Below are 230,686 nucleotides of genomic sequence, written 5' to 3' on the forward strand. Positions count from 1 at the left end.
CCTAGGGGAAGAAGCAAGCTAGACCCGGGCTTATATGATATTACAGTGGAAAACAGCTATAACCATAGTAAATGGCTATATGGAACTTTAAGCGTAGTATCAGAGGCAGAGGGTAGGATGCCGGTAGAGGATAATAGCCTTGGAACTACCACGACCTATGGAATAGTTAGCGGAGCTAGGAGAGCAGAAATCATAAGATTAGATCACTCAGAACCAGTTAGAGAACAGGCCTTGAGAAATCAGTTATCTCAATATAATCTTAAATCTCCAATTGTGGAGGTGGATGGTATAAGGTATAACGCACACACATTTCATATAGAAATCCCTATAGAACAGGGTGAGTATAGGAACTATAAGGTTTTAAAATACGATGAACTTTCAAGAATATGGACTGAGGAAAAGCATTACGATATTAACAAAACAGATCAAAGGGCTATAGTAACAACCCTTAGTCCAGGAACATTTGTAGTTGTTGAATCCCAGTATTAGACAAGGAGAGGTGATAATATGAAGCAGTGGAAAAGATTTACGGGGATTTTTTTAATAATAGCTATGCTTTTAGTAGAGAGCGTTACTATTGTAAGTGCAGCAGATATTGGAGGAGAATCCACAGTTACTAAAATAAAATATCAAGTAGTAAGGGATGAAAACTATAATATTACTCAAGCCTTAGTAGAGTTTACTGGTGTAAACCTGTTAAATAAGGTTGTTCTTTTTTCAACTAATGAGGGAACTAAAGCTATGGGTAATAAGGTATTGCAGTATGAGAACTTTATACAATATAGTTTTACCGCTGAAGAGGTTAGAAGCTTTACTGGTGAGGTGCGTATAGGTACTGGTAGCTTTGACTTAGGTATTGGTAATTTTCCTACAATAGATTCTACTACAAAGATTATAAATACTAGTAATAATGATAATTTGATTATAAATGGACGAAATTTAGATCAAATTGGTGATAGTGGCGACTATACTATACGTGGAGAGTATGGAAAGGCAGGACAGTTCAAAACTTTTCCTGCAGGCAGTGCTACTAAAATCGAGATAAATGGCGCTACTCCTCCAGGGGATAGAGGATTACAGAACATTCGTATTGTAAAGGAAAAAAAGTCTGGTGTAAGTCTAGATCCTGAGATTATAGTAGAATATAACTATAACAATGTGTTTAGTTTTATTAGTGATATTCCTATAAATAAGGATATAGAAATGTATCCAAATACAGGGGCAAGGGGAGATCAGTTTTATTTAAGGTCTTCAGAATTTACAAAGGCTTATGATGTGTACCTTTTTAAAAGCCTAGATGGTACAGAGGGATTTTCAAGTAAAAACAAAGCAGTGTTCAAAGGCTTTATACCTGTTTCCGCCACTAACGAGCAAGCTCTGTTAACTATGGAAGTACCTCAGGGAGTAGAATTAGGAAGTCATTATGTTGTTTTGGCAGAAACAATAAACGGCCAAGTAGTGGCACAAAAGGTTATTGAAAAGTCAGGTGAACCTGTTAAATATACAGTAGTAGATGCTACTACTAGTCCACGTATAGATAATGTGTATCCAGGAAGAGGACCAGATATAGGTGGAACTCCAGTAGGTATAGAAGGGAGAAACTTACTTACATCTAGTATTAACCCGTCAGACTTAATAATTGACTATGCTAATAAAACTATTGAATTATCAGGAGATAAGCAAATAGTAACTGTTGATTATGCTAGCGCTACATATCAGGGGGTACCTGCAACTGTTAAGCGTAGTATTAAAGTACAAATAGGAAATAAAGCTACTTTCCAAGAGACTGATACAAATATTCCAAGGGTAGAGATTGGTGCTAATGATAAACTCTATGTAATTACACCTAAGGTAGATGATGCTAATATTAGTCCAAATAAAGAAGTGTTATTAGAGATTACTACTATCGTTACAGAGACTTCAGGAAAAGAATATGTATTCCAAGAAAGAGCTGTATGGAATAAACATTTTGTGTTTGAGCCAAGTTCTCTAATACCAACTGTGGATAGTGTTACACCTTCTAAGGTTCAGCTTGTAGACGGTGGGTTAAAGGATGATACCTTGTTCTCTATAAAAGGTAAAAACTTTTTAGTTAATAGATATATTGATGGTGATGGTAAAACTATTGTTAACTATCCAAGTGTTTTAGTAAAAACAGCAAATGATGTAGATACAAATAATTATGAAATTATGATCAAAAAGCAAAATGATAAAGCTGTGGCATATTTTAGAGCTTTAGATGGTCAGTTAAAGGAGATAGAAGGAGCCGAAATAGTTGTACTAGACGATTCTGATAGATTAATAGATGGAACCGTTGGTAGGGAAGTAGGTACGAGGATTTTAGTAAGAATACCTAAGGACGTAGCTGCCAGTATAGGAACTAAAAATCTTCAAATTACAAATCCAACTAGAGAGTCAAATGAATTTGGTCAGTCTGGTATTAAAATTGATGCTTTAGAGTTTGTAGTAACTAATGATAGTCCAGAAATCGATGAAGTCGTTCCTAATATTGTTCCTGTAGAAGGTGGTCAGGAAATTCAAGTTAAGGGAAGTAACTTTTTAGAGGGTGTAAAGGTATTTATAGATGGTAAAGAAGTTACTGGGGTAAATAGAGAGATTGCTCCAGGGGGTAACAAGTTTATTCTAAAATTTAAAGCACCAAAGGGTAGAGAAGGAGTTACCCAGCTTTTAGTAATGAACCCTTCCGGTGGAATGGCTATGGCCGAGTTTATTTATGTAGAAACTCTACAAAAAGACCCTAAGATTATTAGTTTTTCTCCTAACAAAGGTGGAAATGGAACTTTAGTTTATATTAAGGGTGATAACTTTTTAAAGCCAGATCCAACTGCTAGAGATACTTCTGGTATTGGGATTTATAGACTTATAGGTACTAGAGTGTTATTAGATGGTAGAGATGTTAATGAGTATTATACTGAAGGAAATAATATAACTTTACAATATTACACTTCTAAGGCAGGAAATTTACTTAAGGTAGTAGATGGTACTGTAAAACTAGCGGATTACTACAATAGTGTTATATTAAAGGATGCCGATAATAAATATTATACATTTGATATAGACACTGCCGATAGAATAATACTTACGGATGGTATGCAAAGTACATATAGGTTAACCAACCATAGAGATGGTGCATTTACTGCGATTAAAAATGGTGCAGAATATAAGATTGAAATTAAGCCTGGAACAGATACAGAACCAGATAGCCTTGTTATAACAAGAGGTGGAGAAGAGACTATATTGAATGTAATGACACCATATAAGGTGGAGGATGGGGAAATAACAGGAAATAGAGTAAGAGTAATAAGTCGTAACGAAATTACATTTGTTGTTCCACAGCTTGGTACAGAAAAGTGGTATGATCTTTCAGTACAAAACCCTGATACCAAAATAGATACTCGTACAGGGCAAAATGGTTTTTATTATTTTAAGCAGCCTAAGAAAAACCCAACTATTATAGATGTAAATCCTCCCCAAGGTTCTTCTGATGGTGGCTATACAGTTATTATAAATGGATCTGATTTTGAAGATAATGGAATAGATAAAAGTCGTGTATTTGTAGGCGGAGTAGAGGTTCCTAAAACAGATTTAGTAGTAGGAACAGATAAAAATACTATTACTATTACAAAGATGCCGGCATACCCTGGTGACTTAAAACAGGAAGTAGAAAATGGAAGAAAAACAGTACCTATTGTAATTGTAAATAGTGATGGTGGTAATGCTTATTTAATGGAAGGCTTTACCTATGTTATTCCTACCAGTAATCCAAAGATAAATCGGATTGCACCTGATCAAGGCAATGCAGCTGGTGGGGAAGTTGTAAGGATATTTGGTTCTGATTTTAGATTTTTTGAGCCTTATGAAGATGCTAATGGCAATGCAAAGTATGATAAGGGCGAAAAATTTGTAAATATTAATGGAGATAAAGATGCAGATGGAAATGATCTTTGGACTGATTTGGAAGGAAAAAATGTTGAGGATTTAACTGATGATGATAAAAAAATCCTTCCACGTGTTTATTTTGGAAAAGGTCAAGGTGAGATTATTGAATTTGCTGATGGGTATTTGGTAGTTAAAGTGCCTAAAGGAACCAAGGGAGCAGTAGATGTATTTGTAGTAAATAATGATTTTGGCGTATCTAATAAGGTGAAGTTTACATATTTAGCTTCTAACCCTAAAATTGATAATATTATTCCTCCACAAGGTAAAAAGCAGGGTATGGACAAAATAGAAATAAACGGCTCTGGCTTTGCTAATAGTAAGATTGAAATATATAAAGAAGGAACTAAGGATAATGTTACTCAAAATGTATATTCGGTAGAAATGCCCTTAGTTCACTTTGGGGATATTGGTGATATTAAAACTGTAAATGGTGTAAAGGTTGCTAATATATCTAATAGACAAATACCTGTAGCCGATATTAGTGGTCTCGGTGGAGGTATTATAAATGGTAAAGCAAAGGTAACTATAGGTAACATTAATGTTAACTATGATGCTACAGCTGCCAGTAGACAGGTAACCCTCTCTATTAAGGAAGATGATAAAACCTTCCAGTTTGTAATTAATGGATATGATGATAGTGTTAAGTATGTGGATATTAGAAGTTTAAAAGATAGTGAAGGTAATTCATATACTAATGGCTATGAGTTAATAAGACTTGAGGTAGATTCTTTAGAGAGAAAGCTGATTGTTGAGAGGGGATATGCTCCTTATCACGAAAAAATGACTTCTAATGATAGACAAATAAGTCTTTATACTCCTTCTCATTACGCTATAGGTACTGTGCCCGTAACTGTTATTAACCCAGATGGAGGAACAGCTACAGGTAAATTTGAATATAAGAACCCTGATAGTAAACCAAGGATCACTAACCTTACTAAAGAAGGAGATCTTCCAACTAAGGAAACTATAAATGGTAAGGAAGTATTAGTGCTTCGTATGACATATAAGGGTGGAAATACTGTAAGTGTTATAGGTGAAGATTTTAGAGAAGGTGCAGAAATATTTATATCAGATATTGCCCATATCACTAAAGACTCTAAAAATGATTTAACATATAATCTGCCTAATAGATTAACCTTTGTAATGCCAAATGTAGGGGAAAATGCATTAGGTAAATTACATAAAGTAGTTGTAAGTAACGAAGATGGCGCATCTGCTTCATCGGATGAAAATAATCCACCAATTTATATTTTATTTGTCAAGGGTGAAACAGCGCCAGCTATAGAGAAGATTACTCCAGATGCGGGACCAGCGACTGGTGGTACTACGGTTAAAATTGAAGGTAAGGATTTCAGAGAAAAGATTGAAGGATTTAGTGGAAAGCTTACTGTTTATTTTGGAGATAAGAAGGTACCAGATAACAATGTAAGGTTTATAGATACAAGAACTATTTCCGTAATTGTACCTCCAGGTATACCTGGTACTGTAGAAGTGAAGGTAGAAAATCCAGATGGAGAGCTATCAAACCCAAATGGAACCTACACTTATCTAAGTAATCCTAAAATAACAGCAGTGGTAGATCCACTAGACCCTAGTGAAAGGGCACCTATTTCTGTAATATCTGTATTAGGTGGACAGGAGATTAAGCTAAAGGGTGCAGGATTTATGGAAGGAGCTAAAGTATATTTTGCTCCAAAGATAACACCAGCAAAGGAAAGCGAATTAGGTAACGCAAACATTATATATATAGACGGTAAGCCGTATATATTAGAAGAAGGTACAGAAGGCACAGAATACAAGTGGATAAATAGTGAAACTGTTACTATAAAAACTCCACAAGGAAAAACAGACAGCTTTGGTGTAATTGTAGTTAATCCAGATAAGGGTGCCAGTCCAATTTATACTAATCTTACTTATGGACTGCCAGAGATTGCAGCACCTTCAGGTGTAGTGGCAGAACTGGTTTATGATAGATTTATTAGAGTACATTGGAATGCGGTAACAGGAGCAACTGAGTATGAGATTTTTGTTGTAATAGATGATAAAAATACAGAACTGATAGGATCTACAGAGCTTACTTCCTTTGCATATAACGATCTTGAGCCGAGAACCAGATATCGCTTTATTGTAAAGGCTGTAGGAGACTTTGGTTCTTCTAAACCTTCTATGGAAAGTAACACTGTAAGGACTGGTTCTGAAGTAGGACCTCCAGACGAAGATGGAGGCTTAGCAGAAAATACTACTATGTCTAAAACAGGAAACACTGCTGATGTTGTAATTGGTACAAAGGATAGAAGCAGAGGTACTATAGTAATAGATTTAACTAGAGGTGCTTTAGCAGGTAGTAAGGAGCTAGTTGTTTCTATTCCAGCTAGTGTAGTAGTGGATAATGACAGTAGAAATATTCAAGTAATAGGCAAAGATTTTTCACTTCAGCTTCAAACTGCAGTATTTAATGTTGCAAATGTTAGGGACAATAGAAACAAAGCTGATGCTGGGGTAAGGTTTGTAATTGCAGAGGATACTGGTAATACCCAAGTTTTATCTGGAAATCAACTATCAACTGTGTATAATTTAGAGGCGTCAACATATGTTGGACAAACTACATCACCTATAGATTATTTAGCTAGTGCAATGAGTTTTACATTGGATTATGACGAGCAAAAAGCTAGTTTAAGAAAATTAACTGAATTAGACTTTAATTATTTCGATCCTGTTAAAAACACTTGGGAGCCACTTGGAACTTCTTCTAAGAATTGGATAGGTTCTGCATCTAGTAGTGTTATTCGATTAGGTAAGTATGCTATTATTGGTAGTAGGAGGTAAAATAATGAAAAAAATATTTATATTAATTTTAGCACTAACTTTGCTATCCTCAGTTTTTACCTATGGAAATATTAATCAAGTGTATAGACAGGGATTTGTTGAAGGATATTTAAGAGAACCATTAAAAGAAACATTAGAAATAGAGAGCTATGAGGGTGGGATTTACTCCCTTCCTCTAAGCCCTAATACTATCTATACAATTGACTCTCAACCTGTTAATGCATCTAATTTTATGGCAGGTATGGAAGTTTATGCACAGATAGAGGGAAGAAAAGTTGTTGCAGTAGAGGGATATTCAACCAGCTCTTTGGGATATATCTCTCCTGGAAGCAAGATAAGGACTGGAAGAATTTCAAGGATAGATCGTAACCAATTGGTATTAAAGCTAGCAACAGGAGTAGAAGAAACATTTTTAACTATGCCTGGTACTATTACTCTAAAGGATGGGAAAAATGTATCTTTAGATACTTTATATGTAGGGGATAGGGTAAAGCTACATTTTGATGAAGTAAATACTAATATTATTAGTCGTATTAGTATAGAAGGCGACTCTATTCGTATTAAAGGCCTTTATAAAGGTAAACTAAACTTTGTAGATGGCTATGGAGATAAGATTACTATAAGTGATGTTCAACATCTTAATAATGGTAGCTGGAAGCAATTATCAGCTTCTATGACTATACCATATAATAAACAATCGCCTCTTTATGTAGGAGGATATTCTGTTTCCTATGATAATCTAAAATATTATCGTGGAAAAACTGTTTATTTAGCTATGAAGGACTTCTTTGGCAGAGATCAGGTGGAAAGAATGGTTGTGCAAAGTCAATATGAAAGTACATATTCTGATAAAATTCAGGATATAAACTGGTTTACTGGTGGATTTGAGTTAAAGAATAATAGAAATATTGGCTTTCATGATGGGACTATCGTTATTAAAAATGATAGACTAGTAGATAACTTTGCTTTAAGTGTTAAGTCCGATGTGTTTGTTGTAGCAGATGGAAGAGGCATGGATTCTAGTGCAGATGTAGTATATGTTTTAAATGAGGAAGTTAATAACTCTAATATTGGTCAACATTATATTTATGCTGGTAGAATGAATCAAATAGTAGAAGACCGCCTATGGTTAAAGGACTTCTTCCTATTAGAAGAAAACGAATGGCAGTCCTTTGAAGGTGAAAAAGAACTATTCTTCGATAACGATACGGATATTTATGACTTAACTAACAATAAAAAGATAACTATAAAAGAGTTTTACAGTGGAGATTATGCAGTAGATGAAAGCTCTAGGTATGCTAAAGATCAACGTCTTAAGGATTGGCATAGCTATGTTTATACCGATGGAGATAGAATAAGTGCTATTATGGTACAAAAGAATATGGATTCTCTCCTAAGACAGAGGGTAACCAACGGTATAATTTCTTCCGTTACTAATGATAATTTAGTTGGCTGGGGAATTAGTATTAAAAATGCTAGAGATTGGAGTAGTAGAAGATCTCAGTGGATGGAGAAAAATGCAGATCTTCAGGTTAATTTAGAAAAAGCATTATTAATTAAAGACGGTAAACAAATTGAGCCATATGATCTAAAGGCAGGAGATCGTATGTATTTAATACGTAATGACTTCTATGGTAAGGTACTTATTGTAAAATAGAATGATCGAGTGTATTTTTTATCAAAGCTCAAAATTGATTACTTATAGTACATAATAAAAGGAGGGATATTTTGAAAAGGGTTATCTTAATTTTAATGATACTAAGTTTAATTATTGTACCAGTAAATGTTATTGCTTCCCCTCCTGAGTTTTCAGGTGGTGTTAACAACGAGTATGAATACGAAGAAGTGGTTTTTCTTACTGGCGAGCCAGTAAAGTTTATAGGTACTGTAAGCATAACCGAAAAAGATAAAACTGATTCAAAAACTATTAGCTACAGTTTTAAGCTAGTTCCAGAAGATAAGTCTATAAAAGGTAAGCTAGATCGTCGTATTTCCTATACTATTGCATACGATACCCGTAGTGATAAAGGACAAACTATAGGACAGATGAGTGTTAGTAGCTATAGAGAAACTATAGATGTAGATGAAGACCGCTTTGAATTAAAGGATTATCAGTTTTCAAAATCTGATGTTATTGACAACAGACCTGCTTCTGATTTTTCTTCAGGAAATATAAAGGGCCGTAAGGTTTATACTATTAACAAAACAGAAGGAGAGGCTATTGTAGACATTAGTGGTGGTAGTGTTGGATATGAAAACTTTTGGGGTGCAACGGAAACCCAAATTATCGATTTTGTATTTGACATAGAAAGACAGGCAGTAGAAGATCGACGATCCACTAGGTGGCAAGGCACTGTAAGAAGTCAAGTTTCTGATAGTATGACTAAGGAACTTAGATATAGTGATAACGAAGCAAATCTTTCTAGCTTTAATGGCGGATATATTAGAACAACCAATAGTGAGATTGTATCTAAGTACGAATATGATCTTCCGCTAATAGACAGAAATGGAATAAATAATAAGAGACGGGATCGTGGAACAATATCATTATCGAAGCAAAAGGTTCCTAAAATTGAAAGACTGATAGTCCCTAAATTTAGAGATTTAGGAGGACATTGGGCGGAAGGTCACATTAATAAGCTATATTCATTAGATGTATTTGATGAAGTATCTACCTTCTTTGTACCTGATGTACCTATGACTAGGGAAGAGTTTACAAGGGCAGTTATTAGAGCAAGTGATATTAGACCTACTGAGGAGCCAAAAAAGCGAACTAGTTCGAGGAGAAAAGAGCCAGAGGTTTCACCATTTGTAGATGTTGCAGTAGAAGATATTAATTATGAATACATTAAAAATGGAGTTGCAAAGGGAATAATTCAAGGTATATCTGAGAATAAATTTGCACCTAAAGATTCATTAACTAGAGCTCAAGCTATTACTATTATTATCCGTGTACTAGGCTTCGAAAGTAAAGCGCCTACTCCAGGCTACTCTACATCGTTTTCTGATGATAGACTAATACCAGCATGGGCTAAGGATAGTGTTTATATGGCAAAGGAAATAGGCTTAGTACAAGGAGATCAGTTAAATAGGATAAATCCGAATCAGGTATTAACTCGTGCCGAGGCTTCCGCTATGCTAGTAAGATTTTTAGAGTTTTTAGAGAAAGACCTACAGCAGGATTATAGAGAAAATATTATTTTATTTAATTAAGTACGAGAATGTTTTTCTCTAATAATAGAGAGGGACATTCTCGCTTTTATTACAAAACAATGACAAATTATAATATATTAATAAAGATGAAGGAAAAACAAGGTTTGTGTAGAATTATATACTAAATATAAAAATGAGAAATATATAAGAGGAGGAGAAAAAAATAATGAATCGAACAAAATTTAGGACAGTCGTTGCTATGGTTACACTATCTGTTATGCTAAGTAGCGCCTTATCCTTTGCTGCATCAACAGTTTTTACTGATATTAGCGGTCATTGGGCAAAGGAATATATAGAGGATATTTATAATCGTAAACTTACAACGGGTTACCCAGATGCTACATTTAAGCCACAAGGAAACATTACAAAGCTAGAGGCTATAGTTATGATAGCTAAGCTTATGGGCTATACCGATAATGAGGCGGAATATTATACAAATAAATATAAGCAAGAATTAGAACAATATAAGATTCCGGCTTGGGCTCAAGGTGCCACTGCCTATGCTCTTTTTAATGATATTTTATTAAAGGAGGATTTAACTGGTTTAGTATCCTCTGGTAAAAATATAGATGCTAAGCGTCATGAAGTAGCTACTTATATTGGAAGGGTTCTACAGTACGGAGCTGGTGAACAGATCGGAACTATATATGTAATTCCTTATATAGATGAAATGAGTATTCCAACAGTAGCTGCACCTTATATTGATTTATTATTAAAAAAAGGAATATTGGATAAGGAAAGTAATAATGGACGTTTCTTACCTAACAATTTGATAAGTAGGGCAGAAGTTTCTAAGCTTGCTTCATTGGCTGCTAAAATTTTGGATAAAGGCTCAAACAGCAATCCTACAACACCACCTCCTACAACGCTACCTCCTACAAATACAGTAAGAGAAACGATTAATGGAGAGGTAGATAATGTTATTTTAGGTACTAAAAATATTATTTCTATAGCAAATGGAAGTAAGCAGCAGATTTATGATATTGCTTCTAATGCAAATATTACTGTTGATGGTAAAACTGCTACTGCAAAGCAACTAGAAATAGGACAGTCGGTAACTGCTATAGTTGAAGATGACATTATAATAGATATAAAGGCAATTACAACTGAAGAAGTATTAGAAGGTTATTTTTATTATTACTTAGAGGGAAGAGATCCTAAGGTATTTATTAAGGATGATAAAGATAATGTAAAGGGATTATCTTTTACCACGAACAGTAAGGTATACTTAATGGATAAGTCTGTTAATATAAAAGACTTAACTCCAGGTGATATAATTTATATTACACATATTGATGAAGAAATAATTAAAATAGAGGCTGAAACGAAGGAAAAAACTCTAGATGGTGTAGTTAAATCTAAGGGCGGCAGTAAGGATAAATATACTTTAGAGGTGCTACTAGACGACAATACTAGAGAGACATTTACTATTACTTCTAAAGCTACTTTAAAAAGAGATCGTAAGACTGTATCCTTTGATGAAATAAAAGTAGGTGATGAGGTAAAAATTACTAAAGAGTATGAAACGGTAACCTATATAAATGCTTCTAGTGTACAGGAGACTGTGGAAGGTTATATTAAAAAAATTGATATTGGACAGAAAACGGAAATAACTATCGAAAAAGAGGATAAAACTACGGAAACATTTGTATTAACACCTAATACTACAATAATGATAGAAGATGAAAAGGCTGGAATTTACGATTTAAGACTGAATTATGAGGTAGAGCTAGAAATAGAAAATGGTGAAGTAGTAAGTATGGAAACCTATCGTAAGCTTAAAGGTACTAGCTACGAAGGTAAGGTTACCTATATGGATTCTAGAAAAGGGAATATAGAACTTCAAGTAGGGGCACGAGAGGAAATAATAGTAGATGTAGATGACAATACTATTTATAATGATGAGGATGGAAGGATAATAAGATTTAGAGATATAAATATAGGGGACGAAATAGTTGTTTATGCAGAGGATAATGGTAACTATATAGTAGCAAAAAGAGTATTGATTATGATAAGAAGATAAAAATAAAAAAATTACTCTAATTAATTTTAGGGTAATTTTTTATTTAAATTACAAAAACAAAACCTCTAAGGACTAGTCCCTAGAGGTTTTAAAAGTTTAATTAGAATAATGTTATAACACTTTGCATTAATATAAAGCCTATAGCTATTGGTGCTACCCATTTAATGATAAAGCTCCAAGTTGGTGCAAGACCAAACTTGATTTTGCCATTGTTTGTAGCTTCAGCTACAGCTTTGTCAGTACCCCAGAACCAGCCAATGAAGATACATAGTAATAATCCACTAAGCGGTAAAAGAAGGTTTTCTGCAAAGAAGCTCATTGAGTCAAAGAAGTTCAAACCGTTAATAAATGTTATATGTCCCCAAACTCCATTTGCTAAAGAAGAAGGAACACCTATAACAAACGCAAGAACTCCTAAAAGGATTGTTGCAGCTTTACGGTTCCACTTAAGCTCGTCTACAAAGAAAGATACTGCGGACTCTAATAGAGAAATTGAAGATGTAACAGCTGCAAATAAAACTAATAAAAAGAATAGTATTGCAAAGAAAGATCCTAAAGGCATCTTAGCAAATACACCTGGTAATGTGATGAAAATAAGTCCAGGTCCACCAGCTGGGTCAAATCCTAAAGCAAATACTGCTGGTAAAATTGTAAGTCCTGCTAATAAAGCTACTGCTGTATCAATTGCAGGAATAAAGAATGAACTTTCTGGAAGACTTTCATTTTTTCCTAGGTAACTACCATAGGTAATTATAACACCCATACCAAGACTTAAAGAGAAGAATACTTGTCCTAAAGCCGCTAGAACAACACTTAAATTAAGTTTTGAAAAATCTGGTTTTAATAGATATTCTACCCCTGCCATAGCTCCAGGAAGTGTGATAGATCTTACCATAATTACAATCATCATTATAAATAATCCAGGCATTAAAATTTTACTAAACTTCTCGATACCACCACTAATTCCACCCATAACTATAGCTAATGTCATAAGCATGAAAATACCGTGGTAAATAAGAGGCTCAACTGGGCTACTTATAAATGCAGTAAATACACCTTCAAGTGCACCAAGGTCTGTTGTATTAAATCCACCTTGGAAAGCTGTAACGATATACTTGATTATCCATCCACCGATAACACTATAAAATGTTAAAATTAAATATGATGCCAATACTCCGATGAAACCAACCCAGGCCCACTTTTTTCTAAGCTTTCTATAGGCGCCTACAGGGCTTAACTGTGTATGTCTACCTAATACAAGCTCTGCCATCATTAGTGTAAAACCAATTATTAATACTAACGCAAGGTATACTAAAACGAATACCCCTCCACCATTTTGACCTGCAGTATAAGGGAACTTCCAAAGGTTACCTAGTCCAACAGCAGAACCAGCAGCAGCAAGGATAAATCCAAGCTTGGAACCCCACTGATCTCTTTCTTGCTTTTCCTTTAAATCCGTCATAACCTAACCTCCTAATAAAAAATTTTGAAAATAATAAAAATTAAAGATAAAAAAATAAAACTTAAAAAATGTAATAGATTAGAACTTATTATAATGCCGATGTAACAAGTATTACTTAATTATTCACCTCCTTGTGATAGATTTTATATAGAGCGTATCCTTACTAATTTAAAGGATAATTATCTAATTCAAATATTTTCGTAATTCATATTAAAATAATTTAGTAAGCTATAAATAAAAAATAAATATGAAAGAATATACAAACAATTTAGTATACAAGTACAATTTTAAAATTTAAAAAGGTTCGCTCTTCATATTTAATAATTATATATATGCATGTCGAAAAATGCAAGCGTTAATTTTTTGACAATACTTAATTTTTAAAGAAAAGATATTTGTAAATATATATCAAAAAAAGGCACCCTTTAATAAAAGGATGCATTATATTATGGAGGTATTATATTTTTTATCTTATCTCTTTATATCACTAATCCTTTTTAATAAGGGAGCACAACATTTATAAGGAAATTGTATCATTATTAGAATAGTCCTTTAATGATATCTAGTAATCCTGTAGAGTTTAGGAAAACAATGCCTATAGCAACAGGTGCAACCCATTTCACTAAGAAACCCCAGAAAGGAGCTAGTTTAAATGCAAGTTTTCCTTGGTTAGAAGCTTCTTTAATGGCATTCTCAAGACCCCATACCCAACCTATAAAGATACACATTAGCATTCCACCTAAAGGAAGCAGAATATTACTTGCTGTAAAGTCTAGGGAGTCGAATATATCTCTTCCACCAACTATTTTAATATTAGACCATACTCCAAGTCCTAGGGATGCAGTAGCCCCTACTAAGAAAATAATAGCTGCCATAGTAAATGTTGCTTTCTTACGTTCCCATCTAAATTCATCTACCATATAAGAAACAGTTACTTCTAATAAGGAAATAGCTGATGTTAAAGCCGCAAATAGAACTAATACAAAGAATATGAATGCAAATAAGCTACCAAGCGGCATTTTTGAAAATACAGCAGGAAGTGTAACAAACAGAAGTCCTGGACCTTCACCCGGATTAAATCCAAATGCGAATACTGCTGGTAAGATGGTTAATCCTGCAAGTAAAGCTATAGCTGTATCTAACAATGGTATAATCATAGCGCTTTGTACTATATCTTCATCCTTGCTTAAGTAGCTACCATAGGTGATCATACATCCCATACCAAGGCTTAGGGAGAAAAAAACTTGACCTAGAGCTGCTAAAATAACTTCACCATTAATTTTTGAGAAGTCTGGCGCCAATAGGAATTTAACTCCTTCCATAGCTCCTTCAAGGGTAAGAGCGCGAAGCATAACGATAAACATCATAATAAATAGTGCAGGCATTAATATTTTAGAAGCTTTTTCAATTCCTCCACTAATACCGCCGATAACTATAGCTAAAGTAATAATCATAAAAATTGCGTGATAAATAAGTGGCTCAACAGGATTAGTAATTAATCCGGTAAATAGCCCTCCAAGTACATCTACATCTGCAGTGCTGAATACACCAGTAACTGATTTAATTATATAATTTATTACCCATCCACCAACAACACTATAGAAAGAAAGAATTAAAAATCCAGCAAGTACACCCATAGCACCTAACCATGACCACTTTTCACTAAGTTTTTTATAGGCACCTACAGCACTTAACTGAGTATGTCTACCTATGGCTATTTCTGCTAGCATTAAGGTAAATCCTACTAATAATAGAATAATGAAATATACAAAAACAAATGCACCACCACCATTTTTACCAGCCATGTATGGGAATTTCCAAAGGTTACCTAAGCCTATTGCTGAGCCAGCAGCTGCCATAATGAATCCAAATCTGGAACCCCACTGATCCCTTGCTTTCTTTTCATTTAAATCGACCATAAATTACCCTCCCTTAACTATTTTCTAGTATAATTGAATTTTGTCGAATCTTTCAAAAATCACCTCCTAATAATAGGTTAAATTAATAATATTCAAAAGATTTAGAATAATTACTTATATTATAATTTTATTTTTACTAAGATGCAAGTGATATATTTTTAACTAACTCGGAATTTTTTTTGAAATATTAACTAAATATTAACTAAAAATGAAAAACATTTAAATTTTTAAACAATTCAATTAACTATCTTTAAAAAGAGGATTTTGTTGTTAAATAAAGAATATAGAATATAGAATATAATATATTAGAAATCAATAATATTTATTTAATTGTATGCAGAGAAACTTAAAGTTAATTATAATAATAAATAGGGGAGGTAAAATAATGAAGTCTATGATTAGAATGAGGATGAGCACAGCAGATGCACACTATGGTGGAAATTTAGTAGATGGTGCGAAAATGCTTCAGCTTTTTGGTGATGTGGCAACAGAACTTCTTATTAGAAATGATGGGGACGAAGGACTCTTTGTAGGCTACGAAAGTGTAGAGTTTACAGCGCCTGTATATGCAGGAGATTATATAGAAGCAGTTGGTGAAATTACTAATGTTGGTAACTCATCTAGAAAGATGACATTTGAGGCTAGAAAAGTTATTGTTCCTAGACCAGACATTAGTGACTCTGCCTGTGATGTACTAGAAGAGGCTATAGTTGTTTGTAAAGCAGTAGGTACCTGCGTAGTACCTAAGGCTAAACAAAGAAAATAATACAAAGCAGACTGTAGGAAGGTTTTGTTTATTGCATTTGGGTTTAGAGAAAACATATCCTTAGTATGAATTTAAAGGGGGATTTAAATGGATAAATTAATTATTACAGCTGCTTTAACAGGGGCAGAAGTAACTAGAAAAAATCAACCTAACTTGCCATTAACACCAGATGAAATTGCAGAGGCGGCTTATCAGTGTTACTTAGCAGGAGCTTCTATAGTACATATTCATGCACGAGATAAAGAAGGTAATCCAACTCAATCATATGATGTATATAAGGAAATAAAAGAAAAGATAGAATCAAAATGTAATATTATTTTTCAGCCTTCTACAGGGGGGGCAGTTTGGCATGGGCCAGACGAAAGACTACAGCCTGTAGAATTAAAACCTGAAATGGCTACACTTAGTGCTGGTACATGTAACTTTGGTCCAGATGTTTTCATGAACTCACAGGAGTATATAGAAAAGTTTGCTATTAGAATGAAGGAACTAGGTGTAAAGCCTGAAATTGAAGTTTTTGAAAGAGGAATGATTGAAAACGCTAAAAGCCTTGTTAAAAAAGGGCTAGTAGATACACCATTACATTTTGATTTTGTACTTGGGGTTCCTGGAGCTTGTCCAGCTACAGCAGAAGACCTTATGTATATGGTAAAGTCTATTCCTGAAGGTTCTACTTGGACTGTGGCAGGTATAGGTAGACATGAGCTACCCCTAGCCACAATGGGGATTTTGCTAGGCGGTCATGTTAGGGTAGGCTTTGAAGATAATGTTTATTATGGAAGAGGACAGTTAGCAGAATCAAATGCTCAATTGGTGGAAAGAATAGTTAGAATAGCAAAGGAATTAGGTAGGGAAATTGCTACTCCTGATGAAGCTAGAGAAATATTAAAAATTTAGGCGGTGATAGTTTTGAAATTATTTATAGACAGTGCAAATATAGACGAGATTAGAGAAATAAGCAAATGGGGGATTCTATCAGGTGTTACTACAAATCCGTCCCTTATTGCAAAAGAAGGAAGAGATTTAAAACAGGTTATAGAGGAAATTACACAATTGGTGGACGGTCCTATTAGTGCAGAAGTTGTAGGTGAAACTGCAGAGGAAATGGTAAATGAAGCTGAAGATCTTATAAAAATTCATTCAAACGTAGTTATTAAAGTACCTATGACAGAGGAAGGGCTAAAAGCTGTAAGTAACTTTAGTAGTAGGGGAATAAAAACAAATGTGACTCTAGTTTTTTCAGCTACTCAAGCTTTATTAGCGGCTAGAGCAGGTGCTAGTTTTGTAAGTCCGTTTCTTGGACGATTGGATGATATCGGTTATGATGGGGTTCAATTAGTTGAAGAGATTGCTCACATTTTTGAGGTGCATAATATTAATACAGAAATAATTGCTGCAAGTACTCGCCATAATCTTCATGTAGTAGATGCAGCTAAGGCTGGATCCCATATAGCGACTATACCATATAATATATTAAAGCAAATGCTTAAGCATCCTTTAACAGATATAGGTATAGAGAAGTTTCTAGCCGATTGGGAAAAGACTAAAAGATAAATATTGTAGAAACTTTTGTTATATGATACCATATTAGGTGAAAAATGAATATTGAAAACTTTAGGTTCTTTTTGATTAATAGGGAAATCGGTGAAAATCCGATACAGCCCCCGCTACTGTAAGTGGAGACGAAATTAACTTTTGCCACTGGATTTTATCTGGGAAGGTGTTAAAAGTAGGATGAACCACAAGTCAGGAGACCTGCCTAATAGTTTATATGTAGTAACCTTCGGAGGGAAGGGTGACTTATATTTTGTCGACTGTTAATTTAAGTGTATATTTTAAAGTGTACATTTTGATAGACTTGGCAAAGGGTCCCTAACATAGAAGGTTGGGGACCTTTTTGTTTCTCCAACATATTTTCTGTGTTTCCCTCTTACTGATGTTATTAGGTTAGAAACTAATAAGCACTGAAGGCATAATACTAAATGCCTTTAAATAAAAGTGAGAGGTGATTTTATGAAAAACAAAAAAACAGTACTTTTATCCATCGCATTGCTTCTAGTAATAACTCCAGAAGTGGTACATGCAATGCACATTATGGAAGGCTTTTTACCTGCTAAGTGGGCGATTTTATGGTCCGCTGTTACTATTCCATTTTTTATAATTGGAATAAAAAAGGTAAGTACCATTTTAAAGGAGGATACCAATAAAAAGGTGCTATTAGGTTTAGCAGGAGGTTTTGTGTTTGTTTTATCCGCACTTAAAATACCATCGGTAACAGGCAGTTCGTCTCATCCTACTGGAGTAGGATTGGGAGCAATACTATTTGGACCCACTACTATGACTGTTATAGGAATAATTGTTTTACTATTTCAAGCATTACTACTTGCCCATGGTGGATTAACTACATTGGGAGCTAATGGATTTTCAATGGCAGTTGCAGGCCCCTTTGTATCCTACTTTATTTATAGGATACTTAAGAAAAAAAATGTAAATATGACCTTTACTGTATTTTTTGCTGCTTGTATTGGTAACTTAATTACTTATGTTGTTACGGCCTTCCAACTAGCATTGGCATTTCCCGATCCTATTTCGGGTTTCCTTGGTTCTTTAGGAAAATTTTTAACAGTATTTGCAGTTACACAAATTCCATTGGCTATAGTGGAAGGATTACTTACAAGTATTATTTATAATTTATTAGCAGAATACAACAAGGAAGGAGTCGTTAGCCTTGAAACAATTAAGTAAAAAGAATTTATTGCTTTTTTTATTAGCTATTGTTGTTATAGTAGCCCCACTAATTATTAATAGCGGTGCTGAGTTTGAAGGGGCAGACGGTGAGGGTGAAGAGTTAATTCAAGTCATTGCCCCAGACTATGAGCCTTGGTTTGAAAGTATATGGGAGCCACCGAGTGGAGAAGTTGAAAGCTTGTTATTCTCTGTTCAGGTAGCAATTGGAGCAGGAGTAATAGGCTATATTTTAGGCTCCATGAAGGAGAAGAAAAAACTTGCTCTTAATAGATAAGTATGCACATACAAACAAGTTAACAAATTTTAACCCTATGGCAAAGTTTATCTTTGCTATAGGGCCCTTGAATATTGCAGTGTTAATAAATAATTTGTATATAAACATATCTATATTTTTTATTATGGCATTTTTAACTACTTTTGTAGCAAATATCCCATTTAGTAAATATTTTAGAATATTAATTATACCTTTTGGATTTTTAGCTATAAGTATTATTACTATATTAATAGGTATATCTGATGTAGATATATTTATTTGGAGCATTAAGATTTGGAGCAAGTACATAGGGATTACATATCAATCTTTAGAAGATGTACTGCATATTATTATGAGGGTATTGGCAGCCATATCTTCAACATTTTTTTTAGGATTAACTACACCTTTAAACAATATTATTAAGGTACTTAAAAAAATTAAAATTCCAAACTTGTTAATAGAGTTACTAGTATTGATATACAGATTTATTTTTATTTTTCTAGAAGAAGCAAATGAAATATATACTATTCAGGAGATGAAGTTTGGATATATAGGTTTTAAAAATAGCTATAGATCTGTTTCATTACTTATTAAGCATTTATTTGTAAGGGTTTTAGTTAAGTATGAGAGCATGGTTATTGCCTTGGATAGTAAACTATACGATGGAGAATTTAAAATAGGTGATTAGATGATTAAGGTAGAGTCTTTAGAATTTAAATATGAAGATGGCACTAAGGCATTGGATAATATAAACATAGATTTAAACAAGGGAAAAACTATAGGAGTTATTGGAGCTAATGGTTCTGGAAAGTCTACACTGTTTCTAAATATGATAGGTATTTTAAAGCCTAATAAGGGCTGTGTAAAGTATAATGGCTCCAAAATAAACTACAACAAGAAATACTTAAGGGAATATAGAAGGAAGATTAATATTGTATTTCAAGACCCAGAAAAGCAATTGTTTTACTCTAATGTATATGATGACGTAGCCTTTCCCCTGAGAAATTTAAATATCCCCGAGGATGAAATTAAGGTAAGGGTTGAGGCTGCGCTTAAAAAGGTAAATGCCTATGAGTTTAAAGATAAACCAGTTCATTTTTTAAGCTATGGCCAGAAAAAAAGAGTTGCTATGGCAGGAGTATTAGTAATGGATTCTCAGGTAATATTGTTGGATGAACCAACTAGTGGATTAGATCCCCATATGACTAAGGAAATAAAAAATATAATTAAAGAAATAGCTATGGAAAAAAATATTGTAGTATCAAGTCATGATATGGACTTAATATATGACGTGTGCGACTATATTTATGTTTTAAGAAGAGGACAAATATTAGGAGAAGGACTAGCGGAAGAAGTATTTTTGAAGGAGAATTTATTAGAAATGGCTCTCCTAGAAAAACCTTGGCTAGTAAAGATCCATAAAATTTTAGGCACACCATTGTTTAAAACGGAAGAGCAATTATTTGATTATGGTATTCAAAAACATATATAAATTAAGAAGAGTATTAGAACTGTTAGGCATAAGATAAAAATTAGATTCTAAGGTACACAGAAGGAAAGGAGATACTATGAAAAAGGCTATTATTGTTGTTAGCTTTGGTACTACCTATGAGCTAACTAGAAAATTATGTATAGAAAGCATTGAAAACAGAATAAAGGAAAAATATGAAGATTTTTTAGTGGTTAGGGCATTTACTTCTCAAATGGTAATAAATAAATTAAAGAAAAGGGATAACTATTTTGTAGATAATCCAATGGAAGCCTTATATAGGATTAAGGAAGAGAAAATATATAATATATTTATTCAGCCCCTTCATATAATTCCTGGCTATGAGTATGAAAAATTATTAAAGCAAGTTGAAAGGTTTAATAGTGAAAATAGTGATTTTAATATAAAAATAGGTAAGCCCTTACTTTATGCAGATTCAGACTATATTAAGGTTGTAGAAGCACTAGACTTAGATGGAAACAATAAAGATAAGGCAATAGTATTTATGGGTCATGGTACAGAACATTCTGCCGACAATGCTTATATTAAACTAGAAGAAACATTTAATGAGAGATGGTATAAAAATATATACATTGGTACAGTAGAAGGCAATAAAACTATAGATGATATAGTTTGTCATTTAAGGGAAAATAATATTAAAAAAGTTGATTTAATGCCATTTATGCTAGTAGCAGGAGATCATGCCATAAATGATATGGCATCCGAGGAAGAAGACTCTTGGAGAAGTAGGCTTGTATCAGAGGGGATAGAAACAAATATAGTATTAAAGGGTCTAGGAGAAGTAGAAGGTATCCAAAACATATATATGGAGCATTTAGAAGATATATTAACAAAGTAATTTAGGGGAAAGGGAAGATAGATATATTTCCTTATTTTATAATAGGATAGCACATTATGGAATTTGTCAACCTAATTGACATACTTAAACCCATTCTATATACTTTTATTGTAATTAGGATGAGGAGGAATAGATAATGGATAGAAATTTGGCCCTAGAATTAGTCCGTGTAACAGAAACAGCTGCTTTGGCTTCTGCTGGTTATATGGGTAGGGGAGATAAGGAAGCAGCGGATCAGGCAGCAGTAGATGGTATGAGAAGAGCATTTTCAAGTTTTTCTATAAAAGGAACAGTTGTAATAGGTGAAGGTGAGCTTGATGAAGCTCCAATGTTATATATAGGTGAAGAGGTAGGATGTTGTAAGGATGGAGATATGGAAGTAGACATTGCAGTAGATCCATTAGAAGGAACAACTCTAATTGCAAAAGGACTCCCTAATGCTATTGCAGTATTAGCCATGGCACCAAAGGGGTGTTTACTGCACGCACCAGATACTTACATGAAAAAGATTGCTGTAGGCCCTAAAGCAAAGGGAGTAGTAGATATTAATGCATCTGTTAAGGATAACTTAGAAGCTGTGGCAAAGGCTTTAAATAAAAATATAGAAGATTTAACAGTAACAGTGCAAGATAGACCAAGACACGATCAACTTATTAAAGATATTCGTGATGCTGGTGCTAGAATTAAGCTTTTTAGTGATGGAGATGTGGCTACTGCAATTGCTACTGGTTTTGATGAGACTGGTATAGATATTATGATGGGTATAGGTGGTGCTCCGGAAGGGGTTATTGCTGCGGTAGCTCTTAAATGCTTAGGTGGAGATATGCAAGGCATACTATATCCTATGAGTCCAGAAGAGGATGCAAGATGTAGAGCTATGGGACTTTCTGAGGAAGATGTTAAGAAGGTACTATATCTTGATGATTTAGTAAGTAGTGAAGATTGTTTCTTCGCTGCAACCGGTATTACCCAAGGAGATCTTTTAAGTGGTGTTGTTTATACTGGAAACAACAGAGCTTCTACTCATTCTGTTGTTATGAGGGGACAAACTGGAACCATTCGTTTTGTAGAAGCAGACCATCGTTTAGATAAAAATGATACTTTAGTTGAAGTAATGAATAAACATAGAAAAATTAGATAATAATATGCCAATAATAGAGATAGTAATGTACTATCTCTATTTTGCTGTAATACCTACATCGGAAGTAGTATATATTATTTACAATTAATGTAACACAATTGATTGACGAAAATAATATAACACGAGTATAATATAAAGTAGAACAATAATTTGGGGGTGTAGTAATGGATAGAAATTTAGCGCTTAACCTAGTTAGAGTAACTGAGGCTGCATCAATTGGTGCTGCTAAATATATGGGTAGAGGAGATAAAAACGCTGCAGACCAAGCTGGTGTAGATGGAATGCGTAAAATGTTCCAAACAATGAGTATAGAAGGTGTGGTAGTTATTGGAGAAGGTGAAATGGACGAAGCACCTATGCTATATATAGGAGAAGTTGTTGGAGCAGGAGGACAAGGTGCTTCGAAGGTAGATATTGCAGTAGATCCTGTAGACGGTACTACTTCTGTAGCTAAGGGACTTCCTAATGCAATTGCTGTAGTAGCTATGGCTCCAAGAGGATGCTTATTAAATGCACCTGATATGTATATGGATAAAATTGCAGTAGGACCTAAGGTTGCTGGTAAAGTTCATATCGATGCACCAATACATGAAAATCTACGTATTACTGCTGAATCATTAAATAAAAGTATTACAGATTTAACTGTAACTATGCTAGATAGACCTAGACACGAAGATATAATAAGACAATGTCGTGAAGCAGGAGCAAGGATTAAACTATTTAGAGATGGTGATGTAGCTGCTGCCATGGCAACATGTTTTGATCATACTGGTGTGGATATTATGTTAGGTATCGGCGGTGCTCCTGAAGGGGTAATTGCAGCCGCTGCATTAAAATGCCTAGGCGGGGAGTTTCAAGGAAAGCTTGTTCCATATACAGATGAAGAGAGACAAAGATGTATTAAAATGGGAGCTAGTATAGAAAAAGTGTATTCTATGGAAGATTTAGTAAAAGGCAATGAAGTGTATTTTGCGGCTACAGGTATTTCAGATGGAGAATTATTAAAGGGTGTTGTTTATACTGGTAATAATACTGCTAAAACTCATTCTGTTGTTATGAGGGCGGAAACTGGTACCATCCGTTTTGTAGAAGCGATTCATAGATTAAATAAAAAGCCAAAGTATGCTTATTAGTTGAGAAATTTATTTTGAAAAAATGTTGACAAATATATTACAATAGTTTAATATATTTAACAATATACAATATATTTAATTAAAATGCGTTGATGAGAAATAGTAGAAATATCTATTCTTTTACAGAGAGTTCCCGGTTGGTGAGAGGGGCATTAGAAAATATTTTGAACACATCTCTGAGCTATGCACCGAACCCTTATGGTAGTAGACTGCATCGGGAAAATCTGCACCCGTTATCGTGCTAGAGTATAAGCAAGAAGCATTTTCTTGTCGTACTTGAAGAGATTGATACTGTGAAGTATCATTAAAAAGAGGTGGGACCACGTGAGTATAACTCTCGTCCTCTAGCTTTATGCTAGAGGCGGGAGTTTTTTTATTATGTAAAATTAAAGGGGAGAAAATTATGAGAAAAAGTATTGTTAATGTAGGAAGAGCAAATGAAGGTAAGCAAGGTTTCGGAAAAAGGTATAGTTTAATAACCGTATTGGTAGTTGTAATATTAACTCTCGTAGCATGTGGTAAAAGCCAAGCTAGTTCTAGTATGGATTTAGATCAAATTAATAAGAGAGGTTATATTATAATGGGTCTTGACGACACCTTTGCGCCTATGGGTTTTAGAAATAATGCAGGAGAATTAGTTGGATTTGACATTGATTTGGCTAAAGAAGTTTTTAAACGAGCAAACATAGAAGTAAGGTTTCAACCAATAGAATGGGCTATGAAAGAGACGGAGCTTAACACAGGTAATATTGATTTAATTTGGAATGGATATTCAATTACTGAAGAAAGAAAAGAAAAGGTGATTTTTACTAAACCTTATCTTGAAAATAAGCAGATAATTGTTACATTATCGGATTCAAAAATAGAAAATAAAGAAGACTTAAAAAATAAAAAAGTAGCTGTCCAAAATGGATCTAGTGCAATGGATGCTGTAATGAGAGAATCTGATGTAGTAGAAGAATTTGAAGGTGGAGAGCCACTATTATTCGATACAAACAACGAAGCCTTTATGGATCTAGAGGCTGGAAGAAGTGATGCTGTTGTAGCTGATGAAGTGCTTGCAAGATATTATGTTAAGCAAAAGGGAGATGAAAAGTACAGAATTTTAACAGAGGACTTTGGTAAAGAAGAGTATGGAATAGGAATTAGAAATACAAATAAAGATATTTTAAAATTACTTGATGATATTATAGATGAAATGAGATCAGATGGCTCCTATGACGAAATATATAGTAAATGGTTTAGTGAAAATTAATATAGTTCATAGGAGGTATAGAAAATGTCATATATATATTCGCTTTTGCCGTCTTTAACATCTGGGTTAAGTACTACCTTAGAAATATTTGCAGCAACACTACTGTTTTCTATGCCCTTAGGGTTTTGGGTGGCCTTGGGAAGGCTTTCAAAAATTAAAATAATAAGTAGAATAGTACAACTTTATATTTTAATTATGAGGGGAACACCATTAATGCTTCAACTTGTATTTGTATTCTTTGGATTTCCTTATATAGGAATAACTTTAGACAGAACAACAGCAGCATTATTAACCTTTATATTGAATTATGGAGCTTATTTCGGGGAGATTTTCAGAGGTGGTATTGAGTCAATAGATATTGGTCAATATGAAGGGGCCACTGTTCTAGGCTTAAGTAAGATAAGGACACTGACAAGAATAATACTTCCACAAATGGTTAAAAGAGTCCTTCCTTCTGTAGGAAACGAGGTAATTAACTTAGTCAAGGATACATCATTAGTATATGTTGTTGGCTTAGGGGAGCTTCTAAGGGCAGGCAAAATAGCATCTAATAGAGACGCTTCCCTTGTTCCATTAATGGTGGTAGGGGTATTTTATCTTCTCCTTATTTGGTTGCTAACGGAAGGGTTTAAGCAATTGGAAAAAAGATATAACTATTATTGCTAGGAGGGATATAGATGACTCTAAAAATTGAAGGTTTATATAAAAGCTTTGATGGAAATATTATATTAGATAATATATCATTTCAAATAAATAGAGGAGAAATTGTGACTGTGATAGGACCTTCTGGGGCAGGCAAAACAACCCTCTTAAGATGTATAAATGGTCTTGAAAAGTGTGATAGTGGAACAATTAAAATTGATGAATATTTTTTATGTAATGATAAGGAAGGAAGTATAGTTTATTGTAATAAGCAAGATATGAGAACAATAAGGAGAAAGGTAGGATATGTATTCCAGAGTTTCAACTTATTTCCCCATATAAATGTTATGGATAATATTGTTGAGGCACCTATCAATGTTTTAAAGATGAATAAAAAAACAGCTAAGGAAAAAGCAAAAATACTTTTGAATAAGCTGGGCTTAGAAGAAAAAGCCTATGTCTATCCTTTTCAGCTATCAGGTGGACAAAAACAGAGAGTTGCAATTGCAAGGGCTTGTGCCTTAGAACCAATAGTAATGTGTTTTGATGAGCCTACATCTGCACTAGATCCAGAAATGAGGGAGGGAATTGCTAGTATTATAGAAGGTTTGGCTAAACAAAATATGGCAATCCTTATAATAACCCACGATATGTTATTTGCAAAACGCGTTTCTCACAGAATGCTATTTATAGAAAATGGTAAGTTGATTGCAGAAGGTAGAAAGCAAAATAATTTTCAAGATGTTAATAACGAGAGGGTAATAAACTATATTAATAGCTAAAATCCATTATTTTGAAAATAGAATTATTGACTGAAGTTATTAATAATGATACAATCAGCATAATAGTGGGGTGCTTTATTTACCATCCCATAAGTAAAAACTTCAGTTCTGATGGAATTTTAATTCCACCAGAACGCGTGTCGAGCCGTGCTACATTGGCACAAGTACCCTTGGGTTATGTGGTTCTAGGAGATGTACTGTTATTGCTCCCTCTTATACAAAGGGGGAGTTTTAGAACTGTTACCTATCGGATAAAATTTGATTAGAAGATGTTTTGGAGGTGTAACATTGAGCAGTCCAGAGTTTGAACATATGAAATTATCGGACTTGAAAGAAATGGCAAAAAATTTAGGAATTAAAAACCTATCGAAATATAGAAAAGATGAATTAATTCAATTAATAGAAGACCAGCAGGAACAAGTGAATATAGAAGAAAAGCCTATGTTAACAAATTTAGATGAAAGTTCTAATGAAAATAATCTACAAGATGAACCTAAACTACAAGAAAGACGGATAAAGGGTTTGCCTAACCATTTGACCGATGAAATTCCACCGGGAGAAGAAGTTAATATAGCAGCGGGAATATTGGAAATTCATACAGATGGGTATGGATTTTTACGAAGAGAAAACTTTTTATCTAGCGATAGTGATATTTACATATCTCCTTCCCAAATTAGAAGATTTAACATGCGAACTGGTGACAAGATTACAGGTATTACAAGACCACCAAAGAGTGGTGAAAAATTTAAAGCTCTTCTTTATGTAAAAAGTATTAATGGACTTAACCCAGAGTCTGCTACAAGAAGACCTAATTTCGAAGATCTTACCCCTATTTATCCTAAGGAAAGAATCAATCTAGAAATAAATTCACAGGGCTTATCTACCAGATTAATCGATCTTATTGCACCTATTGGTAAAGGGCAAAGAGGTTTAATTGTTGCTCCTCCCAAAGCAGGGAAAACAGTTTTATTACAGACTATAGCCAATAGTATAGCTAAAAACTATCCTGATGTTGAAATTATTGTACTTCTTATAGATGAGCGTCCCGAGGAAGTAACTGATATGCAGCGTTCGATTCAGGCAGAGGTAGCCTATTCCACCTTCGATGAATTGCCAAGCCATCACATTAAAGTAGCAGAAATGGTATTAAATCGTGCTCAAAGATTAGTAGAGCATGGTAAGGATGTAGTAGTTTTATTAGATAGTATTACTCGACTTGCTAGGGCATACAATTTAACTATTCCACCTACTGGTAGAACTCTTTCAGGAGGATTAGATCCAGGGGCTCTTCATAAACCTAAGCGTTTCTTTGGTGCTGCGAGAAATCTTGAAGAGGGCGGAAGTCTTACAATTATTGCATCAGCGCTGGTTGAAACAGGCAGTAGAATGGATGATGTTATATTTGAAGAATTTAAGGGTACAGGTAATATGGAGCTTCATTTAGATCGTAAGCTGTCTGAAAAGAGAATTTTCCCAGCGGTAGATATCAACAAATCTGGTACAAGAAGGGAAGAATTACTATTAACTCAGGCTGAGCTTGAAACTATTTGGAGTATTAGAAGGGCTATGGGAAATAGTCCGGTACAGGATGTTACGGAGAAGATTATTAGTTCTCTTATTGAAACAAAAGATAATAAGCAGTTCATTGAAATGTTGAAAAAGCGAATATAGATGACTTAATAATACCTTGCACGCATAAATGGTTTATGCTATAATGTAGTAGTTAAAATTTGCTTATAAACTAAGACTTAGTTTAGCTTTATATAGCAACTGTACGAGGAGAGAGGTGAAAGTAATGAAAAAGGATATCCATCCAGAGTATCAAGAAGTAGATGTACATTGTGCTTGTGGAAATACTTTTAAAACAGGTTCAACTAAAAAAGAGCTTAGAGTAGAAATTTGTTCACAATGCCACCCATTCTTCACAGGTAAACAGAAGAATATCGAAAAAGGTGGACGTGTTGAGAAATTCAAAAAGAAATTTGGTATGTAATATCAATCATATACGACCTCAATCAAGGTTAGAAACAACTATTCTAACCTTGATTTTTTATGTTAAAATATATAAAGTAATATCTCTGCTACCTATATAAAAGCTGAAGGTTAGTAATAAATTAAACATTTTTTTAAAGGAATATTGAAAATTTAAGTGTTATACAAATCAATGCGATAGCATTAGACGACTTTTGATTTTTCATGTTAATTAAGAGGAGATGGCGCGATGATGGATTTTATCGAATACTCCAAGAATGGTAGTATTGAAATGATTGTGGGACCTATGTATGCAGGTAAAAGTGAAGAGTTAATTAGGCGAGTCAATAGGTCTAAGATTGCTAACCTAAAGGTATTATCATTTAAACCTGCAATAGATAGCCGCTATTCTACTGAGCATATTACTTCACACAATGGAAAACAGTTGGAATGTATTTCTGTAACCAGTGCCAGTGAAGTTTTGAAATACATAGAAAGTGAAGAATTTGATGTACTTGCAATAGATGAGGTTCAATTTTTAGGAGAAGACATTGTAGATATTTGTCAAAAAGCTGCAAATATGGGTAAGAGAGTAATTTGTTCTGGTCTTGATATGGATTTTAGAGGAGAGCCGTTCCAAGTAGTACCTAGCCTAATGGCAATAGCTGAATATATAACTAAGCTTACTGCCGTATGTATGAAGTGCAAAATGCCTGCTACTAGAACTCAAAGAATTGTTAACGGACAACCAGCTAAGTATGATGATCCTATTATTATGGTGGGTGCTAAGGAAAGCTATGAAGCTAGATGTAGAGCGTGTCATGAGGTAATTAAATAGTATATCGTGAAAGCAGCTTTGCTGCTTTTTTATTATAATAAAAAAGGGGCTATTTCATTAATTTGAAATAACCCCTTCTATGTTAAATAGAACCGGAAGTAGCTGTGCCAATCCTCAGATGTTTTTGGTGGATCTTCGTTGATAATGATGATTTGCAACGCCTCCTTCTGCGATAAAAGCTGCAATAATTTTTATTACTACTCTAACAACTTCAATTATATTGTAAATTTCTACTGCTAATTTGCTACTCGTTCTGTTTTAAACAACTGCAACGGGCTAGTTGTTTAATGGGGTTGTCTTAGGATTGGTAGTGAGTTACCGGGTTCTATTTGTTATATATATACCTCCATAAAAACATTTAAAACATAAAATTCAAAATATTTTATACTTTAAATTTATATACATTTCTTCTGAAATTTGACTCGGTATATTGCATTGTATTCAATATTTAATGTATATTAAGTAGAGAAGGTGATTGTCTAATATTACATTCCATTGCAAGATAATATCGAAGTTTTATTATTAGATAGACGTATATTTTTAGGAGGCTAATTTATGAATTTGCTTATAAAAGGGATTATTTTAGGTTTTGTAATGGTAATGCCAGGTATGAGTGGAGGTACAGTTTTTCTTATTTTCGGATTGTATGAAAACATGGTAAAGGATATATTAAAACTAAATATAAAACCATATATACCATTAGCTGTAGGTATTATAGGAGGAATATTTGTTGGTGGCTTTACCTTTGCTCTGGTTTTTGAAAATTATCGTGATGCTACAGTTGCCTTTTTATTAGGATGTTTACTAGCCTCTATTAAATCCGTACTAAAGGATTGTCCTAAAATAAATGGTAGCTTTTTAGGAATGTTGATAGCTGGAGTCGTTACAGGCGCAATAATGGTTGGAGAACCACTAGGACTTGCTATGGAAACAGAGGATGTAAGTCTACTAGTGATTTTGATTGGTGGTGTATTGTCAAGTGCGGCCATGATTATTCCGGGGATTCCTGGTAGTTCTGTTTTAATTTTGATGGGCATATATGACATTATGTTATTTTCTATAAAGGAGCTGGAGATTGTAAACCTACTTGTATTTGGAACAGGTAGTTTATTAGGTATATTTTTACTATTAAATATATTGGCCAAGCTTTATGATAAATATAAAGGTATGATCTCTTACTTTTTTGCAGGATTAATAGTAGGCTCTTCTAGAGGTATTTTACCTTCTACTGTAAATCTATGGATTGTAGCATTATTTATTATTGGATTTGCTCTAGTATGGATTTGGAGTGATAAAGAAGACGGTAAAATGCTTCCTAGACAGGCTTAAATGAAAATATTTGAAATATAAACAAAAAATCCTTGCTTTTTGATGAATAATTTAGTACAATACAATACAACTTAATAGTATATTAAATAGTTTGCTATGAAGGGAAGTAGTAGGTTATTGTATCATTTTTAGAGAGTTATCGGTTGGTGGAAGATAACAATGATCTTAGCTGAACTCGTCCCAGAGCTATTAGGGCGAAATAGTAGTAGTCCTAATCGGTCAACCTCGTTACGGTTATTGAGATGATTATTTAGAGTGTCATAGATGTCTTTGTGGCAATATATTGATATGAAGATAATCAAATAGAGTGGTACCGCGGCCTTTCGCCTCTATATTATAGAGGATGAAGGGTCTTTTTTATGACCTAACCCAATTTGCGAAGCAAATTGATGGTAGGTCAAACCCAATGAGCACCAAATTTATGTGACCGAAGGGAGCAAATAAATTTGAGTTGCGAAACTGCGTAATCAATAATTTACAACAACTTAATATTAATAAAGGAGTTGAAGAAAATGAAGCAATATAATCCAAAGGATATTGAAAGCAAATGGCAAGAAATTTGGGAAGAAAAGGGAGCTTTCCATGCTTCAAATGATAAGGACAAGGAAAAGTTCTATGCTTTAATTGAGTTTCCTTATCCATCAGGCCAGGGACTACACGTAGGACATCCACGTCCATATACAGCACTTGATGTTGTTTCTAGAAAAAGAAGGCTACAAGGATATAATGTACTATATCCAATGGGATGGGATGCTTTTGGACTTCCGACAGAAAACTATGCTATCCAAAATAAAATTCATCCAAAAATAGTTACAAAAAAAAATGTTGCAAAATTTAAAGAACAGTTACAAGCTTTGGGTATGTCCTTCGACTGGTCGAGAGAAATAAACACTACAGACCCGGAATATTACAAGTGGACTCAGTGGATATTTCAAAAACTTTTTGAAAAGGGATTAGCCTATAAAAAGGAAATGTCCATCAACTGGTGCAACAGCTGTAAGGTTGGTCTTGCTAACGAGGAAGTAGTAAATGGTGGCTGCGAGAGATGTGGTGGGGAAGTAGTTAGAAAGCAGAAAAACCAATGGATGCTTAAAATTACAAAATACGCTGAAAGACTTATAAATGATTTAGATTTAGTAGATTACATCGAGAGAGTAAAAATTCAGCAGAAAAACTGGATAGGCAGATCTGAAGGTATGGAAGTTGATTTTGAGATTACTGGAGATAAAAAAATAACTGTTTATACAACAAGACCAGATACTTTATTTGGAGCTACTTATATGGTAATTTCTCCAGAACATCCATATATCGAGGAGCTAGCAGATTATATTAAAAATATGGATGATCTTCTTCATTATAGAGAAGAGGCTAGTAAAAAATCTGAATTTGAAAGAACTGAGCTTGTAAAGGATAAGACAGGGGTAAAAATTGAAGGTGTTGAAGCTATTAATCCAGCTACTGGTAAGCAAATACCTATTTTTATTTCAGATTATGTAATGATGTCTTATGGTACAGGAGCTATAATGGCTGTACCTGGGCACGATACAAGAGACTGGGAGTTTGCTAAAAAGTTTGGTCTTCCTATAGTAGAAGTAGTTGCAGGCGGTAATGTAGAAGAAGCTGCTTATACTGATACAGAGGAAGGAAAAATAGTTAACTCTGACTTTATAAACGGGTTAGAAGTAAAAGATGCTAAAGAAAAAATTAGCAAATGGTTAGAGGAAAAGGGTCTTGGAACACGGAAAGTAAACTACAAGCTTCGTGACTGGGTATTTTCACGTCAGAGATATTGGGGAGAGCCAATTCCACTAGTTTATTGTGATGAATGTGGATGGGTTCCAGTGCCAGAAAGTGAGTTACCAGTACTACTGCCAGAGGTAGAAAGCTATGAGCCTACAGATAATGGAGAGTCTCCTTTGGCTAATGTTAGAGAATGGGTTGAAACTACTTGTCCAAAATGTGGTGGCAATGCAGAAAGAGAAACTGACACAATGCCTCAATGGGCAGGTTCTTCATGGTATTTCTTAAGGTATACAGACCCACACAATAATGAAGAGCTAGCAAGTAAAGAAAACCTTGATTATTGGCTACCGATTGACTGGTATAACGGTGGTATGGAGCATACTACTCTACACTTACTATACTCAAGATTTTGGCATAAATTCCTATACGATTGTGGAGTTGTTCCTATACCAGAACCTTATGCAAAACGTACTTCCCATGGTATGATTTTAGGTGGAAATAATGAAAAAATGTCTAAATCTAGAGGAAATGTGGTTAATCCTGATGAAGTTGTTAACGAATTTGGAGCAGATACATTAAGACTTTATGAAATGTTTATTGGAGACTTTGAGAAGAGTGTACCTTGGTCGCAAAATGGAGTAAAGGGCTGTAGAAGATTTTTAGATAGAGTATGGAGATTACAAGAAGTATTAGTAGATAGCAATGATTTAACAGAAAAGCTAGAAAGTAATATTCATAAAACAATTAAAAAGGTTAGTGAAGATTATGAGCATATGAAGTTTAACACTGCTATTGCTAGCATGATGGCTCTTGTTAATGATTTCTACGACCACGGAAGTGTAACAAAGGGAGATATGAAAATCTTTTTAACACTGTTGAATCCAGTAGCACCTCATATTACAGAAGAGCTATGGGAAGAATTAGGATTCGAAGGAATGGTCTATGAAGCTACATGGCCAGTATGGGATGAAGCAAAGACTATAGACAACGTGGTAGAGATTGCTGTTCAAATTAACGGTAAGGTTAAGGGACAGATGGTAATTGCTGTTGACGCAACTGCAGATCAGCTTAAAGAGCAGTTTAGAAACGATACAAGACTTGTTGATCTACTAGAAGGCAAAACAATTGTAAAAGAAATTTATGTTCCTGGTAGAATTTATAACATTGTAGTTAAATAAGAAAATATTTTATATTTTACCTCTCTAATGATAATATATTGTTGGAGAGGTTATTTCTTATGTCTATCTAACAAGGCTATTATAGAATGGGTAGGTGCAATCTATGAAAAAAGTTATATACATTGCAAAGCCTTTACTAGCAACTATTTTATTCAGTTTGGCTCTAGCCTTTGAAAATGCTTCTAAGGAAAGAGCTATTATTTTAATGGGAATATTTATATTTTATATTTTATGGGGAATGATTAGACCGTCTTTTCAGCAGAAGTGGGCATGGATTATATTATTAGATGGTATTTTAATATTTTTATTAGAACATTACTCAAAATATTTGGTTAATTATTTCGTCCACTTTTTATATGTAGTTGTCATATTAGAGGTAGGCATTACTTTAAATAGCAGAAGATGGGGTAATACAGCTGCCATTTTCTTTTCCTTATTGTCCATGGGGAAGTTTTCCTATGCCCTTTATGTAATTCCTAATGCTAAAACTATTGCAGAATTTTCCTTTAACTTTTTAGCTCTAGCATTTATTGTTACACTTATTAACTATGGGAAATTACAATTTGAAGGAAGAACACAGCAGGAAATATTATATAAAGAGCTTCTGAGGGCTTACGATAAACTAAAGGAGTATAGCCAGATGCGAGAAGAGGCCCTTGCTTTAAAGGAAAGAAATAGAATAGCTGGAGAGCTTCATGACAGTGTAGGCCATAGCCTAACTTCATTGATTATGCAAATAGAAATGTTGGACCATCTTTATCAAAAAAATGAAGATATTTCCGATTTATTAAAAGACATTAAAAATAATGGAAGGCAAGCTTTGGTTGGAACTCGTGAAGCGGTGGCTGCGTTAAATGAACAACCTAACAAAAGTATTGAAGATATAATCAGCATGTTAAAATCTTTTCAAAAAGATACTAATGTGGAAATAGACTATAATATTCCATCGGTTTATTTGTTACCAGAAGAAGGTATTGTGCTTTATCGTGTTCTTCAAGAGGCTTTAACCAACGCCTTGCGTCATGGAAAGTGTAGTAGGATAGAAATTAAATGTGAAGTGATTAAGGGAAACTTTTATTTTTATATTGAAGATGATGGTGTGGGATCTAATAATAAAAACGGTTTTGGTCAGAGGAACATGAGGGAAAGGATAGAATCATTAGGTGGGAGCATGGAAGTTATAACTGGGCAGCCATACAAGATTAAAGGATTTTTCTGCTTAAAGGGGGAGATTACATGATACGTATAGCAATTATTGACGATCAGCCTATTGTTAGACAAGGACTAGCTATGGTATTGGGAAGTGAAAAAGATATAGAAGTGGTGGCAAAGGGTGGAGATGGTTTTGAAGCTATTGAAATTTGTAGCAAAAATTGTATTGATGTTATATTAATGGATATCAAAATGCCTAGCCTTAATGGGGTAGAAGCCACTAGAAAAATTAAGGAGCAGCATCCTAATGTTAAAATCATTATTTTAACTACATTTAATGAAGATGAGTATATTTTTGAAGCCTTAAAATATGGTGCATCTGGTTACCTATTGAAGGATGCTTTGCCCGAAAAGATTGCTGAAGCTATACGAATTGTTTATAATGGTGGAGCTCAAATTCAACCTGATGTAGCAGTAAAGGTAGTAGAAAAGTTTAAAAGCTATGGAGAAAAGCATGAAATTCAGGATAAAAGAATAGAGAATTTAACCGAGAGAGAAATTGATATTATTCGATGTGTAGGAGAGGGAAAGAGTAATAGGGAAATTGCTAAGGAGCTTTTTATTTCTGAGGGTACGGTAAAAAATCATATAACTAACATACTTAATAAGTTATCCTTAAGAGATAGGACTCAGTTAGCTATTTTTAGTATTAATAATAATTTAGTATAGACATGACTTTTGTCATGTTTTTTTTATGGAATATATATCCTTAGATAGATAGGAAAAATGCTGTACTATTCTATAATAATATTAAGATACTTATTAAGGAGGATTAGAATATGAAGAAAATAGTATTGATTCTTACTACATTATTAATATTATTAACGGGATGTAGCAGTTCTGCCTACGAAACCTATAGTAAGGCATTAGAAAAAACTGAAGGAGTATCTTCAGGAAAGACGAAAATGACTCAAGAGGCTCATGTGGAATTTAATACTGAGGGTTTAGATAAAGAGGTTTTGGAGGAGCTAAGGAAGTGGGAGGAATTTAATGTAGATATGGAATTTACCTTCGATAAGGAACAGGAAATAGGTGTTACTAATATATACGGGGAGCTTTATGATCTCGGTATTGAAGGGAAATTATATAAGCAAAAAAATAATTTGTATGTAGTAACTCCATTATTACCTAAAATATTGATATTAAAGGGTGATGATCTTCAAGGAGAAGAAATAGAAAAACTTGAAGAACAGTTTTTCATTAAAGATTTTAAAGGTTTTGAAAAGATGTGGAAGGAAGTAATAGATAGGGAAAATGTTTCTAAGCTTGGAAATATTGTTATATCTACTCCAGAAGGAGATATAAAAGCTAAAGAATTTCATATTACTCTTACAAAGGAGGACATAATGCCTCTAATGATAGAGGGTACAAAAATGTTTAATCAGACAATGATAGAGCAAATGAAAACAAATAACATTTCTATAGATCCTAAAGAAATAGAAGAACAGTGTAAAAAGGCAATAGAGGAAATAGATTTTGAGAAAATATATCATAGGGCCTACATTGATCGTGATGGATTTGTGGTAGAGGAAGAAACTCATTTAATAATTAATTTTCCTTCTACACAGGGAGGACATATTAAGAGAATTGATTTTAAAGGAAAGGTACAAAATTGGGATCTGGGTAAACAAGTAAAAGCTACAATACCAGAATTAACTGATGAAAATACCATGACTATAGAGGAGTTAAAGGAAAGTGGTTTTAACAAGAAGTTTAAAGGGGGCGCATAAAGTGATAGAGGTTAAAGAAATAAGAAAAAACTTTAAGAAAGTGGAGGCAGTTAAAGGTGTATCTTTAACTATTAATGATGGGGAAATTTTGGGTTTATTAGGACCAAATGGGGCGGGTAAATCCACTACTATTTCTATTATTTCTACCCTTTTTCCTCCTAGTTCGGGGGAAGTACTTTACGAAGGTAAGAATATATTAAAAAATCCTAGGGGCTTTAGAGAAATACTAGGTGTGGTTCCACAGGAGATAGCGCTATACCCTGAATTAACAGGCTATGAAAATTTAAGGTTTTTTGGAAAGGTTTATGGGCTTAAGGGTAAGGAGCTAGAGGAGAGAATACAAGAGGTTTTAGAGATTATAGGATTAAATGGTCGAGTGAGAGATTTGGTTAAAAACTACTCTGGGGGAATGAAAAGAAGAGTAAACATTGGCTGTGCTCTACTCCATAAACCTAAAATACTAATTATGGATGAACCTACAGTGGGTATCGATCCCCAATCAAGAAACCATATTTTAGAAACTGTCAAAAGCTTAAGAGAAGAAGGAATGACTATTATATATACTAGTCACTACATGGAAGAGGTAGAATACCTATGTGATCGTATTTATATAATGGATCACGGTGAAATTATTGCTACAGGCAGTAAAGAAGAACTTAAAGAACAGATTTCCAACGAAGAAACCATGGAAGTTATATTTGAAACTATTCAGGATGATACCATAAAAGTATTGAAAAATATAATTGGTGTCAAGGCAGTGAATATTAATGATAATGATAATAGAGTTACGTTAATTTATGAAAAGGGAATTAATATATTGCAACTAGTATTTGAAAAGGCCCAAGAGACACAGAAAAAAATCATTTCAATTCAAATAAAGACCCCTACATTAGAGGATGTTTTCTTAAAGCTAACTGGAAGAACTATAAGGGATTAGGGGGTATATTAAATGCTATTAAATTTAATAGGTAAGGATCTAAAAAGAGCCCTTAGAGATCGAAAATCACTACTAATCTTATTGTTGATGCCTGCTGTTTTAATTACTATATTAGGGTTTTCTATAGGTAGGCTTTTAGATAATGAAGATGGCTGGATGGCGCATTCGACAATAGGTATAGTCAACTTAGATAATGCACAAGAAGGTAGAGAAAAGATAATAAATACAATAAGTCAGTTGGCAGGCGAAGAAGGGTCCTTCGATATTGAAGAAATAAAGGAAAATATGAAGTCCTTTGACTTTGAAGAAATATTATTAGAAGATATATTTGGTTCAGAAACATTATCTAAGTTTTTAAGCTATGAAATATTGGGAGAGGAAGAGGCACTAAATCTATTAGAAAAAGAAGAGCTTAGTGCTGTAATCATTATTCCAGAGGATTTCACCTATTATACTATGATGAATTTAGCCTCTCCTTTCATTTATAGACAACAGATACAAGTATTAAAAAGTAAAAATAATAGTTTTACAGGAAATATTGTAGAAGAAATAATGACTGGTTTTACTAATGTGCTATCATCAGGAATAATTGCTAAAAGTAGCCTTTTTGAAATAGGGGCAGAAATGGGAATAGGAGATAAGTTGCAAACCGAGATAGGGACTTTGCTTGAAGGCATATTATCACAGTCTTCCACAATAAAACTGCAGACAGAAAATAGGAATGCAATGAAGTCGGTCAATGGAATGCAATATTATTCCGTAGGGCAAGCAATGATGTTCGTGCTTTATGTGGCGGGCTACGGTGCAAAATATGCTTTTGATGAAAAGTACTATCATACCTATGAACGACTTAGAATAAGCAATGTTACAAAGGGACAAATTTTAATGAGCAGAGGGATTACAACCTTTTTAATTGCTTTTATGCAAATAGTTATTTTAATTATATATTCGTCCCTAATTTTTAGCATCAGCTGGGGAGAGCCTTTGAATGTACTGGCTTTAACTATATCCATTGCTTTAGCGGTTGGGGGAATAAGTGCTTTTTTAACAGCTATAAATTATAAAATTGGAAATACCAAAATATCTAATATGTTTGAAAATATTATTATTATGATTTTTGCCTCCTTAGGAGGAAGTTTCTTTCCTATAAAGGGTGCGCCATTGCTTGAAAAAATAGGTTCCTTAACACCTAATGGGACTGCCATAAATGGATATATTAAGTTGATGCAAGGTTATGGGATAGGAGAGATTATTGGAAGCTTAACAGTGCTAATTAGTATTTTTATAGGCTCTTTGGTGCTAGCAGTAATAATACTAAAGCAAGGGGAGGTGGCATAGTTGTTTTCCGTATTATATTCTAAAATTATGGGATTTAAAAGAAATATGGGCTGGGTTATATTGATGACTATTTTCCCTATTGTTCTTACACTAATTTTTGGAGGAATAAACTCAGGGGGAGGAAAACAAACACTACCTATTGTTAATGAGGATAATAGTGTCTATTCTAGGCGGCTTATAGATGAAATCAAAAAGTCTAATTCTTATCGTATTAAGGAAGTAGATTCTGAGGAAGCAGAAAGATTAGTACGTGAACAGGATGTATTCTTTGCCCTAGTAGTTCCACAAGGTTTTAAGGAGGCAATTGAAGAAGGAAAAGAAGGCTCTCTTATAATTGCCAGAAGTGTGGAAACTTTAGACATTTATGGGTTGCAGGGAGTTTTAAACAGTGCAGTACAAAAAATAGCTATTCAAAGTAATATTGTTAATAAAGGGGTAGAGATCTTAAATAAGTATAATAAAGAAGAGAATGCTGCAGAACGATTTTATCAGTTGGTAGAGAGTAAATGGGAAGAGCAAAGACCTATTACTGTAAGAGCTAAAGTGTTAGGAGAAGATAATAATAAAAAAATAAATTCTACTACTTCGATTTCTGCAGGTTTTTTACTGTTCTTTTCCATGTATCCAATATTATTTTTAGTGGGAGATATTTTAGAGGATAAGAAATTATTGATATGGGATCGACTGATGATTTCTCCTGTATCGAAAATAGAAATATATGCGGCTAATCTTATTTTTGCTTTTATAATAGGAATGGCACAAATGCTAGTTTTAGTTTTGCTTAATAAGATAATATTTAAGATTACATGGACAGAAAATGTTATTGGATTTGTGTTGCTCCTAGGAGTATTTGCATTCACAGTTATAGGATTAGGCTTATTTCTAACATCCTTTCTTAAAACCTCTCAGCAACTTTCAAGTGTAGCTCCAATAGTGCTAACGAGTACCTCTATGTTAGGAGGGCTAATGTGGCCTGTAGAGATTATTACTAATAAATTACTTCTTCTTTTAGCAAGATTTACGCCTCAGTTTTGGGCTATGGATGCTATGAAAAAGCTTATAACGTATAATGCACCTACTCAAGATATACTTTTCCCTATGATGGTATTGTTTTTAATGGGGATAATTTTTATGGGAGTTGGCTTGCAGGTAACCGAAGGTAAATAGAAAGGTGGCAAGGGTAGCAAATGCTCTCTTGCCATCTTTCTATACTTATACCTTTGGTATATTCCTGCCATAGAAAATTTCATTCATTTCTTTTTTAAGCTTTTGTTTAATCTTCGTTCTTTCCCTAGACAAAAGCTCTTTTTTATTTGTACCAAACAAGTAGTTATCTAGATCGAATTTTTTAAGCATCATTTTAGTGTGGAATATATTTTCCTGATATACGTTTACGTCAATAGCTTGATAAAAATCTAAAGTATTTCGTGGTATATAATTTTGTATAGAGTTTATTTTATGATCTATATAAAATTTCTTTCCATTAACATCTCTAGTAAAGCCGCGTACTCTATAGTCTATAGTCATAATGTCGGACTCAAAGCTATGGATTAGAAAATTTAGAGCCTTTAGTGGAGAAATGCAACCACAGGTAGATACGTCTATATCTGCTCTAAAGGTGCTTATCCCATCATCTGGATGACTTTCGGGATAAGTATGGACTGTGATGTGGCTTTTATCTAAATGACCTAAGACCGAGGTAGGGATTGGCCCAGGACTTTCTTCAAATTGAGATTCATTTTTGTGAGAAGGAGTTAATTCTCCCTCGGATACCAACATAGTTACACTGGCTCCTTGAGGGTCGTAATCCTGTTTTGCTATATTTAAGATATTAGCACCTATTATTTCCGCAACTTGGGTTAATATAGAGGTCAATCTTGCAGCATTGTACTGCTCATCTATATATTCTATATATCTTTTTCTATCCTCTGGAGTTTTTGCATAACAAATATCATAAATATTAAAACTTAGGGATTTTGTAAGGTTATTAAATCCATATAGTTTTAATTTTTTTATAGTTTTTATCTCCATCCATAATTCTCCTTTTATTATATAATTAAAGCTTTGTTGAAAAATAAAATTTTTCTTAGTTAAAATATATTTTGTTTAATGTATATTAATCAATGTTGTATATGATTAATATGCACTATTTGATAGGTTTTTACCCCATCTTAATTTTAAAAAATTTTTATCTGCAACTATTTATCCTTTGTGGAAATCAAAAAGTGGGGTATAATTAAAATAGATAATAAACAACACTTGATTCAATGGAGTTTTAATATCACCTGAATCATAACCGCAGCTTGAGCACTTGAAAATTTTAAATAGATTTTAAGCGTCACAGAAGATAAAATTTTCGTTAATAACTTAATCTAAAATTGAAAGGAAGAAATCTATGAGCAAATTAAGCCATAAGGTGGCAAAGCCAACCTCTATAGGAGGCCAGGCTCTAATAGAAGGTGTTATGATGAAAGGCCCAAAGGATGTAGCAATAGCTGTTAGAACACCAGATAATCAAATAACAGTAAAAAAAGAACCCGTAACGGGTATTGTTGAAAAATATAAGTTGAATAAAGTTCCTTTTTTAAGAGGGGGTATAGCTCTTATAGATTCGATGATACTTGGAGTACGGTCGCTAAACTATGCAGCAGATATAGCTATGCCGGAAGAAGAAACTAGTGAAAAATCTAGTAAACTAGAAGGTTTTTTAGAGAGGATTTTTAAAGATAAGCTAAATGATGTATTAATCTATTTTTCAGTATTTGTGGCTCTTTTAATATCAGTTGTAACCTTTGTTTTAGGACCAACCCTGTTAACTGGAGCATTGAAAAATGTAATAACTACTACATTAGGATTAAATCTAATAGAAGGAATTTTACGTTTGAGTCTGTTTGTAGGATATATCGCTATTATTTCTAAAATGGAAGATATAAAAAGAGTTTTTCAATATCATGGGGCAGAGCATAAAACTATTTATTGCTATGAAAATGGTGAAGACCTTACTGTAGAAAATGTAAGAAAATATTCTACGCTTCACCCTAGATGCGGAACTAGCTTTCTTTTTATAGTTATGATGGTTAGTATGATATTTTTCTCCATTATTGGTTGGAGTGACCCTATTACTAGAGTTGTAAGCCGATTGATTCTATTGCCTGTAGTAGCTGGAATTTCCTACGAAATTATTAGAATTGCTGGTAAAAGCCAATCTGCACTTATGTCTATAGTAAGTTACCCAGGAATGATGATGCAAAAATTAACAACTATAGAACCAGATGATGGCCAGATTGAAGTAGCTATAGAAGCTCTTAAAAATGTTTTAGTAGAAGATGAGGATGCGGCATTATGGTAAGTATCGGACAACTGCTAAGGGAAGGGACAGAAAAGTTACAGATAGCAGATATAAGTACACCTAGGCTAGATGCAGAGGTTTTGCTTTATGATTTATTAGATGTAGAGAGGATTTATCTGCATATGTATCCTGAAAGGGAAGTTTCTAAGAAAGTCCAAGAAAGCTTCTGGTGTCGAATAGAAAAAAGAACTAATCATATGCCTATTCAATATATTGTAAACAAACAGGAGTTTATGGGCTTAGATTTTAAGGTAGAAGAAGGAGTATTAATCCCTAGGGGAGATACGGAGATTTTAGTTGAAAAGGTAATAAATATTTATGAGAATAATTATTCGCCTAATAAGGTGAAAATAATGGATATAGGAACTGGGAGCGGTGCTATTGTAGTTAGTTTGGCTAAGTATATTAATAATTCTTTGCTAACTGCAATAGATATTTCGCCTAAGGCTTTGGACGTTGCAAAGAAAAATGCTAGTGCACACTGTGTAGAAAATAGAATTACATTTCTTGAAGGAAGTTTATTTAGTCCAATCCATGGGAAAGATGAATATAAAACCTATGATTTTATAATATCTAATCCCCCATATATTCCTAGATCTGTAGTAGAAACCCTGCACCCAGGAGTAAAAGATTATGAGCCACGTTTAGCCTTAGATGGCGGAGAGGATGGACTAGACTTTTATAGGGAAATTACTATAGCTGCTAAGGATTATTTAAAAGATGAAGGCTGGCTATTGTTTGAAATTGGCCATGATCAAGGAGAATCTGTTTGCAGGCTTTTAAATATCAATGGGTTTAGGAAGGTTGAAGTATTAAAGGATTTGGCAGGATTCGACCGTGTAGTGTTAGGGAAAAAATAGTAGAAAAAAATAAAATATTATGATATAATTTAACATTGGTAAAAACGTAAATGAGGTGAAGTAAATGCTAGATAAACTAGCTTTTTTAGAGGAAAAATATGAGGATTTAAGTGAAAAAATAGGTGACCCAGAAATAATTAACGATCAGAACCAATGGAAAAGATTAGTTAAAGAACATTCAGACTTAGAAGAAATAGTAATAAAATATCGTGAATATAAAGCAGCAGAAGAAGGATTGCAGGGAGCTAAGGAAATTCTTAGGGATAAGGAAGCAGATGATGAATTAAAGGAAATGGCTAAAATGGAAATTAGCGACCTTGAAGATCAAATACAGGTTCTTGAAGATGAACTAAAGATTTTACTATTACCTAAAGATCCTAACGATGATAAAGACGTTATTGTAGAGATTCGTGCTGGAGCTGGTGGAGACGAGGCCGGATTATTTGCAGCAGATTTATTTAGAATGTATACAAGATATGCAGAAAGTGTAGGTTGGAAGGTTGAAATGATGAGTGCAAACGACACTGGAGTAGGTGGATATAAGGAAGTTATATTCATGATTAAAGGACACGGTGCCTACTCTAAGTTGAAGTACGAAAGTGGAGTTCATCGTGTACAAAGAATTCCAAGTACGGAATCTGGCGGTAGAATTCACACATCTACAATAACTGTAGCCGTATTACCTGAAGTAGATGATGTAGACTTTGAATTAAATATGAACGATATTCGTGTAGACGTATTCCGTTCTTCTGGAAATGGTGGACAGTCAGTTAATACAACAGACTCTGCTGTCCGTGTTACACATATACCTACTGGTGCTGTTGTATCTTGCCAAGACGAAAAGTCTCAGCTTAAAAACAAGGAAAAGGCATTAAAAATTTTAAGAGCAAGATTACTTGATATTTTAATTCAAGAACAACAGGCAGAAATTGCACAAAACAGAAAGAGTCAAGTAGGAACTGGAGATAGAAGTGAGAGAATTAGAACTTATAACTTCCCACAAGGACGTATTACAGATCATCGTATTAACTTGACTATATATAAATTGGATTCTTTCTTAAATGGCGATATTGAAGAAATGATTGATGCTTTAATTACTACAGACCAGGCTGAAAGAATGCAGGAAGCAGGGAACTAATATAATAACAGTGAAAAGTGAGGACAACAGTTCTCACTTTTTATTTATAAATCCCCCAATAGTGGAATATACATTAAGTGTTATATTATTCGCTGAATTGGAGGAGATTTCATGAGTCATTTAGCAAACACTACCTTAATAGGATTTATAGTCGGAGTTTTAGGCACAGGACTTGGAGGAGCATTTAGCTTTTTTATGAAAAACCCATCTAGACGTTTTTTAAGTAGTATTATAGGGTTGTCTGGTGGAGTTATGCTTGCAATAGTTGCATTTGAATTGCTGCCAGAGGCATTTGATATTGCAGGGGTAACAAATACCGCTATAGGCTTAGGTGTGGGAGCTATTATATCTGCATTTTTAGATAATTTAATTACCCCACCTACAAAAACTAGATTATCAGAAAAACAGGGGTACTTAAAAACTGGCATTTTATTAGGGTTAGGTATTGCGCTACACAACTTTCCAGAGGGTCTTGCAATTGGTTCAGGGTTTGCGGCAGAAAGTAGCTTAGGTATTAGTCTTGCAATAGTAATCGCACTGCATAATGTGCCAGAGGGTATTGCTATGGTAGTTCCTATGAAGATAGGGGGCTATGGGGCTTTAAAGGCATTTTTACTTACTTTATTAGTAGGTGCACCTATGGGACTGGGAGCATATTTTGGCGTGTTAATTGGGGAAATGGCCTATGGACTTATTGGAATTTGTCTTGCCTTCGCAGGTGGAACCATGTTATATATTACAATTGGAGAGCTTATTCCAAAGGGAAAAGAGCTAGATAAGGGACGTATTTCTACAATATTTGCTATATTTGGATTTATTTTAGGTATTATAATTTCTAAAAGATTCTAGAAGTTGTTGTTAATTTCTTCATTTTTGGTATACAATATGTTTAAACAATAAATTGAAAGGCTAAGGGTGAAGTCTTATGTTTAAAATCCTTTCATGGATTATAAGATATTTATTTATAATTTTGATATATTATTTCCTTTATGGGATTATTAGGCTTATATATTTAGATATTCAATCTATTAACAAGATTAATCAAAAAGGATATAATAATCCCTATTTAAAGCTTATTAATAGAAAGGAACGTCTTGACTTTGATATACAGGAGTTTTATGATCTGAAAGACGTAACGACTATTGGACGAGCAAAGGGAAGCACCATTCAGCTATTGGACAAGTATATTTCTTCTAACCATGTAAAAATAACTATGGACGAGGGAGAATATTTTTTAGAGGACCAAGGTAGTGTTAATGGAACCTATTTAAATAGTACAAAGATAGAAGATGTAGCTAAACTTAAAAATGGAGACCGTATTGGCATAGGGCAAGTGGAATTTCTATTTGTAAAAGAGGTGGTAGAATAATGAACATCTATAACCTATTTAAAATAAGACGACCTATTTACATATTAATAATTGTAAACCTATTGTTTTTCGGGTTGCTTTATTTATATGTTCAGCCATTAGATTATTCAATATTAGCGGCAGGTGGAGGGGTAATTGGGCTAATGCTGGTCTCCTATGTTGTTATTGTAAAAAGGCAGATGGGGGATCAGTATATATTTTTAATTATATCTATGTTAACTAGCCTAGGTATTATAATGCTCTATCGTTTAAATCCATCCTATGGACTTAAACAAATTAAAATATATGGACTTGGGGTTATCCTATATTTTTTATCCTATATATTTTTTAGACTTATAAAAAATTGGGATCGTTATATATTTTTTTACATCGGTTTTAATATTCTACTGTTTTTAGCAACCTTTGCTTTGGGAACTAACATAAAGGGAGCAACTAACTGGATTAATATAGGTGGATTCTCCTTTCAACCTGCGGAGATAATTAAAATAAGCTTTGTGTTTTTTATTGCTTCATACTATAAACTAAGACTTAGTTCTGATGAGGAGGTAGTTCTTTCTAAACAGTTATACAAATACAAGGAAAAGATTAAAAATGTATATGTATTTTTAGGTCTAGTTTATATGCATATTTTCTTCCTGCTACTTCAAAGAGAGCTAGGTATATCTATGCTCTTTTACATTGTATTTCTGAGTATATTCTATATTTATGAGGAAGATCAAAAGCTACTTTTGTACAATTTAGGTTTGGCAGTAGTAATAGGCATATTGAGTTATTTTACTATGAGCCATGTAGAAGTTAGATTAACCACATGGATTAACCCTTGGAAGGATATTTCTGGGAGAGGATATCAAATTACTCAATCTCTATTTGCTATTGCAGCAGGAGGATTCTTTGGAACAGGTTTAGGCCTTGGTAACCCACAATATATTCCAGAGGTACATACGGATTTTATTTTTTCTGCCATATGTGAAGAGATGGGTGTATTTGGCGGAATGGCCGTAGTGCTTCTTTATTTTATATTAACCTATAGAGGATTTAAAATAGCTCTAACAATTAAGGAACCTTTCAAAAAAATTGTTGCTCTTGGTATCACTTTAATATATGGATACCAAACATTTATTATAGTTGGTGGAGTTATTAAGCTAATCCCACTTACTGGGGTTACGCTTCCTTTTATTAGTTATGGTGGAACCTCTTTGATTTCAGCCTTTATCGCCTTTGGCATTTTACAGGCTATTTCTAAAAAGACCTTAGAGGGAGAGGAGGTAGCTTTAGTTGGAGAGTAATAGAAAAATAGTTCATGTAATTGTGTTTGTGAGTCTTTTGTTTTTTAGTATAATAGGTTATTTAACTTATATTCAAATATTTAGAGCGGATGAAATGGCACAAAACCCTTATAACAAAAGACAATTCGCTAGAGAGGACAAAACTATAAGGGGAACTATTTATGATCGTAATGGTGTTGTATTAGCAGAAACCCAAGTTGGGGAAGATGGTGCAATGAAAAGACTATATACTCACAACAGATTATATAGCCATATTATAGGTTATAGCTCTAAGCAATATGGGAAGGCAGGTATAGAGTCTTACTATAACGATCAATTATTAGCTTTAACAGGTGATAATACTATAGCTAAAATTAAAGAAAGTATTACAGGTGAGCGTATTAAGGGACATAATCTACTACTTACTATGGACCATGAATTGCAGAAAAAGGCGGAAAGCTTATTAGATGGAAAAACAGGATCTATTGTAGCTATGAACCCTAAAACCGGAGAAGTACTGGCTATGGTAAGTAAGCCTGATTATAATCCAAATAATCTAGCAGATGATTGGTCCAAACTGGCGGAAGATGAAAAAAGTCCTTTACTTAATAGAAGTCTGTCTGGGCTATATCCACCAGGATCTATATATAAGCCTATTATAGCTGCCGGTGTGCTTCAAAACGCTAATGTAGACACTAATTATGACTGTACAGGTTCTATAACTATAGACGGATATGTTTTAACGGATGCTAATAAAACTGGACATGGTTATTTAGATTTAAAACAATCTATAATAGTGTCTTGTAACACTAACTTTGCAAGAATGGGAGTAGAACTAGGAAGTAAAGCAGTGACAGATATTTCTAAAGCCTTTTTAATTGGTGGAAAGTTGAAGTCTGATATGCCCATTGTTCAAAGCAGATATCCTTATAGTCAAGGTATGAGTCCTACTGACATAGCTGCTGTGTCCATAGGTCAAGGCAAGCTATTAGTAACCCCAATGCATATGGCTGCTGTAGCTTCTACCTTTGCTAACAAAGGAGTTATGATGTCTCCTTATATAGTAGAGGAAGTTAGAAGTGCCGATGGAAGGATATTATCATCTGCCAAAAGTGAAGGTACTCAAGTTATTGCTGAAACTGTAGCTGGTGAAGTAACAGATATGATGGTGGCAGCAGTAAACCAAGGGACAGGTAGCAATGCAAGTATATGGGGAGTAGATGTTGCAGGAAAAACCGGGACTGCGCAAAATGAAACTGGAGCAAATCATTCTTGGTTTATAGGTTTTGCACCTGCCAATGATCCGCAGATTGCAGTTGCGGTTATTTTAGAGTCTGAAGGAAAAAGTGGTGGAGCAGCGGCAGCTCCAATTGCGAGAGATGTAATAAGGCAGGGGTTAAAAGGAGGACAATAGATTAATGAAGGACACAATGATTGTAGAAATATATCCTACTGAAATAGATAGTAGGTTAATGAATGAATGTGCAAATATTCTAAAACAGGGAGGGACAGTCGCATTCCCTACAGAAACTGTATATGGTCTAGGAGCTAACGCCTTGGACTCAAAGGCTGTAAAAAAAATATTTGAGGCTAAGGGAAGACCCTCTGATAATCCACTAATAGTTCATGTCGCTAAGACAGAGGAAATATTACCATTAGTAAAAGAAATACCCGAAAAGGCTCATAGAGTTATAGAAAAATTTTGGCCTGGGCCTTTAACACTTATTTTCGAAAAAAGTAGTATTATTCCATATGAAATATCCGCTGGACTTTCTACGGTGGCCATTAGAATGCCTAGTCATCCTATAGCCATTAGGCTTATTGAGGAGTCTGGAGTACCTATAGCAGCTCCAAGTGCTAATATTTCTGGTAGACCAAGTCCTACTAAGGCGGAGCATGTAATAGAGGACCTAATAGGCAAAGTAGATGCCATAATTGCAGGAGGAGCTTGTAATGTTGGTGTGGAGTCAACTGTTTTAGATATGACTGGACAAGTACCTATGATACTACGACCAGGTGGAGTTACTAAGGAAATGTTGGAGGAAGTGCTAGGAGAAGTGGTTATAGATCCAGCTGTTGAAAATCCTAATGAGATAAATGGAACTCCTAAAGCGCCAGGCATGAAATATACCCACTATGCGCCAAAAGCTGAGGTTATAATTATTCAGGGAGACTTGAATAACACCGTAAATAAAATAAAAGATATTAGACTTAGTTACGAAGCAGAAAATAAAATAGTTGGTGTAATTTGCACCGACGAAACTAGGGATAAATATGAGGAAGGTATAGTCAAATCCATGGGGAGTAGAAAACACCCAGAAACAATAGCAGCTAACCTATTTAAAGTGTTAAGAGAATTTGATGATACTGATGTAGAGATTATTTTATCCGAGGCTGTAGACAATGTAGAAATTGGACAGGCTATAATGAACAGATTAAAAAAAGCAGCGGGCTACCGAATAATAGAAGCCGAATGATTCGTCATTCGGTTTTTTTATTGCACATATATCCATCTTTAACATACACTAATAGAAATGACTAAAAATTAAAAAACTAACAATCATACTATTGGAAAAAAGAATATAGAATAATAAAATAGAAGAGATACATATAGAAATACATTGTAAAGAAAGGATGAATAATATGAAAATATACATATCTGCTGATATGGAAGGAATTGCAGGGATTGTTCATGGAGATCAAACAGAAGAAGGCCCAGAGTTTATGCAATCTAGAAAATTAATGACTGAGGAGGTAAACGCCGCCATTAGAGGAGCATTTTCTGGGGGAGCCACAGAGGTGTTAGTGAACGATTCTCATAATACTATGAGAAACATTATAATAGAAGATTTAGATCATAGAGCTAGTTTAATTTCTGGTAATAAAAAGCCTCTATCAATGATGGAAGGTGTAGACATGGGTTTTGATGGTGTAATACTTGTTGGATACCATGCCAGAGCTGGAGCACCAGGGGTAATATCTCACACCTATTCAGGTATAATTAGAAGCTTAAAGATTAACGGATATGAACTAGGAGAAGCTGGTTTAAATGGACTAGTAGCAGGATGCTTTAATGTACCTCTTATAATGGCAACAGGGGATGATAAACTATGTGAAGAAGTAAGGGCATTTTTTGGAGAAGTAGAAACAGTGGCAGTAAAACGATATATAACCCGAAGCGCAGCCCAATCTAGACCACTTAAAGAGGTTTATAAAGATATTGAAGCTACTGCAAAAAAAGCAGTAAAGGGCATAAAAAACTTTAAGCCGAAACGATTAGAAGGACCATACGCAATGGAGGTTGCCTTCCAAAACATTATACTAACTGATATGGCAGCTGCCAGAATTCCGGGGGTAAAAGCTATAGATTCTAGTACTATTAGTTTTAATTCTACAGAGTTTTTAGATGTATTTAAGGTATTTTTAAATATATCATAAAAGAAAAGGAGTGAAGAATTTGTTTAAGAGGAGAAGGTCCTTGTTAATGATAACCATTATTCTAAGCCTTGCCCTAACCATTACAGCCTGTAGAGGAAAGGTAGAAAATACGGAAGAAGTCAAAACTGGTGATACGCATACACAAGGAGAAACCTCTAAATACGGGGGTATTTATGAGTCTTATATTGGATCTGACTTTAATACACTTGACCCAGCCTTTGCTACAGCTGCTTTAGATGGGGAAATAGTTTCCCTTCTTTACGATGCATTAGTCCGTTTCGATATAGATGGAAAAATAGTTCCGGGTTTAGCTAAATCTTGGGAGCTTCCAGATGATAAAACATTGGTATTCGACCTAGTAGACAATGCTAAATTCCATAATGGAAATAAAGTCACTGCCCATGATATTAAATACTCCTTTGAAAGAGTATTAGATCCAGATGTTGCTAGCCCACGGACTTGGGTTTTTGACAAAATAATGGGAGCTAAGGACTTTATGGAAGGAACAGCTGAAGAGGTTACTGGAATAGAAGTAATTGACGACTATAAAATAAAAATTACTTTAGAAGAACCCTTTGCTCCATTTCTATCTATGATGGGGATGCCTGCGGCACATATTGTAGATAAAAATGAGATTGAAAAATATTCAGATCAAAATGACTATGCATTAAAGCCGGTTGGAACAGGACCTTATGCTTTTGTAGAATTTAAACCAGGGGATAGATTTGTTGTTAAGGCCAATGAAGAATATTTTGCTGGCAGGCCATTTTTAGATGGAATTAACTATAGGGTTATAAAAGATAATTCTACTGCTATTGCAGAATTTGAGGCAGGTAATCTTGATGCGCTATCTATACCGTCAGTAGAAATAGATCGCTTTGCTAATAACTCAGAGTATAAACCATATATTATTAATAACAATACCTTCTGGAACTACTATATAGGCACCATGAATGACAAAGCACCCTTTGATAACAAAAATCTTCGCCAAGCAGTGCATTATGCAATAAATCGAGAGGCTATACTTAATGCCGTAATTCCAAACACATCCGTAGCGAGTCATGGGCCAATTCCCCCAGGACTTGATGGATATAGATCGGATATAACTTCCTATTCATATAATCCAGAAAAGGCTAAGGAAATTCTTTTAGAGGAAGGCTATTCTAAGGAAAATCCATTAAAGGTTAAGTTTTACCATGCAGAGTCTGCATCTAACGTAGCTTTGTTAGAGCCAGTTCAAGCTATGCTTAATGAAGTAGGTTTCAAAGTAGAACTTGTATCTATGGAATGGAATGCCTATAGAGCAGCTGTAAGACAGGGAGAACCAGATTTGTTTTATTTAAGCTGGGGAGCAGACTATCCAGATGCTGAAAACTATCTTTATCCATTATTCCATTCTACTATGACAAACGGTGGAGGAAACGAAACCAGATATTCTAACCCAGAAGTTGATGCACTTTTAGAACTTTCTCATAAAACTCAAGATTACAAGGAGAGAATTAAATTATACCAACAAATTGAAGATATCGTAATAGAAGATTCTCCACGTATATGGATGTACTTAAGTAGAAACTGGACTGTATATAAGCCTAAAGTACAGGGAGTTCAAATTTATCGTATATTTAATGCAGATAAGAAGTTAGATATTTGGTTGGATAAATAAATATAGTATTTAGATTGCAGGGGCAAAAGCCCCTGTAACTATATTAATTTACATATAGCTTGTAAGGAGGGATAGATATTGCTTTCATATTTAGCACGTCGATTACTTCTACTCATTCCTGTAATCATTGGTGTTACTCTAGTTACATTTTTACTTCTATACGTAGTGCCAGGGGATGTAGTAACTCTGATAGTTGGAGAGAGAGCCAGTGCAGAGATTATTGAAAAAACAACAATGGAACTAGGCTTAGACAAGCCTTTTCATGAGCAATACTTAATCTATATGTCTAAACTTACTAGGGGGGATCTTGGAAAATCCAATGTTAACCATCAAAGTGTAGCTAAATCTATAGCTATACGTTTTCCAGTCACAATTAAACTTGCCATCTTTTCTTTTATTATTTCCGTAATTATAGGTATACTTGTAGGGGTTATATCTGCAGTAAGGCAAAATACTCCTATGGATCAAATGTTACGATCTATTACACTTATCGGTGTTTCTACCCCAGTTATATTTTCAGGATTATTAATGATGTATATATTTGGTGTGTGGCTGAAATTACTTCCCATTTCTGGTGTAGGTGATGGAGGATTAAAGCACTATTTATTGCCATCTCTTGTTCTTGGACTAAACAGTGCTGTATTTAATGCTAGGCTAACCCGATCTTGTATGCTTGAGGTTATAAGACAAGACTATATTCGTACAGCTAGAGCAAAGGGTGTTTCAGAAAAAATAGTTATATATAAGCATGCCATGAGAAATGCTATGATTCCTATAATTACTAATCTAATTATGAGTATAGGTGCGTTGCTCACAGGCTCTGCCTTAACAGAAACTATTTTTGCACTCCCAGGCATAGGATCCTTTACTATAAATGCTGTATTTGCTAGAGATGTACCTGTAGTTATGGGCTGTTTTGTTTTTCAAGCTCTCATATTTGTGTTTGCAAATCTATTTGTAGATATTGCCTATGCCATTATAAATCCACGAATTCGCTTTAACTAAAGGAGGGGTAATTAATGCGAAAAAATACACCTTGGACCATGGCTAAAAGAAGATTAAGAAGAGATAGAAGTGCTATGATTGGACTATACATTATAATTTTTCTTATTTTAATTGCAATATTTGCTCCCCTATTATCCCCATACGACCCTATTAATAGTTATGACTTAACTAAAAATTTGCAGCCACCTAGCAAAGACCATTGGTTTGGTACCGATTGGATGGGAAGGGATGTCTTCTCCAGGGTTCTGTATGGGTCTAGAATATCTTTAACTATAGGCCTTGCATCTAGAGCAGTAACCCTTACCATTGGAATAACCCTTGGAGCCATAGCGGGATATTTTGGGGGCAAACTTGATACTGTTATAATGCGTATTGCAGAAATTATGGATGCCTTTCCAAGTTTTCTTTTTGCTATAGCTATTTCTATGGCTGTGGGACCTGGTATATATACTGTATTTTTTGCTCTAGGATTTGTAGGCTGGTCTGGTATGGCTAGGCTTATAAGGGGACAGTTTTTAGCTCTAAGACAACTTGAGTTTGTTGAGGCAGCCCACTCTCTAGGTGCATCCCATCTTAGAATTATATTTACTGAAATTTTGCCTAGCTGTATGGCTCCTGTAATTATTTCTACTACTATGGGGATTTCTGGAGCAATTATGGCGGAGGCGGGTCTAGCCTTTTTAGGTCTTGGAGTACAGCCACCAGCACCTACTTGGGGATCTATGATGAACTTTGGTAGACAATATATTTGGAGTTCCCCCCACCTAATTATATTTCCAGGTGTAGCCATAGCATTAACTGTATATGGCTTTAATCTATTTGGAGACGGATTAAGGGATGTATTAGATCCTAGAATGAAGGACTAAATAGGAGGGAAATAAATTATGGAGAATAATGTTTTATTAGAAGTTAAAAATTTAAGAACTCACTTTTATACCCAGGATGGAATTATGCCAGCTGTAGATGGCGTGTCCTTTAAAATAAATAGAGGTGAAACTTTATGTGTTGTAGGAGAATCAGGTTGCGGTAAAAGCGTTACAGCAATGTCAATATTAAAGCTGGTACCTACACCTCCGGGTAAATATGTTTCAGGGAATATTTTATTTGGTGGAGAAGATATTCTACCTAAAACAGATGGAGAAATGAGAAAAATTAGGGGAAAAGATATTGCGATGATTTTTCAGGAGCCTATGACATCTCTTAATCCTGTCTATACAATTGGGGATCAAATTGCTGAAGCTATAATTATACATCAGAGAAAGAAAAGGGTAGATGCCATAGAAATAGCTATTAATATGCTTAGAAAGGTAGGTATACCATCTCCAGAGAAAAGGATAAAGGAATATCCTCACCAACTAAGTGGAGGTATGCGCCAGAGGGTTATGATAGCTATGGCATTAAGTTGTAACCCTATGGTATTAATAGCTGATGAACCAACTACAGCCTTAGATGTAACAGTGCAGGCTCAAATATTAGATTTAATGAGGAAGATGCAAAAAGAAACCGGAACAGCTATTATGTTTATTACCCATGATCTAGGTGTTGTAGCAGAAATGGCTGATAGAGTAGTAGTTATGTATGCAGGTAAAATTGTGGAGGAAGGAGCTGTAGAGGAAATATTCGACTCTCCTATGCACCCTTATACAATAGGACTTTTAAATTCAATACCCCAATTAGATAATAGCGGTAAGAAAGCCCTTCACGTTATAGAAGGGATGGTGCCTAGTTTAGACGAATTACCAAAGGGATGCGCCTTTAACCCAAGATGTAAGTATGCTATGGATATATGCAAGGAAAATAGACCAGAACTAATTTCTTTAGGAGATGGTAGCAGAAAATGTGCTTGCTGGCTTAGGGTAGGAAGGGGGAAGAGGTAGTGAAGGATAAGCTTCTAGAAGTTAGGGGACTAAAAACATATTTTCCAATTACAGGGGGTATGTTTGGAGCAACTAAGGGTTATGTTAAAGCTGTAGATGATGTTTCATTTCAAGTTTTTAAGGGAGAGACACTAGGGCTTGTTGGAGAAAGTGGATGTGGCAAGTCTACCACGGCAAGAACTATTTTACGTCTTGTAGAACCCACGGCTGGAAGTGTAATCTTTGAAGATAAAGATATTTTATCTATGCCAAGAAAAGAATTTGTTAAGCTTCGTCGAGAAATGCAGATGATTTTTCAAGATCCCTACTCATCTTTAAACCCAAGAAAAATGGTAAGAGATATTATAGGTCAGCCCTTTAAAATCCATCAACCTAAAATGAGTAATAAAGATAGAGAAGATATAGTTAAAGGATTGCTAAAAGTTGTTGGCTTAGATCCTTCTCACTTAATACGTTACCCTCATGAGTTTAGCGGAGGGCAAAGGCAAAGAATAGGCATAGCTAGAGCGTTGGCTCTTAACCCTAAGCTTATAATTGCAGACGAACCTGTTTCTGCCCTAGATGTTTCTATACAGTCTCAAATACTTAATCTACTAAATGAGCTACAACAGGAATTTAACCTAACATATATTTTTATAGCCCATAACCTAAGTGTTGTAAAACATCTAAGTGATAGAGTAGGGGTAATGTATTTAGGTAAACTAGTGGAGTTAAGTACTAGCGATGAAATTTATAGCTATCCCCTTCATCCCTATACAAAAGCCTTATTTTCTGCAATTCCTATACCGAAGGTAGGAGCGAAAAAGGAGTCTATCATCTTAGAAGGGGATGTTCCCAGTCCACAAAATCCACCTAATGGTTGCAGATTTCATACAAGGTGTAGATATTGTATGAAAATTTGCAAGGAAGAAGAACCAGCTTTTAAACAGGTAGCTAGGGGACACTATGTAGCTTGTCATTTAATGAATAGATAAATATAGGCCCTCTAATGGTTTAATTAGCTACAGAGGGCTTAATATGTGTTAAAATAGAAATAATAATATTTGAGATATATAAGACTAGAGATTATTAATACTTTGGATAAAAGGTGGAGAAGGAGGCAAACTTTATGAAGACCATTTTATTTGTATGTACAGGCAATACTTGTAGAAGTAGTATGGCAGAGGGATTATTTAAGCATATGTTAAAAAGTAAAGAGAATAACTTTAAAAGCATTAATGTAATTTCTGCTGGTACATGTGCATGGGAGGGAGATAATGCATCTCAACATGCAATAAAAGTGCTAAAGGAAAAAGACATAGATATAGGGGATCATCGATCCACTCCCTTAACTCCAAAATTAATTAAAGAAGCAGATTTAATTTTAACTATGACATTAAATCATAAGATGGCAATATTACATATGTGCCCTAAGGCAAAGGATAAGGTATTTACTCTAAAGGAGTATGCTTTATATAGTAGAGAAAAATTTCCTATATCGGATTTGTCTTATCAAAATAGTGATTATGATATAAAAGATCCTTTTGGACGATCCTTAGATATTTATAGGGAAAGTGCTAAGGAGATAGAACAATATCTACAAATACTAGTTGAAAAAATAAAATAAAGTTTGAAGGATTTTTTAAATTAATGTAGAATATAACTTAGGTTTATGTTTAATTGCCTTAAGTTTAAAGTATAAACTTTCTAATTATTGAAGACTTATAAGTGAATAGTAAGTTAGGAATACTCTAAGTACTTGAAATTTTAAACGAAAGTTAAAAATTTCAGTGAGGCATGAGTGGATGCAATAGCATTAGACGATTTTTAGTTTAGATTTGAAATTAATAATGGGGGTGTGAATATGAAAATTGCAATAGGAAGTGACCATGGTGGGTATGGACTAAAGGAACTTATCAAAAAACACCTACAGGAAAAAGGATTTGACATAAAGGATTTTGGTACGGATTCAATTGCATCTACAGACTATCCTGACTTTGCCAGGTCAGTGGGTGAAGCTGTAGTAGCTGAAGAATTTGATAGAGGAATATTGGTTTGTGGCACGGGAATAGGTATATCCATTGCTGCTAATAAGGTACCAGGAGTACGGTGTGCTTTAGTTGGAGACTGTTTTTCTGCTAAGGCAACAAGACAACATAACAATGCTAACATTATAGCTCTAGGTGAGAGGGTTGTAGGCCCTGGACTTGCTTTGGAAATTGTTGATACATGGCTAGGAACTGAGTTTGAAGGCGGAAGGCACCAGAACAGAATTGATAAAATTACTGAAATTGAGAGAAAATACTCAAATCTGTAATTGAAATTTAATAACACATGGATTTTACTAAGGAGGAATAAAAATATGGGTAAAGTAACTGTTATTGATCATCCATTAATACAGCACAAATTAACTTTAATTAGAGATAAGAATACGGGTTCTAAGGAGTTTAGAGAATTAGTAAAAGAGATTTCGATGTTAATGGGATATGAGGTTACAAGAGATCTTTCCTTAGAAGAAATCGAAATAGAAACCCCAGTTTGTAAAATGAAGGCTAAAACTTTATGTGGTAGAAAATTAGGTATAGTTCCAATTTTAAGAGCGGGTCTTGGAATGGTAGACGGTATTTTAGAATTAATACCAGCTGCAAAGGTTGGACATGTTGGTCTATATCGTGATCCAGAAACATTGGTGCCAGTTGAATACTATGTCAAGCTACCTACAGATATTCATGAAAGAGAACTAATTGTACTAGATCCTATGCTAGCTACTGGTGGATCTGCTAATGCTGCAATAAGATTTATTAAAGACAGAGGAGCTTCAAGTATTAAACTTGTATGTTTAGTTTCTTGTCCAGAAGGAATAGCTGCTATTCAAGAACAACATCCTGATGTAGATATTTATGTAGCTGCTATCGATGAAAAATTAAATGATCATGCTTATATTATACCAGGTCTAGGAGATGCTGGAGATAGGCTATTTGGAACAAAATAATTATATATAACGTCTAAAGACATAGGGCGAATTGCTCCTATGTTTTTTATTATTCAAGAAGGTATAAAAAAGTATAAAACTCTAAGTGCTATAAAAGCTGAGGCAATAGTATCAGATAACTTTTATTGGAATAAATATTAAGATTTAATTACAAAGGCCTATAAATGATATAAAACATTCGAATATATGTTAAAATATAGAAATAAGAATAATTTTGCTTGCTAAGGGGGAAAATTTATGCGTCCATCTTGGGATGAATATTTTATGGAAATGGCGGAAATAGTTAAAACACGCTCTACTTGTTTACGTAGACAGGTGGGGGCTGTTGTTGTTAAAGATAAAAGAATTTTAGCTAGTGGATATAATGGTGCTCCTACAGGTTTAAAGCATTGTGAGGAGACGGGATGTCTTAGAGAGCAGCTGGGAATACCTTCAGGGCAGCGACATGAACTTTGTAGAGGTCTTCATGCAGAGCAAAATGCTATTATTCAGGCCTCACTTCACGGAGTTAAACTAGAAGGGGCAACCCTTTACGTAACAATTCAGCCCTGTGTAGTGTGTGCTAAAATGGTTATTAATGCAGGAATTAGCAAGTTGGTATTTAAAGGAGATTATCCTGATGAACTTTCTTGGGAAATGCTTGAAGAATCCGGAATTGAATTAAAAAGGATATAGTTGGTAAGTATATTAATAGATTGCTACATTTAAGATATTAGTGTAAAATAATTAGTTGAAGGGTTTGCTAAATACTAAGGAGTGAAATCATGGAAAAACAAAATATTATTTTAGCAGCAAGTGCTGCATTTGTTATTGCGTTAGTAATTTCATACTTATTGACTCCCTATGCAAAAAAATTAGCCTACAAAATAGGCGCTATTGATATACCTAAGGATAATAGAAGAGTGCACAAAAAACCTATGCCTAGGCTAGGTGGTATTGCTATTTACTCGGCCTTTGTTATTACTGCTATATTTATGGCTGTATTGAATCCTAACATACACTTTAACAGTGAATTTAAAGGAATCTTAATAGGCGTTACTATAATTGTAATGATAGGTATAGTTGATGATGTGAAACAAATTTCAGCTAAGTATAAATTAGCTGCTCAAATAGTCGCTGCTTTAATAGTAGTATATAGTGGTGTAACTATCGATTTTATTAACTTTCCTTTAGTAAAAAGTGAAAGTGGATATGTTTTTTTAAAGGCCTTAAAAATTCCGATGACGGTTTTTTGGATAGTAGGTATTACTAATACAGTGAACTTAATTGATGGATTAGATGGATTAGCTGCAGGGGTTTCTGCTATAGCTTCCTTATCTTTGGCTGCTGTTGCCTACAATATTGGCCAGTATAATGTTGCTATTTTGCTTGCAATATTAGCAGGGGCATCATCTGGATTTTTACCCTATAACTTTAACCCGGCACAAATTTTTATGGGAGATACAGGCTCCTTGGCAATAGGGTTTCTATTAGCTACTATTTCTGTGGAAGGTGTTATTAAAAAAGCTGCTACCATTGCAGTAGCTATACCTGTACTAGCTCTGGGAGTACCCATATTTGATACTACCTTTGCAATAATTAGAAGATTATTAAATGGTAGACCTATTATGGAAGCAGATAAGGGGCATCTCCATCACAGGTTGTTAGATCATGGATTTAGCCAAAAACAAACTGTTGTAACATTATATGCGATAAGTATGGTATTAGGTGGTAGTGCTGTAGTAGTGTCAAATGCTACAACTAGAATAGCTGCATACTTAGTTATTGCTTCTATATCATTGCTAGTTTTATTTGGAGCATTAAGAATGGGACTAATGAAAAAAGTCGAGGAAAGAAAAGCAAAAGTATAGGATATATTTTAGAAGGGCTTAGGTCCTTCTTTTCTATTTTTTGAAGGAAAAATAAAATGTTTGTAGAAATAAGTATTAATGTTTTAGGTAATAATTTCAATGTTAAGATAGAATATAGATATTTTGCGAAATGGAAAGGAAGAATAATATGGAAAAGTTAAAGGTAATGACTATATTTGGAACCAGACCAGAGGCTATAAAGATGGCTCCCCTAGTAAAAAAAATGGAAGAATATGAAGAGATAGAGTCTATAGTTTGTTTAACTGCCCAGCATCGTGAAATGCTTGATATGGTAGTAGAACTTTTTGATATTAAGCCAAACTACGATCTAAATGTTATGAAACATGGGCAGACTATATCTGATATTACAGTAAAGGTATTAAAAGGAATAGAGGAAGTTCTAATTAAAGAAAAACCTCATATTGTTTTAGTTCATGGCGATACATCTACCACATTTGTAGGAGCACTAGCAGCTTTTTATCAAAAAATTAAAGTAGGACATGTCGAGGCTGGACTAAGAAGTGGTAATATCTATTCTCCATATCCTGAAGAAATGAATAGAAGGCTTACAACGAACCTTGCAAGTATTCATTTTGCCCCTACAGATGGTAACTACAATAATTTAATAAAAGAAGGAGTAGATGAGAAAAATATTTTTATTACTGGGAATACTGTAATAGATGCTCTGCTTTCTGTAGTTAAGAAAGATTATATATTTGAAAACCAGCTTTTAAATAATATAGATTATGAAAATAAAAAAGTAATAGTAATGACATGCCATAGAAGAGAAAACTGGGGTAAACCTATGGAAGATATATTTACTTCAGTAAAGGAGTTGGCTCAGGAAAATAAAGAAGTTGAGGTAATATTTCCAGTACATTTAAATCCTAATATACGCTCATTGGCTAATAGTATTATGGGAGATCAGGAAAATATTCATTTAATAGAGCCACTGGACTACGAACCTTTTGCAAACCTTTTAAATAAAGCATATTTAATATTAACAGACTCTGGTGGAATACAAGAAGAGGCACCAGCTTTAGGAAAGCCTATTTTAGTTATGAGAACAGAAACAGAAAGACCAGAGGCTGCCGAGGCAGGTACTGTAAAAATAATAGGTGTAGAGAAGGATAATATCAAAGAAGGAGTAAATCTTCTACTAAATGATAAGTATGAATACGAAAAAATGGCAAATGCTATAAATCCATATGGAGATGGTGCCGCATCAAAAAGAACAGTTGAGGCTTTACTATACTATTTTGGACTTAGGAGTGAAAGACCATAAAACTATAGGGTATAATCTATGACTAAAGTCACAAAAATAATGAAAATATTATGTTATGGTTAGAAATATTCAAAAAATATTAAAGACAGATTAGAAAATTATGCTATAATAAGTAATATAAAAATTACTTAAATTCGTATAAAGTTTCATATAATATGATAAAATATTCCAAAAGTTATAGTTAAGTAGGAGATAATATGGCAAGAAAGACAAGTGCACTCGAAAACCTAGTATTAATTAGTCAAATTGGTATTTCTATGATGGTACCCATTGGAATTGGTCTATACATAGGAAAGTGGCTAGATGATAGATTAGAGACGGGGCCTATATTTTTATTTATTTTTATAATAATAGGCGTTGTTTCAGCATTTATGAGTTTATTTAAGATAACTCAAAGCAGTTCTGAAAGTAAAAAAAGGAAGTGAGAACATGGGGCATACTTGGGATATTCAAGTTAAAATAGCAAAGGGTGTCCTTATATTAAACTTATTAATAGGCGCTGCTAGTTTAATAGTTATACGTCCGTTTATACCGTTTATTAAAGGCCTTGCCTTTGGATCTTTAATAGCAATTTTAAACTTTAGACTCCTTGCCCTAACAATAGATAAAGCTATTAAAATGCCACCCCATAAGGCTCAAACTTATAGTGGGAGTAGATACATTGTACGCTTTTTTATAAATGCAGTAGTTATATATATATCCTTAAAAGGTGAACATATAAATGCATTAGGTACAATTATTGGTTTAATATCAATAAAACCTATTATACTAAAAGAAGGCTTATTTAATGAGGTTAAATTTTTTAAAAAAATTTTTATAAAGTAGCTAAATATAAAAAAATATACATTACAGAAAGGAGGAAAACTGATGGAAGGTTTTGGTCCTAGGCTTATAAATATAGCTGGGCTTCAAATTTCAGAAACAGTAGTAGTTACATGGATTATAATGGCGGTATTAATTATATTAGCTATAGTCACTACACGAAATTTTGAAAAAATTCCTAAAGGGGTACAAAATGCTATAGAAGCTATAGTAGATGCAATAAATAATCTTACTATAAGTACAATGGGTGAAAAAAACAAAGCATTTGCCCCTTATATAGGTACTATATTTATGTTTATACTATTTGCTAATCTAATTGGACTAGTGGGATTGAGGCCGCCTACTGCTGATCTTAACACTACTTTAGCATTAGGTATAATGACCTTTATTATAATTCACTTTTCTTCAATAAAAAGCAAAGGGATAAAAGCCTATATTAAAGGTTATTTTGAACCATTTTTCTTATTATTTCCAATGAATTTATTAGGTGAGTTAGCTACACCTATATCTTTGGGATTTCGTTTATTTGGAAATCTAGTAGGAGGACTTATTATAATGTCCCTACTATATGCAGCCTTAGCAGGGCTTAGTGGTATGATTGGACTAAACACTATACCAATTTTTCAAGCTGGTATTCCAGTTGTATTCCATTTGTACTTTGATCTTTTTTCAGGTGCGCTTCAATCTTTTATATTTGCTATGCTTACAATGGTTTTTATAGCTATGGCTAAAGAGTAATTACTTGGCGTAGTACATATTACACGCAACAAGTATATTTTGTAATACAATAGATTAAATACTTAAAAGTTAAACACAAACAAGGAGGAATTTTATTATGAACGAAATGATGGCAAAAGCAATAGTTTTAGGAGCATCTGCTCTTGGAGCAGGAATAGCAATGATAGCAGGTTTAGGGCCTGGTATTGGACAAGGATTTGCAGCAGGTAAAGGTGCTGAGGCAGTAGGTAGACAACCAGAAGCACAAGGAGATATTACAAGAACTATGTTACTTGGTCAAGCTGTTGCAGAGACTACAGGTATTTATGCATTAGTTATTGCCCTAATCTTAATATTTGCAAACCCACTGGTAGGTATGTTGACAAAATAAAACACTAGATAAATGGGAGATGAAGTCATCTCCCTACATCTTTGGAAGGAGGGCTTAAATATGCTGGGATTAGTGGAGATAAATGCCACCTTTATTTTTCAAATTATTAATACTTTGATAATCTATTTTGCCTTAAGACATTTTTTATTTAAACCGGTTACAGAATTTATGGAAAATCGTAGACGGAATATAGAAGTGTCTATTCAAGAGGCAGAGATTAAAAATAAAGAATCCGATGAATTAAAGTCTCAATATGAAGAAAAGTTAAAGGAAATTAAAAAGGAAAGAAATACTATTATTGAAGAGGCTAATCGTAGAGCAGAGGATAGAGGAAACGAAATTATCCTATCTGCTGAGGAAGAAGCAAGAAAAATTCTAGAAAAAGCAAGGTTAGAAGTTGAAAGAGAAAAGAAGAAAATGATGAATGAGTTAAAAGGAGAAATTTCTCAGCTTGCTATTGCTGCGGCAGAAAAGGTAATCGAAAAGGATCTAGATCAAGGGGCTCACCAACAAATGATCCAGCAATTTATCGATAAGGCAGGGGAAACACAATGGCAGAATTAGTATCCAAAAGATATGCAAGTGCCCTTTTTGAAATTGCTTTTGAAGAGCAGGTCTATGAAAAGGTAAAGGATGAGCTTAGCTTTATATTAGACTGTTTTAAAAGTGAGCCACAGCTTTATCGAATATTAAAAAGTCCTTTAATTTCTGCTGATGAGAAAAAAGATATAGTGTCTAATATTTTTAAAGATAGAGTAAGTCAAGAAGTTTTTAACTTCTTACGTATTATTGTAGACAAAGGAAGAGAAGGTTACATTGAGTCTATGGTTAGGGAGTATATAGCCTTAGCTGATGCTGTTAAAAACAAGGTAGATGCAGTAGCAATCACTGCTATACCTATGGATAAACAGGATCTACTAAAGCTACAAGTAAATCTTTCTATGTCTTCAGGAAAAAATATTCAATTACAAAATCAAGTAGACCCTACAATTATTGGAGGAGTTCTTGTAAAAATTGGTGATAAAGTAATTGATGGAACTGTTAAAAGTCGACTTGCAAACATGCAAGAGCAATTGTCACAAATATTAGTATAGGAACAGGGGTGATAGTAGTGAATCTCAGACCTGAGGAAATTAGTTCAATTATTAAAGAACAAATTAAGAGATATGAAAATAAATTAGAGGTCAAGGATGTTGGTACCGTTATCCAGGTTGGAGACGGTATTGCCAGAATCCACGGACTGGAAAAGTGTATGGCTGGAGAGCTTTTAGAGTTTCCTAACTCAATATACGGAATGGCTTTAAACCTTGAGGAGGACAACGTTGGTTGCGTTCTTTTAGGCTCTGATGAAGCTATTCGTGAGGGTGATACAGTTAAACGTACTGGAAAAATAGTAGAAGTTCCAGTAGGAGAAGCATTACTTGGACGTGTTGTTAATGCTTTAGGACAACCTATCGATGGTAAAGGTCCTATTAATGCTAATACTTATCGTGAAGTAGAAAGAGTTGCACCAGGAATTATTGCCAGAAAGTCTGTTCACGAGCCTATGCAAACAGGAATAAAGGCCATAGACTCTATGATACCAATCGGCAGAGGGCAAAGAGAGCTTATTATAGGTGACCGTCAAACGGGAAAAACTGCTCTAGCTATCGATACAATAATTAACCAAAAAAATACAGACGTAATTTGTATTTATGTGGCTATCGGGCAAAAGAAATCAACTGTAGCACAGATAAAGGATACTTTAGAAAAGGCTGGTGCTATGGATTATACTATTATAGTATCATCCACTGCAGATGAACTTGCACCACTCCAATATTTAGCACCGTATGCGGGATGCGCTATGGGTGAAGAGTTTATGGAAAACGGAAAGCATGTTTTAATCATATATGATGACCTTTCAAAACATGCCGTAGCATACCGTGCCATGTCATTATTACTTAGAAGGCCACCGGGACGTGAGGCCTATCCTGGAGATGTATTCTACTTACACAGTAGATTACTGGAAAGAGCTGCAAAGCTAAGTGATGAAAGAGGCGGAGGTTCCTTAACTGCACTACCTCTTATTGAAACCCAAGCAGGAGATGTTTCTGCATATATTCCAACTAACGTAATTTCTATTACAGATGGTCAGATATTCTTGGAGACAGAGCTTTTTAATGCTGGTGTTAGACCTGCGGTAAACCCTGGTATTTCAGTATCTAGGGTTGGTGGTAATGCTCAAATTAAAGCTATGAAAAAAGTAGCTGGTACTCTAAGACTTGAACTTGCTCAATATAGAGAGCTTGCAGCCTTTGCTCAATTCGGATCAGATTTAGATAAAGAAACTCAAGAACGTTTATCCCAAGGGGAAAGAATTCTTGAAATATTAAAGCAACCACAGTACGATCCAATGCCTGTTGAAAAGCAAGTAATGATTATATACGCTACAACTAAGAAATATCTAACTGATATTGCAGTAGAAGATGTTAGAGATTTTGAAGCAAACTTCCTAAAGTTTATGGACAATGAGTATCCTGAAGTAGGAAAAGCTATTGTTACTACAGGAAATCTTGATGGAGAAACAGAGGAGAAACTAAAAGAGGCTATAGAAAGCTTTAAGAAGCAGTTTAAGGCGGAAAGGGAATAAAAGCAGAGTGCTGCTAATCCCAGGAGGTGAAAAGGTTTGGCCGGATTAGGAATGCGGGATATTAAGCGTCGTATTAAGAGTGTTAACAGTACAAAGCAAATTACAAAGGCTATGGAGCTAGTAGCTTCTTCTAAAATGAAAAAATCAAGGGAACGTCTAGAAAAGACAAGACCCTACTTTAATGCAGTAAGAGATGCTGTTAGTGATATAATATCCAGTACCAAAGGAGTAAAGCATGAGCTTATTACTCCAAGAGAAGTCAAAAATACTGGATATATTGTAATTTCCGCGGATAGAGGATTAGCTGGAGGCTACAACGCCAATGTTATTAAAGCAGCAACTGGGCATATGAAGGAAAAGGATAAAGTATCCGTAATATCTATTGGACAAAAGGCAAGAGACTACTTTAGAAAAAGAAACTATGATTTAGATGGTGAGTTTACCCATATTTCTGAAGACCCTACTTACTCAGATGCACAAAAGATCGGAAGACTAAGTGTAGAATTATATAAACAGGGTTTGGTTGATGAAGTATATTTAGTGTATACAGAATTTTTAACCACTATTAGCTACAATCCAAAGGTTATTAAGCTTTTGCCTTTAGAGTCACAGGCTGATGAAACTAAAAAAGAAAAGGTAAAATCAAGGGAACTTATGAGCTATGAACCTTCTCCAGAAGCGGTTTTAAGCTATTTGATTCCTAAATATATAGATAGCACTATTTATGGAGCTCTTGTAGAATCTGCTACTAGTTATCAAAGTGCTACAAAGATAGCTATGGAAAGTGCTACAGATAATGCGGAAGAAATGATAGATAAATTACAGTTACAATATAACCGTGCAAGACAGGCATCTATCACCCAAGAGATTACAGAAATCGTTGGAGGAGCCGAAGCATTGAGTTAAAAGATAAGGAGGTAAGATTATATGGCTGAAGGAAATGTAGGTAAGCTGGTACAAATAATTGGACCGGTTGTAGATATACGATTCAGCAGAGAAAATCTACCAAATCTATTAAACGCTATTGAGATTGAAGGACCAGATGGCAAAATTATAGTAGAAGTATCCCAACACATAGGAGATGATACGGTTCGTTGTGTTGCCATGAACTCTACAGACGGACTTGTTCGTGGCATGGACGCAAAAGATACAGGACGTCCAATCACTGTTCCAGTAGGTAGGGAAACTTTAGGTAGAATTTTCAATGTAATAGGAGAACCGGTTGATGAAAAGGGGCCAGTTAATTCTGAGTTTAATGCACCTATTCATAGACAAGCACCAAGTTTTGAAGAACAAGCAACTTCTTCAGAAATTTTAGAAACTGGAATTAAGGTAGTAGACCTTATTGCACCTTACTTAAAGGGTGGAAAGATCGGTTTGTTTGGCGGTGCTGGTGTTGGTAAAACTGTATTAATTCTGGAGCTTATTAACAATATCGCCAAAGAGCATGGTGGACTTTCTGTGTTTGCTGGAGTAGGGGAAAGAACTAGGGAAGGAAACGATCTTTATAACGAGATGATTGAATCAGGAGTTATTGATAAACTTTCCCTTGTATACGGACAGATGAATGAGCCACCAGGAGCTAGAATGCGTGTTGCCTTAACTGGACTTACTATGGCAGAACATTTTAGAGATCATGAAGGTCAAGACGTACTTTTATTCGTTGACAATATATTTAGATTTACACAGGCAGGTAGTGAGGTTTCTGCCTTATTAGGACGTATGCCTAGTGCCGTTGGATACCAACCAACACTAGCTACAGAAATGGGAGCACTTCAAGAGAGAATTACTTCTACTAAGAAAGGTTCTATCACTTCTGTACAGGCAGTTTATGTACCAGCCGACGACTTAACTGACCCAGCACCTGCTACAACTTTTGCTCACTTAGATGCAACAACTGTACTTTCACGTCAAGTTGCCGAGTTAGGTATTTATCCTGCCGTAGATCCACTAGACTCTAGTTCTAGGGTGCTAGATCCAGCTATTGTAGGAGAAGAGCATTATAAAGTAGCCAGAGGGGTACAGGAAGTACTTCAAAGATATAAGGAGCTACAGGACATTATCGCTATTTTAGGTATGGACGAGCTATCCGACGAAGATAAATTAACAGTTGCTAGAGCGAGAAAAATCCAACGTTTCCTTTCTCAACCATTCAGTGTTGCAGAACAGTTTACCGGTATGGCTGGTAAATACGTTCCACTTAAGGAAACAATTAGAGGATTTAAAGAAATATTAGAAGGGAAGCATGATGATATTCCAGAGTCAGCCTTCCTATTTGTAGGAACAATTGATGAAGCTGTAGAAAAAGCTAAAGGGAAGTAGGTGATCATATGGCATCTACATTTCGTCTCCAAATAGTTACACCAAGTCGTATGTTTTATGATGATGAAGTAGAAATGACCATCGTTAGAACTATAGAAGGTGATGTGGGGATTATGAGAAATCATATGCTTATGGTAGCTCCTCTAAAAATTGGAAAAATTAGAATCAAAAAGGATGGACAGTTTAAAGAAGCTGCTATTTCTGAAGGTTTCATACAGATAGAATCAGACTATACTAGAATTATAACAGATTCCGCAGAGTGGCCAGATGAAATAGATGTTAAAAGGGCAGAAGAAGCTAAAGAAAGAGCAGAAAGACGCCTTGCTGCTAGTAAAAGCGATATAGATAAAGTAAGAGCAGAAATAGCTCTTAAGAAGGCTCTAAACAGATTAGACGTAGCAGATGAAAAGAAATAGAAAAGTGAGATTGCATATGCAATCTCACTTTTCTATTTCTTACTGTACTATAATATCAAACATATCATCATCCGCTACTGTAGCACCTTCAACAGTTACATACATCTTAATAGGAAGAGCCACTATCATCTGATATGACTCGCTAATCCATCCCATTTCTTTATGAATACTTAAAGGCACTACCTCGTCTGGTAGTCTATGGAGCATTACCTTACCATCCTTCATTTCAAACCGTGCTTTATATTCTTTTCCCCTAACCTCAAAAGGAATCTCTTTAAACTCCGATTCGGGAGTATTTGTTAATGTAAAACGAGCAACTTCCTTACCGTCAATATTTACAACTACTTGTTTTTCAGAACCTGCACTTGTTAGTAATGTAGGTATGGCAAAAATACTAGCTATACTAGCTACCAAAATAAAAACAATTAATATTTTATCTGCTTTAGTCATTATTTTAAACATTCTTCCCACCTCCTAGGAGGATAATAGTTAGTCACATAAAAATATTATATCCTATTTTCCTTGTCTAAGAAAGTATAAATTTTTAACAATATAAGATTCCTAAAGAAGTAGAAGGTCAGTAATATTTTGAGTACTTTAAATTTAGCATGAATTCTTAGGGCTTGAAATTTTTGATAACTGTTTAAAATTCAAGTATAATAGAATTGGAAGACCTTTAATAAGTTTAAAAACGAATTATTTTATCATATTATCATATTGTTATATTGTAAAACAATGCATGAAGGGTATAATAAATAACATAGCATTTAAAACAAGAGGAGAGAGCATCAATGATGGACAAAAGTGAATTGGAGAAAACGATAGAATATGCTATAGGTGGTACACCACAAATAAAGCCTGATGAAAAACGGAAATGGCTAGGAGAGTTTAGAGAAAGAGTCATATTAGGATTAACTATGGAGCAATCTTCTATGATTGAGGCACAAAACTACGTAGAAGATGCCTTAAAGGATAATATGGCAGAAATTATTATAGTAAATCAAAAGATACCTATGGAAGTAATGTCTAAATACATGAAACTAGCTAAGGATACAAGCAAGGAGTTCAAAACTATATCTACTAATAGTGAAGAATCAATGGGCATTGTAGTAGTGAGCCGCCAAGCCGTAGAAAGGGAAAATGTAGAGGTAGAAATAAAAGAAGTACCTGCAAGATTTAAAGAAACTAATGATAAGGAAATATGTGGAGATTGTTATAAAGAGGTAAGTGTTAAATGGCCTAAGTTTAGTAAAAGATTTAAAAAGTTTGGGCTTTTAGATAGAATCATGGGCGCAAAGTGCCCTATTTGTAAAAAGTAATAGGCATAGATACAAGATAAATCAACATATAATTATAAGTGTATAATTTAAAAAAATAATGTATAGTCTCCTTTTATTGGGTCAATAATTAAAGACAGAGGGAAGGTTTTAGGTTGTAATATAGATGTTTTTCGTCCCCCTTTAACATCATACTACAATTTTAAAACTTTCCTTTTTATTAGATTTAATAAGGAGGAAATACATTATGAGAAGATATTCTTTACTCGGACTTATTTTTATTTTACTTGTAGGAATTTTATATAACTCATCAGCCCAGCCTGTTAAAAATATAGATACAGATTTATTACAGGAAGAATCGCTACTTTTACAGGCTATAGAAATTGGTGGATTTCAGATGGAAGAATTTAATATAAATAAATCAGGTTTTATTCCTAATACATTTCTTACTATGGAAGAACTTGAAGAAAAACAAATAGAGATAATGGATGCTTTAAATATAAATGGAGAAGTAGTAAGGATTAATATGGATGAAGTAAAGGAATATGGACATAAGGATTATTTTGAAGATCCACTGGATATTGAGGCTGAAACTATTTTAGAACAAAGAGTAGAAGATGAAGGATACAATGAAATCATAACATTTGTACCTAATGAAGAAGGCAATGTTACCGTAATAAAACTACTTAGTACCCAAATAGTGGGAGAGTCTGAAACGTATATTATTGTTGACATAGTTGAAAATAAAAGATATAAAGAAATAGTGGATATTAGTAATCAAGTGGAAAATATACTAGAGAAATACGCAAGTGAAATACAAACTACAATCAACTTAACAGGGGCACATTTAGGTATGCTTACTAAAGCTGAGGAAAACCAAAAACAGGAAGAAATATTTAGTTTTTTAGAAGCTAAGAGGATAGAAGTTTTGGAAGATGAACTTTTTACCAGTATTACTGCATATAGCCCATTAATTTCTTCCTCTATTAACTACGGGGGCAGAAGTGTAAACCTTCAGTTGGCTATGAGATACAGTGAATACGAAGATAAAACCTATTTGTGGATTGCCAATCCTCTGATTACTACAGCTTATTAAATAATAGTAAATAGTAAAATGCTTATATTCAATCGTGATAGAAAGTGAGGAAGAAGCATTGTCAAAAATTATCGTTCAAAAAAGCAGACCATTACAAGGAACTGTTCGTGTAAGTGGAGCTAAAAATGCTGTTTTGCCAATATTGGCAGCTACCTTGTTATCTACTGAAAAGTGTGTTTTGGAAGAAGTACCAGCTTTAAGAGATGTAGATGTAATTTGCGAAGTATTATCAAGCCTTGGGGCAGATATAAAGCGTTTAGAAAGAGATAAAATAGAAGTTATGGCACATGACATAGATGAAATAGAAGCACCATACGAGCTAGTTAGAAAGATGAGAGCATCTTTTCTAGTTATGGGACCTCTTTTAGCTCGAATGGGCAAGGCAAGAATTTCCATGCCTGGTGGATGTGCTATTGGCACAAGACCTATTGATCTTCATTTAAAGGGCTTCAAAGCCTTAGGCGCAGAGATTACATTAGGTTATGGTTTTGTAGAAGCAACAGCAGAAAGATTAATTGGTAGTAAAATTTATTTAGATTTTCCTAGCGTAGGAGCTACAGAAAATATTATGATGGCTGCTGTATTAGCAGAAGGACAAACAGTTATTGAAAACGCAGCAGAAGAACCAGAGATTACAGACTTAGCTAATTTTCTAAATAAAATGGGAGCGGATATTAAAGGTGCAGGTACGGATACTATTAAAATTAATGGAGTAGAAAATCTTGGAGGAGCTGTACATTCCGTTATTCCAGACAGAATAGAGGCAGGAACATATATGATAGCTGCAGCTATTACAGGAGGAAATGTCTTAGTAGATAATGTTGTACCAGACCATTTGAAGCCTGTTATTGCAAAACTAAAGGAATGTAATATGGAGGTAATGGAAGAAGGTAACGGCATAAGAGTTATAGGAAAAAACAGGCCGAAGGCTGTAGATATTAAAACTATGCCTTATCCTGGATTTCCTACAGATATGCAGTCCCAATTCATGGCATTAATGAGCGTAGCAGAGGGTACTAGCATAGTTATTGAGACTGTATTTGAAAATCGATTTATGCATGTTAGCGAGTTAAAAAGAATGGGCGCAGATATTAAGATAGAAGGCCGTAGCGCTATTATAGAAGGCAAAGAAGCTTTACTAGGGGCACCAGTAAAGGCTACAGACCTAAGAGCTGGAGCTGCTTTGATTTTATCAGGATTGGTATCAGATGGAATAACAGAGATTACAAATACCTATCATATTGATAGAGGTTATGTAGATATAGAGGAAAAGTTAAGATCTCTAGGAGCTAATATATATAGAGAAGAAAATTTAGAAGAGGAAGAAGAATTGGCTTAAGTTTTAATTGTAGGCTAAGGTGCCAGTCATTAAGTTGATAACTTAATGACTGGCACCTATTTTATAGTTCTAAAAACTTGGTTCCCCACATATACCTTATACTATACTAGACGATAAGGGGTTGTATCAGATGAAGGGTATTTTTTGGGGAATTATTTTTTTTGTAGTTGTGACTCTATTTATGCCAATGTTTATAGTGACTAGCTGTGATATATCTATTCCAAATAGAGACAAGCCTATAGAGAAAAAAATTGTAGAGTCAGACTTAGTTGTAGCAGTATATAACCACGATACAGACAAAATTATGGAGCTAGGACTAGAAGAATATATTATAGGAGTTGTTGCTGGAGAGGCGCCAGCTGCCTTTGAAATAGAAGCTCTAAAGGCTCAAGCTGTGGCTGCCAGAACTTATGCCATTTGGAAAAGAAGTGCATATGTAGAGGCAGGAAATCCAGATCATCCTGGAGCGATTCTATGCACGAGTCATCTCCATTGTCAGGAGTGGCTATCTCTGGAAGAACTTAGAGAACGACATGGTAAGAAATGGATAAAAGAATATTTGCCTAAAATAGAAGATGCAGTAATGTCTACTAAGGGAGTTATTATGACTTACAATATGAAGCCTATTGAGCCACTATATCACTCTACGAGTGGAGGGCGTACAGAAAACTCAGAAGATGTATTTACTACTGCCGTCCCATATTTACGAAGTGTGTCCAGTCCCTATGAAGAAGGGTCTCCAGTGTTGGTAGATCAATACAAAATTTCTATAAAGGATTTTATATCAAAGCTTAAAGGGAAATATAAGGACTTGAAGGTTGATGATAAGAAAATTGCCTCCGAAATAAATATATTAGAAAGAAGTAGTGGAGGCAATATAAAGAAAATTAAAATAGGTAATAAGGAGTTTACAGGTAGGGAAGTTAGAGAGTTATTTGAACTAAGATCGGCCAACTTTACTGTCGATATTAGAGGTAAGGATATACACTTTACTACAAAAGGCTATGGTCATGGAGTAGGTATGAGCCAATGGGGGGCCAATGGAATGGCTAAACAAGGTAGTACATTTAGTGATATTTTAAAACATTATTACCAAGGAGTTACTCTAAGTGTATTAAAGAGTCACAAATAGTAAAGTAACTCAGGATACTATTGCAGTATCTATTCATCGCAAACACTGCTTAAAATTTTACCATAATCTAGTCTATTAACTAGTTCGTAGTACTAAGAATAATTAGTATCATAAAAAATTTAAAAAAATCCCATCTCATTTGTATAGAAGCTTTTTAAGTGGTCATAATAACAAAAGGAGGTGGGATCTATGTCATTAGAAAATAACAATAACAATGACAGAAATAAAAAAGAAAAAAAGTCCCTTTATCAAATTATGGACAAACAAGGATTTTATATTATTTTAATACTATGTGTAGCTATCATTGCTGCTACAGCCATTTGGGTCAATAACCAGAAGGAAGATTACTTCATTGGTGAAGGTCCCACTAATCCATTTGAGGAAGACATGCAGCCAGAGGTAACCTTAGTGGAAGACAATGAAGCTGTAGAAGAGACTGATGATGCACAGGAAACAGGGAAAATTGGTCAGGGAAAACCAGTAGAAGAAGATGAAAAATCTTCTGATACTCCAAAGAATCAAGTAAAGCAAGATGGTAAAGACAATAAAGAAGATATCCAAAAAGATAGTGATAAAGAAGAAAAATTGGAAGAAACAGCTGTACCAGAAGCTAGCGAAGAAGCTTCAGCTAGTGTAAGTATGATAGTTCCAGTAGTAGGAAAATTAACATTACCTTTTGCAGACGATCACTTAGTTTATCATAAAACCCTAGATCAATGGAGTACTCATAAGGGAATAGACATTCAGGCCACAGAAGGATCACCAGTAAAGGCAGCTCTTGATGGTGAAATAGTAGAGGTTATTAATGATACTATTATGGGAATTACTATTACAATTAAACATAATGATGATATGCTTACAAGATACAGCAATCTGTCTACAGATGCAATGGTTAAGGTGGGAGACCAAGTTGAAAAGGGGCAAACTATTAGTGGAGTTGGTAAAACAGCATCCAACAAAACTTTAGAAGGTCCAGTACTACATTTTCAAGTACTTAAAGATGATAAGTTTATAGATCCACAAATATACTTAGGTAAATTAAATAAGTAATTCTAAATTGCTAATTCCTCTCATATTATAGATTAAGACGCTATGATAGAGGGGGGTTAATGCTGTGAAGGACTACATAGAGAAGCGAGCTATAGAGATAGCTAACTACATTATTAACGAGGGAGCTACCGTTAGGCAAACAGCTCGCATATTTGGGGTAAGCAAAAGTACAGTCCATAAAGACGTAACAGAAAGACTTCCTAAGATAAACCCTCTAATGGCTAATCAAGTAAAAGATATACTTGATGCTAATAAGGCAGAAAGACACATAAGAGGTGGCAAAGCTACGAAGATGAAATATAAATCAATAAACAAGATAAGATAAAACAAGAATTATTAGCTATTAGTAAATTTAAAAAAGACCTCTCGTAAGGGAGGTCTTTTTGTGTTTTCTAATTTTAAAATAAACTTATGAAATTTATGTAAATAAAGAAGGTATTTTTACATTTATAAAGAATAAGATATAGTTGAAAACAATGTCTTTTTTTGTAGTATAATGGTAAAATTAATGATAGAATTATTAAAAAGTATAATATACAAAATTTAAATAATTATATGAAATTGGGGGGTAATATAATGTTGGGTTTTGGTGCGGATATTGGTATAGATCTGGGTACCGCAAGTGTTTTGGTATTTATAAAAGGAAAGGGAATCGTTTTACAGGAGCCTTCCGTAGTGGCAATTGATAAAAATACTAATCAAGTGCTAGCTGTAGGAGAGGAAGCACGTAGAATGTTAGGTAGAACACCTGGTAACATAGTTGCTATTAGACCTTTAAAAGATGGGGTTATTTCAGATTATGATGTAACAGAGAGAATGTTAAAATACTTTATTCAAAAAACAATTGGTAAAAAATTATTTTTTAAACCTAAGATCATTGTATGTGTTCCTAGTGGAGTTACAGAGGTTGAAAAGAGAGCTGTTATTGATGCTACCAACGAGGCAGGCGCAAGAACAACTTATTTAATAGAAGAACCAATTGCAGCTGCTATAGGAGCTGGTCTAGATATTGCACAGCCAAATGGACATATGATAGTAGATATAGGTGGTGGAACTACTGATATTGCGGTTATATCATTAGGAGGAATAGTTGTAAGTACTTCTATTAAAGTAGCAGGAGATAGATTTGATGAAGCTATTACCCGTTACATGAGAAAACGTCATAATATTATGATTGGTGAAAGAACTGCCGAAGATATTAAGATTAATATTGGTGGAGCATATCCTCGTGCACAACAAGTTTTTATGGATGTGAAAGGAAGAAACCTTGTTTCTGGTCTTCCTGTCAATATAAAAGTAAGCAGTGAAGAAATTTTAGAAGCATTAGAAGAATCTGTAGCTACTATTGCCGATGCCGTACATAGTGTATTAGAAAAAACTCCACCGGAACTAGCTTCGGACATCGCTAACCAAGGTATTGTTATGACTGGTGGTGGTGCTCTTTTATGGGGATTTAATAAACTTATAGAAAAGAGAACTGGTATTCCGGTGTATATTGCAGAAGAGGCAGTTTCCTGTGTTGCTAAGGGAACAGGCAGTGCATTAGACTCTTTAGAAATGTTGGCAAGAAGTCAAAGTGCTAAAAATAGTTATAAGTAGGATCAGGGTTAAAGGCTAAGACGTAATGTCCTAGCCTATATTTTTATAGGTATTTGGTACTAATTATATAGACATCTATTAATAAGAAGCAAAAAGACCTATAGAAAAGTATGGCTCAATCCGATAATATATTAGATAGATTAAAGTACGAGGTGAAAATATGTTTAGAGGACTATACACAGCTGTATCTTCAATGCAAACTAATCAAAAGATGTTGGATATCGCATCAAACAATATGGCTAATGTGAATACCACTGGATTTAAAAAGGATGTTATGATATCAGAAACATTTCCAGAGGCCCTAATAAAAAAAATAAATGGACAATTACCTACAGAGCCTGTCAAGCTGAATGGTAAATTAGAAGTAAGTAGGGATGGAGAAGGATTTCAATTAGCCACAGAAAGAGGATTTTTTACAGTAAACAGTCCAATGGGAACGAGCTATAGTAGGGAGCTTAAATTTACTGTAGATGAAAATGGGTATTTAAGGACTTATAGCCGCAATATTCAAGGGCAAATAGACACTTCTGAAGGAAACTTTGTTTTAGATGGACAAGGTAGAAGAATTCAGGTAGGAAATAACAATATTGATATAAATGAAACAGGGCAACTAATGGCTAATGGAGCTGTAGTAGCAGATTTAATACATAGGCCAGCAACTAATACTATTGGAACTATTAACAGTGGACGTAGATTTGAAAGAACACATATTAACTTTATACAAGGAACATTAGATGAAACAGGAAACAACTTAAATTTTGCTATAAATGGAAGTGGTTTTTTCAAAGTAGGTACTCCTAAAGGGGAAATGTACACTAGAAATGGAAGCTTTACTCTAAGTCAAAATGGACAAATCGTTACATCTGAGGGCTACCCGTTACTAGGTCAAAATGGTCCTATTACACTAGCTGATACGGATTTTCAGCTTGGTGCAAGAGGACAAGTTATTGCTAATGGACAAGTAGTAGATCAATTCGATATGATTAATGTTTCAAATGCTAATGATCTTGATAAGCACGGACAGTCTTACTATGTAGTAAGAGAAGGATTAGAAATAGAGGAAACACCTTTTGAAGGTGAAATACTTCAAGGTTTTTTAGAAGGATCTAATATTAATCCTATAAATGAAATGATAAATATGATAAATATAATGAGGTCCTACGAATCTAGCAATAGAGTAGTAAAGGCTTACGACGATATGCTACAAAAAGCAGCAAATGAGGTAGGAAAACTGTAGAGAATAATGCGTTCTTCACATTTATAATAAGGGGGAAAAACAATGAGAGCTTTATGGACAGCGGCTTCTGGTATGAAGGCCCAACAGCTAAATATGGATACAATCTCTAACAACCTAGCTAACGTAAATACAACATCCTATAAAAGACAAAAAGTAGAATTTAAGGATTTATTATATGCAAATCTAAGAACTACTAATTTAAACGATGGACAGGGTAGTCCTGTAAATTTACAGGTAGGTCATGGTGTAATGCCTGTTGCTACTAGCAGAATGTTTACTACAGGCAATTTAGAAAAAACAGATAGTCCCTTCGATATGGGTATAAGTGGGGAGGGTTTTTTTGTAATTGAAGACCCAAGTGGGAATCGTTTCTATACTAGAGATGGGAATTTTAAGCTAAGTGTAGAATTTGATGAAATGAGACTAGTAACTTCAGATGGATATACTGTAGTATCTGACTTCGATGATGCTATATATTTTGAAGAAGGTATGAAAAATATTACAGTAAACGAAAGTGGACTTATTACCGCTGAAACTCCAGATGGAGAAATCGAAGAAATTGCTACTATCGCCCTTGCTAAGTTTATTAATAATGAAGGACTTGAAGCAGTAGGAAAAAATCTATATAAGGAAACGGCAGCTTCTGGTGAAGCACTATATATGGAGGAAGAAGAAAGAACTAGTGATATTATGCAATATTATTTAGAAACCTCCAATGTACAAATAGTAGATGAAATGGTGCGTTTAATTACAGCACAGAGAGCCTACGAGATTAACTCTAAAACCATACAGACGGCAGACGAAATGCTAGGTATGGCGAATAACCTAAGAAGATAATAGGTAGGTGAAAAAATGATTAATATGAATCCAATAAACCCACTAAGTCAAATAGATAAAACAGCTAACATAAGACAAACAGATGATCCTCAAAAACTTATGGAGGTTTGCAAGGAATTTGAGAGTATTTTTATAAATATGATACTAAAACAAGCGAGAAGTGGAATGAAGACAGATGGCTTAACAGAAAAGAGCTATGCTAGAGAAATATTTGAAGATATGCAAGACGAGCAGATGGCACAAAGCATGTCTAAAGGACAAGGTATAGGTTTAGCACAAGAGCTGTATAAGCAGTTATCTCGAAATACAAATAAAATTACTAATATGGTTGATAAGGAATAAGGAGCTATACCAACTGGGGAAATGGCTAAGATTAGCTTGTTAAAGAGAGATACCTCGTTAGATAAGGGAGTAATCCTACGTCTAAGGGGTATTTTTGTTATATATTTTTTAAAACAACGGGTATATAATGGTAAATAAAGACTAAGTTAGATTGAGTATCGGAACTCTTAGTTATTGAGGAAATAAATCAGGAGGAATTTATATGGATTTAAGCAAGGATATTGTCAAAAAGATTATCGGAATTGTAGCTTTTGCAATTTTTTTATTTGTAGGACTTCAAAATATTTCAAAGGTTATTAGTTCTTTAAAAATAATTCTTACAATTTGTTCACCGTTTTTAATTGGTGCTTTTATTGCATTTGTTCTTAATGTTCCTTTAAGGTTTATTGAAAGGAAGCTATTTACGGAGAATATAAAAAATAACTATAAATTAAGCGAAAAGCTACAACGCCCTGCTAGCCTTGCTATTACCATACTTTTAGTTGTAGGAGTTGTATTTGTAGTAATGTTTTTAATTATTCCAGAATTAGTGCATACCTTTGGTACTTTAAAAGATACCATACCTAATTTTATTATACAGGCTCAAAGCTGGGCTGAGAATTGGGTTGTTGAATTCCCTGAAATTTCTAATTGGGTTATGAATTTAACGGTAGACTGGAATAAACTTAGTAAAACAATTTTTGATTTTTTACAGAAGGGTGCAGGCAATTTTTTGACTTCAACTGTAGGTGTAGCTACATCTATTATTAGTGGTATTATCAAAGTTTCTATTGGTTTTGTTTTTTCTATTTATATTTTATTACAAAAAGAAAAACTTGGACGTCAGTCAAAGAAAATACTATACTCTTTTTTACCTGAAGAAAAAGCAGATAAAGTTATTTCTATCTGTAGTCTATGCAATAAGATTTTTTCCAGCTTTCTATCTGGCCAATGTACAGAAGCAGTTATTCTAGGTGCTCTTTTCTTTATTGTTATGACTATATTTAGTTTTCCATATGCTTTAGTGATTAGCATATTGATAGGATTTACTGCACTTGTTCCTATATTTGGATCTTTTATAGGCTTTACCGTAGGTGGATTTCTTATTTTAATGGTTGATCCTACTAAAGCATTATGGTTTATTGTGCTTTTCTTTACTCTTCAACAAATAGAAGGGAATATAATTTATCCTCGTGTAGTAGGCAACTCAGTGGGTTTACCATCAATATGGGTATTAGTTGCAGTAACTATAGGAGGCAGTACAATGGGGGTACTTGGAATGCTTGTGAATATTCCACTGTTCTCAGTACTTTATTCATTAATACGAGAATCTGTCTTAAAAAGATTAGAAGAAAGAAAGATTGCTGAAGAAAAGCTACGGTAATTATAAGTTTCCAATAATCCACAAAAGTTGCTGTAAGCTTATTTCTTTCAGCAACTATTTTATTTGTTCTTCTATCAATTCTAACTCATTGGTTATCTTGTTAAAAAAATCTTTGTCTTTTATATAAATTAGATTGCATTTTATATGATATATTAAAGAAGTAATAGTAGCTTTTGCAATAAGTAAAGCTGCTGCTCCATCAGTTACTAAATAATCATTACCTTCTTTAATGATTTTATTAATAATACCAATCATATTTAACACTCTATGAGTTATTTCTAAAGGTATATTTATTGAGGTTTTATAGCATTCCTCTCTATTCTCTTCTGTAGTGTTTAGAGCGTTTATGACATCCTTATAGGCTTTTGTGTCTCTATCCATATCCTCTAGAAAGTTTTCTCTATAAACAGAACATATTTGTATCACTTCATCCATATAATCTAGCACGTCTATGGATTTATCCTTATTATTGATTGTGTGCCTGGCAACCATTTCAGTAAGAGCAGCCGCACAAGCAGCACATAAGGCAGCTATACTCCCTCCAGCAGGAGTACGGGGTTTAGTAGCAATATCATGTAGAAACCTATCTATAGACTTATCAGCAATTCTCAATTTATTCTCCTCCATTGGGACATGTTACTTATAGAAATTCTTTTTTGTCCTATTAATATTTAGTTTATTATCTGTAAGTTAAGAGTTTTTTAATCGTATATATACAAATTTAAAAGCTATAGTGGATTAAAAAAGTAATCTTAATCCACTATAGCTTTTGTTTTATCCGACAGTTAACGGTTTTAAGACCGTCTCTTCTAAAAGAGCTTAAAATACAAGCTCTTTTTTAGATTATTGTATTTTAAGCTCTTGGTATACAAATTATTTGACCGATTCTTAGAGCATCTGGGTTTACATTCGGGTTAGCTCTTATTATTGCATCTACTGTTGTATTGAACCTTCTAGCAAGGCTAAAGAAAGTGTCTCCCGCTCTTATAGTATAAGGGGTTGTTCCAGCAGGGCAAGTAGTTGGTGGTGGTGTAATACCACAATTTACACCAAGTGCAGTCCAAGTTTGTCTACCTACTATTCCATCTACAGCAATATGCATATCTCTTTGGAAAGCCATAACTGCTGCTTGGGTTCTAGATCCAAAAATACCATCTATAGGTCCTGGATCATAACCAGCATTTCTTAAAAGCTGTTGAAGCTGAGTAACAGAAGGACCTCTACTACCAAGTCTTAAAGTAGGGCATGGACTGACAGGTGGTGGAGTGGGTCCTGGTACACAAATTATTTGACCAATAAACAACCTATCTGGATCAACACCAGGGTTAGCTGCTATTAGGGCATCAAGTGACACGTTGAATCTTCTAGATATTGCAAAAAATGTATCTCCAGCTCTAATAGTATACGGAGTTGTTCCAGTAGGGCATGTGCGTTGTTGATAGTACATAACTAATCTCCTCCTTTAAACTGTTATGTGTATACTATAGAAATATAGTATACTATAGTATATTTAAATAATAAGAATTGGTTCTATAAAGATTTAGATTATATACTATACAAAAGAGATAGGTATTTTTTAAATTTCTATAGAAAAAATATATAGTTATAAGAGCAATCAATTGTATTTTAGATTAAAAGTCTTTTGAAGAGGATATTCTTTAAAAGACTTTTTATTTTGTTAAAGTTTAAATATATATTGATAAAATAAAAAATAAAACATATAATTAACATAATAGAACATAAAACAACTAATTATAACATAAAAGTTGTTACAATATAACAAATAGGAGGATAATATGCTTCAGGCAGAGAGAAGAAACCATATAATAGAGCTGTTAAATAGAGATGGCAAAGTCGTTATAGAGGATTTAGCGAGGATACTAGAAGTATCCGAAATGACTATAAGAAGAGATCTTCAGCATTTAGAGGAACATAAGTTAATTACACGAACTCATGGAGGCGCAGTTTTACACAATTTGTTAACAAAAGAGATTCCTTATACAAAGAAGGCAGAACAAAATATAGAAGAAAAACAAAGGATCGGTATGTATGCTAGCTCCTTAGTAAAAGAAGGAGACATAATTATTTTAGATGCTGGAACTACAAATATGGAAATTGCCAAAGGTATAGTAGATATTAAAAATTTAAAGATTATTACCAATGATCTTATGATTGGAGCATTTCTTTCAAAATATGATGGGATAGAAGTATATTGTACAGGTGGAATTATACAAAGGGATACGGGAGCTTGTTTAGGAAATACTACAATTGAGTTTTTACAAAATATTAATGCTGATATTGCCTTTGTAGGAGCCAGTGCTATAGATATACAAAAGGGAATTACAACTCCAACTATGGATAAGGCTCAGTGGAAAAAAGAAATAATTAAATGTGCTGAAAGGGCGATATTAGTAGCAGATAGTTTAAAGTTTGGAAAGGTTAGCTTTGCTAAGATATGTTCGTTAAGTAGGCTAGATTTAATAATTACTGATACTGGTATAGATGATGAAATACGACAAGAGTTTAAGAACCTAGATGTGGAAGTAAAGCTAGTTTAGAAAAATGTACTAAAAAGGTCTTTAATATTTTTAAAAATATTAGGGAAAGAATAATTGCATTAGGAGGGATTAGATGTTACAGGTAGTAATTATAGCCGATGACCTAACTGGGGCAAATGCTACAGGAGTGCTTTTAGCTAGACAAGGATTTAAGACAGCCACCTTTTTAAATCTGGATAATCATTATAAAGAGGCTAAAGATAACTTCGATGTTATATCTACTACTACAGATAGTAGGGGAATTTCAAAGGAAGAAGCCTACTCTAGTGTAAATAATATAGTTAAGTTTTTTAAAGATAAAGAAGTAGGGCTATTTTCTAAAAGAATAGACAGTACTCTACGTGGAAACATAGGAGCAGAAATTGATGCAGTATTGGATGAATTAAACGGACAAGAACTAGCTATAGTTGTACCTGCATTTCCTGCTTCGGCAAGGATAACTGTAGGAGGATATTTAATGGTAAGTTCCGTACCTTTAGAAAAAACAGACGTAGCTAAGGATCCAAAGACTCCTGTTAATCATTCCTATGTTCCAAACATTATAAAAGAGCAAACAAAATATTCAGTAGGTTTTATACCACTAGACAAAACCCTTAAGGGAGCTCACTCCATAAGGGAATCTATTTTAGAAGAAAAGGGCAAAGGTAATAGGATTATAGTAATTGATGCTACAACGAATGAAGACATATCTCAAATTGCAAAGGCTGTTGAGCTTACTAAGCTAAATGTAATAGCAGTAGACCCAGGCCCATTTACTGCGGCTTTAGCAAAAGAATTAATTGGTGAGCCAATAAAAGTACCAGGAAGAAAAGTAATGCTAGTTGTAGGGAGTGTAACAAATACTACTAGAAAACAATTAGATGAACTTAGATTAAAGTATAATCCATTATTAATTTCAGTAAATGCTAAAGATCTAATTTATGAGGACACCTATAATAGTGAAATTGATAGAGTTGTGGAAAAACTATTTAATGATATTAAAAACTATGAAATTGTTGGTGTAATAACTACTCAAAGGGAAGATGAAGTACTAAATTTAAGTGAACATGCTACTAATTTAGGAATTACAGAGGATGAGGCTTCTCAAAGAATCTCTAATGGATTGGCTAAAATTGCTAAAAAAGTTATGGAAAGAAAAGATGCTGCAATAGGAGGATTATATACGAGTGGAGGAGATGTAACTGTTGCAGTATGTAAAGAGTTTAAATCTTCAGGTATAGAGGTGAAGGATGAAGTACTTCCACTTGCAGCCTATGGAAGAATAATCGATGGAGAGTATGATAACACACCTATTATTACAAAGGGTGGACTTATTGGAGATTCTACAGCCCTTGTTAAAAGTGTAGAGTATTTATTAACAAAGATTTCTAATGAATATCATTTAAATATTAGTAAGTAATGTATATTAGAAGCTAAAAAGAGAGGAGATGCTTAGAATGACAAGACCATATATATGTGTACCTATGGGTGATCCAGCAGGAATAGGTCCTGAAATTGTAGTTAAGGCTTTGGGCAGTGAAGAAGTTAATAAGGTTTCTAAGACTGTAGTTGTAGGGGATGAAAAAACCCTAAGACAAGCGATGAGGTTTACAAACACACATTTAGATATCAATATAATAGAGGATGTAAGGGAAGGAAACTATGTTTCAGGTGTACTTAACTTAATAGATCTAAAAAATGTAGATATTGATAATTTACAAATGGGTAAGGTTCAGGGCATGGCTGGACAGGCTGCCTTTGATTATATTAAAAAATCTGTTGAACTAGCCCTTGAAAAGAAGGTAGATGCTATTGCTACAACTCCTATTAATAAAGAGGCTTTAAAGGCTGGTAATATTAATTACATTGGGCATACAGAAATTTTAGCAGATTTAACAAATACAGAAGATCCTTTAACTATGTTCCAAGTTTTTAATTTAAGAGTGTTTTTCCTTTCAAGACACGTATCTTTGAAAAAAGCTTGTGATATGGTAACTAAGGATAGAGTACTTGATTATATAAAAAGATCTGTAAAGGCATTGGCAAGACTAGGTATTGAAAATCCTAAGTTAGCTGTGGCAGGTTTAAATCCACATAGTGGTGAAAATGGATTGTTTGGTGATGAAGAGGTAAGAGAAATTGTGCCTACTATTGAAATAGCTCGCCAAGAAGGAATAGATGTAGTCGGCCCTGTACCAGCAGATTCGGTATTCCATTTTGGATTAAAGGAAAGTTATGATGCTATTTTATCTCTATTCCATGATCAAGGTCATATTGCAACTAAGATGGTAGATTTTGAAAGAACAATTTCCATTACTAACAATATGCCATTTTTAAGGACCTCTGTAGACCATGGTACTGCTTTTAACATTGCGGGTACAGGAGAAGCTAGTTCCGTAAGTATGGAAGAGGCTATTTTATTAGCAGCTAAGTATGCACCTAATTTTAATCGTTAGTTTTGTATTTATAAAATAAAAAATATACTAGTGATGATTTAAATATATGGGCCATCACTAGTATATAAATATAAAAAGTAAGGAGGATATGTAATGGATGTGGCGGTATCAGGTAATCAAATGATATTTGGTTTAGTAATTGGTATTTTCTTATTAATTGTTATGATTATGAAAACAAAGATCCATGCCTTTCCAGCTTTAATTATTGCTGCGGCAACTACTGGACTAATTGGAGGAATGCCGGCTGAAAGTGTTATAGGCTCTATTTCCAATGGATTTGGAGGAACTTTAGGTAGTATAGGAATTATTATAGGATTTGGAGTAATGATGGGTGAGCTGTTTGAAGCATCTGGAGCCGCAGAAAGGATGGCAAGAACCTTTATTAAGGCCTTAGGAAAAGATAAAGAAGAATGGGCTTTAGCCATAACTGGATTTATTGTTTCAATACCTATATTTTGTGATTCGGGATTTGTAATATTATCTCCTTTAGTAAAGGCTATTTCTAGAAAAACTAAAAAGTCTGTAGTATCTTTAGGTATAGCTCTAGCATTAGGACTTGTAATTACCCATTCACTTGTTCCACCAACACCAGGACCAGTAGGAGTTGCTGGAATATTTGGAGTAAGTGTAGGAAGTATTATTTTATGGGGTATGGTTTTAGCTATTCCTATGACTATTGCAGGAACATTATATGGAAAGTGGCTTGGAAAGAAAATTTATCAGCTTCCAAGTGAAGATGGTGAAGGATGGATTAGACCTGAATATGAAAAATCAATCTCTAATTTTGAACATGATAAGGATGATAGAGAACTTCCATCAATATTCATGGCCTTTGCGCCTATAATAGTGCCAGTTATATTAATTTTGTTAAGCACTGTTACGACTGCATTAAAGCTAGAAGGAACAGGAATAAGTGCTATTAAGTTTTTAGGAGCGCCAGTTATTGCTGTAGGAATTGGTCTTTTAGTTGCAATTTATGGCCTAACATCTAAAAGCACTAGAGAAGAAACTATAGAAAAAATGGAGCAAGGAATCAAATCAGCGGGTATTATTATTTTAGTTACTGGTGGTGGTGGAGCTTTAGGAACTGTACTAAGAGATAGCGGTGCAGGAGATCATATAGCTAATCTAATTGCTTCAACTAATATACCACCTATTTTGCTTCCATTTATAATAGCTTCACTAGTGCGTTTAATACAAGGAAGTGGAACTGTTTCAATGATTACAGCAGCATCTATAACTGCACCAATTATTGCGACATTAGATGTTAACCCTGTGTTTGCCGCGTTAGCTGCCTGTATAGGATCTCTAATATTCTCTTACTTTAATGATAGTTACTTCTGGGTAGTAAACCGTATGTTAGGAATTAAAGAAGCTAAAGAGCAGATTAAAGTATGGTCCGTAACAACAACTATTGCATGGGCAGTAGGTTTGGTTTCATTATTAATTGTTAATAGTATATTTGGATAGTATAAGATTTCGTCTATCTTAATAAAAAAACCTTATAAGTATAAGATAAAATAGATTATTATAAATTGAAAAGTCTTTTAGAGAATTATTACTCTAAAAGACTTTTCAATTTATTCACCCATTTTTCTACGCTGTGTATTTGGCTTTTTTGTAAGCTGACTTTTCATGTTTGTATTATTTTTTGCTGAATTAGCTGAGTACTTTCCCGTGGATTGTTCTTGCTTTTTACTTGCTAGTTTTTGTTGCATAGCTTCTTTTAAGCTAATCTTTTTTCTCTCGGGAGTGTTATTATCTTGATTATTATTTTCTGAATTCGACATAAAAAATTCTCCTTTTGCTTATATAATAATTTCTTTAGAGATAACAATATTATAATCTACTCAATGATATTAAACAACAACATAATGTGGATTGAATTATAGTGTTTTGTAGAAAATTTATCAATATTCATTTATAATAAGTATATAAATAAGCTAATAAATATGAAAATGCTATAAGTATATTTTATAAAAGGAGACTTTTAAATGAAAATTGGTGCCTTCGCAAAAAAACATAATGTTTCCCTAGATACGATACGTCACTACTTAGATATACAGTTACTTTTAGCTGAAAAAATAGGTGCTCAATATCACTTTACTGAAGAAGATAGTAAGGATATGGAAGAAATTATAGAATTAAAGCGCCTTAAGTTTTCTTTAATAGAAATTCAAAATATACTTTCATATAAAAGGTTTAACAGCAATAGAACAATAGAATTTAGAAATCATTTCAAAAATTTTCTTGAGAAAAAGCGTGAGGAAATAAAAATCCAACAGCAAGATATAGAAAAGACCATGGATTATATAGAATGTAAAATTTATGAGCTTGAAATGGAGGAAAAAAGCAAAATAATATTAGGTATACCGCTTACAATGATAAGCTTCTTAAGATGTCCACATTGTAAGAGTTCATTAAATTTATCCGAAGGTATTATAGAAAATAATATGATTATTTCTGGAAAAATTACCTGCTATTGTGATTATAGTCTAATAGTTGAAAATGGAATTATAGTTGATCAAAATTCTATTAGGGATAAATGTATTCCTACAAAGGCAGCATATTATGAAAAAACTTCGTCTAAATTTATTAATTTTATTTTTAAAAGCATGGCGACTCTAATTAGGTTAGTTGAATCTGAAATAGCTGATAAAAAATATATTCTTGAATTAGGGAAATGTAGTGGATTCTTTTTAATGCAATATTTACCATATATACCTAAGGATTCTATATATATACTAATAGATTATGATTTAAAGAGAATGAATCAGCTGAAGAATAATTTAGAACTTAATCATAATCATAATAATTTTGTTTTCCTTTGTTGTAATTATGATGAATTGCCATTAGTAGATAATTTTATTAACTTAGTCATTGAAAATTTTACGACAGAATTACATGCAGAGAAAAATGGAATGCTCCTAGGAAAAACAATTTTGCCTTTAATAAAATCTGGTGGATATTTAGCAAGTATTTATGCCTACTTTAATTCAACTAATACTAATATTGAAGGTATTCCTAATAAAATAAGGAGTTTTTACGATAAAGGGAAGCTTTTGAATATGTTAAGATCATCTTCTATTAAGGAAGTTGAATTTAAAGAAACTGGGCCTGCTGATGGAGGTGGAGTTTACGACTCCTATGTTAAAGGAAATGAATATTGTCATTTAATATATCTTGGAACAAAATAGAAAAATGCATAAAATATGTCGTGTAAAAGCTTGGGTTGACCCAGGCTTTTTGATTTTTATTACTAAAAAACAAGTCGAATATTGTATTGACAATGGGACGACACTTAATTATATAGTGAAATAGAGGAAATTGTTAAATTAACAACAAAATTAAGGAGGAAATACTATGTTTAGAAAAAGTAGATTAGCAGTACTTATTACATGTATGTTAGTAATTTCATTATTAGCTGGTTGTACTCAACAAGCACCAACAAGTGATAAGACTCCAGCAGATGATAAAAAGAATACACAGAGTATTGAAAAAACAGCTGATGTAGTAGTTATTGGTGGCGGACTGGCAGGTTTATCAGCAGCTATTTCAGCAGTAGATAATGGTGCAAATGTAATTTTACTTGAAAAAATGAGCTTTACGGGTGGAGCTAGTATGTTATCTGGTGGAGCGATGCTTGCAGCAGAGTCTCATATACAAAAAGAGCATGGCATGGACCAAACAAAGGATGAATTAGAAGCATATTGGTATGAACAACAAGCAAAGACACCAGCACCAGAAGGTTATCCTAACAAAGAGTTTGTAAGAATGATAATTGACGAAGCGCCAGAAACAATTAAATTTGCTGAGGATAATGGAGTAAAATTCGTTAAACCAAGTTCATTTTATCCAGAAACAAGAGATAGATTACATGATAACGAACAAAAGAGTGGAGCAGGTTTAACAGGACCTTTAACAGAAAGTGCAAAAGAAAAAGGAGCAGAAGTTTTATTAAATACAGAAGCTACTAAGCTAATCGAAAAAGATGGAGCGATAGTTGGAGTAATTGCCAAAGATAAAGATGGAAATGAAATCATTATTAACGCTAAATCAGTAATCCTTGCAAATGGTGGTTTTTCTAGAAATGCAGAAATGATGGATTCAGTAGAGCCAACTTCCGCTAAACATATTAGTGTATCAGGTGTTGGAAATGTTGGAGATGGATATAGAATGGCAGAAGAAGTAGGGGCAGATTTCCATGAAGAAGATTGGATTATAGGATTAAGATCTCAAGCAGTTGAGGGTAAATCTGCATTAAATGGATTAAGCTGGACTACAGGTTTATATGTAAATCTAGAGGGTGAAAGATTCTCAAACGAAAATGCGCCTTACTCAGTTTTATATAACAATACAACATTAGCAGAAATTGTAGATTATTTTCTGATCTTTGATAGTTCAATGTCACAAATGTTAGAACCAGAATTAGAAGGAAATAAGGAAATATTATTCAAAGGTGAAAATATCGAAGAATTAGCTAAAGCAACTAAAATGGATGCAGAAGAATTAAAAGCAACTGTTGAAAGATACAATGAATTAGCTAAAAAAGGTGTAGACGAAGACTTTGGAAAGCAGCCAGAATTAATGGTTCCATTAGGAGAAGGACCAATGTATGCACTAAAAGTTAGAGCTACCCAAATGGGAACAATGGGTGGAGTTAAAACTACAAAAAATATGGAAGTGTTAAATGCCAATGGAGATATTATTCCTGGATTATTTGCAGCAGGAGAAATGGCTAATAGACCTTTCTATGGTAGAGTATATGTAACTGGATCTTCACTTCAAATAGCTGCAACAACAGGTAGAATAGCAGGAGTAAGTGCTACAAAATAATTAACAAGTATATATGGAAAAACATTGCCAAATGTATAGTATTAAAAGTCCTTTAAAGAAAATCTTCTTTAAAGGACTTTTATGGCTTAATGAGTTTTATTTTTTATATGATTAAAACCAAATACATCCCGATAAAACATAATCATAGCTCCAGCTGTAGTCCGTTTTGATAAAGGTAGACCACATCTTGCAACACGGTAATATCTTTCTTCATCTTCAGAAATGTGTTTAAATCTTTTATAAACTTTAAGAGCTATACGAGCATTAAATCTAATGTAGTTTTCTATTGAGTCCAATAAATATGCGCCTGTATTAACTTGAAACTCACTAACATATCTATAGGTACGCTTTACAAAAGTTTCATATTGCTTATGACTGTCCAGTAATCTAATGTTAGCATGTTGTGGGATTGTCATGTCTTGAATAATGTGTAGAGCTGCTCCGAGATAAAATAAGGATTTATTAAATTCTCCTATTGCCCAAAGATCAATTGCCTTTGAATAATAATCTACACCAAGTTCCATAGCGCTTCTTCTTCCATATAACCCCTTCTTCTTATACGGATTGTAAAAATGATTAGTACTTTTAAAATCTTGATCAGCCCATACGGTACCTTCATTAATGTCGTAAATATAGCTAGTGAAAAAGTTATATTCATCTGTAAACTTATCATTTTTAAGGATTTTTAGGGCTTTAATATTAATAAATTTATGCACATTACACTGGGTCTTTATAATTGATTTTTTTACAGGGTTAACAATCCCGAATACTGTTTTAAGAAAATAATCATAGGTAGTTTCAAAAATATCCTTATCCATTATATAATCACCTTCAATTTAAATGAGATATCTTTATTATTTACTAGATATAGAATAATAGACATGAGATTTTTTAGGTAAAATATTAAGAATAACTCTTCAATTGTTTGATTAAGTAGATCTATAAAGAAAAGTACATTTTTAAAAATTATTATTTAAAAATGTTTTATAAAACATCAATAAACATTTGCTTTCTAGGGAATATAATTTAATAAGTAGGCTTAATTTGAAGGGAGAGTGGGCTAGTATGATTAGTAATATAGAAATAATTTCAAGATTGCTGCTTTCGGCATTTTTGGGAGGATTAATTGGTATGGAGCGTGAGGCCAATAATAGGCCGGCAGGTCTTAGAACCCATGTTTTGGTTACTCTAGGTTCTGCCCTTATTATGATGATTTCTATAGATGGTTTTAGAGGAACGGGGTTTAATGGTAATGGTGGAGAACCTGCTAGACTTGCAGCCCAAGTTGTAAGCGGCATTGGTTTTTTAGGTGCAGGGACTATTTTACGTAATGGTACTAGTATAAAGGGATTAACTACTGCTGCAAGTCTATGGGTTTGCGGAGGGATTGGATTAGCAGTAGGAAGTGGATATTATTTGGGAGGTCTTGTAACAGTAGTTATTGTTTTATTTACTTTAATGAGGTTAGGTATGTTAGAGAGAAGTTTTTTAAAGAAGAAATATAGGGTTCTTATCGTTAATAGTATAGAAAGATCTGGCTTGATTGGTGAGTTGGCAACTGTTTTAGGAAGTTATAGTATGGATATTAGGGATATTAAAATTATACGAGATGATGAGGATAATGCATTAGGAACTATTGAAATAAGATTTATGCTTAAAGTTCCTAAAAGCTTTCCCAATTCCCGTTTGTTAGAAGGAATCCATAATATTAAAGGTGTAAAAGAGGTTGGTTGGCAAATGTAGAGCATAATTATAGACCAAAGTCATAAATAATTACCGTAGACAAATGAAGGTAACATAGTCCTAAAGATAGCATATCTATTGCGTTTGAATAGCTATTATGAGAATATAATATTAAGATAGTTTCAAAATATTTTGATAAAAGAGGTGAAGGAATTGTCAAAACGCGGTAGATTTAGTGAAGAAATTCAACGGTTTGGTAGATCCTTACTACTTCCCATTGCTGTTATGGCACCGGTGGGAATGGTACTGGGATTGGCAGGGGCTTTAGTACAAGGTTATATGATTGAACGAGTTCCTATGCTAGGCAACCCTACTATTCAACTTATTTTAACTAGTTTAAGAGATATTTCGAATGTTATTTTTAGTAATATTCCTATCCTATTCGCCATGGGTGTAGCCTATGGAATGTCTAAGAAGGAAAAGGGTATAGCGGTATTTTCATCTATTGTATCTTATTTAATTTTAAATGCTACAATCAATATTTGGTTAAAGGCAACAGGTAATCTTGCACCAGCAGATCAAATGGCTCAATTGGGTCAAGGCATGGTGTTGGGAATCCAGACCTTAAGATTAGATGTACTTGGTGGTATTATAAGTGGGCTTGTAGGATCAATTCTAGCAGATAGATTCTATGACCTGGAATTGCCAGTAGCATTTGCTTTCTTTAGTGGTAAAAAATCTGTTCCAATAATCTCTATTGGGGTAACTATGGTTATCGGATTAATAATTCCATTCTTTTGGCAAATGCTAACTAACGCATTAATTTCAATGTCTTCTGTTATATTAAGTGGACCATTTGGAGTATTTTTAAATATAGTAATGGTTCGTCTTTTAATCCCATTCGGCCTTCATCACGTTTGGAGTGCTCTACTTAGATTTACACCAGCTGGAGGAACCTATGTAATTGCAGGTGAAACTTTTGTAGGTGTATTACCAGCTCTTAACAAGATTTTATTTGAGCTAGGTCCAACTCATGAAGCATGGGAGATGCTACCAGACTTAACTAGATTTATGGCGCAAAACCAAATGCTTGTAACATTATTTATCATTCCGGCAATAGGTCTTGCTATGTATAAGTCAGCATATGCTAAAAATAGGCCTTTTGTAAAGGGTATTATTATAACCATGGTACTTACTCCATTCCTAGGAAACGTAACAGAGCCTATGGAGTTCTCTTTCCTATTTATTGCTCCATTACTTTATGTACTTTATGTTGCATTAGCAGCTGGAGGAGCAGTTGTACTGTATCTACTAAAGACAGGTGTAGGATATATTAGAGGAACAATATTTGACTTTGCTATATTTGGTCTAATGTATGAAAATACTAAATGGTATAATCTTTTAATAGTAGGTATTCCACTATTCTTCATCACATACTTCCTATTTAGCTGGGCTATTAAAAAGTGGAACATTCCAACCCCAGGTCGTGAAGAAGATGAGGTAGAATATAACTCCTTATTAAAGGAAAAGCGATATGACGAGGTTGCTGCAATTGTAATTCAGTCAATAGGCGGAAGAGCAAATATACTAAACGTTGAAAACTGTGTTACTAGATTAAGGATAGATTTAAAGGATATGAAAACAGTAGATAAAGAAAAGTTAAAGACATCTGGAACTTCTGGGATATTCTTCCCTACAAAGAACCATATACACATTGTATTTGGTCCAAACGTAGAATTTGTTAAAAATGCCGTAGACCGTGAGCTACGGGGCGAGGTGGTTAAATAGTGAATCTAAGCAAATTGACAGAGAGATATTCGGAGCTTACTGGGCTTGAGAAAAAAATTATAGAGTATATAATGAATAATTCAGAAAAGGTAATTCATCTTACAGCTAATGAGGTAGCAGAAATATTATATGTCTCAAAAACCTCTGTTATTAATCTGTCTAAAAAGCTTGGTTTTGATGGTTATAGCGAACTTAGATACTATGTAAAAGATTATGTTCAAAACAAAAAGAAAAAGGAAGAGCTTCTATCCTTTGAAGATATACTAGGCAATATCCAAGATGAGGTAACTAAAACCTTAGCTCTACAAAGTGAGGAGAATATAAAGGTTATTGCAGAAAAAATAATAAATTCAAGGATAGTATATATAATTGCGAGGGGAGCTTCTAAACCTATTGCAGATCTCTTAAGCTCTAGATTAGCATTGCTTAGAGTGAAGTCTATATTTATTAGTGATCCTAATCTTATAGACGTGTTAGGAGAAGGACTCGACAAAGAGGAAACCCTTTTTGTTATGTCCCTATCTGGAGAAACAGAGAAAATATTAACTATAACTAAAGCTGCTAGGGCAAGAAGCATAGATGTTATTGCATTAACTTCTTTTTCTAGCAACTCATTACAAAAGTTAGCTAATTATAATATGTTTTGCTTTGCCGATGATACGGAAACAAAATATAACGATTTGATTTCAAGAATTGGCTTACACACACTAACCCATATTCTAATAACGTATATCGACATGCATGGAAAGGAGTAATATTATGAACCGTGAAAAACAAATAGTTACAATAGTTGGGTGTGGAAGTACAAGAACTCCTGCATTAATAGGAAGTCTAGTTAATTATAAAGAGAGGTTTCCCCTTAAAAAACTAATTTTATTCGATATTAGTAAAGAGCGTATAGATGCTCAAAAGGACTATATTAGATTAGTAATGGAAGAACATTGTCCAGAAGTGGAACTTCTATTTACAGATGATGAAGATAAGGCATATGTAGGTACAGACTATGTATTTTGTCAAATGCGAGCTGGAAACTTTGAAATGAGAAGTCATGACGAAAAAATTCCACTAAAACATGGTTTAGTAGGACAAGAGACCTGCGGACCAGGAGGCTTTGCCTATGGTATGAGGTCTATTACACCTATGGTAAATATGGTTAAGAAAATAAGAGAATATGCGCCTGAGGCTTGGATATTAAATTATACAAATCCAGCTGCTATAGTTGCTGTAGCATTAGACAAAGTATTCCCTGACGATAAAAAAATATTAAATATATGCGATCAGCCTTACTCAATGATCAAATCTTTTGCAAAGATATTAGATGTAGATATGTACGACATTGAGCCTAGATATTTTGGATTAAATCACTTTGGATGGTTTACAAAGCTTTACCATACACCAAGTGGAGAAGATTTACTTCCAAAGTTAAAGGATTATTTGACAAACCATGAATTTAAGCCATTTAATGCTGAGCAAAGAGATCCATCTTGGTTAGAAACCTACAAAAATGTTAATAGAATGATGGCTCATTTCCCAGAGTATTTACCTAACACATATTTACAATATTATTTCTTCTCAGACGAAATAGTAAGAGAGAGCAACCCTGAATTTACAAGGGCAGATGAGGCTAAAAAAGGTAGAGAAAAGCAAGTATTAGATATTTGTAAACAAGCTAGAGAACAAAATTCATTAGATGGATTACCGCTGCTTATTGGTCAAGTTCATGGAAACATGATGGTAGAGGTTGCAGAATCTATTGCTTATGATTTGAAAAAGGTATTTGTAGTTATGGTAAGAAACGAAGGCATTATTTCAAACCTACCTAAGGATGCTATAGTTGAATGTGCTGGAGAGCTTACTAAAAATGGAGCAGAAGCATATCCTTATGGCGAAGTAGATACCTTTTATAAGGGACTACTGGAAAACCAATATGCCTACGAGAAATTAACAGTGGAAGCGTGCTTAGAGGGAAATTATCAAAAAGCGATTCAGGCCTTAACTCTAAACAGGACCATAATAAATCCAAATAAGGCAAAGGCAGTACTAGATGATTTAATGGAAGTTAATGGTGAATATTGGAAATTAAAGTAAAGGAGTGATTGAATGTATTTATACTGTGAGAATATTTACACTCCAGAAGGTTTTCAAAAGGGCTATTTAGAAGTAGTAGATGGGAAAATAAAGGGTATTTATAATGAAGCTACATCAGATGATATAATCGATTATAGCGATAATGTTATTATACCTGGATTTATCGATATTCATCTTCATGGTTGGGCAACTGGGTCTTTTTGGTATGAAGGTACCAAGGAATCTATAGAAAATATGTCCAAGGAACTAGTAAAAGTAGGGGTTACATCTTACCTAGCTACTTCAGGGACAGATTCCATAGAGCAAATAAATAGGTATCTTGCTGAGGGGAAAAAGGCAGTAGATAATTGGAGTCCAGACAAGGGCGCACAGGCCTTAGGTTTTCATTTAGAAGGTCCATTTATAAACAAAGAGTATAAAGGTATGCAAAAAGAAGAGTACTGCTTAGATCCTTCTATAGAGCTATTAAAAGGCTTTTTTGAAAGTGCAGGCAAAGAAAATGTTAAATTAATTACCATGGCACCAGAACTACCAGGAGCTGAGGAATTTATTAAATATGTAAATAATGAAGGTATTCAAATTTCTATAGGCCATAGTGCAGCAGAGTTTGAAGATGTTGAAAGACTGAAGGACCTAGGTCTAGGTGGTTTCACACATACTTTTAGTGGCATGAGAGGATTTCACCATAGGAGGCTGGGTACCGCAGGTGCAGCTATGTATTTTGATGATATGTACGCAGAGTTTGGTAAGCAAACAGGTATGACTGTAAAGCCTGAAGCCTTTAAAATTGTTTACAGGCTAAAAGGCCCAGAAGGTATTATATTAAGCACAGATTGTACAGGTCTTGCTCATGTTACCGAGCCATTTCATCACTATATTCGTAAGTGTACATTTATTCCTGATGGGGACTATGTTAAACTAGTTTATGACGATGGAACAGAAGAGCGAATAAGTAAATCTGACTATGATAGCGTTAAGGACTTAGAACTTAGCTTTCTTGGTTCTGTTCGTAATGTAGTAAAAAATGTACAGGCATCTATTAGTGACATAGTAAAAATGGCTTCGGAAAATCCAGCAAAATATATTGGAGTATATGAAGCTAAGGGATCTATAGAGCCTGGTAAAGATGGAGATATTTTAGTAATTGATGATGAATGGAACCTACTTGATGCATATGTAGGAGGAGTAAAGCAAAATATTAAATAATGTAATTAATTAGGGCTGTATTGAGCTTTTGGCGCTTAATACAGCCCTATAATTGTAGAAATGAGGTTAGAGATATGGATGTAAAAGAGATGAGCCTAAAGCTTCACGAGGAGAAAGTTGGTAAGATTGAAGTAGCTTCAAAGATTAGAGTAGCAAACAATGAAGACTTAAGTTTAGCATATACTCCTGGAGTAGCTGAACCATGTAAAAAAATACATGAAAACAAGGAAAATGCATTTAAATATACCGCAAAAGGTAACTTGGTAGCTGTCGTGACTGATGGTACTGCTGTGTTGGGTTTGGGGGATATAGGCCCAGAAGCGGCCATGCCTGTAATGGAAGGTAAGTCCATATTATTTAAGGAATTTGCCAATGTAGATGCATTTCCAATTTGTCTTGATACAAAGAATGTAGATGAAATTGTTAATATTGTAAAAGCAATTTCCCCCACCTTTGGAGGCATTAACCTAGAGGACATTGGAGCACCAAGATGCTTCGAGATTGAAGAAAGACTTAGAAAAGAGCTAGATATACCTGTATTTCATGATGATCAGCATGGAACAGCTATTGTTGCTACTGCTGGACTTATTAATGCATTAAAAATAGTTAACAAAAGGCTTGATGATATAGTTGTTGTTATTAACGGAGCTGGGGCTGCAGGTGTTGCTATTACGAAGATGCTTAACAGTATGGGAGTTAAAGACATTCTGTTATGCGATAGACAGGGCATCATTTACTCAGGTCCACATAACAATATATATAAGGAAGCTATGGCTAGTATAACTAACAAAAATAAAAGACAGGGAAGCTTAGAAGATGCTATGGAGGAGGCTGATGTATTTATTGGTGTATCAGCACCAGATATAGTAACAAAGGATATGGTAAAGGCTATGAATGTAGATCCGATTATATTTGCCCTAGCTAATCCTATCCCTGAAATTATGCCCCATGTTGCAAAGGAAGCAGGAGCTAGTGTAATAGCTTCTGGCCGTTCAGATTTCCCTAATCAAATAAATAACGTTTTAGCCTTCCCAGGTATCTTTAGAGGAGCATTGAATGCAAGAGCAAAGGAAATTAATGAGGAAATGAAATTAGCAGCAGCCTATGCAATAGCAAATCTCGTTAATGATGATGAATTAAATGCTGAATATATTATACCGAATCCATTCGATAAAAGGGTTGCAGAAAGAGTTGCAAGTGCAGTAGAAGAAGCAGCTAGAAAAACTGGTGTGACAAGAAGATAAAAAGATGATAGACTTATTGCCTAAGAGAAAAAAGCATGAATAAAAAGTCTCCTATTAAGCAAACTACTTAGTAGGAGGTGTTTAATATGAATATAACATTAACACAAAAAGAAAGATTACTTTTGGAAGATCAAAAAAGCCATGAGGAATTGTGCATTAAAAAATATACTGATTATGCAAATAGAGCACAGGACCCTCAACTAAAACAAATGTTTGAAAAACATGCTCAGCACGAACAGCAACATTTAAACACAATTAATCAAATACTTAATGGACAGGTTCCAGCTATGAACAATCAACAAGGCCAGGGTAGTCAACAAGGTGGACAACAGGGTGGAATGCAAAATCAGCAACAGAGTGGTCAAGGAACGCAAAGTATTAAACAAATACAAAATGCATCCACATCTGGAAGCTACAATGAAAAAGATAAGGAATTTTGTGACGATCTACTGATGACAGAAAAATATGTCTCTGGTACATATGATATTACTATTTTTGAATGTGGAGACAATAACTTAAGACAAACACTTAACCATATTCAAAAAGAAGAGCAACAACATGGAGCGGATATATTTAACTATATGCAAAGTCACGGAATGTATACACCGCAATAAGAAAGAAGGGTTTAAACCCTTCTTTTTTATTGTATATGAAAGTATAAATCTTTTAATTAGTGAGAACTTTTTTAAACCAAAAAATCTGCTATAAAAAGGAATAATAATATTTTTTTAAAAATTACTAAAACCCATTGACATAGCATAGTGATTTTCATTATACTTATTTCTAGTAATAAAAGTTTACTAATTATAAACAAAAAGTTGATTATAAGTAATAAAGGGGGTATGACTGGTGAGCCAACATATCATTGATTTAAAAAATATCACTAAAGTTTATGACGGCGACACATTGGTTTTAGACAACATCAATCTTTATATTAGAAAAAATGAATTTTTAACGCTATTAGGTCCAAGTGGATGTGGTAAAACTACCACATTAAGAATTATTGGTGGTTTTGAATACCCAACGGCGGGTGATGTTTTTTTTGAAGGAAAAAGAATCAATGATCTACCTCCTTACAAAAGACAAATAAACACTGTATTTCAAAAATATGCTTTGTTCCCACATATGAGCATATTTGAAAATATTGCTTTTGGACTTAGAATAAAAAAAATCTCTGAGAAAGAAATTAAAATAAAAGTAGAAGAAATGCTACAGCTTGTAGGACTAAAAGGATTTGAAAAAAGAACTGTAGATTCTTTAAGTGGTGGACAACAACAGAGAATAGCTATAGCTAGAGCCTTGGTTAACGAACCAGAGGTCCTTCTATTAGATGAGCCTCTTGGTGCTTTAGACTTAAAACTTAGAAAAGAAATGCAAATAGAGCTTAAAAAGATGCAACAAAGAGTAGGTATTACCTTTGTTTATGTTACTCACGATCAAGAAGAAGCCCTTACTATGTCAGATACAATTGCTGTTATGAATGGTGGAAAGATTCAACAAATAGGGTCTCCAGAGGACATTTATAACGAGCCAAAGACAGCATTTATAGCTAACTTTATAGGTGAGAGTAATATTGTAGAAGGAACCATGATAAAAGACTATTTAGTTGAGTTTGCAAACCAAACCTTCGATTGTGTAGACAAGGGGTTTGAGGATAATGCAGATGTGGATGTTGTAGTAAGGCCAGAAGATATTGAGATAACTACTCCGGAAAAGGGTATGTTAAAGGGAAAAGTAATTTCTACAACATTTAAAGGTGTTCATTATGAAATGATAGTGGAGGAAAATGAAAGACAGTGGAAAATCCACGATACTATTATGGCGCCTATGGGAAGTCATATTGGTATGAACATGGCTCCAGACTTAATCCACATTATGAAAAGGAGTAGGTAGTATGAGGATAAAACAAAAAGCTGCGGCTTACCCTTATATAGGATGGTTATTAGTTTTTATAGTTGTTCCTCTAATTCTAGTTCTTTATTTTAGTTTAACATCTCAGGGTGGAGAATTTACTCTGGAAAACTATAGACGTTTTATGGACCCTGTTTATGGAAAAGTACTTTTACGTTCATTAAACTTAGCTCTTATATCTACAGTGTTTTGCTTAATATTAGGTTATCCTATGGCTATGATTATTGCTAGAACGGACATTTCTAAGCGAAACTTAATGGTTCTTCTTTTTGTACTACCTATGTGGATGAACTTTTTACTTAGAACATATGCTTGGATGACTTTACTAGGGAAAAATGGAGTTATTAATAATATATTACAAGCCCTTAATCTTCCTGCACTAAATCTTTTATATAATAATGGGGCTGTAGTTTTAGGTATGGTATATAATTTCCTTCCATTTATGATACTGCCTATATATTCTGTACTTAGCAAGATAGATAACACTTTAATAGAAGCAGCTAAGGATCTAGGGGCAAACGAGGTTACTGTATTTAGGAAGGTAATCTTTCCAATGAGTCTACCAGGGGTAGTATCTGGTATTACTATGGTTTTTATGCCAGCGGTTACAACCTTTGTTATTCCAAGACTTTTAGGCGGGGGACAGTATATGCTTATTGGAAACTTGGTAGAACAGCAGTTTACTTATGTATATGATTGGAACTTTGGTTCTGCTATATCTATAATAATGATGGTATTTATTTTAATAGCTATGGCAATTATGACTAAATACGACGATCAAAAAGAGGAGGGAGGATTATGGTAGGAAAATTTATTAAAAGGTTTTATACATTTTTAATATTTGTGTTCCTATATGCTCCCATAGTCACTTTGATTGCCTTTTCCTTTAACGAGTCCCGATCTAGAGGAAAATGGGGAGGATTTACTTTAAGATGGTACAAAGAGCTTCTCTATGATGCTCCTATAAAAAATGCATTTTACTATACTATGGTAATTGCACTATTATCAGCGGTTATTGCTACAATAATTGGAACTATAGCTGCGGTGGGTATTTATAATATGGGATTTTTAGGTAAGAAAGTGGTGCTTAACCTTAACTACTTGCCTGTTTTAAATCCCGATATTGTAACAGGTGTATCCTTAATGACATTGTTTATATTCATTAATTTAGAATTAGGATTTTTATCTATGCTACTTGCCCACATTACTTTTTGTATACCCTATGTAGTGTTGGCAGTTTTACCAAAGCTAAAGCAGTTGAATAAACATTTAGCGGAGGCAGCCATGGATTTAGGTGCAACACCATTTTATGCATTTCGTAAGGTTATTTTGCCAGAAATTATGCCAGGAATAGTTACAGGAGCATTAATGGCCTTTACACTTTCTATAGATGATTTTGTTATCAGCTTTTTTACAGCAGGTAAAGGGGTTACTAATCTTTCTATAGCTGTCTACTCTATGGCAAGAAGAGGAATTAACCCTAAAATAAATGCATTATCTACACTAATGTTTTTAGGAGTACTAGGTCTACTTTTAATTATTAACAAAAGAACTGTTGTTGAAAATAAAGGAGGAGTTAAAAAGTGAAAAGAAGATTTAAATTAGTTATTGCCTTCCTAGTTGTTTCTATGATGGCGGCTCTAGTAGTGGGTTGTTCTTCTAGTTCGAAGGAAACTTTAACTGTTTACAACTGGGGAGATTATATAGATGAGTCTGTATTGAAAGAATTTGAAAAAGAGTTTGGAGTAAGGGTAATATACGATACATTCTCTACTAACGAAGATATGTATGTAAAGCTTAAAGCTGGTGGAACTAGCTACGATGTAGCAATTCCATCGGACTATATGATAGAACGTATGATAAAGGAAGATATGCTAGAAAAAGTAGATATGACTAAAATTGATAACTATAAATATATTGATGATAAATTTAAAAACTTAGATTTTGATCCTAATAATGAATATTCAGTTCCATATATGTGGGGAACTGTAGGTGTACTTTACAATGAAGAAATTGTAAAAGAACCTGTAGATAGCTGGGATATATTATGGAATGAAAAATACAAAGGGCAAATTTTAATGATGGATAGCCAGAGAGATTCTATTGGAATTACCCTTAAAAAATTAGGTTTTCCTCTTAACTCCAGAGATACTAAGGAACTAGAATTAGCAAAGGAAGAGCTAATTAAGCAAAAACCACTAGTTATGGCCTATGTTGTGGATGAAGGAAAGGACATGATGATTGGTGGAGAGGCAGCACTTGCTGTAGCTTGGTCTGGAGATGCAGTATTTATGATGGAACAAAATGAAGATTTAAGATATGTTGTGCCAAAGGAAGGCAGTAATCTATGGTTTGATAATATGGTTATTCCTAAAGGTACAAAAAACAAGGAGTTAGCAGAAAAGTTTATTAATTTTATGACAAGACCAGAAATAAGCTTAAAAAATGTTGAGTATATTGGTTATTCAACACCTAACACAGGAACTGTAGAGCTTTTAGATGAAGAAGTTGCAAATGATGAAGTTGCTTATCCTTCTGATGAAGTTATAGAAAACTGTGAAATATTTTTAGATCCAAGTGACTTTTTAAAGGAATATGATCGTATTTGGACAGAGATTAAGGCATATTAATTTAATTAAAACCTTTAAAGAATAAATTCTTTAAAGGTTTTTTGTTGTATAATAAAGTATAAAGCTTTTAATTATTAGGATTTTTTATTTAATTTATAAAAATGTAGAGGAAAAGGAACATTAATTGTAGAACTATATGTTATAATCTGCTGAATACTACTTAGGAGGAATTTCTATGTCAGATGTTACATTTATTTTGTGGCTACAACAGTTTTCTAATGAATTGTTAGATAAGTTTTTTGTATTGACTACAATGATGGGAAATCCAGAATACTATATGATAATTATACCTTTTCTATATTGGTGTGTTAATAAGAAACAGGCTTTTCGATTTACAATGTTTTTCCTAATTAGCTCTTATACTAATTCGGTTATTAAAGGGTCAACAGGTAGATCAAGACCACCAGCAGATCAGGTTAGAATACTATATGGAGAGTCAACTGGTGGATCAACATCCTTTCCTAGTGGACATGCTCAAGGAACAGCGGCATTATGGCTATATGCCTCCTATTATTTTAAAAAAGCCTGGCTTACAATTCTTGCTATTATTATAATCGCTTTAGTATCTTTATCTAGACTATATTTAGGACTGCATTATCCTATAGACATAATAGTAGGTATAGCATTAGCTGCAATCATTCTTGTAATATATAACCTTCTATATGAGCCTATAGCTAATATTATAGGAAGTCTTCCATTTGTGCTTAGACTTATTATACCTTTTTTATTGATTCCAATATTATTGATGTTACCAGGACATGATAAGGGCATGGTTGTAGGTTTTTCTATAGGGCTTCTTTCTGGATATCAGTTACAAGAGAGATATTTATACTTTGATGAAAGTGGTTCCATTATAGAGCAAGTAATTAAGTTTATTCTTGGGATTGCAGGGCTATTTGGATTAAAAACAGGGCTAAAGATGTTATTCGCATCATCGGATATTATTCAAATATCTCCTTTAATAGCAGATGTTATTAGGTATACGGCCGTTGGTCTATGGGCAACCTATGGGGCACCTTGGGTTTTTGTTAAGCTAAGACTTTCTAAAAAAAATAGAAGATGGAAATATATATTTTAGTTATAATTATATAGATTATAAGAGTTTTAATATAAGGTTATAAGGAGATGGCAGATGGTTAATTTAAAAGGTATCGAGAAAATGAATGAAAAACAAAGATTAAATTATTTATTAATGCTATTAGAGGGGCAGTTAGATTCTGAAAAGGATGCACTAGCTAATATATCGAATGCTTCTGCCCTTATATATGCCATAATAGATGGATTAAACTGGGCTGGATTTTACTTTATGAAGGATGGGGAGCTAGTATTAGGACCTTTTCAAGGATTACCAGCTTGCAATAGAATAAAGTTAAATAGTGGAGTATGTGGATCTGCTGCAACTACTAGAAAAACTCAGCTAGTACCAAATGTCCACGAGTTTCCAGGGCATATTCCATGCGATAGTGCTTCAAATTCGGAGTTAGTTATTCCTATTATTAAGGATGATATTGTATATGGCGTTTTAGACTTAGATAGTCCAGAACTAAATAGATTTACGGAATTAGAAGCAAATTATTTTGAAAAGTTTGTTGAAAAACTTAATAAATACATTGACTGGAAGGAGCTTACATATGGAATTAAATAGTGTTGAAATACAAAATCTTATTCCACATAGATATCCTTTTTTATTAGTAGATAAGATTATCGAAATGGAGCCAGGAAAAAGTGCAGTAGGTATTAAAAATGTGAGTATAAATGAGCCGTTTTTTCAGGGCCATTTTCCGGGTCAGCCTATTATGCCAGGGGTTTTAATTGTAGAAGCCATGGCACAGGTAGCAGCAGTTACGTGTATGGGATCAGAAGAAAATAAAGGGAAACTAGGTGTTTTTACTGGAATAGATAATTGTAAATTTAGAAGGCAGGTAGTACCAGGGGATACAATTCGTATAGAAATTGAAATGACAGCTTTTAGGAGAGGTATTGGCAAGGCAGAGGCAAAAGCTTATGTAGAAGATCAATTAGCTTGTTCTGCAAATTTAACATTTGCATTAATTGATAGGAACTAGATTCTATTTTAAAGAGGATTTTGAACATAATTGTCGAACAAATATATATTGTAAACATACAATATTGATATTCTAATTTAATGGGATGGAGAGACAGCCATGGAACGCCTTCATAAAAGAGCATTGCTTGTTTTAGCGTTGGTATTATTAGGTGTAATAGTTAATTACTTAAGTATTCCCTTGCTTATTAAATCGGATTATGTTTTTGATAAAGCCCTTATACTTACAATTATTTATATAGCTGGTATTCTTTGTGGAGCAATTGCCATTAAAATTATCAATAATTATATTTCAGATGAAGATACTAAGGAAAGTATAGTATGCAATCATTATATGGAACAATTCAGCTTGCAAAATATGCTAACTAACCTTCCTAATAGAATAGCCTTAGAAAAAAGATTCGAATTAATATTAGAACAAACATGCGATAAAAACTTTAAAATTCTATTTATAGACGTTGACGGATTTAAAATTGTAAATGATACTTTAGGGCATGCAGTAGGCGATGAAGTATTAAAAAAAATTGCTAATAGGCTTAGAGAAATAATAGATGGACAAGGTGAACTATTCCATATTAGAGGGGATGAATTTGTTTTATTACTAAGTAAAAATGAATCGATAGAAGATATTTGCCATATGGCTAAAAGAATTATTAAATCTATGGCGATTCCTTTTGTTTTTAAAGAAAGAGAACTCCATCTAACTGTTAGTATCGGAATAGCTACCTACCCATGGGACGGATACAATGTTAATCTATTGCTACAAAGTGCTCATTTAGCAGTGCAAAGAGCTAAGGAAAGTGGAAAAAATAATTTTAAAGTATATGATCACAGTATGAACCTTAAAATGAATAAAAAATTGGATCTTATAAACAATCTACATAGAGCTGTGGAAAAAGAGGAATTTGTACTATATTATCAGCCACAAGTCAATAGCTTAACTGGTGAGGTTGTGGGACTAGAAGCGTTAATACGCTGGGAAAGTCCAGAAATGGGCATTATATCTCCCGCTGAATTTATCCCATTAGCAGAGGAAACGGGATTAATTATTGCCATAGGTGATTGGGTACTAAAAGCCGCTTGTACTCAAAATAAAGCTTGGCAAAACCTAGGTTATGCCTCTTTGCCTGTTTCTGTTAATATTTCAGCTCTACAGTTTCAAGAATCTTCTTTTGTAGATAAAGTGGTAAAAGTATTAAAGGATACTGAACTTGACCCTAGATGGCTACACTTAGAAATTACAGAAAGTATTGCTATTAAAGATACTGAATTAACTATAGATATATTGAATAGATTAAAGGATATAGGATTAAAAATAGCTTTAGATGATTTCGGTACAGGATTTTCATCACTAGGATACTTGAAGAAGTTTAAGATAAATGTTTTAAAGATAGATTCTTCATTTATACGAGATATAGGAGAAGAAGATGCTACAATTACTAAAACCATTATAGTATTAGGCAAGAGTCTAAACATGGAAGTTATTGCAGAAGGGGTAGAGACTAAGGAACAGTTTAATTATTTAAAGGAAGTAGGCTGCGATAAAGTACAGGGATATTTATTTAGTCGCCCAGTACCACCAGCTGAAATTGAAAAAATGTTATATATAGCATAGGAAATAGAAAATATGGTATATAATATATGATGAAGTAAAATCATTGTAAAGGAGAGTTTGAACATGACAAATCATAATCACGAGCATGAATGCTGCGGAGGTAATCACGATAACCATGAATGCTGCGGAGGCAATCATGATAATCATGAGTGTTGTGGAGGAAATCACGACCAGGACCATAACCATGGAGGATGCGGTTGCCAAGACCACGATCACCAAGAGTATCAAATGATACAGCTTAGCTTAGAGGATGGTAAAGAAGTTAGTGCTGCTGTTTTAGAAGTATTTGAATTAGATGGTAAAGAATATATTGCACTTCTACCAGTTGAAGAAGAGAATGTATTATTATATGAATTTAAAGAAAATGAAGAAGGTGTTGAGTTAATCAATATCGAATCTGATGAAGAATTCGATGCAGTATCCCAAGCCTTTTTAGAGCTAGTAGCCTTTGACGAAGAAGATGAAGAGGAATACGAGAACGAGGAATAGTATGTAAGGAAGGGTTTATAACCCTTCCTTTGCTTATAGTATAAGGAGGTGTAATTATGAGAGTACTTATTATAGATGATGAAAAGCTTTTAGTAAAGGGGCTAAGGAAGAGTCTAGAGCAAGAAGGTTTTCAGGTATCTGTTGCATATGATGGGCAGGAAGGGCTAGAAGTATTTAAAGAAGGAGAGTACAATTTTGTTATTTTAGATTTAATGCTACCTAGGCTTGATGGTATTTCCGTTTGTAGAAATATAAGACAATATTCTGATGTTCCCATAATTATGCTAACTGCTAAGGATGGAGATATAGACAAGATATTGGGGCTAGAACTAGGTGCTGATGATTATATGACTAAGCCCTTCAATACTAGAGAATTAATTGCACGAATTAGAGCAATTACTAGGAGACTAGAAAAAATTGAAAAAGGTCATGAAATTAAAAATAATATTTACGAATCTGGAAATTTGAAGGTAGATGTAGAGTCTAGGGTAGTATATAAAAGTGGTGTTGAAGTAGAATTAACCCCAAAAGAGTTTGATATATTAGAGTTATTAATTAGGAGAAAGGGTAGGGTTTTTTCAAGGGAAAAAATCTTTGAGCTAATTTGGAATGAACCCTGTTTAGATACACGTACTATCGATGTACATGTTAAAAATTTAAGAGAAAAACTTAAGGAGCCCGATTCAGAAAGAACTGTAATAGAAACAAAATGGGGAGTAGGATATTACTTTAGAAGGGACTGATATAAATGTTCTCATCTATTAGGCAGAAAATTATTTCTATATATGGTTTTCTAATACTTATTCCTTTAATTATTATAAATTACATGGCTATTGAAAATATTAGGCAGTCAACATTTCAAGAAATAGAAGTCAATTCTCTTAAAACTGCTAATATTATAAGTAGCATTAGTCGAGATAATATGAATAATTTAGTAAGCTTAAAGAGAATAGTAAAGCAATACTCACCTACATTAGGTGGAAGAATTATTATATTAAATATGGACAAAAGGATATTGGTAGATAGTTTTCATATTTTAGAAAATGAAATTATTAATAATAATGAAATAAGAGGGGCCCTTAATTTAGAAGAAAAGATCGGATACTATATTAAGGGAGGTACAAATATTTTGCAAGTTGCTGTCCCCATATCTACTTTGGTAGAAGGTAACCGTCAGGCAGTAGGAGCTGTGCTTGTTTCTGTAAATACAGATGATGCAATTGATCATGTTAGAGATTTTAGAATTAGATTAATAAGTATTTCCATAGTAGCAGCGGCTATAGGCATGATAATTGCAGCCCTAGCTAGTAATGAAATATCTAAACCAATAGTTTTATTTTCTCAGGCTGCAAGGAAAATTGAGCAAGGGAATCTTGGAGAGACTGTAAATATTAGCGGAAGAGACGAAATAGGAAGATTAGCGGAAAATTTCAACTTAATGAGTAGAGAACTTTATAGAATAGATAAGGGAAGAAATCAGTTTATAGGTGATGTGTCCCACGAGCTTAAAACACCACTAGCATCTGTTAAGGCATTAATTGATTCTTTGCTATATGGTGAAGATAATATAGAAACCTACCGTGAATATCTAATAGATATAGATTCTGAAGTAGACAGACTTACTAATTTAGTTGAGAAACTATTAAATTTGAGTAAAATTAAAGAGAAGGGACTGAAAAAAGTTCCAGCTTCCTTAAATGAGTTAGTTGTGGATAGTATTAAGGTAGTTAGGCCTCTAATACAATCTGCTGACATATATATTAACACTAATGTACAAAACGACCCCACTGTACTATGTGATCCAGAAAGAATAAAGGAAGTTTTAATTAATTTAATTGATAACGCTATAAAATATATTGACTCTTCTAAGTCGGAAAAGTATATTAATGTTAGTGGCAAAAAATATGATAGCTATTATTTGCTAAGTATTGAAGACAATGGTATAGGTATTAGTGAAAAGGACTTAGAATCTATTTTTGAAAAGTTTTATCGTGCAGATACTTCCCGTTCTCGCGATACTGGGGGAGCAGGTATTGGGCTGTCTATAGTAGATAATATTTTAAAGGGTCATGAATGGAAAATTACAGTAGATAGCCAATTAGGAAATGGTACAGTTTTTCAAATTAAAATTCCTAACAAATTTTTATTAGTTTCTTAATAATTTCTTTACAATTCTTAATACTGTCTTTAAAACCATATATTATAATGAAACTAACAAAGAAAACACAATAAAAAAACTAGGAGATGACGAATATGAACATAAAAAAAATAACATTATTTTTATTGGCAGTAATTATGGTATTTACATTAGCTGCATGTAATACTAAGACACCAATAGAAGATGGAAATAATACTGGAAATGGTAATACTGTAGTGGATCCAGCACCAGAAGGTGAAACAGCAACAGTAAAGCTATACTTTGCTAATCAAGAGTATATTATGAATGGTGATGAGAGTCTAGACCATACTATAGAAGTAGACAGAGAAGTAAAAATAGGTGAAAAACCTATAGAAGAAGTTATATTAGAAGAATTAAAAAAGAAACCTGAAGATGAGAAACTAACAACAGTATTAGAAAAAATTAAAGTATTAAGTGTAGAGACAGCAGAAAATATAGCTTATGTAAACTTATCTGGAGAAAATTTGAATGGAGGATCAATGGAGGAATCCCTAATACTACAACAGATAGTATTTTCTTTAACTGAACTTGAAGAAGTAGAGGGAGTACAGTTTTTAGTAGATGGAAGTAAAAGAGAAACATTAATGGGGCACATATTTATTGAAGAGCCATTGAAAAAATCAGACGTTGAAAATTAACCAAAGTGTAAAGAGGACCTAAAAGTAACTACTTTTAGGTCTTTTTTATGAAAAAATTTATAATTTAAAAGGGATTTTTAGTACAATGGTAGAAATATATTGGGATAAAGGGGGAGAAATGTATGCTTAAAAAGACAATATGTTTAATAATAGGTATTGTCCTAGTATTAAACTGTCAGCTTTCAGTTATTTATAGTGCAGAAAATCCAAGCCATGAAGAGGTTGAACAAATAATTGAGGAAGTGGCAGAAAATAAAAATATACCCGCCGTTATATTAAAGGCTATAGCATGGAAGGAGAGTAATTATAGGCAGTTTGATAAAAATGGAGATCCTTTTATTAACTATGGCAATATAGGTATTATGCAGATTAATAAAGTGCATAAAAACCTAGACCAAAATCTACTAAAAAATGATATTAAATATAATATTGAAGCAGGTGCAAATATATTGCTAGGTCGTTGGAATACTATGGGAGAAACAATACCTAATAGTGGTAATATGAATCCACAAATACTTGAAAATTGGTATTTTCCTTTATGGGCTTATAATGGGTGGGCATCTAAAAATAATCCTAATGTTAGTGGGGATAAGGCATATCAGGAAGAAATTTTTCAACTAATTAGGACACGCTATAATCAGCCGGTTACTTCTGTTGCCTCTGCTCTTTTACCACAAAAGGGGTTGCCGTCAGCAAGCCTTCATATTCAAACTCCAGAGCCTTATAACGATATGAGTATTGCCTTAAATAATAAGGAAAACTTAATTGTGGCCCAGTTAGATAAACCTATAGTAAGTCGTTCAGGTATTAAACGAGCTGTTTTTCAAGATATTGTGAATCATCCAAAAAAAGAATATATAGAAATACTCTATAAAAAGAATATAATTAGCGGTGTAGATAATAATACCTTCTGTCCAGATGATCCTATTACTCGAGAACAGGCGGCAAAGATAATTGTAGAGGCCATGGATTTAGAGTTAATATCTGAAAAGGTAGACGTAAAAGACTGGGAAAATGTATCTACTTGGGCTAAAAATTATATTTCGACTTTGTATTATAAAGATTTAATGTTAGGAGATAATGGTGTTATAAGACCGCAAGATTTTTTAACTAAGGAAGAAACTCTATTAATTTTAAATAGAGTTTCTGAGGATGATATAAAATCTGACTTAAGTTCTAAGGACTTTATTACTCGGGGAGAAATTTCAGAATGGATTGTTAAAATTATTATCAACTAATCCATCTGTAATAATAGATGCAATAACCTCTGCCATTGACATAATAAAATGAAGACGAATATTATGAATGGTAGAAACAACATCACAGCTGGCATCCTCTACTATTCCAACAATAGAAACGTCTCCTACGGCAGGAAGTTTCTTACCTACACCTTTTCCGGGGTAAAGAGAACCTTTTCTTATTATTATATTGCCAATTTCATCTTCATTTCCTAATGAGGCATCCACAGCTACTATGAAATATCCAGGATGCCTTTTCTTTATTTCTCTTAAGCTGCTAGAAATGTTAAGTGCATGAATTGGATCTTCTATTGTACCATATATAGGAAATGATGGATTTAGCTTTTTTAAAATTGTACCTGTTAATGGGCCTAGAGCATCACCTATACAGCGATCAGTGCCGACACAAAAAATAAGTAGAGGCGCTCTAATATTATTATGCAAATATTTAGAAAGCTCCTCTATTGCTGAAGGAGCCTTATAATGACCTATGCAATTTGAAGTGTTTCTGTGATATTGACTTGTTTGTATATTCAAAAGAACACCCCCTTAAATAATATATAGGGGATGTTCTTATAATATTCCAATGATAAGAAACAAAAATTTTATAATTGTTTCCATAACATCAGACAACTTACCTAGTTAAATTAGAGTATTCAACTATTAGGTCGTCAATCTGTGTACTTAATTCGTAAATTTCATTTTTAGGTCTTTCATCATCCAAATAATTTCGGAGTTTAGTCTGCAACTGTTCTATTAGTAGCTCAAGTTCTTGTATTCTGTCTTGTATTCTGTCTTGTATTCTGTCCACAAAATCACCTCGTGAGTTGTCAAAGTAGTGTAATAAAAGTATTTTATAGTTTATACTATACAAATATTATATCACGACTAAAAAGTTTAATTATTAATTTATTATTACAAAATAAATCTAATGATATTTTTTGAAATATTCATATATAATGTAAGTATGTAGGGGTGATGAAATGGAGAAAATACTTGAAATTATTACTAAAGAAATAATGGTATTATTAATCGCTGCAATGCCGTTAATGGAGCTTAAAGGGGCTATTCCTATTGGTGTATCCATGGGACTCAGTCCCATACATGCTACTATCTTAGGTATTTTAGGTAGCCTAATTCCTGTTCCTTTTTTACTTTTTTTCTTAAAGCCTATTTTTATTAGGTTAAGAAGAACAAAGTTCTTTAGAAGTTTTGTAGATAAATTAGTTAAAAGTACACTGAAAAAAAGTAAAAAAATAAAAAAATATAGTATTATTGGATTAATAATTTTTGTGGCTATACCATTACCAGGCACTGGTGTATGGACAGGTAGTTTAGCCGCAATACTGTTTAATATACGATTTAGGCATGCCTTTCCTGCTATTGCACTAGGCAATACTATTGCAGGTGCTATTATGTTTATACTTAGTTATATTATGGTAAATATTTAGAAAGAAATATATGATAGAATTTTAATAAAAAGTTTCATATATGTAAAAAAATGTTGACATATAGGCCACCTAATGCTAATATTATTTCTAGTTACAATTAAATAAAAATCTTGATGCCTTATCAAGAGCGGTGGAGGGATAGGCCCAATGAAACCCGGCAACCATAATATATTTATATGTGTGGTGCTAAATCCTACAGAATTATAATTCTGAAAGATGAGGAAAGAGCAAAGAATATAGCCTCTTTCTGTTGAATGAGGTTTTTTTATTTTTTAATTTCACCATCTAAGGTATCAAAATGCAATTTTTATTGCTTAAGTGGGAAATAATAAAATGAAGAAGAACTAAGGAGGTTTTTTTAGTGATAAAAAGATTATTTACTTCAGAGTCAGTAACTGAAGGACATCCAGATAAAATATGCGACCAAATTTCCGATTCTATATTAGATGCTATTTTAGAAAAAGATCCATCAGCTAGAGTTGCTTGCGAAACAAGTGTTTCTACAGGACTTGTACTAGTTGCCGGTGAAATATCAACAGATTGCTATGTGGATATTCCTAAAATAGTTAGAAAGACAATAGAAGAGATAGGCTACACTAGGGCAAAATATGGTTTTGACTCTGACACATGCGCAGTATTAACTGCAATAGATGAGCAATCTCCAGATATTGCAATGGGAGTTAATGAAGCATTTGAAAATAAAAAAGGTGCACAAAAGGATGAGCTAGAATCTATAGGAGCAGGAGATCAAGGTATTATGTTTGGCTTTGCTTGCAACGAAACACCAGAGCTTATGCCACTACCTATTTCATTAGCACACAAACTAGCTAAAAGATTATCTGATGTAAGAAGAAATGGTACACTAGACTATTTAAGACCAGATGGAAAAACTCAAGTAACTGTTGAGTATGATGGAGACAAGCCTGTTAGAATCGATACAATAGTTATTTCTACACAGCACAGTCCTGATGTAGATGGTAAAACTATTGAAAAAGATATGATTGAGCATGTTATCAACAAAATTGTTCCAGAAGAATTATTAGATGCAAATACAAGATATTTCATTAATCCAACTGGTCGTTTTGTTATCGGAGGACCACAAGGAGATGCTGGTTTAACAGGAAGAAAAATAATTGTTGATACATACGGAGGATATGCTCGTCATGGTGGAGGAGCTTTTTCTGGAAAAGACGCAACAAAGGTAGACCGTTCTGCTGCATATGCTGCTAGATATGTTGCTAAAAATATAGTAGCTGCAGGCTTAGCAGACAAATGTGAAATCGAATTAGCCTATGCTATTGGGGTTGCAGAACCAGTATCTATACTAGTTGAAACATTTGGCACTGGTAAAGTAGACGAGTTAAAATTAACAGAACTTGTTAAAAAGCACTTTGATTTAAGACCAGCGGCTATTATTAGAGATTTAGAACTAAGAAAGCCTGGTTATAGAAAAGTTGCTGCTTATGGACACTTTGGAAGAACAGATCTAGACCTTACATGGGAAAGAACAGATAAGGCGGATATATTAAGAAAAGAAGCAGGACTATAAGATAAATTAGATCTATTCTCGAAAAAACTGATAGTAATATAAGGAATAGATAAATAAAAGGCAAATAAAAAAAGGACAAAGAGGATGATTCCACTTTGTCCTTTTTTTATTTACTTATGTACAATCATCTTAACCGGTAATATTCGAAGGGGCCCCTTCCAAAAGGAAGGATAACTTTGTACATTGAATTTGATAAAAAAGTAGGAGCTGCTCTAAAAGGAGACAGTATAGCAAAAGAATGGATTATTGATAGACTTAAACCATTAGTAGTTTCATATAGTAAAAAATATGGTGGACAAACTGGATGGGACGAGGAGCTTTATCAGGAAGGGGCATGGCAAATATTAGAGGCTTTAAATGTCTTTGATATTAGTAAGGGAGTTCCATTCCTAGGCTTTGTTACAATCAGACTAAAGCATCATTATCAAAATAGACGTAGAAAGGAAAAAATAACTATTTCTTTAGATCAGTTTGTTGGTGAAGATGAGGGGACATCTCTACTAGATTTATTAGTAGATGAAAAGGTTTCTATAGAGTCAGATTATTTAAAAGAAGAAGAGTACAAAGCTTTAATAAGAGCCATTAATAAGCTGGATGCAAAAGAGCGAGGGATTATAGAAGACTATTATTTAAAAGGCTATATGCTGAAGGATATAGCAGAAGCAAGAAAGGTTCATTATGTTACAGTTGCAAAGGATAAAGCAAAGGCATTAGAAAAGTTAAAAAATATTTTATAAAGGTAGGCTAACATTTCCTTTCTCAAAACATGTAATAGGTGTAAGAGAAAGGAGGTGAAAAGATGCCAGTAAATATAATTAACCAAAGCTCAAGAATTAGACTTCGTTTTATTGATGGTGTAGACGGAGAAGGAAAAGAAAAGCTAGTAAGTAAAACCTACAGTAATGTTAAAGGAGATGCAGATGATAGCGATATTTATGCAGTAGCTGTAGATATGGCTAGACTTCAAACAAAGTCATTAAAAACAGTAGTTAGAACGGATGAAAAAGAATTGGTTGAATAATTGCAGGTAAAGGTAATCTGTTTTTAGATTTCAAACAGTTCTAATATAGGAAAGGGCTACCCTTTCGAAAGAGGAGGTGAAAAAATGCGAGTATTAGAATTAAGCTTTAAAAAGGAAGACGGTAAAGGAGCTAAAATAGTTGTAGCTAATGCTAGAGAAGACATAACATCTGAAGAAGTGAAAACAGTAATGGAAGGTATTATTAGCAAAAACATATTTGCTCCAAGTGGCATGAATCTTGCACAGGTAGAAGGTGCTAAGGTAATAATCACTCAGGAGCAAGATCTGAACCTTGCATAAATATAGGAATAGCCGGGGGAGAACCTCGGCTGTTCTCATCTAATAGTTAGTAAAATAAATATAAATACACGCCCATAGGGCTTCAAATATGAATATATGGAGGTTAAAAAATGAATGATATATTTGGCCAGGTTGCGAACCTAGGATTCCCAATAGTTATTTCTATTTACTTACTAATTAGGCTAGAAGGGAAAGTCGAAAGCTTAACTATTAGTATAAATGAACTAGCAAAATCAATCGATCTATTAACAGTCAAAACTCCCAAAGGAATATGATATAATAAAGAAAACTTGATTCAGATGGAGATTTAACTCCATCTGAATCATAGTCGTACTTATTTCGAGGATGTATTGCTTGATCTCCCGCCTATGAAAGCGAGAGTCTTAGCAGTGCACCGAATATAGGAGAGAGATTTGAGTAGCTGGGAGGAAAGTATAGTGGTCGAATTAGAAGGTAGATTAGTAGAGATTATATTTCAAAACGAGGCTAATGGGTACTTAGTAGGTATATTAGACTGCGAAGAGGAAGAAGTAACAATAGTCGGCTGCTTACCTGCTCTAAAAGAAGGTGAGGTAATTGCAGTAAAAGGTAAATGGATAGTTCATCCGACCTACGGCAGACAAATGGATGTTAAAGAATATCGTCATGTGCAGCCTTCAACAAAGGAAGGGATATTAAACTATCTATCCTCTGGAGTTATAAAAGGTATAGGCAAAAAAATGGCAGAACGTATAATAGACCATTTTGGAACCGATGCCTTGGAGGTTATACAATATGCTCCACAAAGACTAACGGAGGTCTCTGGAATTGGAGAAGCTAAGGCGCAAACAATAGCCGAAGCATTTGAAGAACAAAGAGAGCTAAGAGAAATTATACTTTTCCTTTCCCAGTACGGAATTAGTCCAAGTTTCGCAATTAGAATATATAAAAAATATAAAGAGATGACCATAGCCTATATACAGGAGAACCCCTATCGTCTAGCAGATGAAATTATAGGCATAGGATTTAAAAAAGCAGACCTTATCGCACGAGCTATGGGAATTTCTCCTAATTCCAAATATCGTATACATTCTGGAATTAGATATACAATTAATACATTCCATACCGAAGGGCATACTTACGCACCTAGTGACTTTTTAATAGATAGAGCAAGGGAGTTATTAGGAGTAGAAGAAGATGAAGTGGTAGAAGGAATACAGGAGATGGCCCTCAAACAAAAGATACAGCTAGAGCGGCAAGATGAAGAAATAATAGTATACTCTATGCCATATTTCTATGCAGAAACTAATACATGTAATAAGCTTATAGAGCTTTCTCAGATAACATTGGATACACTGGAAATTGATGTAGACGAAGAAATAAGCAATATAGAAAAAGAAGATGGAATATACCTTGCAGAAAATCAAAAAGAAGCTATAAGGCAGGCTATAACTAATGGAATTTTAGTGATTACAGGTGGACCCGGTACAGGTAAGACGACCACTATCAATACATTAATTAAGGTTTTTGAAAAGCTTAAAAAGAAAATAGTACTTGCTGCTCCTACTGGTAGAGCATCCAAACGTATGACAGAGGCAACGGGTAAGGAAGCTAAAACTATACATAGACTACTTGAAATGGGTTATAGCGATGAGGGTGAAGCCATGCTATTCCAAAGAAACGAAGATAATCCATTGGTTGGAGATGTAATAATTATAGATGAAGTGTCCATGGTAGATATTATGCTAATGAATAGCCTTTTAAAGGCTATTTCACGTGGAACAAGATTAATTTTTGTTGGAGATGTTGATCAGCTGCCTTCTGTTGGGGCTGGTAATGTACTAAGAGATATCATAGATAGTCAAGTAATAAAGGTAGTCCGTTTAAATGAGATTTTTAGACAGGCTGGAGAAAGCATGATCGTTGTAAATGCCCATAAAATTAATCAAGGAGATTATCCTATATTAAATCATAAGGACAAGGATTTTTACTTTATGAATCGAAGTAAGAATGATGATATTTTAAATACTATAATAGGTCTTGTTAAGGAAAGACTCCCAAAACATTACAAGTTTGACCCTATAAGAGATATTCAGGTGCTTACCCCTATGAAAAAAGGTGATGTAGGTACATTAAATTTAAATAAGGAACTACAAAATTATTTGAATCCACCCGATAAATATAAGAGAGAGAAAGAATTAAGAGAAAAAGTTTTCCGTGTAGGGGATAAGGTTATGCAAATTAAAAATAACTATACTCTAAAGTGGACAAGTCTTGATCTAGACGCAGAGGAGAAACAGGGTGAAGGAATATTCAATGGAGATATTGGCTACGTACAGTATATAAATACAGAGGAGCAAGAACTAACGGTTTTCTTTGATGATAATAGAAGTGTAGTATATAGTTTTACACAGCTAGATGAGCTAGAACTTGCCTACTCAATTACTATACACAAAAGCCAAGGAAGTGAGTTTCCAGTTGTAGTTATGCCTGTTACATGGGGACCGCCTATGCTACTTACACGTAACCTTTTATACACTGCAATAACTAGAGCCAAGTCACTTGTAGTTTTAGTAGGCACAGAGAATTATTTAAGACGTATGGTAGATAATAATAAAATTGTTGAAAGATATTCAGGATTGGGAATTAGACTAAAAAAGTTCTTTGACTTCCAAAATTCTTAAATGGAGTGGAATTTAATATGAAAATTCTACAGGTGGTAGAAGAATATGTAGATGCATTGTTAGAGCTAATATATCCATCTAAAGCGATTTGCTATATGTGCAATAACTCTATTGAAAAGGAAGCAAAATATAGTTTATGTTTGAATTGCTATAATGCCATACCTTTTATTCCAGATCACTACTGCATTAAATGTGGAATACCCCTAAGAATGATAGAAGATGGTCCAAATTGTGAAGAATGTAAGGGCAGTCATCATTATTTCCATAGAGCCATATCAGTAGTTAAATACGAGGAAGATATAAAAAAGCTAATATACAGATTTAAATATTCTAGCCAAACATACTTGGCAAGACTTATGGGATCTATGATGGCACATAAGTTAAATCAGGAAGGTACAGCGATAGATTTAATTTTGCCAGTACCATTATATAAAGGCAAGGAAAGGGAGAGAGGTTTTAACCAGGCCACCCTTTTATGTAAATATATCGCTAAAGAAACGAATATTCCAATAAATATAGATGTACTTATTAGAGTTAAAAATACTAAAGTAATGCATAACTTATCTAAAAAAGAGCGACAGGAAAATGTAAATGATGCTTTTAAAGTACTAGATGAAGGGGTAATAATGAATAAAAACATATTGCTAGTGGATGATATTTTTACTACAGGGGCCACAGTGAATGTTTGTAGTAGATTATTAACCACACATGGAGCAAAATCTGTAACGGTACTTACTTTTGCTAGAGATTAAAAAATTTGTGTAATTAAGATTCTACAATCTTTAAATTATAAGTTTTAATAAAGGTGGAGGAGGGGTTTTATGGACTTAAGAAATTGTAAAAAATGTGGTAGAGTATTTGCATATATAGCAAGTGAGGTATGTTCACGATGTGCCAATAGTGATGAAGATGATTTCAAAAAAGTAAAAGAGTATTTATATGACAATCCAGGCGCAACTATAGTTGAAGTATCAGAAGAAACGGGCGTAGATGAAAAGAAAATTCTGAGGTATTTGAGAGAAAGTAGAATTGAAATTAGAGAAGAAGATAATCTCTTATTAGATTGTGAACGGTGTGGAGCACCAATACGTTCAGGTAGATTTTGCGACCCATGTATAATTAGTATGAAGAAAGAGTTTACTGCTGTATTAAAACCTAAAGCAGAACAACCAAAGATAAGGGACCTAGGTAAACAGGATACGAAAATGTATACAGCAGAAATCAGGAAAAAATTTAAATAAATTAAATAAACTAAAGAAACATCTCAACATTACCGATAATATTAATGAGAATTAAATCGGAAAAGTTGAGGTGTTTTTTATGAAGATTTTTAATAACCCTAATGTAAATAAGGCTATGCAGATATATAATAACAAGACTACAGAAAAACTTGGGAATACAAAGGGTGTAGAAAGACCAAAGGATGAATTGCAACTTTCAGACAGAGCAAAGGAATATCAAATTGCTATGAAAGCTTTTAAAAACTTACCAGAGGTTAGAGAAGAGCTAGTTAGCGAAGTAAAGGATAATATTAAACAAGGAAACTATAACGTAACAGGCGAAGAAATAGCAGATAAAATTATAGAAAGTGTTATTGTTGATAGAAAGATATAAGAATATAAAAATCTAAAGAAAAAACTCTGTGTTAGGGGTGATAAAAATATGAAGTCTATTGATCAATTAAAGGATACCTTAATAAAAGAAACTGATCTATATACTCAAGTTCTAAAATTAGCAGAAGAAAAGACTAAGGTTATAGTTGCAGGAGATATTAAAGTATTAGAAGATATTACAAAAAAAGAACAGCAGTACATTATGAATATGGGTACCTTTGAAAAAATTAGACGATCCATTTTAACTAATATTGCTGAAGAGTTAAACGTAGAAGCTATAACTACTGTTTCTGAGTTAATTCTTTTTGTTGAAGAAGATGCTGGAAATAAAATTGATCAGCTCAGAAACAATCTATTAGAAACTATTGCCGATTTAAAGGTGGTTAATGAAGGTAATGAAAAACTTATTAACCAGAGCTTACAGTATATTAATTTTAATTTAGAAGTGCTTACCCACTCACCAGAGGATGGTAATCGATATAGTAGTAATGCTTCAGAAAATAAAGAAGTGAAGCCTATCAATTTTTTTGATATGCGAGTATAGGGGAGGTACAATATGAGATCAACATTTTCAGGTTTTAACTCTGCAAGATCAGGACTTTTTGCAGCTCAAAGAGCTATAGATATAACAGGGCATAATCTTGCAAACATTAATACAAGGGGCTATACCAGACAAAGACTAGAACAAACCGCAAGTACCCCAATGAAGCTATATGGTGGACAAGGTATGTTAGGTACAGGGGTAGATACTACTGCAATACATCAGTTAAGAAACGAATTTCTTGATTATAAATATAGAGACGAAGCTAGTGCACTAGGATTTTGGGATGCAAAGGCAGATGGGCTATCTTTTATTGAATCTATAATGAACGAACCTTCTGATACAGGTATAAGTAAGGTAATAGACCAGCTCTTCGAGTCATTTCAAGAACTTGGTAAAAATCCAGATAATATAACTACTAGAACACTAGTTAGACAAAGGGCAACTACCTTTACTAACTCAATTAATCATATGTATAATCAGCTAGAGAAGATGGCAGTAGATCTTAACTTTGATGTTAATTCTATGGTTTCTTCTATTAATACATACGGTAAGCAAATAGCTCAACTTAACGATCAAATACTTAGATCTGAAGCAGACGGCAGCAATGCCAATGATTTAAGAGATAAAAGAAACCTATTAATAGATGATTTATCTAAAATAGTAGATGTAGAGGTACTAGAGGTAGTTAATCCAGATAATCCAAAGCATAAGCAGATGGTAATAAAGGTGGCAGGAAAGCCATTGGTGTACCATAAGGAGTTTACAGGGCTTAAAACAGAAAAGATAGCAAGTAAATTTTTTAATAGCTTTGATAAACAAATAGATAATTATGAAATTAAATGGGCAGACGGTACAGCATTTGATACTGACAATATTACTGGAGAATTAAAAGCCCTGTTAGTTATGCGTGATGGTGAAGGTGGAAATGAAAAAGGGGTGCCTTACTATATAAAAGAATTGAATCGTTTTGTAAATGTGTTTGCTAATGAGATTAATAAGATACATCTTAATGGATTTGGACTGGATAAAAGTACTGGATTAGGATTTTTTACAGTAGATGGAGTAACTACTGGTGGTAAAACAATTAACGATGATATATTTACAAAGATTAACGCGTCTAATATTAAGCTAACCGTAGACTTAGAAGACGTAAACAAGATTGCTGCATCTGAACATCCAGATCTTCTTCCAAAGGATGGAACCATTATGTTAGAAATTAGTGAACTTAGGCATAAACAAAGTATGTTTCAAGAAGGAAAACCAGAAGATTTTATAAAATCTCTAATAGGAACCCTTGGAGTAGAATCAGAAGAAGCAGAAAGAAGCGCACTTAACCAATTGACCTTGCTAAGTGAAATCGAAAATAGAAGACAATCAATATCAGGAGTTTGGCAGGATGAAGAGCTTTCAAATATGGTTAAATTTCAACATGCTTACAATGCTTCAGCTAGAATGATAACAACAATAGATGAAATGCTAGATGTAGTTATAAATAAAATAGGCATAGTAGGCAGATAGGAGGGTTAAATTATGCGTGTAACTAATAATATGATGATTTCAAATATGACTCGAAATCTACAGACAAACATAAGAAGGCTTGCCAAAACAGAATTGCAGTACAATACAGGAAAAAGGATACATAAGCCTTCTGATGATCCGGTAGGGATTACAAGAAGTCTAAAGCTTACAGCAGATATAAGTGAGCTACATCAGTTTAAGAAGAATGTACAAGATGCACTATCTTGGGTAGAAAATACGGAAGATACTGTAATAGGATATACAGAAGTGCTTAAAAGACTGCGTGATCTAACAGAGCAAGCTGCAAATGGAGTTTTAACAGATGAAGAAACAAAAAAGATAAAAAGTGAAGTTGCAGAACTAAAACAACAAATTATTAGCCAAGGAAATACAGCTTATTCTGGAAACTATATTTTTTCTGGGAAAAATACGGATACTAAGCTTTTTGATGAAAACGGTAATTATACGATGGGTTTAGATGCTGCAAGACCTGGTGTAACAGATCTGCATACAATTAAATTTCAAATAGGTGTGGGTGAAACTATAAACATAAATACTTTAGGAACTTCCCTGTTTGAAATAGACCCAACGGCACCTGGAGGAGGAAATAAAGCAGGTATTATTACTCTTGTAGAAGACATAGAAGATCTTCTAGAAGATGGTAACTCAACGAAAGAGTTGACGGATAAACTAGGTGAAATCGACAAATACATAGACAAAGCCCTTACAATAAGAGGGGATATAGGTGCAAGAGTAAATAGATTAGAACTAATAGTAAACAGAATAGAAGATGATGTAATCAACCTTAGAGCACTAAAGTCCAAAATAGAAGATATAGACCAAGCAGAAACTGCCATACAACTAATGAACGAAGAAAATGTTTATAGAGCATCCTTGCAGGTTGGTGCAAGAATAATTCAGCCATCACTCTTGGATTTTTTAAGATAGATTAAAATAATTATAGATGAATAATGGCTAATATAGAAATAAAATTAGAAGATTAGACAAAAAAACATAAAAAATTTTACTTTTTACTATAAAGTTATATTAGCTTGTACCGATATATATTATGTAAGCAAATAAACTTCCTAATCTACAACGCCGGCAGTAGGTTAGAAAGTTTTAAAAATTGACCTATAGGCAAGGATGCCGAGGGCAAATATAAAATTCAAGGAGGAATAAACAATGAGAATTAATAACAACTTAATGGCAATGAACACTCACAGACAATTAGGAATCGCTAACAACGCTGGAGCAAAATCAATGGAGAAATTATCTTCAGGATACAGAATCAATAGAGCAGGAGATGACGCAGCTGGTCTATCTATCTCTGAAAAAATGAGAGGACAAATTAGAGGTCTTACTCAAGCATCAAGAAATGCTCAAGACGGTATTTCTTTAATTCAAACTGCAGAAGGTGCAATGGATGAAGTTCATGCAATGCTTCAAAGAATGAGAGAACTTGCAGTACAATCAGCTAATGATACAAATGATGTTGATGTTGATAGAGCAGCTCTTCAAGCAGAAGTAGATCAGCTGCTAACAGAAATTAACTCTGTATCAGAAAGAACAGAATTTAACGGAATGAAATTATTAGATGGAAGTTTTTCTGGAAAGATTTTTCACATAGGTGCTAATGAAGGCCAAAACATGGAAGTTACAATTGCTAAAATGGATACTTCAGCTTCAGGATTAAGTGTATCTGGACTTAGCATTGCAACTCAGTCAGGTGCAAATAGTGCAATTGAAACTGTAAATGATGCTATAAAAACTTTATCAACAAGAAGATCAGAGTTAGGAGCTATTCAAAACAGATTAGAGCATACTATTAAAAACTTAGACAATGCTGCTGAAAATCTACAAGCTGCAGAATCTAGAGTTAGAGACGTAGATATGGCTAAAGAAATGATGGAGCAAACAAGACAAAATATTTTACAACAAGCTTCTACAGCTATGCTTGCACAAGCAAACCAAGCTCCTCAAACAGTACTTCAATTATTAAGATAATTAAACAAAATCAAATTAACAAAAAGACTGGGTTTAGCCCAGTCTTTTTGCGATATTAGAGATTTTTGTATGTATTATAAAAATAATATAAATATACTTTCAAAAAATATCCTAAAATAATGCTAAAGTATAGGAAACAAAATTAGTAACTCTAAAAGAAACTATATAAAAACATTTAAATAAAGATATTAATGAAAAACTAAGTTTAATAAAATCCTTAAATATTTAAAGATATTTTATTATTTTTAGTGAAAAAGATAAAAAAATTGCTATTCTTGTCGATATATATATATATATAACTTTTTGGAGGTAATTTTAATGAAAATACATATATTGAATCAAACCTTAGAATATGAAAACAATCAAAATATAATTGATGATGTATTTAAACAAATTAATAAGAAAGTATCTAATTCAAATTTAATATTTAGCCATTTATATATAGATGGACAAGATATATATTCAGATTTCTATGATTATTTTCTAGATAATATAAAAGTAATACAAGAAGTAAAAGTAATAACTAAAACAGTAAAGGAATTATCTGAGGAAATAATGTTATCCACATTAGACTATATTGAAAGAGCTGTTCCTGAAATAGAAATATTATCTAATGAATTTTATAAAACTCCAACTCAAAGTACATGGAATAAATTATCTGATTTGTTTGAAGGGTTTAATTGGATTATAAGTTCTTTTGTAGGCATAGATTCTAATACTGATCTAAAAAATATAATTAATAATTATGAAGAATGGAATATTTATGCACAGAATGTATATTCACTTAAGGATTTAATAGTAGAATTTGAAGATATAATGCAGAATAATGATTTAGTTTCTGTGGCTGATATACTTTCATATGAAATTATACCATTATTTAATAGTATGAAAGAAAAATTAGAAAAGTTAGTATATAGGGAGGCAAACCTAAATGCTAATGATAGATAATATAAATATACTAAAGAGGGTATATCTAAACACATGGAAGAGGATAAAGTCTTTAGAAGATAGTATAAATAAGGATTTAATAAAACTTGAAGAAACACGAAAAGGACAGAATACTCTTTTTTGCGAAAAAGAAGGAAGAAAGACTTATATTCACAGTAAATATGATCCTGTAAGAGAAGCAGAAGCAATAATACAAGAATATAAAGATATAAAAGACGACGCAACAATAATTTTTTATGGGACAGGCTTAGGCTATCATATAGATATATTTTTGGAGAAATATCCTAATATAAATTACTATATATACGAACCAGTGCCAGAATTATTATATCAATATTTGAATAATAAGTCTTTAGAAGGATTGAAAGGTAAAAATTTAAAGGATATAGTATTAGGTACAGATATTCAAGATACAGTAATATTCTTAAATAATATTATTGATAAAAATAGAAAAGATATTATTTTAGTTGAATTTCCAGTACATAAACAGATGTTCCCTAAAGAATATGAGAATTTTTTAGATTTGTTTAAAACAATAGTTAAAGATAAAAGGGCTATCATACATACAGATTATGCATTTCAAGAAAGATGGATAATAAATAGCATGAAAAACTTTAAATACGTGCTATCTACTCCTAATATACTTATAGAAAAAAAGGGAGAGTTTAAAAACAAACCAGCTATTTTAGTGGCGGCAGGACCATCTTTAAATGAGGAAATAGAAAATATTAGGTATATTAAAGAAAATGGATTAGCTTATATATTTAGTGTAGGATCAGCTATAAATACACTTATGTATAATAATATATATCCAGATGCAGCAACTACATATGATCCAACAGAAAGAAATCAAATAGTTTTTGAAAAAGTTAATGAAATGAAAATAAGAGATATACCTATGATATTTGGGACTTCAGTTGGCTATGAAACACTGGAAAACTATTTAGGTAATAAATATCATATGATAACTTCTCAGGATACTATAGCTAATTATTATTTAAAAACCAAAGAAAATCAGTCTATAAACATAGTACAAGATGCTCCTTCAATAGCAGTCGTAACTTTTCAACTGTTAAGTGATTTAGGATTTAATCCTATCATACTTGTAGGTCAAAATTTAGGATATATAGGGAAAGAAAAACATTCAGAAGGAGTACATTATAGCAAACAATTAACTGAAGAAGAAATAGAAAAAGGTATATGGGTAAAAGACGTATATGGCAATGAAATTTTAGCTGATGATGGCTTTAATAGAATGAGACAACATATGGAATTTTATATAGGTAAGCTTTTAAATACAAGAGTTATTAATACAACTAAAGGTGGAGCTCATATAGAAGGGGCAGAATTTATTGAATTAGAGACAGTGATGAAAAATGATTTAACAGAGAAAATAGTAGAAGATAATTGGTTAAATGGAGATAAGACAAGTTATGATGAAAAATATTTAGATTTTAAATTAAGAAAAATGGATATAGAATATGATAAAGCACTAAAAACTAATAAAAATTATAAAAATATATTAAATAAAATAGATAGATCTATTAATAATAGAAATTTTTCTCAGACAGAGAATCTTTATATTAAACTTGACAAAGAGTTAAGAAAAATAGAAAACAATGATTTCTACAAAACTTTTATACTGCCTATGAATAGAGTTCAATATAAAACGCTAGTAGACAGTATAGATAGATTAAATGAAATAAATAATCACTATAATAAAGGGAAAAAGATAGTTGAAAGCTTTAGAAGATTTATGGATATATGTGAGCAATGTATAGAGGCGATAAAACCAATATATGAAGAGATGAAGAAAGACATAGAATATATAAATCAGAGTAATGAAGAGGGTGAAAAATATGTCTAAAATTTTAGTAACAGGAGCAGATGGTTTTATAGGAAGTCACTTAGTTGAGAGCTTAATAGAAAAAGGTAATAAAGTTAGGGCTTTTGTATATTATAATTCATTTAATACTTGGGGATGGCTAGATACATTGCCAAAGAATATATTGAAAGAAGTAGAAGTTTTTACAGGAGATATTAGAGATCCTAATGGAGTGAGAGAAGCTATGAAAGAAATAGATGAAGCTTACCATCTTGCAGCACTTATTGCCATTCCATTTAGTTATCATTCTCCCGATTCTTATGTGGACACAAATATTAAGGGAACACTGAATGTTCTTCAAGCAGCTAAAGATTTACATACATCAAGAATTTTAGTTACTTCTACGTCTGAAGTATATGGAACTGCTCAATATGTTCCTATAGACGAAAAGCACCCTTTTCAAGGACAATCTCCTTATTCAGCAACTAAAATAGGAGCAGATAGAATTGCAGAGTCATTTTACAGAAGCTTTGATATGCCTATTACTATAGTCAGACCATTTAATACATATGGACCGAGACAGTCAGCTAGAGCTGTAATACCTACTATAATTACGCAGTTATTAGCGGGCAAAGAAGAAATAAGGTTGGGTTCACTAACTCCTACGAGAGATTTTAATTATGTGAAAGATACGGTTAATGGCTTTATAGAAATTGCTAAATCAGATAAAGCAATAGGTGAAGAAATTAATATAGCAACTCAACAAGAAATTTCAATAGGACAATTAGCTGAAGAGATGATTAATCAGATCAATCCTAATGCCCAAATTATATGTGATGAACAAAGATTAAGGCCTGAAAATAGTGAGGTAAATAGACTTTTAGGATCTAATGAGAAAATAAAACAGTTTACAAGTTGGGAGCCTAAATATAATCTCAAAACTGGTTTAGCAGAAACTATAGAATGGCTAAAAAATAATCTAGATAGATACAAGACTGATATCTATAATATATAGGAGAATTGACTATGACAAAAATGATCCCATTATCAGTTCCGAATTTGAAAGGTAAAGAATTAGATTATATAACTAAAGCAGTAGAAACGGAATGGGTGTCTACTGGTGGTGAGTATATAAATGAATTCGAAAAAAATATGGCTAAATATTTAAACGTTGATACTGTAGTGGCTTGTCAAAGTGGAACAGCTGGCCTTCATTTGGCTTTAAAGCTTTCTGGAGTAGAATATAATAATGAGGTCATTGTACCAACTCTTACATTTATAGCTGCTGTTAATCCTGTTAAATATCTTGGTGCAGAGCCAATATTTATAGATTGCGATAATACACTAAATATGGATTTAGAAAAATTAGAAGAATTTTGCAGCAATGAATGTTATCTATTTAAAAATAGATTGATAAACAAAAAAACTCAAAGAACAATCACGGCAATAGTTATTGTTCATGTATTCGGTAATATGGCAAATATGGAAAAGCTAGTGGAGATTGCATCAAGATATAATCTAAAAATAGTTGAAGATGCAACTGAAGCTTTGGGAAGTTACTGTACTTCTGGAAAATATGAAGGAAAATTTGCAGGGACTATTGGAGACTTTGGAGTATATTCATTTAATGGAAATAAGATAATTACTACTGGTGGAGGCGGAATGCTAGTAGCTAAAGATAAAAAACTAGTTGAAAAAGCTAAATATTTATCTACTCAAGCTAAGGATGATGAATTATATTATTTACATGAAGAGATTGGTTATAACTATAGAATGACAAATTTACAAGCAGCATTGGGAGTAGCCCAATTAGAACAATTAGAAGACTTTATTAAAATAAAATCTGAGAATTATAAGTTTTATGATGAACAAATAGTAAATATTAAAGGACTTTCATTATTAAATTTTAATAAAAATACTAGGCCTAATTATTGGTTTTATTCACTAATTATTGATAAGGATAAATATGGATTAGATAGAGATGGTCTTTTAATGAAATTAATTAATAAAAAAATACAGACAAGACCTATATGGGGGCTAGTACACAATCAAAAACCATATGTTAATAATCAGACTTATAAAATAGAAAAAGCAAATAATTATATAAATAAAATTTTAAATATACCTTGTAGTACAAACTTAAGTTTTGAAGATGCACAAACAGTAATTGATGCTTTAAAGATTTGATGGATCAATGAAAAGAGGAAAGTTTATGAATATAAGTGATTTATTTATAAATGAGAATATTACCATAAAAGAAGCAATAAAAAAATTAGATGAAACTGCAAAAAAAATATTGTTAGTGACTGAGGATAATAAATTAAAAGGGATCGTAACAGATGGTGATATTAGACGATGGATATTGAAAAATGGAAGTTTGCAGGAAGCTGTTATTTATATAATGAATACATCTCCTAAATATATTTATGAAAAAGATATAGATAATGCAAAAGAAATATTGATGGAGAAAATGGTGGAAGCAATGCCTGTAGTTAATGCTAAAAAAGAAGTGGTAGATATAGTATTTTGGAACGATAACTTTGGAAATAAACTAAATCATTTCAATAAATTAGAAACTCCTGTGGTAATTATGGCAGGAGGTAAAGGAACACGATTAGAGCCTTATACCAAGATATTACCTAAACCACTTATTCCGATCGGAGATACTCCAATAGTTGAGAGAATAATAAATAGATTTAATGAATACGGTTGTGATAAATTCTATATGACTGTTAATTATAAAAAAAATATGATTAAGGCCTATTTTAATGAATTAGATAAAGCTTATGAAATAGAATATGTTGAAGAGGAAAAGCTACTTGGTACGGCTGGAAGTCTTTCGTTATTAAAAGTAGAATTAAAAGATACTTTTTTTGTAAGTAATTGTGATATTTTAATTGATGCAAATTACTCGGATATGATTAAATGTCATAGAAAAAATAATAATAAGATTACTCTTGTAACATCTCTTAAACACTATACTATTCCATATGGAATAATAGAGATAAGTGAAAGTAGTGAAGTCGAAAGTATGATTGAAAAACCAGAATATGATTATTTGGTTAATACTGGAATGTATATACTTGAACCAGAGGTATTAAAAGATATTCCCGAAGATACATTTTATCATATAACAGACCTTATAAATAAGTATATAGATAGAGGCGAAAAAATAGGAGTTTATCCAGTTAGTGATAAAGAATGGTTAGACATGGGACAGTTTAAGGAAATGGAAAATATGTTTGAAAGGTTAGGAATAAAATGAGGCAGTATTTAAAAATAAATAAAATGTTTAGAATAGGATATTTTGCTGATGGGAAATGGGCACATGAAGCTTTTAGACATTTAATTCAAGATAAAAGTTTAAGTATTGAATTTGTATGTGTGAGATATGATTCAACTGACAATGAGTTAAAAAACCTTGCTGAAATACATAACATAGATTATTTAAAGCATCCTAGCGTTAACTCAAAAGATTTTTTAGACTTAGTAAAACAATACAATTGTGATTTGTTTGTTTCTATGTCATTTAATCAAATTTTCAAATCTGAAATTATAAATATACCTAGACTTAAGATAATTAATTGTCATGCAGGGAAATTACCATTTTATAGAGGAAGAAATGTATTAAATTGGGTATTAATTAATGATGAAAATGAATTTGGCATTACTGTTCATTATGTTGATGAAAATATAGATACTGGTGATATTATATTACAAAGAATTTATAATATAACTGATGAAGATGATTATAGTACTTTATTAGATCGAGCTTATATTGAATGTGGAAAAATTTTATATGATGCTATAAAATTAATTCAAAATAACACTTTTACATTAATAAAACAAGATAATATACATCCAATTGGTATGTATTGTGGTATTAGACAAGAAGGAGACGAAATAATTAATTGGAACGAAACTAGTAGAGAAGTTTTTAATTTTATTCGTGCTATATGTAAGCCAGGACCAATGGCTCGTAGTACTATAAATGGAGAAATAATAAAAATAAATAAAGCGAGACTAATAAAAAATGCTCCAATATATAAAGGAATTGTAGGGCAAATAGTAGGAAAATCTAATGATGGACTTATCGTAAAAACTAAAGATTCAATTTTAGAAATAGTTGATTTTGAGTTTAATGGAAAAATACGAATAGGAGATCGATTTAAATGAGCAGAGTTTTTATCATAGCAGAAGCTGGCGTTAATCACAATGGAAGTATAGAATTAGCTAAAAAACTAATTGATAAAGCTAGTGAAGCAGGAGCTGATGCGGTAAAATTTCAAAGTTTTAAAGCCGAAAAATTAGTAACTAAGAATGCAAGAAAAGCTGAATATCAAGAAGTAACAACTGGCAAACAAGAAAACCAATTTGAAATGATAAAAAAGTTAGAACTAGATTATGAAAAACATGAAGAATTGATTAATTATTGTAAACATAAAAATATAATGTTTCTATCATCACCTTTTGATTTACAGAGTATAGATTTACTTAATAGACTTGGACTTGAAATATTTAAAATACCTTCAGGTGAAATAACAAACCTACCATATCTAAGAAAGATAGGTTCATTAAAGAAAAAAGTAATACTTTCTACCGGAATGTCTACTCTAGGAGATATAGAAAAGGCTTTAAAAATACTTAAAGATTGCGGTACAACAGATATTACTGTGCTGCATTGTAATACAGAGTACCCTACACCTATGAATGATGTTAACTTATTAGCTATGAATATAATAAAAGATGCATTTAAAATAGAAATTGGGTATTCAGACCATACATTAGGCATAGAAATCCCTATAGCTGCAGTTGCATTGGGAGCTACAGTTATAGAGAAGCATTTTACTTTAGATAAAACTATGGAAGGACCAGACCATAGAGCTAGTTTAGAACCAGAAGAACTTAAGAAAATGGTAAGGTGTATAAGGAATATAGAATTAGCTTTAGGTGATGGAATAAAAAAATTAACTGAATCTGAAAAGAAAAATATAAATATAGCTAGAAAAAGTATAGTAGCAGGTAGGGATATTAAAAAAGGAGAAGTATTTACTGAAACTAACTTGGCTATTAAAAGACCAGGAGATGGTATATCTCCTATGAGATGGGATGAAGTTATGGGTAAAATTGCAAATAGAGATTTTAGAGAAGATGAGTTGATACATATATGAAAAAAATATGTGTTATAACAGGAACAAGAGCTGAATATGGGCTTCTTAAACCATTAATAAAAAAAATAAGTCAAGATAAAGAATTACAATTGCAATTAATTGTAACTGGTATGCATTTATCTCCCGAATTTGGATTAACTTACAAAGAAATAGAAAGTGATGAATTTAATATAGATGAGAAAGTAGAAATATTATTGAGTTCTGATACTTCAGTAGGAATATCTAAATCAATGGGTTTAGCTATTATAAGTTTTTCAGAAACATATGAAAGATTAAAGCCAGATATAATTATTGTCTTAGGAGATAGATATGAAATATTCGCAGCAGTTAGTGCTTCAACTATAGCAAGAATTCCAGTAGCTCATTTACATGGTGGAGAAACTACAGAAGGAGCATTTGATGAGGCTTTTAGACATTGTATAACTAAAATGAGTTATTTACATTTTACTAGTACAGAAGAATATAGGCAAAGAGTTATTCAATTAGGGGAAAATCCTTCTAGAGTTTTTAATGTAGGAGCTATTGGAATTGAAAGCATAAAGAGTATTAATCTATTATCAAAAGAGGAATTTGAGAAAAGTATAAATTTTAAATTAGGTAAAATGACAGCGTTAGTTACATTTCATCCTGTAACATTAGAAAATAATACGTCAGAAAATCAATTTAAGAATCTTTTAGATGTTTTAGATGAAGTACCAGATTTGAAAATTATATTTACAAAATCTAATTCAGATACTAACGGAAGAATTATAAATAAAATGATATATGATTATGTTGAGAAAAATAAAAATAAGGCAGTTGCATTTGACTCTTTAGGACAATTAAGATATTTAAGTGCAATGAAATATATTGATGTAGTTGTAGGAAACTCATCAAGTGGAATTATTGAAGCACCTTCGTTTAGTATACCTACAGTTAATATTGGAGATAGGCAAAAAGGAAGAATCCAGGGAAGAACTATAATTAACTGTAATTCAACTAAGAAAGAAATATATGATTCATTATTAAAAGCATTGTCTTTAGGGTTTAAAGAAAAGATTAAAGATAATATTAATCCGTATGGACATGGAAATGTATCTGATAAGATACTTTGTCAAATAAAGAAGAGTTTGAATCATGGAATTGACTTAAAAAAAATATTTTATGACTTTAAGAGGTAGGCAATATTTATGTATAATAATAAAAGATTTTTAGCAATTATACCTGCTAGAAGAGGTTCAAAAGGATTAAAAGATAAAAATATTAAAAGGTTATGTGGGAAACCAATGATTTTTTATACAATTGAAGCTGCTAAAAATAGTGGAATTTTTGATGATATTATAGTTTCAACTGATTCACAATTGTATGCTGATATATCAATAGAATATGGTGCATCTGTTCCTTTATTAAGACCAGAACATTTATCTACAGATACGGCAACAACAAATGATGTGATAGAGTACACAATAAAAAAACTTAGAGAACTTGATATGGAATATGATTATTTTATGATATTACAACCAACATCACCATTAAGAAAAACTGAAGATATCATTGGAGCTGTAAATTTATTATTTGAAAAAAAAGCAAATTCGATTATAAGTGTATGTGAATCAGAGCATTCTCCATTATATGCTAATATACTAGACAGTTCTTTATCTATGGATAGCTTCTTGCCTAAAGACATAAAAAGTAGAAGACAAGAATTGCCTAAATATTATAGATTAAATGGTGCTATATATTTATCTAAGGTGGATTATTTTCTTCAATATAAAGATTTATATAGACATAAAAGTTATGCATATATAATGGACAAACAAAGATCTATAGATATAGATGATGACATTGATTTTTTTCTAGCTGAAAATTTAATGAAACTTATAAAATAAAAATTACTGTATCCTTGTTTTATAAGATAGGAGTGAATTATTTGACAAATATACTATTAGTATTTTTAAATAATCTATCTAAGGTTGACGAATTCAACAAAATTATAGATAGATTTGCTGAACAAAATTATGCTATGTATCTTTTAGATAATATAAAAGATGATGAATTTTTTTATATAAATTCACTACCTGAATTAGTAGAATTTTATAAAGGTCAGCATGATGATGTAAATAAAATTGTTGTACTATCAAATAGTAGAGATTTATTATTTTCATGGTATAGATGTTATAATTCTATGGTAGATGACTTTATTTATTTTATTGATGAAGATGAAAAAAATTATTTTAATCCACAAGATAGACATTTTGATTTTTATTATAATTTATATCAGTTTAATGGTATAGACAAGGAGATTGTTGAAGGTAAGATCTATTTAAATATAAACTTTAATAATTATAATAAGATAATAGATTTTTTAATTAAAGACAATAAATTTAAATACTTTAATAGCTTCTACAAATATAATTTTAATGAAACTAAGATAGAAAAAAACAATATATCTAAAAAATATATATTTAATGGATTTAAATATAGTTTTGAATTGGCAAACGCTAAAAACACTGAAACTTTTAAAATATATATACAGAATAGTGATAAGTTTAAAATTGATAATCACTTTATACAAACCTTATTGAGTAATGGGTATTTAATACCATACATAACAGTTTTATTTTATAAAGTACAGGAAGAATCATTAACTAATTTGTTGTTGAGTATATACAAAAGTTTGAAAAAAGTTGATAAAGTATATCAAAAGGACATTTTTGAACATCTATACTTATATATGAATAATAATGATATTGATTTTAAAGAAAGAATATATATATCATCTTTATTAGTTATGATTAATAATGAAGATGAGAGATTAACGGAATTTATAATGAAAACTTTATTGGAAGATGTGAAATACACTGAATATCATTATTATGTACTTATAAATATATTATTTTATCATACAAATGAAAGTTTAAAAAAATACGATACGTATGAATTTGATAGAAGAGATATAATAAGGAAACTATCACGACTAAATAAAGTTAAATTGGGCTTAGATAATGAAAGGATTAGTAAGAATGATATTTATAAAATTATAATTGTAACAGATCAGCTTTTAAATTTATATCATTCTCCAACAAAAACAACATTAGATATTGCTAAGAGTATAAAAACTGAATATCCGAATATTAAAATTAAAATAATAGTTGAAGACAATTTATATTGTAAAAAAGCAGAAAAAATTATTCCATATTTATTTACATCAATTGAATCTAAAGAGTGTAAATCAATACATAAATCAGAACTCATAGAACATGATATTGATATATATTATGCAAATAACAATATAAATGTTACGGATAAACTTAGTGAAACTATTAAAAAGATTGATGATTTTGAACCAAATGTTATTTTTTACACTTCTCCAATTTCATTATCAGTAATGAGTTTGCTAGAATATTATCCTATTGTATATATTTCATATAATGATTTCAATTTTACTATTCCATCAGATATATACTTAGAAAGAAGTAAGAAAGAAGTTATAAAACAAAATGAAAAATATAACTTAATTAATATTAATAATGTATATGAATTTATTCCTTCACGAGCAAAATATATAGGTGCAAAGTCAAAGTATATAAGAGAAAATTTTAGGCTTAATAATAATGATTTTGTAATGGTAACAGTTGGCAATAGATTAGATGGAGAGATAAGTGACGAATTTATTGATATGGTAGTAGATTTTGTAAAAGACAACGACAGAGTAAAATGGATAATTGTAGGTAATTGTCAATTAAATTATTTAAAAAGTAAATATATAGATATCTTTTATAATAAAGTAATAAAAATTAATTATGAGTATGATTTACCAGCTCTTTATGGTATATGTGATATATATTTAAATCCTCAAAGAAGTACAGGCGGAGGGAGCATTTTTACAGCTATGTATGAGGGATTACCTATTGTGATGCTTTCTCATTATTCAGATGTAATTAATCATATTGGAATTGAAAATACTTGTGGATATAAATTAAGTGATATGAAAAGAGAACTATATAAATTATATACACATAGAAATTACAGGGATGCTAAGAGTATTGCCATGAAAGAAAGAGTAAAGTTGTTTGAAATGAAGAAGAATAAGGATGCTCAAGAATTATGGATGTATTTTAATAAAGCTATAAATAACTTTAGAGATAGAGTTGAGAACGAAGATAAAAAGTAAGATTGATTACTTTATTCCAAATGATACAACTAAGTTTAAATTATATAAAAAAATATTAATAAAGACATAGAACTTTCAGAAGTACCTATTATTTTGTAAGTGGTTAAGAAAGTTTAGAATTGTTATAAATAAAATAAAGGGAGATCTGACTTATATGAGTAATTTACCATATATTAATCTGCAAAGAACCACACTTGTTATTACGCAACATTGTACATTAAAGTGTAAACATTGTCTTGCATTTATACCTTATATCAAAAATCCTAAGCACATGATTTTAGAGGATGTAGAAAAAGTCTTGAAAGGATATTTTTCTATTGTAGATTCAGTGGGTATTTTTTCTATTACTGGTGGAGAACCACTAATGCACAAAGAATTGTTAGAAATACTTAAAAATGTTTTAAAATATTCTACTCAAATCAGAGATACGATTGATATAGTAACGAATGGTACTTTAAAAATGAAAACAGAATTATTAGATTTTTTACAAGTTAATGCTAGAAAGTTTCGTGTAATTATTAGTGATTATGGACCACTGTCTCCTAATGTAGATATTCTTGTAAAAGATTTGAGCGATAGAAATATAGAGCATAGAGTGGCTAAATATTATGGAGAAGATTTGACTTATGATGGATGGGTAGATTTTTCAGATCATTCACAGAAACATTTTACAAAAAGTGAAATTGAAACTCAAGCGAAGAGATGTATATTCCGTCAAGGACGTTATTATGTAATTACAGATGGAGAACTTCATCCTTGTTCTCGATCTGCATGGAGGATGAGATCAGAAATTATTTCTAGTTATGAAGATCAAAAAATTGATTTACTTGGTGATATGATTGATATAAATATTCAAAAGGAGAAATTATTAGAATTGGATAACAGAGTAAGTCTAACTTCTTGTGCATATTGTGATGGTGTACATGAAGATTCAGAACGTATAATACCTGCAGAACAATTATAATATACGATTAATTGAACTAAGGTTTAATAGACTAAAAAAATATAAGATATTTACAATGTTTTTAAAGTATAGAAAATAATTAGGATATTTAAAAATACTATTTGACTTAAGGAGGAACAATAATGAAAATATTAGTTACGGGTTTATGTACATTACACTGGGGACGACTTGAATATGGGAATATTGGAAATTATTATATTGTTGAGCCTTTTTTTCGTGAACTTCATAGGGTTTTTCCAGAAGCTGAAATTGTAACTACTTTCCAAATGACAGATGAATTTTGTGAAAGAGAAAATGTAAAATTACTTCCGATGGATATTTATTATTCTTGGTCTGATGATGATGTTGATATTGCATTAAAAGAGTATGGAATTTCTGAAATTTATAGTAAAACAGGACAACTTGTAGAAACTACACCCTACTTAGATGAAGTTATTTCTAGTGATATGGTTATAGATATTAGTGGTGAAATGTGGGGAGATAAGGCGAATCCTGTTGGGAATAATAGGATGTTAGTTAATTTACTTAAGATGCGAGTTGCACAACTATTAAAGAAACCTACAGTTTTATATGCAGTTTCTGCAGGTCCATTTAATGATGTAAAAACAAGTGAATTAGCAAAAATAACTTTTGAAAGTTTTAGTTTAGTTACTATTCGTGAACCAGAAACAACTAAAAGGTTAAGAAGTATTGGATTTAATATAGATAATACTAAACAATTTCCATGCACTTCATATTTATTTCAACCAGCTGATGTAAATAAAGCAGAATCTATTTTAAAAAGTGAACAAATTATGAATTCTCAAAAACCAATAATAGGTATGATTGTATGTGGATTTAATCTTACACTACCATATGATAAATGGCCTCGTGATGATAAAGAATATAATGAATTTGCTCTTGTTATAGAATATATTGTAAATAACTTAGGAGCTAGAGTTGTTCTTATGTCACATAGTAATGGGTTTGATTTACCACCAAATTTTAAACTTAAACCAGGAAGAGATTATAATGTTATAAAACAATTACAAGAAGTAGTTGCTAAGCGACAAATAGTAAAAGATATGAAAGATGTATTGTGTATAAATAATGCCTATATACCAAAAGAAACAAAAGCAATTATTGGACAATTCGATATGCTAGTAACTGGAAGAGTGCACGCATCAGTTGCTTCTGTTTCACAATGTATACCAACTGTATTTGTAACATATGAGAAAGAAGAAGATACTGGTAAAACTTTGGGCTTTGCTTCATTATCCGGTCTACAAGATTATGTAGCAAAACCTAATGCAAATGATATGATAAAAAAGATAGAAGATTGTTTTAATAATAAGGAAAAAATTGCAGAAAGCTTAAAAGAACGTATACCTGTAGTTCAAGATATAACTAAAAAAGGAATCGATGCTTTAAAAGAGCTTTTATAATATAAAAATTTAGTCTAGAGAAAAAGAGTGATATAAATTGAAAATTGCAATAATGCAACCATATTTCTTTCCTTATCTAGGATATTTTAGTTTAATAAGGCATACTAATAAATTTATTTTATTCGATACAGTTCAATTTATTAAGCATGGATGGATTGAAAGAAATAGAATATTGAAACCTAATTTTGGATGGCAATATATAGGAGTACCATTAGTTAAACATAGTAGAGATACTAAAATTAATGATATAGCAATTAATGATAATTTTGATTGGCGTGATAAAATATTAAGACAATTGGAGCATTATAAAAAGAGAGCTCCTTTTTATAGACAAACAATAGAGCTAGTTAGAGAAGCACTTAATATAGAAACACAAAGTATAGTAAAATTAAATGAAAATATATTAAAAGTTGTTTGTAACAGTATGAATATAGATCTAGATGTTGAGATTTTTTCAGAAATGGATTTAAGTATTAATAACCCAAATGAGCCAGATGAATGGGCACTTAATATTTGTAAGTCAATTGGAAATATTGAAGAGTATTGGAATCCAGAAGGTGGTTTAAAATTTTTCAATTGTAAAAAGTATGAAGAAGAAGGAATAAAAATAAATTTTTTAAAAATGAATCTTTGGAAATATTCACAGAGAAGAAAAGAATTTGAAACAGGTTTATCAATTATTGATGTTATGATGTTTAACGAAATAAATGAAATAAATAAAATGCTAGACGATTATGAACTTTTATAAAGGAGATATAAATGAACCGGAATATTAAAAACTATCAATTTAAAGGTTATAAAATTGTGAGAGCTGTAAAAATTGATGAGATATATAATATTCTTTATGACTTTGATAATATATTTAAACCATCCTTATCAAATAGAATTATAGACTTATATGGTTATGCAGAAAAATTGTTAAGAAATGCCATAACTTTTTATATAATTGAAGAACAAGTTATAGTCGGGTTTGTTGCTTTTTATACCAATAATAAAAACAATAAAGAAGCATATATAACTCAAATAGGAGTAAAGGATAAATCACAAAATAGAAATATAGGTAAAACTTTATTAGAATTGTGTATTAAAATATCTAAGAGCAATGGTATGAAAAGCATTAAACTAGAAGTATTTAATAATAATGAGAAAGCTATTAATTTCTATAAAAAAAATGGATTTAATTTTTTTGGACAAGCATCTAACGATTCAATATATATGATAAAACATTTACATTAGAGGTGTAATAAATGAGTAATTTTATTCAAGTAACTCGCTCCTCAATGCCAAACTTTGATGAGTACATAGAAGAAATTAAAGATTTATGGGATAGTCAGTGGTTAACTAATATGGGCAATAAACATAATAAGTTAGAAGCAGAATTAGTTAAGTATTTAGGAACTTCAAATATTTCACTTTTTACAAATGGACATCTTGCATTAGAGTGTGCAATAGCAGCACTTAATCTTACAGGAGAAGTTATAACAACTCCATTTACATTTGTATCAACAACTCATGCTATTCTTAGAAATGGATTAGAACCGGTATTTTGCGATATAAATCCATATGATTATACTATTGATATTGATAAGCTTGAGAGTCTTATTACATATAAAACTTCAGCAATTATACCTGTTCATGTATATGGGAATGTTTGTAATGTCGCTGAGATTGAAAGGATAGCAAAAAAATATAACTTGAAAGTCATTTATGATGCTGCTCATGCATTCGGAGTATCAATTAACGATGTAGGTATTGGTAATTTTGGAGATGCTTCTATGTTTAGTTTTCATGCTACAAAGGTATTTAATACTATTGAAGGTGGTGCAGTAACTTTTAAAGATGAGAACTTTAAAAATAAGCTTAATAGTATAAAAAATTTTGGTATTACGGGACCAGAATCAATTGAAGATATTGGTATAAATGCAAAAATGAATGAATTTCAAGCTGCAATGGGGATTTGTAATCTTAAAAGTATAGATAAAAATATAAGTAAGAGAAAAGATATAGTAGAAAGATATATTGAAAATCTTACTAATATTAAAGGAGTTAAATTAATAAAAGAACAAAAAAATGTTAAAAGCAATTATTCCTATTTTCCGGTTGTATTTGATGGATATAAGATAAGTAGAGATAAGGTATACCAGCTATTAAAACAAAATAATATAATTGCAAGAAAATATTTCTATCCATTGACAAATACTCTTGATTGTTATAAAGGAAGATTTAATATTGAAGATACTCCTATTGCTAAATATATAGCTGATAGAGTTTTATGTCTTCCTCTTTATTCAGATTTATCAATAGAGCATGTTGATAGAATTTGCAATGTTATTAAAGCTAGATAATAGAGCTATAGGAGATGAATATATATGAAAGGCATAATTTTAGCAGGTGGTAGTGGTTCTAGACTCTACCCCATAACAAAAGGAATAAGTAAACAGTTATTACCTATATATGATAAACCAATGATTTATTATCCATTATCTGTACTTATGTTGTCCAAAATACAAGAAGTTCTTATTATTTCTAATCCAGAATATATAGATTTTTATAAGAGTCTTCTAGGTGATGGTTCTCATTTAGGTATGAGGTTTGAATATAAAATTCAAGAAAAACCTCGTGGACTTGCAGATGCTTTTATAGTAGGAGAAGAATTCATTGGTAAGGATAGCGTTTGCCTTATATTAGGTGACAATATTTTTTATGGACAAGGCTTTGTTCCAAAGCTTGTTAATGCATCAAATATTAAAGACGGAGCTACTATTTTTGGATATTATGTTCCAGATTCTAGAGAATTTGGAGTTGTCGAGTTTGACAAAAATTACAATGTACTTTCTATAGAAGAAAAGCCAGAAGAACCTAAGTCACATTATGCTGTGCCGGGACTTTATTATTATGATAATAGTGTAATAGAGAGAGCTAAAAGTCTTAAACCTTCAGCTCGTGGTGAAATCGAAATAACCGATTTAAATAGAGAATATCTTAATGAAGGAAAACTCAAAGTTGAATTGTTAGGCAGAGGGTTTGCTTGGTTAGATACTGGTACTTACGACGGACTTGCTAATGCATCTAATTTTGTTAGAACAATGCAAGAGAGAACGGGGCTTTATATTAGCTGCCTTGAAGAGATTGCCTATAGAAATAGTTGGATTAGTAAAGAAGATTTAATGTCATTAGGAAATGAATATGAGAAAACTGAATATGGCAAATACTTGTTAAGTATCGCAGGAGATACGGAATATTAGTATAATTTTGGAGGAATATCTATGAATATTTTAGTTACAGGTGGAGCTGGATTTATCGGTTCTAACTTTATAAAATATATGCTTTCTAGTTATGATTATAAAATAATTAATTTAGATTTATTGACTTATGCAGGAAATCTTAAAAATCTTGAAGATGTTTCAGCAAATCATAATTATCATTTTATAAAAGGTGATATCTGTGATAGAGATTTACTTTATGATATTTTTAGAAAATTTGAGATAGATGTAGTTATAAATTTTGCAGCAGAATCCCACGTAGATAGAAGTATTGTGGAGCCTGAGATTTTTTTAAGGACTAATGTTCTAGGTACTCAAGCTTTATTAGATAGTGCTAAAAATTATTGGAAATTAGATCCTTCTGATAAGTACAGCAGAGAATTTAAAGAAGGAGTTAAATATATACAAATATCAACTGATGAGGTATATGGTTCATTAGGCCCTGAAGGATACTTTACAGAAGATACAAATATAGCTCCTAATAGTCCATATTCAGCATCTAAAGCATCAGCGGATATGCTAGTAAGAGCTTATTATGAAACTTATGGACTACCTATAAATATAACTCGTTGTTCTAATAACTATGGACCTTATCAATTCCCGGAAAAATTAATTCCTCTGATGATTAATAATGTATTAAAGAGTAAAGCTCTGCCTATATACGGAGATGGAAAGCAAATAAGAGATTGGCTGCATGTAAAAGATCACTGTATAGCTATAGATACAGTTCTGCATAAGGGCAGAATAGGGGAGGTATACAATGTTGGTGGGAATAATGAAAAGAAAAATATTGAAATTGTAAGGCTAATTTTAAATAAACTTGGAAAAAATGAGAATTTAATAACCTATGTAGAAGATAGATTGGGACACGATAGAAGATATGCTATAGATAATGCTAAAATAACCAGTGAATTAGGCTGGAAGCCTGTATATACATTTGAAGAAGGTATGGATATGACTATTAAATGGTATTTAGATAACAAAGAGTGGTTGGAAGAAATTGTTTCGAAAGAATATGAGAAGTATTATGAAAAAATGTATTCTAATAAATAGATGATACATAGTTTAGGATTATGCAACTATTCTTAATAGGTACAAATATTAGTGCCTTATAAGTATATAGGATTGAGATGTTCAATAACGCATGTATGTGTATATATTAAGGTGTAAATTTATATGGGGGACAACATGAACAGAAATATATTTAATAATTATAAGTTATGGCTCGAAAGTCCTTTTATAGATGAAGTAACAAAAATAGAACTTGAGAGTATAAAGGAAGATAAAAAAGAAATAGAAGACAGATTCTTTAAAGAATTAGAATTCGGAACTGCAGGACTTAGAGGAGTTATAGGTGCAGGAACTAATAGAATTAATAAGTATACTGTAAGGAAAGTAACTCAAGGACTTGCTGATTACATAAAAACTACAGGAGAATCTGGGAAATCTAGAGGTGTAGTTATTGCTTATGACTCTAGAAGAATGTCTATGGAATTTGCTGAGGAAACGGCATTAGTTTTAGCTGGTAATGGAATTAAATCATATCTTTTTAAAGATTTAAGACCAACACCACAGCTTTCATTTGCCATTAGATATTTAAACTGTATTTCCGGAATAGTAATTACTGCAAGTCATAATCCTAAAGAATACAACGGATATAAAGTATATTGGGAAGATGGTGCACAAATAGCTGCTAAAGAGGCAGAAGGGATTATTGACTCAATAGCTTGTGTAAAAGATTTTGGAAGTATTAAGATGCTAGAAAAAGGTGAAGCAAAAGGTAAAGGATTATTGGTATATTTAGATGAAATAATAGATACTGCATATATAGAAGAAGTTAAGAAGCAATCACTAAGAAGAGATATAGTAAAAAATATATCTGATGATTTTAAAGTAGTATTTACTCCTTTACATGGAACAGGAAATATACCTGTGAGGCGAGTGTTAAATGAGATTGGATTTAAAAATGTATTAGTAGTTCCAGAGCAGGAGTTACCAGATTCAGAATTTTCAACTGTGGATTATCCTAATCCAGAAGATAGTAAAGCATTCAGATTAGCTATAGATTTAGCTAAAAAGGAAGATGCTAGTTTAATTATAGGTACGGATCCAGACTGTGATAGGATAGGGGCTGTTGTAAAGGATAAGAATGGTGAGTATGCAATTCTTACAGGTAATCAGATAGGAGTACTTTTAGTTAATTATATACTTGAAGCACTTAAGGAAGATGATAAATTGCCGTCGAAAGGTGTTATAGTAAAAACTATAGTAACAAGTGAGATGGGAGCCAATATTGCTAAAGAATATGGTATCGAAACTATAAACACATTAACTGGATTTAAATATATAGGAGAAAAAATAAATCAATTTGAAAGGGCCGGAGAAAAGGTCTTTTTATTTGGATATGAAGAAAGTTATGGATACTTAGCTGGAACACATGCCAGAGATAAGGATGCAGTTGTAGCGTCTATGCTTATATGTGAAATGGCTGCATACTATTATTCAAATGGAAAGAATCTATATGATGTCTTAGTAGATTTATATAATAAATATGGATATTATTTAGAAGATTTAAAATCTATAACTTTAGAAGGAAAAGATGGTTTAGAAAAAATAAATAATATAATGAGGTTTTTTAGATATAACTCTTTAAATAATATAGGAGATAAAAGAATTCTATATATAGATGACTATGAATTACAGCGAAGAACTTATTTAGATGATTATAATAATTCTGAACAAATAACATTACCTAAAGCTAATGTTATAAAGTTTATATTGGATAATGAAAGTTGGATATGTGTAAGACCTTCTGGGACAGAGCCAAAGCTTAAAATATATTGTGGAGTTAAAGAAAATTCATTGGAGAAAGGTAAAGAGCTTTTAGCTAAATCTATTGCTTGGGTGGAAGAAATGATACAAAGGATGTAGTTAAAGGGGCTGTAAATATGGATAAAATAACTTTAGATTATTCGCATGTGCTTAAGTTTATAGAGAAATATGAAATAGCTAGTTTAAGAAAAAAAGTAAATTTATGCCATGATATGTTGCATAAAAGAGCTGGAAAGCACAAGCAGTGTTTAGGCTGGGTTGACTTTACTAATAACTTTGATATAAATGAGTTTGAAATGATTAGAGTTGCTGCTGAAAGAATTAAAAATCAATCCGATGTATTTATTGTAGTAGGTATAGGCGGATCGTACTTAGGAGCAAGAGCAGCTATAGAAATGTTAAATCATAGTTTTTATAATGATCTACCTAAGAACAAAAGAAAAGGACCTAAAATATATTTTGCAGGTCATAATATGAGTTCAACTTATTTTAATAATCTATTAGATATAATAGAAGACCAAGATGTATGTATTAATGTTATATCAAAATCTGGAACAACTACAGAGCCAGCAATTGCTTTTAGGATATTAAAAGAATATATGGAGAATAAATACGGTAAAAATGAAGCTAGTAAACGAATATATGTCACCACAGATAAAAATAAGGGTGCTCTTAAGAAGCTTGCAGATCAAGAAGGATATGAAACCTTTGTAGTTCCTGATGATATAGGAGGCAGATACTCTGTATTGACTCCTGTAGGCTTACTTCCAATGGCTGTAGCAGGAATAGATATACATGAAGTTATAAAAGGTGCTAAAATGGCATATAGTGATTTAAGTAGCAAGAGTATTGAGCAAAATCCTTCTTATCAATATGCTGTTATAAGAAACATATTATATTCTAAAGGAAAGACAACTGAGATTTTGGTTAACTATGAACCTAATTTATTTTACTTTGGTGAATGGTTTAAGCAGTTGCTTGGAGAGAGTGAAGGTAAACAGGGTAAAGGGATATTTCCTACATCAATGAATTTTGTAACAGATTTACATTCAATGGGACAGTATGTACAACAAGGTAGGCGAAACATATTTGAAACTGTGCTTAATGTGGAAAAATCCAAAGAAGAAGTTTTAATTAAAGAAGTTAATGATAATATAGATGAATTAAATTATCTAAGTGGAAAAAAATTAGATTTCATCAATAAAAAGGCTATGGAGGGAGCTCTATCTGCTCATGTAGATGGAGGTGTGCCGAATCTTATTATTAATATTCCAGAAATATCACCATATTATTTTGGATACTTATCATATTTTTTTATGAAAGCTTGTGGAATGAGTGGGTATTTGCTAGGTGTGAATCCGTTTAATCAGCCAGGGGTTGAAGTTTATAAAAGAAATTTATTTAAGCTTTTAGGTAAGTCTGGATACGAAGAAGAATATAAAGTAGAGATAATACCAATGTATGATGAAAACCTAAGTTAAGATATAATAAATGCTATGATAAAAGATTTGTATTAATTAATGAAAGGAGTTTATGTTATGGACATAGCAGCTTTATCAATGGGTTTAAGTCAAATGAATCTATACCAACAAGCTAGCATTTCAGTTATAAAAATGGCTATGGATACTACTAAAGTACAGGCAGTAGATTTGACACAAATGTTAGAGATTAATACTAAAATAATGGAGCAATCGATCAATCCGCATATAGGAGGAAATATTGATATTAGATTATAAAGATCCTTTTTAGGGTCTTTTTTTGTTAAGATACTGCAACAAAAAGCTTTGGCGTTTACTTATAGCAATACTTGTAGCGCTATGTTATTATAAATATGTGGATTAACAAGTAGATAGTTTTTATAGTATAAAAATAAGGGGGAGAGATTATGAAAAAAATATGTAATAAGGCATCAAAAAAGGGTATAGTTGCTGTATTATTGACATTTATGATGATGTTAACTACAATTATTCCAGTTTGGGCTCAGCAACCGCAGCAAACTACTGATATTAGTCAATGGGCTATAGGAGCTTTGAATGAGGGAGAAAGGTATGGCATTTATCCTGTTGAATGGTACTATGACGGCTTTAGATCTGAAATTTCTCAAGAACGATTAGAGATTTTACTGACACACACTGATAATAAAATAGCATCATTAGGATTAAACAAGAAACAGGATTTTGTTCCAGTTTCATATAAGGCTGATAGTACACGAGGCGATGTACTAATAAGGATGTATAATATTTTAGCTCAATATGATCTGCCTATAGGAGAATTACCTGTGGATTATATGAAAGAGCGAGGTATATTACAGGGAACATCTAAAGGTTTAGAGCTAGATCAAATCTGCACTACAGAACAGGCAGTAATACTTGCTACTAGATTAGTGGAAGATACATATAATTTACTAGATGCAGGTTCAAAGGGATTTGCTTGGGAAGTAGAGCATAATGGTAATATTATTTATTTTTTAGGGTCGATTCACATAGGTAATAATGAACTTTATCCTATAAACCAAAGATTAAAGCAAGCATTTAATGAATCTGATGCTTTGATTGTAGAAGCTAATTTGTTTGATCAAGAAGGTGGAATGGAATATTTTTTAGAAAAATCTACATATCAGGATGACACTACTTTAAAGGATAATATTAGCCAAGAGACATATGAGAAGGCATTAAAAGTATTTGAAAAATTGGATCTACCAGAAGAGGTTTATAATCAAATTAAGCCATGGAGAGTAGCAAATGACTTAAGTGTAATTTCCATGACTAGCTCAGAAGAGCCTCAAATGGCATCTCAATCAGCTGGTTTAGGAATGGATATATATTTCCTTACTAAGGCTTTAGTTACTCAAAAGCCAATTCAGGAGCTAGAGGGTATAAAATATCAAGCGGATTTATTTGATGGATTATCACATGAATTTCAAGAAGAATATTTGAATGCTATATTAGATAGTATTTTAGATCCGCAAACTAATGAAGCTCCTGATTCTGCTCAAATGTTAGACGAATGGCTAAAGCAATGGAGAAATGGAGATGTTGAAGGATTTACTAGTGACTATAATGGAATTACTGAAGAATCCGAAAATGAGCTTACTAATATGTTATTTGGCAAGAGAGACAAGAATATGGCAGAGAGAATAAGCACTATTTTAGAATCAGAAGAAAAAGGCACATACTTTGTTGTAGTAGGGGCAGGTCATTTTGTACGAGATAATACAGTAATTCATCAATTAAGAGAAAAGGGCTACAATGTTGAAGTATTTCAGTAAATAATGTTTATTACAGTTTTTATACTTATAAACAGGTTCTGATATTTGTTATAATTAATATTAAATGGACAAAGACTTATATCTTTGTCCCTTCAGCTTAAAGCAATTAAATAAAAATAAATATGAAGGGGGATTACCTTATGAATTACAAAATGCTACATACTTGTATAAGAGTAATGGATTTAGAAAAGTCTTTGAAATTTTACAATGAAGCATTAGGACTTGTTGAAACTAGAAGAAAAGATTTTCCAGAACATGAATTTACTTTAGTATTTTTGAGTGATCAATCAGAGCAGTATGAATTAGAGCTAACATATAATTATAATCCAGATAAACCTTATGAAATAGGAAATGGATTTAGTCACATTGCAGTTGCAGTAGCTGACTTAGAAGGTTCTCAAAAAAGACATAAAGAAATGGGATACAAGGTTACAGAATTAATTGGACTACCAGGTGAGCTGCCTAGATATTATTTTGTAACTGATCCAGATGGATATGATGTAGAAGTGATAAGGGCTACTAAATAAAGTCTATATTTATATTAGATAATAAAGATTCTGTTTAGGATCTTTATTATTTTGCACCTTAACTTATCATATTGTTAATAAAATGTTTATCTTTTTATAAATCGGGTAATTAAGATATGTATTAAGCAACTAAGGAGGAAAATTGGGGTGGATAAAAATATTGATTTCAATGGATTAATTGAAGAGGTAGGAAAATGTTGTCTGTCTGAAGAATCTTGTGGGACATGCGAAAAAGAGCTTTGTCTAGTAGGATACTGTAAGCAATCATTATTGACTGCATTTAAGCAGAAAGATGAGTTTATAGATAATGGCATGGATGATATACCCTATGAAGATACGAAATTATATGATGACGAAAGAATTATTGATGCAATCGGATTTATTTTAAATCAATGTAAGAACTGTCAACTGTATCATGATGAGGACTGTATTATTAATATTATTAGAAGCTCTATGGAAGTTGCACTTTTAGGCGATCATATTGATTATAAGGGAAGTACATTAATGTATTTTTCTGACTTAGGTAATAAAAACAAAGAAATTTCACAAAAAATATATTCTGCTTTTAAGCGGGTTAATAAATAGGAGGAATTTGAAATGGAGAAGTTAAGCTTAGTTACAGAAAATATAATTGGAGAAACAAAGGGAACAGCTTTAGAAAGAATAGTTAAGCAAAACTTTAACGGAGAGACCAGTGAAGTTGGTATATATTTAGCTATGGCAAGATTAGCTCAAAGACAAGGGTATCCAGAAATAGCAGAAGTATTAAAGACGATTGCCTGGGAAGAAGCAGAGCATGCGGCAGTTTTTGCGGAATTCAATGGAATGATTCAAGAAGATATATTTGATAATTTAAAACAGATGTTAGAAGGAGAAACCTTTGCAAACAACGGTAAAAAAGAGGCAGCAGATAAGGCGGAAGAACTAGGAATTACTTCTGTTAGAGACTATTTCAATCTATCAGCTAAGGATGAAGCTAGACATGCTAGAATGTTAGAAGGTATCTTAAAGCGCTTTGATAAACTGTAGTAGAAAGTAATTAAATATAATTAGATTAGAAGGAAGCAGATGGACAGATTATTTGCTTCCTTTCATTGTGCAACTGTGCTATATATTTATATATTATCATGCAAGGTGTTAGATATAAAGATATGTGATAATTACTTCATTTATAATATTTTGTGGTAATATATAATTAAGAGGTGATTTTGTGACTTATCAAATATGCAAAAGGTGTAGTAAAATGTTTGAGAAAAATGGGAAAATATACTGTAAAGATTGTTTTGAAAAGAATGAAAGAGAATACGATTTAATTATTAATCATATAAAAAAACATCCCAATGCAACTGTATTAGATATTATTACAGAAACATCAGTGTCTCTTAAAAGTATTAATTGCTTTGTTGAAGAAGGCGGTATTGTTTATGTGGAAAATAAACTAAAGGTTGAAGATAATGATGAAAAACCTAGGATATCTGATAGAACGTTAATGAAAAGAAGTAAGTTTCACTTAACAAGATAATTTGATTATTAGAGGAGTTATTAAAAACTAGACTATTATACTATATATAACAGGGCGTAAATCATTTAAAGTATAGTTAGGAGTAAAATATCCCACTGATAGGAGTGAGATTAAGGTGAAACTAACATTAGAAGAAATTACTAGAAGAGTGGTTGACATACCTGCCTTGCCTAAAGTAACAAATGATATTATGAGGCTAACAGAAGATCCAGATTCGAATGTTCAAGATATTGAACGAGTCATTATGAAGGATCAGAGTTTAACTACTAGAATTTTACGGTTAGCTAATTCGGCCCACTATGGTTATCCTAGAAGAATTAGCACCATTTCAGAAGCCTCTGTTTTATTAGGATTTCAAGCTATAAGGAGTATTACATTAACTGCATCAGTTAATGGTTTACTAATGAAAGAGGTTAGCGGTTATGGATTGAAAGAAAATGAACTTTGGAGACAGTCTCAATCTTGTGCAATTATATCTAGACATATAGCTAAAAAGTTACGTTTTGCAAAGGTGGATCAAGCATATGTAGCAGGATTGCTTCGTGATATTGGCAAGGTAATAGTTAGTTATTATTTAAATGATCATTTTAAACAGATTATGACTATGGTTGAAAGTGACGGGATATCATTTTTAGAAGCAGAAGAGAAGGTTTTGGGTTTCCATCATGGGCAAGTTGGAGCAGAAGTCGCAAAAAAGTGGAATTTACCTGAAGAACTAGTGGAGGCCATTGAGTACCATCATAGTCCTGAGGAAGCAACTATAAACTTTAAACTTACATCAATTATTCATCTGGCAGATGCTATTGTAATGATGATGGGGATCGGATTAGGCGTAGATGGAATGATCTATAATTTGTCTCAAGAAACTCTCCAGGCTCTTGGTGTTGATGGACTTATGTTAGAGCAACTAATATCAGAAGTTTCAGATTTATTAGTGGATGAAGATGCTTTTTAGATAGAATAGAATAATTGGAAATAATAATAGGAACAGAAAACTGTTCCTATTATTATTTCTCTAAAGATTTGCCTTCTTTAGACCACTTATCCAGTTTTTCCATAACAAGTCTATATGTTTCTTTAGATACTTCTGGTAGTTGACCCAATATTGACTCTGCTTGTTTAAATCCTTCTTCTATAGCATCTCTTAATTTATCTAACTTTTCAACATCTCCGCCAGATATCGCTTTTGCAAAATCTACTATACGGTCACTCACTGCTTCAGCACTGAGAGGGCCACCAGGTGCTATCATACTTTGTGCTTCAAGTCTAGTTGGTTCATCAATTTGGATTCCAGCCCATTCTTCTGAAGTAATAGTTTTTAGAGAATGGCCTTGTTTAAGTAGAAGTTTTTCTATTAGTCCCCTAAGATGAGCATATGCTTCCTCGCTTTGTCTTTTAAGTTTTGCTACAGCTTCATGGTCATATACATGGCCTGTCTTTTGGTACGTAACAGGCTTATCGTCTTTAGAAGGTTCATATTTTACGGCTTCTTCTACAGGCTTTTCACTTTTTGTATTTCCCTTTTCGATATGCTTACTTTTAATACTCTTAACTGGTTCTACATATGGTCTTTGATCAACTCTTGCAACTTTCAAAATCTACACCCCCTGTTTTTTGTAAGTCTTTTCTTATAATATATATCGGCAATAATTTATGAATAAATAGAGGGATAAGATATTATTTAGTAATAAGTACCACATTACTCATAATATAATAAAATAAAAAAGGATGTGGGAAAATGGGTGTTGAGCAAGTAATGTTGCTTATAAAACCGGAGATATTAGTTTTAGTGCCTGTACTCATTATAATTGGAATAACTATAAAGAAAATGAATATCGTAAGAAACTGGGCTATTCCTATGACACTGGGTATATTAGGTATAACAGTTTCCATATTAATATTAGGCTTTGAAAAGGGTTTTTATCCTCCTGTAATACTAGATGGTATACTTCAAGGTATACTGTCAGCTGGAATGGCTGTATATGTTCATCAGTTGACTATACAAACTACTCAGAAACGACTAGAGGAATATTAAATCTATTTTTTGGATTTTATAGGTTAAATATATATGGCTATACTGCTAATAATATAGAAAATTTAAAGTAATAAATGCCAAGATACTTTGAACTATAAGTCCTGACATCTTGGCATTTGTTTGTATAAATTTTACTTAGCAGATTTTACTTTTAAAGGCTTATCCTCATTTAACTTTGCAACAGCTAATCCTGTAAAGCTGCATAGTATAACTATTATTGGTGTTAGATAGTTAAAGAATGCCCATTTAAAATAAGCTGTAGTAGAAACACCTAATACTCCATATAAAAACACTCCACATGTATTCCATGGTATTAATGCAGAGGTTAATGTTCCAGCAGATTCTAAAGCATTTGAAAGGGTTTTAGGATGTAACCCTCTTTCTTTGTAAGCCGGTGCATACATCCTACCGGGAACAACTATAGATATATATTGCTCTGGCATTGTAGCATTACTTCCTATACAAGTTGCTATTGTAAGAGCAATAAGTCCTGGTATGCTTTTTACACGTTTCAATAGTGCTTCAACTATTACTTCTAGTTGACCTGTTTTCTCCATTATACCACCAAACATCATGGCTATAATTGTTAATGATATAGAGTACAGCATGTTTTCAAGACCACCTGCTGTAAGAAGACCATCTATTGCTTCTACACCTGTATTACTTACAAATCCACCATAGCTTGCTGATAAGATATCACCAAAATTTGCACCTTGGAAAATAGGAGCAAATATTATACCTAAAATTATACCTATAAATATACCAGGTATAGCTGGAACCTTTTTAGCGATTGCAACTATAACTACTACAGGTGGTATCAATAGTAGAGGTGATATTTTAAAGCTAGATTGTAGACCACTTTGAATTTGCTCTATAACTGAAAAATCTACTTGTGCGCCTCTAAATCTAAATCCTATTATTAAGAAAAGAATTAGGGTAATACCATAGGATATCAATGTAGTAGGTAGCATAAATTTAATATGGGTAAATACATCAGTGCCTGCCATAGCTGGTGCTAAATTAGTAGTATCAGAAAGTGGAGACATTTTATCACCAAAGTATACTCCTGATATAATGGCACCTGCTGCAATAGGAGCAGGAATTCCGAGTCCCTGCGCTATTCCCATTAAAGCTAAACCTATAGTACCAGCCGCTCCCCAAGATGTACCTGTTGCTAAGGATGTAATAGAACAGATTATAACTGTGGCTACTAAGAATATTGATGGTGACAGAATACTTAAACCATAATATATCATTGTAGGCACTACTCCTGATAATAGCCAAACACCTATTAAAACCCCTATAATAGCTAAAATTATTATTGCTTGAAGCGCTTGCATTATTCCATCATACATACTCTTTTCAACATCTTCCCACTTGTAGCCAATTTTAAGTGCCATTAAAGCCGCGAAGGCTGTCCCAAATAACATTGGAATATGAGGGTCTGCCTCAAATTTTGCAATACCTATTCCCATTACTATAATAAGAAATAAGAAAGAAAGTATTGCTTCATAGATATAAGGTTTTCGTACGTTCATCTGTCTTCCTCCTTGTAAGTAGTTAATAAATTATAACTATTAATATAATACATACAAGCAATACTAATGCCAATGTTCAGAAAAATCATTAATTGCAAAATATTTCAAGTTTTATAATTAGAAGCAATAGCGCTAAAGTATATAGTATGGTTGGAGTTAACAATAATTTTTATCAATAGATAATATATAAATTTTTGTTTTTATGATAATTTTATTCATAATGCTGGTAATGTTTATATTATAAAAAATTGTATTCTATATACAAACGGCAAAAAAATTTGCTTTTTTGCGGCAAAACTTCTTGCTATTTTATTTATATTCTTAATTTTGTAATAAATTTTTTCTTAATTTATATTGTAAACCTTGTCTTGTAATACCTAATGATTCTGCTGCCTTAGTTATATTGAATCCATTTATTTTTAATGCCTGATTTATAAGTTGTTGCTCAATCTCATATATATACTCACTTAAGCCAATTTTTTTGTTTTCAAGCATATTTAGTGTATGGACTTCTTCGTCATCATGGATATTTACATCAGCTATTTGGTTATGAAAATGTTTTTTCATATAATAAGGGAGATGCTCAAGTCCAATTACACCACTATTTTCTACAATATTAAGTGCTCCTTCTAAAACATGTTGAAGTTCTCTAACATTTCCAGGCCAAGAGTAGCTATTTAAAAAATTGATTACACTACTATCTATGCCAGAAATAGTTTTATTAAGCTTTTTTTCTAGGGCTTTAACAAAAAAATTCTTTAATATTTCAATATCTCCATCTCGATTTCTTAGAGGTGGTATATAAAGGTTTACAACACTCAATCTATAAAATAAGTCTTCTCGTAGTTCTCCATCTTTAATTAGTTTAAAAGGATCTTTGTTAGTAATAGCAATAATCCTAACATTAACCTCTATTTCTTTTGTGCTTCCAATTGGTCTGAATTTTGATTCTTGCAGTACTCTTAAAAGTTTTGCCTGTAGTCCTAAGGGCATAGAATTAATTTCATCTAGTAATAAGGTACCCCCATCTGCCTGCTCTAAAAGTCCAGCACGATCTATAGCACCCGTAAACCCTCCCTTTGCGGTTCCAAAGAGCAGTCCTTCTAGTAGTGTTTCAGGAAAAGCAGCACAGTTTTCTGCAATAAAGGGTTTATATCTTCGTTTACTGGAATTGTGTATGCTCTGAGCAAAGAGTTCTTTTCCTGTGCCAGACTCTCCTATTATTAGTACCGATGAATCGGTTTTGCTAGCCATATTGGCGATTTGCTTTGCATTTAATATTTCTGGAGAATTGCCTAAAATATCATCAAGTGTATATTTAGCAGATACATCACTATCTTTTTTATTATCTTTTTCTACATAACCATTAGAAAATAAAAATTTGTTAACGGTTCTTTCAATAATGGATACATCCTTTGCGATTTCTACTGCCCCAATTATTTTTCCATCTTTTTCAATAGGCCATGTGGAATTTAAAGTTGAAATTTGCTTACCATCTTTATTAAAATAGGTTTGATAATTCATTATAATAGGTTCTCCAGTTGCAATTACCTGCATAAGGGTACTTTTGCCTTGAAGAGAAGGTAATACTTCTAACAGTCGTTTATTTAATACTGCATTTACTTCCATACCTTCAAAGTCAGCCATTGTATTATTATATAATAGGGTTTTGCCTTGACTATCTACTATATGAATTCCTTCTTTAATATTATTATTAATTAAACTAATAAGTGTCTCTTTATCCATTTAGTCAACTCCTATATTAATTTTGAAATAATGGGTTTCCTTATATTATATCATAATTTTAAAGCTACTCTTTATAGGAAATCTATAATAGTATATAATACCAAATAAGAAGAACATTGAACTAAACTAAGGATAAGGGGTGTACTTATGATTATAAAAACTAAGCATTTTGGAGAAATAGAAATTTGTGAAGAAGATATTATTAATTTTTACGACGGTATACCAGGATTTGAAGGCATAGAAAAATATATTATTATAGAAAATCCTAGTAAAAATATACCATTTAACTGGCTTCAATGTGTGGATAATGCAGATTTAGCATTTGTTATTATTAATCCTTTTATATTTAAAGAGGATTACGAATTTAATCTACCACAAAGTGCTATTGAAAAACTACATATAAAATCCCATGAGGATATAAGTATATATTCAATAGTTACAATACCAGAGGATATTAGTAAAATGTCTGCAAACTTAGTAGCACCTATTGTAATTAACTATGTAAATAAAAAGGGAAAGCAAATATTACTTCAAGACAGTGGATATAACAAGAAACATTTAATTTTAGATGAAATAAGAAACTCTACTGTAAGAAACTCTACTGTAGGAAACAATAGTGCAAAGGAGCAAGAGGAATTGACTACAGGGGAGGTATTTTAATGCTGGTTTTATCTCGAAGGGCTAATGAGAGTATAATGATAGGCAATGATATTGAAATAAAAATTCTTGGAATAGATGAAGGTAAGGTAAAGTTAGGGATCGAAGCACCTAAGGATGTGGAGATATGCCGTAGAGAAATATATATAGAAATAGAGGAAGAAAATATAACTGCAAGTAAGCAACAATTAGATATAGAGAGCTTAAAAGGCATTTTTACACAAAAATAATACCTGCATTTTCTGATTTAATAATTTTAGTATGGGTATAATATGGTTGACTATAACGGAATATATTTTAAATTGGTTGTATATACTTAGTGTATTGTAAACCGCCATAGCTTAATACTACAATTAGAAAGGAAGACTTTAATGAATCAGACAAAGGAATACATTATTGTTGGTAATGGAATTGCTGGATTATCTGCTGCAGAAACAATTCGTAAAAATGATGAAAATGGTAAAATCACTGTAGTCTCTGAGGAAAACTACTTAACCTATTATAGGGTTAAGTTGTCTCATTTTATTAGTAAGGATTTTAAAGATAATGAATTATTTATACACAATGATCAGTGGTATAAAGAACGTAATATTGATTTAATTTTGGGGAAGACGGTAAGTAAAATTGATACAGATTCAAATGAACTTGAGCTTAGTGACGGAATGAAAATTAAATATGATACTCTATTACTTGCTATCGGTAGCAGACCATTTGTACCTCCTATTAAAGGCAGTGAAAAAGATGGGGTATTTGCGTTAAGAACTATAGAAGATTTAAAAAATGCTCAATCTTATTTTAAAAATTGTAGCAGTATTACTGTACTTGGTGGTGGACTTTTAGGTTTAGAGGCTGCATGGGCTATTAAAGAATTAGGCAAAGATGTAAATATAGTGGAATTTTTTCCTCATTTATTACCTAGACAATTAGATGAAGGATTGTCTAAGGAGCTTGGACGTCAATTAGAAGAAAATGGATTAAGTCTTTATTTAGGAGCTGCAACAGATGAAATACTAGGTAATGGAAAAGTAGAAGGGGTTCGTCTACAAGATGGAAGAGAAATTAAAACTGATGCAATACTGATTTCTGCTGGTATACGTCCTGTTTTAGATATAGTAAAGGATAGTGATATTAAGTTTGATAAGGGCATTCAAGTTAATTCTTTTATGAAAACTAATGTTAATAATGTATATGCTGCTGGAGATGTAGCTGAGCTTAACGGTATGGTTATTGGTTTATGGGGAATATCTGGAGACCAAGGTAAGGTAGCAGGTGAAAATATGGTAGGTGGAAATGCTGAGTATAAAATGCCAGAGCTTAATGCTATGTTAATGATAGGAAAACTATCAGTATTTTCAGCAGGAAATATAAAAAATTTTGATAAAACTGTAGAAGAAGTGGATAAAGTAAAAAATGCTCATTATAAATTATTTATAACTAATGGGAAAGTCGTTGGTGGCGTAGTTATGAATGATATGTCTAAGGTACCTAAGGTTAAAAAGATGGTGACTAATAATGTTGATTTAACAAAACAACTACAAAACAATATGAGTTTTGATGATATTATTCAAAATATATAATGGTTGTACACTATTTCTATAAAAATAAAGAATCTATGGGGAATTATGCCATAGATTCTTTATTTTTAGCTATATAATTATCTATTAAATCATCATAGGCTTTGCTAAGGGTAAGTATTGCCGAATTGTTACTAGATTCGTAATGTGTGTTATTAATAGATGCAATAGGTAGTACTTTAGGTGAAGTGCCAGTTAAAAAAAGTCCATCTATTTCATCTAAAAAAGAAACTGGTATTGGTTCTTCCCTAACTTCGTATCCTAATTGGAGGCATAGCTGTATAACACGACTACGGGTAATTCCGACTAACACATCTTTGGCAGGAGAGGTATAGAAAATATTATCTTTTACAAAAAACATGTTAGAGCGACTTCCTTCAGTAATTTCTTTGTTTTGATTGACTAAAATAGCCTCATAAGCATTTGCTTCTTTTATACTTTTGTTAACCGCATCTCTAAAAGACTTGGCAATTACTTTAGCATTGGGATTTTCTCTTTCTGCTTCATAAAGTATTGTATGTACACCATCTGTATATTGGTCATTATTGGGATAGTTGCTAGTAATGAAATATATAAATAAGTTTGCCTCTTTATCATTTAACCCATTAATAACAATTTTAACATTGTGGTTATAACATTTATTGGATTCTATTAATGTGTGTATTTGTTCTTTTATAGTATTTTCATCGTAAGGTAGCTTGTAGTTCAGTAAATGTAAAGACTTTATTAAACGCTGTATATGTTCCTCAAAAAACAGAGGCACACCATCAATAACTCTAATCACTTCATAAAACGAAGGATAAATAGTTGTTTTTTCCTGTTCAAATTCGCTAGATGGAGCGACCTGACCATTCAATAAAAAGAAGCTTTGTGCTATTTCCTTATTTGAATTCTTTGAAATGTACATTTATATCACCTCTTAATTTATTATTATCTTTATTCTACCACTTATAAGAAAAAATATATAGGTAAGAACTTATTGGATATTTTTTGTATTAAGTTTTGTTTTTTCTAAACTTTTATATAAAATAACCGATATATTATATAGACAATACAATATTTTAGGAGGGAACCTAAATGAGGTTAGAAGGAGCACAATTGGGTACTATATATCCAATTGGTCAAAAAACACAAGGGCAAGGAAGCCAAGAAAAAAATATTAAGACAGGAGAACAGGGTGTAGGGGAGATTCTTCCTGGGGAAAGGGTTATACCAGAGGATCAGCTTATACAAGCTGTAGAGAAAGCTAATAAAAGTTTTGAACCCCTTGATAGACGTTTTGAAATTTCAGTACATGATAAAATCAATGCCGTAATGATTAAAGTAATTGATGCTAAAACTGATGAGGTAATAAGAGAAATTCCGTCAGAAAAAATATTAGATATGGTGTCTAATATGATGGAGTTAGCAGGTATTCTTGTAGATGAGAGGGTATAGTAGACAATAAGATAAGATGAGGTGAGATATAATGAGAATTGGTGGTATAGCATCCGGTATGGATACGGAGCAAATGATTAAAGAGTTAATGAATGCAGAAAGAGTAAGAGTTAACAAATATTACAGACAGGAAGAAAGTATAAAGTGGAAGCAAGAAGCACTTAATACTACAAATAAAACATTAGCAGAGTTTATTTTAAAGGCTAGAAGTGGTTTTGGATTAACTAGCACAAGTAGTACAGGTAGTATTCTAAATAAAACTATAGATAGCCTTGATTGGGTAAAAAAAGTAAGCTCGAGTAATGAAAGCATAGTCAAGGCAACCGCTACAAATGAGGCTATGGAAGGTAAGCATACTATAGAAGTTGAGCAACTTGCTGATGTGGCTAGATTTACAAGTGGAAAGTTAAATCTAAAGAATTCAAGATTTACAGAGGAAGGTTCTTTCACAATATCTAATGGAACAAAGTCAGAAACTATAGAAATAAAGAAGGCTGAAGTAATAGGAAAAGAAATTACGGATTTTGATTTTACAGGTGATAAATCTTTAACTTTACTTATTAATAATAAAGAAATTAAACTAGATAAAGACTTTACCAATGTTACAGATGATAGTGGTAATCCGATTTCAAAAGAAGAAGCTTTAGTTCAACACATACAAACTGCCTTAACTGGAACAGGAATAACTGTAGGAATTAATGCTGATGGAGAGCTGAACTTTAAATCAGTAGATCCAATTATCATAGAATCAACCGATGTGGTTGATGGATCAGAACCACCAAAACTTAAATTAGAGCAATTAGGCTTAGAAAATGGTATGGTAAAAGGAAATAACTCTATTAATGATATTATCAAAAAAATAAATGATTCTGATTTAGGCCTTAGAGCTGCATATGATAGTAAACTAGGTAAACTGATGATTACGAGCAAAGTACAAGGCAGCGACCAAAAGATTGACTTTAGTGGTACTTTACATTCTATATTTACAACTGATTCAGCTTATAAGAGCGGAGAAGATGCAGTGGTTAAGTTTAATGATCAGCCCGTAGAGAACTTAAAATCTAATAACTTCTCCCTATATGGAATCAACTTTCAACTACAGAGTGCTAAAAAGAATGAAAAAATTACAATTAACGTGGAATCCAACGTAGATGGTGTAATGGAAAAGGTTAAGGGCTTTGTAGAAGAATATAATACATTAATAGATGTTTTAAATGGTCTACTAAAGGAAAAAAACTATAGAGACTATACTCCTTTACTTTCAGAAGAAAAAGAAGCTATGAAGGATAGAGAAATAGAACTTTGGGAAGCTAAGGCTAAGAGCGGTCTTCTTCGCAATGACGAAAGTATAACTAGAATGTTGCAGAATATGAGAACTGGTCTGTATCAAAATGTTTATGAAAATGGTTATAACGAGGATGGAACTCGAACTAAGCTATCTGGTTTTAATCATATAACACAAATAGGTATTACAACAGGTAACTATCAAAGTGGTGGTAGACTGGAAATAGATGAGGCTAAACTAAGACAAGCTATTATAGATAATCCAGATGGAGTAATTAATTTACTATTTAAGAAATCAGATATTACAAGCGTAAAAGATGCTGATGGAAAGATAAATAAAGATAAAGTGACTGAAAAACGTGGAAACTCAGGATTGATAGAAAGACTTTTTGATGATATGATTTCAGGTATGCAGGACATTGTTAAAAGATCTGGAACAGGTGATAATGCCAGTTTGTATAGAAGTGTTCAGTATAACATGCTTATAGACTTTGTAACTAGTGGCTCCATAAGTTTATTAGATAAGGATATTACTAGTGTTGGTACCCGTATAGCGAGAGAAGAATCTCTACTTACTTCTAAAGAAACACGTTATTGGAAACAGTTTACAGCAATGGAAAAGGCAATGCAAAAAATGAATAGCCAAGGTTCTTGGTTAGCAGCTCAATTAGGACAAAGGTAATAGATAAATAAAGATTCAGCTCAGATGGAGTTGTGTATATGGGACAATTTATGTAGTTATTAGGAGGAAAAGTAAAATGGCAATGAAAAATCCTTATAGTCAGTATAAGCAAAATAGTATTATGACTGCAAGTCCACAGGAGCTTACACTAATGCTTTATAACGGAGCTTTAAAGTTTATTGGTATGTCTAAGATATATATTGAGCAAAAAGATATTCCAAAAGCAAATGAGTCAATAATGAGAGCTCAGGACATTATACAAGAGCTTAACATTACTCTAAATATGGATTATGAAATTTCCACAGGTTTAAGAAGTCTCTACATATATATTTTAGATAAATTGGTTGATGCCAACATATCTAAGGATATTAAGCATTTAGATGAGGCTGCAGAGATGGTTACAGAGCTTAGAGATACATGGAAAGAATCTATGATAATCTCTAAAAGTGGAAGATAGGTGATTAGGTGGGAAGAGAAGAGCTAATAGAATATTTACTTAAACTAAGTGAAGGAAAGTTGTTCTTAATTAATCAATTATTGACCTTAACTCAGCAGCAAAGCGAAGGTCTGGAAAGCGAAGAAAGTGATATATTAAATGAAATAATTGAGCAAAAACAAAATATTATGGATAGAATTGATGTTTTAGATAAGGAATTTGTCAGTAAGTATGATTTATTAAAGGGCGAGTTTCTAATAGATAATGTAGAAACTATGCAGACTGATGATAAAAACAGTATGAGGCTTCTACAAGATAAAATTAGAGAAATACAAGTGTTGACAGGAAAGATACAGCAAATAGATAATTCTAATATTGAGAGATTAAAGAAAAATATGGAATTGGTAAAAAATGAGCTAAAGAAAGTTAAATTTGGAAGAAAGATTGCCCAAGGATATGGCAATAATAAGGTAACAGATGGGATTTCGATTTTCGTTGATAAAAAGCAATAAATTAGCTATAATGGATATAGTGCATTTAAAGGTCTGTGGTTGAAAGTCCATGCCAGTCGCAGGCAAAAGGACCCACGTAAGGTAGTAAAATTGCTATTGAGCATGGTGCGGCTTAGAAGTAAGACCTGCCGATATATAAATCGAGAGGGGTAGTAGTGAAAGTAACCCCGTAGCGAACCCTCCAGCAGGCGAGTGTGGGGTCAAAGACCAGGTCAGCTTTAATGTACTATAAAAAAGTGAAAAATGTTGATTTTTATCTAAATAAGTAGATGACATGTATGTGTTGTCTACTTTTTTTATTTAGACATTTTATTTATTATAAATTGTAATAGTTTGTCCAAATGTTGGAAAATGCACAAAAATGAAGGAAAAGGGATGTAATAATATTAATATATGAAGGTTGAAAATATTTGTACAATATACAGGAACTATTCGACAAAAATAGTTTGTCCCAGACTATTCACAGAACTATTCACAGTGTTATACCCTTTGAAAATAAGTTATCAACAAACTTATCAACATTATCCACAGTTATTATATAAACATATCCACAGGGGCAACTTTTATTTGTAAAAGAAAAAAATCAATATAATAATGAAGAATTCAATTAAATAATTAGTCATATATTATAATAATTATTCGATTACTATAAATTATGTATATATATGCTGAAAAACTAAAATTATTACTAATTTTAGTTTGATAGATATATATTTGGGTAAAATAATATAAATTACTTAATAAACTATAAAAATTATCTAATTCGAATTAAATAAGATGTAACATCAAAGTTAAACATATTTAATAATACAGATTGATATTTTAAGTTGACTAACCTCAGCTTAAACTCTATAGATTGAAAGGAGCTGGATTTATGAAAGTAATCGTTAGTGGGAGAAATGTAGATATTACAGACGCTTTAAGGGACACAGTACAATCTAAGCTAGGTAAGCTTGATAAGTTTTTCAACAAGGAGCTGGAAGCACAGGCCACATTATCAGTTCAAAAAAATAGGCATATTATAGAAGTGACTATTCCTATTAATGGATCTATATTAAGAGCAGAAGAATCTACAGAAGATATGTATAGCTCTATTGATAAGGCAGTGGATAAATTAACAAGACAGCTCAGAAAACAGAAAAATAAGCTTGAGAATCGTAATAATAAATATGAAACAATCCGTTTTGAAAATATTCCAGCTTATGAAGAAAGTATGCAGGAATCTAAAATTGTTAAAACAAAGCGCTTCGCTATGAAGCCAATGAATGCAGAAGAAGCAATTTTGCAGATGGAGCTTTTAGGACATAGTTTTTATGTATTTGCAGATGCAGAAACTGATGATGTAAATGTTATATATAAGCGTAAAGATGGAAATTATGGTTTGATTGAACCTGATTTTGAATAAAATATAATAGTAATAATTTTATATATTACAGGATGGTCTAGAGCCATCCTGTTTATTTTGTAGAAAAAATAAATATTAGAATAAAAATAGAAGGAAAAAATAGAAAATTGTAGAATATATAGCATTGGCATTGTTCAGCACATAATATTTATTCGAATTATTGTGGATAATGAGATTTTTATTTAGAAAAATATTACAAATAATATATAATTGGTTTTCGATATATGGGGGAGAAGTTGTATGGAAAATATGCAGAACTTATCTTTGGAAATAGAAAAAATATTAAAATGTATACCAGGAGTCCTTTTTACTAAAGTAGTTTCAGAGGAGAATATTGAAGATTTCAATATCGACGAAATACATATTGTTGCTACCACTGAAAGAAATCCTAAGCAAATTTCAAGGGATATTCAATCTATTATGAGTGCCAAATTTAATTTGGACTTTGATCATAAAAAGGTGAGTATTGCCCAAATTGAATATGGAAATACGGCTAATACTGCTCAAAGCAATAAGAGATTAAAAATTGCTAGTATTGATTATGCCATAAAAGGGAATCAAGTAAAAGCGGAAGTAATACTACAATACGATGATAAAACATATACTGCAGAGGAAATAGGACCTAATACATTATCTAATGTTTATAGAATTTTAGCTAATGCAACATTAAATGCTATCCATCAATATATTGATAGAGAGCATGTGTTTGCGATTGAAGATATAGAAAGAGTTAAAATAGGAAAAAAAGAAGCAGTCATTGTAGCCGTAAGTATTGTTTCTTCAGAATATGAGGAAATACTACTGGGAAGTGCCCTAATTAAGGGCGATATTCGTGAAGCTGTGGTTAAGGCTACCTTAGATGCCTTAAATCGTGGGCTACCTAAATTTAGTTAGTACCTTAGATCGACTAAATTGACAAAATATAATTTTGAAGCCTTACCTAGCGTAGCGTAAACTCCTATTGTATTAGCGTAGCAATAGAGATTATGCAAGGGGGGCATATTTTAATGACAATTTTAACTGCTATTTTAGAAGTTTTAACAAAAGCTGTTGGACATATTACCTGGTTATAATAGTCATTAGTCGATCTAGGTTCTATATTTTGGAGGAATACAAATGAAAAGCTTACCCATTAATCTTAAAAAATATATATTAATTATTATGGGTCTATCAATTTTACTATTGTTTGTTATGGTGCATTTGTATAGTATACCTGATTATTCTATATTTATAATATTGACTATATTATCAATACTGGTAGAGTCGTTAATTGTACCAGTACCTATTGGAGCAGCCGTGTCCGTTGGTTTTGCAGTTGGTTTTACTGCAATGATTATTGTAGGCCCTTTAGGGGCAGCTATTAGTTCTTCGATTGGTGTAATGTTAAGATGTGTTACTCTGCCGAATGGATCAAAAATGCATATAGGAAATACACCATTATATAAGGTGCTTTTTAATGGTGCTCAAATTTTTATTTCTATTGGTTTAACTTCAACTGTTTATTATATGCTAACAGGAAATACATTCGCAGATATTAATTTCTATAGAAATATAATTCCTTTATTAGTTTCTATATGCGTGCATGTACTATTAAATACTATTATTATGACAAAACTACTTTCAATGATAAATAATCAATCTTTCAAGAGTATGTTTATTAAAAATATAAAATGGCTACTACCTAATTGTTTTATAATTGCATCTCTAGGAATTTTTCTAAGCATATTATACTTAAATTATGGAACAGCAATTATGCTATTATTCTTTGGACCGCTTTTATTAGCAAGACATTCATTTAAATTATATTTAGAAATGAAACAAGTTTATATTGAAACAGTCTATGCTTTAACTAAGGCAGTGGAAGCTAAGGATAAATATACTAATGGCCACTCCCAGAGGGTTGCCGAATATGCTGAAAAGCTAAGTGACAAGATGAAGCTTGGAGATAAAAGAATAGAAACTTTAAAAACAGCTGCCTTACTCCATGATGTAGGTAAAATAGGAATAATGGATAATATTTTAAATAAACCTGAAAAATTAACAGATGAAGAGTTTGAAGTTATTAAAAAGCATCCTGAAATTGGTGTGGAAATTTTAAGTTCAGTAGACTTTCTAAAGGAGATAAGAGAGATTATTTTAAATCATCATGAAAAGTACGATGGAACTGGATATCCTTCGGGATTAAAGGGGGATGAAGTTCCAATTGAAGCATATATATTATCTATTGCGGATGCATTTGATGCTATGACTAGTGATCGTTCTTATCGTAAAGGTATGACAGTGGAAAAGGCAATAAATATTATTGAAAAGGATGCTGGAACCCATTTCCATCCACTGGTAGCAGAACAATTTATAGAATTAATAAAAAAAGAGGTTGAAGAACAGGAAAATGTACAGAGTAAAGTATTAAAGGTTCAATCAGCTAATTAACAAATCCTTAACCCTATCATATATTTGATTAGGTTAAGGATTTATTGATTTTTGTTAAAGTTCTATATAAATAAAATATTTAGGAGGAGAAGAAGAATATTTGGAGAATTTGTAATATAGTTAACTGTTAATTTTTCAGGGGGAGTGTATTTTATGATATTTGAAGGATTAATATTGGGAATAATAGTCGGAAAGCTTCGAGGAGGCAATGTAAGAAACCTAGGTAAGTTTATGTTTAAATCTTCTTTTCTATTAGTTTTTTCATTGATATTGCAACTGGGGACATCTATTTTAATTTCTATTGGTTATGAAAAGGCTGTAGATAATCGAATGTTCATATATATTGTTGCCTATATTATGCTTTTTATTGTTTTATTTTTAAATTTAGGAAGAGGTTCTGTTTGGTTTATTTTAGTTGGCGCTATTGCTAATTTTGCTGCTATAGTATTAAATGAAGGAAGTATGCCTATTGATATTGCTCTTTTAGAAAAAATGGGTTTTGAAAATATGCTCCAATCAATTAAAATAGGGGCAATGCCTAATTATATTGATATTAATGAGGCATATTCTTTTACAATTTATTTAGCTAAAAGGTTTGCTACTCCTATATGGTATCCTTTTAAACAGATATTTAGCGCTGGAGACATAGCTATATCTTTAGGGCTTTTATTATTTACCCAAGGGATAATGCAGCTTAATAGACATCATTATCCATCAAAAATTTTGAAGTTTGATTATCGTGGAAAAATGAAATTTTAGGATTTTTTTATATAGTGGGAAAACTAAGCTGAGATATTATCTCAGCTTAATTAATGTAAATATAATATAAATTTTAAATATATGCTGTAGTGGTTATGTTAAAAAGTATGTACAAATGATATGTATAAATGATATATTTAGACATATATTGTAATTTAGGATTTATTGTATTGTTAAATAATTAATGTTAAAATAATACGATAGGTATATTAATAATGAAAATATTGAGGTGGATATGGTGAAAAGATTGTTTGAAAAGGTTTTTGGCACCTATAGCGAAAGAGAAATTAAAAAATTAGATAAAACAGTTGATCAAATAGAAGCTTTAGAATCTGAATATGCAAAATTAACTGATGCTGAGCTAAAGGATAAGACTAGACAATTTAAAGAGAGACTAGAAAAGGGAGAAACATTAGACGATATTCTACCAGAAGCCTTTGCTACTATACGTGAAGGTGCATGGAGAGCTTTAGGAATGAAACACTATAGAGTACAACTTTATGGTGGTATAGTGCTTCATCAAGGAAGAATCGCAGAGATGAGAACTGGAGAAGGTAAGACTCTAATGGCTACTTTACCAGTATATTTAAATGCTCTAGCTGGCAAGGGAGTTCATGTTGTTACTGTTAACGATTACTTAGCAAAAAGGGACCAAGAGTGGATGAGTAAGGTTTATAATTTCCTTGGTTTAACAGTAGGAGTAATTGTACATGGAATAACTAATGAAGAAAGAAGAGCTGCCTATAGATGTGATATTACCTATGGAACAAATAATGAGTTTGGATTTGACTATTTAAGGGATAACATGGTAATTCACCTTCATGAAATGGTTCAAAGAAAATTGAACTATGCCATTGTAGACGAGGTGGATAGTATTTTAATTGATGAGGCTAGAACACCATTAATTATTTCTGGACAAGGGGAAAAATCTACTAAGATGTACTTTATTGTAGATCAATTTGTTAAAACCTTGAAGAAGGAAGTAGATTTTGTTTTGGATGAAAAGGCTAACTCTGTTACTTTAACAGAAGAGGGTGTTGAAAGATCAGAAAAGCACTTTGGAGTAGAGAATCTCTCTGATATTTCGAACATAGAGTTATCACATCATATTAATCAAGCATTAAAGGCAAATAACCTAATGAAACTAGATAAGGATTATGTTGTGAAGGATGGAGAAATCATTATAGTAGATGACTTTACGGGAAGATTAATGTTTGGTCGTCGATATAGTGAAGGACTACACCAAGCTATAGAGGCAAAGGAAGGGTTAGAGGTACAAAGAGAATCTAAAACCTTAGCTACTATTACATTCCAAAACTACTTTAGAATGTACGACAAGCTATCTGGTATGACTGGTACAGCTAAAACGGAAGAGGAAGAATTTATGTCTATTTATAATATGGACGTTGTTGAAATTCCAACTAATAAACCTGTAATTAGACAAGATACATCAGACCTTGTATATAAATCAGAAAAAGGTAAAGTAATGGCCATAATAAAAGACATTGAAGAGAAACATAAAAAAGGCCAACCTGTTTTAGTAGGTACTATATCTATAGAAAAATCTGAGGAGCTTGCTAATGCATTAAAGAGAAGAGGAGTGCCTCATGAAGTGTTAAATGCTAAGCAACACGAAAGAGAGGCTGAAATTGTTGCACAGGCTGGGCGTAAAGGCATTGTTACTATTGCAACTAACATGGCTGGTCGTGGTACGGACATTCTTCTTGGAGGTAACCCGGAGTTTTTAGCAAAGCGTGAAATGAAAAAGCAAGGTTATAGTGATGAAATTTTATCTATGGTAACTAGTCACGGTGAAACTACGGATGAAGAGTTAATAAATGCAAAGAAAAAATATGAAGAAATCTATAGTAAATTCAAGGTAGAAACAGATAAAGCTCATGAGGAAGTTAAGTCAGTAGGGGGACTTCATATTATAGGTACAGAAAGACATGAGTCTCGAAGAATAGATAACCAGCTTAGAGGTCGTGCTGGACGTCAAGGAGACCCAGGTTCAAGTAGTTTCTATATATCCCTAGAGGATGATCTTATGAGATTATTCGGTGGAGATCGTATGTTAGATCTGGTAGAAAAAATGGGACTTGCTGAAGATGAAGCTATAGAACATAAGCTTTTAACTAGTTCTATTGAGAATGCACAGAAAAAGGTAGAGGGAAGAAACTTTGGAATACGTAAACACGTACTTCAATATGATGATGTAATGAATAAGCAAAGAGAAGTTATATATGGTGAAAGAAAGAAAGTATTAGAAGGAGAGAATATGAGGGATCATATTTTCAACCTATTAGAAAATATTATTGAAGATGGTATTGCTATTTATACTGCTGATGCCAAATATCCTGAAGAATGGGACTTAGATGGACTAAAGGATTATTTAAGCAATATGTTTTTACCAGCTAATTCATTAGAGTTTACTAATGTTGAAAATTTAACTATTGAATCATTAAAGGGTCAAATAGTTAAGGTGGCTGAAAAGATATATAGCGAAAAAGAACAGGATATTGGATCAGAGCGTATGAGAGAAATAGAAAGGGTAATTTTACTTCAAGTAATCGATACAAAATGGATGGATCATATAGATGCAATGGATCAATTACGTCAAGGTATAGGATTAAGGGCTATTGGTCAAGAGGATCCTGTAAGAGCATATCAAATAGAAGGATATGATATGTTCCAAGAAATGATAAAGAGCATTCAAGAGGAGACTGTTAGATATTTATTTAGTATAGAAAAAGAGGTAGTTGTTGAAAGAAAGCAAGTAGCAAAACCAATTGCTGCTAGTCATGGAGATCAAGATGGGAAAAATTCTCCTGTAGTTAAAAAAGAAGAAGTAGGTCGTAATGATCTTTGTCCTTGTGGTAGTGGCAAAAAGTATAAAAAGTGTTGTGGACAATAAATAATGGGGTGAAAAAATGCTGAACTTAGATAATTATAAACAGCAACTTTTCAAACTTAATGAAGATATTAATGGAATGAGGGACTCCCTTTGACATTGATAAACTAGCTTCATTAAGCGAAGAACTAGAATATAAAATGACAGAGGAAACCTTTTGGAATGATCCACAAGAAGCTCAAAGTACTTTAAAAAAGGCAAGGAGTTACAAAGACAAAATAGAGAACTATGAAAAACTAATAGAGGTCTATGAAGAGTTGGAAATGATGACTGTCTTTATTGAAGAGGGAGATACAGCCTTTGAAAAGGATTTAATTAAAGGCATAAAGGAGCTTGAAGATCGTATTGATACAATAAAAATTGAAACTCTTCTTCAAGGAGAATACGATAAGAGTAATGCTATTATATCTATCCATGCAGGAACAGGAGGATTAGATGCTCAAGATTGGGCAAAGATGCTTTTAAGGATGTATACTCGTTGGGCAGAAGATAAAGCATACCAGGTTAAAACCTTAGACATTTTAACAGATACAGAAGCAGGTATTAAAAGTGTTACTCTTCTTATTGAGGGAATTAATGCCTATGGATATTTAAAGTCGGAGAAGGGAGTGCATAGACTAGTTAGAATCTCTCCCTTTGATTCCTCTGGTAAAAGACATACTTCATTTGCATCTGTAGATGTTATGCCAGAAATTGATGATTATGTGGATATTCAAATTAATCCAAACGATATTAGGGTAGATACCTATAGAGCTAGTGGTGCTGGTGGACAACATGTTAATAAGACGGATTCTGCCGTTAGAATAACCCACATTCCTACTGGACTGGTAGTGCAATGTCAAAATCAAAGATCCCAGCATAGCAATAGAGAAACAGCAATGAAAATGCTTATAAGCAAGTTAGTCGAATTAAAGGAAACAGAAAAAAAAGAAAAGATTGAAGACTTACAAGGTGAGTATAATCAAATTGCATGGGGAAGCCAAATACGGTCCTATGTTTTCAATCCTTACAACCTAGTTAAAGATCATCGTACTAATGTGGAGATTGGAAATATACAAAGTGTTATGGATGGAGATATAGATCCATTTATAAATGGGTATCTTAAAGTAAACCTAGACAGTAATGTCTAGGTTCTATTTATTTAAAGCCTAACATAATTACAGTCGAATATTTTCTATGGAGATAGAAAAAAGTCAGATAAATAAAGGGAAAAGGACTTTCTCGTCGAAGTATTAGTCAGAAGATTTATTTGTTTTATGTTTATTTAGCAAATATCCTAATTAAACATTTTAGAGAGAGTAAAAGGGGGATTAGAATGAAATGGATAGTATCTAAAAAGTCTAAGAAGTATGCAGAAAATTTAGTTAATAACAATAGTGGGAAAGATAAAAAAAGAAAAAGCATAAAGACTAAATTAATGAGTATAGTATTTCTATTATTATTAATTCCAATTCTTTCAAACACTATTATTGCGTATTATATAGATTCTCAGGATATCAAAACTAGGGCGGAAGAAACAAACAAAAACATCGGAGATTCTATAGCAACCCAAATCGATATATATATACAATCTGTAATGAATACAATGCAACTACTTGCATCTACTAATGATTTTACTGAAATGGATCGCTATGAAATGGAAGATGTTTTTAAAAGGTATGCTTATCAAAATAAGGATTTTATCGGATTTCAATACATAGATTTAAATGGAAACGTTATTGTTAGCAATCTAGGTAGTAAAGATGGAAATGTATCTGAAATGGACTGGTTTAAAAATGCTAAGAGTGGCAAGCTATTTATTAGCCAATCTATTAAAGCTGATAAAGGTAGTCAGGTTGGTATGATGATCAGTGTTCCTATTAGTAATAAGTTTAGCGCAAGGGCAGGGGTGCTGGCTGTTATGGTAGGTATGAACCAAATAAATGAACTTGTAAAGAATGTTACAATTGGTGATGATGGTTATGCTTATGCTATAGATGAAAATGGATATGTTGTTGGACATAGGCTGACTACAGAATACGTTTTAGGACGATATAATGTTTTCTATGGAAGTTCAGAAGATGTGAAAAAGGTGGGAAAATCAGAAGATGATGTAGTATATGGGGTAAATAATCAATTAGAAAAGAGCCTAATCACTGGATCTAAAGTAAGAACAAATAATTGGAGAGTCATAGTAGAGCAAAATGAAGATGAAATACTTGGTCAAACAAGAGTATCCTTAAAAAGAAGCCTAATAATTGCAACTATACTTTTAGTTCTATCATTGATTGTTACATATATCTTTGCCACAGTATTTACACGTCCTATTACAAAATTAGTAGGTAGTGCTATGAAAATAAAGGATGGAGATCTAACAGAACGTATTGATGTGACCGCAGATAATGAAATAGGTCAACTGCAGGAAGCTTTTAACGAAATGACTATTTCTATAGGGGATATTTTAAGTGAAATAAATAAAACTACAGATGAAGTAAATGGCTTTATTGTAGATTTAAATGATGATATCGAAGTAAGTTCTAGGGCTTCTATGGAAATTTCCCAAGCTATAGAAAATATGGCATCAGATACTACCCATCAGATGAATAGTGTTGATGGCACAGCTACAGCTATTAGCAATATGGTGAATGAAATTGATGAAATGACTGAGCGATATAATGTGGTAGTTAAGGCTTCAGAGGCGGCCTCTAGTTTAGCACAAAATGGTGCTCAAAATATAAAAAATATACAGGATATGATGGTTAATATTACGAATGCATCTAGCACGACTGCAACTTTAATACAAAATTTAGATAAACATACTCAAAATATTGGAATGGCAGGTAAACTTATTACTCAAATAGCAGAGCAAACAAATCTATTAGCTTTAAATGCAGCTATAGAGGCGGCTAGAGCTGGAGAACACGGCAGAGGATTTGCCGTTGTGGCTGATGAAGTTAGAAAGCTGGCTGAGCAATCTAAAGATGCATCTAGTGAAATTATATCCTTAATTAATAATATTCAATTAGAGACAAGAAAAGCTGTAGAAGTTATAGATCAAGGTGCTGAAGGAGTAAAGCAAGGTAACCTTGTTACGGATAAAGCTGCAATATCTTTTAATGAAATTGTTGAAAAAACTAATGAGTCCACAGAGGCCATGAGAAGTTTATCTGCTAATATAGATAAAATATTCCTGGGTGTCGCTATTGTAGAAAATACAATAACAGAAGTGTCTGGCGTGGCTCAGGCTACAGCAGCAGGTGCTGAGGAGATACTTGCAAGCACAGAGGAGCAAACTTCTGTTATCCAACATATGAATACATCGGCAGATACATTAAGTCGAATGGCTCAAGGATTAAAAGGACTCGTAAACAGGTTTAAAATAAGTGATATAGAAGATGAAGTATCTATAGCTTATTTAGCGGATGAAGATGGCCAATTGGCTGCAGAATGTGAACAGGATAATTTAAATACTGATAATGATTTTACATACGATATTCAGGAGGAAGAAATATTAGCAGATTCTATTACAACTAACAATAAAGAAGTAATACAGGATTTAGAGGATGAATATAAGGAAGTAGATTTGGAAGTAGCATGTACAGAAACAGTTGAAGCTGATAAATACGATGAAATAGCAGAGGAGTATATTTTAGAAGATAATATTCTAGAATATGAAGAAAAAATAGTCGAATAAGAATAGAAATAAAAAGTCCCTTAACTCCTTTGAGTTAAGGGACTAAATTTTTTACATAAAAACATCAAGTAGCATACCACGAATATCGTCTAGGCGTTTAACAATAGATAGACGATCAACTTCCTTGTTTAAAAACTCCTTAGTTATAGCTTCTAGCTCTCTATCAACATTTTTAACTACAGAATAAACTCTATGTCTTCCGCGTCTATCAAGAAAATTTTGTTTAGAAAATTGATGGGAGTTTTTTACCGCCACATCTAAAAATTCCTTAACGAGACCTTTATATCGTATCACTTCACTTAGATGGAGTTTTTCATTTATCTTTTCTGATTGAGCTGTAATTTGAGTAAATAACTTTTCTAAGTGATCTCTTACTTGCTCTGATTTTATATTTTGAAACTTTTCAACAAATTGACTGTTACGGACTTCGGATCTTTTATTTGAAGTATTAACTACATTTCCCATTTCTACAGGACCAATGCCTTTAATAGAATCCATTCTCAAAACACCTTCCTTTATACCTTCTATTATATACTATCGGCAAAATAAGTGAAATACATTAGGGCTTTAACATTAGATATATAATTATAGAAATTAAAGAAAATCTGATTAAATGTCGATAACTATTTGAGAGAAGAAGTAAATATAGATTGAGGGTGAAACTTTTGATGAATAATAATATATGGAGAAAAGGTGTATATAGCAATGTGATCAATTCATATATGAAAACACCAAGCAATTCTAAAATAAAAGGAACCTTGCTGGAGATAAATGAAAATAGAATAAAGCTTAGTATTGGGGATCAAAAAGCATTAGACATTACTCTAAATAAGCCATTAAAGGCAGAGATAGGAGATACTGTAGTAATAGATAGGAAAGATATAGTAAAGTCACAAATGGTTAATGTGGTAGAGACGCAGTCTATCAAAAACTCTCAAAGTAAGTATGATTATATTTTAAGCTCCTTAGGTATTCCTAAAAAAGAAGAGAGTATTTGGGCTGTAAAAACTTTAGATAACCATGGTGTAGATATTACGAAAGAAAATATATTATCCTTCATGTCTGCAAAGGATCAGCTGGGAAGTATAAGTGAAAAGCTAGATTATGACACTGTTATTAAGCTCAAAGATAAAGATGTAGATTTTGAAAAGGAGTCCCTTCAAAAAGTGCTACAGGAAATGCAAAATGTACAGGGAGAAAAGCGGTCTTTTTCACTTTTACGATTTTTAGGTATAAAAAAAGATATGACTACAGAAGAAGCTGAAAAAATTGCCTATAATTTATATGGAAGCAAGATGGGTAAGGATATTACAGATATAATTAAGGCTCTAGATAAAGCTGGACTAGAGCCTACAAAGGAAAAGATAGAAGAGATAAATACTATATTTTCAAAGCTAAACAATATCGAAAATATAGAAGATAAAACTATAATTGATAGTTTGAAAAATAAAATAGAGACATCTATAGATAATCTATACAAACTAAAAAATGCAGTGGTAAGAGGTGCCATACATGCTGAGGAAAAGCTAGGGCAGCTAGCGAGTAAAGTATATGGAGCATATAGTGGTGCAGTCAGTTCTGTAACGGAAAGGGATCTTAGTCAAATAGAAGAAGATATTCGAGGCCGATTAGAGGAATTGGGCATAAAAGCCACAGAAGAATTAGTAAAACTATCAAAGGATGTTATAGCTAGAGGATTAGATTTAACTAAGGAAAACTTAGAGAAAATAATGGCTGTAAAGGGCGCAATTGCAGAACTTAGCTCTAGTCTGGACTATGAAAAAACTGCTCTATTAATGGCTTCTGGTGTAATAGTAGAGAAGGTAGATGTTGCAGAACTTGTTAATATGGTGGGTGTAGCTGAAGGCTCGGCTGAGGAAGGTATTAGTTTAGGTTTAAATAGACTTGAGATACTGGAATTAATTGAGAATATAGATATAAAGACATTAGCTCTACATATGAAGCTAAGTCTACCGACTACCCTAGAGAGTTTAAATATTACTCAGAGCCTACTAGATGGTGATATTACAGTAGAGGAATGGATAAACACTTTAAGTTCTTTAGATGGTGCAGGAGATATACTATCTAAAACAGATGAATCTAACCTAATAGCTATATTAGATAGGCTAGCTAATAATGAAACAGGAGAGCTAGATATAGCTGCTCAAACTTATTTAAGATCGAATGGTGATAAACTAGGCCCTATAATGGATGAAGGTTATAGAAGTGAAATGGCCAAGGCACTACTTCAAAATGGTATTACTCTTAATAATATAAATATGCAGGAAATCTATATGACTAAAAAAAGTTTAGATAGAGTTTCAGATAATCTAACATCTGATGTACTCCAAATAGCCACAGAGGAAGGTACGGCAGTAGAAAAGCTAAGCTTAAGTAGATTAGCTGATATGGCAACTTCCTTAAATGGAGATAAACTCAAAAAGGATGAAGGAACTGAAACCACTTTAAGAAATACTGTCCATGTAGCTGAGACAGTAGACAAGATGAAGGATATGGTGGATGCTTTAAAACAGATTTCTCCTGAAAGGCGAGATAGCATAATTTCTTTATTAATGAAAAATGCAATGCCTTTAACATTAAAAGAAGTTCGAAATTTATCATTTTTTTTAAGTAACGAGAGGCAGATAGGCCAGCAACTCGATGAAATATTGGACCTAATTGATAAAAATAATAATGATGATGTTATTAAGCTTTCTGAAGAACTTAAAAAAAATCTCATAAAAATAAACAGAGATATTAAAGATGGCAAGCAAATAGGAGAACGGCCTTATGAGGAGTTTTCCAGAATGCTTAAAGAGTTGGAAAGCAAGTCCTCCTTCTTGTCTAGCGGAGAGAGGACAGCGCTACAAAAAAGTGCTGAAAAATTACTGGATTCTTTGGAACTACAACTTCATCTAAATAGAGAAGATACACTGTTGCAGCTTCCCTTGATGATGGGAGATCAATTTAAAAATCTTCAGATGTATATTATGAGAGATAAAAAGGGTAGCAAAAAAATTGATCCGAAGAATATGTCTGTACTATTAAACTTTGATACAAACAATATGGGTAATGTAAATATTTATGTGGCAGTTAATTATAAAAATATAGTCATGAAGATGGGATTAACTAATAAGGATGACCAGAGTCTTGTTGAAAGCTACTCTAAGGAACTAGAAAAGTATTTAGAAGACTTAGGTTATGATCTAAAGGATTTATCCTTTAGAATAGATGAAGATAATCATATCACTTCTATGATTAAAGAAACTGAAGGTAGCCATCGTACACTAAAAAATCTACTTGATGTGAAGATTTAGAATAGGAGTGATATGGTGGAGAAAAAAGCCAGGGTAAGACAGGCTGTAGCCCTTAAATATGATTTAGAAAAAGATAGCGTTCCTATTATTACCGCTTCTGGACTAGGCACAGTGGCAGATAAAATTGTAGAAAAAGGAATAGAAAGTGATGTTGCTATATACGAGGATGAGAGGCTGGTGAAGGAATTGCTTCAATTTAAAGTAGGTACAGAAATACCACCAGAGCTTTATGAAATCGTGGCTCAAGTCCTAGTTTTTATAGAAAATATAGATCAAAAAAAAGGTTCTGCAAAATACACTAAATATTACTAGTAAAATCTATAAAGATTTTGATAGAAATAGACGATAACTATTCTAGTGAGCAATTATTAAAACTAATTATTGTAGATAGTATTTTTACTATACGAATATTTGCATCAATGAAATATGAATTTTAGATTGAGTTGTAGTTGTAAATGAATTAATATAAAAAAACAATATAAACTTAAATTTCAAGGGGGAAACAAAATGCGTATAAACAATAATATACCTGCACTTAATTCACATAGAATGCTGAATAGAAGCTCCAATGCATCTGCAAAAGTATTGGAGAGGCTTTCTTCTGGTAAAAGAATTAACCGTGCTGCAGACGATGCAGCAGGAATGGCTATTTCAGAAAAGATGAAAGCCCAAGTAAACGGACTTAAAATAGCTTCAAGAAATGCCCTAGATGGTATATCTTTAATACAAACTGCGGAAGGGGCTATGAATGAGGTTCATGCAATGCTTCAACGTATGAGAGAGTTAGCTGTACAAACCTCAAATGGAGTTTATGAAGAGGATGATATAGAATCTGTTAATAACGAAATACAGGAATTATTAGAGGAAATAGATAATATAGCAAAGACTACTCAATTTAATGGTAAAAATATTTGTACCGCTGAAGATAAAAGCGGTAAAGCTGTTGATTTAAATCTTCAACTTCAAATTGGGGCTAACGAAGGAGAAGTAATGGATTTCAATCTTGTGGATATTCGGGCATCTGTTTTAGGCAAGGATACTAGTGTTTCTGGTGATACAGCGATTAATGATTTAGATATCAAAACCAATGAAGATGCTTCTAAGGCTATCACAAAAATAGATGTAGCCATTAAACAGATATCAGAAGGCCGTTCAAAACTAGGAGCAACTCAAAATAGGCTAGAGCATACTATTGCTAATGTAGACAATGCTGCAGAAAACTTAACTGCTGCTCTATCTCGTATCGAGGATACTGATATGGCATTAGAGATGTCTGAGTTTACTAAGTATAATATTCTAGTCCAAGCTGGTACTGCAATGCTTGCTCAAGCAAATCAGAGACCGCAAACTATATTACAACTTTTAGGAAACTAATTAGAAACCGCATGAATGTATATTTTACATATAGTTTTAATACTATAAAACTATATATGTAACGAGGTGAAAAAATGATAGAAAAGGAATACCTAGCTAATCGGGTATCTAATGCCAACGATACACAGCTAGTTGTGTTAGTATATGAAGGACTAATAGATACAATAAAATCTGCTATTGAAGATATTGAGTCTAAAAGTCTAGACAAGCTAAATATTTCTATTAATAAAATTAGAGAAATTTTAGCAGAACTACTTGCAACCCTTCAAGGCGACTCTGAAGTTGCTAGTAATTTAAGAAGTATTTATGTTTATTTAAATAAAATAGTTACAGAAGCTGAATCGAAATGTGATAAAGGAAAGCTGGAGGAAGCTATTAAAGTAATAACTCCTCTATATGAAGCATGGCAGGAGCTTGGAGAAAAAGACGAGGTATCTGTAACATCCTCACAAGTAGGTACAAAATCTACTAATGGACCAGCTATTGTTGCAGGTATGACCTATGGAAAGAGTCAGCTTAATGACTATGTAATCAATAACGATGATAGATGGCAAAAGGGTTAAAATAACAATAATGAAGCATCCTAGTCTTAGTAGAGTGTAAGAACATTCTAAAGACTAGGATGTTTTTTAATAGCCTTAGGATCCAGTATATTCGATAGTATCAGACGAAATTTTGAAATTTTTTCTAAAATTAAGTATCCTTATGATATAATAACCCTATAAAAAATGAGAGAGGAGAATTTTATGGATATTATAAGACAGCTGATTAAAGAGTTCGGCATAAAAGAAAGTCAAGTAAGCAGCACTATTCAATTAATAGATGAGGGGAACACTATTCCTTTTATTGCTAGATATAGAAAAGAAATGACTGGTGGATTAAGCGACGAGGTTTTAAGAGATCTTTATGACAGACTTACATATTTAAGAAACTTAGAAGCTAGAAAAGAAGAAGTCATAAGATTGATTAATGAGCAAGGAAAGTTGACTGAAGAATTAAAAAAGGATATATTAGAGGCTGATGTGCTTCAGAAAATAGAAGATCTATATAGACCATTTAGAGCTAAAAGAAGAACTAGAGCTACTATTGCAAAGGAAAAAGGTCTAGAGCAATTAGCCGAGTTAATATTAGAGCAAAGTGTTATGCAGGGAACTATTGAGGATATAGCTCTGCCCTTTATTAATGAGGAGTTAGAGGTAAGTACTGTGGAAGATGCAATAAATGGAGCAAAAGATATAATAGCCGAAATTATATCCGATAATGCAGAGTATAGAGAAAATATAAGAAATATGAATATTAAAAGTGGTACAATTAAAAGCGAAGCAGTAGATAAGGAAGAAAAAACTGTTTATGAAATGTATTATGACTTTAATGAGAGTGTTAATAAAATTGCAAACCATAGAGTGCTAGCTTTAAATAGAGGAGAAAATGAGAAAAAACTTAAAGTAAAATTATTAAGTCCGGAGAATGAAATAATAGAATATATAACAAAGCAGGTTATAACAAATAACAACGCAATAACAAGAGAAGTATTACAAGAGACTATAGAAGACTCTTATAAACGATTAATATCGCCTTCAATAGAAAGAGAAGTTAGAAATCTATTAACAGAAAGGGCAGAGGAGGAAGCTATAAAAGTATTTGGTAAAAATACAAAACCTTTATTATTAATTTCTCCTGTTAAAGATGTTAGAGTTTTGGCTATTGATCCAAGCTATAGAACTGGATGTAAAATTGCAATTTTAGATGAGACTGGTAAGTTATTAGATTATACTACTATTTATCCTAATGCACCTCATAACAAGATAGAAGAATCTAAGAAAGTTATTAAAGAATTAATAGATAAGTACAATATAGATATAATTCCAATTGGTAATGGAACTGCATCTAGAGAGACGGAGCTACTTGTGGCAGACACTATAAAAGAAATCGTCAAAGAAGATGTATATTATACAATTGTCAGTGAAGCAGGAGCTTCTGTATATTCAGCATCAAAACTAGCTACTGAAGAATATCCGGATATAGATGTATCTATTAGAGGAGCTATTTCAATAGGGCGTAGATTACAAGATCCTTTAGCAGAACTAGTTAAGATTGATCCTAAAAGTATAGGGGTTGGTCAATATCAGCATGACTTAAACCAAACTAAATTAGGAGAAACACTAAAAAATGTTGTGGAGGATTGTGTTAATAGTGTTGGAGTAGATTTAAATACTGCCACTCCATCTCTACTTCAATATGTATCTGGTATTTCATCTGCCGTAGCTAAAAATATTGTAAAATATAGAGAAGAAAACGGAAAGTTTAAAAGTAGAAAAGAGCTTACAAAGGTAGCAAGATTAGGTGGTAAGGCCTTTGAGCAATGTGCAGGCTTTTTAAGAATTTCAGATGGAGTTAATCCATTAGACAATACTGCTGTACATCCAGAGTCTTATGAAATAACTATGGGATTAATAGAAAAGCTTGGTTATACTACTGAGGACATAAGAGCAGGTAAGCTAAAAAATATAGAGGAGAAAATATCTGAGTATGCTAAAGCATCAGCAAAAGGATTAGATAATCAAATAAAAGTGCTGGCAGATGAATTAGGTATAGGAATACTTACCCTAAAGGATATAATAGAGGAGATAAAAAAACCAGGTAGAGATCCTAGGGAAGAGATGCCAAAACCTATATTTAGAAGTGATGTTTTAAAGATGGAGGATTTGAAGCTAGATATGATTATGACAGGTACAGTAAGAAATGTAGTGGATTTTGGAGCCTTTGTTGATATTGGTGTAAAACAGGATGGGCTGGTACATGTTTCCGAGCTTAGTAATAAATTTGTAAAAAATGCAATGGATATTGTATCTGTTGGTGATGAGATTAAAGTTAAAATTATTGGCTTAGATATTGAAAGAGGAAAAATTTCACTTAGCATTAAGCAGGTTTAAAAAATTTTTAAAATAGGAACTTTTTTAAATTTAAAAGGTCTAATATAAGAATGGCAAAAAACAGTAAAAATATTTCTATTCCCTAAAAATATTACAGGAATTTTCTGTACACTTGTTGAAATATATATGTATTATGCTATATGCATAGTAGATCACAACATGTGGGGAGGAAATAATATGATATTAGTAAAAAATGCGAAAATCTATACAATGGCTGGTGATGTCATTGAAAAAGGATCGATTTTATTAGAAGAAGGTAAGATTAAAGAAATAGGTATGGATATTGTAGCACCTTTTGATGCAGAAGTTATAGATGCTGAGGGTAAGCTTGTATTTCCAGGTATGATAGATGCCCATTGTCATTTAGGAATGTGGGAAGATGCTATAGGTTTTGAAGGATCTGATGGCAATGAAATGACAGATCCTATTACACCACATTTAAGAGCAATTGATGCTATCAATCCAATGGATAGAACTTTTAAAGAAGCTTACGAAGGTGGAATTACAACTGTATCAACAGGTCCTGGAAGCGCAAACGTTGTTGGGGGACAATTTGCTTCTATTAAGACCTATGGTAAAAGGATAGATGAAATGGTTGTTCAAGAGCCTTCAGCAATGAAGGTTGCCTTTGGGGAAAACCCTAAAAGGGTATATAACGATAAAAAACGTATGCCTATGACAAGGATGGCAACAGCGGCTTTGTTAAGGGACACATTAATGAAAGCCAAGGAATATTATAATAAGAAGCAGGAAGCAAAAGATGATAAATCAAAGGCTCCTGCATTAGATATGAAAATGGAAGCCATGATGGATGTATTGGAAGGAAAAATTCCGTTAAAAGCACATGCCCATAGAGCAGATGATATATTTACTTCTATTAGAATTGCTAAAGAATTCGGAGTAAAAATAACTTTAGAGCATTGTACAGAGGGACATTTAATTGCAGATTATATTGCTAATGAGGGATTGCCAGCAGTGGTGGGACCTACCTTTGGAGATCGTTCTAAATTTGAGCTTATAAATAAAACCTTTGATACTCCTAGAATGTTATGGGAGGCAGGAGTTAAGATTGCTATTATGACAGACCATCCAGTAATTCCGGTACAGAATTTGCCTTTATGTGCTGCATTATCTGCAAAGGCAGGATTACCAGAAGAAGAGGCATTGAAGGCTATTACTATTTATCCTGCTGAAATATTAGGAATAGAAGATAAGGTAGGAAGTATTGAAGTTGGTAAGGATGCAGATATAGTTATATGGGACGGTCATCCTTTTGATATACAATCTTCTGTAGTTTGTACAATTATTGATGGAAGTGTTGTATATAAAAAATATTAGCATTCTAGATTAGAGAGGTTTATTTAGAAAACACGGGGGAAATGAGGTTATGTTATATGGATCGAATGCCTATAAATGTAGTTGTTTTTGGTTCTATACCAGAAGCAATATTGGTAATTTCTTTAGGTCTTATATTAATAGGAATGCGTCCCCCATTTAGAAAAATAGTTTTAGCAGCAATTATTCAAGGAGTAGCGGCTTATTATATTCGAAGAAATGTAGGGTTTGGTCTGCATATATTGCTTCAGTATATTACTATGTGTATATTAGTATGGTTAATAATTAGAACGCCTATTTACTTATCTTTATTAGGAGTTTTAATAGGTGTTACCATAACTGGCTTGATAGAAGGGACTATGGTTCTTATTATTCCTAAGCTTATAGGAGTATCAGTGGCAGAAATAATGTCAAGGAGTTGGTTAAGAGTTGCGTTATTTTTACCACATCTTTGTATACTATCTATATTAGTCTATCTGTGTTTGAAGCATAATTTTACATTAGAAGACGAAATAGGAATATTAAGAATAAATAAAAGGCAAGATTAGAAAAATAGTCTGGTTCTATCCCACTTAATTTTAAAATTCTCGTTAAAAGTTTTAAGTGCCTAAAAGTATTAAGAGAACTATTGCATTATATACTGAATATGTATATAATAAAAGTGTAGAATTAATTTAATAAAAAATTCTTCAGGGCAGGGTGAAATTCCCGACCGACGGTAAAGTCCGTGAGTCGATGCAAATCGATTGAACTGGTGAAATTCCAGTACCGACAGTAGAGTCTGGATGGGAGAAGAATTAAAGAGGTTATTTTTGTATGCTTATGCCCTGGAAGTATTCCAGGGCATTTTTTAGTTTCCTCTTTTATGGTTTCTCCTCTAATTATTTATTTAATATAAGGAGGAAAAATTATGCAAAAAACAACAAACACAATGAGTAGAAGTAGATCAAAGCTTACAACAAACAGTTTAGTAAAAATATCAGTATTATCGGTATTATCATATATTTTAATGATGATTGAATTTCCATTACCACTGTTCCCATCATTTTTACAGTTTGACTTCAGTGACATACCTGCACTTTTAGGTGCCTTTACCTTAGGACCTGTAGCTGGTGTACTTGTTCAGCTTGTAAAAGCATTATTACATTTTTTAACAAAGAGTCAAACTGGTGGAGTGGGTGAATTAGCTAACTTTTTAGTAGGTATTTCTTATATAGTACCAGCAGCACTTATATATCACAGAAAAAAAGATAGAAATCATGCTCTAATCGGCTTGATTGCTGGTACAATAATGATGACCGTAGTAGGTGTAATAGTAAATCTATATATTACACTTCCATTCTACTCTGCATTTATGCCAATGGATACAATTGTAAATCTTGGAACAGTTGTTAATAGCAAGATTGTAGATGTAACCACATTAGTTTTATATGGTATATCACCTTTTAATATACTTAAGGGAGCAATTATCGCTTTTGTAACATTACTAATTTACAAAAAGGTATCTCCTATATTAAAAAATAATTAACTAAAAATAAGATTAGAAGAGTCTCAATTTGGAGGCTCTTTTTAATTTTATAAATAGGTGATATAAACGCAACAAAGTGGTAGAGTTGAATACAAAAATAAAAAATGTTAGAATAAAAATTAGAATTCGTCATATTTAGACAATATAAAGAAAACTTGATTCAAATGAAATTTTAGCAATACACCGAAGATATATTACTAGTGGCTTCATAACTGTAGGTACTGTATAAATAATATTCTTAGATAGGAGAATAATCTATGATTCAAGACCATAGTAATCTTGGTTTAAGAAAGATACAAATATATAAAATCCTTGTTTCTGTGATTTTAGGTCTCATTGGTTTTATTGGAACATTCTATTCCAGCAGATTTGATTTCAATGGATTTTCCATAAATTTTACATGGAGCCTTATTTTACCTATGCTAGTTACCCTTGCATGGGGCATGGGATATGGAATGGTCAGTATTACTTTAGGGCTGATTGTGCTATATCCTTTTTTTCTAGGAAGTTATAACGGATGGGCATCAATAGTTCCAACCATTTCATTATGTTTATGGATAATAATACACGGTTATGGTGGACAAAAAAGATTAGAAGAACATAAATTTTATCATAATATTTATTTTCTACAATTTATTTATATAATTATTAGAATGGCTATTTATACAGTTCTTTTTCCTATTTTAGTTAGGTTTAATCCACCTTTTTGGAATCCGGAAGCATATACAAAAGTGAACATTGACATAATATTACTGTTTGCTATTAAAGGAATTATTGTAGAGTCAATATTGTTAGCCTTATGTGATGCTTTATTACTATTACCATTTGTGAGAAAGGTATTTAGATTAGAGTGTTCAAATGGAGCAAGACATAACACTAGAATTATGTCGGCACTGGTAGCCTTTGGTCTGACCTTCACACTTATAGTTTCATCAGTTCATAGCTTTATAATTGATAAAAATCATCTATTTCAATGGATTATAGAACCCGATGAAAAGACTAGAATTACTTTTCTATTGGCAACTATATTATTTTCTATAATGGGTGGAATTACAGTTCGTTATGTTCAGAGGGTACTTGAGACCCAGGAAGCATTAAAAATTAGAGAGGGACAATATAAACGAGCAATTGAAGAAATTCAGATCCTCAATAATGAACTGGAACAGCGTGTCACCGATAGAACAGCAGAACTTCAAAGAGCAGTTTTAGAACTAGAGGAATTTTCATATACAATTTCCCATGATCTCAAATCTCCTCTTAGAGCCATTGATGGGTATAGTAAATTTATTATAGAGGATTATGGCAATGAGCTAGAGAATGAAGTAGGTGAAATGATAGGTAATATACAGGAAATTTGTAGGGATATGATTGAATTGATTAATAAGCTTTTAGAGTATTCCATTACTTCAAAGGCTAATCTTTGTAAAGAACCAATTCAAGTTAAACAAATTATTACAACGGTTTTTCGTGAATTTAAAGTAGGTAATCCAGAAAGAAAAATGGAACTAGTTTTTGAAGATGATCTCCCAACACTTAATATAGATAAAGTGCTTTTCAAGCAGGCTATTTCCAATATTATCTCCAATGCAATTAAGTTCTCTAGGGACAGAGAGATAACAAAAATTGTAGTAGGTTGTAGTGCATCAGAGAAGGAATATATTTTTTATATTAAGGATAATGGAGTTGGATTTGATATGAAGTTTTCAAATAAACTCTTTGGTATCTTTCAAAGACTGCATAGACGCCAAGATTTCGAAGGAGCTGGAATTGGACTGGCTACTATAAAAAAGATTCTTCAAAAACATGGTGGTAGTGTTTGGATAGAGGGTGTATTAAATGAAGGTGCCACAGTATATTTTACGCTACCTTCAGAAATAGATGCAGAAAATGAGGGGTAAAAATGTTTAAGGTTATGGTTGTAGATGACATGGAAGTTATGCGAAGACAAATAAAAAGACTGCCATTATGGGGAGAGGGCACAGGGTTTAGTATTGTCGATGAAGCGGAAGATGGCCAGGAAGCCCTTTACAAACTTCAAAGACAACCTGTAGATTTGCTTATCACTGACATAAAGATGCCAAGGATAAATGGAATCGAACTGTTAAAGGAGGCCCATGAAAATCAATTAGCTACTTGTGTTGTTTTCTTAAGTGAACACAGCGAGTTTAACTTTGCAAAGGAAGCTATTCAATATGGTATATTTGACTATCTTGTAAAGCCTGTTAAGGCCGAGGAACTAAAAACCTTGTTGCAAAAGGTAAAGAATTACATTGAAGAAAGAGAACAAGCACAGATTCAGCTAAAAAAGCTAGAGGATAAACTAATGGAGAAGATAGAGGTATATTACCCTACTAGTTATTTAAATTCCATTGTTCAATATGTTTGTGAGGGGAATAAAGAAGCTATAAAAACTATAGGGGCTATGGTGGATGATACTGCTGCCGCACTGGGACATGATATAGTGAAGACAGCTATAGTGCTAGAAAAAGCTTATAATGAAATTTTGATTGGTGTTAAAGACAAACATGGATGGATAGAGGAATTTGTAGATATAAATTTTTTTGCAGATACAAACTTAACACATTACAGTGATATTGATTCTATTAAGAAAAAGCTGATAGAAATGTTAGAAGCTATAATATCGATTATTACCAAATTCATATTATATAGTGGCAAAAGCCCTTTAATAAAGGAAATATGTATTTATGTCATGGGAAATGTGGAAAATAATATTAGTATAACCACAATCTCCGAGGCTTTATTTCTTACAAAAAACCATATTGGTGATATTTTTAAGCAGGAAACGGGTATGACAGTGGGAGAATATATTACTATGGTAAAAATAGAAAGGGCCAAACAGCTGGTTGCTGAAGGAACTTTTAAAAGTTATGAGATTGCTGAAAAACTAGGTTACAGTAATGTAGAATATTTTGCAAAGTTGTTTAAAAAGAATACGGGATTAACTCCTATGGAATTTAAACATGAATTAAAAAAAACAGATATAAGCTAAATAATCTTATTATTAATCCGTATTTTGTAAGGGTATAATCCTTAATTATTACATTCATTTTTAAGAGCCATTTTTATATGATAGTTATATAACAAACATGCCTTTATTTTGGCATCTAAGATTAGTAATAGAGGAGAGATGTTTAAATGGCAATGAATAAAGCAAAAATGATTAAGGGTTTGGTTATTGCAGGTTTAGTAATTACTGTTGTAGGATGTTCTCCAAAGGAGGCTAATAATACTCCAGAAGAAAAACCAGCTGCTGAATCACAAAAACCAGGGGATGAAGCAAAAGAAGCAGGAATTAAAGTGATAGACCTTGATTGGAGTGCACAGCCTAAGCTTGGTGTAACAAAAGGTGATTATTACAGAATTGAAGAGCGTTTTAGACAAGGGCATCTTGGTATTTTAGAGGTTGTAAAAAGTGGAGATGAAATAGTTCATGTTGAGTTTAATGAGATGACTCGTCCTAACTATTACCATCGTTACTTCCAAGACGTTCCAAAACGTATGTCAGAATATAATTTTGATATGGGAGAGAAAAAAGGTGCTGCCTGGATACAAAGTGTTGTTCAGGTAGAAAAACAAATGCTTGAAGAACAAAGAATTACAGGAGAATTTGACGTAGTTTCAGGAGCTTCCAATAGTATAAAGCAAGCTATGATTCCAATGGCAGAAAAATTGGCACCATCCTTAGATAAGGCATCGAATGAGAAGTACTATAGTATTGCCGAAGAGCTTGATGGAGGTCTAACAGGAAGTTTAAAGGTTGTACTACGTGATAAGAAAATTGTTTCCGTTGAGTATGATGAAATTTTTGCAGACTCCCCAGATGAAATTACAGATAAAAATTTAAAACAATATTATAGACAATCAAAATATGATAGTGTTGAATATGAAGAACCTTCTCGTATTGGATTCAACGTTCAAATGGATGCCTTAAATGATAAAGTTGTAGAAACACAAGACCTACTTGATTTAACTGGCTTACCTTCAACTGAACAAACAGGAGATTATGCTAAAAGTGGATTTACTGTACGTAATACAGCTTGGGACAATTATCTTCGTCTTGCTGAAAAACTGCTAACAGAGATGAAAAACGATGGTAATTTTTAATAAAAGTATTGAATTAAGAGAGCCCCAATAGGAGCTCTCTTTTTATGTAATAATACTATTTATTTTTACCTTTCCCATTTCCAGGATGACTTTCTTTTACTGGATGGGCTTTCTTATCAGTTTTTTCATTAGAAGATTTGTTATTCTTATCATTTTTTACTTGTTTTACTTCTTTTACTTCTTTTACTTCTTTTTCTTCGCTTATTTTAACATCTTTTTCTGTACTCTTATCAGTCTTTTTAGTAGCTTTCATTTGTTCTTGTACTTCTTTTCTAGCTTTCTTTATTTCTTCTTTAGCTAGTTTATCTTCAGCTTTTACCTTGGCTTTTTCTTCTTTAAATTCTTTATGAATATTATTTTTTAATTCTTTATGCCAATTTTCATTTTCCTTCACAAAGTCCACTAGTTTAACTATTTCTTCATGATTAGCAACTTTCATTTCTAATGCAGTAATAGAGTTCATTATTTGTTGCTTTTCTTCCTCTGTTAAATTTTCATTTTTAAGCTGTTCCTTTAGGTTAGAAAGCTCTTTTTGGATTTCTTCCATGTTAATTTCTGGTATAAGTTTATCTAGGTCTTCGTTCATTTTAACCATACGTTCAACTATTTTAAGCTGCATTGTTTTCATATTTTTTTCTATAGCAGGTTTTGCTTGAGCTGGTACTCTATCATATACTAATTGATATTTTAAAAGTTTACGATATAGATCTTCTAAAACAATTTCATTATCTTCGTCATCTTCTTTATCATCATCATCTTCTTTATCATCATCTTCTTCTTTGTCTTCATCCTCATGTTCATCTTCACCAGATTCTTCTACTTCATCTTCATCAACTTCTTCTTCTAATTCAGATAAAATATCTTCTATTAATTCCAATAACTCTTCTTCAAATTCCTTATCTTCAACATCGAGTATAATTTGGCCATCCGCTTTATCAATAATTTCATCCAACACCTCTATTATAACCGTAGGTGTGGTTGGGTTTTCTACAGAGATCTCTGATTGTATTGCTTGTTTTTGAGTTTCACTCGGTAGCTTTACACCATTATTAGCGAAAATAAAGCTTGAAGAAGTAACTACTAAAGTCCCCCCTAAAATAATACTTAATGCTTTTTTCATTTTCATTTGTTTTGCCCTCCTCAATATAAATTATATTCTATTGTTACATATTACCTATATACTATTCGGCAAAGAAATTAATTTTCGGTATCTAAAAGGAAATTGTAAACAATATATGCCTTACCAAATAAATTGTGCTAAAATAGAGTAGATGAAGTTACTATCATTATGAATGTAATTATTAAAGCTTGGAAAACTAAGTAGTACAAGCTATATATAAGGAAAATAATAGTAAGTAGGTGTAATTATGATATGTATTGATATATCAAATCAAAGAGAATTAGAGGTATTCGCTAAAAAATTAGGTCAATTAGTTCATGGTGGAGATATTCTTTGTATGACTGGAGACCTAGGTGCGGGAAAAACTACTTTTACACAAGCCTTTGCAAAGGGATTAGGTGTGGAGGAATATGTAACTAGCCCAACCTTTACATTGATTCATGAATATGATGGACGGATTCCACTTTACCATTTCGATGTATATCGTATTAACCATGTAAGTGAGATGGAAGATTTGGGATATGAAGAATATTTTTATGGTAATGGAGTTTGTGTAATAGAATGGGCCTCTTTAATAGAGGAGATTCTTCCAGATAAGCGACTATGGATTGAAATTAAAGTAACAGGTTTAGAATCTCGACAGATCTGCTTTACTAGTACCAATGATTATTATGAGGAAATGATTAAGGAGTTGTTAGCTAAATGAAACTATTAGCCTTAGATACATCATCAATGACAGCTACAGTTGCACTATTAGACGATGATAAATTAATTGGGGAATATACCTTAAATCACAAGAAAAATCATTCTCAGAAGCTTATGCCTATGATAGAGGAGTTAATTAATAGCTGTGATCTCACTCCAAAGGACATTGATGTATTTGCAGTGTCATTAGGACCAGGCTCATTTACGGGACTTAGGATAGGTATTGCTACTATAACCACTATGGCTCAAGCACTGAATAAAATCGTGGTAGGAGTACCTACACTAGAGGCATTAGCTTTCAATTTGTTTAATACTCAGGGACTAGTTTGTCCTATTATAGATGCTCAAAGAGATCTAGTATATACAGGGCTTTATCAATGGATAGATGGTCATATGATAGAAGTAATAGAACAACAGGTGTTACATATAGATGAACTGATATACAGACTTAAGGAAGAAGAGGAGAAAATTATTTTTGTTGGGGATGCCTTAGAAAAATTTCATGATATTTTAAAACATAATTTGAGAGAACAGTTTAATGTTCCGCCGAGAAGATTTTTAATACCTTCTGCTTCCTCTGTTGGAGAAGCTGCCAAAGTTAAAATTCAAAATGGACTTGTTTCAGATATGACTCCTATATATATGAGGAAATCTGCGGCAGAGGTTCAATATGAAGAAAGAATGAAAGGCAGGGAATAATTCTTTATGGAGTCAATCATTGTAAGGAAAATGGAATTGGGGGATATTGATTCTGTATTAGATATTGAAGAAAATTCCTTTTCAATCCCTTGGACGAGAAATGCTTTTGTAACGGAACTCAAAAAAAATAAGCTAGCTAAATACCTTGTAGCAGAAGTAGATGGTGATGTGGCAGCCTATGGAGGCATGTGGTTAGTAGTTGACGAAGCCCACATTACTAATATTGCTGTTCATCCCAGATACCGGGGGAGGGGCGTAGGTAAAAAAATTGTAGAAGGCTTAATAGGAGAAGGGCAGAAAATTAATATTTATAGGATGACCTTAGAAGTAAGGCGCTCTAACTTAACAGCACAAGGACTTTATAAAAAGCTGGGATTTATCCCTTGTGGCATTAGGCCAGGCTATTATCAGGATAATTATGAGGACGCTCTTATTATGTGGAAAGATTTAGTATAAATAAAAAATCGATAGAAGAAATTTCTTCTATCGATCTTTTTCATATGTTTCCTGTGCTTCTTGAGCTCCCTTTTCTATAGCTAATATAGCTAGGTGTGTATCGTCTATAGCTGATAACATACCATCAGGCATTACATTAGCCTCTCCTAAACGTTGAGAAAAAGATTTCTTAACATTATCATAATGAGTATGTCTATCCATATAGATCACTCCTTATAGGATTTTAAAAAGAAGATCTATAATAGTATTTGCAAAAAAACTAAAAACTACTATTATTTAAATGAACAATTTCTATAATTAGGATATAATATCAATAGGTAAAAAATAAAGGAGAATAAAAGATGTCAATAAACTTTAAAGAAGATATAATTACGTTGGCAATAGAATCAAGCTGCGACGAAACCTCTGTAAGCGTTTTGAAAAATGGAAGAGAAGTTTTATCTAATATTATTAATTCTCAAATTGAGCAACATAAAAAATTTGGAGGTGTAGTTCCAGAGGTTGCATCGAGAAAGCATATTGAAAATATTAATGGGGTAATTAGTGAAGCCTTGGAAAAAGCTGAGGTTTCATTTAGTGATATAACCCATGTTGGAGTTACATATGGTCCTGGGTTGGTAGGTGCTTTATTAGTTGGATTATCTGCAGCTAAAGCTATAGCCTTTGCTAGAGAAATTCCACTAAACGGTGTTAATCATATTGAAGGTCATGTTTATGCTAACTTTATTGAGCATAAGGAATTGGAACCGCCTTTCATTTGTTTAATTGTTTCTGGTGGGCATACTCATTTAGTTTATATGAAGGACTATGGACAATACGAGGTCTTAGGTAAGACTAGAGATGATGCAGCAGGAGAAGCTTTTGATAAAGTGGCACGTGCTTTAGGACTAGGTTATCCTGGAGGACCTCAAATAGACAAGCTTGCTAAGGAAGGAAATTCAGATGCTATTCAATTCCCTAAGGCATATTTAGAAGAAGGAAGCTATGACTTTAGTTTTAGTGGATTAAAGTCAGCGGTGCTAAACTATTTAAATTCTCAAAAAATGAAGGGATTGGATATTCAAGTGGCTGATGTTGCTGCCAGTTTTCAAAAATCTGTAGTTGAAATATTAACAGAGAAAACTATTAAATGTGCATTAGAAAAGGGAGTAAATCGTGTTGTGCTTGCAGGCGGAGTAGCAGCAAATAGTGGACTAAGAAGCTATTTACAAGGAGAATGTGGAAAAAACAATATAGATTTAAAATATCCTTCTCTAACTCTCTGCACTGATAATGCAGCTATGATAGGTTGCGTTGCTTACTATGATTATGTAAGAGGATTACGATCAAATTTAGATTTAAATGCTATACCAAGTTTAAAAATAGGAGACCATTACTAGCGTTCCATAAAGTGCCAGTGTTGCATAACATTGTCCATATAATCCTAAAAAGTGCTATGATATAATCAAAATAGCATTAATTATTTTTTAAGGGGGACTAATATATATGGAAATGTTGTCTTGGATGAGAAAGGTTGATATGACAATGGATAAGCTTGATCTATTGAATATTATTGACCATATGCACGAAGTAATAGATGCTTTTATAGCTGAGAGTAAGGAAAAAGACAATGTTATTAAGGAATTAAGAGACAAATTAGAAACAAATCTCTTATAGTACATATTATAGACACGATTACATATGCGTTAAAAAAGCATCCATACTTTAAAAATAGGGATGTTTTTTTAGTTAAGCGCGGTAGCACCAGAAGACTTTTATTCACATATAAAAAGCACGAAAAATGTGGATAATGTGTAAGACATATGAACAATACTAATATACACAAAAATATTGTGGATAATCCTGTGGATTCTGTGGATTACTTGTGGATAAATGTGGACAGACTTTTTCTATTGTAAATATATGCTCAGTGTAGCTGAAATATTCCATATAATAAGGACGATTTTTTTAACACGTAGAAATTACTGTGTAAAAATCGTCCTTAAATATAATTACATGTCAATAATATCTTCCCATTGGGAGTATAGAAGCTCGAGCCTTTCCTTTAATTGCTGAGTTTCTTGATGTACTTCTTTGCTTTTTTCCTCATTAGAATAGATTTCTTCTTGGCACATTAATTCTTCTAATTCCTTTATTTTTTCTTCTAACTCTGAAATTTCTGCTTCAAGTTTTTTTTGAGTTTTAGCTATGGCTCTTAAGTTTTCTCTTTCTTCTCTTTCTTTTCTCTTTTCTTCTTTTAACTGTGTTTTTGTTTTTTCTTCCTTTGCTTCAGGTTCATTCATTGATAACTTTTCTTTTTTCTTTTGAATATAGTAGTCATAATTACCAAGATAGGTTTCATTACCATTTGGACTAAGTTCTATAATTTTAGTAGCCACCCTATTTAAAAAATAACGATCATGGGAGATAACAAATACTGTACCATCGTAATTTATCAATGCTTCCTCTAAAACTTCTTTAGAGTCAATATCTAAGTGGTTAGTTGGTTCATCTAATAGTAATAAATTAGATCTAGATAAAATAAGCTTAAGCAGAGAAAGTCTCCCCTTTTCACCACCACTTAAGGATTCTACCATTTTAAAAACATCATCACCTTTAAAAAGAAAGGATCCAAGAAGTGTTCGTACTTCTGTTTGGTTTAAATTAATATGGTCGTCCCAAATTTCATCTAAGGTGGTTTTATTGTAGTTGAGATTTTTTTGTTCTTGATCATAATAACCAGTAAAAACATTGTGACCTAAACGTATATTTCCACTATTAGCCTTAACCTCATCTAATATTATTTTAAATAATGTAGATTTACCTATTCCATTAGGACCAATTAAGGCAACCTTTTCTCCTTTATATATATCAAAGGCAACATTTTCAAATAACATATTGTTATTAAAACTTTTGCTAACATTCTGTAAAGATAAAACATCGTTACCACTTTTTACTTGAGCTTCAAAACGAATAAACGCTTTATTTCTATATACTATAGGAGCCTCCATTTGCTCTATCTTCTCTAATTGTTTTTCGCGACTTTTTGCCCTATTCATTAGCTTTTCTGTTCCGTGCTGCCTAAGTCTTCTAACTATATCTTTTTGTCTATCCAGCTCTTTTTGTTGTTCTATATACTCTTTTATTTGTTGCTCTATTAAGATTCTTTTCTTTTCCATAAATATTGAAAAATTACCATTGTAGCTAGTTAGGCTATGATTTTCAATTTCAAAAATTCTATTAACCATTTGATCCAGAAAATAACGATCATGAGATATCATTAATATAGTTCCATCATAATCTCTTAAAAAACCTTCAAGCCACTCAACGGCTTCAATATCTAAGTGGTTTGTAGGCTCGTCCAATAATAGAAGATCAGGATGAGTTAGCAAAAGCTTTGCTAAGGCTACACGTGTTTTTTGGCCGCCACTTAATTGATATATAGGCTGCTCAAATTCTTCATCTAAAAATCCTAATCCCTTTAACACACCCTTTATTTCACTACGAAAGCCATATCCATTTTTTTCATTAAATTCTTCTAGTAAAATGGAATATTTGTGCATAGCTTCATCTAGGTAATGTGATTGTTCTTCATTATTACTCAAGTTAGCGATGTCTATTTCTAAACTGCGCAGATTTTGCTCCATATCGATTAAATGTTGAAATATACTTAGACATTCTTCCATAATGCTAGAATTTTCATTTAATATGGTATTTTGTTCTAGATGACCAATTGTAGTAGATTTAGAAATAAATAATTCCCCTGTATCATAAGACAGCTGGTTGGTTAAAATCTTAAAAAGGGTAGATTTACCGGCGCCATTAACTCCTACAAGACCGACTTTCTCACCTTTATTTATACTAAAGCTAATATTATTTAGAATTACGTCTATACCAAAGGATTTGCATATATTGTTACAAGATAAGACAATCATAGATTTTTCCTCCTAAAATTACATTCAACGTATGTTCATTTTAACAAAAAAAACAACTTATTTAAAGCAATAGATGACAACATTATATCAAAGACACATTGACACTGGAAAAAAAGACTGTTATAATTTTAGAATTAAAGGCTTATTATATTTATAAATAGCTTAAAATTAATATTTATAGTTTTTAAAGTCTATTAAATGGGTACATTAATCAATGATAATTTGTTTATTAAATGTCATAATAATGTTATCTACTTTATTTAATAAGCATAATTTGAGCGTGAAGATGCAATTATATTGAATGTATTATAAATAAAATATTTAATAATGGGAGTCGATGAATGTGAATAATAAAAGTTTTGCCAATATTTCCATGGCAGTAATTAGAAGATTACCGAAATACCATAGGTATTTAAAAGAATTATTAGACAAAGAAATTTACCGTATCTCATCAAAAGAGCTAAGCAGATTAATTGGTTTTACTGCATCTCAAATTCGTCAAGATTTAAATTGCTTTGGTGGTTTTGGCCAACAGGGGTATGGATATAATGTTGAAGAATTATATAATGAAATTGGTAAAATATTAGGTTTAGATAAAACCTATAAATTAATTATTATCGGAGCTGGTAATTTAGGTCAGGCAATTGCTAACTATACTAGCTTTGAAAAGTCTGGTTTTGAGCTATTAGCACTGTTTGATATAAATCCTAAATTGATAGGAATGAAAATTAGAGATATTCCATTTCGTGATGTAGATGAATTAGAACAGTTTACTTTAGATAATCATGTGGATATTGCTGTTGTTTGTACACCAAAAGAATTTGCCCAAGGTATAGTAGATAAGCTTAATGAAAAAAATGTTAAAGGAATTTGGAACTTTGCACCTACAGACCTAAAGGTACCAAAAGATATTATAGTAGAGAATGTACATCTTAGTGAAAGTTTATTTACATTGTCATACCTATTGAATGAAAGAGAAATAGAAAATAATAAACAAGAGTGATTCTATGAGAAATTATTATGCCCAAATACATGAATATTTGGAAAAATTAATTAGCAATATTATTGTATTAGATAAAAAAGGCATTAACACCAATGGATTCTATCTGTCTATTACTGATCTTTTAATCTTAAAATTACTAGGACATGGAGAAGGTAAGAAGATGTTTGAAGTAATGGATATAATAAATGTAGATCGTAATGCTTTCAAGACAATAATTAATCGATTGATTATTCAAGACTATGTAGTTAAGAGTAGAAGTAACGATGATAAAAGAGCATATTTTTTACAATTAACGGATAAGGGTAGAAGAGTATTTGAAGAAATTACAGATAAGGAGAAACAGATGATTTTCTCTTTACTTAATGATTTTACATTTAATGAAGAAAAGGCTATATTAAAGTTTCTTGTAAAATTAGAAATGCTAAATAGAGAAAAAAAGTAGGAAAGTTAATTTCCTACTTTTTATTTTTCGTATAAGGCCTCTTTTGGAATTACAACTTCATCAGCATTATTAAAATCTTTAGTTTTTATAGTTATTTTGTTTTGTTCACCTGATTTATCATCAATTTCCGGATAGTATGTGAATGACTCCATGTATTTCGTCTCTATGTCTATAACCATTTCTACATATCCAGAAGTTTCTGTATTAAAGGAGGCTAGTAGACTTTTAAGAAAAGCTGAGTTATTAGCAGTTGCTTTAATAGTTACCTTATTTTTATTTATAGATATTACTTCTAAATCTGTAAACTGATCTATATTAAAATTTTGAAATAAGTCTGCATTATCTTCTACTTCCTTAACAAGCTTAGGGTCTGTTTCGTCTATCCATAATCCTGTAATTGAATTGTTTGTATATACAACTCCATCTTTTGCTAGAAGAGAAAGAATAAGCTTGTCTAGTGGATTGTTTGCACTTTTATTAGTACTAGTTATTTCTTGAACATTAGAATAGGCAAAAGGCTCTTTATTGTAAGTAATGATAGCATTCATATTTACTTCTCCACCTTCATTAGATTCGGAAGTGAAAATAACCCGAACATCAGATAGATAACTGTCTAATGTCTTCATTACTTCAATAGACTGGGGCAGAAGTTCGTCTGCTTTAACATTTTTTTCTACACATCCTACTAATATGCTGGAAATAGATAAAATTGTAATAAGCATAAATAATGTTTTATTTTTTAAAAAAATTGTCATTTAAATCCTCCTTAAAATTCGTCTTATGCTATCGCATGGACTCATGTTACATTCGATTTTAAACTCTAAGCTTTTAAATTTAAAGTGCTTAAAATATTACCAGCCTACTAATTCTTTTAAAAAACCTCAATAGTTCAAAAGTTAGATATCTATATAATATAATTATAATAAAAAAAGGCTAGATTACTCTAACCTTTTTTGTTTAGTAAATATTATTCTGGTTGTGGAGCATCTACTGGACAAACGTTAGCACATGCACCGCACTCGATACATCCTTCTGGATCGATTACGTATTGTGTATCTCCAGCTGAAATAACACTTACTGGACATTCTGGTTCACAAGCACCACAACTAATACATGCATCTGAAATTTTATAAGCCATTATAAATTCCTCCTATATGTAAATATTATTAATAAAACTAACTAACCGTATTATAGCAACATAAGAAGTATAGAATCAATAAAGAAATATAAATATTTCATAAAAATATAAAATATATAATGATTTTCACTCTAATTAGCTAAGTCGAATATGACCTAACTGTCGTAAAATATAAAGTCTCATTATAATTATTATAAAATGTATTAATTTTAATATATTAGATTATTAATATGATATTATTACATCATAAAGAAGTAAATTATGCAGAGGTAATATTATTATTAAATATAAAGTTTTATAGTTGTTAACAAATATTATTGAGCCAGTAAAGGAGAAGTGAGATTTATGGAAGTATTTGTGCTTGTAGGCTCTAGTGGCACTGGCAAAAGCTTTCGGGCTATCAGTGTAGCAAAACAAAGAAATATTGAATATATAATTGATGATGGGCTTTTAATAAAAGGAAATAAGGTTCTTGGAGGTAGTTCCGCTAAAAGAGAGAAGTCAAAGATGTCGGCTATAAAAAGAGCTCTTTTTATTGAGGATGATCATAGAAGAGAAATTATTCAAATTTTAGATAAAGAAAAACCTAATAAAATATTGATTTTAGGTACTTCAGATAAAATGGTGGAGTCTATAGTTGAAACTTTAGAAGTTGGGGAAATTAAAGAATGGATTTTTATAGAAGATGTTGCAAGTAAGGAGGAAATTAAACTAGCACGAAAATATCGGGTAAAGGAAGGTAAACATATTATTCCTGTACCAACATTTGAAATAAAGAAGGACTTTTCTGGATATTTTTTAAATCCATTAAAGATATTTCGAAACTTCAGCAAAGAAGATGCTCACGATTGGGAAGAACGTTCTGTAGTGAGACCAACCTTTAGCTATATGGGAAAATATTTTATTTCAAATGGTGTTATTGAGGATTTAGTATACCATGTGGCTAATAAAATAATAGGTATTTTTAAAATCAATAATATAAATATAAATAATACTAACAATGGGCTTATAATAGAAATAGATGCTAGAATTGTATATGGAAATCCTATTAGACCTTTAGTTGAAAGACTTCAAGAACAAGTTAAAACAGAAATAGAGGATATGACTTCCTTGAATATAGTTTCTATAGATGTAAATGTGAAAAATTTGGTTATATTATAGGATATTATTAGGATTAAGTATGTTATATATATAAAATTTAGTTATACTAGAGTAAAAGGTTTACAATCGGAATATAGGTATGATATAATTCAAATGTACATATTAGGTTAAAGAAATAACGATTGAAAATTGCGACATTTTAGGAAGATGCCCTAATTAGGACGCTTTCTTAAAATATATAACATTATATTTTTTGCATTAATAATTCATTAATAAATTTTTAGGAGGGTATTATAATGGCTGGAAAAGCAAATCCTTTTGAGACCGCTCAACAACAAGTAAAATCAGCATGCGACAAATTAGGTACTGAACAAGCAGTATACGAAATTCTTAAAAACCCAATGAGAACATTAGAGGTTGCTATCCCTGTTAAAATGGATGATGGAACTGTTAAAACTTTCATTGGATACAGAGCACAACATAACGATGCTATTGGACCATTTAAAGGTGGAGTTAGATTCCATCCAGGAGTAAATGCGGATGAAGTTAAAGCTCTTTCTACATGGATGACTTTCAAATGTGGAGTTGTTGGTGTACCTTACGGTGGAGGTAAAGGTGGCGTTATCGTTGATCCTTTCGAATTATCTCAAGGTGAATTAGAAAGATTATCTAGAGGTTACTCAAGAGCTATTGCTCCTATCATTGGAGAAAAAGTAGATATCCCTGCTCCAGACGTTGGAACAAATGGACAAGTTATGGCTTGGTTCGTAGATGAATACCAAAAAGCAACTGGTGAATTTGCTCCTGGAGTATACACAGGTAAGCCAGTATCCTTCTATGGTTCTTTAGCTAGAACAGAAGCTACAGGATATGGAGTTGCTCTTGCTGCTAGAGAGGCTGCTAAAAAAGTTGGTATTGATATGACACAAGCTACAGTAGCTATTCAAGGTTTTGGAAACGTTGGTAGCTTTACAGCTAAATACGTTGCTCAACTAGGAGGAACAATAGTAGCAGTTGCTGACCATACAGCTGGACTTTATAACAGCAAAGGATTCGATGTTGATGCATTAGCTGCATACGTACAAGAGCACAGATGCATTAAAGGATTCCCAGGAGCTGAAAGTGAATTCCCTAAAGAAGATATTATTACTTTCGATGCAGATATTTTATTACCATGTGCATTAGAAAATGCTATAACTTCTGACAATGCTGATGGTGTTAAAGCTAAAATTGTTTGTGAAGGTGCTAATGGACCTACAACTTTAGAAGCTGACAAAATCATGAACGACAAAGGAATCATTGTTGTTCCAGATATCTTTGCTAATGCTGGTGGAGTAACTGTATCATACTTCGAGTGGGTACAAAACTTACAAAGATATAACTGGTCATTTGAAGAAGTTCAAGAAAAGCAAGAAGCATTAATGGTTAAAGCTTTCAATGAAATCTGGGATCTTAAAGAAGAAAAGCAAGTAGAAATGAGAACAGCTGCTTACATGATTTCTATTAAGAGAGTTGCAGATGCAATGAAACTTAGAGGATGGTACTAATTTAAACATTAAATATATAAAAAAACCGAGTTCATTTGAACTCGGTTTTTTATTTAGCCTAAGTTTTAATAAAACTGAATATATATGCTTAATTTTCGAATCATGCTATAATTATATTAATATTCTACATATTGGAGATGATTATTTGAAGCTATTAAGGCAGTTTGGAATTATACTGGGCATACTTTTTGTAGGCGAATTTATAAATAGCTTTACTGCAATTCCTATACCAGGTAATATTTTAGGTATGATAATATTATTGATATCTCTTGTAACTGGTATATTAAAAGTTGAAATGATAAAGGATATTTCAAAATTTTTACTAGATCATCTTGCCTTTTTATTTGTACCAGCTGGTGTTGGTATAATTAAAAATTTTCATCTAGTAAAGGACGACTGGCTGTACATTACAATAATATTAGTTATATCAACTGCATTAGTAATTGCTGTAACAGGATGTACAGTTCAGTTTTTAAAAAGGAGGATTTCAAAATAATGGAACTGTTAAACACACCGGTTTTTGGTATACTTTTATCTATAATATCCTTTGAAATAGGAGGAATTATATATAAGAGAACAAAGCTAGCAGTATTTAATCCCCTTTTTGTGAGCATAATTCTTTCTATAGTATTTCTACTTTATTTTAATATAGATGTGGAGGTTTATGAAAAGGGCGGAAGTTTTATTAACTTCTTTTTAGGGCCTGCAACAGTGATTCTTGCTGTTCCACTTTATAAGCAAATTGACCTTTTAAAGTCTAATCTAATACCTATACTTGGAGGAATATTAGCAGGATCTTTGACTGCCATTGTTAGTGTATGGGTACTTAGTACATTATTTGGTATAGATAGAGTTTTGGTGCTTTCTATGATTCCTAAATCTGTAACTACACCAATAGGAATAGAAATTTCTAACCAAATAGGAGGGATATCTTCTATAACAGTTATGTCTATAATAATAACAGGTAATGTAGGTGTTGTTATGGCAGGGTTTTTGTTTAGAGCATTAAGGATAGAGGATGAAGTGGCTGTAGGTATAGCCTATGGTACTGCTGCCCACGCTTTAGGAACAAGTAGAGCAATGGAAATAGGTGAAAAACAAGGGGCTATGAGTAGTCTTTCAATTGGTGTTGCGGGGCTTATTACGGTTTTGATCGCACCATTATTAATTATATTATTAAATATTTAAAAAGAATTGAAATCTATAGGCAAAGAGTACCCGGATTAGAAGTGCTCAGAGTCATTTTACACCTATAAAATACAATTTAAGGGAGGATGATTATATGCTAAAATTAGAAAATGTCAGTAAGTCTTATAGTAGTGGAAATGTAAAAGCGGTTGATAATGTTAGTTTTGAAGTAAAGCCTGGTGAAATATTTGGTTTTCTAGGACCAAATGGAGCTGGTAAAACTACAACCTTAAAAATGATAGTAGGACTTTTGAAGCCTGATGCAGGAAATATTTTTATAAATGGGCTAGATTTTCAAGAACATTCTTTAGAAGTAAAAAAGATGATTAGCTATGTTCCAGATAATCATGAAGTATATGAAAGGTTAACGGGAATAGAGTATTTAAACTTTATGGGAGACATGTACGGTATTTCAAAGGATATAAGAAGTAAGAAAATAAATGAGTACTTAGAGCTCTTTGAATTAAAAGATGCTGTAGGAGATTTAATTAAAAGTTATTCCCATGGAATGAAGCAAAAGATTGTTTTAATAGGAGCTTTACTAAATGACCCAGAGGTTTTCATATTAGATGAGCCTCTAGTTGGCCTGGATCCCAAGTCTGCTTTTAAGTTAAAGGAAATAATGAGGGATAGATGTAATGCAGGAAAGTCCGTGTTTTTCTCCACCCATGTACTGGAAGTGGCAGAAAAGCTTTGCGACAGAATAGCCATTATACGAAAAGGTCAAATTATCGCTTGTGGAACTATGGAGGAACTAAGACAGCAATCTGAAAGTAAACAGTCATTAGAAAATATCTTTTTGGAGTTGACAGAGTAATGAAGGGGTTAGGTTCTTTATTAAAAACTCAATTGAATGTAAATTTTGGTATTTCTGCTATTAAGTACAAATATTTTAAACAGAAGAAGGAGTTATGGCAGCCAATTATATTTTTAATTGCAATGGCTTCTTTGTTGCCATTATATATAGGCTATATTAAATTACTAGGCGGTGTATTTTCATCTTTGAAGTCCATCAATCAAGAAGGTACTATTTTATTGCTTGGAGTTTTAGGATCTCAGATTATTCTTTTTATATTTGGTATATCTCATATATTTGCAAAGTTTTATTATGCAGATGATTTACAAATTTTAGTACCATTACCTATTAAACCAAGTACAATACTAACAGCTCGTTTTATTACTGTAATGATAAATGAATATTTAACAGTACTTCCGATTATATTACCTATTCTGTTAGTCTATGGAATACAAAGTGGCCTAGGGATATTATATTGGCTATATAGTATTTTAATTATTATTGCTGTTCCTGTTATACCTTTAGCTCTTTCATCTATAGTAGTAATGATTTTCATGCGGTATACAAATATAAAGGGTAAAAGAGACTTAATAAGAGTAATTGGTGGAGTGCTAATGGTTCTAGTTATTTTATTAATACAAGTCATTACTCAAAAAACTGCTACAACTCTTCCTCAAGGGCAAGAAATGGAGTATATTGCTAGTTTACTTAGTGAAAAAAATAGTTTGATTAGACAGATGGGAGTATCATTTCCACCAAGTATTTGGGCATCTACCGCATTGGTCGAGTTTAACAATATAAATGGCCTATTGTCTTTACTTACTTTTATGGGTATTTCTGGACTTATATTTTATGGAATGGTATATATAAGTGAGAAAGTATTTTACAAAGGGTTAATTGGTGGGCAAGAGGTATCGTCTAAAAAGAAAAAGCTGACGGATAAACAGTTTAGTAATCAAATTGGCAAAGTACGACATCCTATTTTGGCCATACTAGAAAGAGATATGAAAATTTTAGTTAGGACACCTATTTTCTTAATGAACTCTATTGGGGCCGTAATAATTATTCCATTTGCTTTAGCAATTCCACTTTTTACTACAGATCCACAGATGCTAAGCACAATTGCACAGTTTTATAAGGAAAGCAATACAATAATAATTAATCTTATATTATCTGCTTTTATAATGTTTATTGCTGCAAATAATGGTATAGGAGCTACAACCTTTTCAAGAGAAGGCAGACAATTTTGGATTTCAAGAGTTGTTCCTATTAAAGTGGAAGATCAGCTTATTGGAAAAATACTAAGCTCTATATTGGTTCAAATATTAGCATTAGTTATAATTTTAGGTGTAGCCCTATTTGTTGTTCCGCTAAAATTATCAACTATATTAATAGTTACTATCTTAGGTCTTTTAGGAGGAATACCTATAACAGAGCTAGCTATACTTATTGATATTGCAAGGCCATTGTTAGATTGGGATAATCCTCAGAAAGCAATGAAACAAAATATGAATGTATTTTTTGCTTTATTGCTTGGAATTGCCTATTTAGTTATTAATGTTTTGCTAGTATTATTTATGTTTAAGATTAAAATAAATTCACTAATTATTTATTTATCTCTAGGGATAATATATATTGTTATATCCATAGTATTGTTTAAGTTTTTGAGTAGCTTTACCACTAAAAGATTTAGAGAAATTGAATAGATTTAAAATAGAAAATACAGCTCTATTGCATATGGAGCTGTATTTTTAATCTTGCATAAACAATTATATTTCCCTGATAATTCCCATAGGTGTCTGTTCTTTACCTTGTCCTAGAGGATTATCTTTAAGTATTTGAACTACTTCATTAAAGTTAATATCCTTATGAGATCCACCTAATATATTGCCTCCTAGGTCATTAATATCTGAAATAACTACCCTAATACCTCCTAGAGCTCTACTAACTTCTTGAGCAACTTCGTCAGGCTTAGCAGGACCTAATACTACATGTGTATTATATGGTGGGATTGTACCAGAGGTAGGCCCATCAATTGCCCTAGCTTTTGGTCCAGCAATTCTATAAAAATCCCCTCTTCTTCTAAAAAGTATTTTGCTTATAGCTCCAACTATAGCTGCAAATAGAATTCTAATAGTTCCACACTCCCTAAGAGCCATTTCCATAGTTTCAGGCATACCTAGTCCTATGCCTGCTGGAGTTTTAGTTACATATTTAGCAAGAAAAGTAGCTAAAGGTCTAGGCTTTATTTCCTTTAAAGGAATAGCTCGACCTTGGGTAATTCCTACTATTTTTTCAGTTATAAATACTATATCTCTCTCTCGTACCTTGTCCTTTAAATATTTACATGCTACATCCACAATATTATCTTCTCGTTTAATTAAATGTGTTTTAACTGGTATTCTCGCAAATTGCTTATTACCAACATTAATACCGAGTTCTTTTCCTGCATTTGCCATCATTTGTTGAGGTTGATCCATAAAAATCCTCCTATTCAAATATTAGTATATTCAACATTATAACCAGAAATTAATACTGCATTCAGAGGGTGTTGTTATCCTGCTGAGCCCGCAATTATGTAAGCTACGGAATAAATCTATGTACTATTAATTTATAATAACCTAATTTTATATATTTGTGAAGCATCAGACCACTTAAATAATTAATATATAAAATATATTTTTATAGTAATAAAGGGTTTAAAAAGAAGGAAAAGGATAAAATTAAGCTAATAGTTGTTACTAATCAATTTGGTTTATGTTATTATATAAAAGGATACTTTATTTTTATCTATGAGCAATGAACCTATAATAGAATTTTAAAGATTTTATGCTATAGTTGTTATAAACAGGAAGTGCCCATGTTTAGTGAGGAGGAGTTCCGTTGTATAGTTATAGAAAATATGTTAGATATTTGATTATTTTAATTACAATTATTAGCTTAAGTGCTAACCTGTTTTTTGCTATTCAGTTAAGATTATTAGGGAAAAAGGTTAGTAATTCCAATATAGTTATATCCACAAGGGTGGAAAGTGCTATTAGGGATACGATGCATTCAATAAAAGGAATAAAAGAAACAGGTGCAAAGGAAGAAATGATCGATTTACAGCGTTCTATTCAACAGCTAGTTTTGATTTTTAATAGTTGGGTTGACTTAAATCAAACAGAAGAAAAACCTAATGAGGCATTAATGAGAGGATTACAAGGACTAGAAACTTTAAGAAGTGCAGTGGTTCATAATTTGAACAATCAGTTTAGTAGCCGTAATGAAAATTTAACAGATTATGATATAGTGTTTTTAGATAAAATTTATGAACAGTTAGATAGATTTTCAGCAGTATACAATAATATTCAAGGACGGGTACAGGAAATTAAAGATCCGGATAATGGTGACGGTGGATTAGGACAGTGGGCAAGTAATATAGAGGAAGTATCTAAACTTTATAGACATAGTCGTATTCCTAATGAGCATCCTGCATATATGCCAATAGACTCAATATTAACAAGGGTAGATAAAATACTTCCTGAGCTTGGTGATTTTTCAGGATCTAAAGAAGTAACAGAAAATGTTCAAATCCGAGATGGTGTTCATTATTATGAAATAAATTATTATACTGAAGATGATTTAGTATATTCAATATGGATAGATGCTGTTAACGGATTCCTTAGACAATTTGAAGATTATACAACAGATGGTAAGGATACACTTGTTTCTGAAGATGAAGCTTCACATATCGCTAAAAAGTTTATGAATAGATTTGAATCCTATGGACAGATGATAGATGGGGTATCGGCAATTACGGATGAAAACACAAAAAATACTATTTATGCATTTCAATTTATTCCTATCTTAGATAATATTACTATGATTAGTGACATAGTTAAAGTAAATGTTTCTTCTCAGGGTGGGAAGGTTATTAAATACTCTAATAACTTTAACGGTACAATAGTACCTATGTCAGAAGTAGTAGTATCCCTAGAGGATGTGGAACAAAAACATAGTGAACAACTTTTAGATATGAAATATAATGGAATAGCAGTTGTTAGGTCATTTTATACCCACTATAGACCAGTAGCTACTTATAGTTATCAATCAACTAAAAAAGAAGACATAAGAAAGCTATATTTTGATATAGTTACAGGAAATCAAGTTTATGAGGCATATTCTATATATGAGCCCGTATCCTATATTTCCACGGAGGAAAATTATTAATGATTATACGTGAAATGGTAGCCGATGATATTGACAATATAAAAAGACTTGACTATAGCTTTAAATCTAATAAATATTATAAGGTTAGTAAGGAAGAGCTTAGTTATAAGTTAGAGATAAAAGAACTGGGAGAAAGTCATGAAGAGAAGTATAGTATTAAATTAATGGATGAGAAAGGTAAATATACGAAGACTTTTTTAATAGAGGAGAATGAAAGAATTTTTGGGTATATAGAGATGTTATATACTCAGCATAATAATCTTCTACAAATAATAAACCTTTGGGTAGAAGAGGATGTGCGCCAAAGAAATATTGGTAGAAAGCTTGTAAAGTCAGCGAAAGGATTTGCTAGATTTAACAAGGCTAGAGGCATTATTGTTCAAGTAGAAAATTATAATTACCCTGCTATTAAGTTTTTTATTAAAGAAGGATTCTATATTTGTGGACTTAATGAAGCTGCTTACGATAATAAAGGTTTATTAGAAGATAGAGTTGAAATACACCTTTTGTTTGATTTTAAATAAGATTACAATCCCTAGAGACCAGAAGGTTTTTAGGGATTTAATATTGGGTATAATAAGCAAAGACATAAGTATATATTTAGTTTTAGAATTATTAGCTGTCAGATATATGGAGAGGAGAGGTTTAGTTGGAGATTATACATAAAGATAATAAAGTAATATTAAAAAACATAAGAGATTTTGAACCCAAGCATATTTTTGAATGTGGTCAATGTTTTAGATGGGACCTAGAGGATGATGGAAGCTATATTGGAGTCGCCTATGGTAAGATTTTAAATGTAAGAAAAGAGGAAGATACAATTGTTTTTAATAATACAAATATAGAAGATTTTAATAACATATGGACTTCCTATTTTGATTTAAATAACAACTACGGAAAAATTAAAGAGGATTTAAGTAAAGATGATGAGGTTATGAAAGACGCTACTAATTTTGGCTATGGAATTAGAATACTTAAGCAGGAACCTTGGGAAACTTTAATCTCTTTCATTATTTCTGCTAACAATGCTATCCCTCGTATAAAAAAATCTGTAAGATTGTTAAGCGAAAATTTCGGGGAATATTTAGGACAATACGATGGAAAGGACTATTATAGTTTTCCAACTCCAGAGGCTATTTATAATTTGTCGGAGGAACAATTAGCAGCCTGCGGAGTAGGATATAGATCTAAATATATTTTAAATACCGCTAGAGCAGTGATTGATGAAAATATTTCTTTGGAACAGCTAAAGGAATTAAATAGTGAAGATTGCTTTGAAGCTATGCGTAGGTTTAGTGGAGTAGGGCCTAAAGTAGCCAACTGCATTTTGGTATTTGCTATGGGAAAAGTAGAAGCAGTTCCTGTAGATGTGTGGGTTAAAAGAGTCATGGAATATTTTTATTTTCATAAAGACACACCTAATAAAAAAATTGAAGAGTTTGCTAGAGATAAGTTTGGAAAATATGGTGGGTATGCACAACAGTATTTATTTTACTATGCTAGAGAACTTGGAATAGGGAAATAGATTATTGTATAGTTTATCACCATGAGAGTTTTAGCTTGAAAAGGATGTAAAATAGTGATAATATCAATACAGTGGAAGATTAGGAATATTAAATATTTAAGTCCCCACATCCATTACGGATGTGGGGATAAAATTTTCATATGTTAAACAACTGGGGGATGAATTGATGTTAGGAACTATTGTAAATGCGATAGCAATTATAGCTGGAGGAATTTGCGGCGTTTTTTTAAGAAAAGGTATTCCAGAAGGGTATAAGGCAACTATAATGCAAGGACTAGGCTTAAGTGTTTTTGTTATAGGCTTATCGGGGGCTTTAGAAACTGGAGATATACTACTTATGATTTCAAGTGTTGTTATAGGCACTATAATAGGAGAAATGGCAAAAATAGAAGATAGGCTAGAAAATGTAGGGAAATGGCTAGAAACTAAGGTTGGTAACAAGGAAGGTGGAATTGCTAAGGGTTTTGTTACGGCTAGTCTAATTTATTGTGTTGGAGCTATGGCGATTATGGGTGCTCTAGAAAGTGGACTAACTGGTAATCATGAAATTTTATTGGCTAAATCTCTGATTGATGGTATTTCTGCAATAATTTTTTCATCTACTTTAGGTATAGGAGTTGCATTTTCTGGTATAGCGGTTTTTATTTATCAAGGTTTAATTACTATTACAGCTACATTTATGAAACCATTCTTGGTAGAAACTGTAATAGCAGAAATGTCTGCTATAGGTGGACTATTAATTATAGGTATTGCATCTAATATAATGGAGGTGAAAAGAATAAAGGTAGGTAATATGCTACCAGCTGTATTTATACCAATAATATATTACATAGTACAGCCTTATATATTAAAATTAGTAGGATTAATAGGCTTTTAACTAAAAATATTTAGAAGATACTAAAAAAATATTAAAAAATTAGTAAAACAGTGAAATATGGAGATATAAAGAAAAAAACGAATATATCTTTCGATAATAGAATATAATAGCCAATATTGGCATTTGCTAGCAAAATCACTTTTAGATAACATTATAAATGTAATTAGCACTCACTTAGTACGAGTGCTAATAATAAGCAAAAAACAATGTGTTAAAAAATAAAAAATTTCCAAGGAGGTTTGATTTATGAACATTAAGCCATTAGGAGACAGAGTAGTTATTAAAAGAGTAGAAGCTGAGGAAACCACAAAAAGTGGAATTGTATTGCCAGGTAGCGCAAAGGAACAACCACAGTTAGCAGAGGTTATGGCAGTGGGACCAGGTGGAGTAGTTGAAGGTAAAGAAATTGTTATGGAAGTAAAAGTAGGAGATAAAGTAATCTTCTCTAAATATGCTGGTACAGAAGTTAAGTTTGATGGAGAGGAATACACAATATTAAGACAAAATGATATTTTAGCTGTTGTTGAATAGTAAAATATCATTACATAATGGGTTTAATTAATATAAATAAGGACTAGGAGGGTATTATTATGGCTAAGGAAATTAAGTTTGCTGAAGAGGCTCGTCGTTCATTAGAAATCGGAGTTAATAAACTTGCTGATACTGTTAAGGTAACTTTAGGACCAAAGGGAAGAAACGTAGTAATCGATAAAAAGTTTGGTTCTCCATTAATAACAAATGATGGGGTAACTATAGCTAGAGAAATTGAATTAGAAGACGCTTATGAAAATATGGGAGCTCAATTAGTTAAAGAAGTAGCTACTAAAACTAATGATGTTGCTGGTGATGGTACAACAACAGCTACCTTATTAGCTCAAGCTATTATTAGAGAAGGATTAAAGAACGTAGCAGCTGGGGCTAATCCAATGATAATTAAAAAAGGTATTCAAAAAGCTGTGGATGTGGCAGTTGCTGAATTAAAAAACATTTCTAAAAAAATAGAAAGTAAAGAATCTATAGCTCAAGTAGGCGCAAATTCAGCTGCTGATGAAGAAATCGGACAATTAATTGCAGATGCTATGGAAAAGGTAGGAAATGATGGAGTTATTACTGTAGAAGAATCTAGATCTATGGGAACTACTTTAGACGTAGTAGAAGGTATGCAGTTTGATAGGGGATATTTATCTCCATACATGGTGACAGATACTGAAAAGATGGAAGCTGTATTTAACGATCCATATATTTTAGTAACTGATAAAAAGATTAATAATGTACAAGAAATTTTACCAGTATTAGAGCAAATAGTACAACAAGGCAGAAAATTATTAATCATTGCTGAAGATATAGAAGGTGAAGCATTAGCTACATTAGTAGTAAATAAACTAAGAGGAACATTTGAGTGTGTTGCTGTTAAGGCACCAGGCTTTGGAGATAGAAGGAAGGCAATGTTAGATGATATCGCGATTTTAACAGGAGCTACAGTTATTTCTGAAGAACTAGGATATGACTTAAAGACTGCAACAATTGAAATGTTAGGTACAGCTAGAACTGTTAAGGTTGATAAAGATAATACAACTATTGTTGAAGGTGCTGGTAATTCACAGCTTATTAAAGATAGAGTGGGTCAAATCAAGAAACAAATAGAAGATACAACTTCTGACTTTGATAAAGAGAAATTACTAGAAAGATTAGCTAAGCTTTCTGGTGGAGTTGCAGTTATCCAAGTTGGTGCTGCTACAGAAACAGAGCTTAAAGAAAGAAAACTAAGAATTGAAGATGCTCTTAACGCTACAAGAGCGGCAGTAGAAGAAGGGATTGTATCTGGTGGAGGTGCATCTTTAATACATGTTATTCCAGCAGTAGAAGCTTTACTTGAAACTACTGAAGGTGATGAAAGAACAGGAGTTAAAATTATTAGAAGAGCATTAGAAGAGCCATTAAGACAAATTGCAGAAAATGCTGGTCTTGAAGGATCGGTTATTGTAGAGAAGGTAATGAATGCAGAAAAAGGTATAGGCTTCGATGCTTTAAAGGAAAAATACGTAAATATGATTGAAGTAGGTATTATTGATCCAGTTAAGGTAACAAGATCAGCACTGCAAAATGCAGCTTCTATTTCAGCTATGTTATTAACAACAGAAAGTGCTATTGTAGATATTAAAGAAGATGAGCCAATGATGCCAGGAGGCATGGGCGGCGGAATGCCAATGATGTAATAAATAGGTTATAAATATATAAAAACCAAGTAGCAATTTGCTACTTGGTTTTTTACTATTTAATAATTTATAAAATCAAACTATAGCCAAGTATTAAACTTCTTAATATATAATTTTTTGACTACTTGCGTTAATAAGCAGTAGGCTAATAAAATACCGATTAACCACGGGAAGTAGGCTAATGGCAATGGCTGTAATCCAACAGATGCTCCAAATGCAGTAAATGGAATGAATATACCTGCTACCATTATAATTCCAGTAAGAAGTAAGACTGGGGCTGTTGCTCTACTTTGAATAAATGGTATTTTCTTAGTTCTAATCATATGAACAATAAGGGTTTGAGATAATAGTCCTTCAATAAACCATCCAGATTGGAATAGAGACTGAAGGGCTGGTGTATTAGCTTTAAATACATACCACATTACCAAGTAGGTAATTATATCGAATATTGAGCTTATCGGTCCAATATAGATCATAAACTTCTTTATATTATCCGCATCCCATTTTCTTGGTTCTTTAATATAGTCATCATCCATAGTGTCCCAAGGTATGGAAATTTGAGAAAAGTCATAAAACAGATTTTGAATTAGCAAATGAATTGGAAGCATAGGTAAAAATGGTAAAAATGCACTAGCTACCAAAACACTAAAGACATTTCCAAAGTTTGAACTTGCTGTCATATTAATATACTTTACTATATTTCCAAAAATCTTACGTCCTTCAATTACACCTTCTTCAAGTACCATGAGATCCTTTTCTAGAAGTATAATATCTGCAGATTCCTTTGCTATATCTACTGCTGTATCTACAGAAATCCCAACATCTGCATCTCTAAGGGCCGAAGCGTCATTAATTCCGTCTCCCATATAACCTACTGTATGTCCCTGACCTTGAAGTACTTTTATAATTTTGGATTTTTGCATTGGAGATAGCTTAGCAAAAACAGTAGTATTTTCTGCTTGTATTGCTAATTCTTCATCGGTTAAGTTTTCTACATCGCTGCCAAGTAAAATATTATCTATAGGTAAATCAACTTCTTTACAGATTTTTTTAGTAACAACTTCATTGTCTCCAGTTAGTATTTTAACTTTAACTCCATGTTCATGTAGAGCTTTAATCGCTGCAGCTGTTGATTCTTTTGGTGGATCAAGGAAACCTATATATCCCATAAGAACCATGTCACTTTCATCTTTTACACCGAAGGAATTCTCATCTGGAATATTGTTTTTTTGTGCAATAGCAACAACTCTCATTCCATCTTCATTTAACTTGTTTACCATATTCATAACTATATTTTTAACTTCTTCAGTTAGTAGAACTACTTCTCCTTTGTACTCTGCAAAGGTGCAAATGGATAACATTTCTTCTACGGCACCCTTTGTAATTAGTTGTCTCTTTCCAGCATGGTCTTTTAATACTACAGACATTCTACGTCTTGCAAAGTCAAAGGGGATTTCATCAACCTTTGTATAATGCTCTTTTAACTCAAAGAAATTCTTTTTATCACCAAATTCTAATATTGCTCTGTCCATTAAATTTCTTAAGCCTGTTTGATAAAAGCTATTTAAATAGCCATGTCTTAGTACTCTGTCGTCATCATTACCATGAATATCAAGATGTTTTTCAACTACTATTTTATCTAATGTTAAAGTTCCGGTTTTATCTGTACATAATATATCCATGGCACCGAAGTTTTGGATTGCATCTAATCTTTTAACAACGGTTTTTCGTTTTGACATGGCTATTGCACCTTTAGCGAGGTTTGTAGTTACTATAACTGGAAGCATTTCAGGTGTTAATCCAACAGCAATAGAAATCGCAAACAATAGAGCCTCTAGCCAATCTCCATTTGTAATGCCATTAATAAGGAATACTACAGGAACCATTATAAACATAAATTTGATAAGGAGCCAACTAACACTACTTATCCCTTTTTCGAAGCTTGTTTGTTCTCTTTTGCCCACTAGAGATTTAGCCATAGAACCAAAGTAGGTATCGCTTCCTGTACCTATAGCAATTGCTGTTGCACTGCCGCTTATTACATCGGTTCCTAATAAGCAAATATTATCTAAATCTGATGGATTTATATTGTTATTTATTTCAGATTTTATAGTACTATACTTTTCAATTGGCTCAGATTCACCGGTTAAAGCAGATTGACCTATGAATAAATCCTTTGAATGTATAATTCTTAAATCCGCTGGTATAATATCGCCAGCCGCAAGATGAATAATATCGCCAGGCACAATTTGTGACATTGAAATTTCCTCAATTCCTGTATCTTTGCGGGCTACGGCGGCAGTGGTTTTCACTAGGGATTTTAGCTCCTCAGCTGCTTTTCCAGATTTATATTCCTGGATAAAATGCAATATGCCACTAATTGTAACCATAGCAGTAATTACGATGACTGCTTCCCAGCCTTTTTCACCAGGGGCTGCAAGGGCTACATCGGTAATATAGGATATTACGGCTAAGGCAATTAAAACTATAACAAAAGGGTTTATAAAAGCCTTTGTTAATTGAATATACCATGGTGTTGGTTTTTCGTGTTCTACTTGATTAAGGCCATGTTTTTCTATCCTATTTTTTGCTTCTTCCTCGGTAATCCCGTTAATATCTGTATTAAATATTTTATAGATTGCATCTATATCATTTTTGCTAAAATCAATTAAATTTTGTTTTATTGTTCCATTGTTTTGATTAATGATGTCTCTTTTTTTCATCATAACTCACACCTCCAAAATGACAATAATAAGCTAAGGGTAGTAAATATGAGTTTTACTCCCTAAAAACTATGTTACCTTTAAATTGAATAAAAAATGCATTAATAAATAACTAGTTGTGAATTAGCGTGAGTAAAGAAACAGTGGAAAGTATTAAAAGATTTGAATTAAATGAATAGTATTATGAAGGGAAAATATGATTTAGTTTAGTTGGAATCAAAACCCCATCTGAACTGAGTCTTTATTTATCAAATTCTGGTTGAGAAGAATAGAACCCAATATTATTGATATTTTATTTTTCCTACAATATATGCTATTATCACCACTGTCCTTATTACTCCTACTACTCGGGTCCATCATCCTCACCTCCAATTTTTTAAATATTTTTTAAAAACAAAAAACCTTCGCCGAAAACTTGAATTCGACAAAGGTATAATACACATAAAATGCATAGTAAATACAGATTCAGTCTCGTTCAAGCTTTGGCTCTGCAAGGCAATGAAGTTGCGTTAGATTAAGCCTTCTTTATTCGGCTAAACCTGCTAACCTGTTAAGAATGTTTCCATCCTTTCACGGCAGCAACCCGTATCCTTGTAGTAACCTCACCTACCGAGGTATATTCAATTTGCACTACTATATTATGGCATATATTATTAAATGTCAACACTATTTATAAAAAAAGATTTTATACGATAGCTAAGAGTTCTACGTATTTTTGCTTTCTTCAGAAACGTATGTTCGGTTGAGGAGTTAAAAAATATATGTATTATTAAAGTTTCTCTAATACAACTAAAGGTTCGAAATAAACCATGTAATTATCTATTTCACAATAAAGTCCATACTTTTCTTTATAATATTTTATAACATCTTCTATATATTCTTCCGTTACGTCTAGGTATTCAGCTAATTCAAATCTATTTCTAACTCCATATTTGTAGGCATTAATTAAGTCAATAATTCCAACTAATCTTTCATATCCCCAAGCTCTAGCTTTTCTTTCTTGCTTTCTATTTTCTATTTTAGATTGGTCTATAATATGTCCAGAGGTAGTTTTCAAATGTCCAATTTCTTCAATAAGAATACATCTCTTTTCGCTATTAGTTGTTAACTTCTTAGAAATACCAATTACATTATCAGAACAATATCCCTTACCATTTCCTTTAAAATTAACTTCATAAACCTCTATACCCTTCTCATCAGCTTTAATTATCATTTGCTCGTAATCCATCCAAGCTGTCCCCCTTTTGACTGCGATAATATGTCTATTTTTTCTTTCTAGAAACAACAAATTTAATAAATTCTTCAATATCTTCTAAATCATCCTGAGTAAAATTTTCACCCTCAAAATGTGCTGCTAAGATTTCTATTTTATTTTCCTTAGCAACTTTACTGATATCATCAAGTGTTTTTATATTATCTGTATCTTCTTTAAAAAACTCTTCTATAGATATTTCTAAAGCATCAGCTATTTTTTGTAGTGTCTCTATGTCGACCTTTCTTTTTTCGTTTTCTAATTTACTAATTGTGGATTGTGATATGCCTGTTAATTCTGCTAGTTGGTAAGTTGATAAACCTTTCTTACTACGGATTTCTTTTATTTTTTCGTGAACATTCATTTTTAACACCTCTTAAAATTCAAAAATAGAATTAATATACTTATATAATAATTCAAAAATAGAATAATTGCAAGATAATAAAAGATAAATTAAGGATTATAGATATAATTTGGCTAAATGATTCCATAACAGAATTGATTATAAGATAAAATGAATTTAAAATAGAATTAATTCCGAAATAGAATTACAAATTAAAAGGGTGGTTGAATAATGAGTATAGAGAAAAGAATAAGAGTTATCAGAAAAGAAAAGGGGGACATAAATTGAATAGCATTAATAGTTATCAAGACCTGTGCAGAGAGATAGAAGTATTAGAAATAAGAATAGAGTCTATAGAAGCAGAAATAAAACACCTTAGAAAACTTATGATTCAAGGACCGAAGGACATTACCGCAATAGACTATTCAAAGGAATCAAGTAGAAATATAGTACATATACCTTTAGATATACTTATAGATAGGGTGGAAAAGTTAGAAGATAAATTAGTTATTTTCAAGGAGATATTAGAAGAAAAAATACAGTATAAGGAAAAAATAGAGATCCTGCTTAAAAAGTTTGATGGCATACAATATAAAGTAATGTACCTAAAATTAAAAGAGAATATGTCAGTAGAAAATATAGCGGAAACTTTAGGGTATTCAGAAAGACAAATATACCGTATATTAAAAGAGTGCAGCACATAATCACATAATTTAATAATAACATGTCATTACAATGTCATAAAAATCATGTTAATATGATAGTATGAAAAAGAAATGTACAAGAACTATTATGACTAGATGCCCTGCTAAATATAGCAGGGATTTTTATTATCTAGGTTAGATTATAATTTAATAATAACATGTCATTACAATGTCAAAAAAATCGTGTTAATATGGTAATATGAAAAAGAACTGCACAAAGTTTTTAAATTTAAATATCCTCTACTAAATAGTAGGGGAATTTTTATTATCTAGTGACATGACTATCTAATAAAAGATGTCATTACAATGTCAAAAAAGTCATGTTAATATGATAGTATGAAAAAGAAATATACAAAAGTTATTATAGCTATATAACTCCCTGCCAAATATGGTGGGGTTTTTTATTTCGTGGACGATACCCACGTAAAAAAGCGTAAATTTTAAAGGAGAAATAAAATAATGACATTACAACAATTATTAAAATTAGGAGTTACAAACGAAGTAGCAAAACAAATATTAGAGATTCATAAATCTACTATTAAAGATAAATATGTACCTATATGGCGATTTACAGAAGTAAATAGCAAATATAAGGAATTAAAGTTGATAGTAGAAGATAAAGAGAGCCAAATTAATAGGTTAAAGATTAAAGCTACAGAAAAGGAAGAATTGGTAACTAAAATAATGGCATTAGAGGAATTAAACAAAATTAATAAAGAAAGTTATGAAAGCAAGATTGATGCATTACAAAAAGAAAAATCGACAGAAATTTATTTAAGAGATCAAAAGATAAAAAGTATAAAGACTGCAAAAGCTATGTTAGATTTTTTACTTGACTGACAATGACTACATTCATAAAAATGAAGCATGTATTTATAGTTAAAAAGTAATGCTAAGTATCTTAAGGAGGTGTCTGACACTGACTAGAATTGAAGATATTAAAGTTGGTATTAGTAAAAAGCTAAAGACCGTATTTGGAGAAGAGTATTCTATTTATACTGAAATGGAAGAAACTAAGCAGGATTTAAATCTACCTGCTTTTTTTATTAGGCATGTAAAATCTTCTCAGATTCATAAGATAGGACAAAGATATTACAAGAACAATTCCTTTGTAATAAAATTTTATCCTATAAAAAACGGAAGTGAACTGGCTCAATGTGATGAAGTAGGAGACAAACTTTTAAATTGCCTAGAGTACGTAGAAAGTAACGATATGCTGTTGAGAGGCAGTAAAATGAGCTTAGAGGTAACAGATACAGAATTAAGTTTTTCTATAGAATTTAACTTCCCAATACTAAAAACTTCTAATAAACACGAGTTTATGGGAGATCTTGAACAATTGAGCAAAAGGAAAGGGTGATTTATTTGGCTAAAAAGAAGAATGGTGAAATTACTAATACATTATTCGCTAAGGAGCAAATTTTAAGAAGCAAAAGTATTAATTATTCTAGAGATGTATTAAGCATTCTACTAGAAGAAGAAAAAACATATTCGCTAGATGAGGTTAATGATTTAGTGAAAAAATTTAAAGAAAGAAAGGTGAAGTAATATGGCATTAGGTGGAGGTACATTTTTAACACAAAATAAAATTTTACCGGGTTCGTATATTAACTTTATTTCAGCAACTAGAGTTTCTGCTAATCTAAGTGATATAGGTTATGTTGCAATTCCTCTAGAACTGAATTGGGGTGCTGAAGATGAAGTTATTACTGTTGAAGCAGCAAATCTGCAAAAAGATAGTTTAAATATATTTGGATATTCATATATATCCACAGAGATGAAGTCTTTAAGAGAAATTTTTAAAGGTGCGAAAACTGCATATGTATATAGAATTAATTCTGGAGGAACTAAAGCTAGTAAAGTGGCAGAACCATTAACTATAACAGCTAAATATAGTGGAACTAGAGGAAATGACATTAAAGTAGCGGTGCAGGTTAATATTGATGATGAAGCTAAGTTCGATGTAATTACTTATCTTGAAGGTAAGAAAGTTGACGAACAAACTGTAGCTACTATTGAAGAATTAAAAGCTAATAACTTTGTTGTATTCAGTGGTACTGGAATAGCTACATCCAGTGCAGGAATTTCCTTAACAGGTGGAACTAATGGAACAGTAGATGGTAACGCCTATGTTTCATTCCTTGATAAAGCAGAAGCTTTTAGTTTTAACACTTTAGGCTATGCTGGTACTGATGATTTAGTTAAAGACTTGTTTATTCAATTCACTAAGAGAATGAGAGATGAACATGGAGTTAAATTCCAAACTGTAGTATATAGAAAGAATGCAGCTGATTATGAAGGTATAATCTCTGTAGAAAATAAAGCTTTAGGTGAAGGGGTAAAAGAAGGAGATTTAATCTACTGGGTAGCTGGTCAAGTAGCAGGGTGTCCTGTTAATAAGTCCATAGCTAACAAGTCCTATGATGGGGAGCATATTATTGATGTAAACTATAAGCAATCTGAACTTGAAACTGGATTAAAAACTGGTAGGTTTATGTTCCATAAAGTAGGTGATAAAGTAAATGTTTTAGATGATATTAATACATTTACTTCTTTTACTGTAGACAAGAGTGAAGATTTTAATTCTAATCAAGTGATAAGAACTCTGGATCAAGATGCTATAGATACAGCATTAATATTCAACACCAGATATCTAGGAAAGGTGCAAAACAATGATGCAGGTAGAATAGCATTTTGGAATGATATTGTAGAGTTAGGAAAAGAAATGCAAAAAATATCAGCCATAGAAAATTTTAAAGCTGATGATATAACCGTAGATGCAGGAAATGATAAAAAATCAGTAGTAGTAACTAAGTATATAAAGCCTATAACAGCTATGACTAAGCTGTATGTTACTACTATAGTTGAATAGATGGAGGGATAGATTATGGTTGAAACTATGAATGCAATGGATGCAATGAGTGGATCTTTAGCAGAATGTTTTATTACTGTAGAAGGAAATAGATACAACTTTATGCAGGCTACTAATATAGAAGTAAAAATGAGTAAAACAAAGGTTAAAGTACCTATATTAGGTAGGACTGGGAAAGGAAATAAGTCTACTGGATGGGAAGGTACAGGAAGTGCTACTTTCCATTATAACACCAGTATTTTTAGAGAACTTTTATACAGATATGCTAAAACAGGACAAGATTTCTACTTCGATATGCAAATAACGAATGAAGATCCTACAAGTATGGTTGGAAGACAGACTGTAATCTTAAAAGATTGCAATATTGATGGTGGAATTCTAGCAAAAATTGATGCAGAGGCTGAGTACCTCAGTGAAGATTTTGAGTTTACATTTGAAGATTTCGAGATGCCTGAAAAATTTAATGTTTTACCAGGTATGAAAATATAATTGGGTCCCTTTTGGGACCCTTTTCAATTAAAGAGTATGTAAGTTTATGTATATAGTATAAGATGAATTTTTAAAATATGAAAGGATGATAATTAATGAGTGGATTAAGTGCATTTATGGCAGATAATGTTCAAATTACAGAAGATATTAAATTAGTTGTGTCAAAAAGATTTATGGAGAATGGAAAGCCCATTGAATGGAAAATTAAACCAATAACCAGTGATGAAGATGAGGCTATAAAAAAGGCTTGTACTAAAAAGGTACCAGTACCAGGCAAAAAGAACATCTTTGTTCCTGAAATAGATTACTCCAAATACTTAGGTAAATTAGCTGTAGCTTGTACTGTATATCCTAATCTACATGATGTAGCTTTACAAGATAGCTATAAAGCTATGGGATCTGAAGAATTACTTAAGAAAATGCTGCTTCCGGGAGAATACGCTGAGTTTCTAAGACACATTCAAGAAATCAATGGCTTTGATGTAGGAATGGAAGAACTGGTTGAAGAAGCAAAAAACTAGTAAGGGAAGGGGATGCAGATGCTAATTATGCTTACTATTGTTTTCATAAGCTTAAAATGCTCCCCTCCCAATATTTAAACTTAGATAGAAAAGAAAAGGCTGTAATTATAGGTTTTATTCAGATTAAAGCTGAAAATGATAAAAAAGAGGCTAAAAAAATAAATAGCAAATCTAGAACAAAGAGATAAAAATATTTAATGAAATTAAAATTACGAACACTTTTCTTATAATATTTTTTAATGAAAGGCGGTGATAGCTTGGCAACAGTTGATAATTCTATAAGCTTACACAATGAAACAAATAATAATTATTTGCGGTTATCCAATTCTATAAATAATAATTATTTGCGGTTGTCCAATTCTATAAATAATACTTCAACGAGATTGTACAACACAGTAAATAATAATATATCAAACAATATATCAAATTTCTATGTGATGGAGCAGTACATAATAGATGCTAGTGCAGCCCAACAAGATTTGAATGAAGATATAGAGGAAGGTCAAAATGCTGCAGATGGACTTTTAAATATTTTTAAAGGAATGGCAGGCACAATAGGTCTTGATTTTAGTGTAGAAAATATTTTGGCATTGTCCGATCAAATGGCTACTACAAAAGCAAGTCTTGCATCCATGGTAGGCGAGTTTAATACAGTTGAAGAATTACAGAAAAAGATATTCCAATCCGCTGAAAGGTCAAGAGGATCATATCTGGCTATGGCTGATGTAGTTGCTAAAATGGGAACAATGGCTAAAGATGCTTTTGGTGGCAATGATGAAATAATAGCTTTTACTGAACAGCTAAATAAACATTTTGTAATTTCCGGCACATCAGCACAAGATATTGATTCCATAATGAGTCAATTAACGCAATCAATGGCTCAAGGTGTTTTAAGTGATGAAGAATTAAGTAGTATATTTATCGAAGTACCTACAATAATTCAAGCGATTGCTGGTTATATAGGAATAGGTACTGAGGAAGTTATTAATTTGGCACAGGAAGGTCAAATAACAGCAGATATTTTTAAAAATGCTATGTTTGGTGCAGCAAATGAAACTAATGCAGCTTTGGAGAGTATGCCTATGACTTGGGCACAGATATTTACTTCTGTTATAAACAAAGTAATTATGTTATCTCAACCACTATTAGGATTTATAAGTTTTCTTGCTCAAAATTGGGCAACAGTAGAACCGATTGTAGTAGGTGTAGCCACAGCCATAGGTCTACTAGCAGCTAAAGTTTTGTATGCAAAAGCAGCTGCATTAGCTATAGCTGCGATGGCTAATCCACTTGTACCAGTAGCAGTAGTTATAGGTGTAATTATTATGGAAATATACAAATGGGTTCAATCTGTTGGGGGACTTCAAATTGCTTGGCTTATTACAATGAATGCTATAATGACAGCATGGGATGGGGTTAAAATTGGTTTTTTTAAAGGTATATACTTTGTAATGAATTTATTCGATAAACTAGGACTTAAATTTAAAGAAGTTGATGTTGCTATGCAAAATTCCATGGGAGATATGAGAGTAGGAGTGCTTAGCGCTCTTCAAAAAATGGTTAATGGTTCTATTGAAATTATAAATAGTTTTATAGATAAAGTTAACCAACTTCCTATTGTTTCTATAGAAGCAGTGCAAAAAGTAAATTTTGCTACAACAGCAGAGCTTGAAAATGATGTAGCTAAAAAAGCACGTGAGGCAGACTTAGAAAATTATCGAGCTGAAGTTGAAGCAAGCATAGCTGAAAGGGATGCAGCTATAAAACAAATGCAACAAGATGCTGGAGTAGAAGAAGCTAAGAGGCAACTGAAAATAAATGCGGCACAGATGGAACAAACAACTGATTTCAATCCTGAACCTCCATTTAAACAAGACAATGTAGTAGAGAATATAGCAAATATAGCAGATAATACTAATGCTTTAAAAGACACCATGGAAATTGCCGAAGAAGATTTAACATACATGAGAGACCTAGCAGAGAGAGAAGTAATCGATAGAACTGTATTGAGAGATGTAAAACTTGAAGTATCTAATAGCTTCGGAGACGTAAGAGAAACAGCCGATGTTGATGGAATTATAACACGAATAGAGGAACGTTTATCGGAAGCAATAGAAAGCGAAGCGGAGGGTGATTATAATGTATAGTTGTTCCATTGATAATGTTAAGCTTCCAGTAGCTCCTTCCAAGATTGCTCGTAAAATAAATACTAAGAGTAAAACAGTAGATTTAATGAACCTTGGAGAAGTAAATATTTTGAAAGAACCAGGACTTACAGAGATAAGTTTTGAAGTATTGCTTCCTTCGGTAGAATATCCTTTTGCTGTATATGAAAATGGATTTAAAGAACCACTGTATTATTTAGATCTTTTTAAAAAACTTATAACAGGAAAAAAACCCTTTATATTTGAATTAAATAGCCTAACTCCTGCAGGGTATTCTTTATTTATGACACGTATGGAAGTAACCTTAGAGAGTTATAGCATTATAGAAGATAGTAGTAATGGAATGGATATTGTTGTTTCATTAGAATTGAAAGAATATAAAAGATATACTACACAGACTCTAAAAATGCTTGAGTCGTCTTCGGATAGTGAAACACCTAAGTTTGTAATTGTAGAAGAAAGACCTGCAAAAGAGCCAGTGAAATCATATACTGTAATTTCAGGAGATACGTTATGGACTATTTGCAAAAAACAGTTGGGGGATGGTAGCAAATATAAAGAAATAGCTACTTTAAACAATATTAAAAATCCTGATTTAATTTTCCCAGGTCAGGTTTTAAGGTTGAGGTGATTTAATGTATGAATTAATAATTGAGAATAATGGAAATTTGTACAGTCCATTAATTGAAGGTGACATTATTTGGACTACCGAGAGATTAGGATCCCCCGGAAAATTAGAATTTAATGTTTTAAAAGATGAGATAATTAATTTTCAAGAGGGTAACTCTGTAAGGTTTAGAGTAAATGATAAAAATGTATTCTTTGGCTATGTATGGGATAAGGCAAGAAACAAAGATCAGATTATAAAAGTTACAGCATATGACCAGCTTAGGTATTTAAAGTACAAAGACAGTTATCTTTATGAAAATAAAAAAGCTTCTGATGTACTTAAAATTATTGCATCACAACAAAATCTTAAAATAGGGGATGTCGAAGATACAGGATATGTAATTGTTGAAAGAGCTAGACATAATGAGACCTTATTGGATATTATATATGACGCTATAAAACTTACCTTCGATAATACCAAAAAGCTATATGTTCTTTATGACGATTTTGGGAGATTAACATTAAAAAATATGGAGTCTATGAGAATAAACCTAAAAGTAGATGATAACACGGCGGAAGACTTCGACTACAAAACATCTTTAGATAATGTATATAACCACATAAAATTATCTTTCAAAGATAAAGACAATGTAGGAGGAGAAATTCCCCCAGCAGAAGATAAGAATAGTATAAAGAATTGGGGTAAACTTCAATATTTTGAGGAAATAGATGAAAAGACTAACGTTCAGGCTAAAGCAAATGCATTGCTTGAACTATATAATAGAAAAAACAAAATCCTAAGTATTAAAAATGCAATAGGTGATATCAGAGCCAGAGCAGGAACTAATCTAGAAATTAATTTGCCTAATATTGGAGATATCAGTATTCAAAATCATATGCTTATTGAGGGAGCTACACATAGATTTTCTAATAACGAGCATTTTATGGATTTAAAACTAGAGGGGCGATTATAATGCAGCTTTTAAAATTGATGAAAAGAGCAGGAGTTGAAGCAGTAGATACTTCTTCTCCTGTGAAAACTTTAATAGGTACCGTTACTTCCATAGAGCCTTTAGTAATTACAATTGAGCAAAGACTAGCTATTCCAGCTAGTTTTCTTCTTTTAACAGACAATGTAATTGATAAAGAAGTAGAAATTACTGTAGATGATGAAGTAGAACAAAGCGGATCACTTGAACTACACAAACACAAATATATAGGTAAGAAAAAACATATTCACCATAATAGTCTTAAGGTAGGAGAAAAAGTTTTGCTTTTAAGAGTACAAGGTGGACAACAGTTTATAGTTCTCAATAGGGTGGTGAGTGCATGATACCACAAAATATTGTAACAGATAACGATATCGACTTTGAGATTGTAGAATATCCAAGCAATACTTATAGGATAGATTTAGAAAATAAAAGAATATTAGGTTATACAGATGGTATTGATGCAGTTAAACAAGCCATATATAAGATTCTTTTTACTGAAAGATATAATTATGCTATATATAGCTGGAACTATGGCATAGAACTTCAAGATTTAATTGGAAAACCTAAAGACTTTGCACATTTTAATTTGGAGAAAAGAATAACAGAAGCACTTCTTCAAGATGATAGGATAAATTCCGTAGATAATTTTGTATTCAGTTCTAATAAAGGGGATCTACATGTCACCTTTACAGTGAATACAGTTTTTGGAGATGTGCAGGTAGAGAGGATGGTGAATAATATTGTATGAAAAACAAACCTTCGAAGTAATTCTTGAGAGAATGTTAGCACGAGTTCCTAATAATGTTGATAAAAGAGAGGGATCAATTATATATGATGCTTTGGCGCCAGCAGCTGCGGAACTGGCGATGTCCTATATAGAAATGGATGTGATACTTAATGAAACCTTTGCAGATACAGCAACCAGAGAGTATTTAATTAAGAGAACTGCCGAGAGAGGTATAAATCCTTATCCTGCTACTAAAGCATTGTTAAAAGGTGTATTTAAAAATAGAGAAGGTAATTTATTGGATATTCCTATAGGCAGTAGATTTTCTTTAGATGATCTGAACTATGTAGCAGTAGAGAAAATTGAAAAAGGACAATACAAAATGGAATGTGAAACTGCTGGTAGTATCGGAAATAAGTACTTTGGAAGTATTATTCCTATTGAGTATATACAACATCTTGCAACTGGAGAACTTATTGAGATATTAATTCCAGGTGAAGATGAGGAAGAAACAGAAAGTTTAAGGCAGAGATACTTTAATTCCCTTGAGTCCGAGGCCTTTGGTGGGAATATTGCAGACTATAAAGAAAAGATTAACAAGATTCAAGGGGTAGGAGGAGTAAAGGTCTATCCTGTATGGAATGGTGGAGGCACAGTTAAACTGGTAATAATAGATAGCGAATATAAAATGCCTTCTACATCATTAATCAGTACAGTGCAAACTATAATAGATCCAATTAATAACTCTGGACAAGGAGTAGGCATAGCCCCTATAGGACATAAGGTAACTGTAGAGGGAGTATCGGAGACATTAACTACTATAACCACTAATATAACTTTTCAAGATGGATATGTATGGGAAGATATAAAACCTTATGTTGAGGATAAGATCAATGAATATTATAACGATCTAGCTAAAGAGTGGGCAGGTAGTAGCAATTTAGTAGTTCGTATCAGTCAAATAGAAGTAAGGCTCCTTGATGTTACTGGAATACTGGATATTCAAGATACATCTATCAATGGAGTGCAGCAAAATCTGGTTCTAGATGCTAACAGTATACCTAAGTTGGATGTGATCACAGCATGATACAAAGAGAAATAGATATAGCCAGTTATTTGCCCAAGATAATAAAAGAAATTAAGGAATTTCAGGAGATTTCTAAAGCAGAGAATCCTGAAATTTCTTTAATATGGAACAATATTCAAAATATATTTGATGATCAGTTTGTAAATATAGCTACTGTAAATGGAATTAAAAGATGGGAAAAGATACTTAAGATAGTTCCTAAGGTGAATCATACCTTAGAAGATAGAGCATCTATAATAGTAACTAGGCTTAACGAACAATTACCTTATACCTATGGGATCCTCAAACAACTACTTAACCAATTATGCGGTACAGATGGATATGATTTAAATATTAACTATAATCAATATGAAGTATCTATTTTTGCAGGATTAAAATCAAAAAATAGATTACGTGAAATAACTGATTTAACTAAAAAGGTACTGCCTGCTAACATAAATATTATTATAGGATTGAAAATTAATTCAGATTTTAAATTAAATACTTATATCCAAAAATATGAAGTCCCATATTCCATATGCGGAACTTTTTTATGTGGGACTAAACCTTATATTCAGACGTCAGGAACATATTTTAGTACTCAATTAAATATTAATACAAATAAAACGAATACTTCTCAACGGTACTTCATGACAGGTACATTTAAAAGCAAGGAGGCGAAACTGTGATAACTACAAAAGGAATGCAAGAAATAGCACAGAGTATATTAAATCTAGTTGAATATACAAAAGTAGAAATGAAAGAAGAAATTAAAATATTAGAGATATACAGATCATCAATAGATGCTAATACTATTAAAGTATTTATAATGCTTGATGATACTATAGTTGGAAATATAGAAAATATAAAGTTAATAAGTAAGAGCGGAAATGTACTACTAGAAAATCCTCAGCGTATAGAGAAAGATGCTACAAGAGGACTTTTAGTAGTATTTTCTATTAAAGTAGTGGAGGTGGCAGAATGAGCACTCTAAATGAGTATATAAAAATAAAATGGCAGGATCACATAGTAGAAAGACCAGGAACATTCAGAGAAGTACAAAATCAAGATGGCTCAGTAACACATATTCCCGATGAAGGTGAAATACTTCAAGAGGGTACTCCTGTTAATGCCAGTAAGCTTAACCACATGGAGGAAGGTATATATCAGGCAAATAGGCAAGCTAAAATCAATAAAGATGATATAAGTTCATTGGCTGTTGAAGTTGCAATATTAAAAAATGCTGCTCTAAATAATTTCACACATAATATATTCGTTGTTAATTTTGCGAACTTGGATAGTATTAAGCTTGCTCATGGAGTTTATGACGAAGCAGGAAAAAGGCTGGTGATATAATGGCTAAGTATTATTATGATAAATATGAGGTAAAAACTGAGAATAAGTACTATATGAAACAAATAGATGGTAGAGAGGTTAGTGAAGGTAATTGGTTTAGTTGGGGTGGTCCAGATGATGGTTATTTGAGTGATGTTTTGCATGGATATAAAGAGTACAGTTTTGATGAAGGTACAGGTCGTTTTTCTGGAGTTGGAACTTTGTATGGAGGTTCTAAAAGTCCCTTAGCAGACGGCACAAAACTAGAAGATTTAATTTTATATAGCATTCCAAGTAGACATAGCAATAGAGTTTTATATGTTTATGATGATTATAGGGACTATGGCAATGGACATGGGATCGTGTATAAGAAGTATTATCAAAGCGAATTAACTACGGTATATAAAAAAGGAAGCTATATATCAAGAGTAACAGGAACAGCAAATCAATACCCTATGGATGGGAAACATTCAGATGGATATTGGTATGTAAGAAAAGGCTTAGTAAATTCAACACCTACAATTTCGGGACAAGACAGTAATTTAGGAGATAAAAACTTAGGATTCTTAATAACTTATCAAATTAATGATACGGATATTTCTGATACCTTAGTTGTAACTGAAAAGCTAAATGGAGATGTATTAAGAACTATTAATGGAGCACCTAGGAATCAAGACATTGAAATAGAGATTACAGATGAAACAATATTCTCTTTACCCCTAAATTCAGATAACACTATAGAAATAAAGGTAGACGATCAAAACGGAGGAATAGCTTATGGGAGATATACCTTCAGAAGAACAAATACAGCTCCTATCATAGATGGTCAAGATGAAAACTTGGGACAAAAAATAGAACCATTTAGTGTAGATTTTTCTGCATCTGATAATGAAGGCAATGCAATAACAGTAAAAACATATCTAGATAGAATCGAGAAGGAAGAATACCAAGTTATAGATGGAGCTACAAATACATTTACTATTCCTAAAGTCGATTGGTTCAAGCTACCTATAGGGCAACACAGTATCAAGATTGAAGCTACAGATGAACATAGAGCAACAGCAGTAAGAAATTATACATTCACTAGGTTTGACGATAAGATTCAATTTACATTGAGAAATCCTATCGAAACAGATATAATGGCCACAAAAATATTAGTTACTCCAGCTTGGATAATTCCAGAAGGTGCTAGTACAAAAGTAGAAGCCTGCAACAATGCTTACGATGAAATGCCTGCATGGGAAGATATTACTTCACAGGTCCTTATAAGCAGACACTATAATTTCACTAACAATGTGAAAATAGCAGATAAGTTGGGCATAGACATAAGAATTACTATAGAAAAAGGCACAGCAACAGAAGAATGCGCCATTAATGGATTTGGAGGTGCCTTTGAATAATGATTGAGATAATTAATAAGAAATCTTTATTAGAGATTAAGGAAGAAAAAGAAAAGGAAAAAGAAGATATTCAAGCAGATACATTTGAAGTATTAGCAATGCTTTATGAAGAAGTAGAAGAATTGAGAAGTGAAAATATAAATTTAAGAAATAGAGTAGAGCAATTAGAAAGATGTGAAGAATAATGACTGAGAAAGAGTATATAATTCCAGTGTATGGCTTACTTGTTAAAACTGGACAAGATAAATTAAAAACTTTGCAGAAGTACACCAAATTCCTGTAGAAAATTTTAACAAGCTAATTTGAAGGAGAATTATAGAATATTATAACTAAAAAATAATACAGTCATTTACTAGAATTTTAGAAAAAATAAGTATATTCCACTATATATGATGTAAATTCTAGATAGTGTTATTAAGCTATTCATAACGATTGATGATACTATATAGTTGGGATACGCAAAACATTAAGTTAATTAGTATGGATAGAAAGATGCTACTAGAAATCCCTTAACAAGCACTAAAAATGCAACTAGGGAAGGCTTCTAGTAGTATTTTATATTAAAGTAATGGAGGTTATAGAATGAATGAATACATTAAGATAGGCTGGCAGGATCATATATCAGAAAGACCAGGCACATTCAGAGAAATACAAAATCAAGATGGCTCAGTAACACATATTCCTGATGAGGGAGAGATACTTCAAACTGGTACACCTGTTAGTGCTAATAAACTTAACCATATGGATGAAGGTATTTATCAAGCAAATAGGCAAGCCAAGATAAATAGAAATGATATAACTTCATTAGCTGTAGAAGTAGCAATACTTAAAAATGCTGCTCTCAATAATTTTACAGATAATATATTTGTTGTTAATTTTGCTAATTTGGATAGCGTTGAGTTAACTAATGGAGTGTATGACGAAGTAGGAAAAAGGGTGGTGATATAGATGGCGTGGGTTGAAGTAAAACGAGAATCGTATTATACCTCTAAAGGGGAAAAAAGTGGTGAGATATGTTCTGGTAAATCTGCTGGTAGTCCACATTGGGATCAAATTGAGGTGCGAGTTGGATATACGAAAGAATCTGGCGATGATTTCATATTAGTAACAGAATTACTCCTTAGACCAGTAGATTCTTTCCCTAGAAGAACAAAATTTAGGTCTAGAATTATAAATTCTAGTGGATATGAATACATAAGTCGAATTCAAGAAACTGGGGAATGGACAGGGTATGGAGCTTTTAGTTTCACTACACCTAGCGCAGGTACTTATACAGTAATTGCAGAAATAGAGGTTTTGAATAATACGCCTACCGTGCCTTCTTCCATTACAGTACCGACAACAGTAAGAGGTGGAGAATCTCTTAATATATCTTGGGGAGCGTCTACAGATGCAGATGGAGATAGTTTAACCTATAGATTAGAAAGAAGTGCTAATGGTGGAAGTTGGACACAAATTTACTCTGGTAGTAATAAGAGTTATACAGATAGCATAACAAAAGGTTGGAATACAGTTACTTATAGAGTTAGAGCGTTTGACGGTAATACTTACAACGGTCATAGTGATTATAGAACTTCTCCTGTTAGAACTGTAATTAACAATACAGCACCTACTATTTCAGGTAATGATCAGAATTTAGGTGATAAAAATTTAGGGTTTTTAATAACATATCAAGTAAATGATGTAGATGCAGGAGATAGCTTAATAGTAACAGAAAAACTAAATGGATCTACAATAAGGACCATAAATGGAGCACCTAGAAATCAGCCTGTAGAGATAGAAATTACAAACGAAACTCTATTCTCCTTACCTTTAAATTCAGATAATACTATGGAAATAAAAGTTGATGATCAACAAGGTGGCATAGCTTATAGGAGATATACTTTTAGACGAACCAACACAGCCCCTATAATATCAGACCAAGATCAAAACCTAGGAAAGAAAACAGAACCTTTTTCAGTAGACTTTAACGTAATGGATAATGAAAGTAATGCAATAACTACAAAGACATACCTAAATGGAATCAAGAAAGAAGAATATACTGTTATAGATGGAGCAACGAATACATTTGCTATATCTAAAGAAGATTGGTTTAAGTTATCTATAGGACAGCATAACATCAAAATTGAAGCAATAGACGAATATGGAGCTACATCTGTAAGAAACTATGTCTTTCAAAGGTATGACGACAAAATCCAGTTTACACTAAAAAGTCCTATTGAAACAGATATTGCGGCTACGAAGATATTAGCTACTCCAACTTGGATAATTCCAGAAGGTGCTATAACAAAAATAGAAGCATGCAACAATGCTTACGATGAAGTACAAGCATGGGAAGATATTACTTCACAGGTGCTTATAGGCAGACACTATAATTTTACTAACGATATCAAAATATCTGATAAATGGGGTATAGATATAAAATTTACTATAGAAAAAGGTGCATCAACAGAGGAATGTATTATCCATGGATTTGGAGGTGCTTTCGAATAATGATTGAAATAATTAATCAAAAACATTTAAGAAAAATCAAAGAAGAAAAAGAAATGAATAAAAGTGAGATACAATCAGATATATTTGAAGTAGTAGCAATATTATATGAAGAAATAGAAGAACTAAAAAGTAGAGTCGAACAATTAAAAGGAGGAGAAGAGTAATGACTGTAAGAGAATACATGATACCTGTGTATGGATTACTTATTAAAACCCAAAAGAGAACTATAGAAGACATTCCAGAAGTATATAAAATTCCAGCTGCTGAATACTTGGAAATACAAGAAAAAGAAAAAATATAAGATGATATTTATCCCAAGAAGGGCTTTTTTTATGCCCTTCTTTAATTTATCAGAAAGTAGGTGCTATATGGAACAAACACTTTTTAAACTAGCGGCAGGAAATGGACTTTGGGCATCACTATATGTATTTCTTTTTATTTATGTACTATACGATAGCAGACATAGAGAGAAAAAGTATCAAGAAACTATAAGTGAAAATCAATCAGTAATTAAAAACCTTACAGAGAAATTCGGAATTGTAGATAATATACAACAAGATGTACACGAAATAAAAGCTGTATTAAGGAGTTAATTAAATGTATAACTATATAGTAGATCATATCCTAAAAGGAAATAAAAGACCTGGAACTAAATTGAAACTTGAAACGATCACCATACATAACACAGGCAATCCTACCAGTACAGCTAGAAATGAACGAGGATGGCTTAGTAATCCATATAATACTAGCTCTACAAGTTTTCATATTGCCATTGATGATAAGGAAGTAGTCGAGTGTATCCCCTTAGATGAAGTAGCCTATCATTCAGGAAACAAACAAGGGAATTTGACTTCCATAGGAGTTGAAATTTGTGAGAGTGGTAATCAAGAAAAGGTGTGGGACAATGCTATTAAATTAATTGCAAATCTATTATTTAATCGTGGTTGGGGAGTAGACAGAATAACTACACACCAAAGATGGAATGGAAAGAACTGTCCAAGATTAATCTTACCTAGATGGAATGAGTTTATAAATGATATTGAAAAAGAATTATGGAAGCTGAACAGTATTAGGGAGCAAGGATTAAGTGAATGGGCGATTGAAGCATGGGAGTGGGGAAAAGAAAAAGGTATTACGGATGGACAACGACCTAAGGACTTTGCTACTAGGGAGGAACTAGTAACAATGCTATATAGAATGAAGGAGATAAAATAGATGATTAAGTTAATACAAACTTATATAATGACTAATTTAATTGATATAATTTGTACAACTATTGTTATTTCAATTGGATTATTGCTATATAAAAGAGGAAAAGAAGATTTTCTAAGAAAGTTAGTACTAGCATTTGTAACAGAGGCTGAAAAGCAATTAGGTAGTGGAACAGGTGAATTAAAGTATGCAATGGTAGTTGAAAGGATCTATGAGGTTATTCCTAGTATTTTAAAATTGTTATATAGTGAGAAGCAGATTGATGAGATGATTGAGGATGCAGTAGAGTACTTAAAAAGATATTTAGCAAGTGGCAAAAATTTATTAGGATATGATAAAGAAGTATTGGGATAGTTTAAGCTATCCTATTTTTTTATTCTGTACGTCAAAACTTATACTTCAACAATACAATCGAGATGACACAGGTTTTGAGTGGAACAGGAGTTGATACAATAGCATTAGAGAATTTTCGTGAGAAAAATCAATAATCCTAGTGACATATATCACAGTCTACCTATAGTAATGATGATAGTATATATACAGAAAGAAAAACGAATCTGAAAAGGAGATGTGAATTATGTCAGTTTCAATGTTTTGTCAT

The 230,686-nt window shown here is 32.4% G+C and carries 231 protein-coding genes, 4 riboswitches and 2 other annotated features (2 of these 237 only partly in view); of the genes, 207 read left to right on the forward strand and 24 right to left on the reverse strand.

Translation table 11 applies throughout. From position 1 onward, the window contains the following. From KQI88_RS08935 to KQI88_RS08955, 5 genes are all read left to right on the forward strand, one after another. Positions 1-489: the 3' portion of a hypothetical protein gene (locus KQI88_RS08935; protein ID WP_216416387.1), read on the forward strand. It extends 765 nt beyond the left edge of the window; the window shows 489 of its 1,254 coding nt (coding positions 766-1,254); its start codon lies beyond the left edge, outside the window; it ends in the stop codon at positions 487-489. 18 nt (positions 490-507) lie between these two features. Further along, positions 508-6,786 carry an IPT/TIG domain-containing protein gene (locus KQI88_RS08940; RefSeq protein ID WP_216416392.1) on the forward strand — a complete coding sequence of 2,093 codons (6,279 nt, stop codon included), beginning with the start codon at positions 508-510 and terminating at the stop codon, positions 6,784-6,786. A gap of 4 nt (positions 6,787-6,790) precedes the next feature. Next, positions 6,791-8,443 carry a hypothetical protein gene (locus tag KQI88_RS08945; protein WP_216416394.1) on the forward strand — a complete coding sequence of 551 codons (1,653 nt, stop codon included), beginning with the start codon at positions 6,791-6,793 and terminating at the stop codon, positions 8,441-8,443. A gap of 71 nt (positions 8,444-8,514) precedes the next feature. Continuing rightward, positions 8,515-9,999 carry an S-layer homology domain-containing protein gene (locus KQI88_RS08950; protein WP_216416397.1) on the forward strand — a complete coding sequence of 495 codons (1,485 nt, stop codon included), beginning with the start codon at positions 8,515-8,517 and terminating at the stop codon, positions 9,997-9,999. A 166-nt stretch (positions 10,000-10,165) separates the two neighbouring features. Then, positions 10,166-12,022, forward strand: coding sequence for an S-layer homology domain-containing protein (locus KQI88_RS08955; RefSeq protein WP_216416399.1), 1,857 nt, complete (start codon positions 10,166-10,168; stop codon positions 12,020-12,022). A 100-nt stretch (positions 12,023-12,122) separates the two neighbouring features. On the opposite strand, the gene KQI88_RS08960 is transcribed toward KQI88_RS08955, so the two are convergent. Both KQI88_RS08960 and KQI88_RS08965 read right to left on the reverse strand, forming a co-directional pair. Beyond that, positions 12,123-13,484 (reverse strand): sodium-dependent transporter, encoded by a 1,362-nt coding sequence (locus KQI88_RS08960; protein WP_216416402.1) that lies wholly within the window; start codon positions 13,482-13,484, stop codon positions 12,123-12,125. A gap of 539 nt (positions 13,485-14,023) precedes the next feature. Then, positions 14,024-15,403: a sodium-dependent transporter gene (locus KQI88_RS08965; protein ID WP_216416405.1), complete on the reverse strand. Its 1,380-nt coding sequence runs from the start codon at positions 15,401-15,403 to the stop codon at positions 14,024-14,026. Positions 15,404-15,788: 385 nt separating this feature from the next. Between KQI88_RS08965 and kal the strand changes: the two genes are divergently transcribed. The 24 genes from kal (at position 15,789) to KQI88_RS09085 (ending at position 39,914) form a co-directional block, all read left to right on the forward strand. Further along, a complete protein-coding gene (gene kal / locus KQI88_RS08970) occupies positions 15,789-16,169 on the forward strand; it encodes a 3-aminobutyryl-CoA ammonia lyase (protein ID WP_216416408.1) in 381 nt (126 codons plus the stop codon). 87 nt (positions 16,170-16,256) lie between these two features. Further along, positions 16,257-17,066 carry a 3-keto-5-aminohexanoate cleavage enzyme gene (gene kce, locus KQI88_RS08975; RefSeq protein WP_216416410.1) on the forward strand — a complete coding sequence of 270 codons (810 nt, stop codon included), beginning with the start codon at positions 16,257-16,259 and terminating at the stop codon, positions 17,064-17,066. 12 nt (positions 17,067-17,078) lie between these two features. Next, the gene (fsa, locus tag KQI88_RS08980) at positions 17,079-17,723 is read left to right on the forward strand and encodes a fructose-6-phosphate aldolase (RefSeq protein ID WP_216416413.1); all 645 of its coding nucleotides are present in this window, start codon (positions 17,079-17,081) and stop codon (positions 17,721-17,723) included. Positions 17,724-17,768: 45 nt separating this feature from the next. Beyond that, a riboswitch (cobalamin riboswitch) is annotated at positions 17,769-17,946 on the forward strand. 236 nt (positions 17,947-18,182) lie between these two features. Next, complete coding sequence (locus KQI88_RS08985) at positions 18,183-18,914, forward strand: energy-coupling factor ABC transporter permease (protein ID WP_216416415.1); 732 nt, start codon at positions 18,183-18,185, stop codon at positions 18,912-18,914. Next, entirely contained in the window at positions 18,898-19,191 is a 294-nt protein-coding gene (locus tag KQI88_RS08990) for an energy-coupling factor ABC transporter substrate-binding protein (RefSeq protein WP_216416417.1), read from the forward strand. Before KQI88_RS08985 ends, KQI88_RS08990 begins: the two co-directional genes overlap by 17 nt. After that, a complete protein-coding gene (gene cbiQ / locus KQI88_RS08995; RefSeq protein WP_246579216.1) occupies positions 19,175-19,858 on the forward strand; it encodes a cobalt ECF transporter T component CbiQ in 684 nt (227 codons plus the stop codon). The genes KQI88_RS08990 and cbiQ overlap by 17 nt, the downstream gene beginning before the upstream one ends. After that, positions 19,859-20,662 carry an energy-coupling factor ABC transporter ATP-binding protein gene (locus KQI88_RS09000; RefSeq protein WP_216416419.1) on the forward strand — a complete coding sequence of 268 codons (804 nt, stop codon included), beginning with the start codon at positions 19,859-19,861 and terminating at the stop codon, positions 20,660-20,662. A 76-nt stretch (positions 20,663-20,738) separates the two neighbouring features. After that, positions 20,739-21,518, forward strand: coding sequence for a sirohydrochlorin cobaltochelatase (locus tag KQI88_RS09005; protein WP_216416420.1), 780 nt, complete (start codon positions 20,739-20,741; stop codon positions 21,516-21,518). 136 nt (positions 21,519-21,654) lie between these two features. Continuing rightward, positions 21,655-22,659: a class II fructose-bisphosphatase gene (gene glpX, locus KQI88_RS09010; protein WP_216416422.1), complete on the forward strand. Its 1,005-nt coding sequence runs from the start codon at positions 21,655-21,657 to the stop codon at positions 22,657-22,659. Between the two features lie 164 nt (positions 22,660-22,823). Beyond that, the gene (gene glpX, locus KQI88_RS09015; RefSeq protein ID WP_216416425.1) at positions 22,824-23,792 is read left to right on the forward strand and encodes a class II fructose-bisphosphatase; all 969 of its coding nucleotides are present in this window, start codon (positions 22,824-22,826) and stop codon (positions 23,790-23,792) included. A gap of 80 nt (positions 23,793-23,872) precedes the next feature. Beyond that, positions 23,873-24,140, forward strand: a binding site (T-box leader). Positions 24,141-24,195: 55 nt separating this feature from the next. After that, entirely contained in the window at positions 24,196-25,047 is an 852-nt protein-coding gene (locus KQI88_RS09020) for an amino acid ABC transporter substrate-binding protein (RefSeq protein WP_216416426.1), read from the forward strand. A 24-nt stretch (positions 25,048-25,071) separates the two neighbouring features. After that, positions 25,072-25,713: an amino acid ABC transporter permease gene (locus KQI88_RS09025; protein ID WP_216416429.1), complete on the forward strand. Its 642-nt coding sequence runs from the start codon at positions 25,072-25,074 to the stop codon at positions 25,711-25,713. A gap of 11 nt (positions 25,714-25,724) precedes the next feature. Further along, a complete protein-coding gene (locus KQI88_RS09030; protein WP_216416432.1) occupies positions 25,725-26,471 on the forward strand; it encodes an amino acid ABC transporter ATP-binding protein in 747 nt (248 codons plus the stop codon). Positions 26,472-26,759: 288 nt separating this feature from the next. Continuing rightward, positions 26,760-28,142: a transcription termination factor Rho gene (gene rho, locus KQI88_RS09035; protein WP_330656158.1), complete on the forward strand. Its 1,383-nt coding sequence runs from the start codon at positions 26,760-26,762 to the stop codon at positions 28,140-28,142. Between the two features lie 124 nt (positions 28,143-28,266). Then, positions 28,267-28,464, forward strand: coding sequence for a 50S ribosomal protein L31 (rpmE, locus tag KQI88_RS09040; protein ID WP_216416435.1), 198 nt, complete (start codon positions 28,267-28,269; stop codon positions 28,462-28,464). A 228-nt stretch (positions 28,465-28,692) separates the two neighbouring features. After that, positions 28,693-29,280: a thymidine kinase gene (locus KQI88_RS09045; RefSeq protein WP_212380838.1), complete on the forward strand. Its 588-nt coding sequence runs from the start codon at positions 28,693-28,695 to the stop codon at positions 29,278-29,280. A gap of 555 nt (positions 29,281-29,835) precedes the next feature. After that, a complete protein-coding gene (locus tag KQI88_RS09050) occupies positions 29,836-30,609 on the forward strand; it encodes an undecaprenyl phosphate translocase family protein (RefSeq protein ID WP_216416437.1) in 774 nt (257 codons plus the stop codon). 87 nt (positions 30,610-30,696) lie between these two features. After that, positions 30,697-30,943: a binding site (T-box leader), on the forward strand. 178 nt (positions 30,944-31,121) lie between these two features. Then, entirely contained in the window at positions 31,122-33,530 is a 2,409-nt protein-coding gene (gene leuS / locus KQI88_RS09055) for a leucine--tRNA ligase (RefSeq protein WP_216416440.1), read from the forward strand. A 103-nt stretch (positions 33,531-33,633) separates the two neighbouring features. After that, on the forward strand, positions 33,634-34,770 hold the full coding sequence (locus tag KQI88_RS09060; RefSeq protein ID WP_216416442.1) for a sensor histidine kinase: 1,137 nt from the start codon (positions 33,634-33,636) through the stop codon (positions 34,768-34,770). Then, a complete protein-coding gene (locus KQI88_RS09065) occupies positions 34,767-35,411 on the forward strand; it encodes a response regulator transcription factor (protein ID WP_216416445.1) in 645 nt (214 codons plus the stop codon). The genes KQI88_RS09060 and KQI88_RS09065 overlap by 4 nt, the downstream gene beginning before the upstream one ends. A gap of 110 nt (positions 35,412-35,521) precedes the next feature. Continuing rightward, positions 35,522-36,472, forward strand: coding sequence for a hypothetical protein (locus tag KQI88_RS09070; protein WP_216416448.1), 951 nt, complete (start codon positions 35,522-35,524; stop codon positions 36,470-36,472). A gap of 1 nt (position 36,473) precedes the next feature. Then, complete coding sequence (locus tag KQI88_RS09075) at positions 36,474-37,409, forward strand: ABC transporter ATP-binding protein (RefSeq protein ID WP_216416451.1); 936 nt, start codon at positions 36,474-36,476, stop codon at positions 37,407-37,409. 12 nt (positions 37,410-37,421) lie between these two features. Then, positions 37,422-38,747, forward strand: coding sequence for an ABC transporter permease (locus KQI88_RS09080; RefSeq protein WP_216416453.1), 1,326 nt, complete (start codon positions 37,422-37,424; stop codon positions 38,745-38,747). Then, positions 38,748-39,914 (forward strand): ABC transporter permease, encoded by a 1,167-nt coding sequence (locus tag KQI88_RS09085; RefSeq protein WP_216416456.1) that lies wholly within the window; start codon positions 38,748-38,750, stop codon positions 39,912-39,914. It begins immediately after the preceding gene. A gap of 45 nt (positions 39,915-39,959) precedes the next feature. Here KQI88_RS09085 and speD read toward each other — a convergent pair whose 3' ends face one another. Beyond that, on the reverse strand, positions 39,960-40,778 hold the full coding sequence (gene speD, locus KQI88_RS09090) for an adenosylmethionine decarboxylase (protein ID WP_216416458.1): 819 nt from the start codon (positions 40,776-40,778) through the stop codon (positions 39,960-39,962). Positions 40,779-41,142: 364 nt separating this feature from the next. Between speD and KQI88_RS09095 the strand changes: the two genes are divergently transcribed. The 30 genes from KQI88_RS09095 (at position 41,143) to KQI88_RS09240 (ending at position 68,114) form a co-directional block, all read left to right on the forward strand. Further along, on the forward strand, positions 41,143-42,096 hold the full coding sequence (locus KQI88_RS09095) for a DUF1385 domain-containing protein (protein WP_216416461.1): 954 nt from the start codon (positions 41,143-41,145) through the stop codon (positions 42,094-42,096). Continuing rightward, entirely contained in the window at positions 42,090-42,956 is an 867-nt protein-coding gene (prmC, locus tag KQI88_RS09100) for a peptide chain release factor N(5)-glutamine methyltransferase (protein WP_216416465.1), read from the forward strand. The genes KQI88_RS09095 and prmC overlap by 7 nt, the downstream gene beginning before the upstream one ends. Positions 42,957-43,020: 64 nt before the next feature. Then, entirely contained in the window at positions 43,021-44,094 is a 1,074-nt protein-coding gene (prfA, locus tag KQI88_RS09105; protein WP_216416468.1) for a peptide chain release factor 1, read from the forward strand. Between the two features lie 111 nt (positions 44,095-44,205). Next, a complete protein-coding gene (locus KQI88_RS09110; protein WP_216416471.1) occupies positions 44,206-44,943 on the forward strand; it encodes a ZIP family metal transporter in 738 nt (245 codons plus the stop codon). A gap of 76 nt (positions 44,944-45,019) precedes the next feature. Further along, on the forward strand, positions 45,020-45,463 hold the full coding sequence (locus tag KQI88_RS09115; RefSeq protein WP_212380825.1) for an FHA domain-containing protein: 444 nt from the start codon (positions 45,020-45,022) through the stop codon (positions 45,461-45,463). After that, positions 45,463-46,749, forward strand: coding sequence for an FtsW/RodA/SpoVE family cell cycle protein (locus KQI88_RS09120; protein ID WP_246579217.1), 1,287 nt, complete (start codon positions 45,463-45,465; stop codon positions 46,747-46,749). Before KQI88_RS09115 ends, KQI88_RS09120 begins: the two co-directional genes overlap by 1 nt. Continuing rightward, positions 46,739-48,142, forward strand: a complete 1,404-nt coding sequence (locus tag KQI88_RS09125) for a peptidoglycan D,D-transpeptidase FtsI family protein (protein WP_216416474.1) — start codon at positions 46,739-46,741, stop codon at positions 48,140-48,142. Before KQI88_RS09120 ends, KQI88_RS09125 begins: the two co-directional genes overlap by 11 nt. Positions 48,143-48,146: 4 nt before the next feature. After that, entirely contained in the window at positions 48,147-49,205 is a 1,059-nt protein-coding gene (locus KQI88_RS09130; protein ID WP_216416477.1) for an L-threonylcarbamoyladenylate synthase, read from the forward strand. 166 nt (positions 49,206-49,371) lie between these two features. Continuing rightward, positions 49,372-50,166, forward strand: a complete 795-nt coding sequence (locus KQI88_RS09135) for a M55 family metallopeptidase (protein ID WP_216416480.1) — start codon at positions 49,372-49,374, stop codon at positions 50,164-50,166. Positions 50,167-50,212: 46 nt separating this feature from the next. Further along, positions 50,213-51,829 (forward strand): ABC transporter substrate-binding protein, encoded by a 1,617-nt coding sequence (locus tag KQI88_RS09140; RefSeq protein WP_216416486.1) that lies wholly within the window; start codon positions 50,213-50,215, stop codon positions 51,827-51,829. A 78-nt stretch (positions 51,830-51,907) separates the two neighbouring features. Then, on the forward strand, positions 51,908-52,834 hold the full coding sequence (locus KQI88_RS09145; protein ID WP_216416489.1) for an ABC transporter permease: 927 nt from the start codon (positions 51,908-51,910) through the stop codon (positions 52,832-52,834). Positions 52,835-52,848: 14 nt separating this feature from the next. Continuing rightward, positions 52,849-53,700 carry an ABC transporter permease gene (locus tag KQI88_RS09150; RefSeq protein ID WP_216416491.1) on the forward strand — a complete coding sequence of 284 codons (852 nt, stop codon included), beginning with the start codon at positions 52,849-52,851 and terminating at the stop codon, positions 53,698-53,700. 18 nt (positions 53,701-53,718) lie between these two features. Further along, positions 53,719-54,711, forward strand: a complete 993-nt coding sequence (locus KQI88_RS09155; protein WP_216416494.1) for an ABC transporter ATP-binding protein — start codon at positions 53,719-53,721, stop codon at positions 54,709-54,711. After that, positions 54,711-55,685 (forward strand): ABC transporter ATP-binding protein, encoded by a 975-nt coding sequence (locus tag KQI88_RS09160; RefSeq protein WP_216416497.1) that lies wholly within the window; start codon positions 54,711-54,713, stop codon positions 55,683-55,685. Before KQI88_RS09155 ends, KQI88_RS09160 begins: the two co-directional genes overlap by 1 nt. Positions 55,686-55,819: 134 nt before the next feature. Further along, complete coding sequence (locus tag KQI88_RS09165; RefSeq protein ID WP_216416499.1) at positions 55,820-56,317, forward strand: low molecular weight protein arginine phosphatase; 498 nt, start codon at positions 55,820-55,822, stop codon at positions 56,315-56,317. A gap of 237 nt (positions 56,318-56,554) precedes the next feature. Then, a complete protein-coding gene (rpiB, locus tag KQI88_RS09170) occupies positions 56,555-57,007 on the forward strand; it encodes a ribose 5-phosphate isomerase B (RefSeq protein WP_216416501.1) in 453 nt (150 codons plus the stop codon). A 45-nt stretch (positions 57,008-57,052) separates the two neighbouring features. Beyond that, the gene (gene upp, locus KQI88_RS09175; protein ID WP_212380814.1) at positions 57,053-57,682 is read left to right on the forward strand and encodes a uracil phosphoribosyltransferase; all 630 of its coding nucleotides are present in this window, start codon (positions 57,053-57,055) and stop codon (positions 57,680-57,682) included. Positions 57,683-57,919: 237 nt separating this feature from the next. Further along, positions 57,920-58,357 carry a deoxycytidylate deaminase gene (locus tag KQI88_RS09180; protein ID WP_216416503.1) on the forward strand — a complete coding sequence of 146 codons (438 nt, stop codon included), beginning with the start codon at positions 57,920-57,922 and terminating at the stop codon, positions 58,355-58,357. A gap of 89 nt (positions 58,358-58,446) precedes the next feature. Further along, complete coding sequence (locus tag KQI88_RS09185) at positions 58,447-59,532, forward strand: glycosyltransferase family 4 protein (RefSeq protein WP_216416505.1); 1,086 nt, start codon at positions 58,447-58,449, stop codon at positions 59,530-59,532. 148 nt (positions 59,533-59,680) lie between these two features. Then, positions 59,681-60,817 carry a non-hydrolyzing UDP-N-acetylglucosamine 2-epimerase gene (gene wecB, locus KQI88_RS09190; protein WP_216416509.1) on the forward strand — a complete coding sequence of 379 codons (1,137 nt, stop codon included), beginning with the start codon at positions 59,681-59,683 and terminating at the stop codon, positions 60,815-60,817. A 197-nt stretch (positions 60,818-61,014) separates the two neighbouring features. Further along, entirely contained in the window at positions 61,015-61,242 is a 228-nt protein-coding gene (locus KQI88_RS09195; RefSeq protein ID WP_216416511.1) for an AtpZ/AtpI family protein, read from the forward strand. 4 nt (positions 61,243-61,246) lie between these two features. After that, positions 61,247-61,642, forward strand: a complete 396-nt coding sequence (locus KQI88_RS09200; protein ID WP_216416514.1) for an ATP synthase subunit I — start codon at positions 61,247-61,249, stop codon at positions 61,640-61,642. 42 nt (positions 61,643-61,684) lie between these two features. Next, complete coding sequence (gene atpB / locus KQI88_RS09205; RefSeq protein ID WP_216416515.1) at positions 61,685-62,377, forward strand: F0F1 ATP synthase subunit A; 693 nt, start codon at positions 61,685-61,687, stop codon at positions 62,375-62,377. 109 nt (positions 62,378-62,486) lie between these two features. Beyond that, a complete protein-coding gene (atpE, locus tag KQI88_RS09210) occupies positions 62,487-62,747 on the forward strand; it encodes an ATP synthase F0 subunit C (RefSeq protein WP_456298290.1) in 261 nt (86 codons plus the stop codon). A 60-nt stretch (positions 62,748-62,807) separates the two neighbouring features. Beyond that, positions 62,808-63,311 (forward strand): F0F1 ATP synthase subunit B, encoded by a 504-nt coding sequence (atpF, locus tag KQI88_RS09215; protein WP_216416522.1) that lies wholly within the window; start codon positions 62,808-62,810, stop codon positions 63,309-63,311. Further along, positions 63,299-63,841: a F0F1 ATP synthase subunit delta gene (locus KQI88_RS09220; protein ID WP_216416525.1), complete on the forward strand. Its 543-nt coding sequence runs from the start codon at positions 63,299-63,301 to the stop codon at positions 63,839-63,841. Before atpF ends, KQI88_RS09220 begins: the two co-directional genes overlap by 13 nt. Before the next feature lie 17 nt (positions 63,842-63,858). Further along, entirely contained in the window at positions 63,859-65,376 is a 1,518-nt protein-coding gene (atpA, locus tag KQI88_RS09225; RefSeq protein ID WP_216416527.1) for a F0F1 ATP synthase subunit alpha, read from the forward strand. Positions 65,377-65,412: 36 nt separating this feature from the next. Continuing rightward, a complete protein-coding gene (gene atpG, locus KQI88_RS09230) occupies positions 65,413-66,282 on the forward strand; it encodes an ATP synthase F1 subunit gamma (protein ID WP_216416530.1) in 870 nt (289 codons plus the stop codon). A gap of 21 nt (positions 66,283-66,303) precedes the next feature. Beyond that, positions 66,304-67,698 (forward strand): F0F1 ATP synthase subunit beta, encoded by a 1,395-nt coding sequence (gene atpD, locus KQI88_RS09235; RefSeq protein WP_216416535.1) that lies wholly within the window; start codon positions 66,304-66,306, stop codon positions 67,696-67,698. 8 nt (positions 67,699-67,706) lie between these two features. Beyond that, entirely contained in the window at positions 67,707-68,114 is a 408-nt protein-coding gene (locus tag KQI88_RS09240; protein WP_216416538.1) for a F0F1 ATP synthase subunit epsilon, read from the forward strand. Between the two features lie 39 nt (positions 68,115-68,153). Here KQI88_RS09240 and KQI88_RS09245 read toward each other — a convergent pair whose 3' ends face one another. Continuing rightward, entirely contained in the window at positions 68,154-68,576 is a 423-nt protein-coding gene (locus tag KQI88_RS09245; RefSeq protein ID WP_216416541.1) for a NusG domain II-containing protein, read from the reverse strand. 329 nt (positions 68,577-68,905) lie between these two features. On the opposite strand from KQI88_RS09245, the gene KQI88_RS09250 reads away from it, so the two are divergent. The 11 genes from KQI88_RS09250 (at position 68,906) to KQI88_RS09300 (ending at position 79,386) form a co-directional block, all read left to right on the forward strand. Next, positions 68,906-69,433: a YueI family protein gene (locus KQI88_RS09250; RefSeq protein WP_216416544.1), complete on the forward strand. Its 528-nt coding sequence runs from the start codon at positions 68,906-68,908 to the stop codon at positions 69,431-69,433. A 205-nt stretch (positions 69,434-69,638) separates the two neighbouring features. Then, positions 69,639-70,487 carry a YwmB family TATA-box binding protein gene (locus tag KQI88_RS09255; RefSeq protein WP_216416547.1) on the forward strand — a complete coding sequence of 283 codons (849 nt, stop codon included), beginning with the start codon at positions 69,639-69,641 and terminating at the stop codon, positions 70,485-70,487. 58 nt (positions 70,488-70,545) lie between these two features. Beyond that, on the forward strand, positions 70,546-71,826 hold the full coding sequence (gene murA, locus KQI88_RS09260) for a UDP-N-acetylglucosamine 1-carboxyvinyltransferase (protein WP_216416549.1): 1,281 nt from the start codon (positions 70,546-70,548) through the stop codon (positions 71,824-71,826). 130 nt (positions 71,827-71,956) lie between these two features. After that, the gene (spoIID, locus tag KQI88_RS09265; RefSeq protein ID WP_216416551.1) at positions 71,957-72,958 is read left to right on the forward strand and encodes a stage II sporulation protein D; all 1,002 of its coding nucleotides are present in this window, start codon (positions 71,957-71,959) and stop codon (positions 72,956-72,958) included. 189 nt (positions 72,959-73,147) lie between these two features. Next, positions 73,148-74,008 carry a M23 family metallopeptidase gene (locus tag KQI88_RS09270; RefSeq protein WP_216416553.1) on the forward strand — a complete coding sequence of 287 codons (861 nt, stop codon included), beginning with the start codon at positions 73,148-73,150 and terminating at the stop codon, positions 74,006-74,008. Between the two features lie 64 nt (positions 74,009-74,072). Then, positions 74,073-74,333 (forward strand): sporulation transcriptional regulator SpoIIID, encoded by a 261-nt coding sequence (spoIIID, locus tag KQI88_RS09275; protein WP_212380794.1) that lies wholly within the window; start codon positions 74,073-74,075, stop codon positions 74,331-74,333. A gap of 251 nt (positions 74,334-74,584) precedes the next feature. Continuing rightward, positions 74,585-75,607: a rod shape-determining protein gene (gene mreB / locus KQI88_RS09280; RefSeq protein WP_216416555.1), complete on the forward strand. Its 1,023-nt coding sequence runs from the start codon at positions 74,585-74,587 to the stop codon at positions 75,605-75,607. A gap of 160 nt (positions 75,608-75,767) precedes the next feature. Beyond that, positions 75,768-76,844: a flagellar hook-basal body protein gene (locus KQI88_RS09285; RefSeq protein WP_216416557.1), complete on the forward strand. Its 1,077-nt coding sequence runs from the start codon at positions 75,768-75,770 to the stop codon at positions 76,842-76,844. A 42-nt stretch (positions 76,845-76,886) separates the two neighbouring features. Further along, positions 76,887-77,681: a flagellar basal-body rod protein FlgG gene (gene flgG / locus KQI88_RS09290; RefSeq protein ID WP_216416559.1), complete on the forward strand. Its 795-nt coding sequence runs from the start codon at positions 76,887-76,889 to the stop codon at positions 77,679-77,681. Positions 77,682-77,696: 15 nt separating this feature from the next. Then, a complete protein-coding gene (locus KQI88_RS09295; RefSeq protein ID WP_216416562.1) occupies positions 77,697-78,023 on the forward strand; it encodes a rod-binding protein in 327 nt (108 codons plus the stop codon). 202 nt (positions 78,024-78,225) lie between these two features. Beyond that, a complete protein-coding gene (locus KQI88_RS09300; protein ID WP_216416565.1) occupies positions 78,226-79,386 on the forward strand; it encodes an AI-2E family transporter in 1,161 nt (386 codons plus the stop codon). Positions 79,387-79,440: 54 nt separating this feature from the next. On the opposite strand, the gene KQI88_RS09305 is transcribed toward KQI88_RS09300, so the two are convergent. After that, positions 79,441-79,998 carry a cyclodeaminase/cyclohydrolase family protein gene (locus KQI88_RS09305; protein WP_216416568.1) on the reverse strand — a complete coding sequence of 186 codons (558 nt, stop codon included), beginning with the start codon at positions 79,996-79,998 and terminating at the stop codon, positions 79,441-79,443. A gap of 241 nt (positions 79,999-80,239) precedes the next feature. Then, entirely contained in the window at positions 80,240-80,833 is a 594-nt protein-coding gene (locus KQI88_RS09310) for a LysM peptidoglycan-binding domain-containing protein (protein ID WP_216416571.1), read from the reverse strand. 349 nt (positions 80,834-81,182) lie between these two features. On the opposite strand from KQI88_RS09310, the gene KQI88_RS09315 reads away from it, so the two are divergent. The 4 genes from KQI88_RS09315 (at position 81,183) to KQI88_RS09330 (ending at position 85,849) form a co-directional block, all read left to right on the forward strand. Next, a complete protein-coding gene (locus KQI88_RS09315) occupies positions 81,183-81,944 on the forward strand; it encodes a DeoR/GlpR family DNA-binding transcription regulator (protein WP_216416574.1) in 762 nt (253 codons plus the stop codon). Positions 81,945-82,017: 73 nt separating this feature from the next. Then, the gene (locus KQI88_RS09320; RefSeq protein ID WP_216416577.1) at positions 82,018-83,343 is read left to right on the forward strand and encodes a four-carbon acid sugar kinase family protein; all 1,326 of its coding nucleotides are present in this window, start codon (positions 82,018-82,020) and stop codon (positions 83,341-83,343) included. Between the two features lie 37 nt (positions 83,344-83,380). Beyond that, positions 83,381-84,379 (forward strand): 4-hydroxythreonine-4-phosphate dehydrogenase PdxA, encoded by a 999-nt coding sequence (pdxA, locus tag KQI88_RS09325; RefSeq protein ID WP_216416580.1) that lies wholly within the window; start codon positions 83,381-83,383, stop codon positions 84,377-84,379. Positions 84,380-84,472: 93 nt separating this feature from the next. Beyond that, entirely contained in the window at positions 84,473-85,849 is a 1,377-nt protein-coding gene (locus tag KQI88_RS09330; protein WP_216416583.1) for a GntP family permease, read from the forward strand. Positions 85,850-85,959: 110 nt separating this feature from the next. Here KQI88_RS09330 and KQI88_RS09335 read toward each other — a convergent pair whose 3' ends face one another. Continuing rightward, positions 85,960-86,169 carry a hypothetical protein gene (locus tag KQI88_RS09335; RefSeq protein WP_216416585.1) on the reverse strand — a complete coding sequence of 70 codons (210 nt, stop codon included), beginning with the start codon at positions 86,167-86,169 and terminating at the stop codon, positions 85,960-85,962. A gap of 204 nt (positions 86,170-86,373) precedes the next feature. Between KQI88_RS09335 and KQI88_RS09340 the strand changes: the two genes are divergently transcribed. Together KQI88_RS09340 and KQI88_RS09345 are read left to right on the forward strand one after the other, a co-directional pair. Further along, positions 86,374-87,576: a MerR family transcriptional regulator gene (locus KQI88_RS09340; protein ID WP_216416588.1), complete on the forward strand. Its 1,203-nt coding sequence runs from the start codon at positions 86,374-86,376 to the stop codon at positions 87,574-87,576. Between the two features lie 166 nt (positions 87,577-87,742). Then, positions 87,743-89,215 (forward strand): FAD-dependent oxidoreductase, encoded by a 1,473-nt coding sequence (locus KQI88_RS09345; protein ID WP_216416591.1) that lies wholly within the window; start codon positions 87,743-87,745, stop codon positions 89,213-89,215. Between the two features lie 86 nt (positions 89,216-89,301). Here KQI88_RS09345 and KQI88_RS09350 read toward each other — a convergent pair whose 3' ends face one another. Continuing rightward, positions 89,302-90,033, reverse strand: coding sequence for a zinc dependent phospholipase C family protein (locus KQI88_RS09350; protein ID WP_216416594.1), 732 nt, complete (start codon positions 90,031-90,033; stop codon positions 89,302-89,304). 247 nt (positions 90,034-90,280) lie between these two features. Here KQI88_RS09350 and KQI88_RS09355 point away from each other — a divergent pair, with 247 nt between their 5' ends. The 20 genes from KQI88_RS09355 (at position 90,281) to KQI88_RS09450 (ending at position 109,989) form a co-directional block, all read left to right on the forward strand. Continuing rightward, positions 90,281-90,958, forward strand: coding sequence for an MgtC/SapB family protein (locus KQI88_RS09355; RefSeq protein WP_216416597.1), 678 nt, complete (start codon positions 90,281-90,283; stop codon positions 90,956-90,958). 153 nt (positions 90,959-91,111) lie between these two features. Then, positions 91,112-92,686, forward strand: a complete 1,575-nt coding sequence (locus KQI88_RS09360; RefSeq protein WP_216416599.1) for a PTS transporter subunit EIIC — start codon at positions 91,112-91,114, stop codon at positions 92,684-92,686. Continuing rightward, positions 92,686-93,441, forward strand: a complete 756-nt coding sequence (locus tag KQI88_RS09365; protein WP_216416602.1) for a MurR/RpiR family transcriptional regulator — start codon at positions 92,686-92,688, stop codon at positions 93,439-93,441. Before KQI88_RS09360 ends, KQI88_RS09365 begins: the two co-directional genes overlap by 1 nt. Before the next feature lie 4 nt (positions 93,442-93,445). Further along, the gene (locus KQI88_RS09370) at positions 93,446-94,774 is read left to right on the forward strand and encodes a family 4 glycosyl hydrolase (protein ID WP_216416605.1); all 1,329 of its coding nucleotides are present in this window, start codon (positions 93,446-93,448) and stop codon (positions 94,772-94,774) included. Between the two features lie 12 nt (positions 94,775-94,786). Next, the gene (locus tag KQI88_RS09375; protein WP_216416608.1) at positions 94,787-95,980 is read left to right on the forward strand and encodes an N-acetylglucosamine-6-phosphate deacetylase; all 1,194 of its coding nucleotides are present in this window, start codon (positions 94,787-94,789) and stop codon (positions 95,978-95,980) included. Between the two features lie 74 nt (positions 95,981-96,054). Continuing rightward, positions 96,055-97,224, forward strand: coding sequence for an NAD(P)-dependent malic enzyme (locus KQI88_RS09380; RefSeq protein ID WP_216416611.1), 1,170 nt, complete (start codon positions 96,055-96,057; stop codon positions 97,222-97,224). A gap of 86 nt (positions 97,225-97,310) precedes the next feature. Continuing rightward, a complete protein-coding gene (locus KQI88_RS09385; protein ID WP_216416614.1) occupies positions 97,311-97,838 on the forward strand; it encodes a spore coat protein in 528 nt (175 codons plus the stop codon). A gap of 235 nt (positions 97,839-98,073) precedes the next feature. Then, positions 98,074-99,117: a spermidine/putrescine ABC transporter ATP-binding protein gene (gene potA, locus KQI88_RS09390; RefSeq protein WP_216416615.1), complete on the forward strand. Its 1,044-nt coding sequence runs from the start codon at positions 98,074-98,076 to the stop codon at positions 99,115-99,117. 1 nt (position 99,118) lies between these two features. After that, the gene (locus KQI88_RS09395; RefSeq protein ID WP_216416616.1) at positions 99,119-99,940 is read left to right on the forward strand and encodes an ABC transporter permease; all 822 of its coding nucleotides are present in this window, start codon (positions 99,119-99,121) and stop codon (positions 99,938-99,940) included. Further along, positions 99,934-100,722, forward strand: coding sequence for an ABC transporter permease (locus KQI88_RS09400; protein WP_216416619.1), 789 nt, complete (start codon positions 99,934-99,936; stop codon positions 100,720-100,722). Before KQI88_RS09395 ends, KQI88_RS09400 begins: the two co-directional genes overlap by 7 nt. Next, positions 100,719-101,765 carry an ABC transporter substrate-binding protein gene (locus KQI88_RS09405; protein WP_216416623.1) on the forward strand — a complete coding sequence of 349 codons (1,047 nt, stop codon included), beginning with the start codon at positions 100,719-100,721 and terminating at the stop codon, positions 101,763-101,765. The genes KQI88_RS09400 and KQI88_RS09405 overlap by 4 nt, the downstream gene beginning before the upstream one ends. A gap of 175 nt (positions 101,766-101,940) precedes the next feature. Continuing rightward, positions 101,941-102,843 (forward strand): phosphatase PAP2 family protein, encoded by a 903-nt coding sequence (locus tag KQI88_RS09410; protein ID WP_216416626.1) that lies wholly within the window; start codon positions 101,941-101,943, stop codon positions 102,841-102,843. Positions 102,844-102,897: 54 nt separating this feature from the next. Beyond that, complete coding sequence (locus tag KQI88_RS09415) at positions 102,898-103,410, forward strand: GAF domain-containing protein (protein ID WP_216416629.1); 513 nt, start codon at positions 102,898-102,900, stop codon at positions 103,408-103,410. After that, positions 103,397-103,831 (forward strand): 3-hydroxyacyl-ACP dehydratase FabZ, encoded by a 435-nt coding sequence (gene fabZ, locus KQI88_RS09420; RefSeq protein ID WP_216416632.1) that lies wholly within the window; start codon positions 103,397-103,399, stop codon positions 103,829-103,831. The genes KQI88_RS09415 and fabZ overlap by 14 nt, the downstream gene beginning before the upstream one ends. Before the next feature lie 99 nt (positions 103,832-103,930). Next, positions 103,931-105,445, forward strand: coding sequence for a putative bifunctional diguanylate cyclase/phosphodiesterase (locus KQI88_RS09425; protein WP_216416636.1), 1,515 nt, complete (start codon positions 103,931-103,933; stop codon positions 105,443-105,445). A gap of 63 nt (positions 105,446-105,508) precedes the next feature. Continuing rightward, complete coding sequence (locus tag KQI88_RS18070) at positions 105,509-105,934, forward strand: DUF1292 domain-containing protein (protein ID WP_246579218.1); 426 nt, start codon at positions 105,509-105,511, stop codon at positions 105,932-105,934. 56 nt (positions 105,935-105,990) lie between these two features. Next, a complete protein-coding gene (locus tag KQI88_RS09435; protein ID WP_246579219.1) occupies positions 105,991-106,677 on the forward strand; it encodes a response regulator transcription factor in 687 nt (228 codons plus the stop codon). A 5-nt stretch (positions 106,678-106,682) separates the two neighbouring features. After that, complete coding sequence (locus KQI88_RS09440; protein WP_216416639.1) at positions 106,683-108,092, forward strand: sensor histidine kinase; 1,410 nt, start codon at positions 106,683-106,685, stop codon at positions 108,090-108,092. Between the two features lie 95 nt (positions 108,093-108,187). Further along, positions 108,188-108,751 carry a GerMN domain-containing protein gene (locus KQI88_RS09445; RefSeq protein ID WP_216416641.1) on the forward strand — a complete coding sequence of 188 codons (564 nt, stop codon included), beginning with the start codon at positions 108,188-108,190 and terminating at the stop codon, positions 108,749-108,751. A gap of 122 nt (positions 108,752-108,873) precedes the next feature. Next, positions 108,874-109,989, forward strand: coding sequence for an S-layer homology domain-containing protein (locus tag KQI88_RS09450; protein WP_216416644.1), 1,116 nt, complete (start codon positions 108,874-108,876; stop codon positions 109,987-109,989). On the opposite strand, the gene yyaC is transcribed toward KQI88_RS09450, so the two are convergent. Together yyaC and KQI88_RS09460 are read right to left on the reverse strand one after the other, a co-directional pair. Continuing rightward, positions 109,957-110,526 carry a spore protease YyaC gene (gene yyaC / locus KQI88_RS09455; RefSeq protein WP_246579220.1) on the reverse strand — a complete coding sequence of 190 codons (570 nt, stop codon included), beginning with the start codon at positions 110,524-110,526 and terminating at the stop codon, positions 109,957-109,959. The two genes, KQI88_RS09450 and yyaC, sit on opposite strands and share 33 nt — an antisense overlap. Before the next feature lie 97 nt (positions 110,527-110,623). After that, a complete protein-coding gene (locus KQI88_RS09460) occupies positions 110,624-110,800 on the reverse strand; it encodes a Spo0E family sporulation regulatory protein-aspartic acid phosphatase (RefSeq protein ID WP_216416647.1) in 177 nt (58 codons plus the stop codon). Positions 110,801-110,972: 172 nt separating this feature from the next. Here KQI88_RS09460 and KQI88_RS09465 point away from each other — a divergent pair, with 172 nt between their 5' ends. From KQI88_RS09465 to KQI88_RS09660, 40 genes are all read left to right on the forward strand, one after another. After that, positions 110,973-111,440 carry a COG2426 family protein gene (locus KQI88_RS09465; protein ID WP_216416650.1) on the forward strand — a complete coding sequence of 156 codons (468 nt, stop codon included), beginning with the start codon at positions 110,973-110,975 and terminating at the stop codon, positions 111,438-111,440. A 115-nt stretch (positions 111,441-111,555) separates the two neighbouring features. After that, positions 111,556-111,663, forward strand: a riboswitch (SAM riboswitch). Between the two features lie 138 nt (positions 111,664-111,801). After that, a complete protein-coding gene (metK, locus tag KQI88_RS09470; protein ID WP_216416652.1) occupies positions 111,802-112,989 on the forward strand; it encodes a methionine adenosyltransferase in 1,188 nt (395 codons plus the stop codon). A 176-nt stretch (positions 112,990-113,165) separates the two neighbouring features. Beyond that, positions 113,166-113,726, forward strand: coding sequence for a sigma-70 family RNA polymerase sigma factor (locus KQI88_RS09475; RefSeq protein WP_216416656.1), 561 nt, complete (start codon positions 113,166-113,168; stop codon positions 113,724-113,726). A gap of 62 nt (positions 113,727-113,788) precedes the next feature. Further along, positions 113,789-114,010, forward strand: coding sequence for a DUF1659 domain-containing protein (locus KQI88_RS09480; RefSeq protein ID WP_216416659.1), 222 nt, complete (start codon positions 113,789-113,791; stop codon positions 114,008-114,010). An 84-nt stretch (positions 114,011-114,094) separates the two neighbouring features. Next, positions 114,095-114,310, forward strand: a complete 216-nt coding sequence (locus KQI88_RS09485; RefSeq protein ID WP_216416662.1) for a DUF2922 domain-containing protein — start codon at positions 114,095-114,097, stop codon at positions 114,308-114,310. Between the two features lie 110 nt (positions 114,311-114,420). After that, positions 114,421-114,585 carry a YvrJ family protein gene (locus tag KQI88_RS09490; RefSeq protein WP_212380739.1) on the forward strand — a complete coding sequence of 55 codons (165 nt, stop codon included), beginning with the start codon at positions 114,421-114,423 and terminating at the stop codon, positions 114,583-114,585. Positions 114,586-114,747: 162 nt separating this feature from the next. Then, a complete protein-coding gene (gene recD2, locus KQI88_RS09495) occupies positions 114,748-116,973 on the forward strand; it encodes an SF1B family DNA helicase RecD2 (RefSeq protein WP_216416665.1) in 2,226 nt (741 codons plus the stop codon). 17 nt (positions 116,974-116,990) lie between these two features. Beyond that, positions 116,991-117,725: a ComF family protein gene (locus tag KQI88_RS09500; protein ID WP_216416668.1), complete on the forward strand. Its 735-nt coding sequence runs from the start codon at positions 116,991-116,993 to the stop codon at positions 117,723-117,725. Between the two features lie 69 nt (positions 117,726-117,794). Continuing rightward, on the forward strand, positions 117,795-118,214 hold the full coding sequence (locus KQI88_RS09505; RefSeq protein ID WP_216416671.1) for a TIGR03826 family flagellar region protein: 420 nt from the start codon (positions 117,795-117,797) through the stop codon (positions 118,212-118,214). Between the two features lie 79 nt (positions 118,215-118,293). Further along, positions 118,294-118,587, forward strand: coding sequence for a flagellar biosynthesis anti-sigma factor FlgM (gene flgM, locus KQI88_RS09510; protein ID WP_216416674.1), 294 nt, complete (start codon positions 118,294-118,296; stop codon positions 118,585-118,587). A 48-nt stretch (positions 118,588-118,635) separates the two neighbouring features. Beyond that, a complete protein-coding gene (locus KQI88_RS09515) occupies positions 118,636-119,130 on the forward strand; it encodes a flagellar protein FlgN (protein WP_216416677.1) in 495 nt (164 codons plus the stop codon). Between the two features lie 12 nt (positions 119,131-119,142). Then, on the forward strand, positions 119,143-120,648 hold the full coding sequence (gene flgK, locus KQI88_RS09520; RefSeq protein ID WP_216416679.1) for a flagellar hook-associated protein FlgK: 1,506 nt from the start codon (positions 119,143-119,145) through the stop codon (positions 120,646-120,648). A gap of 12 nt (positions 120,649-120,660) precedes the next feature. Further along, positions 120,661-121,596, forward strand: coding sequence for a flagellar hook-associated protein FlgL (flgL, locus tag KQI88_RS09525; protein ID WP_216416681.1), 936 nt, complete (start codon positions 120,661-120,663; stop codon positions 121,594-121,596). Positions 121,597-121,833: 237 nt separating this feature from the next. After that, positions 121,834-122,655, forward strand: coding sequence for a flagellin N-terminal helical domain-containing protein (locus KQI88_RS09530; RefSeq protein WP_216416683.1), 822 nt, complete (start codon positions 121,834-121,836; stop codon positions 122,653-122,655). A 318-nt stretch (positions 122,656-122,973) separates the two neighbouring features. After that, on the forward strand, positions 122,974-123,603 hold the full coding sequence (locus tag KQI88_RS09535) for a hypothetical protein (protein WP_216416685.1): 630 nt from the start codon (positions 122,974-122,976) through the stop codon (positions 123,601-123,603). After that, on the forward strand, positions 123,587-125,470 hold the full coding sequence (locus tag KQI88_RS09540; protein ID WP_216416687.1) for a motility associated factor glycosyltransferase family protein: 1,884 nt from the start codon (positions 123,587-123,589) through the stop codon (positions 125,468-125,470). Before KQI88_RS09535 ends, KQI88_RS09540 begins: the two co-directional genes overlap by 17 nt. Further along, on the forward strand, positions 125,463-126,443 hold the full coding sequence (locus KQI88_RS09545) for an NAD-dependent 4,6-dehydratase LegB (RefSeq protein WP_216416692.1): 981 nt from the start codon (positions 125,463-125,465) through the stop codon (positions 126,441-126,443). Before KQI88_RS09540 ends, KQI88_RS09545 begins: the two co-directional genes overlap by 8 nt. A gap of 11 nt (positions 126,444-126,454) precedes the next feature. Continuing rightward, complete coding sequence (locus KQI88_RS09550) at positions 126,455-127,615, forward strand: LegC family aminotransferase (RefSeq protein WP_216416694.1); 1,161 nt, start codon at positions 126,455-126,457, stop codon at positions 127,613-127,615. A gap of 25 nt (positions 127,616-127,640) precedes the next feature. Beyond that, positions 127,641-128,693, forward strand: a complete 1,053-nt coding sequence (locus KQI88_RS09555; RefSeq protein WP_216416696.1) for a nucleotidyltransferase family protein — start codon at positions 127,641-127,643, stop codon at positions 128,691-128,693. After that, positions 128,690-129,604 carry a methionyl-tRNA formyltransferase gene (locus KQI88_RS09560; protein WP_246579222.1) on the forward strand — a complete coding sequence of 305 codons (915 nt, stop codon included), beginning with the start codon at positions 128,690-128,692 and terminating at the stop codon, positions 129,602-129,604. The genes KQI88_RS09555 and KQI88_RS09560 overlap by 4 nt, the downstream gene beginning before the upstream one ends. After that, positions 129,601-130,599: an N-acetylneuraminate synthase gene (gene neuB / locus KQI88_RS09565; protein ID WP_216416699.1), complete on the forward strand. Its 999-nt coding sequence runs from the start codon at positions 129,601-129,603 to the stop codon at positions 130,597-130,599. Before KQI88_RS09560 ends, neuB begins: the two co-directional genes overlap by 4 nt. Further along, positions 130,596-131,759 (forward strand): UDP-N-acetylglucosamine 2-epimerase, encoded by a 1,164-nt coding sequence (gene neuC / locus KQI88_RS09570; protein ID WP_216416702.1) that lies wholly within the window; start codon positions 130,596-130,598, stop codon positions 131,757-131,759. The genes neuB and neuC overlap by 4 nt, the downstream gene beginning before the upstream one ends. A gap of 9 nt (positions 131,760-131,768) precedes the next feature. Next, complete coding sequence (locus KQI88_RS09575) at positions 131,769-132,467, forward strand: acylneuraminate cytidylyltransferase family protein (RefSeq protein WP_216416705.1); 699 nt, start codon at positions 131,769-131,771, stop codon at positions 132,465-132,467. Between the two features lie 41 nt (positions 132,468-132,508). Beyond that, positions 132,509-134,752, forward strand: coding sequence for a glycosyltransferase family 4 protein (locus KQI88_RS09580; protein ID WP_216416708.1), 2,244 nt, complete (start codon positions 132,509-132,511; stop codon positions 134,750-134,752). Between the two features lie 154 nt (positions 134,753-134,906). Further along, positions 134,907-135,716, forward strand: coding sequence for a radical SAM protein (locus KQI88_RS09585; protein ID WP_216416711.1), 810 nt, complete (start codon positions 134,907-134,909; stop codon positions 135,714-135,716). A 122-nt stretch (positions 135,717-135,838) separates the two neighbouring features. Further along, positions 135,839-137,140 carry a polysaccharide pyruvyl transferase family protein gene (locus tag KQI88_RS09590; RefSeq protein ID WP_216416713.1) on the forward strand — a complete coding sequence of 434 codons (1,302 nt, stop codon included), beginning with the start codon at positions 135,839-135,841 and terminating at the stop codon, positions 137,138-137,140. 37 nt (positions 137,141-137,177) lie between these two features. Further along, the gene (locus KQI88_RS09595) at positions 137,178-137,888 is read left to right on the forward strand and encodes a WbqC family protein (RefSeq protein ID WP_246579223.1); all 711 of its coding nucleotides are present in this window, start codon (positions 137,178-137,180) and stop codon (positions 137,886-137,888) included. Between the two features lie 11 nt (positions 137,889-137,899). Further along, a complete protein-coding gene (locus tag KQI88_RS09600; RefSeq protein WP_216416717.1) occupies positions 137,900-138,376 on the forward strand; it encodes a GNAT family N-acetyltransferase in 477 nt (158 codons plus the stop codon). A gap of 11 nt (positions 138,377-138,387) precedes the next feature. After that, complete coding sequence (locus tag KQI88_RS09605; RefSeq protein WP_216416719.1) at positions 138,388-139,485, forward strand: DegT/DnrJ/EryC1/StrS family aminotransferase; 1,098 nt, start codon at positions 138,388-138,390, stop codon at positions 139,483-139,485. 24 nt (positions 139,486-139,509) lie between these two features. Beyond that, the gene (rfbA, locus tag KQI88_RS09610; protein ID WP_216416722.1) at positions 139,510-140,385 is read left to right on the forward strand and encodes a glucose-1-phosphate thymidylyltransferase RfbA; all 876 of its coding nucleotides are present in this window, start codon (positions 139,510-139,512) and stop codon (positions 140,383-140,385) included. Between the two features lie 21 nt (positions 140,386-140,406). Further along, the gene (gene rfbB, locus KQI88_RS09615) at positions 140,407-141,456 is read left to right on the forward strand and encodes a dTDP-glucose 4,6-dehydratase (RefSeq protein ID WP_216416725.1); all 1,050 of its coding nucleotides are present in this window, start codon (positions 140,407-140,409) and stop codon (positions 141,454-141,456) included. A 135-nt stretch (positions 141,457-141,591) separates the two neighbouring features. Then, positions 141,592-143,334, forward strand: a complete 1,743-nt coding sequence (locus tag KQI88_RS09620) for a phospho-sugar mutase (protein ID WP_216416728.1) — start codon at positions 141,592-141,594, stop codon at positions 143,332-143,334. A gap of 17 nt (positions 143,335-143,351) precedes the next feature. Next, on the forward strand, positions 143,352-144,716 hold the full coding sequence (locus tag KQI88_RS09625; RefSeq protein ID WP_216416731.1) for a glucose-6-phosphate isomerase: 1,365 nt from the start codon (positions 143,352-143,354) through the stop codon (positions 144,714-144,716). Between the two features lie 57 nt (positions 144,717-144,773). Continuing rightward, on the forward strand, positions 144,774-144,971 hold the full coding sequence (locus KQI88_RS09630; protein WP_216416735.1) for a YjfB family protein: 198 nt from the start codon (positions 144,774-144,776) through the stop codon (positions 144,969-144,971). A 149-nt stretch (positions 144,972-145,120) separates the two neighbouring features. Further along, positions 145,121-146,503 carry a TraB/GumN family protein gene (locus KQI88_RS09635; protein WP_216416737.1) on the forward strand — a complete coding sequence of 461 codons (1,383 nt, stop codon included), beginning with the start codon at positions 145,121-145,123 and terminating at the stop codon, positions 146,501-146,503. 140 nt (positions 146,504-146,643) lie between these two features. Further along, entirely contained in the window at positions 146,644-147,030 is a 387-nt protein-coding gene (gene gloA / locus KQI88_RS09640; RefSeq protein WP_216416740.1) for a lactoylglutathione lyase, read from the forward strand. A 147-nt stretch (positions 147,031-147,177) separates the two neighbouring features. After that, positions 147,178-147,615, forward strand: a complete 438-nt coding sequence (locus KQI88_RS09645; protein WP_216416743.1) for a hypothetical protein — start codon at positions 147,178-147,180, stop codon at positions 147,613-147,615. 12 nt (positions 147,616-147,627) lie between these two features. Beyond that, complete coding sequence (locus KQI88_RS09650) at positions 147,628-148,059, forward strand: ferritin-like domain-containing protein (protein ID WP_216416747.1); 432 nt, start codon at positions 147,628-147,630, stop codon at positions 148,057-148,059. A gap of 214 nt (positions 148,060-148,273) precedes the next feature. Further along, on the forward strand, positions 148,274-148,552 hold the full coding sequence (locus tag KQI88_RS09655; RefSeq protein WP_216416750.1) for a hypothetical protein: 279 nt from the start codon (positions 148,274-148,276) through the stop codon (positions 148,550-148,552). A 115-nt stretch (positions 148,553-148,667) separates the two neighbouring features. Further along, complete coding sequence (locus KQI88_RS09660) at positions 148,668-149,507, forward strand: HDOD domain-containing protein (protein WP_216416753.1); 840 nt, start codon at positions 148,668-148,670, stop codon at positions 149,505-149,507. A gap of 52 nt (positions 149,508-149,559) precedes the next feature. Here the strand turns inward: KQI88_RS09660 and KQI88_RS09665 are convergent, their stop codons facing one another. Next, positions 149,560-150,147 (reverse strand): hypothetical protein, encoded by a 588-nt coding sequence (locus tag KQI88_RS09665; RefSeq protein WP_216416756.1) that lies wholly within the window; start codon positions 150,145-150,147, stop codon positions 149,560-149,562. Positions 150,148-150,290: 143 nt separating this feature from the next. On the opposite strand from KQI88_RS09665, the gene KQI88_RS09670 reads away from it, so the two are divergent. Next, positions 150,291-150,587, forward strand: coding sequence for a phage holin family protein (locus KQI88_RS09670; protein WP_216416759.1), 297 nt, complete (start codon positions 150,291-150,293; stop codon positions 150,585-150,587). Between the two features lie 131 nt (positions 150,588-150,718). Here KQI88_RS09670 and nhaC read toward each other — a convergent pair whose 3' ends face one another. Beyond that, entirely contained in the window at positions 150,719-152,125 is a 1,407-nt protein-coding gene (nhaC, locus tag KQI88_RS09675; protein WP_216416761.1) for a Na+/H+ antiporter NhaC, read from the reverse strand. 321 nt (positions 152,126-152,446) lie between these two features. Next, complete coding sequence (locus KQI88_RS09680) at positions 152,447-153,871, reverse strand: sigma-54 interaction domain-containing protein (protein WP_216416763.1); 1,425 nt, start codon at positions 153,869-153,871, stop codon at positions 152,447-152,449. A 147-nt stretch (positions 153,872-154,018) separates the two neighbouring features. Here KQI88_RS09680 and fliW point away from each other — a divergent pair, with 147 nt between their 5' ends. The 3 genes from fliW (at position 154,019) to KQI88_RS09695 (ending at position 156,105) form a co-directional block, all read left to right on the forward strand. Continuing rightward, entirely contained in the window at positions 154,019-154,531 is a 513-nt protein-coding gene (gene fliW, locus KQI88_RS09685) for a flagellar assembly protein FliW (RefSeq protein ID WP_216416767.1), read from the forward strand. Beyond that, positions 154,531-154,758, forward strand: a complete 228-nt coding sequence (gene csrA / locus KQI88_RS09690; protein WP_216416770.1) for a carbon storage regulator CsrA — start codon at positions 154,531-154,533, stop codon at positions 154,756-154,758. The genes fliW and csrA overlap by 1 nt, the downstream gene beginning before the upstream one ends. Before the next feature lie 141 nt (positions 154,759-154,899). Then, on the forward strand, positions 154,900-156,105 hold the full coding sequence (locus KQI88_RS09695; protein WP_216416772.1) for an NAD(P)/FAD-dependent oxidoreductase: 1,206 nt from the start codon (positions 154,900-154,902) through the stop codon (positions 156,103-156,105). A gap of 43 nt (positions 156,106-156,148) precedes the next feature. On the opposite strand, the gene KQI88_RS09700 is transcribed toward KQI88_RS09695, so the two are convergent. After that, positions 156,149-157,009, reverse strand: a complete 861-nt coding sequence (locus KQI88_RS09700) for an aminotransferase class IV (protein ID WP_216416774.1) — start codon at positions 157,007-157,009, stop codon at positions 156,149-156,151. A 170-nt stretch (positions 157,010-157,179) separates the two neighbouring features. On the opposite strand from KQI88_RS09700, the gene KQI88_RS09705 reads away from it, so the two are divergent. The 11 genes from KQI88_RS09705 (at position 157,180) to KQI88_RS09755 (ending at position 171,631) form a co-directional block, all read left to right on the forward strand. After that, entirely contained in the window at positions 157,180-157,539 is a 360-nt protein-coding gene (locus KQI88_RS09705) for a flagellar protein FlaG (RefSeq protein ID WP_216416776.1), read from the forward strand. A 31-nt stretch (positions 157,540-157,570) separates the two neighbouring features. Then, positions 157,571-159,505, forward strand: coding sequence for a flagellar filament capping protein FliD (gene fliD / locus KQI88_RS09710; protein WP_216416778.1), 1,935 nt, complete (start codon positions 157,571-157,573; stop codon positions 159,503-159,505). Between the two features lie 76 nt (positions 159,506-159,581). After that, positions 159,582-159,962: a flagellar export chaperone FliS gene (fliS, locus tag KQI88_RS09715; protein WP_216416780.1), complete on the forward strand. Its 381-nt coding sequence runs from the start codon at positions 159,582-159,584 to the stop codon at positions 159,960-159,962. Positions 159,963-159,970: 8 nt separating this feature from the next. Continuing rightward, positions 159,971-160,453: a flagellar protein FlgN gene (locus KQI88_RS09720; RefSeq protein ID WP_216416782.1), complete on the forward strand. Its 483-nt coding sequence runs from the start codon at positions 159,971-159,973 to the stop codon at positions 160,451-160,453. Positions 160,454-161,327: 874 nt separating this feature from the next. After that, positions 161,328-161,858, forward strand: coding sequence for a ribosome hibernation-promoting factor, HPF/YfiA family (hpf, locus tag KQI88_RS09725; RefSeq protein ID WP_216416785.1), 531 nt, complete (start codon positions 161,328-161,330; stop codon positions 161,856-161,858). A gap of 240 nt (positions 161,859-162,098) precedes the next feature. Then, the gene (locus KQI88_RS09730; protein WP_216416787.1) at positions 162,099-162,752 is read left to right on the forward strand and encodes a hypothetical protein; all 654 of its coding nucleotides are present in this window, start codon (positions 162,099-162,101) and stop codon (positions 162,750-162,752) included. A 222-nt stretch (positions 162,753-162,974) separates the two neighbouring features. Continuing rightward, positions 162,975-164,288 carry an HD-GYP domain-containing protein gene (locus KQI88_RS09735; protein WP_216416790.1) on the forward strand — a complete coding sequence of 438 codons (1,314 nt, stop codon included), beginning with the start codon at positions 162,975-162,977 and terminating at the stop codon, positions 164,286-164,288. Between the two features lie 153 nt (positions 164,289-164,441). After that, positions 164,442-165,047 (forward strand): DUF5317 domain-containing protein, encoded by a 606-nt coding sequence (locus tag KQI88_RS09740; protein ID WP_216416792.1) that lies wholly within the window; start codon positions 164,442-164,444, stop codon positions 165,045-165,047. Between the two features lie 235 nt (positions 165,048-165,282). Continuing rightward, positions 165,283-167,961 carry a preprotein translocase subunit SecA gene (secA, locus tag KQI88_RS09745; RefSeq protein WP_246579224.1) on the forward strand — a complete coding sequence of 893 codons (2,679 nt, stop codon included), beginning with the start codon at positions 165,283-165,285 and terminating at the stop codon, positions 167,959-167,961. Positions 167,962-167,977: 16 nt separating this feature from the next. Beyond that, positions 167,978-169,088, forward strand: a protein-coding gene (gene prfB, locus KQI88_RS09750) for a peptide chain release factor 2 (protein ID WP_216416796.1) whose coding sequence is annotated in 2 segments (ribosomal slippage) — positions 167,978-168,052 and positions 168,054-169,088 — 1,110 coding nt in all. Because the reading frame shifts where the segments join, the coding sequence is not laid out codon by codon here. A 185-nt stretch (positions 169,089-169,273) separates the two neighbouring features. Then, on the forward strand, positions 169,274-171,631 hold the full coding sequence (locus KQI88_RS09755) for a methyl-accepting chemotaxis protein (protein ID WP_216416798.1): 2,358 nt from the start codon (positions 169,274-169,276) through the stop codon (positions 171,629-171,631). 51 nt (positions 171,632-171,682) lie between these two features. On the opposite strand, the gene KQI88_RS09760 is transcribed toward KQI88_RS09755, so the two are convergent. Continuing rightward, complete coding sequence (locus KQI88_RS09760; RefSeq protein WP_216416800.1) at positions 171,683-172,129, reverse strand: YaaR family protein; 447 nt, start codon at positions 172,127-172,129, stop codon at positions 171,683-171,685. A gap of 170 nt (positions 172,130-172,299) precedes the next feature. Between KQI88_RS09760 and KQI88_RS09765 the strand changes: the two genes are divergently transcribed. The 11 genes from KQI88_RS09765 (at position 172,300) to KQI88_RS09815 (ending at position 186,243) form a co-directional block, all read left to right on the forward strand. Beyond that, a complete protein-coding gene (locus KQI88_RS09765) occupies positions 172,300-174,948 on the forward strand; it encodes a DUF6240 domain-containing protein (protein ID WP_216416802.1) in 2,649 nt (882 codons plus the stop codon). A 15-nt stretch (positions 174,949-174,963) separates the two neighbouring features. Next, complete coding sequence (locus tag KQI88_RS09770; protein ID WP_216416804.1) at positions 174,964-175,260, forward strand: EscU/YscU/HrcU family type III secretion system export apparatus switch protein; 297 nt, start codon at positions 174,964-174,966, stop codon at positions 175,258-175,260. A gap of 195 nt (positions 175,261-175,455) precedes the next feature. Beyond that, positions 175,456-176,322 (forward strand): flagellin N-terminal helical domain-containing protein, encoded by an 867-nt coding sequence (locus KQI88_RS09775; RefSeq protein ID WP_216416806.1) that lies wholly within the window; start codon positions 175,456-175,458, stop codon positions 176,320-176,322. 74 nt (positions 176,323-176,396) lie between these two features. Further along, entirely contained in the window at positions 176,397-176,885 is a 489-nt protein-coding gene (gene fliS / locus KQI88_RS09780) for a flagellar export chaperone FliS (RefSeq protein WP_216416808.1), read from the forward strand. 183 nt (positions 176,886-177,068) lie between these two features. After that, positions 177,069-179,255, forward strand: a complete 2,187-nt coding sequence (locus tag KQI88_RS09785) for a Tex family protein (protein WP_216416810.1) — start codon at positions 177,069-177,071, stop codon at positions 179,253-179,255. 177 nt (positions 179,256-179,432) lie between these two features. Beyond that, positions 179,433-180,593 carry an amidohydrolase gene (locus tag KQI88_RS09790; protein WP_216416811.1) on the forward strand — a complete coding sequence of 387 codons (1,161 nt, stop codon included), beginning with the start codon at positions 179,433-179,435 and terminating at the stop codon, positions 180,591-180,593. Positions 180,594-180,649: 56 nt separating this feature from the next. Then, on the forward strand, positions 180,650-181,138 hold the full coding sequence (locus KQI88_RS09795) for a hypothetical protein (RefSeq protein ID WP_216416814.1): 489 nt from the start codon (positions 180,650-180,652) through the stop codon (positions 181,136-181,138). 133 nt (positions 181,139-181,271) lie between these two features. Continuing rightward, a riboswitch (FMN riboswitch) is annotated at positions 181,272-181,391 on the forward strand. Between the two features lie 109 nt (positions 181,392-181,500). Next, a complete protein-coding gene (locus KQI88_RS09800) occupies positions 181,501-182,118 on the forward strand; it encodes an ECF transporter S component (RefSeq protein ID WP_216416817.1) in 618 nt (205 codons plus the stop codon). A gap of 257 nt (positions 182,119-182,375) precedes the next feature. After that, positions 182,376-184,016: a sensor histidine kinase gene (locus KQI88_RS09805; protein WP_216416819.1), complete on the forward strand. Its 1,641-nt coding sequence runs from the start codon at positions 182,376-182,378 to the stop codon at positions 184,014-184,016. Between the two features lie 2 nt (positions 184,017-184,018). Beyond that, on the forward strand, positions 184,019-185,128 hold the full coding sequence (locus KQI88_RS09810) for a response regulator transcription factor (protein WP_216416821.1): 1,110 nt from the start codon (positions 184,019-184,021) through the stop codon (positions 185,126-185,128). Between the two features lie 146 nt (positions 185,129-185,274). Next, positions 185,275-186,243, forward strand: a complete 969-nt coding sequence (locus KQI88_RS09815; RefSeq protein ID WP_216416823.1) for an FMN-binding protein — start codon at positions 185,275-185,277, stop codon at positions 186,241-186,243. A 55-nt stretch (positions 186,244-186,298) separates the two neighbouring features. Here the strand turns inward: KQI88_RS09815 and KQI88_RS09820 are convergent, their stop codons facing one another. Continuing rightward, a complete protein-coding gene (locus KQI88_RS09820; RefSeq protein ID WP_216416824.1) occupies positions 186,299-187,369 on the reverse strand; it encodes a hypothetical protein in 1,071 nt (356 codons plus the stop codon). 241 nt (positions 187,370-187,610) lie between these two features. Between KQI88_RS09820 and tsaE the strand changes: the two genes are divergently transcribed. From tsaE to rimI, 3 genes are read left to right on the forward strand one after another with little or no spacing between them, the layout of a single operon-like run. After that, positions 187,611-188,069 (forward strand): tRNA (adenosine(37)-N6)-threonylcarbamoyltransferase complex ATPase subunit type 1 TsaE, encoded by a 459-nt coding sequence (gene tsaE / locus KQI88_RS09825; protein WP_216416825.1) that lies wholly within the window; start codon positions 187,611-187,613, stop codon positions 188,067-188,069. Continuing rightward, positions 188,066-188,767 carry a tRNA (adenosine(37)-N6)-threonylcarbamoyltransferase complex dimerization subunit type 1 TsaB gene (gene tsaB / locus KQI88_RS09830; RefSeq protein WP_216416826.1) on the forward strand — a complete coding sequence of 234 codons (702 nt, stop codon included), beginning with the start codon at positions 188,066-188,068 and terminating at the stop codon, positions 188,765-188,767. Before tsaE ends, tsaB begins: the two co-directional genes overlap by 4 nt. A 6-nt stretch (positions 188,768-188,773) precedes the next feature. Continuing rightward, entirely contained in the window at positions 188,774-189,223 is a 450-nt protein-coding gene (gene rimI / locus KQI88_RS09835) for a ribosomal protein S18-alanine N-acetyltransferase (protein ID WP_216416827.1), read from the forward strand. A gap of 27 nt (positions 189,224-189,250) precedes the next feature. On the opposite strand, the gene KQI88_RS09840 is transcribed toward rimI, so the two are convergent. Next, the gene (locus KQI88_RS09840; protein WP_216416828.1) at positions 189,251-189,424 is read right to left on the reverse strand and encodes a hypothetical protein; all 174 of its coding nucleotides are present in this window, start codon (positions 189,422-189,424) and stop codon (positions 189,251-189,253) included. Between the two features lie 140 nt (positions 189,425-189,564). Here KQI88_RS09840 and tsaD point away from each other — a divergent pair, with 140 nt between their 5' ends. Together tsaD and KQI88_RS09850 are read left to right on the forward strand one after the other, a co-directional pair. After that, positions 189,565-190,602 carry a tRNA (adenosine(37)-N6)-threonylcarbamoyltransferase complex transferase subunit TsaD gene (gene tsaD / locus KQI88_RS09845; protein ID WP_216416829.1) on the forward strand — a complete coding sequence of 346 codons (1,038 nt, stop codon included), beginning with the start codon at positions 189,565-189,567 and terminating at the stop codon, positions 190,600-190,602. Positions 190,603-190,708: 106 nt separating this feature from the next. Then, on the forward strand, positions 190,709-190,879 hold the full coding sequence (locus KQI88_RS09850) for a hypothetical protein (protein WP_216416831.1): 171 nt from the start codon (positions 190,709-190,711) through the stop codon (positions 190,877-190,879). A gap of 335 nt (positions 190,880-191,214) precedes the next feature. Here the strand turns inward: KQI88_RS09850 and KQI88_RS09855 are convergent, their stop codons facing one another. Then, positions 191,215-193,137: an ABC-F family ATP-binding cassette domain-containing protein gene (locus KQI88_RS09855; RefSeq protein ID WP_216416833.1), complete on the reverse strand. Its 1,923-nt coding sequence runs from the start codon at positions 193,135-193,137 to the stop codon at positions 191,215-191,217. 343 nt (positions 193,138-193,480) lie between these two features. Between KQI88_RS09855 and KQI88_RS09860 the strand changes: the two genes are divergently transcribed. Then, positions 193,481-194,140, forward strand: a complete 660-nt coding sequence (locus KQI88_RS09860; protein WP_330656171.1) for a redox-sensing transcriptional repressor Rex — start codon at positions 193,481-193,483, stop codon at positions 194,138-194,140. A gap of 4 nt (positions 194,141-194,144) precedes the next feature. Next, a complete protein-coding gene (locus KQI88_RS09865) occupies positions 194,145-194,582 on the forward strand; it encodes a MarR family winged helix-turn-helix transcriptional regulator (RefSeq protein ID WP_216416837.1) in 438 nt (145 codons plus the stop codon). Between the two features lie 20 nt (positions 194,583-194,602). Here KQI88_RS09865 and KQI88_RS09870 read toward each other — a convergent pair whose 3' ends face one another. Further along, positions 194,603-195,337, reverse strand: coding sequence for a hypothetical protein (locus KQI88_RS09870; RefSeq protein ID WP_216416839.1), 735 nt, complete (start codon positions 195,335-195,337; stop codon positions 194,603-194,605). Positions 195,338-195,549: 212 nt separating this feature from the next. Beyond that, positions 195,550-195,720 (reverse strand): 4Fe-4S binding protein, encoded by a 171-nt coding sequence (locus tag KQI88_RS09875; protein WP_216416841.1) that lies wholly within the window; start codon positions 195,718-195,720, stop codon positions 195,550-195,552. A 345-nt stretch (positions 195,721-196,065) separates the two neighbouring features. Here KQI88_RS09875 and KQI88_RS09880 point away from each other — a divergent pair, with 345 nt between their 5' ends. The 6 genes from KQI88_RS09880 (at position 196,066) to KQI88_RS09905 (ending at position 202,058) form a co-directional block, all read left to right on the forward strand. Then, positions 196,066-196,881, forward strand: a complete 816-nt coding sequence (locus KQI88_RS09880; RefSeq protein ID WP_216416843.1) for an Asp23/Gls24 family envelope stress response protein — start codon at positions 196,066-196,068, stop codon at positions 196,879-196,881. Between the two features lie 236 nt (positions 196,882-197,117). After that, positions 197,118-198,368 carry a Glu/Leu/Phe/Val family dehydrogenase gene (locus tag KQI88_RS09885; RefSeq protein ID WP_216416845.1) on the forward strand — a complete coding sequence of 417 codons (1,251 nt, stop codon included), beginning with the start codon at positions 197,118-197,120 and terminating at the stop codon, positions 198,366-198,368. A gap of 145 nt (positions 198,369-198,513) precedes the next feature. Beyond that, a complete protein-coding gene (locus KQI88_RS09890) occupies positions 198,514-198,864 on the forward strand; it encodes a CidA/LrgA family protein (protein WP_216416846.1) in 351 nt (116 codons plus the stop codon). Then, complete coding sequence (locus KQI88_RS09895; RefSeq protein WP_246579226.1) at positions 198,864-199,556, forward strand: LrgB family protein; 693 nt, start codon at positions 198,864-198,866, stop codon at positions 199,554-199,556. Before KQI88_RS09890 ends, KQI88_RS09895 begins: the two co-directional genes overlap by 1 nt. A gap of 94 nt (positions 199,557-199,650) precedes the next feature. Further along, entirely contained in the window at positions 199,651-200,373 is a 723-nt protein-coding gene (locus tag KQI88_RS09900) for an ABC transporter ATP-binding protein (protein ID WP_216416848.1), read from the forward strand. Next, the gene (locus tag KQI88_RS09905) at positions 200,373-202,058 is read left to right on the forward strand and encodes a putative ABC transporter permease subunit (RefSeq protein WP_216416849.1); all 1,686 of its coding nucleotides are present in this window, start codon (positions 200,373-200,375) and stop codon (positions 202,056-202,058) included. The genes KQI88_RS09900 and KQI88_RS09905 overlap by 1 nt, the downstream gene beginning before the upstream one ends. A 63-nt stretch (positions 202,059-202,121) precedes the next feature. Here the strand turns inward: KQI88_RS09905 and KQI88_RS09910 are convergent, their stop codons facing one another. Continuing rightward, on the reverse strand, positions 202,122-202,832 hold the full coding sequence (locus tag KQI88_RS09910) for a coenzyme F420-0:L-glutamate ligase (RefSeq protein ID WP_216416852.1): 711 nt from the start codon (positions 202,830-202,832) through the stop codon (positions 202,122-202,124). A 403-nt stretch (positions 202,833-203,235) separates the two neighbouring features. Here KQI88_RS09910 and KQI88_RS09915 point away from each other — a divergent pair, with 403 nt between their 5' ends. From KQI88_RS09915 to groL, 6 genes are all read left to right on the forward strand, one after another. After that, positions 203,236-204,564, forward strand: a complete 1,329-nt coding sequence (locus tag KQI88_RS09915; protein ID WP_216416853.1) for a YcdB/YcdC domain-containing protein — start codon at positions 203,236-203,238, stop codon at positions 204,562-204,564. After that, entirely contained in the window at positions 204,564-205,088 is a 525-nt protein-coding gene (locus KQI88_RS09920; RefSeq protein ID WP_216416855.1) for a GNAT family N-acetyltransferase, read from the forward strand. Before KQI88_RS09915 ends, KQI88_RS09920 begins: the two co-directional genes overlap by 1 nt. A 125-nt stretch (positions 205,089-205,213) precedes the next feature. After that, positions 205,214-206,089 carry a DNA-3-methyladenine glycosylase family protein gene (locus tag KQI88_RS09925; RefSeq protein WP_216416857.1) on the forward strand — a complete coding sequence of 292 codons (876 nt, stop codon included), beginning with the start codon at positions 205,214-205,216 and terminating at the stop codon, positions 206,087-206,089. Between the two features lie 166 nt (positions 206,090-206,255). Beyond that, complete coding sequence (locus KQI88_RS09930; protein ID WP_216416859.1) at positions 206,256-206,966, forward strand: DUF554 domain-containing protein; 711 nt, start codon at positions 206,256-206,258, stop codon at positions 206,964-206,966. A 246-nt stretch (positions 206,967-207,212) separates the two neighbouring features. Continuing rightward, on the forward strand, positions 207,213-207,497 hold the full coding sequence (gene groES, locus KQI88_RS09935; RefSeq protein WP_216416861.1) for a co-chaperone GroES: 285 nt from the start codon (positions 207,213-207,215) through the stop codon (positions 207,495-207,497). 59 nt (positions 207,498-207,556) lie between these two features. Then, the gene (gene groL / locus KQI88_RS09940) at positions 207,557-209,182 is read left to right on the forward strand and encodes a chaperonin GroEL (RefSeq protein ID WP_216416863.1); all 1,626 of its coding nucleotides are present in this window, start codon (positions 207,557-207,559) and stop codon (positions 209,180-209,182) included. An 80-nt stretch (positions 209,183-209,262) separates the two neighbouring features. On the opposite strand, the gene mgtA is transcribed toward groL, so the two are convergent. From mgtA to KQI88_RS18075, 3 genes are all read right to left on the reverse strand, one after another. Further along, positions 209,263-211,908, reverse strand: a complete 2,646-nt coding sequence (mgtA, locus tag KQI88_RS09945) for a magnesium-translocating P-type ATPase (RefSeq protein ID WP_330656173.1) — start codon at positions 211,906-211,908, stop codon at positions 209,263-209,265. A 458-nt stretch (positions 211,909-212,366) separates the two neighbouring features. Next, positions 212,367-212,526, reverse strand: a riboswitch (M-box (ykoK) riboswitch). 148 nt (positions 212,527-212,674) lie between these two features. Then, positions 212,675-213,133: an ImmA/IrrE family metallo-endopeptidase gene (locus KQI88_RS09950; protein WP_216416864.1), complete on the reverse strand. Its 459-nt coding sequence runs from the start codon at positions 213,131-213,133 to the stop codon at positions 212,675-212,677. Between the two features lie 34 nt (positions 213,134-213,167). After that, entirely contained in the window at positions 213,168-213,521 is a 354-nt protein-coding gene (locus KQI88_RS18075; RefSeq protein ID WP_246579227.1) for a helix-turn-helix domain-containing protein, read from the reverse strand. 263 nt (positions 213,522-213,784) lie between these two features. On the opposite strand from KQI88_RS18075, the gene KQI88_RS09965 reads away from it, so the two are divergent. From KQI88_RS09965 to hcp, 26 genes are all read left to right on the forward strand, one after another. After that, the gene (locus KQI88_RS09965) at positions 213,785-214,204 is read left to right on the forward strand and encodes a helix-turn-helix domain-containing protein (protein WP_216416866.1); all 420 of its coding nucleotides are present in this window, start codon (positions 213,785-213,787) and stop codon (positions 214,202-214,204) included. Between the two features lie 459 nt (positions 214,205-214,663). Continuing rightward, complete coding sequence (locus KQI88_RS09970) at positions 214,664-215,044, forward strand: phage scaffolding protein (RefSeq protein WP_216416868.1); 381 nt, start codon at positions 214,664-214,666, stop codon at positions 215,042-215,044. 49 nt (positions 215,045-215,093) lie between these two features. Then, positions 215,094-215,564, forward strand: a complete 471-nt coding sequence (locus KQI88_RS09975) for a phage tail terminator family protein (protein WP_216416870.1) — start codon at positions 215,094-215,096, stop codon at positions 215,562-215,564. Positions 215,565-215,569: 5 nt separating this feature from the next. After that, positions 215,570-215,752 (forward strand): hypothetical protein, encoded by a 183-nt coding sequence (locus tag KQI88_RS09980; protein WP_216417001.1) that lies wholly within the window; start codon positions 215,570-215,572, stop codon positions 215,750-215,752. Position 215,753: 1 nt separating this feature from the next. Beyond that, entirely contained in the window at positions 215,754-217,076 is a 1,323-nt protein-coding gene (locus tag KQI88_RS09985; RefSeq protein WP_216416872.1) for a phage tail sheath family protein, read from the forward strand. A 15-nt stretch (positions 217,077-217,091) separates the two neighbouring features. Continuing rightward, positions 217,092-217,565 carry a phage tail tube protein gene (locus KQI88_RS09990; RefSeq protein ID WP_216416873.1) on the forward strand — a complete coding sequence of 158 codons (474 nt, stop codon included), beginning with the start codon at positions 217,092-217,094 and terminating at the stop codon, positions 217,563-217,565. A gap of 95 nt (positions 217,566-217,660) precedes the next feature. Then, positions 217,661-218,086: a phage tail assembly chaperone gene (locus KQI88_RS09995; RefSeq protein WP_216416875.1), complete on the forward strand. Its 426-nt coding sequence runs from the start codon at positions 217,661-217,663 to the stop codon at positions 218,084-218,086. A 257-nt stretch (positions 218,087-218,343) separates the two neighbouring features. Then, positions 218,344-220,233, forward strand: coding sequence for a tape measure protein (locus tag KQI88_RS10000; RefSeq protein ID WP_216416877.1), 1,890 nt, complete (start codon positions 218,344-218,346; stop codon positions 220,231-220,233). Next, the gene (locus KQI88_RS10005; RefSeq protein WP_216416879.1) at positions 220,226-220,882 is read left to right on the forward strand and encodes a LysM peptidoglycan-binding domain-containing protein; all 657 of its coding nucleotides are present in this window, start codon (positions 220,226-220,228) and stop codon (positions 220,880-220,882) included. The genes KQI88_RS10000 and KQI88_RS10005 overlap by 8 nt, the downstream gene beginning before the upstream one ends. A gap of 4 nt (positions 220,883-220,886) precedes the next feature. After that, the gene (locus KQI88_RS10010; protein ID WP_216416881.1) at positions 220,887-221,834 is read left to right on the forward strand and encodes an XkdQ/YqbQ family protein; all 948 of its coding nucleotides are present in this window, start codon (positions 220,887-220,889) and stop codon (positions 221,832-221,834) included. Continuing rightward, on the forward strand, positions 221,834-222,193 hold the full coding sequence (locus KQI88_RS10015) for a DUF2577 domain-containing protein (protein WP_216416883.1): 360 nt from the start codon (positions 221,834-221,836) through the stop codon (positions 222,191-222,193). Before KQI88_RS10010 ends, KQI88_RS10015 begins: the two co-directional genes overlap by 1 nt. Further along, a complete protein-coding gene (locus tag KQI88_RS10020) occupies positions 222,190-222,600 on the forward strand; it encodes a DUF2634 domain-containing protein (protein ID WP_216416885.1) in 411 nt (136 codons plus the stop codon). The genes KQI88_RS10015 and KQI88_RS10020 overlap by 4 nt, the downstream gene beginning before the upstream one ends. Beyond that, a complete protein-coding gene (locus tag KQI88_RS10025) occupies positions 222,593-223,666 on the forward strand; it encodes a baseplate J/gp47 family protein (protein ID WP_216416887.1) in 1,074 nt (357 codons plus the stop codon). The genes KQI88_RS10020 and KQI88_RS10025 overlap by 8 nt, the downstream gene beginning before the upstream one ends. Further along, a complete protein-coding gene (locus KQI88_RS10030) occupies positions 223,663-224,334 on the forward strand; it encodes a putative phage tail protein (RefSeq protein WP_216416889.1) in 672 nt (223 codons plus the stop codon). Before KQI88_RS10025 ends, KQI88_RS10030 begins: the two co-directional genes overlap by 4 nt. Then, entirely contained in the window at positions 224,331-224,630 is a 300-nt protein-coding gene (locus KQI88_RS10035) for a hypothetical protein (protein ID WP_216416891.1), read from the forward strand. The genes KQI88_RS10030 and KQI88_RS10035 overlap by 4 nt, the downstream gene beginning before the upstream one ends. Then, positions 224,627-225,001, forward strand: a complete 375-nt coding sequence (locus KQI88_RS10040) for a hypothetical protein (protein WP_216416892.1) — start codon at positions 224,627-224,629, stop codon at positions 224,999-225,001. The genes KQI88_RS10035 and KQI88_RS10040 overlap by 4 nt, the downstream gene beginning before the upstream one ends. Further along, positions 225,001-226,380, forward strand: a complete 1,380-nt coding sequence (locus KQI88_RS10045) for a hypothetical protein (protein ID WP_216416894.1) — start codon at positions 225,001-225,003, stop codon at positions 226,378-226,380. Before KQI88_RS10040 ends, KQI88_RS10045 begins: the two co-directional genes overlap by 1 nt. Next, a complete protein-coding gene (locus KQI88_RS10050) occupies positions 226,380-226,565 on the forward strand; it encodes a hypothetical protein (protein WP_216416895.1) in 186 nt (61 codons plus the stop codon). Before KQI88_RS10045 ends, KQI88_RS10050 begins: the two co-directional genes overlap by 1 nt. A gap of 397 nt (positions 226,566-226,962) precedes the next feature. Then, the gene (locus KQI88_RS10055) at positions 226,963-227,328 is read left to right on the forward strand and encodes a hypothetical protein (RefSeq protein WP_216416897.1); all 366 of its coding nucleotides are present in this window, start codon (positions 226,963-226,965) and stop codon (positions 227,326-227,328) included. Further along, positions 227,329-228,873, forward strand: a complete 1,545-nt coding sequence (locus KQI88_RS10060) for a phage tail protein (protein ID WP_216416899.1) — start codon at positions 227,329-227,331, stop codon at positions 228,871-228,873. Next, on the forward strand, positions 228,873-229,037 hold the full coding sequence (locus KQI88_RS10065) for a hypothetical protein (protein WP_216416901.1): 165 nt from the start codon (positions 228,873-228,875) through the stop codon (positions 229,035-229,037). The genes KQI88_RS10060 and KQI88_RS10065 overlap by 1 nt, the downstream gene beginning before the upstream one ends. Next, a complete protein-coding gene (locus KQI88_RS10070; protein WP_216416903.1) occupies positions 229,037-229,174 on the forward strand; it encodes a CD1375 family protein in 138 nt (45 codons plus the stop codon). Before KQI88_RS10065 ends, KQI88_RS10070 begins: the two co-directional genes overlap by 1 nt. 67 nt (positions 229,175-229,241) lie before the next feature. Next, on the forward strand, positions 229,242-229,466 hold the full coding sequence (locus tag KQI88_RS10075) for a BhlA/UviB family holin-like peptide (RefSeq protein WP_212380584.1): 225 nt from the start codon (positions 229,242-229,244) through the stop codon (positions 229,464-229,466). A 4-nt stretch (positions 229,467-229,470) separates the two neighbouring features. After that, positions 229,471-230,088 carry a peptidoglycan recognition protein family protein gene (locus tag KQI88_RS10080; RefSeq protein ID WP_216416906.1) on the forward strand — a complete coding sequence of 206 codons (618 nt, stop codon included), beginning with the start codon at positions 229,471-229,473 and terminating at the stop codon, positions 230,086-230,088. Continuing rightward, positions 230,089-230,439: a hypothetical protein gene (locus KQI88_RS10085; protein ID WP_216416908.1), complete on the forward strand. Its 351-nt coding sequence runs from the start codon at positions 230,089-230,091 to the stop codon at positions 230,437-230,439. Between the two features lie 223 nt (positions 230,440-230,662). Next, a protein-coding gene (gene hcp / locus KQI88_RS10090) for a hydroxylamine reductase (RefSeq protein ID WP_216416910.1) crosses the window boundary here: on the forward strand, positions 230,663-230,686 show its 5' portion. Its footprint extends 1,641 nt past the window's final position; only the first 24 of its 1,665 coding nucleotides appear in the window; the start codon lies at positions 230,663-230,665; its stop codon lies off the right edge, out of view.

Source organism: Alkaliphilus flagellatus (genome assembly GCF_018919215.1).
Taxonomy (GTDB): Bacteria; Bacillota; Clostridia; order Peptostreptococcales; family Natronincolaceae; genus Alkaliphilus_B; species Alkaliphilus_B flagellatus.

Bases quoted from the DNA above. Each gene is read 5' to 3' on its own strand.
- KQI88_RS08940 (WP_216416392.1), top strand. From the start codon at position 508: ATGAAGCAGTGGAAAAGATTTACGGGGATTTTTTTAATAATAGCTATG.
- KQI88_RS08945 (WP_216416394.1), top strand. From the start codon at position 6,791: ATGAAAAAAATATTTATATTAATTTTAGCACTAACTTTGCTATCCTCA.
- KQI88_RS08955 (WP_216416399.1), top strand. From the start codon at position 10,166: ATGAATCGAACAAAATTTAGGACAGTCGTTGCTATGGTTACACTATCT.
- KQI88_RS08960 (WP_216416402.1), bottom strand. From the start codon at position 13,484: ATGACGGATTTAAAGGAAAAGCAAGAAAGAGATCAGTGGGGTTCCAAG.
- KQI88_RS08965 (WP_216416405.1), bottom strand. From the start codon at position 15,403: ATGGTCGATTTAAATGAAAAGAAAGCAAGGGATCAGTGGGGTTCCAGA.
- kal (WP_216416408.1), top strand. From the start codon at position 15,789: ATGAAGTCTATGATTAGAATGAGGATGAGCACAGCAGATGCACACTAT.
- kce (WP_216416410.1), top strand. From the start codon at position 16,257: ATGGATAAATTAATTATTACAGCTGCTTTAACAGGGGCAGAAGTAACT.
- KQI88_RS08985 (WP_216416415.1), top strand. From the start codon at position 18,183: ATGAAAAACAAAAAAACAGTACTTTTATCCATCGCATTGCTTCTAGTA.
- KQI88_RS09000 (WP_216416419.1), top strand. From the start codon at position 19,859: ATGATTAAGGTAGAGTCTTTAGAATTTAAATATGAAGATGGCACTAAG.
- KQI88_RS09005 (WP_216416420.1), top strand. From the start codon at position 20,739: ATGAAAAAGGCTATTATTGTTGTTAGCTTTGGTACTACCTATGAGCTA.
- glpX (WP_216416422.1), top strand. From the start codon at position 21,655: ATGGATAGAAATTTGGCCCTAGAATTAGTCCGTGTAACAGAAACAGCT.
- glpX (WP_216416425.1), top strand. From the start codon at position 22,824: ATGGATAGAAATTTAGCGCTTAACCTAGTTAGAGTAACTGAGGCTGCA.
- KQI88_RS09020 (WP_216416426.1), top strand. From the start codon at position 24,196: ATGAGAAAAAGTATTGTTAATGTAGGAAGAGCAAATGAAGGTAAGCAA.
- KQI88_RS09025 (WP_216416429.1), top strand. From the start codon at position 25,072: ATGTCATATATATATTCGCTTTTGCCGTCTTTAACATCTGGGTTAAGT.
- KQI88_RS09030 (WP_216416432.1), top strand. From the start codon at position 25,725: ATGACTCTAAAAATTGAAGGTTTATATAAAAGCTTTGATGGAAATATT.
- rpmE (WP_216416435.1), top strand. From the start codon at position 28,267: ATGAAAAAGGATATCCATCCAGAGTATCAAGAAGTAGATGTACATTGT.
- KQI88_RS09045 (WP_212380838.1), top strand. From the start codon at position 28,693: ATGATGGATTTTATCGAATACTCCAAGAATGGTAGTATTGAAATGATT.
- KQI88_RS09050 (WP_216416437.1), top strand. From the start codon at position 29,836: ATGAATTTGCTTATAAAAGGGATTATTTTAGGTTTTGTAATGGTAATG.
- leuS (WP_216416440.1), top strand. From the start codon at position 31,122: ATGAAGCAATATAATCCAAAGGATATTGAAAGCAAATGGCAAGAAATT.
- KQI88_RS09060 (WP_216416442.1), top strand. From the start codon at position 33,634: ATGAAAAAAGTTATATACATTGCAAAGCCTTTACTAGCAACTATTTTA.
- KQI88_RS09065 (WP_216416445.1), top strand. From the start codon at position 34,767: ATGATACGTATAGCAATTATTGACGATCAGCCTATTGTTAGACAAGGA.
- KQI88_RS09070 (WP_216416448.1), top strand. From the start codon at position 35,522: ATGAAGAAAATAGTATTGATTCTTACTACATTATTAATATTATTAACG.
- KQI88_RS09080 (WP_216416453.1), top strand. From the start codon at position 37,422: ATGCTATTAAATTTAATAGGTAAGGATCTAAAAAGAGCCCTTAGAGAT.
- speD (WP_216416458.1), bottom strand. From the start codon at position 40,778: ATGGAGATAAAAACTATAAAAAAATTAAAACTATATGGATTTAATAAC.
- KQI88_RS09095 (WP_216416461.1), top strand. From the start codon at position 41,143: ATGAGCAAATTAAGCCATAAGGTGGCAAAGCCAACCTCTATAGGAGGC.
- prmC (WP_216416465.1), top strand. From the start codon at position 42,090: ATGGTAAGTATCGGACAACTGCTAAGGGAAGGGACAGAAAAGTTACAG.
- prfA (WP_216416468.1), top strand. From the start codon at position 43,021: ATGCTAGATAAACTAGCTTTTTTAGAGGAAAAATATGAGGATTTAAGT.
- KQI88_RS09110 (WP_216416471.1), top strand. From the start codon at position 44,206: ATGAGTCATTTAGCAAACACTACCTTAATAGGATTTATAGTCGGAGTT.
- KQI88_RS09115 (WP_212380825.1), top strand. From the start codon at position 45,020: ATGTTTAAAATCCTTTCATGGATTATAAGATATTTATTTATAATTTTG.
- KQI88_RS09120 (WP_246579217.1), top strand. From the start codon at position 45,463: ATGAACATCTATAACCTATTTAAAATAAGACGACCTATTTACATATTA.
- KQI88_RS09130 (WP_216416477.1), top strand. From the start codon at position 48,147: ATGAAGGACACAATGATTGTAGAAATATATCCTACTGAAATAGATAGT.
- KQI88_RS09135 (WP_216416480.1), top strand. From the start codon at position 49,372: ATGAAAATATACATATCTGCTGATATGGAAGGAATTGCAGGGATTGTT.
- KQI88_RS09140 (WP_216416486.1), top strand. From the start codon at position 50,213: ATGATAACCATTATTCTAAGCCTTGCCCTAACCATTACAGCCTGTAGA.
- KQI88_RS09150 (WP_216416491.1), top strand. From the start codon at position 52,849: ATGCGAAAAAATACACCTTGGACCATGGCTAAAAGAAGATTAAGAAGA.
- KQI88_RS09155 (WP_216416494.1), top strand. From the start codon at position 53,719: ATGGAGAATAATGTTTTATTAGAAGTTAAAAATTTAAGAACTCACTTT.
- KQI88_RS09165 (WP_216416499.1), top strand. From the start codon at position 55,820: ATGAAGACCATTTTATTTGTATGTACAGGCAATACTTGTAGAAGTAGT.
- rpiB (WP_216416501.1), top strand. From the start codon at position 56,555: ATGAAAATTGCAATAGGAAGTGACCATGGTGGGTATGGACTAAAGGAA.
- upp (WP_212380814.1), top strand. From the start codon at position 57,053: ATGGGTAAAGTAACTGTTATTGATCATCCATTAATACAGCACAAATTA.
- KQI88_RS09180 (WP_216416503.1), top strand. From the start codon at position 57,920: ATGCGTCCATCTTGGGATGAATATTTTATGGAAATGGCGGAAATAGTT.
- KQI88_RS09185 (WP_216416505.1), top strand. From the start codon at position 58,447: ATGGAAAAACAAAATATTATTTTAGCAGCAAGTGCTGCATTTGTTATT.
- wecB (WP_216416509.1), top strand. From the start codon at position 59,681: ATGGAAAAGTTAAAGGTAATGACTATATTTGGAACCAGACCAGAGGCT.
- KQI88_RS09195 (WP_216416511.1), top strand. From the start codon at position 61,015: ATGGCAAGAAAGACAAGTGCACTCGAAAACCTAGTATTAATTAGTCAA.
- KQI88_RS09200 (WP_216416514.1), top strand. From the start codon at position 61,247: ATGGGGCATACTTGGGATATTCAAGTTAAAATAGCAAAGGGTGTCCTT.
- atpB (WP_216416515.1), top strand. From the start codon at position 61,685: ATGGAAGGTTTTGGTCCTAGGCTTATAAATATAGCTGGGCTTCAAATT.
- atpE (WP_456298290.1), top strand. From the start codon at position 62,487: ATGGCAAAAGCAATAGTTTTAGGAGCATCTGCTCTTGGAGCAGGAATA.
- atpF (WP_216416522.1), top strand. From the start codon at position 62,808: ATGCTGGGATTAGTGGAGATAAATGCCACCTTTATTTTTCAAATTATT.
- KQI88_RS09220 (WP_216416525.1), top strand. From the start codon at position 63,299: ATGGCAGAATTAGTATCCAAAAGATATGCAAGTGCCCTTTTTGAAATT.
- atpD (WP_216416535.1), top strand. From the start codon at position 66,304: ATGGCTGAAGGAAATGTAGGTAAGCTGGTACAAATAATTGGACCGGTT.
- KQI88_RS09240 (WP_216416538.1), top strand. From the start codon at position 67,707: ATGGCATCTACATTTCGTCTCCAAATAGTTACACCAAGTCGTATGTTT.
- KQI88_RS09245 (WP_216416541.1), bottom strand. From the start codon at position 68,576: ATGTTTAAAATAATGACTAAAGCAGATAAAATATTAATTGTTTTTATT.
- KQI88_RS09250 (WP_216416544.1), top strand. From the start codon at position 68,906: ATGATGGACAAAAGTGAATTGGAGAAAACGATAGAATATGCTATAGGT.
- KQI88_RS09255 (WP_216416547.1), top strand. From the start codon at position 69,639: ATGAGAAGATATTCTTTACTCGGACTTATTTTTATTTTACTTGTAGGA.
- spoIID (WP_216416551.1), top strand. From the start codon at position 71,957: ATGAAGGGTATTTTTTGGGGAATTATTTTTTTTGTAGTTGTGACTCTA.
- KQI88_RS09270 (WP_216416553.1), top strand. From the start codon at position 73,148: ATGTCATTAGAAAATAACAATAACAATGACAGAAATAAAAAAGAAAAA.
- mreB (WP_216416555.1), top strand. From the start codon at position 74,585: ATGTTGGGTTTTGGTGCGGATATTGGTATAGATCTGGGTACCGCAAGT.
- KQI88_RS09285 (WP_216416557.1), top strand. From the start codon at position 75,768: ATGTTTAGAGGACTATACACAGCTGTATCTTCAATGCAAACTAATCAA.
- flgG (WP_216416559.1), top strand. From the start codon at position 76,887: ATGAGAGCTTTATGGACAGCGGCTTCTGGTATGAAGGCCCAACAGCTA.
- KQI88_RS09295 (WP_216416562.1), top strand. From the start codon at position 77,697: ATGATTAATATGAATCCAATAAACCCACTAAGTCAAATAGATAAAACA.
- KQI88_RS09300 (WP_216416565.1), top strand. From the start codon at position 78,226: ATGGATTTAAGCAAGGATATTGTCAAAAAGATTATCGGAATTGTAGCT.
- KQI88_RS09310 (WP_216416571.1), bottom strand. From the start codon at position 80,833: ATGTACTATCAACAACGCACATGCCCTACTGGAACAACTCCGTATACT.
- KQI88_RS09315 (WP_216416574.1), top strand. From the start codon at position 81,183: ATGCTTCAGGCAGAGAGAAGAAACCATATAATAGAGCTGTTAAATAGA.
- KQI88_RS09320 (WP_216416577.1), top strand. From the start codon at position 82,018: ATGTTACAGGTAGTAATTATAGCCGATGACCTAACTGGGGCAAATGCT.
- pdxA (WP_216416580.1), top strand. From the start codon at position 83,381: ATGACAAGACCATATATATGTGTACCTATGGGTGATCCAGCAGGAATA.
- KQI88_RS09330 (WP_216416583.1), top strand. From the start codon at position 84,473: ATGGATGTGGCGGTATCAGGTAATCAAATGATATTTGGTTTAGTAATT.
- KQI88_RS09335 (WP_216416585.1), bottom strand. From the start codon at position 86,169: ATGTCGAATTCAGAAAATAATAATCAAGATAATAACACTCCCGAGAGA.
- KQI88_RS09340 (WP_216416588.1), top strand. From the start codon at position 86,374: ATGAAAATTGGTGCCTTCGCAAAAAAACATAATGTTTCCCTAGATACG.
- KQI88_RS09345 (WP_216416591.1), top strand. From the start codon at position 87,743: ATGTTTAGAAAAAGTAGATTAGCAGTACTTATTACATGTATGTTAGTA.
- KQI88_RS09350 (WP_216416594.1), bottom strand. From the start codon at position 90,033: ATGGATAAGGATATTTTTGAAACTACCTATGATTATTTTCTTAAAACA.
- KQI88_RS09355 (WP_216416597.1), top strand. From the start codon at position 90,281: ATGATTAGTAATATAGAAATAATTTCAAGATTGCTGCTTTCGGCATTT.
- KQI88_RS09370 (WP_216416605.1), top strand. From the start codon at position 93,446: ATGAACCGTGAAAAACAAATAGTTACAATAGTTGGGTGTGGAAGTACA.
- KQI88_RS09375 (WP_216416608.1), top strand. From the start codon at position 94,787: ATGTATTTATACTGTGAGAATATTTACACTCCAGAAGGTTTTCAAAAG.
- KQI88_RS09380 (WP_216416611.1), top strand. From the start codon at position 96,055: ATGGATGTAAAAGAGATGAGCCTAAAGCTTCACGAGGAGAAAGTTGGT.
- KQI88_RS09385 (WP_216416614.1), top strand. From the start codon at position 97,311: ATGAATATAACATTAACACAAAAAGAAAGATTACTTTTGGAAGATCAA.
- KQI88_RS09395 (WP_216416616.1), top strand. From the start codon at position 99,119: ATGAGGATAAAACAAAAAGCTGCGGCTTACCCTTATATAGGATGGTTA.
- KQI88_RS09400 (WP_216416619.1), top strand. From the start codon at position 99,934: ATGGTAGGAAAATTTATTAAAAGGTTTTATACATTTTTAATATTTGTG.
- KQI88_RS09410 (WP_216416626.1), top strand. From the start codon at position 101,941: ATGTCAGATGTTACATTTATTTTGTGGCTACAACAGTTTTCTAATGAA.
- KQI88_RS09415 (WP_216416629.1), top strand. From the start codon at position 102,898: ATGGTTAATTTAAAAGGTATCGAGAAAATGAATGAAAAACAAAGATTA.
- fabZ (WP_216416632.1), top strand. From the start codon at position 103,397: ATGGAATTAAATAGTGTTGAAATACAAAATCTTATTCCACATAGATAT.
- KQI88_RS09425 (WP_216416636.1), top strand. From the start codon at position 103,931: ATGGAACGCCTTCATAAAAGAGCATTGCTTGTTTTAGCGTTGGTATTA.
- KQI88_RS18070 (WP_246579218.1), top strand. From the start codon at position 105,509: ATGACAAATCATAATCACGAGCATGAATGCTGCGGAGGTAATCACGAT.
- KQI88_RS09435 (WP_246579219.1), top strand. From the start codon at position 105,991: ATGAGAGTACTTATTATAGATGATGAAAAGCTTTTAGTAAAGGGGCTA.
- KQI88_RS09440 (WP_216416639.1), top strand. From the start codon at position 106,683: ATGTTCTCATCTATTAGGCAGAAAATTATTTCTATATATGGTTTTCTA.
- KQI88_RS09445 (WP_216416641.1), top strand. From the start codon at position 108,188: ATGAACATAAAAAAAATAACATTATTTTTATTGGCAGTAATTATGGTA.
- KQI88_RS09450 (WP_216416644.1), top strand. From the start codon at position 108,874: ATGCTTAAAAAGACAATATGTTTAATAATAGGTATTGTCCTAGTATTA.
- KQI88_RS09465 (WP_216416650.1), top strand. From the start codon at position 110,973: ATGGAGAAAATACTTGAAATTATTACTAAAGAAATAATGGTATTATTA.
- KQI88_RS09480 (WP_216416659.1), top strand. From the start codon at position 113,789: ATGCCAGTAAATATAATTAACCAAAGCTCAAGAATTAGACTTCGTTTT.
- KQI88_RS09485 (WP_216416662.1), top strand. From the start codon at position 114,095: ATGCGAGTATTAGAATTAAGCTTTAAAAAGGAAGACGGTAAAGGAGCT.
- KQI88_RS09490 (WP_212380739.1), top strand. From the start codon at position 114,421: ATGAATGATATATTTGGCCAGGTTGCGAACCTAGGATTCCCAATAGTT.
- KQI88_RS09500 (WP_216416668.1), top strand. From the start codon at position 116,991: ATGAAAATTCTACAGGTGGTAGAAGAATATGTAGATGCATTGTTAGAG.
- KQI88_RS09505 (WP_216416671.1), top strand. From the start codon at position 117,795: ATGGACTTAAGAAATTGTAAAAAATGTGGTAGAGTATTTGCATATATA.
- flgM (WP_216416674.1), top strand. From the start codon at position 118,294: ATGAAGATTTTTAATAACCCTAATGTAAATAAGGCTATGCAGATATAT.
- KQI88_RS09515 (WP_216416677.1), top strand. From the start codon at position 118,636: ATGAAGTCTATTGATCAATTAAAGGATACCTTAATAAAAGAAACTGAT.
- flgK (WP_216416679.1), top strand. From the start codon at position 119,143: ATGAGATCAACATTTTCAGGTTTTAACTCTGCAAGATCAGGACTTTTT.
- flgL (WP_216416681.1), top strand. From the start codon at position 120,661: ATGCGTGTAACTAATAATATGATGATTTCAAATATGACTCGAAATCTA.
- KQI88_RS09530 (WP_216416683.1), top strand. From the start codon at position 121,834: ATGAGAATTAATAACAACTTAATGGCAATGAACACTCACAGACAATTA.
- KQI88_RS09535 (WP_216416685.1), top strand. From the start codon at position 122,974: ATGAAAATACATATATTGAATCAAACCTTAGAATATGAAAACAATCAA.
- KQI88_RS09540 (WP_216416687.1), top strand. From the start codon at position 123,587: ATGCTAATGATAGATAATATAAATATACTAAAGAGGGTATATCTAAAC.
- KQI88_RS09545 (WP_216416692.1), top strand. From the start codon at position 125,463: ATGTCTAAAATTTTAGTAACAGGAGCAGATGGTTTTATAGGAAGTCAC.
- KQI88_RS09550 (WP_216416694.1), top strand. From the start codon at position 126,455: ATGACAAAAATGATCCCATTATCAGTTCCGAATTTGAAAGGTAAAGAA.
- KQI88_RS09555 (WP_216416696.1), top strand. From the start codon at position 127,641: ATGAATATAAGTGATTTATTTATAAATGAGAATATTACCATAAAAGAA.
- KQI88_RS09560 (WP_246579222.1), top strand. From the start codon at position 128,690: ATGAGGCAGTATTTAAAAATAAATAAAATGTTTAGAATAGGATATTTT.
- neuB (WP_216416699.1), top strand. From the start codon at position 129,601: ATGAGCAGAGTTTTTATCATAGCAGAAGCTGGCGTTAATCACAATGGA.
- neuC (WP_216416702.1), top strand. From the start codon at position 130,596: ATGAAAAAAATATGTGTTATAACAGGAACAAGAGCTGAATATGGGCTT.
- KQI88_RS09575 (WP_216416705.1), top strand. From the start codon at position 131,769: ATGTATAATAATAAAAGATTTTTAGCAATTATACCTGCTAGAAGAGGT.
- KQI88_RS09585 (WP_216416711.1), top strand. From the start codon at position 134,907: ATGAGTAATTTACCATATATTAATCTGCAAAGAACCACACTTGTTATT.
- KQI88_RS09590 (WP_216416713.1), top strand. From the start codon at position 135,839: ATGAAAATATTAGTTACGGGTTTATGTACATTACACTGGGGACGACTT.
- KQI88_RS09600 (WP_216416717.1), top strand. From the start codon at position 137,900: ATGAACCGGAATATTAAAAACTATCAATTTAAAGGTTATAAAATTGTG.
- KQI88_RS09605 (WP_216416719.1), top strand. From the start codon at position 138,388: ATGAGTAATTTTATTCAAGTAACTCGCTCCTCAATGCCAAACTTTGAT.
- rfbA (WP_216416722.1), top strand. From the start codon at position 139,510: ATGAAAGGCATAATTTTAGCAGGTGGTAGTGGTTCTAGACTCTACCCC.
- rfbB (WP_216416725.1), top strand. From the start codon at position 140,407: ATGAATATTTTAGTTACAGGTGGAGCTGGATTTATCGGTTCTAACTTT.
- KQI88_RS09620 (WP_216416728.1), top strand. From the start codon at position 141,592: ATGAACAGAAATATATTTAATAATTATAAGTTATGGCTCGAAAGTCCT.
- KQI88_RS09625 (WP_216416731.1), top strand. From the start codon at position 143,352: ATGGATAAAATAACTTTAGATTATTCGCATGTGCTTAAGTTTATAGAG.
- KQI88_RS09630 (WP_216416735.1), top strand. From the start codon at position 144,774: ATGGACATAGCAGCTTTATCAATGGGTTTAAGTCAAATGAATCTATAC.
- KQI88_RS09635 (WP_216416737.1), top strand. From the start codon at position 145,121: ATGAAAAAAATATGTAATAAGGCATCAAAAAAGGGTATAGTTGCTGTA.
- gloA (WP_216416740.1), top strand. From the start codon at position 146,644: ATGAATTACAAAATGCTACATACTTGTATAAGAGTAATGGATTTAGAA.
- KQI88_RS09650 (WP_216416747.1), top strand. From the start codon at position 147,628: ATGGAGAAGTTAAGCTTAGTTACAGAAAATATAATTGGAGAAACAAAG.
- KQI88_RS09655 (WP_216416750.1), top strand. From the start codon at position 148,274: ATGTTTGAGAAAAATGGGAAAATATACTGTAAAGATTGTTTTGAAAAG.
- KQI88_RS09670 (WP_216416759.1), top strand. From the start codon at position 150,291: ATGGGTGTTGAGCAAGTAATGTTGCTTATAAAACCGGAGATATTAGTT.
- nhaC (WP_216416761.1), bottom strand. From the start codon at position 152,125: ATGAACGTACGAAAACCTTATATCTATGAAGCAATACTTTCTTTCTTA.
- KQI88_RS09680 (WP_216416763.1), bottom strand. From the start codon at position 153,871: ATGGATAAAGAGACACTTATTAGTTTAATTAATAATAATATTAAAGAA.
- fliW (WP_216416767.1), top strand. From the start codon at position 154,019: ATGATTATAAAAACTAAGCATTTTGGAGAAATAGAAATTTGTGAAGAA.
- csrA (WP_216416770.1), top strand. From the start codon at position 154,531: ATGCTGGTTTTATCTCGAAGGGCTAATGAGAGTATAATGATAGGCAAT.
- KQI88_RS09695 (WP_216416772.1), top strand. From the start codon at position 154,900: ATGAATCAGACAAAGGAATACATTATTGTTGGTAATGGAATTGCTGGA.
- KQI88_RS09700 (WP_216416774.1), bottom strand. From the start codon at position 157,009: ATGTACATTTCAAAGAATTCAAATAAGGAAATAGCACAAAGCTTCTTT.
- KQI88_RS09705 (WP_216416776.1), top strand. From the start codon at position 157,180: ATGAGGTTAGAAGGAGCACAATTGGGTACTATATATCCAATTGGTCAA.
- fliD (WP_216416778.1), top strand. From the start codon at position 157,571: ATGAGAATTGGTGGTATAGCATCCGGTATGGATACGGAGCAAATGATT.
- fliS (WP_216416780.1), top strand. From the start codon at position 159,582: ATGGCAATGAAAAATCCTTATAGTCAGTATAAGCAAAATAGTATTATG.
- hpf (WP_216416785.1), top strand. From the start codon at position 161,328: ATGAAAGTAATCGTTAGTGGGAGAAATGTAGATATTACAGACGCTTTA.
- KQI88_RS09730 (WP_216416787.1), top strand. From the start codon at position 162,099: ATGGAAAATATGCAGAACTTATCTTTGGAAATAGAAAAAATATTAAAA.
- KQI88_RS09735 (WP_216416790.1), top strand. From the start codon at position 162,975: ATGAAAAGCTTACCCATTAATCTTAAAAAATATATATTAATTATTATG.
- KQI88_RS09740 (WP_216416792.1), top strand. From the start codon at position 164,442: ATGATATTTGAAGGATTAATATTGGGAATAATAGTCGGAAAGCTTCGA.
- secA (WP_246579224.1), top strand. From the start codon at position 165,283: ATGGTGAAAAGATTGTTTGAAAAGGTTTTTGGCACCTATAGCGAAAGA.
- KQI88_RS09755 (WP_216416798.1), top strand. From the start codon at position 169,274: ATGAAATGGATAGTATCTAAAAAGTCTAAGAAGTATGCAGAAAATTTA.
- KQI88_RS09760 (WP_216416800.1), bottom strand. From the start codon at position 172,129: ATGGATTCTATTAAAGGCATTGGTCCTGTAGAAATGGGAAATGTAGTT.
- KQI88_RS09765 (WP_216416802.1), top strand. From the start codon at position 172,300: ATGAATAATAATATATGGAGAAAAGGTGTATATAGCAATGTGATCAAT.
- KQI88_RS09775 (WP_216416806.1), top strand. From the start codon at position 175,456: ATGCGTATAAACAATAATATACCTGCACTTAATTCACATAGAATGCTG.
- fliS (WP_216416808.1), top strand. From the start codon at position 176,397: ATGATAGAAAAGGAATACCTAGCTAATCGGGTATCTAATGCCAACGAT.
- KQI88_RS09785 (WP_216416810.1), top strand. From the start codon at position 177,069: ATGGATATTATAAGACAGCTGATTAAAGAGTTCGGCATAAAAGAAAGT.
- KQI88_RS09790 (WP_216416811.1), top strand. From the start codon at position 179,433: ATGATATTAGTAAAAAATGCGAAAATCTATACAATGGCTGGTGATGTC.
- KQI88_RS09795 (WP_216416814.1), top strand. From the start codon at position 180,650: ATGGATCGAATGCCTATAAATGTAGTTGTTTTTGGTTCTATACCAGAA.
- KQI88_RS09800 (WP_216416817.1), top strand. From the start codon at position 181,501: ATGCAAAAAACAACAAACACAATGAGTAGAAGTAGATCAAAGCTTACA.
- KQI88_RS09805 (WP_216416819.1), top strand. From the start codon at position 182,376: ATGATTCAAGACCATAGTAATCTTGGTTTAAGAAAGATACAAATATAT.
- KQI88_RS09810 (WP_216416821.1), top strand. From the start codon at position 184,019: ATGTTTAAGGTTATGGTTGTAGATGACATGGAAGTTATGCGAAGACAA.
- KQI88_RS09815 (WP_216416823.1), top strand. From the start codon at position 185,275: ATGGCAATGAATAAAGCAAAAATGATTAAGGGTTTGGTTATTGCAGGT.
- KQI88_RS09820 (WP_216416824.1), bottom strand. From the start codon at position 187,369: ATGAAAATGAAAAAAGCATTAAGTATTATTTTAGGGGGGACTTTAGTA.
- tsaE (WP_216416825.1), top strand. From the start codon at position 187,611: ATGATATGTATTGATATATCAAATCAAAGAGAATTAGAGGTATTCGCT.
- tsaB (WP_216416826.1), top strand. From the start codon at position 188,066: ATGAAACTATTAGCCTTAGATACATCATCAATGACAGCTACAGTTGCA.
- rimI (WP_216416827.1), top strand. From the start codon at position 188,774: ATGGAGTCAATCATTGTAAGGAAAATGGAATTGGGGGATATTGATTCT.
- KQI88_RS09840 (WP_216416828.1), bottom strand. From the start codon at position 189,424: ATGGATAGACATACTCATTATGATAATGTTAAGAAATCTTTTTCTCAA.
- tsaD (WP_216416829.1), top strand. From the start codon at position 189,565: ATGTCAATAAACTTTAAAGAAGATATAATTACGTTGGCAATAGAATCA.
- KQI88_RS09850 (WP_216416831.1), top strand. From the start codon at position 190,709: ATGGAAATGTTGTCTTGGATGAGAAAGGTTGATATGACAATGGATAAG.
- KQI88_RS09855 (WP_216416833.1), bottom strand. From the start codon at position 193,137: ATGATTGTCTTATCTTGTAACAATATATGCAAATCCTTTGGTATAGAC.
- KQI88_RS09865 (WP_216416837.1), top strand. From the start codon at position 194,145: ATGAGAAATTATTATGCCCAAATACATGAATATTTGGAAAAATTAATT.
- KQI88_RS09870 (WP_216416839.1), bottom strand. From the start codon at position 195,337: ATGACAATTTTTTTAAAAAATAAAACATTATTTATGCTTATTACAATT.
- KQI88_RS09875 (WP_216416841.1), bottom strand. From the start codon at position 195,720: ATGGCTTATAAAATTTCAGATGCATGTATTAGTTGTGGTGCTTGTGAA.
- KQI88_RS09880 (WP_216416843.1), top strand. From the start codon at position 196,066: ATGGAAGTATTTGTGCTTGTAGGCTCTAGTGGCACTGGCAAAAGCTTT.
- KQI88_RS09885 (WP_216416845.1), top strand. From the start codon at position 197,118: ATGGCTGGAAAAGCAAATCCTTTTGAGACCGCTCAACAACAAGTAAAA.
- KQI88_RS09895 (WP_246579226.1), top strand. From the start codon at position 198,864: ATGGAACTGTTAAACACACCGGTTTTTGGTATACTTTTATCTATAATA.
- KQI88_RS09900 (WP_216416848.1), top strand. From the start codon at position 199,651: ATGCTAAAATTAGAAAATGTCAGTAAGTCTTATAGTAGTGGAAATGTA.
- KQI88_RS09905 (WP_216416849.1), top strand. From the start codon at position 200,373: ATGAAGGGGTTAGGTTCTTTATTAAAAACTCAATTGAATGTAAATTTT.
- KQI88_RS09910 (WP_216416852.1), bottom strand. From the start codon at position 202,832: ATGGATCAACCTCAACAAATGATGGCAAATGCAGGAAAAGAACTCGGT.
- KQI88_RS09920 (WP_216416855.1), top strand. From the start codon at position 204,564: ATGATTATACGTGAAATGGTAGCCGATGATATTGACAATATAAAAAGA.
- KQI88_RS09930 (WP_216416859.1), top strand. From the start codon at position 206,256: ATGTTAGGAACTATTGTAAATGCGATAGCAATTATAGCTGGAGGAATT.
- groES (WP_216416861.1), top strand. From the start codon at position 207,213: ATGAACATTAAGCCATTAGGAGACAGAGTAGTTATTAAAAGAGTAGAA.
- groL (WP_216416863.1), top strand. From the start codon at position 207,557: ATGGCTAAGGAAATTAAGTTTGCTGAAGAGGCTCGTCGTTCATTAGAA.
- mgtA (WP_330656173.1), bottom strand. From the start codon at position 211,908: ATGATGAAAAAAAGAGACATCATTAATCAAAACAATGGAACAATAAAA.
- KQI88_RS09950 (WP_216416864.1), bottom strand. From the start codon at position 213,133: ATGGATTACGAGCAAATGATAATTAAAGCTGATGAGAAGGGTATAGAG.
- KQI88_RS18075 (WP_246579227.1), bottom strand. From the start codon at position 213,521: ATGAATGTTCACGAAAAAATAAAAGAAATCCGTAGTAAGAAAGGTTTA.
- KQI88_RS09970 (WP_216416868.1), top strand. From the start codon at position 214,664: ATGACATTACAACAATTATTAAAATTAGGAGTTACAAACGAAGTAGCA.
- KQI88_RS09975 (WP_216416870.1), top strand. From the start codon at position 215,094: ATGCTAAGTATCTTAAGGAGGTGTCTGACACTGACTAGAATTGAAGAT.
- KQI88_RS09985 (WP_216416872.1), top strand. From the start codon at position 215,754: ATGGCATTAGGTGGAGGTACATTTTTAACACAAAATAAAATTTTACCG.
- KQI88_RS09990 (WP_216416873.1), top strand. From the start codon at position 217,092: ATGGTTGAAACTATGAATGCAATGGATGCAATGAGTGGATCTTTAGCA.
- KQI88_RS09995 (WP_216416875.1), top strand. From the start codon at position 217,661: ATGAGTGGATTAAGTGCATTTATGGCAGATAATGTTCAAATTACAGAA.
- KQI88_RS10005 (WP_216416879.1), top strand. From the start codon at position 220,226: ATGTATAGTTGTTCCATTGATAATGTTAAGCTTCCAGTAGCTCCTTCC.
- KQI88_RS10010 (WP_216416881.1), top strand. From the start codon at position 220,887: ATGTATGAATTAATAATTGAGAATAATGGAAATTTGTACAGTCCATTA.
- KQI88_RS10015 (WP_216416883.1), top strand. From the start codon at position 221,834: ATGCAGCTTTTAAAATTGATGAAAAGAGCAGGAGTTGAAGCAGTAGAT.
- KQI88_RS10020 (WP_216416885.1), top strand. From the start codon at position 222,190: ATGATACCACAAAATATTGTAACAGATAACGATATCGACTTTGAGATT.
- KQI88_RS10030 (WP_216416889.1), top strand. From the start codon at position 223,663: ATGATACAAAGAGAAATAGATATAGCCAGTTATTTGCCCAAGATAATA.
- KQI88_RS10040 (WP_216416892.1), top strand. From the start codon at position 224,627: ATGAGCACTCTAAATGAGTATATAAAAATAAAATGGCAGGATCACATA.
- KQI88_RS10045 (WP_216416894.1), top strand. From the start codon at position 225,001: ATGGCTAAGTATTATTATGATAAATATGAGGTAAAAACTGAGAATAAG.
- KQI88_RS10050 (WP_216416895.1), top strand. From the start codon at position 226,380: ATGATTGAGATAATTAATAAGAAATCTTTATTAGAGATTAAGGAAGAA.
- KQI88_RS10055 (WP_216416897.1), top strand. From the start codon at position 226,963: ATGAATGAATACATTAAGATAGGCTGGCAGGATCATATATCAGAAAGA.
- KQI88_RS10060 (WP_216416899.1), top strand. From the start codon at position 227,329: ATGGCGTGGGTTGAAGTAAAACGAGAATCGTATTATACCTCTAAAGGG.
- KQI88_RS10065 (WP_216416901.1), top strand. From the start codon at position 228,873: ATGATTGAAATAATTAATCAAAAACATTTAAGAAAAATCAAAGAAGAA.
- KQI88_RS10070 (WP_216416903.1), top strand. From the start codon at position 229,037: ATGACTGTAAGAGAATACATGATACCTGTGTATGGATTACTTATTAAA.
- KQI88_RS10075 (WP_212380584.1), top strand. From the start codon at position 229,242: ATGGAACAAACACTTTTTAAACTAGCGGCAGGAAATGGACTTTGGGCA.
- KQI88_RS10080 (WP_216416906.1), top strand. From the start codon at position 229,471: ATGTATAACTATATAGTAGATCATATCCTAAAAGGAAATAAAAGACCT.
- KQI88_RS10085 (WP_216416908.1), top strand. From the start codon at position 230,089: ATGATTAAGTTAATACAAACTTATATAATGACTAATTTAATTGATATA.